The sequence below is a fragment of the Pseudomonas sp. DE0010 genome (genome assembly GCF_007680745.1).
GTDB classification, from domain to species: Bacteria; Pseudomonadota; Gammaproteobacteria; order Pseudomonadales; family Pseudomonadaceae; genus Aquipseudomonas; species Aquipseudomonas parafulva_B.
Window position 1 is genome coordinate 57,672 of sequence record NZ_VEJQ01000001.1, and the last position, 226,907, is coordinate 284,578.

The 226,907-nt window shown below is 60.5% G+C and carries 214 protein-coding genes and 1 pseudogene (2 of these 215 cut by a window edge); 121 read left to right on the top strand and 94 right to left on the bottom strand.

Features of this window, described 5'->3' with window-relative positions; genetic code table 11:
* From FS767_RS00265 to prlC, 3 genes are all read right to left on the bottom strand, one after another.
* Positions 1-1,339, bottom strand: the 5' portion of a protein-coding gene (locus FS767_RS00265) for a M3 family metallopeptidase (RefSeq protein WP_144963756.1). It extends 668 nt beyond the left edge of the window; the window shows 1,339 of its 2,007 coding nt (coding positions 1-1,339); it begins with the start codon at positions 1,337-1,339; its stop codon lies off the left edge, out of view.
* Positions 1,340-1,459: 120 nt separating this feature from the next.
* Positions 1,460-1,741: a YheV family putative zinc ribbon protein gene (locus tag FS767_RS00270; RefSeq protein ID WP_144963758.1), complete on the bottom strand. Its 282-nt coding sequence runs from the start codon at positions 1,739-1,741 to the stop codon at positions 1,460-1,462.
* A complete protein-coding gene (gene prlC / locus FS767_RS00275) occupies positions 1,738-3,789 on the bottom strand; it encodes an oligopeptidase A (RefSeq protein ID WP_256674214.1) in 2,052 nt (683 codons plus the stop codon). Before prlC ends, FS767_RS00270 begins: the two co-directional genes overlap by 4 nt.
* Positions 3,790-3,891: 102 nt before the next feature.
* Between prlC and FS767_RS00280 the strand changes: the two genes are divergently transcribed.
* Both FS767_RS00280 and FS767_RS00285 read left to right on the top strand, forming a co-directional pair.
* A complete protein-coding gene (locus tag FS767_RS00280; protein ID WP_058603651.1) occupies positions 3,892-4,440 on the top strand; it encodes a gamma carbonic anhydrase family protein in 549 nt (182 codons plus the stop codon).
* 117 nt (positions 4,441-4,557) lie between these two features.
* On the top strand, positions 4,558-5,214 hold the full coding sequence (locus tag FS767_RS00285) for an HAD family hydrolase (RefSeq protein ID WP_144963762.1): 657 nt from the start codon (positions 4,558-4,560) through the stop codon (positions 5,212-5,214).
* 26 nt (positions 5,215-5,240) lie between these two features.
* Here FS767_RS00285 and FS767_RS00290 read toward each other — a convergent pair whose 3' ends face one another.
* Positions 5,241-6,320 (bottom strand): aminopeptidase, encoded by a 1,080-nt coding sequence (locus tag FS767_RS00290; protein ID WP_256674216.1) that lies wholly within the window; start codon positions 6,318-6,320, stop codon positions 5,241-5,243.
* 78 nt (positions 6,321-6,398) lie between these two features.
* Between FS767_RS00290 and FS767_RS00295 the strand changes: the two genes are divergently transcribed.
* A complete protein-coding gene (locus FS767_RS00295) occupies positions 6,399-6,812 on the top strand; it encodes a hypothetical protein (RefSeq protein ID WP_144963766.1) in 414 nt (137 codons plus the stop codon).
* A gap of 57 nt (positions 6,813-6,869) precedes the next feature.
* Entirely contained in the window at positions 6,870-7,283 is a 414-nt protein-coding gene (locus FS767_RS00300) for a hypothetical protein (RefSeq protein ID WP_023532343.1), read from the top strand.
* A 30-nt stretch (positions 7,284-7,313) separates the two neighbouring features.
* On the opposite strand, the gene FS767_RS00305 is transcribed toward FS767_RS00300, so the two are convergent.
* Together FS767_RS00305 and FS767_RS00310 are read right to left on the bottom strand one after the other, a co-directional pair.
* Entirely contained in the window at positions 7,314-7,547 is a 234-nt protein-coding gene (locus tag FS767_RS00305) for a DUF1161 domain-containing protein (RefSeq protein WP_058603649.1), read from the bottom strand.
* Positions 7,548-7,618: 71 nt separating this feature from the next.
* Positions 7,619-8,044, bottom strand: coding sequence for an OsmC family protein (locus FS767_RS00310; protein ID WP_144963768.1), 426 nt, complete (start codon positions 8,042-8,044; stop codon positions 7,619-7,621).
* A gap of 151 nt (positions 8,045-8,195) precedes the next feature.
* Here FS767_RS00310 and FS767_RS00315 point away from each other — a divergent pair, with 151 nt between their 5' ends.
* Entirely contained in the window at positions 8,196-9,200 is a 1,005-nt protein-coding gene (locus FS767_RS00315) for an LLM class flavin-dependent oxidoreductase (protein WP_144963770.1), read from the top strand.
* A 122-nt stretch (positions 9,201-9,322) separates the two neighbouring features.
* On the opposite strand, the gene FS767_RS00320 is transcribed toward FS767_RS00315, so the two are convergent.
* Positions 9,323-9,544, bottom strand: coding sequence for a DUF1161 domain-containing protein (locus FS767_RS00320; RefSeq protein ID WP_144963772.1), 222 nt, complete (start codon positions 9,542-9,544; stop codon positions 9,323-9,325).
* A gap of 101 nt (positions 9,545-9,645) precedes the next feature.
* Positions 9,646-9,861, bottom strand: coding sequence for a dodecin (locus FS767_RS00325; RefSeq protein WP_023532741.1), 216 nt, complete (start codon positions 9,859-9,861; stop codon positions 9,646-9,648).
* Positions 9,862-10,011: 150 nt separating this feature from the next.
* Here FS767_RS00325 and FS767_RS00330 point away from each other — a divergent pair, with 150 nt between their 5' ends.
* Positions 10,012-10,335: a YqjD family protein gene (locus FS767_RS00330; RefSeq protein ID WP_023532474.1), complete on the top strand. Its 324-nt coding sequence runs from the start codon at positions 10,012-10,014 to the stop codon at positions 10,333-10,335.
* Here FS767_RS00330 and FS767_RS00335 read toward each other — a convergent pair.
* The gene (locus tag FS767_RS00335) at positions 10,332-11,228 is read right to left on the bottom strand and encodes a LysR family transcriptional regulator (protein WP_144963774.1); all 897 of its coding nucleotides are present in this window, start codon (positions 11,226-11,228) and stop codon (positions 10,332-10,334) included. The two genes, FS767_RS00330 and FS767_RS00335, sit on opposite strands and share 4 nt — an antisense overlap.
* A gap of 108 nt (positions 11,229-11,336) precedes the next feature.
* On the opposite strand from FS767_RS00335, the gene trpB reads away from it, so the two are divergent.
* Positions 11,337-12,554: a tryptophan synthase subunit beta gene (gene trpB, locus FS767_RS00340; protein ID WP_023532832.1), complete on the top strand. Its 1,218-nt coding sequence runs from the start codon at positions 11,337-11,339 to the stop codon at positions 12,552-12,554.
* A complete protein-coding gene (trpA, locus tag FS767_RS00345; protein WP_058638748.1) occupies positions 12,551-13,360 on the top strand; it encodes a tryptophan synthase subunit alpha in 810 nt (269 codons plus the stop codon). Before trpB ends, trpA begins: the two co-directional genes overlap by 4 nt.
* Before the next feature lie 290 nt (positions 13,361-13,650).
* On the opposite strand, the gene FS767_RS00350 is transcribed toward trpA, so the two are convergent.
* Both FS767_RS00350 and FS767_RS00355 read right to left on the bottom strand, forming a co-directional pair.
* Positions 13,651-13,989 (bottom strand): DOPA 4,5-dioxygenase family protein, encoded by a 339-nt coding sequence (locus FS767_RS00350; RefSeq protein ID WP_144963776.1) that lies wholly within the window; start codon positions 13,987-13,989, stop codon positions 13,651-13,653.
* 55 nt (positions 13,990-14,044) lie between these two features.
* Complete coding sequence (locus FS767_RS00355; RefSeq protein WP_144963778.1) at positions 14,045-14,944, bottom strand: LysR family transcriptional regulator; 900 nt, start codon at positions 14,942-14,944, stop codon at positions 14,045-14,047.
* A gap of 108 nt (positions 14,945-15,052) precedes the next feature.
* Here FS767_RS00355 and betC point away from each other — a divergent pair, with 108 nt between their 5' ends.
* From betC to FS767_RS00370, 3 genes are all read left to right on the top strand, one after another.
* A complete protein-coding gene (betC, locus tag FS767_RS00360) occupies positions 15,053-16,570 on the top strand; it encodes a choline-sulfatase (protein ID WP_144963780.1) in 1,518 nt (505 codons plus the stop codon).
* 14 nt (positions 16,571-16,584) lie between these two features.
* Entirely contained in the window at positions 16,585-17,514 is a 930-nt protein-coding gene (gene choX / locus FS767_RS00365; RefSeq protein ID WP_144963782.1) for a choline ABC transporter substrate-binding protein, read from the top strand.
* A 91-nt stretch (positions 17,515-17,605) separates the two neighbouring features.
* Complete coding sequence (locus tag FS767_RS00370; RefSeq protein ID WP_144963784.1) at positions 17,606-19,171, top strand: SulP family inorganic anion transporter; 1,566 nt, start codon at positions 17,606-17,608, stop codon at positions 19,169-19,171.
* A gap of 39 nt (positions 19,172-19,210) precedes the next feature.
* Here the strand turns inward: FS767_RS00370 and aroE are convergent, their stop codons facing one another.
* On the bottom strand, positions 19,211-20,035 hold the full coding sequence (gene aroE / locus FS767_RS00375) for a shikimate dehydrogenase (protein WP_144963786.1): 825 nt from the start codon (positions 20,033-20,035) through the stop codon (positions 19,211-19,213).
* A 25-nt stretch (positions 20,036-20,060) separates the two neighbouring features.
* Positions 20,061-20,972, bottom strand: coding sequence for an oxygen-dependent coproporphyrinogen oxidase (gene hemF, locus FS767_RS00380; protein WP_144963788.1), 912 nt, complete (start codon positions 20,970-20,972; stop codon positions 20,061-20,063).
* Positions 20,973-21,106: 134 nt separating this feature from the next.
* On the opposite strand from hemF, the gene FS767_RS00385 reads away from it, so the two are divergent.
* Complete coding sequence (locus FS767_RS00385; RefSeq protein WP_144963790.1) at positions 21,107-22,084, top strand: NADPH:quinone reductase; 978 nt, start codon at positions 21,107-21,109, stop codon at positions 22,082-22,084.
* 132 nt (positions 22,085-22,216) lie between these two features.
* Here FS767_RS00385 and FS767_RS00390 read toward each other — a convergent pair whose 3' ends face one another.
* From FS767_RS00390 to dprA, 3 genes are all read right to left on the bottom strand, one after another.
* Complete coding sequence (locus FS767_RS00390) at positions 22,217-22,522, bottom strand: hypothetical protein (RefSeq protein ID WP_144963792.1); 306 nt, start codon at positions 22,520-22,522, stop codon at positions 22,217-22,219.
* 375 nt (positions 22,523-22,897) lie between these two features.
* Positions 22,898-23,455, bottom strand: coding sequence for an L-threonylcarbamoyladenylate synthase (locus FS767_RS00395; RefSeq protein WP_144963794.1), 558 nt, complete (start codon positions 23,453-23,455; stop codon positions 22,898-22,900).
* 41 nt (positions 23,456-23,496) lie between these two features.
* Positions 23,497-24,594, bottom strand: a complete 1,098-nt coding sequence (dprA, locus tag FS767_RS00400; protein ID WP_144963796.1) for a DNA-processing protein DprA — start codon at positions 24,592-24,594, stop codon at positions 23,497-23,499.
* Between the two features lie 207 nt (positions 24,595-24,801).
* Between dprA and def the strand changes: the two genes are divergently transcribed.
* Genes def through FS767_RS00425 form a run of 5 tightly spaced genes read left to right on the top strand, consistent with a single transcriptional unit; the run spans position 24,802 to position 29,319 of the window.
* A complete protein-coding gene (gene def, locus FS767_RS00405; protein WP_023532616.1) occupies positions 24,802-25,308 on the top strand; it encodes a peptide deformylase in 507 nt (168 codons plus the stop codon).
* Positions 25,309-25,367: 59 nt separating this feature from the next.
* On the top strand, positions 25,368-26,300 hold the full coding sequence (gene fmt / locus FS767_RS00410) for a methionyl-tRNA formyltransferase (RefSeq protein WP_144963798.1): 933 nt from the start codon (positions 25,368-25,370) through the stop codon (positions 26,298-26,300).
* Positions 26,297-27,607 (top strand): 16S rRNA (cytosine(967)-C(5))-methyltransferase RsmB, encoded by a 1,311-nt coding sequence (gene rsmB, locus FS767_RS00415; RefSeq protein WP_144963800.1) that lies wholly within the window; start codon positions 26,297-26,299, stop codon positions 27,605-27,607. Before fmt ends, rsmB begins: the two co-directional genes overlap by 4 nt.
* 19 nt (positions 27,608-27,626) lie before the next feature.
* Positions 27,627-29,000: a Trk system potassium transporter TrkA gene (trkA, locus tag FS767_RS00420; RefSeq protein ID WP_058602697.1), complete on the top strand. Its 1,374-nt coding sequence runs from the start codon at positions 27,627-27,629 to the stop codon at positions 28,998-29,000.
* Between the two features lie 10 nt (positions 29,001-29,010).
* Positions 29,011-29,319, top strand: a complete 309-nt coding sequence (locus tag FS767_RS00425; RefSeq protein ID WP_058602698.1) for a tetratricopeptide repeat protein — start codon at positions 29,011-29,013, stop codon at positions 29,317-29,319.
* A 55-nt stretch (positions 29,320-29,374) separates the two neighbouring features.
* On the opposite strand, the gene FS767_RS00430 is transcribed toward FS767_RS00425, so the two are convergent.
* Both FS767_RS00430 and FS767_RS00435 read right to left on the bottom strand, forming a co-directional pair.
* Positions 29,375-30,262 carry a lysophospholipid acyltransferase gene (locus tag FS767_RS00430; protein ID WP_027913290.1) on the bottom strand — a complete coding sequence of 296 codons (888 nt, stop codon included), beginning with the start codon at positions 30,260-30,262 and terminating at the stop codon, positions 29,375-29,377.
* A gap of 41 nt (positions 30,263-30,303) precedes the next feature.
* Positions 30,304-30,855: a DNA-3-methyladenine glycosylase I gene (locus tag FS767_RS00435; RefSeq protein ID WP_144963802.1), complete on the bottom strand. Its 552-nt coding sequence runs from the start codon at positions 30,853-30,855 to the stop codon at positions 30,304-30,306.
* Positions 30,856-30,938: 83 nt separating this feature from the next.
* Here FS767_RS00435 and glyQ point away from each other — a divergent pair, with 83 nt between their 5' ends.
* The 4 genes from glyQ to FS767_RS00455 are packed head-to-tail and all read left to right on the top strand — an operon-like array spanning position 30,939 to position 35,298.
* Positions 30,939-31,886, top strand: coding sequence for a glycine--tRNA ligase subunit alpha (gene glyQ / locus FS767_RS00440; protein ID WP_144963804.1), 948 nt, complete (start codon positions 30,939-30,941; stop codon positions 31,884-31,886).
* Entirely contained in the window at positions 31,883-33,937 is a 2,055-nt protein-coding gene (gene glyS, locus FS767_RS00445; protein ID WP_058602700.1) for a glycine--tRNA ligase subunit beta, read from the top strand. Before glyQ ends, glyS begins: the two co-directional genes overlap by 4 nt.
* Before the next feature lie 3 nt (positions 33,938-33,940).
* Positions 33,941-34,468, top strand: coding sequence for a D-glycero-beta-D-manno-heptose 1,7-bisphosphate 7-phosphatase (gene gmhB, locus FS767_RS00450; protein ID WP_144963806.1), 528 nt, complete (start codon positions 33,941-33,943; stop codon positions 34,466-34,468).
* Between the two features lie 47 nt (positions 34,469-34,515).
* The gene (locus FS767_RS00455) at positions 34,516-35,298 is read left to right on the top strand and encodes a 1-acyl-sn-glycerol-3-phosphate acyltransferase (protein WP_144963808.1); all 783 of its coding nucleotides are present in this window, start codon (positions 34,516-34,518) and stop codon (positions 35,296-35,298) included.
* Between the two features lie 179 nt (positions 35,299-35,477).
* Here FS767_RS00455 and FS767_RS00460 read toward each other — a convergent pair whose 3' ends face one another.
* Both FS767_RS00460 and FS767_RS00465 read right to left on the bottom strand, forming a co-directional pair.
* Positions 35,478-37,097 (bottom strand): MFS transporter, encoded by a 1,620-nt coding sequence (locus FS767_RS00460; RefSeq protein WP_144963810.1) that lies wholly within the window; start codon positions 37,095-37,097, stop codon positions 35,478-35,480.
* 93 nt (positions 37,098-37,190) lie between these two features.
* Positions 37,191-38,837 carry a GMC family oxidoreductase gene (locus FS767_RS00465; RefSeq protein WP_144963812.1) on the bottom strand — a complete coding sequence of 549 codons (1,647 nt, stop codon included), beginning with the start codon at positions 38,835-38,837 and terminating at the stop codon, positions 37,191-37,193.
* A 169-nt stretch (positions 38,838-39,006) separates the two neighbouring features.
* On the opposite strand from FS767_RS00465, the gene FS767_RS00470 reads away from it, so the two are divergent.
* On the top strand, positions 39,007-39,894 hold the full coding sequence (locus FS767_RS00470) for a LysR family transcriptional regulator (RefSeq protein WP_027913298.1): 888 nt from the start codon (positions 39,007-39,009) through the stop codon (positions 39,892-39,894).
* On the opposite strand, the gene FS767_RS00475 is transcribed toward FS767_RS00470, so the two are convergent.
* The 3 genes from FS767_RS00475 to FS767_RS00485 are packed head-to-tail and all read right to left on the bottom strand — an operon-like array spanning position 39,883 to position 42,891.
* Positions 39,883-40,701, bottom strand: a complete 819-nt coding sequence (locus FS767_RS00475; RefSeq protein ID WP_371921570.1) for a sulfite exporter TauE/SafE family protein — start codon at positions 40,699-40,701, stop codon at positions 39,883-39,885. The two genes, FS767_RS00470 and FS767_RS00475, sit on opposite strands and share 12 nt — an antisense overlap.
* Positions 40,698-41,969 (bottom strand): FAD/NAD(P)-binding oxidoreductase, encoded by a 1,272-nt coding sequence (locus tag FS767_RS00480; RefSeq protein ID WP_144963816.1) that lies wholly within the window; start codon positions 41,967-41,969, stop codon positions 40,698-40,700. The genes FS767_RS00475 and FS767_RS00480 overlap by 4 nt, the downstream gene beginning before the upstream one ends.
* Positions 41,970-42,006: 37 nt before the next feature.
* A complete protein-coding gene (locus FS767_RS00485; RefSeq protein WP_144963818.1) occupies positions 42,007-42,891 on the bottom strand; it encodes an MBL fold metallo-hydrolase in 885 nt (294 codons plus the stop codon).
* A 243-nt stretch (positions 42,892-43,134) separates the two neighbouring features.
* Between FS767_RS00485 and FS767_RS00490 the strand changes: the two genes are divergently transcribed.
* Positions 43,135-44,433: a sigma-54-dependent Fis family transcriptional regulator gene (locus FS767_RS00490; protein WP_144963820.1), complete on the top strand. Its 1,299-nt coding sequence runs from the start codon at positions 43,135-43,137 to the stop codon at positions 44,431-44,433.
* Positions 44,434-44,609: 176 nt separating this feature from the next.
* On the top strand, positions 44,610-45,347 hold the full coding sequence (locus tag FS767_RS00495; protein WP_144963822.1) for an SDR family oxidoreductase: 738 nt from the start codon (positions 44,610-44,612) through the stop codon (positions 45,345-45,347).
* A gap of 136 nt (positions 45,348-45,483) precedes the next feature.
* Here the strand turns inward: FS767_RS00495 and gyrB are convergent, their stop codons facing one another.
* The 4 genes from gyrB to dnaA are packed head-to-tail and all read right to left on the bottom strand — an operon-like array spanning position 45,484 to position 51,697.
* The gene (gene gyrB / locus FS767_RS00500; protein ID WP_027913303.1) at positions 45,484-47,904 is read right to left on the bottom strand and encodes a DNA topoisomerase (ATP-hydrolyzing) subunit B; all 2,421 of its coding nucleotides are present in this window, start codon (positions 47,902-47,904) and stop codon (positions 45,484-45,486) included.
* 4 nt (positions 47,905-47,908) lie between these two features.
* Positions 47,909-49,012: a DNA replication/repair protein RecF gene (gene recF / locus FS767_RS00505; RefSeq protein ID WP_144963823.1), complete on the bottom strand. Its 1,104-nt coding sequence runs from the start codon at positions 49,010-49,012 to the stop codon at positions 47,909-47,911.
* Positions 49,013-49,026: 14 nt separating this feature from the next.
* Positions 49,027-50,130: a DNA polymerase III subunit beta gene (gene dnaN, locus FS767_RS00510; RefSeq protein ID WP_023532585.1), complete on the bottom strand. Its 1,104-nt coding sequence runs from the start codon at positions 50,128-50,130 to the stop codon at positions 49,027-49,029.
* 40 nt (positions 50,131-50,170) lie between these two features.
* Positions 50,171-51,697, bottom strand: a complete 1,527-nt coding sequence (gene dnaA / locus FS767_RS00515) for a chromosomal replication initiator protein DnaA (protein WP_144963825.1) — start codon at positions 51,695-51,697, stop codon at positions 50,171-50,173.
* Positions 51,698-52,295: 598 nt separating this feature from the next.
* Here dnaA and rpmH point away from each other — a divergent pair.
* The 25 genes from rpmH (at position 52,296) to FS767_RS23360 (ending at position 78,754) form a co-directional block, all read left to right on the top strand.
* Positions 52,296-52,430 (top strand): 50S ribosomal protein L34, encoded by a 135-nt coding sequence (rpmH, locus tag FS767_RS00520; RefSeq protein ID WP_003253163.1) that lies wholly within the window; start codon positions 52,296-52,298, stop codon positions 52,428-52,430.
* Positions 52,431-52,443: 13 nt separating this feature from the next.
* Positions 52,444-52,848, top strand: coding sequence for a ribonuclease P protein component (gene rnpA, locus FS767_RS00525; RefSeq protein WP_058603069.1), 405 nt, complete (start codon positions 52,444-52,446; stop codon positions 52,846-52,848).
* Complete coding sequence (gene yidD / locus FS767_RS00530) at positions 52,841-53,086, top strand: membrane protein insertion efficiency factor YidD (protein ID WP_078477749.1); 246 nt, start codon at positions 52,841-52,843, stop codon at positions 53,084-53,086. Before rnpA ends, yidD begins: the two co-directional genes overlap by 8 nt.
* Before the next feature lie 2 nt (positions 53,087-53,088).
* On the top strand, positions 53,089-54,777 hold the full coding sequence (yidC, locus tag FS767_RS00535) for a membrane protein insertase YidC (RefSeq protein WP_144963827.1): 1,689 nt from the start codon (positions 53,089-53,091) through the stop codon (positions 54,775-54,777).
* 86 nt (positions 54,778-54,863) lie between these two features.
* On the top strand, positions 54,864-56,234 hold the full coding sequence (mnmE, locus tag FS767_RS00540) for a tRNA uridine-5-carboxymethylaminomethyl(34) synthesis GTPase MnmE (protein ID WP_058638773.1): 1,371 nt from the start codon (positions 54,864-54,866) through the stop codon (positions 56,232-56,234).
* A gap of 482 nt (positions 56,235-56,716) precedes the next feature.
* A complete protein-coding gene (gene mnmG, locus FS767_RS00545; RefSeq protein WP_058603070.1) occupies positions 56,717-58,609 on the top strand; it encodes a tRNA uridine-5-carboxymethylaminomethyl(34) synthesis enzyme MnmG in 1,893 nt (630 codons plus the stop codon).
* Positions 58,606-59,256, top strand: coding sequence for a 16S rRNA (guanine(527)-N(7))-methyltransferase RsmG (gene rsmG, locus FS767_RS00550; protein WP_058602714.1), 651 nt, complete (start codon positions 58,606-58,608; stop codon positions 59,254-59,256). The genes mnmG and rsmG overlap by 4 nt, the downstream gene beginning before the upstream one ends.
* 18 nt (positions 59,257-59,274) lie before the next feature.
* Complete coding sequence (locus FS767_RS00555; RefSeq protein WP_023532809.1) at positions 59,275-60,066, top strand: ParA family protein; 792 nt, start codon at positions 59,275-59,277, stop codon at positions 60,064-60,066.
* 9 nt (positions 60,067-60,075) lie between these two features.
* A complete protein-coding gene (locus FS767_RS00560; RefSeq protein ID WP_058602715.1) occupies positions 60,076-60,948 on the top strand; it encodes a ParB/RepB/Spo0J family partition protein in 873 nt (290 codons plus the stop codon).
* Positions 60,949-61,096: 148 nt separating this feature from the next.
* Positions 61,097-61,504 carry a F0F1 ATP synthase subunit I gene (locus FS767_RS00565; RefSeq protein ID WP_023532288.1) on the top strand — a complete coding sequence of 136 codons (408 nt, stop codon included), beginning with the start codon at positions 61,097-61,099 and terminating at the stop codon, positions 61,502-61,504.
* Positions 61,505-61,520: 16 nt separating this feature from the next.
* Positions 61,521-62,390, top strand: coding sequence for a F0F1 ATP synthase subunit A (atpB, locus tag FS767_RS00570; protein WP_023532311.1), 870 nt, complete (start codon positions 61,521-61,523; stop codon positions 62,388-62,390).
* A 145-nt stretch (positions 62,391-62,535) separates the two neighbouring features.
* Positions 62,536-62,793, top strand: coding sequence for a F0F1 ATP synthase subunit C (gene atpE, locus FS767_RS00575; protein ID WP_003097235.1), 258 nt, complete (start codon positions 62,536-62,538; stop codon positions 62,791-62,793).
* Positions 62,794-62,850: 57 nt separating this feature from the next.
* Positions 62,851-63,321 carry a F0F1 ATP synthase subunit B gene (locus tag FS767_RS00580; protein WP_011536505.1) on the top strand — a complete coding sequence of 157 codons (471 nt, stop codon included), beginning with the start codon at positions 62,851-62,853 and terminating at the stop codon, positions 63,319-63,321.
* A gap of 12 nt (positions 63,322-63,333) precedes the next feature.
* Positions 63,334-63,870: a F0F1 ATP synthase subunit delta gene (locus FS767_RS00585; protein WP_023532623.1), complete on the top strand. Its 537-nt coding sequence runs from the start codon at positions 63,334-63,336 to the stop codon at positions 63,868-63,870.
* 21 nt (positions 63,871-63,891) lie between these two features.
* Positions 63,892-65,436, top strand: a complete 1,545-nt coding sequence (atpA, locus tag FS767_RS00590; protein ID WP_023532736.1) for a F0F1 ATP synthase subunit alpha — start codon at positions 63,892-63,894, stop codon at positions 65,434-65,436.
* 48 nt (positions 65,437-65,484) lie between these two features.
* Positions 65,485-66,345, top strand: a complete 861-nt coding sequence (gene atpG / locus FS767_RS00595; RefSeq protein ID WP_023532742.1) for a F0F1 ATP synthase subunit gamma — start codon at positions 65,485-65,487, stop codon at positions 66,343-66,345.
* A 27-nt stretch (positions 66,346-66,372) separates the two neighbouring features.
* Positions 66,373-67,749 (top strand): F0F1 ATP synthase subunit beta, encoded by a 1,377-nt coding sequence (atpD, locus tag FS767_RS00600; protein WP_023532615.1) that lies wholly within the window; start codon positions 66,373-66,375, stop codon positions 67,747-67,749.
* A gap of 44 nt (positions 67,750-67,793) precedes the next feature.
* The gene (locus tag FS767_RS00605) at positions 67,794-68,213 is read left to right on the top strand and encodes a F0F1 ATP synthase subunit epsilon (protein ID WP_023532701.1); all 420 of its coding nucleotides are present in this window, start codon (positions 67,794-67,796) and stop codon (positions 68,211-68,213) included.
* A gap of 120 nt (positions 68,214-68,333) precedes the next feature.
* The gene (glmU, locus tag FS767_RS00610) at positions 68,334-69,701 is read left to right on the top strand and encodes a bifunctional UDP-N-acetylglucosamine diphosphorylase/glucosamine-1-phosphate N-acetyltransferase GlmU (RefSeq protein WP_144963829.1); all 1,368 of its coding nucleotides are present in this window, start codon (positions 68,334-68,336) and stop codon (positions 69,699-69,701) included.
* A gap of 190 nt (positions 69,702-69,891) precedes the next feature.
* Entirely contained in the window at positions 69,892-70,665 is a 774-nt protein-coding gene (locus tag FS767_RS00615; protein ID WP_144963831.1) for a DeoR/GlpR family DNA-binding transcription regulator, read from the top strand.
* Between the two features lie 6 nt (positions 70,666-70,671).
* A complete protein-coding gene (gene glmS / locus FS767_RS00620; protein ID WP_144963833.1) occupies positions 70,672-72,507 on the top strand; it encodes a glutamine--fructose-6-phosphate transaminase (isomerizing) in 1,836 nt (611 codons plus the stop codon).
* A 166-nt stretch (positions 72,508-72,673) separates the two neighbouring features.
* On the top strand, positions 72,674-73,585 hold the full coding sequence (locus FS767_RS00625; protein ID WP_144963834.1) for a TnsA endonuclease N-terminal domain-containing protein: 912 nt from the start codon (positions 72,674-72,676) through the stop codon (positions 73,583-73,585).
* On the top strand, positions 73,582-75,762 hold the full coding sequence (locus tag FS767_RS00630) for a Mu transposase C-terminal domain-containing protein (RefSeq protein WP_144963836.1): 2,181 nt from the start codon (positions 73,582-73,584) through the stop codon (positions 75,760-75,762). Before FS767_RS00625 ends, FS767_RS00630 begins: the two co-directional genes overlap by 4 nt.
* Complete coding sequence (locus tag FS767_RS00635) at positions 75,759-77,219, top strand: ATP-binding protein (protein WP_144963838.1); 1,461 nt, start codon at positions 75,759-75,761, stop codon at positions 77,217-77,219. The genes FS767_RS00630 and FS767_RS00635 overlap by 4 nt, the downstream gene beginning before the upstream one ends.
* Before the next feature lie 20 nt (positions 77,220-77,239).
* Complete coding sequence (locus tag FS767_RS23360; RefSeq protein ID WP_144963840.1) at positions 77,240-78,754, top strand: TniQ family protein; 1,515 nt, start codon at positions 77,240-77,242, stop codon at positions 78,752-78,754.
* Between the two features lie 1,017 nt (positions 78,755-79,771).
* Here the strand turns inward: FS767_RS23360 and arsN2 are convergent.
* Positions 79,772-80,266, bottom strand: coding sequence for an arsenic resistance N-acetyltransferase ArsN2 (arsN2, locus tag FS767_RS23365; RefSeq protein WP_144963842.1), 495 nt, complete (start codon positions 80,264-80,266; stop codon positions 79,772-79,774).
* Between the two features lie 177 nt (positions 80,267-80,443).
* Here arsN2 and FS767_RS00650 point away from each other — a divergent pair, with 177 nt between their 5' ends.
* From FS767_RS00650 to FS767_RS00690, 9 genes are all read left to right on the top strand, one after another.
* Positions 80,444-80,800: a metalloregulator ArsR/SmtB family transcription factor gene (locus FS767_RS00650; protein ID WP_144963844.1), complete on the top strand. Its 357-nt coding sequence runs from the start codon at positions 80,444-80,446 to the stop codon at positions 80,798-80,800.
* A gap of 29 nt (positions 80,801-80,829) precedes the next feature.
* Positions 80,830-82,113, top strand: coding sequence for an arsenic transporter (locus tag FS767_RS00655; RefSeq protein WP_144963846.1), 1,284 nt, complete (start codon positions 80,830-80,832; stop codon positions 82,111-82,113).
* A gap of 14 nt (positions 82,114-82,127) precedes the next feature.
* On the top strand, positions 82,128-82,598 hold the full coding sequence (locus FS767_RS00660; RefSeq protein WP_144963848.1) for an arsenate reductase ArsC: 471 nt from the start codon (positions 82,128-82,130) through the stop codon (positions 82,596-82,598).
* Between the two features lie 23 nt (positions 82,599-82,621).
* Positions 82,622-83,335, top strand: coding sequence for an arsenical resistance protein ArsH (gene arsH / locus FS767_RS00665; RefSeq protein WP_144963850.1), 714 nt, complete (start codon positions 82,622-82,624; stop codon positions 83,333-83,335).
* Positions 83,336-83,339: 4 nt separating this feature from the next.
* Positions 83,340-83,843 carry a cyclin-dependent kinase inhibitor 3 family protein gene (locus tag FS767_RS00670; RefSeq protein ID WP_144963851.1) on the top strand — a complete coding sequence of 168 codons (504 nt, stop codon included), beginning with the start codon at positions 83,340-83,342 and terminating at the stop codon, positions 83,841-83,843.
* A 25-nt stretch (positions 83,844-83,868) separates the two neighbouring features.
* Positions 83,869-84,951 carry an ArsO family NAD(P)H-dependent flavin-containing monooxygenase gene (locus tag FS767_RS00675; protein ID WP_144963853.1) on the top strand — a complete coding sequence of 361 codons (1,083 nt, stop codon included), beginning with the start codon at positions 83,869-83,871 and terminating at the stop codon, positions 84,949-84,951.
* The gene (locus FS767_RS00680; protein ID WP_144963855.1) at positions 84,944-85,492 is read left to right on the top strand and encodes an arsinothricin resistance N-acetyltransferase ArsN1 family B; all 549 of its coding nucleotides are present in this window, start codon (positions 84,944-84,946) and stop codon (positions 85,490-85,492) included. The genes FS767_RS00675 and FS767_RS00680 overlap by 8 nt, the downstream gene beginning before the upstream one ends.
* A gap of 537 nt (positions 85,493-86,029) precedes the next feature.
* Positions 86,030-87,670, top strand: coding sequence for an ATP-dependent endonuclease (locus tag FS767_RS00685; protein WP_371921567.1), 1,641 nt, complete (start codon positions 86,030-86,032; stop codon positions 87,668-87,670).
* Positions 87,663-89,090, top strand: coding sequence for a UvrD-helicase domain-containing protein (locus FS767_RS00690; protein WP_144963857.1), 1,428 nt, complete (start codon positions 87,663-87,665; stop codon positions 89,088-89,090). The genes FS767_RS00685 and FS767_RS00690 overlap by 8 nt, the downstream gene beginning before the upstream one ends.
* A gap of 26 nt (positions 89,091-89,116) precedes the next feature.
* Here the strand turns inward: FS767_RS00690 and FS767_RS00695 are convergent, their stop codons facing one another.
* Both FS767_RS00695 and FS767_RS00705 read right to left on the bottom strand, forming a co-directional pair.
* On the bottom strand, positions 89,117-89,887 hold the full coding sequence (locus tag FS767_RS00695) for a hypothetical protein (RefSeq protein ID WP_144963859.1): 771 nt from the start codon (positions 89,885-89,887) through the stop codon (positions 89,117-89,119).
* An 840-nt stretch (positions 89,888-90,727) separates the two neighbouring features.
* Entirely contained in the window at positions 90,728-91,126 is a 399-nt protein-coding gene (locus FS767_RS00705) for an antitoxin Xre-like helix-turn-helix domain-containing protein (RefSeq protein WP_144963863.1), read from the bottom strand.
* Between the two features lie 736 nt (positions 91,127-91,862).
* On the opposite strand from FS767_RS00705, the gene FS767_RS00710 reads away from it, so the two are divergent.
* Both FS767_RS00710 and cfaB read left to right on the top strand, forming a co-directional pair.
* Positions 91,863-93,914, top strand: coding sequence for a TonB-dependent receptor (locus FS767_RS00710; RefSeq protein ID WP_144963865.1), 2,052 nt, complete (start codon positions 91,863-91,865; stop codon positions 93,912-93,914).
* 110 nt (positions 93,915-94,024) lie between these two features.
* Positions 94,025-95,209 (top strand): C17 cyclopropane fatty acid synthase CfaB, encoded by a 1,185-nt coding sequence (cfaB, locus tag FS767_RS00715; protein WP_144963867.1) that lies wholly within the window; start codon positions 94,025-94,027, stop codon positions 95,207-95,209.
* A gap of 70 nt (positions 95,210-95,279) precedes the next feature.
* On the opposite strand, the gene cls is transcribed toward cfaB, so the two are convergent.
* Positions 95,280-96,719, bottom strand: a complete 1,440-nt coding sequence (gene cls / locus FS767_RS00720) for a cardiolipin synthase (RefSeq protein WP_144963965.1) — start codon at positions 96,717-96,719, stop codon at positions 95,280-95,282.
* Positions 96,720-96,849: 130 nt separating this feature from the next.
* Here cls and FS767_RS00725 point away from each other — a divergent pair, with 130 nt between their 5' ends.
* Positions 96,850-97,377, top strand: a complete 528-nt coding sequence (locus FS767_RS00725; RefSeq protein WP_058602724.1) for a DUF3617 domain-containing protein — start codon at positions 96,850-96,852, stop codon at positions 97,375-97,377.
* Here the strand turns inward: FS767_RS00725 and folE2 are convergent.
* On the bottom strand, positions 97,361-98,266 hold the full coding sequence (folE2, locus tag FS767_RS00730; RefSeq protein ID WP_144963869.1) for a GTP cyclohydrolase FolE2: 906 nt from the start codon (positions 98,264-98,266) through the stop codon (positions 97,361-97,363). The two genes, FS767_RS00725 and folE2, sit on opposite strands and share 17 nt — an antisense overlap.
* Before the next feature lie 221 nt (positions 98,267-98,487).
* On the opposite strand from folE2, the gene zigA reads away from it, so the two are divergent.
* The 3 genes from zigA to FS767_RS00745 are packed head-to-tail and all read left to right on the top strand — an operon-like array spanning position 98,488 to position 101,325.
* A complete protein-coding gene (gene zigA, locus FS767_RS00735) occupies positions 98,488-99,696 on the top strand; it encodes a zinc metallochaperone GTPase ZigA (RefSeq protein ID WP_144963871.1) in 1,209 nt (402 codons plus the stop codon).
* The gene (locus FS767_RS00740; RefSeq protein WP_256674217.1) at positions 99,693-100,313 is read left to right on the top strand and encodes a DUF1826 domain-containing protein; all 621 of its coding nucleotides are present in this window, start codon (positions 99,693-99,695) and stop codon (positions 100,311-100,313) included. The genes zigA and FS767_RS00740 overlap by 4 nt, the downstream gene beginning before the upstream one ends.
* A gap of 40 nt (positions 100,314-100,353) precedes the next feature.
* Complete coding sequence (locus tag FS767_RS00745; protein ID WP_144963873.1) at positions 100,354-101,325, top strand: GTP-binding protein; 972 nt, start codon at positions 100,354-100,356, stop codon at positions 101,323-101,325.
* On the opposite strand, the gene FS767_RS00750 is transcribed toward FS767_RS00745, so the two are convergent.
* Positions 101,326-101,718: a DUF3301 domain-containing protein gene (locus tag FS767_RS00750; RefSeq protein ID WP_058602729.1), complete on the bottom strand. Its 393-nt coding sequence runs from the start codon at positions 101,716-101,718 to the stop codon at positions 101,326-101,328.
* Positions 101,719-101,837: 119 nt separating this feature from the next.
* On the opposite strand from FS767_RS00750, the gene pdxY reads away from it, so the two are divergent.
* Positions 101,838-102,710, top strand: coding sequence for a pyridoxal kinase PdxY (pdxY, locus tag FS767_RS00755; protein WP_144963875.1), 873 nt, complete (start codon positions 101,838-101,840; stop codon positions 102,708-102,710).
* Here the strand turns inward: pdxY and FS767_RS00760 are convergent.
* A complete protein-coding gene (locus FS767_RS00760) occupies positions 102,707-103,192 on the bottom strand; it encodes an acyl-CoA thioesterase (protein WP_144963876.1) in 486 nt (161 codons plus the stop codon). The genes pdxY and FS767_RS00760 overlap by 4 nt on opposite strands.
* Before the next feature lie 330 nt (positions 103,193-103,522).
* On the opposite strand from FS767_RS00760, the gene FS767_RS00765 reads away from it, so the two are divergent.
* The gene (locus tag FS767_RS00765; protein ID WP_144963877.1) at positions 103,523-105,283 is read left to right on the top strand and encodes a cation:proton antiporter; all 1,761 of its coding nucleotides are present in this window, start codon (positions 103,523-103,525) and stop codon (positions 105,281-105,283) included.
* 75 nt (positions 105,284-105,358) lie between these two features.
* On the opposite strand, the gene FS767_RS00770 is transcribed toward FS767_RS00765, so the two are convergent.
* The 5 genes from FS767_RS00770 to zwf all read right to left on the bottom strand — a co-directional run bounded on the left by FS767_RS00770 (position 105,359) and on the right by zwf (position 111,229).
* Positions 105,359-105,766, bottom strand: a complete 408-nt coding sequence (locus FS767_RS00770) for an SMI1/KNR4 family protein (protein WP_023532298.1) — start codon at positions 105,764-105,766, stop codon at positions 105,359-105,361.
* Between the two features lie 275 nt (positions 105,767-106,041).
* A complete protein-coding gene (locus tag FS767_RS00775) occupies positions 106,042-106,896 on the bottom strand; it encodes a Tim44 domain-containing protein (RefSeq protein WP_058602732.1) in 855 nt (284 codons plus the stop codon).
* 167 nt (positions 106,897-107,063) lie between these two features.
* Complete coding sequence (gene uvrD / locus FS767_RS00780) at positions 107,064-109,250, bottom strand: DNA helicase II (protein ID WP_058602733.1); 2,187 nt, start codon at positions 109,248-109,250, stop codon at positions 107,064-107,066.
* Positions 109,251-109,387: 137 nt separating this feature from the next.
* Positions 109,388-109,702, bottom strand: coding sequence for a hypothetical protein (locus FS767_RS00785; RefSeq protein ID WP_144963878.1), 315 nt, complete (start codon positions 109,700-109,702; stop codon positions 109,388-109,390).
* Between the two features lie 84 nt (positions 109,703-109,786).
* A complete protein-coding gene (zwf, locus tag FS767_RS00790) occupies positions 109,787-111,229 on the bottom strand; it encodes a glucose-6-phosphate dehydrogenase (protein ID WP_144963879.1) in 1,443 nt (480 codons plus the stop codon).
* Between the two features lie 103 nt (positions 111,230-111,332).
* On the opposite strand from zwf, the gene hexR reads away from it, so the two are divergent.
* Together hexR and FS767_RS23135 are read left to right on the top strand one after the other, a co-directional pair.
* Positions 111,333-112,199: a transcriptional regulator HexR gene (hexR, locus tag FS767_RS00795; protein ID WP_023532857.1), complete on the top strand. Its 867-nt coding sequence runs from the start codon at positions 111,333-111,335 to the stop codon at positions 112,197-112,199.
* A 122-nt stretch (positions 112,200-112,321) separates the two neighbouring features.
* Positions 112,322-112,540: a PA3496 family putative envelope integrity protein gene (locus FS767_RS23135; RefSeq protein ID WP_144963880.1), complete on the top strand. Its 219-nt coding sequence runs from the start codon at positions 112,322-112,324 to the stop codon at positions 112,538-112,540.
* Here FS767_RS23135 and FS767_RS00805 read toward each other — a convergent pair.
* The gene (locus FS767_RS00805) at positions 112,482-113,444 is read right to left on the bottom strand and encodes a LysR family transcriptional regulator (RefSeq protein WP_144963881.1); all 963 of its coding nucleotides are present in this window, start codon (positions 113,442-113,444) and stop codon (positions 112,482-112,484) included. The genes FS767_RS23135 and FS767_RS00805 overlap by 59 nt on opposite strands.
* 190 nt (positions 113,445-113,634) lie before the next feature.
* Between FS767_RS00805 and FS767_RS00810 the strand changes: the two genes are divergently transcribed.
* The 3 genes from FS767_RS00810 to FS767_RS00820 all read left to right on the top strand — a co-directional run bounded on the left by FS767_RS00810 (position 113,635) and on the right by FS767_RS00820 (position 117,552).
* Positions 113,635-115,050 carry an acetyl-CoA carboxylase biotin carboxylase subunit gene (locus FS767_RS00810; protein WP_027913331.1) on the top strand — a complete coding sequence of 472 codons (1,416 nt, stop codon included), beginning with the start codon at positions 113,635-113,637 and terminating at the stop codon, positions 115,048-115,050.
* Between the two features lie 98 nt (positions 115,051-115,148).
* Positions 115,149-116,957, top strand: coding sequence for a sodium-extruding oxaloacetate decarboxylase subunit alpha (gene oadA / locus FS767_RS00815; protein ID WP_144963882.1), 1,809 nt, complete (start codon positions 115,149-115,151; stop codon positions 116,955-116,957).
* Positions 116,958-117,282: 325 nt separating this feature from the next.
* Positions 117,283-117,552: a helix-turn-helix transcriptional regulator gene (locus tag FS767_RS00820; RefSeq protein WP_371921568.1), complete on the top strand. Its 270-nt coding sequence runs from the start codon at positions 117,283-117,285 to the stop codon at positions 117,550-117,552.
* Between the two features lie 88 nt (positions 117,553-117,640).
* On the opposite strand, the gene FS767_RS00825 is transcribed toward FS767_RS00820, so the two are convergent.
* From FS767_RS00825 to FS767_RS00835, 3 genes are read right to left on the bottom strand one after another with little or no spacing between them, the layout of a single operon-like run.
* Positions 117,641-118,312 (bottom strand): GNAT family N-acetyltransferase, encoded by a 672-nt coding sequence (locus FS767_RS00825; protein WP_144963884.1) that lies wholly within the window; start codon positions 118,310-118,312, stop codon positions 117,641-117,643.
* A 7-nt stretch (positions 118,313-118,319) separates the two neighbouring features.
* Positions 118,320-118,766, bottom strand: a complete 447-nt coding sequence (locus tag FS767_RS00830) for a GNAT family N-acetyltransferase (RefSeq protein WP_144963885.1) — start codon at positions 118,764-118,766, stop codon at positions 118,320-118,322.
* A gap of 12 nt (positions 118,767-118,778) precedes the next feature.
* Positions 118,779-119,408 (bottom strand): FMN-binding negative transcriptional regulator, encoded by a 630-nt coding sequence (locus FS767_RS00835; RefSeq protein ID WP_144963886.1) that lies wholly within the window; start codon positions 119,406-119,408, stop codon positions 118,779-118,781.
* 90 nt (positions 119,409-119,498) lie between these two features.
* On the opposite strand from FS767_RS00835, the gene FS767_RS00840 reads away from it, so the two are divergent.
* A complete protein-coding gene (locus FS767_RS00840; protein WP_144963887.1) occupies positions 119,499-121,037 on the top strand; it encodes a PLP-dependent aminotransferase family protein in 1,539 nt (512 codons plus the stop codon).
* A gap of 80 nt (positions 121,038-121,117) precedes the next feature.
* Here FS767_RS00840 and FS767_RS00845 read toward each other — a convergent pair whose 3' ends face one another.
* The 4 genes from FS767_RS00845 to aspA form a co-directional block, all read right to left on the bottom strand.
* Positions 121,118-122,221, bottom strand: coding sequence for a polyamine ABC transporter substrate-binding protein (locus FS767_RS00845; protein WP_144963888.1), 1,104 nt, complete (start codon positions 122,219-122,221; stop codon positions 121,118-121,120).
* The gene (locus tag FS767_RS00850) at positions 122,221-123,264 is read right to left on the bottom strand and encodes a histone deacetylase family protein (protein WP_144963889.1); all 1,044 of its coding nucleotides are present in this window, start codon (positions 123,262-123,264) and stop codon (positions 122,221-122,223) included. Before FS767_RS00850 ends, FS767_RS00845 begins: the two co-directional genes overlap by 1 nt.
* A 149-nt stretch (positions 123,265-123,413) precedes the next feature.
* On the bottom strand, positions 123,414-124,406 hold the full coding sequence (locus FS767_RS00855; protein ID WP_144963890.1) for an AraC family transcriptional regulator: 993 nt from the start codon (positions 124,404-124,406) through the stop codon (positions 123,414-123,416).
* 177 nt (positions 124,407-124,583) lie between these two features.
* A complete protein-coding gene (aspA, locus tag FS767_RS00860; RefSeq protein ID WP_058602745.1) occupies positions 124,584-126,008 on the bottom strand; it encodes an aspartate ammonia-lyase in 1,425 nt (474 codons plus the stop codon).
* Between the two features lie 182 nt (positions 126,009-126,190).
* Between aspA and FS767_RS00865 the strand changes: the two genes are divergently transcribed.
* Positions 126,191-127,108, top strand: coding sequence for a LysR substrate-binding domain-containing protein (locus FS767_RS00865; protein WP_144963891.1), 918 nt, complete (start codon positions 126,191-126,193; stop codon positions 127,106-127,108).
* Here the strand turns inward: FS767_RS00865 and FS767_RS00870 are convergent.
* Positions 127,100-127,726, bottom strand: coding sequence for a hypothetical protein (locus tag FS767_RS00870; protein ID WP_144963892.1), 627 nt, complete (start codon positions 127,724-127,726; stop codon positions 127,100-127,102). The genes FS767_RS00865 and FS767_RS00870 overlap by 9 nt on opposite strands.
* A 268-nt stretch (positions 127,727-127,994) precedes the next feature.
* Here FS767_RS00870 and purE point away from each other — a divergent pair, with 268 nt between their 5' ends.
* The 4 genes from purE to FS767_RS00890 all read left to right on the top strand — a co-directional run bounded on the left by purE (position 127,995) and on the right by FS767_RS00890 (position 130,514).
* Positions 127,995-128,486, top strand: a complete 492-nt coding sequence (gene purE / locus FS767_RS00875; RefSeq protein WP_023532690.1) for a 5-(carboxyamino)imidazole ribonucleotide mutase — start codon at positions 127,995-127,997, stop codon at positions 128,484-128,486.
* Between the two features lie 10 nt (positions 128,487-128,496).
* On the top strand, positions 128,497-129,579 hold the full coding sequence (locus tag FS767_RS00880) for a 5-(carboxyamino)imidazole ribonucleotide synthase (protein ID WP_144963893.1): 1,083 nt from the start codon (positions 128,497-128,499) through the stop codon (positions 129,577-129,579).
* Positions 129,580-129,687: 108 nt separating this feature from the next.
* On the top strand, positions 129,688-129,933 hold the full coding sequence (locus FS767_RS00885; RefSeq protein WP_058602748.1) for a GlsB/YeaQ/YmgE family stress response membrane protein: 246 nt from the start codon (positions 129,688-129,690) through the stop codon (positions 129,931-129,933).
* A gap of 47 nt (positions 129,934-129,980) precedes the next feature.
* Positions 129,981-130,514: a DUF3299 domain-containing protein gene (locus FS767_RS00890; protein ID WP_058602749.1), complete on the top strand. Its 534-nt coding sequence runs from the start codon at positions 129,981-129,983 to the stop codon at positions 130,512-130,514.
* Between the two features lie 13 nt (positions 130,515-130,527).
* On the opposite strand, the gene FS767_RS00895 is transcribed toward FS767_RS00890, so the two are convergent.
* Together FS767_RS00895 and FS767_RS00900 are read right to left on the bottom strand one after the other, a co-directional pair.
* Complete coding sequence (locus FS767_RS00895) at positions 130,528-131,433, bottom strand: D-hexose-6-phosphate mutarotase (protein ID WP_144963894.1); 906 nt, start codon at positions 131,431-131,433, stop codon at positions 130,528-130,530.
* Positions 131,434-131,503: 70 nt separating this feature from the next.
* Positions 131,504-131,902 carry an acyl-CoA thioesterase gene (locus tag FS767_RS00900; protein ID WP_003253317.1) on the bottom strand — a complete coding sequence of 133 codons (399 nt, stop codon included), beginning with the start codon at positions 131,900-131,902 and terminating at the stop codon, positions 131,504-131,506.
* A 353-nt stretch (positions 131,903-132,255) separates the two neighbouring features.
* Here FS767_RS00900 and FS767_RS00905 point away from each other — a divergent pair, with 353 nt between their 5' ends.
* The 8 genes from FS767_RS00905 to FS767_RS00940 all read left to right on the top strand — a co-directional run bounded on the left by FS767_RS00905 (position 132,256) and on the right by FS767_RS00940 (position 142,698).
* Positions 132,256-133,545: an MFS transporter gene (locus FS767_RS00905; protein WP_144963967.1), complete on the top strand. Its 1,290-nt coding sequence runs from the start codon at positions 132,256-132,258 to the stop codon at positions 133,543-133,545.
* 159 nt (positions 133,546-133,704) lie between these two features.
* A complete protein-coding gene (locus FS767_RS00910) occupies positions 133,705-134,703 on the top strand; it encodes a phosphate ABC transporter substrate-binding protein PstS (RefSeq protein ID WP_023532412.1) in 999 nt (332 codons plus the stop codon).
* 138 nt (positions 134,704-134,841) lie between these two features.
* Positions 134,842-137,130 (top strand): ABC transporter permease subunit, encoded by a 2,289-nt coding sequence (locus FS767_RS00915; RefSeq protein WP_144963895.1) that lies wholly within the window; start codon positions 134,842-134,844, stop codon positions 137,128-137,130.
* A gap of 71 nt (positions 137,131-137,201) precedes the next feature.
* Entirely contained in the window at positions 137,202-138,818 is a 1,617-nt protein-coding gene (gene pstA, locus FS767_RS00920; protein ID WP_178102697.1) for a phosphate ABC transporter permease PstA, read from the top strand.
* A 104-nt stretch (positions 138,819-138,922) separates the two neighbouring features.
* Complete coding sequence (gene pstB, locus FS767_RS00925) at positions 138,923-139,756, top strand: phosphate ABC transporter ATP-binding protein PstB (protein WP_058638813.1); 834 nt, start codon at positions 138,923-138,925, stop codon at positions 139,754-139,756.
* Between the two features lie 107 nt (positions 139,757-139,863).
* Positions 139,864-140,634 (top strand): phosphate signaling complex protein PhoU, encoded by a 771-nt coding sequence (phoU, locus tag FS767_RS00930; protein WP_058602755.1) that lies wholly within the window; start codon positions 139,864-139,866, stop codon positions 140,632-140,634.
* 163 nt (positions 140,635-140,797) lie between these two features.
* The gene (locus tag FS767_RS00935) at positions 140,798-141,694 is read left to right on the top strand and encodes a response regulator (protein ID WP_144963897.1); all 897 of its coding nucleotides are present in this window, start codon (positions 140,798-140,800) and stop codon (positions 141,692-141,694) included.
* Between the two features lie 110 nt (positions 141,695-141,804).
* Entirely contained in the window at positions 141,805-142,698 is an 894-nt protein-coding gene (locus FS767_RS00940) for a M23 family metallopeptidase (protein ID WP_058638816.1), read from the top strand.
* A gap of 27 nt (positions 142,699-142,725) precedes the next feature.
* On the opposite strand, the gene FS767_RS00945 is transcribed toward FS767_RS00940, so the two are convergent.
* The 5 genes from FS767_RS00945 to FS767_RS00965 all read right to left on the bottom strand — a co-directional run bounded on the left by FS767_RS00945 (position 142,726) and on the right by FS767_RS00965 (position 147,995).
* The gene (locus FS767_RS00945; protein ID WP_058602758.1) at positions 142,726-144,066 is read right to left on the bottom strand and encodes a hemolysin family protein; all 1,341 of its coding nucleotides are present in this window, start codon (positions 144,064-144,066) and stop codon (positions 142,726-142,728) included.
* 139 nt (positions 144,067-144,205) lie between these two features.
* Positions 144,206-145,513, bottom strand: coding sequence for a phosphate regulon sensor histidine kinase PhoR (gene phoR / locus FS767_RS00950; protein WP_144963898.1), 1,308 nt, complete (start codon positions 145,511-145,513; stop codon positions 144,206-144,208).
* 114 nt (positions 145,514-145,627) lie between these two features.
* On the bottom strand, positions 145,628-146,317 hold the full coding sequence (gene phoB / locus FS767_RS00955) for a phosphate regulon transcriptional regulator PhoB (RefSeq protein ID WP_023532543.1): 690 nt from the start codon (positions 146,315-146,317) through the stop codon (positions 145,628-145,630).
* A 230-nt stretch (positions 146,318-146,547) separates the two neighbouring features.
* Positions 146,548-147,438 (bottom strand): 4-hydroxybenzoate octaprenyltransferase, encoded by an 891-nt coding sequence (gene ubiA / locus FS767_RS00960; protein WP_100852503.1) that lies wholly within the window; start codon positions 147,436-147,438, stop codon positions 146,548-146,550.
* Positions 147,438-147,995 (bottom strand): chorismate lyase, encoded by a 558-nt coding sequence (locus FS767_RS00965; protein WP_144963899.1) that lies wholly within the window; start codon positions 147,993-147,995, stop codon positions 147,438-147,440. The genes ubiA and FS767_RS00965 overlap by 1 nt, the downstream gene beginning before the upstream one ends.
* Positions 147,996-148,162: 167 nt before the next feature.
* On the opposite strand from FS767_RS00965, the gene FS767_RS00970 reads away from it, so the two are divergent.
* From FS767_RS00970 to FS767_RS00985, 4 genes are all read left to right on the top strand, one after another.
* On the top strand, positions 148,163-148,330 hold the full coding sequence (locus FS767_RS00970; RefSeq protein ID WP_023532601.1) for a rubredoxin: 168 nt from the start codon (positions 148,163-148,165) through the stop codon (positions 148,328-148,330).
* 14 nt (positions 148,331-148,344) lie between these two features.
* Entirely contained in the window at positions 148,345-149,493 is a 1,149-nt protein-coding gene (locus FS767_RS00975; protein WP_144963900.1) for an NAD(P)/FAD-dependent oxidoreductase, read from the top strand.
* 189 nt (positions 149,494-149,682) lie between these two features.
* The gene (locus FS767_RS00980) at positions 149,683-149,982 is read left to right on the top strand and encodes an HU family DNA-binding protein (protein WP_023532344.1); all 300 of its coding nucleotides are present in this window, start codon (positions 149,683-149,685) and stop codon (positions 149,980-149,982) included.
* Between the two features lie 146 nt (positions 149,983-150,128).
* On the top strand, positions 150,129-150,503 hold the full coding sequence (locus FS767_RS00985; protein ID WP_058638823.1) for a hypothetical protein: 375 nt from the start codon (positions 150,129-150,131) through the stop codon (positions 150,501-150,503).
* A gap of 32 nt (positions 150,504-150,535) precedes the next feature.
* Here the strand turns inward: FS767_RS00985 and FS767_RS00990 are convergent, their stop codons facing one another.
* From FS767_RS00990 to exbB, 6 genes are all read right to left on the bottom strand, one after another.
* Entirely contained in the window at positions 150,536-151,939 is a 1,404-nt protein-coding gene (locus FS767_RS00990; protein WP_144963901.1) for an aminoacyl-tRNA deacylase and HDOD domain-containing protein, read from the bottom strand.
* Between the two features lie 75 nt (positions 151,940-152,014).
* Positions 152,015-154,093, bottom strand: coding sequence for an ATP-dependent DNA helicase RecG (gene recG / locus FS767_RS00995; protein ID WP_144963902.1), 2,079 nt, complete (start codon positions 154,091-154,093; stop codon positions 152,015-152,017).
* 3 nt (positions 154,094-154,096) lie between these two features.
* Entirely contained in the window at positions 154,097-155,023 is a 927-nt protein-coding gene (locus FS767_RS01000; protein ID WP_023532770.1) for a hydrogen peroxide-inducible genes activator, read from the bottom strand.
* A 93-nt stretch (positions 155,024-155,116) separates the two neighbouring features.
* On the bottom strand, positions 155,117-155,848 hold the full coding sequence (locus FS767_RS01005) for an energy transducer TonB (protein ID WP_027913359.1): 732 nt from the start codon (positions 155,846-155,848) through the stop codon (positions 155,117-155,119).
* Positions 155,845-156,273, bottom strand: coding sequence for a TonB system transport protein ExbD (gene exbD, locus FS767_RS01010; protein WP_058602766.1), 429 nt, complete (start codon positions 156,271-156,273; stop codon positions 155,845-155,847). Before exbD ends, FS767_RS01005 begins: the two co-directional genes overlap by 4 nt.
* A 3-nt stretch (positions 156,274-156,276) precedes the next feature.
* Complete coding sequence (exbB, locus tag FS767_RS01015) at positions 156,277-157,239, bottom strand: tonB-system energizer ExbB (RefSeq protein ID WP_144963903.1); 963 nt, start codon at positions 157,237-157,239, stop codon at positions 156,277-156,279.
* A 164-nt stretch (positions 157,240-157,403) separates the two neighbouring features.
* On the opposite strand from exbB, the gene FS767_RS01020 reads away from it, so the two are divergent.
* A complete protein-coding gene (locus tag FS767_RS01020; RefSeq protein WP_144963904.1) occupies positions 157,404-158,255 on the top strand; it encodes an SDR family oxidoreductase in 852 nt (283 codons plus the stop codon).
* A 58-nt stretch (positions 158,256-158,313) separates the two neighbouring features.
* Here FS767_RS01020 and FS767_RS01025 read toward each other — a convergent pair whose 3' ends face one another.
* The 5 genes from FS767_RS01025 to FS767_RS01045 all read right to left on the bottom strand — a co-directional run bounded on the left by FS767_RS01025 (position 158,314) and on the right by FS767_RS01045 (position 163,047).
* Positions 158,314-159,045: a hypothetical protein gene (locus FS767_RS01025; protein WP_144963905.1), complete on the bottom strand. Its 732-nt coding sequence runs from the start codon at positions 159,043-159,045 to the stop codon at positions 158,314-158,316.
* A 57-nt stretch (positions 159,046-159,102) separates the two neighbouring features.
* Positions 159,103-159,483: a RidA family protein gene (locus tag FS767_RS01030; protein ID WP_009684531.1), complete on the bottom strand. Its 381-nt coding sequence runs from the start codon at positions 159,481-159,483 to the stop codon at positions 159,103-159,105.
* Positions 159,484-159,506: 23 nt separating this feature from the next.
* Positions 159,507-161,615: a bifunctional GTP diphosphokinase/guanosine-3',5'-bis pyrophosphate 3'-pyrophosphohydrolase gene (gene spoT / locus FS767_RS01035; RefSeq protein ID WP_027913364.1), complete on the bottom strand. Its 2,109-nt coding sequence runs from the start codon at positions 161,613-161,615 to the stop codon at positions 159,507-159,509.
* A 59-nt stretch (positions 161,616-161,674) separates the two neighbouring features.
* Entirely contained in the window at positions 161,675-161,938 is a 264-nt protein-coding gene (gene rpoZ, locus FS767_RS01040; protein ID WP_012312123.1) for a DNA-directed RNA polymerase subunit omega, read from the bottom strand.
* Between the two features lie 236 nt (positions 161,939-162,174).
* Complete coding sequence (locus FS767_RS01045) at positions 162,175-163,047, bottom strand: LysR family transcriptional regulator (protein WP_144963906.1); 873 nt, start codon at positions 163,045-163,047, stop codon at positions 162,175-162,177.
* A 206-nt stretch (positions 163,048-163,253) separates the two neighbouring features.
* Here FS767_RS01045 and FS767_RS01050 point away from each other — a divergent pair, with 206 nt between their 5' ends.
* Both FS767_RS01050 and FS767_RS01055 read left to right on the top strand, forming a co-directional pair.
* Positions 163,254-164,639 carry a glutamine synthetase family protein gene (locus tag FS767_RS01050; protein ID WP_144963907.1) on the top strand — a complete coding sequence of 462 codons (1,386 nt, stop codon included), beginning with the start codon at positions 163,254-163,256 and terminating at the stop codon, positions 164,637-164,639.
* A gap of 110 nt (positions 164,640-164,749) precedes the next feature.
* Positions 164,750-166,291 carry an APC family permease gene (locus FS767_RS01055; RefSeq protein WP_144963908.1) on the top strand — a complete coding sequence of 514 codons (1,542 nt, stop codon included), beginning with the start codon at positions 164,750-164,752 and terminating at the stop codon, positions 166,289-166,291.
* 68 nt (positions 166,292-166,359) lie between these two features.
* Here FS767_RS01055 and gmk read toward each other — a convergent pair whose 3' ends face one another.
* Positions 166,360-166,980: a guanylate kinase gene (gmk, locus tag FS767_RS01060; RefSeq protein WP_027913368.1), complete on the bottom strand. Its 621-nt coding sequence runs from the start codon at positions 166,978-166,980 to the stop codon at positions 166,360-166,362.
* A 13-nt stretch (positions 166,981-166,993) separates the two neighbouring features.
* Complete coding sequence (locus FS767_RS01065) at positions 166,994-167,857, bottom strand: YicC/YloC family endoribonuclease (protein ID WP_027913369.1); 864 nt, start codon at positions 167,855-167,857, stop codon at positions 166,994-166,996.
* A 225-nt stretch (positions 167,858-168,082) separates the two neighbouring features.
* Here FS767_RS01065 and rph point away from each other — a divergent pair, with 225 nt between their 5' ends.
* Together rph and FS767_RS01075 are read left to right on the top strand one after the other, a co-directional pair.
* The gene (rph, locus tag FS767_RS01070) at positions 168,083-168,805 is read left to right on the top strand and encodes a ribonuclease PH (RefSeq protein ID WP_023532860.1); all 723 of its coding nucleotides are present in this window, start codon (positions 168,083-168,085) and stop codon (positions 168,803-168,805) included.
* Positions 168,806-168,827: 22 nt separating this feature from the next.
* Positions 168,828-169,196, top strand: a complete 369-nt coding sequence (locus FS767_RS01075; protein ID WP_023532399.1) for a DUF4870 domain-containing protein — start codon at positions 168,828-168,830, stop codon at positions 169,194-169,196.
* Positions 169,197-169,230: 34 nt separating this feature from the next.
* Here FS767_RS01075 and FS767_RS01080 read toward each other — a convergent pair whose 3' ends face one another.
* Positions 169,231-170,010, bottom strand: coding sequence for an exodeoxyribonuclease III (locus FS767_RS01080; RefSeq protein WP_023532406.1), 780 nt, complete (start codon positions 170,008-170,010; stop codon positions 169,231-169,233).
* 80 nt (positions 170,011-170,090) lie between these two features.
* Here FS767_RS01080 and pyrE point away from each other — a divergent pair, with 80 nt between their 5' ends.
* Positions 170,091-170,732 carry an orotate phosphoribosyltransferase gene (pyrE, locus tag FS767_RS01085; protein WP_058602773.1) on the top strand — a complete coding sequence of 214 codons (642 nt, stop codon included), beginning with the start codon at positions 170,091-170,093 and terminating at the stop codon, positions 170,730-170,732.
* Positions 170,733-170,835: 103 nt separating this feature from the next.
* Here pyrE and argB read toward each other — a convergent pair whose 3' ends face one another.
* From argB to coaBC, 4 genes are all read right to left on the bottom strand, one after another.
* The gene (gene argB, locus FS767_RS01090; RefSeq protein WP_144963909.1) at positions 170,836-171,744 is read right to left on the bottom strand and encodes an acetylglutamate kinase; all 909 of its coding nucleotides are present in this window, start codon (positions 171,742-171,744) and stop codon (positions 170,836-170,838) included.
* A 29-nt stretch (positions 171,745-171,773) separates the two neighbouring features.
* A complete protein-coding gene (locus tag FS767_RS01095; RefSeq protein WP_144963910.1) occupies positions 171,774-173,174 on the bottom strand; it encodes a phosphomannomutase/phosphoglucomutase in 1,401 nt (466 codons plus the stop codon).
* A 110-nt stretch (positions 173,175-173,284) separates the two neighbouring features.
* Positions 173,285-173,740, bottom strand: a complete 456-nt coding sequence (gene dut, locus FS767_RS01100) for a dUTP diphosphatase (RefSeq protein ID WP_144963911.1) — start codon at positions 173,738-173,740, stop codon at positions 173,285-173,287.
* 5 nt (positions 173,741-173,745) lie between these two features.
* Positions 173,746-174,957: a bifunctional phosphopantothenoylcysteine decarboxylase/phosphopantothenate--cysteine ligase CoaBC gene (coaBC, locus tag FS767_RS01105; RefSeq protein ID WP_023532606.1), complete on the bottom strand. Its 1,212-nt coding sequence runs from the start codon at positions 174,955-174,957 to the stop codon at positions 173,746-173,748.
* A 123-nt stretch (positions 174,958-175,080) separates the two neighbouring features.
* On the opposite strand from coaBC, the gene radC reads away from it, so the two are divergent.
* Positions 175,081-175,761, top strand: coding sequence for a DNA repair protein RadC (gene radC, locus FS767_RS01110; protein ID WP_144963912.1), 681 nt, complete (start codon positions 175,081-175,083; stop codon positions 175,759-175,761).
* Positions 175,762-175,863: 102 nt separating this feature from the next.
* Here the strand turns inward: radC and FS767_RS01115 are convergent, their stop codons facing one another.
* On the bottom strand, positions 175,864-177,453 hold the full coding sequence (locus tag FS767_RS01115; RefSeq protein WP_058602777.1) for an ABC transporter substrate-binding protein: 1,590 nt from the start codon (positions 177,451-177,453) through the stop codon (positions 175,864-175,866).
* A gap of 361 nt (positions 177,454-177,814) precedes the next feature.
* Between FS767_RS01115 and rpmB the strand changes: the two genes are divergently transcribed.
* Both rpmB and rpmG read left to right on the top strand, forming a co-directional pair.
* Positions 177,815-178,051: a 50S ribosomal protein L28 gene (gene rpmB, locus FS767_RS01120; RefSeq protein ID WP_003253504.1), complete on the top strand. Its 237-nt coding sequence runs from the start codon at positions 177,815-177,817 to the stop codon at positions 178,049-178,051.
* Positions 178,052-178,062: 11 nt separating this feature from the next.
* On the top strand, positions 178,063-178,218 hold the full coding sequence (gene rpmG, locus FS767_RS01125; protein WP_003253507.1) for a 50S ribosomal protein L33: 156 nt from the start codon (positions 178,063-178,065) through the stop codon (positions 178,216-178,218).
* An 83-nt stretch (positions 178,219-178,301) separates the two neighbouring features.
* Here rpmG and FS767_RS01130 read toward each other — a convergent pair whose 3' ends face one another.
* Complete coding sequence (locus FS767_RS01130) at positions 178,302-178,661, bottom strand: cupin domain-containing protein (protein WP_144963913.1); 360 nt, start codon at positions 178,659-178,661, stop codon at positions 178,302-178,304.
* Positions 178,662-178,854: 193 nt separating this feature from the next.
* Between FS767_RS01130 and FS767_RS01135 the strand changes: the two genes are divergently transcribed.
* A complete protein-coding gene (locus FS767_RS01135; RefSeq protein ID WP_078479347.1) occupies positions 178,855-180,348 on the top strand; it encodes an aldehyde dehydrogenase in 1,494 nt (497 codons plus the stop codon).
* A 178-nt stretch (positions 180,349-180,526) separates the two neighbouring features.
* The gene (locus FS767_RS01140; RefSeq protein ID WP_058638839.1) at positions 180,527-181,666 is read left to right on the top strand and encodes an MFS transporter; all 1,140 of its coding nucleotides are present in this window, start codon (positions 180,527-180,529) and stop codon (positions 181,664-181,666) included.
* 10 nt (positions 181,667-181,676) lie between these two features.
* Here FS767_RS01140 and FS767_RS01145 read toward each other — a convergent pair whose 3' ends face one another.
* On the bottom strand, positions 181,677-183,230 hold the full coding sequence (locus FS767_RS01145) for a phospholipase D family protein (protein ID WP_144963914.1): 1,554 nt from the start codon (positions 183,228-183,230) through the stop codon (positions 181,677-181,679).
* 58 nt (positions 183,231-183,288) lie between these two features.
* Positions 183,289-184,719 carry a PLP-dependent aminotransferase family protein gene (locus FS767_RS01150; RefSeq protein ID WP_144963915.1) on the bottom strand — a complete coding sequence of 477 codons (1,431 nt, stop codon included), beginning with the start codon at positions 184,717-184,719 and terminating at the stop codon, positions 183,289-183,291.
* Positions 184,720-184,895: 176 nt separating this feature from the next.
* Here FS767_RS01150 and FS767_RS01155 point away from each other — a divergent pair, with 176 nt between their 5' ends.
* Entirely contained in the window at positions 184,896-185,126 is a 231-nt protein-coding gene (locus FS767_RS01155; RefSeq protein WP_144963968.1) for a DUF1127 domain-containing protein, read from the top strand.
* Between the two features lie 6 nt (positions 185,127-185,132).
* On the opposite strand, the gene FS767_RS01160 is transcribed toward FS767_RS01155, so the two are convergent.
* Complete coding sequence (locus tag FS767_RS01160) at positions 185,133-186,425, bottom strand: FAD-binding oxidoreductase (RefSeq protein WP_144963916.1); 1,293 nt, start codon at positions 186,423-186,425, stop codon at positions 185,133-185,135.
* 102 nt (positions 186,426-186,527) lie between these two features.
* On the opposite strand from FS767_RS01160, the gene FS767_RS01165 reads away from it, so the two are divergent.
* Positions 186,528-186,881 (top strand): YkgJ family cysteine cluster protein, encoded by a 354-nt coding sequence (locus FS767_RS01165; RefSeq protein ID WP_023532519.1) that lies wholly within the window; start codon positions 186,528-186,530, stop codon positions 186,879-186,881.
* 22 nt (positions 186,882-186,903) lie between these two features.
* Here the strand turns inward: FS767_RS01165 and dadR are convergent, their stop codons facing one another.
* Positions 186,904-187,392 (bottom strand): transcriptional regulator DadR, encoded by a 489-nt coding sequence (gene dadR, locus FS767_RS01170; RefSeq protein WP_003258963.1) that lies wholly within the window; start codon positions 187,390-187,392, stop codon positions 186,904-186,906.
* 154 nt (positions 187,393-187,546) lie between these two features.
* Between dadR and dadA the strand changes: the two genes are divergently transcribed.
* The 5 genes from dadA to FS767_RS01195 all read left to right on the top strand — a co-directional run bounded on the left by dadA (position 187,547) and on the right by FS767_RS01195 (position 193,522).
* Complete coding sequence (gene dadA, locus FS767_RS01175; protein WP_144963917.1) at positions 187,547-188,851, top strand: D-amino acid dehydrogenase; 1,305 nt, start codon at positions 187,547-187,549, stop codon at positions 188,849-188,851.
* Positions 188,852-188,931: 80 nt separating this feature from the next.
* Positions 188,932-190,005, top strand: coding sequence for an alanine racemase (gene alr / locus FS767_RS01180; RefSeq protein ID WP_144963918.1), 1,074 nt, complete (start codon positions 188,932-188,934; stop codon positions 190,003-190,005).
* Positions 190,006-190,099: 94 nt separating this feature from the next.
* Positions 190,100-190,648: a cupin domain-containing protein gene (locus tag FS767_RS01185; protein ID WP_023532512.1), complete on the top strand. Its 549-nt coding sequence runs from the start codon at positions 190,100-190,102 to the stop codon at positions 190,646-190,648.
* Positions 190,649-190,757: 109 nt separating this feature from the next.
* On the top strand, positions 190,758-191,207 hold the full coding sequence (locus FS767_RS01190) for a cytochrome c5 family protein (RefSeq protein WP_228385158.1): 450 nt from the start codon (positions 190,758-190,760) through the stop codon (positions 191,205-191,207).
* A gap of 458 nt (positions 191,208-191,665) precedes the next feature.
* The gene (locus FS767_RS01195) at positions 191,666-193,522 is read left to right on the top strand and encodes an acetyl-CoA hydrolase/transferase C-terminal domain-containing protein (RefSeq protein ID WP_144963919.1); all 1,857 of its coding nucleotides are present in this window, start codon (positions 191,666-191,668) and stop codon (positions 193,520-193,522) included.
* 60 nt (positions 193,523-193,582) lie between these two features.
* Here FS767_RS01195 and xpt read toward each other — a convergent pair whose 3' ends face one another.
* Positions 193,583-194,155, bottom strand: coding sequence for a xanthine phosphoribosyltransferase (gene xpt, locus FS767_RS01200; protein WP_023532789.1), 573 nt, complete (start codon positions 194,153-194,155; stop codon positions 193,583-193,585).
* A 62-nt stretch (positions 194,156-194,217) separates the two neighbouring features.
* On the bottom strand, positions 194,218-196,227 hold the full coding sequence (rep, locus tag FS767_RS01205; protein WP_058638846.1) for a DNA helicase Rep: 2,010 nt from the start codon (positions 196,225-196,227) through the stop codon (positions 194,218-194,220).
* Positions 196,228-196,517: 290 nt separating this feature from the next.
* Here rep and FS767_RS01210 point away from each other — a divergent pair, with 290 nt between their 5' ends.
* Positions 196,518-198,185, top strand: coding sequence for a bifunctional diguanylate cyclase/phosphodiesterase (locus tag FS767_RS01210; protein WP_144963920.1), 1,668 nt, complete (start codon positions 196,518-196,520; stop codon positions 198,183-198,185).
* A 47-nt stretch (positions 198,186-198,232) separates the two neighbouring features.
* Here FS767_RS01210 and FS767_RS01215 read toward each other — a convergent pair whose 3' ends face one another.
* A complete protein-coding gene (locus tag FS767_RS01215; protein WP_144963921.1) occupies positions 198,233-199,621 on the bottom strand; it encodes a NorM family multidrug efflux MATE transporter in 1,389 nt (462 codons plus the stop codon).
* A 154-nt stretch (positions 199,622-199,775) separates the two neighbouring features.
* On the opposite strand from FS767_RS01215, the gene FS767_RS01220 reads away from it, so the two are divergent.
* From FS767_RS01220 to FS767_RS23375, 3 genes and pseudogenes are all read left to right on the top strand, one after another.
* Complete coding sequence (locus FS767_RS01220; protein ID WP_144963922.1) at positions 199,776-200,702, top strand: LysR substrate-binding domain-containing protein; 927 nt, start codon at positions 199,776-199,778, stop codon at positions 200,700-200,702.
* Between the two features lie 155 nt (positions 200,703-200,857).
* A pseudogene (locus tag FS767_RS23370) lies at positions 200,858-201,901 on the top strand (Cache 3/Cache 2 fusion domain-containing protein); the annotation flags it as partial.
* Between the two features lie 132 nt (positions 201,902-202,033).
* Entirely contained in the window at positions 202,034-202,756 is a 723-nt protein-coding gene (locus tag FS767_RS23375; RefSeq protein ID WP_371921571.1) for a methyl-accepting chemotaxis protein, read from the top strand.
* Between the two features lie 38 nt (positions 202,757-202,794).
* On the opposite strand, the gene FS767_RS01230 is transcribed toward FS767_RS23375, so the two are convergent.
* Both FS767_RS01230 and FS767_RS01235 read right to left on the bottom strand, forming a co-directional pair.
* Positions 202,795-204,189 (bottom strand): VOC family protein, encoded by a 1,395-nt coding sequence (locus FS767_RS01230; protein WP_144963924.1) that lies wholly within the window; start codon positions 204,187-204,189, stop codon positions 202,795-202,797.
* 137 nt (positions 204,190-204,326) lie between these two features.
* Positions 204,327-205,217, bottom strand: coding sequence for a LysR family transcriptional regulator (locus tag FS767_RS01235; protein ID WP_144963925.1), 891 nt, complete (start codon positions 205,215-205,217; stop codon positions 204,327-204,329).
* Between the two features lie 133 nt (positions 205,218-205,350).
* On the opposite strand from FS767_RS01235, the gene FS767_RS01240 reads away from it, so the two are divergent.
* Positions 205,351-206,841, top strand: a complete 1,491-nt coding sequence (locus tag FS767_RS01240; protein WP_027913392.1) for an aldehyde dehydrogenase family protein — start codon at positions 205,351-205,353, stop codon at positions 206,839-206,841.
* Between the two features lie 159 nt (positions 206,842-207,000).
* Positions 207,001-208,287, top strand: a complete 1,287-nt coding sequence (locus FS767_RS01245) for an FAD-binding oxidoreductase (protein ID WP_144963926.1) — start codon at positions 207,001-207,003, stop codon at positions 208,285-208,287.
* Between the two features lie 29 nt (positions 208,288-208,316).
* Here the strand turns inward: FS767_RS01245 and FS767_RS01250 are convergent, their stop codons facing one another.
* Positions 208,317-209,744, bottom strand: coding sequence for a mechanosensitive ion channel family protein (locus FS767_RS01250; RefSeq protein WP_144963927.1), 1,428 nt, complete (start codon positions 209,742-209,744; stop codon positions 208,317-208,319).
* Positions 209,745-209,967: 223 nt separating this feature from the next.
* On the opposite strand from FS767_RS01250, the gene ycaC reads away from it, so the two are divergent.
* From ycaC to FS767_RS01270, 4 genes are all read left to right on the top strand, one after another.
* The gene (gene ycaC / locus FS767_RS01255) at positions 209,968-210,597 is read left to right on the top strand and encodes an isochorismate family cysteine hydrolase YcaC (protein ID WP_027913395.1); all 630 of its coding nucleotides are present in this window, start codon (positions 209,968-209,970) and stop codon (positions 210,595-210,597) included.
* 113 nt (positions 210,598-210,710) lie between these two features.
* On the top strand, positions 210,711-211,277 hold the full coding sequence (locus FS767_RS01260) for an antibiotic biosynthesis monooxygenase (protein ID WP_144963928.1): 567 nt from the start codon (positions 210,711-210,713) through the stop codon (positions 211,275-211,277).
* Positions 211,278-211,314: 37 nt separating this feature from the next.
* Positions 211,315-212,133, top strand: a complete 819-nt coding sequence (locus FS767_RS01265; protein ID WP_144963929.1) for an alpha/beta fold hydrolase — start codon at positions 211,315-211,317, stop codon at positions 212,131-212,133.
* A 77-nt stretch (positions 212,134-212,210) separates the two neighbouring features.
* Entirely contained in the window at positions 212,211-214,052 is a 1,842-nt protein-coding gene (locus tag FS767_RS01270; RefSeq protein WP_144963930.1) for an amidohydrolase, read from the top strand.
* A gap of 202 nt (positions 214,053-214,254) precedes the next feature.
* On the opposite strand, the gene FS767_RS01275 is transcribed toward FS767_RS01270, so the two are convergent.
* The 5 genes from FS767_RS01275 to FS767_RS01295 form a co-directional block, all read right to left on the bottom strand.
* Positions 214,255-215,166 carry a LysR substrate-binding domain-containing protein gene (locus FS767_RS01275; protein WP_144963931.1) on the bottom strand — a complete coding sequence of 304 codons (912 nt, stop codon included), beginning with the start codon at positions 215,164-215,166 and terminating at the stop codon, positions 214,255-214,257.
* Between the two features lie 130 nt (positions 215,167-215,296).
* Complete coding sequence (locus tag FS767_RS01280; RefSeq protein ID WP_144963932.1) at positions 215,297-216,094, bottom strand: SDR family NAD(P)-dependent oxidoreductase; 798 nt, start codon at positions 216,092-216,094, stop codon at positions 215,297-215,299.
* Positions 216,094-216,870 (bottom strand): alpha/beta fold hydrolase, encoded by a 777-nt coding sequence (locus tag FS767_RS01285; protein WP_144963933.1) that lies wholly within the window; start codon positions 216,868-216,870, stop codon positions 216,094-216,096. The genes FS767_RS01280 and FS767_RS01285 overlap by 1 nt, the downstream gene beginning before the upstream one ends.
* 309 nt (positions 216,871-217,179) lie before the next feature.
* Positions 217,180-217,644: a helix-turn-helix domain-containing protein gene (locus FS767_RS01290; RefSeq protein ID WP_144963934.1), complete on the bottom strand. Its 465-nt coding sequence runs from the start codon at positions 217,642-217,644 to the stop codon at positions 217,180-217,182.
* 213 nt (positions 217,645-217,857) lie between these two features.
* Positions 217,858-219,348: a YifB family Mg chelatase-like AAA ATPase gene (locus FS767_RS01295; protein WP_144963935.1), complete on the bottom strand. Its 1,491-nt coding sequence runs from the start codon at positions 219,346-219,348 to the stop codon at positions 217,858-217,860.
* Between the two features lie 232 nt (positions 219,349-219,580).
* Between FS767_RS01295 and FS767_RS01300 the strand changes: the two genes are divergently transcribed.
* Complete coding sequence (locus tag FS767_RS01300) at positions 219,581-221,590, top strand: DUF4034 domain-containing protein (RefSeq protein WP_144963969.1); 2,010 nt, start codon at positions 219,581-219,583, stop codon at positions 221,588-221,590.
* A 35-nt stretch (positions 221,591-221,625) separates the two neighbouring features.
* Here the strand turns inward: FS767_RS01300 and FS767_RS01305 are convergent, their stop codons facing one another.
* Positions 221,626-221,883 carry an accessory factor UbiK family protein gene (locus tag FS767_RS01305; protein WP_144963936.1) on the bottom strand — a complete coding sequence of 86 codons (258 nt, stop codon included), beginning with the start codon at positions 221,881-221,883 and terminating at the stop codon, positions 221,626-221,628.
* 363 nt (positions 221,884-222,246) lie between these two features.
* Between FS767_RS01305 and glnK the strand changes: the two genes are divergently transcribed.
* From glnK to sutA, 3 genes are all read left to right on the top strand, one after another.
* Positions 222,247-222,585 carry a P-II family nitrogen regulator gene (gene glnK / locus FS767_RS01310; RefSeq protein ID WP_002555808.1) on the top strand — a complete coding sequence of 113 codons (339 nt, stop codon included), beginning with the start codon at positions 222,247-222,249 and terminating at the stop codon, positions 222,583-222,585.
* 47 nt (positions 222,586-222,632) lie between these two features.
* Positions 222,633-223,964, top strand: a complete 1,332-nt coding sequence (locus tag FS767_RS01315; RefSeq protein ID WP_058602806.1) for an ammonium transporter — start codon at positions 222,633-222,635, stop codon at positions 223,962-223,964.
* A gap of 507 nt (positions 223,965-224,471) precedes the next feature.
* Positions 224,472-224,801, top strand: coding sequence for a transcriptional regulator SutA (gene sutA / locus FS767_RS01320; RefSeq protein WP_023532471.1), 330 nt, complete (start codon positions 224,472-224,474; stop codon positions 224,799-224,801).
* Positions 224,802-224,878: 77 nt separating this feature from the next.
* On the opposite strand, the gene FS767_RS01325 is transcribed toward sutA, so the two are convergent.
* The 3 genes in view from FS767_RS01325 to FS767_RS01335 are tightly spaced (each overlapping or abutting the next) and all read right to left on the bottom strand, a layout consistent with a single transcriptional unit that may run on beyond the window.
* Positions 224,879-225,574, bottom strand: coding sequence for an HAD family hydrolase (locus FS767_RS01325; protein ID WP_144963937.1), 696 nt, complete (start codon positions 225,572-225,574; stop codon positions 224,879-224,881).
* A complete protein-coding gene (xerC, locus tag FS767_RS01330) occupies positions 225,574-226,470 on the bottom strand; it encodes a tyrosine recombinase XerC (RefSeq protein WP_058602808.1) in 897 nt (298 codons plus the stop codon). The genes FS767_RS01325 and xerC overlap by 1 nt, the downstream gene beginning before the upstream one ends.
* Positions 226,470-226,907, bottom strand: partial view of a DUF484 family protein gene (locus FS767_RS01335; RefSeq protein ID WP_058638862.1) — the 3' portion only. The gene runs 273 nt beyond the window's last position; only the last 438 of its 711 coding nucleotides appear in the window; its start codon lies beyond the right edge, outside the window; the stop codon is at positions 226,470-226,472. The genes xerC and FS767_RS01335 overlap by 1 nt, the downstream gene beginning before the upstream one ends.

Here is a 226,907-nt window from a genome sequence, read left to right on the forward strand (position 1 = left end):
GTGCACCTGCGCTACCTTCGGGCACATCACTGAAGACGATCACCACCGCTTGCTGGTAAATCCCTTCCGCGTCGACCCGGCGGTTACGCACATAGGTTGTGAACACCGCATCTGCCTGCTTACCGGCATGCTGTACAGCATCGAGATAGAGCAAGCCAATGCGTGCGTTGTGCTGGAATGCCTCAAAGGCCAGCACCGAGGGCGCCCATACAGGGGCAGGGGTGGCCCTCAACTCCAGGCCAAAGAGCCGCCTGGCCAGCTGGATCAGCGCGTCGATGACGGCAGCCATCGGGAAAAATTCGCGCAGCGCCTCCTTCGACATTATCTTGGCCGCGTCTCGCAGTTGCTTTTGGGCGAAGCGTAGGTCCCAGGGCTGCATGTCATCCAGACCCAATTTCTGTGCGTCGCGCTCAAAGTCTGAACGCCACTGCAGCACCACGGGTTTCATGCCAGCAGCCAAGCTTTGCAGGAATGCGCGAACCTGGCGTGGTGAACCTGCACTTTTGCGCGCCAAGCTCAGGTTCATGTGATCGGAGAAGGCCAACAGCGTCGCTCGTTCATGGCGCAGAAGTGCCAGTTGCTGCAGCACCTGACCATTATCTGGTGACGAACCGGTATTGACGCCACGTCCATGGAAAGCCCGGTACACCTGCTCACGGGTAGCACCTAGCTCGGCCTCTTCCAGCACACGCTCAGTAGCCCAGCTTTCGCAGGGTATGGACCACCCGTTACTGCCACGCTGCCTTGCCCGTTCGTTCAACTCGTCGAGACTGCGTTGGGAAAGACCGCGCAGCTGAGTGATGTCATCGACGACCACGTCCGGATGATCGAGATTGAGTAGATACCGTTCTTCAAGCTCGGTTATCTGGCGTTGCAGGTCGAGCAACCGCGCCTTGTCACTCTTGGGCAGCGAAGCGCCACTGACGCGAAACCTTTCCACGTGCCAGCGCAATGTTGCCCGCTGGCGGCTATCGAGGTTACGGCCGATATCGCTGTACGCCAGCTGTTCATACAGCGACTGAAGCTGCTCGTTGCAAAACCTTGAGTCCAACGCAGAGCTGGCAGCAATGTGAAACGCCAGGATAGGGTCACTCCAGGCCTGCCCTTTGCCCAGAAATGGCATTACCCCATAAAGCACTGCGTACAACTGAGCGTCCAGATCATCCATGGCCAACACCAGGTCATCCCATGTTGGCATTGCTGGCTGGCTGTCGATCACGCGCTCGATGCCTTGTGCATACCGCTCAAGGACCTGGTCGAACGCATTCTGCATGCTTTGAACCGTGATAAAGGGGTAGTCGACGGGCACGTTGCCATCTTGCAGAAGCGGGTTGCTCATCACGCTTTACCTTGCTTGATAATGGGAGCTGGCAAGCGTGGGCGACTGCGCGAGCGTGCAGGTCGCGATTAATTACCACCAGCCCCACCGCCCGGGCCTTGCGCCCGAGCGGTGCAGCGGTCAATCGGCCGGTTTCTTGAGCTTCGGATTGGGAAAGAACTGCACGGTCTGCACGTTCACCGCTGCCGGCTTGGGTGCTGGCTGGGTGACCCGCGTGCCCAGCTCGCTGGGCACCGACAAGCCCTGCTCATTGAGCGTATCGGTAAAACCGCATGCCACGCACTCGCGGTGAGGTACACCGTCCTCGTTCCACATCATCAGCTTGTCGGCCTCACTGCATGCCGGGCATACCGCGCCAGCGATGAAGCGCTTCTTGGTCTTGTTCACGGCGTCCTCGCTCATGCTGCCGCTTCTTCGGCCAGGCCACTGTGGCGCAACAAGGCGTCAATGGACGGCTCACGGCCGCGGAAGTCGACGAACAACACCATTGGCGCACGCGAGCCGCCGCGAGCCAGCACCGCTTCGCGGAACGCCCGACCTGTTTCGGCATTGAACACGCCTTCTTCCTCGAACCGCGAAAAGGCATCGGCCGACAACACTTCAGCCCATTTGTAGCTGTAGTAGCCTGCGGCGTAACCGCCAGCAAAGATGTGCGCAAAGCTGTTCGGGAAGCGGTTATAGGCCGGTGGGCGCATGACCGACACCTCATCGCGCACGCCTTCGAGCACTTGCAGCACTGTACGGCCGTCACCGTGGCTGGCGTGAAGCTCAAAGTCGAACAGCGAGAACTCGAGCTGACGCACCATCATCATGCCCGACTGGAAGTTCTTCGCCGCCAGCATCTTGTCCAGCAGGTCCTGCGGCAGCGCCTCGCCGGTTTCGTAATGGCCGGAAATCAAGGCAAGGCCTTCGGGCTCCCAGCACCAGTTCTCCATGAACTGGCTGGGCAGCTCTACCGCATCCCATGCCACGCCGTTGATACCAGACACCCCGGCGTGATCGATGCGGGTCAACAGGTGGTGCAAGCCGTGGCCGAACTCATGGAACAGCGTCGTGACCTCGTCATGGGTCAGCAGGGCAGGTTTGCCCGGCGCGGCAGGGGTGAAGTTGCACACCAGGTTGGCCACCGGGCTTTGCAGTTGGCCTTGCGCCGTTACGCGACGGTCACGCGCCCCGTCCATCCAGGCACCGCCACGCTTGTTGGCGCGGGCATAGAGGTCGAAGAAGAAGCGCCCTACATGCTGGCCGTTCTCCTTGATCTCGAACAGGCGTACATCCGGATGCCAGGCGTCGAACTGCTTGAGCTCGTTGATCTCGATGCCGTACAGGCGCTGCACGATGCTGAACAGGCCACCCAGTACCTTGTCGATGGGGAAGTAGGCGCGCAGTGCTTCCTGGGACACACTGTAGCGCTGCTCTCGCAGCTTCTCACCAAAGTACCCGGCATCCCAACTGGCCAGCTCCGGACAACCTTGCTCGGCAGCATAGGCCTTGAGCTGGGCCAGGTCGCGGGCGGCGAAGGGCTTGGAGCGCTTGGCCAGATCGCGCAGGAAGCTCAACACCTGGTCGGTGGACTCGGCCATCTTGGTCGCCAGGCTCAGCTCGGCGTAGTTCTCGTAGCCCAGCAATTGGGCAAGCTCCTGGCGCAGATCGAGAATCTGCTGCATCACCGGACCGTTGTCGAACTGCCCCGCGTTCGGGCCCTGGTCCGAAGCGCGGGTGCAGTAGGCTGCATACAGTTCTTCGCGCAGCGCGCGGTCGCTGGCGTAGGTCATCACCGCATAGTAGCTGGGGAATTCGAGGGTGATCAGCCAGCCATCGAGGCCCTTGGCGGTGGCAGCGGCGGCCATCTGGGCCTTGGCCGAGTCCGGCAGGCCGTCGAGCGCGGTTTCGTCGGTGACGTGCTTGCTCCACGCCTGGGTGGCATCCAACAGCTGGTTGGAGAACCGGCTGCCCAGCTCGCTGAGCTTGCTCTGCACCTCGGCGTAGCGCTGCTGCTTTGCGGCAGGCAGGTCGATGCCCGACAGGCGGAAGTCACGCAACGCATGTTCAAGGATGGTCTTTTGCGCTACATCGAACGTGGCAGCCTCGGGGCTTGCAGCCAGTGCCTGGTAGGCATCGAACAACGCACGGTTCTGCCCAAGCTCCGTAGAGTAGGCGCTCAGCGCTGGCAGGCAGGCCTCGTAGGCTTCACGCAGCTCTGGGCTGTTGCACACTGCATTGAGGTGGCTCACCGGGCTCCAGGCGGCCCCGAGGCGGTCGTTCAGTTCGTCCATGGCCAGCACCAGGCCTGACCATGTAGGCGCTGCGCCTTGTTCTTCAAGAATCCTGGCAATGGCTTTACGGTTGTCGGCCAGGATCGCTTCGATCGCCGGCAGCACGTGCTCTGCACGAATTTGCGAGAAGGGCGGCAGATCGTGGGATTGCAGAAGCGGGTTGTTCGCAGTCACGGTTTGGATACCTTGGCAGAAGAAACACAGCCCCATCTTAATTACAATCGACGCCGACCGCAGCAGGCAGCCAGCCTATCGGCACACATGAGGAACACTATCATGGCCATTCGAAGCTTCCAGCAACACCGTCCCAAGCTCGGAGCGCGCGCTTTCGTGGACCGCTCGGCGGTGGTACTGGGCGATGTCGAGATCGGCGAAGACAGTTCGGTCTGGCCATTGGTGGTAGTGCGAGGCGACATGCACCGCATCCGTATCGGCGCGCGCACCAGTGTGCAGGACGCCAGCGTGCTGCACATCACCCACGCCAGCCCGTTCAACCCGGATGGCTTTGCGCTGATCATTGGTGACGAAGTCACCATCGGGCACAAGGTCATGCTGCACGGCTGCACACTGGGCAACCGCATCCTGGTCGGCATGGGCAGTACCGTCATGGACGGCGCCATCGTCGAGGACGAGGTGATCATTGGCGCCGCAAGCCTGGTGCCACCGGGCAAGCGCCTGGTCAGCGGCTACCTGTACATGGGCAGCCCGGTCAGACAGGTCCGGTTGTTGAACGACCAGGAACGTGCCTTCTTCGCTTACAGCGCCGGCAACTACGTGAAGCTCAAGGACCAGCACCTGGCCGAGGGCTTCGATCAGCCGGACTGATCGTTTTTCCACAACCGGTACGGCCGCGTAGCTGCCGGTATCGGGCCCTGACTCAGCCATGCGGGCATCGGCTTGCCCGCCAGCATGCGGCGCAGCAACCAAGCGGACACCTTCCCTATGCACCAGCAAAACATCCTGTTCGACCTCGACGGCACCCTGACCGACCCCCGCCTGGGTATCACCCGTTCCATCCAGTACGCCTTGGCGAAGCTGGGTATCGACGAGCCAGACCTCTCTCGCCTTGAACACTTCATCGGCCCGCCGTTGTTGCAGGCGTTCATGCAGTTCTACGGTTTCGACGAAGCCAAGGCCTGGGAGGCCGTCAACTTTTACCGTGAGCGCTTTCGCGTCAAGGGCTTGTACGAAAACCTCGTGTTCGACGGGGTACCGCAACTGCTCGAAACCCTCAATGGCCAAGGCCGCACCCTTTACATAGCGACTTCAAAGCCGTGGGAATTCGCGCGCGAAATCGCCCGCCACTTCGCCTTCGACCAGCATTTCAAAGTGATCTACGGCAGCGAGCTGGACGGTACGCGAACCAACAAGGTCGAGCTGATTCGCCACCTGCTGGACGAAGAAGGGCTGGACCCGGCGCACACGCTCATGATCGGCGATCGCAAGCATGACCTGATCGGTGCCCGCAGTAACGGCGTGCAGGCCGTGGCAGTTGGGTATGGGTTCGGAAGCCGTGAGGAACTGATGGCAGAAGCGCCGGCGTTTCATTTCGCGTCCCTGGCCGAGATGCACGAGGCGTTCAGCATGCAATCGCGCTGAAGGGACGGGCAACCGGCTAGCGCGGGCTAGCCACTGGGCATCAACCCTTGCAAGGCTGCAGTGCGCGCCCCGATGGGCAATGACGCCAGTTGCCCGACGCGCTCATAGAATCGCTCCCAGTCACCTTCGGCCTGGCGAAATAAAGCCGAAAAAGCCGGCACCCACTGATCGTACAGCCCGAATGGCAGCAATTTCGCATTGTTCATCGGCCCATATACCCAGGCGTCGTAACGCGTATCGCCTCTCCAGGGGCCATCGCGCAGCAAACGGTAATCGCGCCGCAGCCGCTCGAACTCGGCCCGCTTGGCCAAGCGCTTGGTTTCATCATCGGTGGGCGCCGCATAAATCGCCTGTAGCCGTGCCCGCGTGGCCAGCACCAGGCGGATGAACTGCTCGCGCTGGGGGCCATGGTCTTCGCCGGTGGCCCCCAGCCCACGGCTCAGCCGCCATTGCCGCGTGCCTTGCTGCTCGACGAACGACGCGAACGACTCGTTGAAGGCCGTATCGTCCTGCACGTAGACACGCTGATGAGCCAGCTCATGAAAGATCAGCGTGGCCAGACGCTCTTCACCCCAGCCCATCATCGATGACAGGATCGGGTCATCGAACCAGCCCAAGGTCGAATAGGTTTCTACCCCGCCCACATAGACGTCAAGGCGCTGCTGGCGCATCAACGCCGCTGCACCCCGTGCTGCGCCCTGGCGGTAGTAGCCACGGTAGGCCACGCACCCTGCAATGGGAAAACAGTGGGTGACCGGCTGTAGCGACAACTCGGGGGTGGCGAATACATTCAATACAACGTACGGGCGGCCCAAATCGGCGTACGTCGTGTAGCTTCGGTTGTCGGGTAATTTCAGTTGCCGGGTGGCGAATGTCCGCGCCTGCTGGGCGTACGCCAGTCGAGCGCGCAAGGGCTCGGACGTGGCAGGGTCGGCCATCACCTTCGTCAGGGGCCGACGCGCCTGCAGCAGCTCCCACTGGCCGACTGCCAGCTGGCCATAGTAGCCAGCGCTGCTGCAACCGTTGAGCAGCGCGACGAGCAGTAGCGGAACAAACCGGGTGAAAACGCGGTCGAGTGCCCCAGGGTCTGAGCGTTGCGCAAGCATTGTTCCAAGCATCTTTTACCGTCTGATTCGCTCAACCCCATTCGTCTAAAGATTATCTCGCCGAAAGGGAGTTTCGCCATGCGCGCATTGTGGGTCGCCGGTTCATTGCTGCTGACAACGGCCTGTTCGACATTGCCTGACCCCGACCCCTCTCAAGCGTGGGTCGACCTTGAACCAGGCGAGCAAACTTCCCTGGACGCGGTAAAAGTCGATGCAAGGGACTGGGACGACAACCGTTATTTCCAAGTACCGCCTGGCAACCATGAGCTGACCGTGCGCTATCAATTCCCAGTGGCGCCCAGCAACATCGGCCCCGTTGACGCCCCGCTATGGCGTGATTGCCAGGTCAAGGTGGCCTTCAAGGGCTTCGATGCTGGCGAGCGTTACCAGTTGCAGGCTGGCAGCATCGGCTTCCGTCCCTGGATCAAGCTCTATGATCAGCAACAGAACCTGGTCAGCCAGGGTGAACCGGCAGGCTGCCAGCGCACGTGAAGCATCCAAAACAGCGCTATGCTTGTCAGGTGTTCACTGCAAGTGGAAAAACCTGCCATGCGCCAGCCCATGATGCTGATCGCCCTCAGTGCACTGGGAGCTTGTGCTAGCCCCTTACCGCCCAAGGACCCTAAACAGGCCTGGGTAGACCTTTACACCATGACACCCGGCAGGGTCATCATGGCCGACCGCCTCGATGGCAAACGCCTGGACGACGGCCGTTATTTTCAGGTGACGCCCGGCAAGCACGAACTGATCGTACGTTTCGACTATGAGATCTACGCGGGCGGGTTCTCTACCGACCCCAGGGACCGTACATGCTACCTGACGGTGCGTTACGATCACTTCGAAGCGGGCGAGCGTTATAGGCTCGAGGCAAGGGCGCCGGTGATGGAACCGCAGGTGCTGTTGTATGACTCAGCCAGGACCGTGGTCGTCAACGAACCTAGCAGGGTCTTCTGCATACCCTAGGCGCCCTCCGGGTCCCAGCGGTTGCCAGGCTTACTGATCATTCTTCTGATAAATGATCTTGCGGGCACCGCCATCGCAGCTGCCGACCACCATGTTGGGGTCCTGCACTTCGCTGTTGGGCACGATTTCCAGGGTATAGGACGGCACACCCTGGGCCTGGATCTTGGCCTCGATTTCTGCCTTCAACTCCTCGCATGGCTTGATTGCTGCCAGTGCCGAAGTTGTCACCAGGGAGACCAGTAAAGCGGTAGCTATGCGAATCATGGGCGGCTCCAGTAAAGGCAGCGAGGCTGCCGGGTTTTCAGATTACCGCAAACCGCCCAAGGCTGGAGTAATCAGCTCACCAGCTTGGCATCCAGGGTGATGTTGGCGTTGAGCACCTTGGACACGGGGCAGCCCTGCTTGGCCTTGTTGGCGATTTCCAGGAACTGTTCTTCGCTCGCCCCTGGTACTTTGGCGCGCAGCACCAGGTGCACCGCAGTGATGGCAAAACCATCGTCCTGCTTATCCAGAGTGACTTCGGCCGCAGTGTCGATACGCTCGGGCGTCAGCTTGGCTTCGCCCAGCATCATAGACAGCGCCATCGAGAAGCACCCAGCGTGGGCAGCGCCGATCAGTTCTTCCGGGTTGGTGCCCGGCGTGTCTTCGAAACGGGTGTTGAACCCATAAGGGTTATTCTTGAGCGCGCCGCTTTCAGTGGAGATCTGGCCCTTGCCGTCCTTTAGACCACCTTCCCAGATTGCCGATGCTGTCTTCTTCATGATGCCTCCCGGTCATTGGTTAAGTACCTATCGATTCAGAGGCTGATAGCCTGATGAGAGTTCAGCTCAATCCGACAGGGGACATTGAATCCAACGATTGCGCCCATACAGAGTCAAAAGGCCTCAGGCCAACCATCATTGCGGAGGCTTCATGACGCAGTTGCGAAATCTGAAAATATCCACCCTCGATTTGGTGCCAGTGCGCGCCGACCAAGGGCCCGCGCAATCGCTGCGCAATTCGCTGGACCTGGCGCAGCACGTCGAGCGCTTCGGTTACAACCGCTTCTGGGTAGCCGAGCACCACAACATGGACGGCATCGCCAGCTCGGCCACCTCGGTGCTGATCGGCTACCTCGCGGGGGGTACATCGCGTATCAGGGTAGGTTCCGGGGGCGTCATGCTGCCCAACCACGCGCCCCTCGTCGTGGCCGAGCAATTTGGCACCCTGGCCAGCCTGTACCCCGGCCGTATCGACTTGGGCCTGGGCCGCGCCCCAGGGTCCGATCACATGACCGCCCATGCACTGCGCCGCGACCGAGCCGGCAGTGCGGACGATTTCCCGGATGACGTCGAGGAGTTGTCGCGCTACCTGGGCCCACGCACCGATGACCAGAAAGTGATTGCCGTGCCGGGACACGACACCGAAGTGCCTATCTGGTTGCTGGGCTCCAGCCTGTTCAGCGCCCAGCTGGCCGGCATGCGTGGTATGCCTTATGCCTTCGCATCGCATTTTGCGCCGCGTTACATGCACGAGGCGATTCGGGTCTATCGCAATCACTTCAAGCCATCTACTACGCTGGACAAGCCTTACGTCATGCTTGGCATCCCCATGGTAGTGGCCGAGACCGACCAGCAGGCCGAGTACTTGGCCACGTCGGTTTATCAACGCATCCTGGCCTTGATTCGCGGTCAGAGCCTGATGCAGAAGCCCCCGGTAGAAACCATGAACGGCTTGTGGTTGCCCCATGAGCGCGATGCGGTGGGCAGCTTCATGGGGCTGGCGATGATCGGGAGCCCGGACAATGTCCGCGCCAAGGTTGACGTGCTGTTGGAGCAGACAGGGGCCGATGAACTGATCTTTACCTGCGATCTGTACGAGCACGCAGACCGGATACGCTCCTACGAGTTGCTGGCTCAGGCACTGCAGCAAGCCTAGCCATTGCCCAGCACGGGCCCTATAGCCAACCAGGCTGAGTCGGCCCCCTGGCGGGGAGTCGGAAGCCTAGCAAATGGCCGCATGCACGAGACCCGCGGACAATCCGCGGGTCCCGATGAGCCTCAGTCGCGGCGGTAAACAATTTCCTTGGTACCGGCTTCACAACTGCCCACCACCTTGCCAGCGGGATCGCCCTTGTCCACGACCGTCAGCGTGTAGTTTTGCACGCCCTTGGCATCGAGCTTGGCAGCGATTTCCGCTTTCAGCTCTTCGCACGGCTTGCCGGCAGCCATTGCGCCGCCTGCCAGGGTCATCAGGCCCAACGCCAGAACCACTTTGTTCATCACTTGCTTTCCTTGTGCAGATGAAATCGCAAAAGGCGCCCATCAGGCGCCTCGTCTAAGTCTTACCCCATCGCGCCAGGCACATCCAGCCCGGAACTGTATCAGCTGTTGGTGATGCGGAAGCCGACCTTCAGGGTCACCTGGAAATGCTCGACTTTGTTGTCGCGAATGTGACCGCGGGTGCTGACGACTTCGAACCACTCCATCATCTGCACGCTTTTGGAGGCTTCGGCCAGGGCATTCTGAATGGCATCCTCGATACCGGTGGTGGAAGAACCTACCAGTTCGAGCATTTTGTACGTGTGGTGATCGGACATGTGTTGACTCCTTGGATGGCGATAACGTTGAGCCTAGCAGCGCAGTGCTGGTTTACCTGCGAGCAGGCGCAGCGGCAGAAAGTTCGATCGCACTTTCGCTTCGCTTGATAGTCGCAATCTGTAGAGCCCATAACGCGAAGGAGAGTCAACATGCCCCGCAACTCGCTGCGTAAAACATCACTGGAAAGCATGGAAGCCGAGATCGAGAGCCTCCTGAAAAGCCTGGAAAGCCTCAAGAACGACGCGTCCGAAGAATCCCAGAAGTCCCTCAAGGCTATCCGCAGCAATGCCGAGACGGCCCTGAAGCACTCGCGCAGCCTACTGAGCGACGCCTACGAAGAAGTCAAAGACCGCACGGTCAAGACCAGCATCGCTACCCGCGACTACGCCCAGGAACACCCCTACACCACCGCTGGCGTGGCCGTAGGCGCACTGGGCCTGCTGGCTGCCTACCTGCTGTGCAAGCGCAACTAAGCGCTCTGCCCGGCCAACTCGGCGCGTAACCACTGCGCCAGCTGCTCGGCGCGCCCATCTGCGGCGCGCCGTGGCACCCACAGTGCCAACGCTGCAGGCGTTGCGCTAAAGCCCCATGGCGCAATCAGGCGCCCTGCACGCAAGTCATCGGCCACCAATGGCTCAGGCGCGATGGCCACTCCCAACCCTGCGACTGCCGCTTCCAACAAGTAATACAGATGCTCGAACGACTGCCCATATTTCAGCGCCTGGGCATCGAGGCCGTTGGCCAACGCCCATGTCGGCCAGGCCTGCGGGCGCGACGTGGTGTGCAGCAAGGATTCTTCCAATAGCTGGCTGACCGCCGTCTTGCGCAGGCGCCCAGTGCCCTCGAAGTGCGGGCTGACGACTGGCCCAATACGTTCCTGTGCCAGTACGTGAACCTGCATGTCCGCTGGCCACGGCGGTTCGGCGTACACCAGCAACGCATCCAGCCCGGGGCGACGCGGGTCCAGATCGCCTTCACCGGCAGAAAGATGCAGGCGAAGCTCAGGCAAGTCGGCATTCAAGCGCCCCAGACGCGGGATGAACCAACGCGCCAGCAAGCTTCCGGAACAGCCAAGCACGAAAGGGGCGTGCTCCACATCGCGGGCCAGTTCCCGGCATACCCCGCGCAGCCGATCAAAGACCTCACCACTGACGTCACGCAACCTGGCGCCAGCATCTGTGAGTTTGACACCTCGCCCATCCTTGGCGAACAGGGCAACGCCAAGGTGCGCTTCCAGCGCTTTGATTTGCCGGCTAACTGCGCCATGGGTCACGTGTAGCGCTTCAGCTGCCTGGCTGACGCTGTTGAGCCGGGCAGTCGCCTCGAAGGCGCGCAAGGCATTGAGGGGTGGGAGATCACTGGCCATTACGTGTGAGTTTTCCTGACAAGTTAGCGCAATCTTATCGGTTTTCATCGGAGCAGGTCATGGTTACAGTAAAGCCCATCACTCATTCGTAATGCCTTGGAGCGTCTCATGACCCAGTCCCAATATCGCCCCGGCCCCGATGCCAATGGCCTGTTCGGCTCGTTCGGCGGCCGCTACGTGGCCGAAACCCTGATGCCACTGGTACTGGACCTGGCCCGTGAGTACGAAGCGGCCAAGGCAGACCCTGCATTTCTCGAAGAACTGGCTTACTTCCAACGCGACTACATTGGCCGTCCCAACCCGTTGTATTTCGCCGAGCGCCTGACCGAGCACTGCGGTGGCGCCAAGATCTACTTCAAGCGCGAAGAGCTCAACCACACCGGCGCGCACAAGGTGAACAACTGCATCGGCCAGGTACTGCTGGCCAAGCGCATGGGCAAAAAGCGCCTGATCGCCGAAACCGGTGCCGGCATGCATGGCGTCGCTACTGCCACCGTGGCGGCGCGTTTCGGGTTGCCTTGCGTGATCTACATGGGCGCTACCGACATCGAGCGGCAACAGGCCAACGTGTTCCGCATGAAACTGCTGGGCGCTGAAATCGTGCCGGTCACCGCTGGCACCGGCACCTTGAAAGACGCCATGAACGAGGCCCTGCGCGACTGGGTCACCAATGTCGACGACACGTTCTACCTGATCGGCACCGTAGCCGGCCCGCACCCCTACCCAGCCATGGTTCGGGACTTCCAGTCGATCATCGGCAAGGAAACCCGCGCCCAGATGCAGGAAAAGGAAGGGCGACTGCCGGACAGCCTGGTGGCCTGCGTGGGTGGCGGGTCCAATGCCATGGGCCTGTTCCACGAGTTTCTCGAAGAGCCGAGCGTTCAGATCATCGGTGTCGAGGCGGGCGGGCACGGCGTGCAGACCGACAAGCACGCTGCCAGCCTGAACGGCGGAGTGCCTGGGGTACTGCACGGCAACCGTACCTACTTGCTGCAGGACGCCGACGGCCAGATCACCGATGCCCATTCGATCTCAGCAGGCCTGGACTATCCGGGCATCGGCCCCGAGCACGCCTACCTGCACGAAGTGAAGCGGGTCGAATATGTCAGCATCACCGATGATGAGGCCCTGGATGCCTTCCATGCATCCTGCCGGCTCGAAGGCATCATTCCCGCGCTGGAAAGCGCCCATGCGCTGGCCGAAGCCATCAAGCGCGCCCCGTCCTTGCCCAAGGACCACCTGATGGTGATCTGCCTGTCGGGGCGTGGAGACAAGGATATGCACACCGTCATGAACCACATGGCCGCCCAGGAGAAACAGGCATGAGCCGTCTTGAACAACGTTTCGCCGAGCTGAAAACCGAAGGCCGCGCAGCACTGGTCACCTTCGTCACTGCAGGTGATCCAGGCTATGACGCCTCGCTCCAGATTCTCAAGGGCCTGCCGGCGGCAGGTGCCGACGTGATCGAACTGGGCATGCCGTTCACCGACCCCATGGCCGACGGCGTGGCCATCCAGCTGGCCACCCTGCGTGCACTCGAGGCTGGCCAGACCTTGGCCAAGACGCTGCAGATGGTTCGCGAATTCCGAGAGGATGACCAGACCACGCCGATCGTGCTGATGGGTTACTACAACCCGATTCACCGCTTTGGCGTGGAAGCTTTCGTGGCACAGGCCAACGAAGCCGGTGTCGATGGCCTGATCATCGTCGACCTGCCGCCTGAGCATGACGACGAACTGGCCAGCCCGGCCCAGGCTGCGGGTATCGACTTCATCCGCCTGACCACCCCAACTACCGATGACGCGCGCCTGCCCCGCGTGCTGGAGCGCAGCTCCGGGTTCGTCTACTACGTGTCGGTGGCCGGTGTGACCGGTGCAGGCTCGGCGACGACAGAACATGTGACTGAAGCCATTGCGCGCTTGCGTCGCCATACGGATTTGCCGATCAGCGTCGGGTTTGGCATTCGCACCCCCGAGCAGGCGGCCAACATCGCCCGTCTCGCCGACGGTGTGGTAGTAGGCTCGGCCCTGGTCGACAAAATTGCCCACGCGCAGAACCCCGGTCAGGCGGTAGACGATGTGTTGAGCCTGTGCTCGGCCTTGGCAGAAGGGGTACGTGGCGCTCGGCGCTAAGGGATGGTTGTCGCTCGGTTGCCCGAGGCTATCTTGAGCGGCAGCTCATGTTGCAACGCTGATATCCTAGGGCCGCTGCGCGGCCCATCGCGGCCGGTCCGGCGCCCCGGCAAGGCCGCTACAGGGACGCGGCGCACCTAACGGATGCGTATACCTGTAGGAGCGGCCTTGTGCCGCGATGGGCCGCATAGCGGCCCCAGCAATATGAGCTGCGAAGCTGAAATCCTGGGGCTGCTGCGCAGTCATCGCGGCCGCTCCGGCAAGAACGTTCCTAAGATTGGATCGCCCAATCAACGCCCTTCGCCAAAAACCGACAAGTCCAGAGGCCGCAACGCCCCCATCCAGATCGCATGATCGCGGTGGTCTGCCAGCTCATCCCCGGTAAGCGGGTGCAAAAAGACCACCAGCCCCCTGCGGTGCAACGCCAGCCAGGGCAGCACCACGCCAATGAGCTCAGGCTCGAACGCCAACTGACAGCTCCAGGCCGGATGCGGCCCAACAGGCCTGGTGTGCATTCGTCCCATGGTGACCGGAAACAGCGCGGCTGCCTCCTCGCACAAGGCTCGCGCCTGCTCCAAGGTCGAGGCGTCGTAGTACACGTGGGCGTGATAACCCTTGATTCTCTGCACAGCTACTCCTGATGTGCGTCGATTCTGACAACTTGCCACAAGCGGGCCCAGCATCTCAGAGGCTACGCTCGTGCTCAAGCCAATCCACGAAGCGTGCGATCAACGCCCCGCGACGCTTGCGCGGCGGCAGTACGGCGTAATACCCACGTGCCGACCGCAAGGTGCCCGCCAACGGCCGGCACAGCAACCCTTGGTCGACCAGCCCATCCACCAGATGCCGCCAGCCGATCGCCATGCCCTGGCCCGCGATGGCAGCCTGGATCAACAACGTGTAGTTGTCGAACCGCAGCTGCCCCGCAGGCGGCGCGCTGGTCACCCCGAGCCCGCGAAAGACACCTGTCCAGTCGAACCACCGGCTCGCCTGCTCACCCTTGAGATGCAGCAGCGGCAAACGCTGCAAAGCCGCGGCAGACAAGGGTTTGCCATGGACAAGGCGAGGGCTGCATACCGGGAAAACCTCCTCATCGAACAGCCAACGGCTCTCGCCTTGATGAAAACGCCCATCGCCGAACAGCACCGCCACATCGATGTCCGGGCGCAACATGCCTTGGCTTCGCTCACCCGTCACCAGGCTCACATCGACCTGTGGATACGCTTCATGAAAGCGCTGCAGACGGGGCATCAACCAGAACGCAGCGAATGCAAAATCCGTCGCCACCTGTAGGACTTCGCGCTGATTGCGCCCGCTTGCGCGGGCCACGCCATCGTCCATGGTTTGCAACCCCTGGCTGGCGTACTCGAACAACACTTGGCCCGCCTCGGTCAGCTCGATGCCCCGGTAGATGCGGTCGAAAAGCCGCGCGCCTAGTTGCGCCTCCAGGCGTTTTACCTGCTGACTGATTGCCGGTTGCGTGGTGCCCAGCTCCAAGGCAGCTGCCGTAAAGCTGCGCAAGCGTGCGGCCGCCTCGAACACGCGTAAGGTATCCAACGACAATCCAGCAAGGTGTTCGAACATAAGCCTGGCTAATCCCACGCATTGCCCTACAGGGGCTTTACCCACGTTATGCACCGCCGCATCGTGGTAGGCAAGCATTGCGCATAACCTCCAACGATGGGAGCTTGCATGAAACGCCCTAATATCCTGTTCATCATGGCTGACCAGATGGCAGCACCCTTGCTGCCCATCTACGCCGACTCACCCATACAGATGCCTCATCTCGCCCGTCTGGCGGCACAGGCCGTGGTGTTCGATTCGGCTTACTGCAACAGCCCGCTGTGCGCACCCTCGCGTTTCACCCTCGTCAGTGGTCAGCTCCCTAGCCGTATTGGGGCCTATGACAACGCGGCTGACTTTCCCGCCGATATCCCTACCTACGCCCACTATCTCCGGCGCCTGGGCTACCGCACGGCGCTGTCCGGCAAAATGCACTTCTGCGGGCCTGATCAACTGCACGGCTATGAGGAACGCCTGACCAGCGATATCTACCCGGCCGACTACGGCTGGGCCGTGAATTGGGATGAGCCTGACGTGCGACCAAGCTGGTACCACAACATGTCCTCGGTGCTGCAGGCCGGGCCATGCGTGCGTACGAACCAGCTGGATTTTGACGAGGAAGTAGTGTTCAAGGCGCGTCAGTATTTGTATGACCATGTCCGTGAAAACGACAGCCGCCCATTCTGTCTGACAGTGTCCATGACCCACCCTCACGATCCCTACACCATCCCCAAACGCTACTGGGATCGCTACGAAAATGTGGATATCCCGTTACCCAAGCATACGGATAGCCAGACTTCGCTCGACCCCCATTCCCAGCGATTGCTCAAGGTGTACGACCTTTGGGACAAACCGCTTCCTGTGGACAAAATCCGCGATGCCCGGCGGGCCTACTTCGGCGCTTGCAGCTACATCGACGACAATATCGGTCAATTGCTGCACACCCTTGAGGAATGCAACCTCGCCGACGACACCTTGATCGTGTTCTCGGGCGACCATGGCGACATGCTGGGCGAGCGCGGCCTCTGGTACAAAATGCATTGGTTCGAGATGTCAGCCCGTGTACCGCTCCTGATTCATGCCCCGCAACGCTTCGCGGCCGGACGCGTCGGTGCGTCCGTCTCGACCTGCGACCTGCTGCCTACCCTGGTGGAGCTGGCAGGTGGGGTTGTGGATAAATCCCTTCACCTGGACGGCCGCTCACTGCTTGGCCACCTGCAAGGGCAGGGCGGTCACGACGAGGTCATTGGTGAATACATGGCCGAGGGTACCGTCGGCCCGCTCATGATGATCCGCCGCGGTTCCTACAAGTTCGTGTACAGCGAGGACGACCCCTGTCTACTCTATGACCTGAGCCGCGACCCGTACGAGCGGGAGAATCTGGCTAACAGCCCGGATCATCAGGCATTGCTGCAGGGGTTCGTCACCGAGGCGCGCCAGCGCTGGGACATACCCGGCCTGCGCCAGCAGGTGTTGGCTAGCCAGCGACGTCGCCGTCTGGTGGCCCAGGCACTGGCCATTGGCAAATTGAGCAGCTGGGATCACCAACCTTGGGTGGATGCCAGTCAGCAGTACATGCGCAACCACATCGATCTTGACGACCTCGAGCGCAAGGCACGTTATCCACAGCCCGCCCCACTGGATTGAAAAGAGAGCCCGCCATGCATACGTTCGCTGCTACCTTGTTCGCGCTAGCTGTCAGCCTGGGCACGCTTAGCGCCCAGGCCGCCGATGACAACGCGCAATGCTCAACCGTCAAGCTGGCCGACCCTGGGTGGAGTGACATCGCCACCACCAACGCAGTCGCCCGCCTGTTGCTTGAACCCCTGGGGTACCAGGTGAAGGTGGACAGCCTGGCGGTGCCGATCATCTATGGCGGGCTCAAGGATGGCCAGGTCGATGCCTTTCTTGGGAGCTGGATGCCTGCGCACCAAGGCTTCCATGACAAATTCGTCGCCAACGGGGATGTGCAGCAGCTCTCGCGCAACCTGCAAGGAACCGAATTCACCCTGGCGGTGCCGGACTATGTGTGGAAAGGCGGGGTACGTGATTTCGCGGACTTGAACAAGCACGCCGATCAGTTTGGCAGGAAGCTGTACGGCATTGGCTCAGGCGCGCCGGCCAACCTCTCGCTGCAAGAGATCATCAAGGGTGATGCCTTCGGCCTAGGCAAATGGAAACTGGTGGAGTCCAGCGAGCAGGCCATGCTGGCCCAGGTGGATCGAGCGGTCAAGAAACAGCAGTACATCGCCTTCCTTGGCTGGACGCCGCACCCCATGAACGTGAAGCTGAACATGCATTACTTGACCGGTGGCGAGAAGTGGTTCGGCAGCAAAGGCGACGTGTTCACGCTGACACGTAAGGGTTATCCACAAGCCTGCCCGAACGCGGCAAAGTTGCTGAGCAACCTGAGCTTCACGCTGGACATGGAAAACACCATCATGGCCGAGGTTGTGGATAAGAAGATCGGCTTCGACGAGGCGGCCAAGGCTTGGGTGAAAGCGCACCCCGAGGCACTGGATGGCTGGCTGAGCGGCGTGACCACCAAAGCGGGTGCAGACGCCGTCGCGGCCGTGAAACAAACCTTGTAAACAGCGAGTGGAGAGCGGGTCTGTCTGCGGTTGATTCGTGAAACAGATCACCTCTCCAGAACAGACACATCCTGGGGATTTTGACCACCCTATGCATCGCCTCATACGCCTGCTGCCCTTTCTAGCCTGGCTACCGCGCCAGACGCCCCGCAGCTTGCGTCAGGACCTGCTGGTGGGTTTGAGCGGCGCCATCCTTGCGCTCCCGCAATCCATCGCCTATGCCCTGATCGCCGGCCTGCCAGCGGAATATGGGCTGTATGCAGCCATCGTCCCGGTGCTGATCGCCTGCCTGTGGGGGTCCTCCTGGCACCTGATCTGCGGACCGACGGCGGCGATTTCCATCGTGCTTTACGCCAGTGTCAGCCCGTTGGCAGTAGCAGGAAGCGATGACTACATCACCCTTGTGCTGCTGCTGACCTTTCTGGGCGGTGTCTTCCAGTTGCTGCTGGGGCTTCTGCGTTTTGGGGCCTTGGTCAATTTCGTCTCGCATTCGGTAGTGATCGGCTTCACCCTTGGGGCTGCCGTGGTCATCGCGCTGGGGCAGCTGCCCAACCTGCTCGGGCTGGATTTGCCCAGCCAGGCCACCGCCTTGAAGACGGCTCAGGACTTGGCCAGCCATGCCAGCGAAACGGACGTGCCGTCCTTGATACTGGGGGCGCTTACCGTGGCAGTGGGCATGGCGCTGAAACTATGGCGCCCTCGCTGGCCCAGCCTGTTGATAAGTCTGTTGGCCGTCAGCCTGCTGGCGTGGCTGCTGCCCGGCGTATTCGAGCACGTTCCGCGAGTACCGGCGTTCGAGGGGCGCCTACCACCTCTGAGTGCCGTGCCGCTGCTGGACATGGACCTGATACTGCGCCTGCTCCCCAGCGCCGTGGCCGTTGGCATGCTGGGGCTGGTGACCAGCTTGTCCATCGCCCGTTCGTTGTCTGCGCGCTCCGAGCAACTGATTGACGCCGACCAGGAAATACGTGCCCAAGGGCTCTCCAACATCGTCGGTGCGTGCTTTTCCGGCTACCTCTCATCGGGCTCGTTCACCCGATCGGGCCTGAGCTACGACGCAGGGGCGCGCTCACCCATGGCCGGGGTGTTCTCGGCGCTATGGGTAGCGGTGTTCGCCGTCGCCGGTGCCGGCCTGATCGCGCACCTGCCGATTCCGGCGATGGCCGGCAGCATTCTGTTGATTTGCTGGGGGCTGGTTGATCGCAAGGCCATCGGCGCATTGCTGCGTGTGAGCCGTGCCGAGTTCGTGGTCATGGCGCTGACGGCAGCGGCCACCTTGCTCCTGGAATTGCAGACGGCCATCTATGCCGGTGTGCTGGTTTCCCTGTTCTTCTACCTCAAGCGCACCTCGCGCCCGCGCATCCACCAGAGCCGCGAAGGCGATGCGGACATCTTGCGTGTAGGCGGCTCGATCTTCTTCGGTGCCGCGCATTACCTGCAAGTACGCCTGCAGCGCTGCCAGGGCCCGCAGGTGGTCATGGATGCGCGGCAGGTAAACTTCATCGACTATTCAGGGGTGGACATGCTGCACCGCGAGGCGAGGCGGCTGCAGCGAATGGACGGCAGCCTGACCTTGCGCGGCGCCAGGCCACAGGTGATCGAAGAACTGCACAAGCTCGAAGGCCCGGCGCGTTGCCCAATCCGGTTCGAGGACTGAGTAGCCACACGAAGCGCCGCTCAGGCGCCCAGCTTGCTGTCAGCCCCGCGCCAGCTGGCGGCGCAGTTCAGCGAGAACCGGAGCAGTGTCCGGCCGCACACCGCGCCACACATAGAAAGCTTCGGCGGCTTGTTCGGCCAGCATCCCCAGACCGTCCAGCACCTTGGCAGCGCCATGTTGGGTGGCCCACTGGCAGAACGGCGTTGGCGCCTTGCCATACATCATGTCGTAGCACACCGTGCGACCGGGTTCGATCAGGCTGCTGGCAATCGGTGGCAGCTCACCGGCCAGGCTGGCCGAGGTTGCATTGATGATCACGTCCACCGGCTCTTGCAACCAGGCGAACCCGCTGGCCACCACCGGCCCCAGTTCATCGAACGCCTCGGCCAGGCGTTCGGCCTTCTCCACCGTGCGGTTGGCGATCACCAGCGACTGCGGGTTGTGCGCCAGCAGCGGCTCCAGCACCCCGCGCACGGCGCCGCCGGCACCGAGGACAAGGATGCGTTTACCTGCCAGTTCCACACCGGCATTGACGGTCAGGTCACGGACCAGCCCCGCACCGTCGGTGTTGTCACCCTGCAAGGTACCGTCGGCCAGCTTGCTGAGCGTGTTCACCGCCCCTGCGCGATGCGCGCGCGGGGTAAGGCTATCGCACAGGCGATAGGCTTCTTCCTTGAATGGCACGGTCACGTTGGCACCGCTGCCTTGCTTGAAGAAGCCGCGCGCGCAGTCGCTGAAGTCGTCCAGCGGCGCCAGCAGCGTGGCGTACTCCAGGTCCTGGCCGGTCTGTTCGGCGAACAGGCGATGAATCAGCGGCGACTTGCTGTGGCCGATCGGGTTGCCAAAAACGACGTACTGGTCCATGACGGCTCCTTGAATGGTTACAGGCTTACTGGCCGAGCCAGTCACGGTCTTGCAGGAAGTACTCGGTCAGCCGCGCCTCTTCGCTGCCTGGCGCGGGTTTCCAGTCGTAGCCCCAGCGTACCTGCGGTGGCAGCGACATGAGGATGGACTCGGTGCGCCCGCCAGACTGCAGCCCGAATAGCGTGCCACGGTCATAGACCAGATTGAACTCGACGTAGCGGCCCCGGCGAAACTCCTGGAATTCCCGTTGCTGTGGGGTATAGGGCGTACCCTTGCGGCGCTGCACGATGGGCAGGTACGCGTCGATATAGGCATCGCCGATGGCGCGGATGAAGGCGAAGCAGGTATCGAAGTCCCACTCGTTCAGGTCATCGAAGAACAGCCCACCGATGCCACGGGGCTCGCCCCGGTGCTTGAGGTGGAAATACCGGTCGCACCAGGCCTTGTAGCGTGGGTACACATCGGCGCCAAAGGGCGCGCACGCCTGTTCCGCGATTCGATGCCAGTGCACGCAGTCTTCCTCCACACCGTAATACGGCGTCAGGTCGAAGCCACCGCCGAACCACCAGACCGGCTCTTCGCCTTCCTTCTCGGCAATGAAAAACCGCACGTTGGCGTGGGAAGTAGGCACGTGGGGGTTATGCGGGTGGATCACCAGCGACACCCCGAGCGCCTGGAAACCGCGCCCAGCCAACTCCGGCCGATGGGCGCTGGCTGAAGGCGGCAACCCGGTGCCGAACACATGGGAGAAATTCACCCCGCCTTTCTCGATGACGGTGCCTTCGCCGATCACCCGCGTACGGCCCCCGCCACCCGCTTCGCGCACCCAGGCGTCCTCGACGAAGCGGGCGCCGCCGTCTTCGCGTTCCAGGGCTGAGCAGATGCGGTCTTGCAAGTCGAGCAGATAGGCTTTCACAGCCTCGGTGCGGCTAATCATCGGGTCACCAGGAGCGGGCAGGAAACAAGTGGCGCGTAGCATAACACCGCCTGCCAGCGCCCCGCAGTTGACGGCAGTCAAGCAAAGGCGTCCGATAGAGGCCCCTTTCCCGATCCCGAATCCAGGAGTACGAGATGGCCAAGCGTATCCAGTTCAGCCAGCACGGCGGCCCCGAAGTGCTGCAGTGGGTGGACTTCGAGCCCGCTGACCCTGGGCCTCAGCAAGTGCGCGTGCGCAACCACGCTGTGGGCCTGAACTTCATCGATACCTATTTCCGCAGCGGTTTGTACGCGCCGCCATCCCTGCCTTCGGGCCTGGGTACCGAAGGGGCAGGGGTGGTCGAGGCCGTGGGCCCTGGCGTGTCCCGATTGAAGGTCGGCGACCGCGTGGCGTATGGCGGGGGCCCATTGGGCGCCTACGGCGAGGTGCACACGCTGCCTGAGGCCAACCTGGTCAAGCTGCCAGAGGCCATCAGCTTCGAGCAGGCTGCCGCCGTCATGCTCAAGGGCCTGACCGTGCAGTACCTGCTCAAGCAAACCTACGCTGTGCAGCCTGGCGATGTAATCCTGTTCCATGCGGCCGCAGGCGGTGTGGGTTCGCTGGCGTGCCAGTGGGCAAAGGCGCTGGGTGCCAAGCTCATCGGTACCGTGAGCTCTTCCGAAAAAGCCGAGCGGGCCAAGGCCTTGGGCGCCTGGGCCACCATCGACTACAGCCAGGAGGATGTCGCCAAACGGGTGCTGGAGCTGACCGACGGCAAGAAATGCCCAGTCGTGTATGACGGGGTGGGCGCCGACACCTGGCTGACGTCGCTCGATTGCCTGCAAGCGCGGGGGTTGATGGTGAGCTTCGGCAATGCCTCGGGTGCGGTGAGTGGGGTGAACCTGGGGATTCTGGCGCAGAAGGGCTCGCTGTACGTCACGCGGCCGACCCTGGCGACTTATGCCAACAACGCCGAGAACACCCAGGCCATGGCTGATGACCTCTTCGCCATGATTGCCAGCGGCAAAGTGACGGTGGATATCCAGCAGCGCTACCCGCTCAGCGAAGCGGCCAAGGCCCAGAGCGAGCTGTCGGCGCGGCGAACTGTGGGGTCCACTGTTTTGTTGCCTTGATTGGCAGAAGGTAGCGTTATGGCGACCAGGTGCTTGCCTTGGTTTTTGTAGTGTTGCGAAGATCGAGCGCCGCGCAGGCGGCGCTCGATCTCACAGGCGCTAAAAAACCTAAAGGCGAACACCTGTCAGCCCTCACACCTTCTTCTGCGACGGCGGAGTCGACTCGATGCCATCCAGGATGGCCTCGACTACGCCTTCTGCCATTTCAATCGCATGCAGGTTCGACCAGAACATGCCACGGCCTTCTTCTCGCATGTAATCCAGGGCTTTGTAGCCGGTTTCGTAGGCGCTACGCAGGTACAGGGCTACGTGGACCAGAGCGTCCTCGGCGGAAATGTTCGGGTTGACTGCAAACAGCGGCTCGTGACCCGCGTCGCAGCGGCCGAATGGGTGGGCGGAAGTAGAAGGAAGGGGTGGATCAGGTACGATTTTTTTCATGGCTTGCTCCAGATGATGAAGCTGGCGCCAAGCCGTTACCACACGGTTAAGGCGGCAGCTGTACGCGAGGTGGTAAACCGGGCTGGAGCGCTCCCGGCAGGCATGACGCCTCCCGCGCACAGCTGCCATAGCTGTGACGCCCCAGGTACATCCGGGTTACCACACCCGATCGCCAAGGTATTTGGCGACAGCTGAAGCCTACGGGCAGCGGTTCCTACTGAAAAGGTGATGGCAGGGGACGCGGCTCGTAGGATATTTCCCAAACCGAATATCAAACAACCGCCTTGGCAAAAATCAGAAAAAACCAAGTGGTCATGAGGGGAGTGGCTCAGGCGCTCGGCCCAAGCCTTGTCGGCAGCATGGCCCGCAGTTGCATCAACCCGGCCGCACCACTTCACCGGTAGCCAGATTGCGAATCAAACTCGGGTTCTTCCGCCCGCCCAACGCCCCACCCAGCACCAGATCCAGTTGTCCATGGAAGTACTGCTCCACCCGCAGCCGGGTCTTCGCCGCAGGGCGCCCGCCAGGGTTGCATGACGTGGAGATCAGCGGCCCGACCAACGCGCACAGGTCGCGCACCACGGGGTGGTCGCTGACGCGAAGCGCTACGGTGTCGTGCAGCCCGGTCACCCATTCAGGTAGCAGATCCTGATGCGGCACCAGCCAGGTGTTGGGCCCAGGCCAGGTGCTGGCCATCCGGTCGATCCAGTCTTCAGGGAAGTCTTCGAACAGGAAGTCGAACTGGCGGATGTTGTCGGCGACCAGGATCAACCCCTTATCCACAGGTCGCGACTTCAGTGCCAGCAGCCGATAGACCGCGTCCTCGTTCCACGGGTCGCAGCCCAGGCCCCAGACCGCCTCCGTCGGGTAGGCGATCACTGCGCCTGCCCGGATCTCACGTGCGGCTTGTTGCACACGAAAACTGCTCACCATTGATGTTTCTCCACTGGGAATGTTGCCTAGGCGCAGTTTACTCAGCCCGGGCGGGCAAACCAACGCCCCGCTTGATTGCTGACCCGGCCAGCGAGCTCCAGTTCGGTGAGCTGCGCCAGTACCTCTGCCAGCGGCTGCTCACTGCAATGGGCCAGGCTTTCGGTGGTCTGCGGTGCAGCGTGCAGCAGCGCCAGCAGTGGGTGCTCGAAGGTGTCTGCAGCTGCCGGAGGCAGGTTCTGCCAGCCTTGCAGGGTTTCGAGTATCTGCTCGACGCTTTCGACAAGCAGGGCGCCGTCGCGGATCAGCTGGTGACAGCCCTTGGCGCCGGGGTGATGAATGGAGCCGGGAATCGCATAGACCTCACGGCCCTGCTCGGCGGCGAGCCGGGCCGTGATCAATGAGCCACTGGCCAGGCTGGCCTCGACCACCAGCACGCCCAACGAAAGACCGCTGATGATGCGGTTGCGCCGGGGAAAGTTACCAGGCAGCGGCCCGGCGTCGAGCGGGTACTCCGACACCAGTGCACTGCCGTTGTCGATCATCGCCTGGGCCAACGCCTTGTGCCGCTGTGGATAAAGTTTTTCAAGCCCTGTGCCCAGTACGCCTATCGTGGCCCCGCCAGCCTGCAGCGCAGCACGGTGAGCGGCACCATCGATGCCTACCGCCAGGCCGCTGGTGACGACGAAACCTGCCTGGGCAAGATACCTGGCAAACGCGCCAGCCGTGTCCACCGCCGGCGGCGTTGCGCGGCGGCTGCCCACGATCGCCAGCTGTGGACGGCTGAGCAGCGATGCGTTCCCCGCCACGAACAGCAGCGGCGGTGCATCGTCGATTTCGGCGAGCAGCGCAGGGTAGTCTGGGCTGTCCCACATCAGCAATTGCTGGCCCGGACGCTCTAGCCAGCGCATTGCAGCACTGGCCGCATCCCGCACTTGAGGGCTGCGCCTTGCATCGATACTGGCATGGGGAATGCCCAGTGCGCGCCAGGCAGAACCGGGGGCACTGAGCGCCGATGAGGCACTTCCAAAGGCCTGGATCAGGGTAGAAAAGCGGCGCAAGCCGGTCTCGGGAAGGCAATGCAGGCGCAACCGCGCCTCCAGTTCTGCAGGCGGGCAAGTAGATAAGGAGCAATCAGACATCGGCAATCATCCTTGATGCGAAACGGTTGATTCAGGCTGCGCAACCTGTGGATAACTCTGTGAGTAACACTTTGAAAAGCTGTCCATTGGCTGGGGGCTATCACGCCAATAGTCACCCTAGACGAGGTTGCCAGGTGCCGAAGTCCGCGTTTCCCTTTATTATGTGTGTTCAGTTTTCAACCAAACGCACAGTGACTGCCTGACCTTATGGCCATTTTGAACATTCTCGAATTCCCGGACCCGCGCCTGCGCACCATCGCCAAACCGGTGACGGCGTTCGACGACGCCCTGCGCCAGCTGATCGACGACATGTTTGAAACCATGTACGAAGCCCCTGGCATCGGCCTGGCTGCGACCCAGGTCAACGTGCACCAGCAAGTCGTGGTGATGGACCTCAGCGAAGACCGCAGCGAACCTCGCGTCTTCATCAACCCGTCGGTCGAGGAACTGACCGATGACATGGGCCAGTACCAGGAAGGTTGCCTGTCAGTGCCGGGCTTCTACGAGAACGTCGATCGGCCCCTGCGCGTGAGGGTCAAGGCCCAGGATCGTGACGGCACACCGTTCGAGCTGGAATGCGAAGGCCTGCTGGCGGTGTGCGTGCAGCACGAGTTCGATCACCTCAATGGCAAGCTGTTCGTCGACTACCTGTCACAGCTCAAGCGGGATCGAATCAAGAAGAAGCTGGAAAAACAGCACCGCCAGCAAGCCTGATTCCCACCTTCCAGAAGGCTTGCTCCGGCAAGCCTTTTTCTTTTTGCAGCGAGAACACCATGCGCATCGTCTTTGCAGGCACTCCCGAGTTTGCCGCCGAACACCTCAAGGCCCTGCTCGACAGCCCGTACGAAGTCGTGGCCGTCTACACCCAGCCCGATCGCCCGGCAGGCCGCGGTCAGAAGCTGATGCCCAGCGCGGTCAAGGCGCTGGCCGTGGCCCATGACATCCCGGTGATGCAGCCGCCAAGCCTGCGCAATGCCGAGGCCCAGGCACAATTGGCAGCCTTGGCACCCGACCTGATGGTCGTGGTTGCCTACGGCCTGATCCTGCCCCAGGCGGTACTGGACATCCCGCGCCTTGGCTGCATCAACAGCCATGCGTCCCTGCTGCCACGCTGGCGCGGGGCGGCCCCGATTCAGCGGGCAGTGCAGGCGGGCGATGCCGAAAGCGGCGTGACCGTCATGCGCATGGAAGCGGGCCTGGACACCGGCCCCATGCTGCTCAAGGTCGTCACCCCGATCGGCGCCATTGATACCGGCGGCAGCCTGCACGATCGCCTGGCGCAAATGGGGCCGGCGGCCGTCATCCAGGCCATCGCCGGGCTGGCCGATGGCACCTTGCACGGCGAGACGCAGAACGACGCCCTGGCTACCTATGCGCACAAGCTGAACAAGGACGAAGCGCGTCTGGACTGGTCCCTGCCAGCGGAACAGCTGGAGCGCCTGATTCGGGCATTCAACCCTTGGCCGATTTGCCACAGCACGCTCGACGGGGAAACCGTGAAGGTGCTGGGTGCGTGCCTGGCCGCAGGGCAGGGCGCACCTGGTGAAATCCTGGCGGCAAGCAAAGACGGCCTGGTGGTTGCTTGCGGCGAGCAGGCGCTCAGCCTGACCCGCCTGCAATTGCCGGGTGGCAAAGCCATGGCCTTCGCTGACCTGTTCAACAGCCGCAAAGAGAAATTCACGCCAGGCAAGGTGCTCGGCCAATGAACCCACGCCTGGCTGCCGCCCGTGCCCTTGCCGCTGTGCTCAGCGGCAAGGCCTCTCTCAACAGCTCCCTGCCCGCGCAACTGGACAAGGTCGAGGACCGTGACCGCGGGCTGACCCAAGACCTGGCCTTTGGTACCGCCCGTTGGCAGCCGCGCCTGGACCTGCTGGCAGCGCAGCTGTTGCAAAAGCCCTTCAAGGCCGCCGATGCCGATGTGCAGGCGTTGTTGCTGATTGGCTTGTACCAGTTGTTCTATACCCGCATCCCGGCTCATGCCGCCATTGGTGAAACCGTGGGTTGCGCCGACAAGCTGAAAAAACCCTGGGCCAAGGGGCTGCTGAACGCGGTGCTGCGCCGTGCACAGCGCGACGGCGAAGCCATGCTGGCCGACATGGAGCGCGACCCGGTAGTGCGCACCGCCCATCCACGCTGGCTGCAAAAGGCGCTCAAGGCCTTCTGGCCGGATCAGTGGGAAGCCATCTGCGCCGCCAACAATGCGCACCCGCCGATGATCCTGCGCGTCAACCGCCGCCATCACAGCCGCGACGGCTACCTTAAGCTGCTCGCCGATGCAGGCGTCCAGGCCCACGCCTGCGCGTATAGCCGTGACGGTATCGTGCTGGCCGAGCCGCGGGATGTTCGTGGCCTCCCAGGCTTTGCCGAGGGCTGGATCAGCGTCCAGGACGAAGCCGCGCAACTGGCCGCCGACCTGCTGGAGCTGGCGCCCGGTCAACGCGTGCTCGACGCATGCTGCGCCCCGGGAGGCAAGACCTGCCATGTGCTGGAGGCCGAAGCCGGGCTCTCTCACGTGGTGGCCATCGACCTTGAAGCCAAGCGCCTGGTGCGCGTGCGCGAAAACCTCGACCGCCTGAGGCTCGACGCCGAACTGATCGCCTGCGATGCCCGCGACACGGCCAGCTGGTGGGACGGCAAACCGTTCCAGCGCATCCTGCTGGACGCGCCTTGCTCGGCCACTGGCGTCATCCGTCGTCATCCAGACATCAAGCTCACCCGCCAGGCCGAAGACATCGCGCCGCTGGCGGCCTTGCAGGGCGAGTTGCTCGATGCCCTGTGGCCGACACTGGAAGTGGGCGGCATGCTGCTGTACGCCACCTGCTCCAGCCTGCCGACCGAAAATACCGAGGTGATCGGCGCGTTCCTGGCGCGCACGCCAGGCGCACGCGAGCTGGACCTGGCCACCGAAGCGGGCCTGCGCCAGACGCATGGGCGCCAGTTGTTGGCCCAGGAAGGCGGCCACGACGGTTTCTACTATGCCAAGCTGATCAAGATTGCCGCCTCGCGCGGTTGAGCATACTGGGGAGTAGCGGATGAAGATCATCATCCTGGGCGCCGGCCAGGTGGGCGGAACGCTTGCAGAGCACCTGGCCAGCGAGGCCAACGACATCACCGTGGTCGACACCGATGGCGACCGCCTGCGCGACCTGGGTGATCGCCTGGATATCCGCACCGTGCAGGGGCGTGGGTCGCTGCCTACGGTGTTGCGACAGGCAGGCGCCGAGGACGCCGACATGCTGGTTGCCGTCACCAACAGCGACGAGACCAACATGGTCGCGTGCCAGGTGGCCTACTCGCTGTTCCACACACCGACAAAAATCGCCCGGGTGCGCGAGTCGGCCTACCTGACCCGCGAAGAACTGTTCGACAACGACCACATCCCGGTCGATGTGCTGATCAGCCCAGAACAGGTCGTCACCCACTACATCAAGCGCCTGATCGAACAGCCCGGTTCGTTGCAGGTCATCGATTTCGCCCAAGGCAAGGCGCAGTTGGTGGCCGTTAAGGCGTACTACGGCGGCCCGCTGGTCGGCCAGCAGCTGCGCCAGATACGCGCGCACATGCCCCATGTGGAAACCCGGGTGGCGGCGATCTTCCGCCGTGACCGCTCGATCACACCGCGCGGTGACACGGTGATCGAGGCCGATGACGAGGTGTTCTTCATCGCCGCCAAAAAGGACATCCGGGCGGTCATGGGCGAGCTGCGCCGCATCGATGAAACCAACAAGCGTGTCGTCATCGCTGGCGGCGGGCAGATAGGCGAGCGCCTGGCCGAAGCTATCGAAAGCCGCTACCAGGTGAAAATCATCGAGATGAACCCGGCACGCTGCCGCTACCTGTCCGATACGTTGGACAGTACCGTGGTGCTACAGGGCAGCGCATCGGACAAGGACCTGATGCTGGAAGAAAACATCGCCGACACCGATATCTTCCTGGCCCTGACCAACGATGACGAAGCCAACATCATGTCGTCCCTGCTGGCCAAGCGCCTGGGTGCACGCAAGGTCATGACGATCATCAACAACCCGGCCTATGTAGACCTGGTGCAGGGGGGTGAAATCGACATCGCCATCAGCCCGCAATTGGCCACCATCGGCACCTTGCTGGCGCATGTGCGCCGTGGCGATATCGTGAGCGTGCATTCGCTGCGTCGTGGTGCAGCCGAAGCCATCGAGGCGGTGGCCCACGGTGATGCGAAGTCGAGCAAGGTGGTGGGCAAGGCAATCGAGGACATAACCCTGCCCCCAGGGACGACCATCGGTGCCATCATTCGCCACGACAGTGTGCTCATCGCGCACGACACGACAGTCATCGAATCAGGTGACCATGTGATCCTGTTCGTTGTGGACAAGAAACACATTCGGGATGTGGAGAAGCTGTTCCACGTCGGCTTGAGTTTCTTCTAGGAGGCGGGACATGCGCCAATCGTTGGAAAACATGCTGGCCAAGGGTGTGGATAACCCATTGTTGCGCTTTGGCCTGGGCAAGGCTTGGCTCGACGAAGGCAATGGTGCGCAGGCTGCAGTGCACCTGGCTCGCTGTGTCGAGCAGGACCCCAAGTACTCGGCAGCCTGGAAGCTGTTAGGCAAGGCCTACCAATTGCTGGCGGACCTGCCAGCGGCGCGCAAGGCCTGGGAAGACGGCATCGCGGCGGCGCAGGCCCATGGTGACAAGCAGGCCGAGAAAGAGATGACGGTGTTTCTCAAGAAACTCGACAAACGCTGAGCTCGCTAGCGCCGACGCATCGGCTGCCAGACAGCCGCTGCCGGCGATGCGCGCCTCAATACCAGCGCGCCTCACCTGCCGGACGCTTCTTGAAGCGCTTCATGCTCCACATGTACTGGCTGGGATACTCGCGCACATAGCGCTCGACCACCTTGCTCATCGCGGCCGCCGATTCGTTCACGTCGGTGCTGTACATCGCCTCCGGCGCGGCTTCCAGAAACACCTTGAAGCCTGAGCCATCAGGCAGACGCAGGGCATGCAGGAAAACCCCGACTGCCTTGCCGCCAGCCAGCATGTTCGGCACGAACTTGCTGGTCAGCGCCTCAGTGCCCAGGAAGGGAACGAATACACCCGCCGATTCGGCCGGCTCGGGGTCGGCCGGGATGCCGACCTGGCCACCGCGCCGAACTTCCTTGATCACGCTGAGGATGCCTTCCTTGGTCGAAGGTGCCACGCGGTTGCCCATCTGCACACGCTGCTCGCGCAGCAGGTCGTCCACCGCCTTGAGCTTGGGTGGGCGGTAGAAAATGATCGGCTTGCATTGGTTGCAATAGAAGTGGTTCAGCACTTCCCAATTGCCCAAATGACTGGTGATACCCACAACCCCCTTTCCTGACGCCAGGGCCTGCTCCAGCACCTCCAGCCCATGCACCTCCTTGACCAGTTCCAGCGAACGGTGTGGGGGCCAGATCCAGGCGCAGGCGCTTTCGACGAAGGATTTGCCAATGTCCCGCAGTGCCTGGCCAACCAACTGCTCGCGGGCAACCGGGTCCATCTCGGGGAAGCATTTGGCCAGGTTGATGCGCACCACGTTGCGCGAGCCATTGGGTATTTTCCACATCAGCCAGCCGATGCCGGCCCCGACGCGTTGCACCGCACCCCAAGGCAACTTGGCGAACAGTCGCAGCACCCCGACCATCAGGGCGCCCTTGAACTTTTCCACAGGCGAGTTCCTTATTTCAGCAAGACGGGCATTGTAACCCTTCAGTGGGACAAGGCGGCGTAGCGATCACAGTCGGTGGTGTGGTCCATGACCATGCCGGTCGCCTGCATGAAGGCATAGCAGATGGTCGGGCCGACGAAGGTGAAGCCGGCCTTGCGCAACGCCTTGCTCATGGCTTGGGCTTCTTCGGTCACGGCCGGGACTTCGCTGCGCGTGCTGAAATGGTTGATCTTCGGGGCGCCGCCGACGAACGACCATAACCACTCGGCCGGGTTATCCACAGCCAGCCAGGCCTGGGCGTTGCGTCTGGCAGCCTTGAGCTTGAGCCGATTGCGGATGATGCCGGCATCCTGCATCAACGCCTCGATGCGCTCGTCGCTCATCACCGCGAGTTTCGCAGGATCGAAGCCCTCCAGCACTTCACGGTAGCGCTCGCGCTTGCGCAGCACGGTGATCCAGGAAAGCCCTGCCTGGAACCCTTCGAGCAAAAGCACCTCGAACAGCAACGCCGGGTCACGCTGGGGCGTTCCCCATTCCTGGTCATGGTAGGCCTGGTACAACGGATCGTCGGTACACCAAAAGCAGCGTGGCATAAGGCTCCAATGAGTAGAGGGCGAGGCGAATCAGGTTATACTCCCGCTCTTTACATCCGCATCCCCAGATACAGGTGAATTTCGTGAGCCAGCCTACGCCAGCCGTGCGTACCTTCCAAGACCTGATCCTCGCCCTGCAGAACTACTGGGCCGAGCAAGGTTGTGTGGTGCTTCAGCCCTACGATATGGAAGTAGGCGCCGGCACTTTCCACACCGCTACCTTCCTGCGCGCAGTGGGTCCAGAAACCTGGAACGCCGCCTACGTGCAGCCAAGCCGTCGCCCTGCCGACGGGCGGTATGGCGAAAACCCCAACCGCCTGCAGCATTACTATCAATTCCAGGTGGTGCTCAAGCCCAACCCGGCCAACTTCCAGGAGCTGTACCTCGGCTCGCTGAAGGCCATCGGTCTGGACCCGTTGGTGCACGACATTCGCTTCGTCGAAGACAACTGGGAATCGCCAACCCTCGGCGCTTGGGGCCTGGGCTGGGAAATCTGGCTCAATGGCATGGAGGTGACCCAGTTCACCTACTTCCAGCAGGTCGGTGGTATCGAATGCTACCCGGTGACCGGTGAAATCACCTATGGCCTGGAGCGCCTGGCCATGTATATCCAGGGCGTGGACTCGGTCTACGACTTGGTATGGGCCGATGGTCCGTTCGGCAAGGTCAGCTACGGCGACGTGTTCCACCAGAACGAAGTGGAGCAGTCGACCTACAACTTCGAGCACGCCAACGTCGAGAAACTGTTCGAGCTGTTCGACTTCTACGAAAGCGAAGCCAACCGCCTGATCAAGCTGGATCTGCCATTGCCGACCTATGAAATGGTCCTCAAGGCATCCCATACGTTCAACCTGCTCGATGCCCGTCGCGCCATCTCGGTGACCGAGCGCCAGCGTTACATCCTGCGGGTGCGCACCCTGGCCCGCGACGTGGCGCAAAGCTACCTGCAGGCCCGTGCGCGCATGGGCTTCCCGATGGCGACCCCCGAACTGCGTGACGAAGTGTTGGCTAAGCTGGAGGCTGCACAATGAGTGCTCAAGATTTCCTGGTAGAACTGGGCACCGAAGAGCTGCCACCCAAGGCCCTTGCGACCCTGGGCGACGCGTTCCTGGCCGGTATCGAAAAAGGCCTGCAAGCTGCTGGCCTGAACTACACCGGCAAATCGGTCTACGCCGCGCCGCGTCGCCTGGCGGTGCTGATCCGTCAACTCGATGTGCAGCAGCCTGACCGCAGCATCAACATCGATGGCCCGCCCCTGCAAGCGGCCTTCAACGCAGAAGGCGAGCCGACCCAGGCTGCACTGGGCTTTGCCAAGAAGTGCGGTGTGGAGCTGGCCGACATCGACCGTAGCGGCCCCAAGCTGCGCTTCTCCCAGCACATCCCCGGCAAGGCGACCGCAGGCCTGCTGCCGACCATCGTCGAAGACTCGCTCAACGACCTGCCTATTCCCAAGCGCATGCGCTGGGCGGCAAGCCGTGAAGAGTTCGTGCGTCCGACCCAATGGCTGGTGATGCTGCTGGGCGATCAGGTGGTCGACTGCACCCTGTTGTCCCAGAAAGCCGGCCGCCAATCGCGCGGGCACCGCTTCCACCATCCGGAAAACGTCACCATCAGCGCCCCGGCCAACTATGTTGAAGACATGCGCAAGGCCTACGTGCTGGCCGATTTCAGTGAGCGTCGCGACCTGATCGCCAAACGCACCGCCGAGCTGGCCATGCAGCAGGAAGGCACCGCTATCGTGCCGCCCGCGTTGCTGGACGAGGTGACCGCGCTGGTCGAGTGGCCGGTACCGCTGGTGTGCTCGTTCGAAGAGCGTTTCCTGGAGGTGCCGCAAGAAGCCTTGATCACCACCATGCAGGACAACCAGAAGTACTTCTGCCTGCTCGACAGCGAAGGCAAGCTGCTGCCGCGCTTCATCACCGTGGCCAACGTCGAGAGCCGCGACCCCAAGCAGATCGTGCAGGGTAATGAAAAGGTCGTGCGTCCGCGCCTGACCGACGCCGAGTTCTTCTTCAAGCAGGACAAGAAGCAACCGCTGGAAACCTTCAACGAGCGCTTGAAGAATGTGGTATTCCAGGCCCAGCTGGGTACGGTCTATGACAAGGCCGAGCGGGTATCGAAACTGGCAGCATTCATTGCGCCCTTGATTGGCGGCGATGCTCAACGGGCCGCGCGTGCCGGCTTGCTGTCCAAGTGTGACCTGGCCACGGAAATGGTCGGTGAGTTCCCAGAGATGCAGGGCGTAGCCGGCTACTATTACGCGCTCAACGACGATGAACCGCAGGATGTGGCGCTGGCGCTGAACGAGCAGTACATGCCACGCGGTGCTGGTGCAGAACTGCCTCAGACCTTGACCGGTGCTGCCGTCGCCATCGCCGACAAGCTCGATACCCTGGTGGGTATCTTCGGCATCGGCATGCTGCCAACCGGTAGCAAGGACCCGTACGCCCTGCGCCGCGCCGCACTGGGCGTGCTGCGTATCCTGATCGAGAAGCAGCTGGACCTGGACCTGACCGGTGCCGTGCAGTTCGCGGTCAAGCAATACGGGGCCAAGGTCAAGGCTGCCGGGCTGGCTGACCAGGTGCTGGAGTTCATCTTCGACAGGCTGCGTGCTCGTTACGAAGACGAAGGCATCGACGTCGCCACCTACCTTTCGGTTCGCGCACTTCAGCCGGGTTCTGCACTGGACTTCGATCAGCGCGTTCAGGCTGTGCAGGCCTTCCGCAAGCTGCCCGAAGCCGAGGCACTGGCCGCCGTCAACAAGCGCGTGTCGAACCTGTTGAGCAAGGCAGAAGGCGCCATCGCCGAACAGGTCGAGCCCAAGTACTTCGACAACGCCAACGAGTTCTCGCTGTACTCGGCCATCCAGCAAGCCGATCAGGCTGTGCAACCGATGGCTGCTGCACGCCAGTACAGCGAGTCGCTGGCGCGCCTTGCCGCACTGCGTGACCCGGTCGATGCTTTCTTCGAGGCCGTGATGGTCAATGCCGAGGACGCCAAGGTACGTGCCAACCGATATGCCCTGCTCAGTCGTTTGCGCGGGCTGTTCCTGGGTGTGGCCGACATTTCGCTGCTGGGGTAGGCCTTGAAACTGCTGATTCTCGATCGTGACGGGGTCATCAACCAGGACTCCGACGCCTATATCAAGTCGCTGGATGAATGGGTGCCCATCCCTGGCGCCATCGAGGCGATCGCGCAGTTGAGCAAAGCGGGCTGGACGGTGGCCGTGGCCACCAACCAGTCCGGTATCGCCCGTGGTTATTACCCAATCGCGACGCTCGAGGCCATGCATGCGCGCTTGCGCATGCTGGTGGCCGAGCAGGGCGGTGAGGTGGGGTATATCGTGTATTGCCCGCATGGCCCCGATGAAGGCTGCGACTGCCGCAAGCCCAAGCCGGGCCTGTTGCGGGCCATCGCCGAGCATTACCAGGCAAGCCTTGAGGGCGTCTGGTTCGTGGGCGATAGCCAAAGTGACCTACAGGCTGCGCTGGCCGTCGATGCACAACCTGTTCTGGTAAAGACAGGCAAAGGCGAACGTACCCTTGAGAAGGGCGTTCCGGCCTCAACCCTGATCTATGACGATCTGGCTGCCATCGCCAGAGCACTTATCTAAACGGTGCGCCTTTGGGCGCACTTTTCTAAAAGCGGGCAAGTCCCGCAATGGTACGAACCACTATGTCGATCCTGCAGGCGATCAGAGTCTTTCTTTTTTACCTGCTGCTGGGTACCAGTTCGCTGCTCTGGTGCTCGCTGAGCTTCTTCGTTGCGCCATTTCTGTCGTTCCCCAAGCGCTACAGATTCATCAATGTGTACTGGTGCCGCTGCGCTATTTTCCTGGCACGCGTCATCGTAGGCATCGATTACAAGATTACCGGCGCTGAAAACGTGCCAGCCGAGCCCTGCGTGATCTTGTCGAATCACCAGAGCACCTGGGAGACGTTTTTCCTGTCCCAGTATTTCTCGCCGCTCAGCCAAGTGCTCAAGCGTGAACTGCTGTATGTGCCTTTCTTTGGCTGGGCCATGGCCATGCTGCGCCCCATTGCCATCGACCGCGACAACCCCAAGGAAGCCTTGCGCCAGGTGGCCAAGAAAGGCGATGAACTGCTCAAGCAGAAAACCTGGGTCCTGATTTTCCCGGAGGGCACACGCGTACCTTTTGGCACGGTGGGCAAGTTCTCTCGAGGCGGAACGGCGCTGGCGGTAAACGCTGGGCTACCGGTATTGCCCATTGCCCATAATGCCGGCAAGTACTGGCCGAAGAATGGCTGGGGCAAGCACGCTGGCACCATCGAAGTGGTGATCGGCGAACCCATGTACGCCAACGGCACAGGCCCTCGCGCCATCGCCGAACTCAATGACCGCGCCCAGGCCTGGAACGAAGCCACCCAACGGGCCCTGGGCTCTGTTGCGCAGGTCGAAGAAAGCACGCAGGCCCAGGCCTGAGCCGCTTGTGGATAACGTGTGAGCAAATTATGGATTAGCTGTTGCGAAAATTAGCTAAGCCTATGAATTTGCTGCATATTTGTTCTTTCTTGATTTTTTGGAAAAACGTGCATAAGTTTTTTCAAGGCATAAAAAAACCGGCTTTTAGAGCCGGTTTTTTGTGGCTGCGGTTTAGCGAATCACACCTTGTCGATGTCCACATCCTTGGTCTCTTTGAGACAGAAGATGCCCATTACCAGGCTGATGCCTGTGACCAGTACCGGATACCACAATCCGTAGAAAATATCCCCGGTGTAGACCACCAATGCGAACGATACCGTGGGTAGGAAACCGCCGAACCAGCCATTGCCGATGTGATAGGGCAAGGACATGGAGGTGTACCGGATACGCGTAGGGAACAGCTCGACCATCACGGCAGCCAGCGGTCCATAGGTCATGGTGGCGATCAGGATCATGGCCACGATCAGCACCACCACCATCACGCTGTTGACTTGGGCCGGATCAGCCTTGGCGGGGTACCCTGCCTGCTCGACCGCCGCGCGCATGGCCGCCTCGTCATAGCCATTGATGGTCTTGTCGCCGATGCTCACGACCACGTCGCTGCCGTCAACGCTTACCGAGTTGTAGGGTAAGCCCTGCTTGACCAGGAACGTCTTTACCTTGTCGCAAGGGCTATCGAAGCGGGCTTTGCCCACAGGGTCGAACTGGAAAGTGCAACCTTTCGGGTCAGCGGTGACGACGATGGGTGCCTGGCGGCTGGCGGTGTCGATCTGTGGGTTGGCGTAGAAGCTAAGGGCCTTGAACAAGGGGAAGTAGAGCACCGTGGCCAACAGCAGGCCCAGCATCAATATCGGTTTGCGCCCGATCCGATCGGACAGCCATCCAAAGAACACGAAAAACGGCGCCCCGATCACCACGCTGATGATCAGCAGGGTGTTGGCCTGGGCCGGGTCCATCTTCAACATCTGGGTCATGAAAAACAGCACGTAGAACTGTGCCGTATAGAAGGTGACAGCCTGACCCGCATTGATACTGAACAGCGCCGTGAGCACGACCTTCAGGTTTGGCCAGGACGTAAACGACTCACGGATCGGCGATTTGCTGATCTTGCCCTGCGCCTTCATTTTCACGAAGGCCGGGGACTCGTGCATGCTCATCCGAATCCAGGTCGAGATCCCCAATAGCACGATGGACAGCAGAAACGGCAGCCGCCAGCCCCAGGTTTCGAACTGATCGCCACTCACGTAACGGCTGCCCAGTACCACCAGCAATGACAGCAACAGACCCAAGGTGGCGGTGGACTGAATGAACCCAGTATGGAACCCCCGCTTGCCAGGTGGCGCATGTTCGGCCACGTAGGTGGCTGCACCGCCGTACTCACCGCCCAGCGCCAGGCCTTGCAGCATGCGCAGCACGACCAGGATGATCGGCGCTGCGATGCCGATGCTGGCATAGGTGGGCAAAAGGCCAACGGCGAACGTGGACAGTCCCATCAGCACGATGGTGATAAGAAAGGTGTACTTGCGCCCGATCATGTCCCCCAGGCGGCCGAACACCAGCGCGCCAAACGGTCGCACCAGAAAGCCCGCGGCAAAGGCCATCAGTGCAAAGATGAACGCGGTGGTGTCGTTGACGCCCGCGAAAAACTGCTTGCTGATCACGGCAGCCAGGGCGCCGTAGAGGAAAAAGTCGTACCACTCGAAAACCGTACCGAGCGATGACGCGAAGATGATCTTGCGTTCTTCACGACGACTGGGGCGGCTGGCGGCCGCATCCTGCTCTTGGATGTAATCCGACATCGTTGCTGTCCTCGGCCCGCAGGCCACAGTGATTATTCTTGTTGTTCCACTGCCGACAGCGTCCGACTACGCGCTGTCGTATTGCACACCCGGTCAGGGTGTTGGTACTGCATCCTGGTTGAGGAAGGTCGTAGTGGCTGCTCCTTTCAAAATAAGCTGCGCCGCCTTCTCGGCGATCATCAGGGTAGGTGAACAGGTATTGCCCGACGTGATCTGGGGCATGATCGATGCGTCTGCCACGCGAAGGCCTGGGATGCCATGGACACGAAGCTGGTCATCGACCACATCCATGGGGCCATTGCCCATGCGGCAGGTCCCTACGGGATGGAAGATCGTCGTGCCTATCTTGCCCGCCGCTTCGTGCAGCTGTTCTTCGGTCTGCAGGGCAGGCCCTGGCAGATATTCCTTGGGCGCAAAGGCGGCCAGGGCAGGGGCCTGCACAATGCGCCGGGTGAGACGAATGGCGTCGGCGGCGACGCGCAGGTCCTGGGGGTCGCTGAGGTAATTGGGGTCGATCAAGGGCGCGCTGTGCATGTCTGCACTGCGAATATCGATACGTCCACGGCTCAGTGGCCGCAAATTGCACACCGAAGCCGTGAAGGCTGGAAACTGATGCAACGGCTCGCCAAAACGCTCCAGTGACAGAGGCTGCACGTGGTACTGCAAGTTCGCAGTGGCCTGGTCGGGGCTCGAGCGCACGAAGGCGCCCAGCTGGCTCGGGGCCATGGCCAGCGGACCGCTGCGATCGTACAGGTAGCGCAGGCCCATGCCCATCTTCCCCCACAGGCTATTGGCCATCTGGTTGAGGGTACGTGCGTTGCCGATCTGGTAGATCAGCCGTAGTTGCAAGTGATCCTGCAGGTTGCTACCCACACCCGGCACGGCATGGCGTACCCCGATACCCAGGCCCTCCAGCAACTGCTGTGGACCAATGCCCGAGCGTTGCAGGATGCCGGGCGAGCCTACTGCACCTGCACACAGCACAATCTCTCGTCGCGCCGAGAACTCGTGCCAGCTGCCCTGCCAATAGGCTTTAACTGCGCGGGCACGCGTGTTGCTGAGCAGCACCTGGTCCACCTGCACATCGGTCAGGACACTCAGGTTAGGGCGGTGTTTGATGGGGCGCAGAAAAGCTTTGGATGCGTTCCAGCGAACACCGCTGCGCTGGTTGACCTGAAAATATCCACAGCCTTCGTTGTCACCCGTATTAAAGTCATCGACCTTGGTAACACCCGTCTGCTCGGCTGCATCGCGGAAAGCGTCGAGGATCGGCCAGCTGTAGCGCTGGCGCTCTACACGCCATTCACCGCTACTACCATGGTGTTCGCTGGCACCGCCATGGTGGCTTTCGCTTTGCTTGAACAGCGGCAGCACGTCTTTCCAGGCCCAGCCCCGGTTGCCTAGGCTAGCCCAGTGATCGTAGTCAGCTGCCTGGCCACGCATGTAAATCATGCCATTGATCGAAGAGCACCCGCCCAGGACCTTGCCACGGGGGTAGCCCAGTGAGCGACCTTGCAGCCCAGGCTGGGCCTCGGTCTTGAAGCACCAGTCCGTGCGCGGGTTACCGATGCAGTACAGGTAGCCCACCGGCACGTGAATCCAAGGGTAGTTATCCCGCCCACCGGCTTCGAGCAGCAGCACCCGGCATGACGGGTCGGCAGACAACCGGTTTGCCAGCAAGCAGCCAGCGGGGCCGGCACCCACGATCACATAGTCGTAGGCAGAATCGACTGATGACATAGAGGACCTCAGGGCCTGTTTTTGTTCTTGTCCCCAACCAGCTTAGTGAGTAATTTCGCGGAAGAAACACGCGATTTCGCGCACCCGTTGTGCGTTTAAGCACAGCGATGCCTCGTGGAGCGTCGGCACCTATCACCTGGGTGTTCGATACAGATATGCAAGGACCAGCATGTTCGATTGGAATGATTTGCGGTTTTTCCTGGAGCTGCAACGCAGCGGGCGCTTGTTGACGGCCGCCAAGCGTCTGGAGACGACCCACAGCACCGTTGCGCGTCACATCGAGCGTATCGAGCAGAGCCTGGGCACTGCGTTGTTCGTTCAGCATGCGCAGGGGTATGAGCTGACGCCCTCTGGTCAGGCACTGCTCAAACATGCCGAAGCCATGGAGAACACCGCCTTGCTGGCGCAGGAGGAAATCACCCAGGCCATCACGCCGCTGGGCAAGATCCGCCTTGGCGTTACGGAGGGGATCGGCATCATGTTCTTCACGCCGCGGATGAATGAGCTGTTCGAGCGCTACCCTGGCCTGGAAGTGGAGTTGGTTGCGGTGCCGCGTTTCGTCAGCATCCTCAACCGTGAAGCGGAAATCAGCATTCACCTGGAAAGGCCAAGTGCAGACTTGCTGATCACCCGCAAGCTGACCGACTACCGGCTGGCCCTCTATGCCAGCGCAGCGTACCTGGAGCGTGCCGCGCCATTGCGCAACCGCGAAGACCTGGCGCGCCACAGTTGGATCGGCTACGTGGACGACTTGCTGTTCAGTCAGGAGCTGCTGTTTCTCAACAGCTTCTGCCGATCGCCGAACGTGGTATTTCGCAGTACCAGCGTGATTGCCCAGCAAGCGGCGGCGCGTGCTGGGCTGGGTATCGCCGTGCTACCCAACTACATGGCGCGGCACGACCCAACGCTGGTTAGGGTGCTGCCGGGGGAAACCATCCAGCGCAGTTATTGGATCTGCACCCGGCGCGAACTGCATAAATCCGTGCGCCTGCGCGTGGTATGGGACTACCTGCTGAACCTGTGTGCCGCCGAGCAGGATGCGCTGCTAGCCCCCTAGCGCTCTGCTGATCAACAACGCCGCTGCGGCCCAGCCTGCGATGGCGAACAGTTGTTGCAGGCGGGGGCCCTCCAGCCTTGCCGCCAGTGGCCGAGCCACCAGCAGGCCCAGTACCGCACCTAGCGCAAATGGCGCACCCACCTGCCAGCGCATGCTCCCTGCAAGGGTGGCGGTAGCGACACTGCCCAAGGCGACCAGCGCGATGACTGCCAGGGAAGTAGAGACGATGCTGACCATACGCAAGTTGGTATAGCGCCGCAGGGCAGGGACGATGACAAAGCCGCCGCCCACACCCAGCAGGCCTGACAGCAACCCCGACAGCGCCCCGGTGCCGGCAAGCGCCCGAGCGCACGGAAGCGTCCAGCGTAATCGGCCCTGCAGAGGGTTGAGTACACAGGGCTCGATGAAGCGATGTGCACCTGAGTCTGCACCAATCAATTGCTGACGGGCCTTCAACCAGGTGCGCATGCACGCGTAGATCAGGATGCCAGCAAACATCAGCTGCAGCGGTGCGTTGGGCAAGCGGTGCGCGAGCATCAGCCCCAGGGGCGTGAACACAATGCCCACTGCTGCGATGAACAGGGCCGCACGGTAGCGCACCACGCCCTGGCGCAAGCCCAAGCCGGCACCCACCGCCGCCGACAGCCCCACAGCCAGCAAACCGATCGGAGCGGCCTGCGCCATCGAAAGTCCCAGGCCGAACACCAGCAACGGAACCGCAAGGATGCCGCCACCGGCACCGGTCAGTGCCAAGACCGCGCCGATGATCGTGCCCAGGCCTGTACTGAGCCACGCCTGATCGATCACTGGCCTGCCTCGGTCGCTCTTGCAACCGGCTTGGCCAGCCATTCACGGCCCTTGAGCATGCCTTGCCAGTACAAGGTTGGTAGCAGGCGAGCTTTGAGCAGCCAGGCCAGCCGTGTGGGTTTGCGGCCGTCAAGGAGCCACTGGGGAAAGCTCGGCTTGAGCGCGCCACCATAGCCAAACTCGGCCAGCACGATCTTGCCGCGCTCGACAGTCAGCGGGCAGGAGCCGTAGCCATCATAATGCGCCAAGCCCGTGCGTCGGCCCAGGGCCACCAACACATTGTTGGCCACCACCGGCGCTTGCTTGCGTGCAGCGGCTGCCGTCTTCGCGTTGCTGGCATTGATCACGTCCCCAAGGGCGTGCACATGGGCGAAGGTACGATGGCGCAGGGTCGCGGGATCCACATCCACCCAGCCAGCGCCATCGGCGAGGCAGCTGTGACGAATGAAGTCGGGTGCGACCTGTGGCGGCACCACATGCAGCATGTCGAACGGCTCGGTGCGAAGGTACTGAGTGCCATCCGCAAACGTATGGGCGAACACAGCCTGCTGCTTCGGTCCATCCACCGCGATCAGCCGATGGCCGAAGTTGAGGTCTACCGAGTACTTGTCGATGTACGCCATCAAGGCAGGCACATAGGCCGGCACCCCGAACAAGGCATTGCCGGCATTGAAAAAGCTGGCTTGCACGGTGCCCAGTCGGCCCTGGCGCAGCCAGTGGTCGCACGACAGGTACAGCGCTTTTTGCGGTGCGCCAGCGCATTTGATGGGCATGGGCGGCTGGCAGAACACGGCGCGGCCTTGCTTGAGGCCTTGCACCAACTCCCAGGTATAGGGCGCCAGGTCATAGCGGTAATTGGACGTGACGCCATACTCGCCCAGGGTATCGACCAGCCCATCGATGGCCGCCCAATCCAGCTTCAATCCGGGGCAGACCACCAGCTGCTCATAGGTGAAGGCCCTGCCATCTGCCAGCAGGACCTTGCGACACTGTGCATCGAACCCCTGCACCTGTGACTTGATCCAGCGCACCGCGCGAGGGATGACGGACGACATCGGCCGAGCCGTGCTCGGGGCATCGAAGACCCCGGCACCGACCATGGTCCAGCCGGGTTGGTAGTAATGGACCTCGGCGGGGTCTATCAGGGCGATGTCCAGCGAGCGGTCGCGCTTGAGAAGGCTGGACGCCGTCGCAATGCCGGCAGCACCGGCGCCTATGATGATGATCTGGTGATGAAAGGCTGGGACGGAAGAGGGCACGGCGGGCATGGTTGATCCTGACTGTCTGGTTATGGGATGTGCCTGGCTACAGCGAATTGAGGGGAATCTTCAGGTAGCGCACCCCATTGGCTTCAGGCGCTGGGAACTGGCCGCTGCGCATGTTCACCTGGACGGCGGGCAGGATCAGGACAGGCATGCCCAACGTTCGATCACGCGCTTGGCGCATGGCAACGAAGCTGTCTTCGTCGATACCCTGGTGGATGTGAATGTTCTGAGTGCGCTGATCGGCCACGGTGGTCATGTACCGCAGCTCGCGCCCTTCGGGCAGGTAGTCGTGGCACATGAACAGCCGGGTGCCATCTCCAAGGGCCAGGAGGCGGTGGATCGAGCGGTACAGGGTCCGGGCATCGGCGCCAGGGAAGTCGCATCGCGCAGTTCCGTAATCCGGCATGAACAGCGTGTCGCCGACGAAGACTGCCGACTCGCCTTCATGCTCGATGAGATAGCTCATGCAGGCAGGCGTATGCCCAGGGGTATGCAGGGCTTGAGCCTGCAGATTGCCTATCTGGAAAATGTCTCCATCGTCGAACAGTACGTCGAACTGGCTGCCATCACGGGCGAAGCCAGGTTCAGCGTTGAACAAACTGCCGAAGACTTTCTGGACCTGGGTGATGCAAGCGCCGATTGCAATGCGGCCTCCCAGCTTTTCTTTGAGGTAGGCAGCAGCGGACAGGTGATCTGCATGCACATGGGTTTCCAGTATCCACTGCACCTGGGCGCCAAGCGCTTTCACGCGTTCGATCAGGCAATCTGCAGAGGCCGTGGTCACGCGCCCAGCCTTCGGGTCGTAATCCAGAACGCTGTCGATCAAGGCGCAAGCACGCGTTTCGCCATCCATGACCAGGTAGCTGATGGTTGAGGTGGCGCTGTCGAAGAACGCTTCCACGTGAAGGTTATTGCCAATGATCATTCAAGTCTCCCATTCGGCTCCCCCTCGTTGGCTGCATTGATCCAGAGGGCGCCATACCTATCCCCATCAAGATGCATGCCACCCCATTGATGCTTGCCTGAAGCCCGGAATTGGCGGAGTGACAGGCAAATGGCAGCTTCTTTGGCAGCTTCTTTGGCAGTGAACAGTGGCAGTCAGTGTCAGTCGATGGCAGCAGTTGGCAGTCCTTGCTACCCTCGAACTCGTTATCCGACTGGTGCCGTCATGTCCGAACCTCACCCTTCCGTGCTTGCCTTGGTGTCTTTCCTGGAGCACGACGTATTGCCCGCCATCGTGCTGGACACCGACTACAAAATTCTGGCCGCCAACGCCGCTTATCGACGTCAGTTCGGCCAGGACCAGCAGGCGCCGCTTGGGCAGAAATGTCACAAGGTCTCACACCATTACCACGTTCCCTGCGACCAGGCCGGTGAGGACTGCCCGATGCGCAAGGCATGGTCCAGCAAGGTGCCCGAGCGTGTGCTGCATGTGCATCACACCCCACGCGGGCCGGAACATGTGGATGTCGAACTTCGGCCGATCCTGGATGAGCAGGGCAGGGTGATTGCTTTCGTCGAACGGCTCACCCGTATCGTCATCGCATCTGCCCAGCCTCAGGAACAGGGCCTCGTGGGCCAGGCACCTGCATTCAAGGCGGCATTGGCCAGCTTGCAACGCGCGGCGCCGGCTGACATCCCTGTCTTGCTCCAGGGTGAGTCCGGCACCGGCAAGGAACTGTTCGCGCGCGCATTGCACATGGGCAGCCCCAGGGCCGATGGGCCCTTGGTCGTGGTCGATTGCACCAGCCTGACGGAGGCGCTTTTCGAAAGCGAACTGTTCGGTTATGAGAAGGGCGCATTCACCGGTGCGCACCAGCGCAAGACCGGCCTGGCGGAAGCTGCCCATGGCGGTACGCTGTTCCTGGACGAGATAGGTGAGGTGCCCTTGGCCATGCAGGTCAAGCTGTTGCGCTTGATCGAAACCGGTAGCTTCCGGCCTGTAGGTAGCCTGCGCACCGTGCATTCGGACTTCAGACTGGTGTCGGCAACCCATAAACCCTTGAGGCAGATGGTGGCCGACGGCACATTCAGGGAGGACCTGTACTATCGGATCAGTGGTTTTCCCATCCGCATGCCTGCACTGCGCGAGCGTAGCGAGGATTTGCCTCTGCTGACCCAAAGCCTGCTGAAAAGAATCGCAGGGCCCAGCGCGCCCACGCTCGGTGATGCAGCACTCGATCAACTGATGATGTATCCGTTTCCCGGGAACATCCGCGAGCTACGCAACATCCTGGAGCGGGCACGTCTGTTTGCCGATGAAGGCGTCATTGAGCCGGAACACTTGCCCGAAGACGTGGTGTTGCTCCCTACTGAAATGCGCGCCAACGCAAGTCGACCGGCAGATCTCATCCAGGTGCTCAGTCATTTCAAGGGCTCGCGCAGTGAGCTGGCCAAGCACTTGGGTATCAGCGAACGTACGTTGTATCGGCGCTTGAAAGCGGCGGGTATTGCCGACGTACACTGACGCCCTGCACGCAAGCCGGACCCGCGGCATTGCTCGCCCTCGTCGCACGTCGCTCCTGCAGAATCATGCAAGCGATTGGCAGAAATCGCATAACCCGTACCACCTCATGCCTCCTAATCTTGGGTCCACCCGCTGCCATCAAGGTGGCCTTCCCAAAGCTGAAGCAGGAGCGACATATGGACGGTATTCAAGGCAAAGTCGTCGTCATTACCGGGGCCAGCAGTGGTATCGGTGAAGCAACAGCCCGCTTGCTCGCAGCCAAGGGTGCCAGCGTAGTGCTGGGTGCCCGGCGCATTGATCGCCTACATGCGGTCGCCAACGAGCTTCGCTTGACGGGAGGTACAGCCGATGTACAAGCACTGGATGTCACGCGCTTGGACAGCATGCAGTCCTTCGTTGAGTTCGCCCTATCGCTGCACGGTCGCATTGACGTCCTCATCAATAACGCTGGGGTCATGCCGCTTTCAAAACTCGAAGCACTCAAAGTCCAAGAGTGGGACCGGATGATTGACGTGAACATTCGAGGCGTGCTGCATGGCATCGCCGCGGCGCTTCCAGTAATGCAGCGACAGCATGCAGGGCAGATCATCAACATCGCATCCATTGGCGCCTATGCGGTTAGCCCAACCGCTGCGGTGTACTGCGCTACCAAATATGCGGTACGTGCGATTTCTGAAGGTCTGCGTCAGGAAGTAGGGGGCGACATTCGGGTGACGCTGATCGCGCCGGGCGTCACCGAGTCGGAGCTGGCCGATAGCATTTCAGATGCAGGCGGCCGAGCGGAGATGCAGGCGTTTCGCAAGGTCGCAATACCTGCTTCAGCCATCGCTCAAGCGATAGCGTATGCGGTTGCGCAACCGGCAGAGGTGGATGTCAGTGAACTGGTCGTGCGACCCACGGCAAGTCCGTTCTGAGCTTTACCCTTGAGCCGACGAGGGTGAGCTTGCCTACCCAAAGATCGGGAAAGAAAAAGCCCGCTGGCGCGGGCTTGATGATGACCGGTTAAACTCGAATTTCGAAGCTACCCGGTCATGTGATGGTCGAGGCTAATCAGAAGTCCAGATTGGACACCGACAGTGCATTGCTTTCGATGAAGTCACGGCGCGGTTCAACGGCATCACCCATCAGGGTGTTGAAGATCTGGTCAGCCGCGATTGCATCTTCAATCGTGACCTTCAGCATCCGGCGCACTGTTGGGTCCATGGTGGTTTCCCACAGCTGATCCGGGTTCATCTCGCCCAACCCTTTATAGCGCTGGATGGTATGGCGCTTGGTGGTCTCGTTCATCAACCAGTCCAGGCCTTCCTTGAACTCGACGATGGCTTTGCGGCGCTCGCCACGCTGCACATAAGCGCCTTCGCCCAACAGGCTGGACAGCTTGGCACCTACGTTGACTACGGTGCGGTAGTCGTTGCTGCCGAAGAAGTCACGGTTGAACGTGATGTAGCTGGCAAGCCCGTGGGAGGTGATTTCCACCTCAGGCAGCCATACGTTACGTTCCTTGTCTTCACGCAGGCTGGCCTTGTAGACCAGGCCCGATTTCTGGGTCGAATTCAGGCGCTCATGCAACTGGTTCTTCCAGGCCTCCATCACGGCATGATCACCCAGCTGCTCGAGGGTGACTTCAGGCAGATAGATAAAGTGCTCGGTTAGCTCCTGCGGGTACAAGCGCGACAGACGCTTGAGGGTCTTCATCACACCGCGGAACTCGTTGACCAGGGCTTCCAGTTGCACGCCGGATACCGGTGGCGCGGACTCGTCCAGGTGCAGGCTGGCGTCTTCCAGGGCCGATTGGGTCATGTACTCTTCCATGGCCTCATCGTCCTTGATGTACTGCTCCTGCTTGCCGCGCTTGACCTTGTACAGCGGTGGCTGGGCGATGTAGATGTAACCGCGCTCGACCAGCTCCGGCAATTGGCGGAAGAAGAAGGTCAGCAGCAACGTACGAATGTGCGAACCGTCAACGTCAGCATCGGTCATGATGATGATGTTGTGATACCGCAGTTTTTCGATGTTGTACTCTTCCCGACCAATGCCGCAGCCCAGCGCAGTGATCAATGTCCCCACTTCCTGGGACGAGATCATCTTGTCGAACCGAGCTTTCTCCACGTTCAGGATCTTGCCTTTAAGTGGCAGGATGGCCTGGGTCCGACGGTTACGCCCCTGCTTCGCAGAGCCGCCTGCGGAGTCACCCTCGACCAGGTAGAGTTCAGATAGGGCAGGGTCCTTCTCCTGGCAGTCAGCCAACTTGCCTGGCAAGCCCGCGATATCCAGTGCGCCCTTACGGCGGGTCATCTCACGCGCTTTGCGGGCAGCTTCCCGAGCACGCGCAGCATCGATCATCTTCCCGACGACAGCCTTGGCTTCGTTGGGGTTTTCCAGCAGGAAATCGGAGAAGTACTTGTTCATCTCCTGCTCGACAGCGGTTTTCACTTCCGACGAAACCAGCTTGTCTTTAGTCTGCGAGCTGAACTTGGGATCGGGCACCTTGACCGAAATGATCGCAGTCAGGCCTTCACGGGCGTCGTCCCCGGTGGTCGAAACCTTGTTCTTCTTTGCCAGGCCTTCTTGCTCGATGTAGCTGTTCAGGCTGCGGGTTAACGAAGAACGGAAGCCTACCAAGTGCGTGCCGCCATCACGCTGCGGGATGTTGTTGGTAAAGCACAGCAGGTTCTCGTTGAAGCTGTCGTTCCACTGGAGAGCAACTTCTACGCCCACACCGTCTTCACGCTGCACGCTGAAGTGGAACACCTGGGCGTTTACCGGCGTCTTGTTGGTATTCAAGTACTCGACGAACGCCCGCAGGCCGCCTTCGTATTTGAAGAACTCTTCCTTACCACTGCGCTCGTCTTTCAGCAGAATGCCAACGCCCGAGTTCAGGAAAGACAGTTCACGAATGCGCTTGGCCAGGATGTCCCAGCTGAAGTGAATATTCTTGAATGTCTCAGCGGACGGCTTGAAGTGAATATGAGTACCGGTCGTCTCGCTCTCGCCAACGATCGCCATCGGCGCCTGAGGCACACCATGGACATACGTCTGCTCCCAGATCTTGCCGCTGCGACGTACCGTCAGTATCAATTGCTCGGACAATGCGTTGACGACCGAAACACCTACCCCGTGCAATCCACCGGATACCTTGTAGGAGTTGTCATCGAACTTACCGCCCGCGTGTAGCACCGTCATGATGACTTCTGCTGCCGACACGCCTTCTTCTTTATGCACATCGACCGGAATGCCACGGCCGTTGTCACGCACGCTGATGGATTCATCAGGGTGGATAATTACTGTGATGTCGTCGCAATGGCCGGCCAGGGCTTCGTCGATGGAGTTGTCGACCACCTCGAATACCATGTGGTGCAGGCCGCTACCATCATCGGTGTCGCCAATGTACATGCCGGGACGCTTGCGCACGGCATCCAAACCTTTTAGCACCTTGATGCTGGAGGAGTCGTACGTCTGATTTTCGCTCATGCCTTCACTCCCGATGGTCGTGGGTCTGGGTGATACGGCCCTGTTCCACGTGGAACAAAGCAACCGGCGTTTCCGTCTGCCAGCCTTCCCTCAATAATTCATGATCTACACAGGTGATGAATACCTGGCAGCGTAATTCTTCAAGCAAGCGACACAGTGCACGGCGATGCTGCTCATCGAGCTCCGATGGCAAATCGTCCACGAGATAAATGCAGTGGCCGCGTCGCGCTTGGCCAACCAAATGACCTTGAGCTATCCGCAGCGCGCATACCACCAGCTTTTGTTGGCCACGGGACAGGATGTCTGCTGCGTTGTTTGCAGCTAATCGAAGTCGCAAATCTGCCCGTTGCGGACCCGCCTGCGTGTGTCCCATCTGCTGGTCACGGAGGATAGAAGCAGCCAACACATCCTGCAGTTCACGGTCTTTGTCCCAGCCTCGGTAATAGCTCAAGGTCAGACCGTCGAGTTCAAGCAACTCGCCCAAGGTCTTTTCGAATACAGGCTTCAGGGCCTTGATGTATTCGCGGCGGTACTCATCTATTTCAGCGCTGGCCAAGCACAACTCTCGGTCCCAAGCGGCTTGCGAAGCTGGGTCAAGTGTACCATGCCGCAACCATGAGTTCCGCTGTCGGAGGGCCTTCTGCAGGCGCTGCCACGCAGGCATGAAACGGGGTTCCACGTGGAACACACCCCAATCCAGGAACTGCCGCCTGATCTTTGGGGCACCTTCCAGAAGCCGAAAGCTATCTGGGTTGATGAGCTGCAATGGAAGCAATTCGGCAAGTTGTGCCGCGCTACGCGCATTCTGTCCATCGATCCTGATGGTGAAATCACCCTGACGTTCGCGAGACACCCCGAGGTTGCAGGTACCTCCTTCGGCAAGGAGCACCTCTCCGAATACCGTACAAGACGCTTGCTCATACTGGATTACCGGGTTCAAGCGCGTACTGCGAAAGGATCGAGCCAGGCCGAGCAAATGAACGGCTTCGAGAAGACTTGTCTTGCCGCTCCCGTTATCGCCATAGAGCACGTTGATACGCGGGGAGGGGGAGAGCGTCACCGGGTGCAGATTTCGCACCGCGGTGACGATGATACGCCTAAGTGACATTGGGCCTGCTTTGCTTACAGCCGCATTGGCATGACAACGTACGAAGAGTCGTCATTGCCTGCCTCCTGTAGCAATGCACTGCTATTGGAGTCAGACAAAATCAGGCGTACCTGCTCAGTAGTCATCACGCCCAGCACATCCAGCAGGTAGCTAACGTTGAAACCGATCTCAAGCGAGCTGCCGTCGTAATCGACGCTGATTTCTTCCTCAGCCTCTTCCTGCTCGGGGTTATTGGCTTGGATCTTCAACTGGCCGGCAGCAAGCAACAAACGAATCCCGCGGTACTTTTCGTTGGACAGGATCGCGGTGCGGCTGAATGCCTCGCGCAAAGCTTGGCGATCACCGATTACCAGTTTGTCACCACCCTTGGGCAGCACGCGCTCGTAGTCAGGGAATTTCCCGTCGACGAGCTTGGAAGTGAATGTGAATTCACCTGTCGTTGCGCGGATATGGTGCTGACCAAGCACGATGCTAACCATGCCTTCAGGCTCGGTCAGCAAGCGAGCAAGCTCAAGAATACCTTTGCGCGGCACGATCACCTGGTGGCGGTCGTCTTGTTCGATCGGTGCACTCATCGAGCACAAGGCCAGGCGATGACCATCCGTGGAAACGGCGCGCAGGGTATTGCGCGAAACCTCCAGCAGCATACCGTTAAGGTAGTAACGGACGTCTTGCTGGGCCATGGCGAAGCTGGTGCGCTCGATCAATCGACGCAGTTTGCTCTGCTCCAGATTGCACGTGAGCGAGCCAGGGCCTTCTTCAACGGTCGGGAAATCATTGGCAGGCAATGTAGACAATGTGAAGCGGCTACGCCCGGCCTTGACCAGCAGTTTCTGCTCATCGAGCTTGATGTCGATCAGCACGTCACTGGGCAGGCTTTTGCAAATGTCCATCAGCTTGCGGGCTGGGACAGTGATCTCGCCAGGCTCGGCGGGTTCTTCGAGTTGCACGCGGCCAACCAGTTCAACCTCAAGGTCGGTACCGGTCAGCGACAGTTGCTGGCCTTGTACGACCAGCAAAACATTGGAAAGCACCGGCAACGTCTGCCGGCGCTCGACGACACCTGCCACCAGTTGCAGAGGTTTGAGCAAGGCTTCGCGTTGAATGGTGAAATGCATGGTCTAGTCCCTTGCCTTCATATGGCTGCGCTGACGCCCCTCAGGTCGTCAGCGTGCGCAGCAGGTTCTTGTAGTCCTCGCGGATATCCGCGTCGGATTCTTTCAGTTCATTGATCTTGCGGCAGGCGTGCAACACAGTCGTATGGTCGCGCCCACCAAACATGTCGCCGATTTCTGGCAAGCTGTGGTTGGTCAGCTCCTTGGAGAGCGCCATCGCCACCTGGCGTGGACGTGCCACCGAACGGGACCGGCGTTTGGACAACAGATCAGAGATCTTGATCTTGTAGTACTCGGCCACCGTGCGCTGGATGTTATCCACACTCACCAGCTTGTCTTGCAATGCCAGAAGGTCCTTCAGGGATTCGCGGATCAATTCGATGGTGATGTCGCGCCCCATGAAGTGCGAATGAGCAATCACTCGCTTCAGGGCGCCCTCGAGCTCACGCACGTTCGACCGAATACGCTGAGCGATGAAGAAAGCGGCATCGTGCGGCAGTTCCACCTTGGCCTGATCGGCCTTTTTCATCAGGATCGCAACGCGCGTTTCCAATTCCGGCGGCTCTACGGCCACCGTGAGGCCCCAGCCAAAGCGCGATTTAAGGCGTTCCTCGAGCCCTTCGATTTCCTTGGGATACCGATCGGAGGTGAGAATCACCTGCTGGCCACCTTCAAGCAATGCGTTGAAGGTGTGGAAAAATTCTTCCTGTGAACGCTCCTTGCGCGCGAAGAACTGAATGTCATCAATGAGCAACGCATCGACCGAGCGGTAGAAGCGCTTGAACTCGTTGATCGCATTGAGCTGAAGTGCCTTGACCATATCGGCGACGAAGCGCTCGGAATGCAGGTACACAACCTTGGCATTCGGGTTTTTTCTAAGCAGGTGGTTACCCACGGCATGCATGAGGTGGGTTTTACCCAGGCCCACACCGCCATAAAGGAACAATGGGTTGTAACCGTGCTTGGGGTTGTCGGCAACTTGCCAGGCGGCAGCACGGGCCAGCTGGTTCGACTTGCCTTCCACAAAGGTGTCGAACGTGAACGTGCGGTTCAGGTAGCTGGTGTGCTTGAGGGCACCCTCTACCTGTACCGTGCGCTGCTCCGTCCTACCCGCGGGGGCCTGAGCAGGTTCGGCCATGGCATCAAAGCTATCCCTCGAAGAAGGCTCGACCACATCGTTGGCGTTTGCAGGCGCGGGGTCAAGTGTCGCCGCTGGAGCAGGCTCGGACGGCGTGACGGCGGGGGCCTTGGGCGTTGTTTGAACCAGGGAGGCTGCAACAGCCGCGCTTACCGGGGCATTAGGTGCTGCACGGGGCGCAGAGCTGCGCCGGCTGCCAATAAGCAACGACAACGCGGGGGCTATGCCCGTGCCTTTTTCTCCCAAAAGCTCAAGCAAACGCCCCAGGTACTTTTCATTGACCCAATCGAGAACGAAACGGTTAGGCGCATAGACGCGCAACTCGTCGCCTTCGGCTTCGACCTGTAACGGACGGATCCAGGTGTTGAATTGCTGGGCAGGCAGTTCATCGCGCAGAAGCTCCACGCACTGCTGCCAAAGTTCCACTGACACGGATATCCCCTGAGCTTGAAAGCCACGAAGGCTGAAACAAACGGCCATTGTACCGGGCACGCGCTCAGTTATCCACATGCAGACACGTTGGCATTCATGGCAAACCAGCCATTAAATGACCGAAACACCACTTATACACTGTGCATAAGCCTTGTGCATAACTAGGCCTAAGGGCTATGCACAACCCTATGAATCGACCTGTGTATAACCTGCCTGTGCATAACAGCCACACTTATGCACAGCTTAAATTCAAGTCTGCAACAGCTGTAGCACGGCTTTCAAACAGGCTTTAAAAATGCTGTACATCTCTGAATTCAAGGCCTTCAGCAAGTTATCCACAGAAAGTTATCCACTTAAGAGTATTAAGATCTTTAAAGAAGCTTTTTATATGTCTTTCTTATTTTTCATGTTGAGCGGTGTTGTCTTGCCGAGCTTCATATAGGTGTCCGTGCCGCTAGCCCAGGCCTACGCCCGTTCATCCCACACCTAAAGGAAAGGTTGGTTGGAAATTGACCTATGGGCTTGCTTTCTCTAGAATCGCCGGTCTCTTAAAAGGGGGCCATCCCGGCCCGTCGTCGACAAACCCAGGTAACACGCCATGAAACGTACTTTCCAACCAAGCACCATCAAGCGCGCGCGCACTCACGGTTTCCGTGCCCGTATGGCTACCAAGAACGGCCGCGCTGTTCTGTCGCGTCGTCGTGCCAAAGGCCGTAAGCGTCTGGCCATTTGATTTTTCGGCACAGGTGGTGAGTCAGGACTTCAGTCGGGAAAAGCGACTGCTTACACCCCGGCATTTCAAAGCGGTCTTCGACTCCCCAACCGGCAAGGTTCCAGGGAAAAACCTGCTGATCCTTGCTCGCGAGAACGGTCTGGATCACCCGCGCCTAGGCCTGGTGATTGGCAAGAAAAGCGTCAAGCTCGCCGTTCAACGCAACCGCCTCAAGCGCTTGATGCGCGATTCCTTTCGTCTGAACCAGCATTCACTTGCCGGGTTGGATATTGTGATCGTCGCGCGCAAGGGATTGGGTGAGATAGAAAACCCGGAATTGCACCAACACTTCGGCAAACTCTGGAAACGCCTGGCGCGCAGCCGACCGGCACCAGCAGTCTCCGCCGATTGCGCAGGGGTAAGCAGCCAAGATGCGTAAACTGGCACTCGTTCCGATCCAGTTTTACCGTTATGCCATTAGTCCTCTGATGGCCAGCCACTGCCGTTTCTACCCCAGTTGCTCTTGTTATGCCTACGAAGCCATCGAAAACCACGGTCTCTGGCGTGGTGGATGGCTAGCCGTTCGTCGCCTGGGGCGTTGTCATCCGTGGAACGACGGCGGTTTCGACCCCGTTCCACCCGCTCCTTCCTCCCGAACTTCTTCGATAGCCGAGTAATCATGGATATTAAACGCACGATCCTGATCGTCGCCCTGGCAATCGTGTCCTACGTCATGGTCCTTAAATGGAACCAGGACTACGGCCAGGCTGCCCTGCCGACTCAGAATACTGCTGCCAGCACGAACAACCCTGGTTTGCCCGATGGCGTACCTGCCGGTAATGCCGGTGCTGGTGCCAGCGCCGATGTGCCAAGCGCCACTGCTGAAACCCGCACTGCCGATCTGGCACCCGTGGCTGTCAGCAAGGACCTGATCCGGGTCAAGACCGATGTGCTGGACTTGGCTATCGATCCGGTAGGTGGTGACGTCGTCCAATTGAACCTGCCGCAGTATCCACGCCGTCAGGACCATCCGGATATTCCGTTCCAACTGTTCGACAACGGTGCAGAGCGCGTCTATCTCGCGCAAAGCGGGTTGACCGGTGCCAACGGTCCAGATGCCCGTTCGACCGGTCGCCCCCTCTACGCTGCTGATCAGAAGCGTTATCAGCTGGCCGATGGTCAGGACCAGTTGGTGGTAGACCTGAAGTTCAGCGACAACGGGGTCAACTACACCAAGCGCTTCAGCTTCAAGCGCGGCGAGTATGACCTGAACGTCAGCTACCTGATCGACAACCAGAGCAGCCAGGCCTGGAGCGGCAACATGTTCGCCCAGCTCAAGCGCGATGCCAGTTCCGATCCGTCGTCGAGCACTGCCACCGGCACCGCGACCTACTTGGGTGCGGCCCTGTGGACACCTTCGGAGCCCTACAAAAAGGTCTCGATGAAGGACATCGACAAAGGTAGTTTGAAAGAAAATGTGTCCGGCGGTTGGGTAGCATGGCTTCAGCACTACTTCGTGACCGCATGGATCCCGGCCAAGTCCGACAACAATGTGGTGCAAACCCGCAAGGACAGCCAGGGCAACTACATCATCGGCTACACCGGCCCGGCTATCAGCGTACCTGCGGGCGGCAAGGCCGAAACCAGCGCCATGTTGTATGCCGGTCCGAAGATCCAGTCCAAGCTCAAGGAGTTGTCCCCAGGCCTGGAGCTGACCGTCGACTACGGTTTCCTGTGGTTCATCGCCCAGCCGATCTTCTGGCTCCTGCAACATATCCACAGCCTGCTGGGTAACTGGGGCTGGTCGATCATCGTGCTGACCATGCTCATCAAGGGCCTGTTCTTCCCGCTGTCCGCTGCCAGCTACCGTTCCATGGCACGTATGCGTGCTGTTTCGCCCAAGCTCGCAGCGCTCAAGGAACGCTTCGGCGATGATCGCCAGAAGATGTCCCAGGCGATGATGGAGCTGTACAAGAAAGAGAAAATCAACCCGCTGGGCGGTTGCTTGCCAATCCTGGTCCAGATGCCAGTATTCCTGGCCCTCTACTGGGTACTGCTGGAAAGCGTCGAGATGCGTCAGGCACCTTGGATGCTGTGGATTACCGACCTGTCGATCAAGGATCCGTTCTTCATCCTGCCTATCATCATGGGCGCTACCATGTTCATTCAGCAGCGCCTGAACCCGACCCCGCCGGATCCGATGCAGGCCAAGGTGATGAAAATGATGCCGATCATTTTCACCTTCTTCTTCCTGTGGTTCCCAGCCGGTCTGGTGCTGTACTGGGTTGTGAACAACTGCCTGTCCATCACGCAGCAGTGGTACATCACGCGCAGCATCGAGGCCGCCAACAAGAAAGCGGCTGCCTGACGGGCTGCTACGCTAGCTTGTGAATAAAACGCCCCCTCGTGGGGCGTTTTTGCTATCTGTCGTATTTGTCGTAGAGGCTCCCCAGCATGAATACTGTGCGTGAAACCATTGCCGCCATCGCAACTGCCCAAGGCCGCGGCGGCGTAGGCATCGTGAGGTTGTCAGGGCCACTGGCTGCCCAGGCGGGCCAGTGGATAACCGGCCGCAGCCTGCAACCGCGTCATGCTCATTACGGCCCATTCCGCGACGAGGAGGGGGTGGTACTGGATGAAGGTATCGCGCTGTTCTTTCCGGGGCCCAACTCATTCACCGGTGAAGATGTACTTGAGTTGCAAGGCCATGGCGGCCCCGTGGTCCTGGATATGCTGCTACAGCGCTGTGTGCAACTGGGGTGTCGCCTGGCCAGGCCAGGGGAGTTCAGCGAGCGGGCATTTCTCAATGACAAGCTTGACCTGGCTCAAGCCGAGGCCATCGCCGACTTGATCGAAGCCAGCTCCAGCCAGGCAGCGCGAAACGCACTGCGATCGCTGCAGGGCGAATTTTCCAGACATGTCCACAGCCTCACCGAAGCGTTGATAGCGCTGCGCATCTACGTGGAGGCCGCCATTGATTTTCCCGAGGAAGAAATCGATTTCCTGGCCGATGGCCACGTGCTGTCGATGCTCGATGCCGTGCGGGATCATTTATCCACAGTGCTACGTGAGGCGGGCCAAGGGGCTTTGCTGCGTGATGGCATGACAGTGGTCATCGCTGGGCGACCCAATGCAGGCAAGTCGAGTCTGCTCAACCAGCTAGCGGGACGTGAAGCGGCGATCGTAACGGACATTGCCGGCACGACTCGGGATACCCTGCGCGAACATATCCACATCGACGGCATGCCGCTTCACGTGGTGGACACAGCTGGGCTACGTTCAACAGATGATCATGTGGAAAAGATCGGTGTCGAGCGAGCGCTACAAGCGATAGGCGAGGCAGACCGGATATTGCTGGTTGTGGACTCCACAGCTCCTGAAGCCGATGATCCCTTTGCCTTATGGCCCGAGTTTCTGGACCAGCGTCCGGATCCAGCACGAGTAACCCTCATACGCAATAAAGCGGATCTGAGTGGGGAGCCTGTAGCGCTGCACCAGGGTGAAGATGGACAAGCCACCATCACGCTGAGCGCCAAAGGAGAGGGTGGGGGGCTGCAGCTGTTGCGCGACCATCTCAAGGCCTGCATGGGCTATGAACAAACCGCCGAAAGTGGTTTCAGCGCCCGTCGACGGCACCTGGATGCCTTGCGCCAGGCCAGTGAGCACCTTGAGCACGGTCGTGCGCAGCTGACCCTCGCAGGTGCAGGTGAATTACTGGCAGAGGACTTGCGTCAGGCGCAGCAGGTGCTTGGGGAAATCACCGGCGCCTTCAGTTCCGACGACTTGTTGGGGCGGATTTTCTCGAGTTTCTGCATCGGCAAGTAACAAACAACCTGGTCCCGGACCAGTCAACCGCCCTTCAGGGGCGGTTTTTTTTGGCTTGAAATAAGCATCCAGCGAAGGGACAGCCAGGAACGGTACCCGCTAAGCCCTGTGGAAAACCCTATCTGAGCTCCGTTGATAAGCGCTACTTTTTCTTGAGGATAAATCGCCCTGTGGGTAACTCTCTATTTCATCCACAGGCTATTCCCTGTTATCCAGAAGGCTCAGCGGGGTTAAAGCACAGGGTTCAGGATCTCTGTACAACACGTGTTTCCTGGCCTTGAAGACCTTATCCACAGATATCGCTGTGCATAAGAATAAACATAAAAACAAAGCTTTTATAAATCTATCTTCGTTAATTTCTGTTGTGTGCCATTCATCCACAGCCTGATCAAAATTTGCTCAGACGGTTTCAATGAGGGGGGTGATGTCCCTATACTTGTCGGCTTACCTTTTCTATTTGCACAACAGGCACGAGGTGCGTGGTGGATTTCCCTTCCCGTTTTGAAGTGATCGTCATCGGCGGCGGCCATGCCGGTACCGAGGCTGCGCTTGCGTCTGCACGCATGGGTGTCAAAACCCTGCTGCTGACCCACAACGTGGAAACCCTCGGGCACATGAGTTGCAACCCTGCCATCGGTGGCATCGGCAAGAGCCATCTGGTCAAGGAAATCGATGCCCTGGGCGGCGCCATGGCGCTGGCCACCGACAAGAGTGGCATTCAGTTTCGCGTGTTGAATAACCGCAAGGGCCCAGCCGTTCGCGCCACGCGTGCGCAGGCTGACCGCGCCATCTACAAGGCGGTTGTGCGTGAGATTTTGGAAAACCAGCCCAACCTGTGGATATTTCAGCAGTCCTGTGACGACCTGATCGTTGAACAGGATGAAGTCAAAGGCGTGGTCACCCAGATGGGGCTGCGGTTCTTTGCAAACTCGGTCGTGCTTACCACCGGCACCTTCCTGGGCGGCCTGATCCATATTGGTATGCAGAACCACTCGGGAGGACGCGCAGGCGATCCGCCCTCCATCGCGTTGGCGCATCGCATGCGTGAATTGCCGCTACGCGTCGGCCGGCTGAAGACAGGTACGCCGCCTCGTATCGACGGTCGCTCCGTGGATTTCTCGGTCATGACCGAGCAGCCCGGCGATACGCCTATCCCGGTGATGTCGTTCATGGGCAATGCTGGCATGCACCCGCGCCAGGTGAGCTGCTACATCACTCACACCAACGCCCGGACACATGACATCATCGCTTCGAACCTTGACCGCTCGCCCATGTACTCGGGTGTCATCGAAGGGGTAGGGCCACGTTACTGCCCGTCGATCGAAGACAAGATCCACCGCTTTGCGGACAAGGAAAGCCACCAGGTATTCATCGAGCCTGAAGGCCTGACCACTCACGAGCTCTACCCCAACGGTATTTCCACTTCGCTGCCCTTCGATGTGCAGCTGGAGTTGGTGCGCTCGATCCGGGGCATGGAAAACGCGCATATCGTCCGCCCAGGCTACGCCATCGAATATGACTACTTCGATCCGCGCGACTTGAAGTACAGCCTGGAAACCAAAGTCATTGGTGGTCTTTTCTTCGCTGGCCAGATCAACGGCACCACCGGTTACGAAGAAGCCGGGGCGCAAGGCCTGTTGGCCGGGACCAACGCCGCACTGCGCGCTCAGGGCCGCGAGGCCTGGTGTCCGCGGCGTGACGAAGCCTACATCGGCGTGCTGGTCGACGACTTGATTACCTTGGGCACTCAAGAACCGTATCGCATGTTCACATCCCGGGCCGAATACCGGTTGATCCTGCGGGAGGACAACGCCGACCTGCGTCTCACCGAAAAAGGGCGAGCGCTGGGGTTGATCGACGACGAGCGCTGGGCCGCTTTCTGCACCAAGCGCGACGGTATCGAAAAAGAAGAGCAGCGGCTGAAATCGACCTGGATAAGGCCCAACACCGAGCAAGGCCAAGCCGTTGTGGACAAGTTCGGTACGCCATTGAGCCACGAGTACAGCCTGCTGAACCTGCTGGCACGACCCGAAATCGACTATGCAGGGTTAATGGCGGCTACCGGCGGTGAGTCGATCGATCCACAGGTCGCCGAGCAGGTCGAGATTCGCACCAAATACGCGGGTTACATCGACCGTCAGCAGGACGAAATCGCGCGGCTGCGCGCCAGTGAGGACACGCGCCTGCCTGTGGATATCGAGTACGCCACGATTTCGGGGCTGTCCAAAGAGATTCAGGGCAAGCTCAGCCAGACCCGTCCCGAAACCCTGGGGCAGGCCTCGCGCATTCCAGGCGTGACGCCGGCGGCTATTTCCCTGTTGCTCATCCACCTGAAAAAACGCGGTGCAGGCCGCGAGCTGGAGCAAAGCGTTTGAGTTCCCTGGTTACCTCCCAACATGCCGAAGAGTTGTCCACAGGTGCCCGCCAGTTGGCTGTGCCCCTGAGCCCTGAACACCATGAAAAACTGCTGGGCTACCTGGCCTTGTTGATCAAGTGGAACAAGGCCTACAACCTCACCGCCGTCCGGGATCCGGACGAAATGGTTTCGCGTCACCTGCTCGACAGCCTCAGCGTGATGCCGTTTATCCACAGCGAGCGCAGCAACTGGCTGGATGTCGGCAGCGGCGGAGGCATGCCAGGTGTGCCCATGGCTATCCTGCATCCCCACAAGCGGATCACCGTACTGGATGCCAATGGCAAGAAGACGCGCTTTCTGACCCAGGTGAAAATGGAACTCAAGCTGGACAACCTTACGGTTATCCACAGCAGGGTCGAGGGGTACACGCCGGCCCAGCCGTTCGACGGCATCATCTCCCGCGCTTTCAGCAGCATGGAGAATTTCACCAACTGGACCCGCCACCTGGGCGACACCGGGACGCAGTGGCTTGCAATGAAGGGGCTGCATCCTGCCGATGAACTGGTAGCATTGCCCGCAGACTTCACAGTGGAAAGCGAGCAGGCCCTGACCGTTCCGGGTTGCCAGGGCCAACGTCATCTGCTGATACTGCGCCGCAAGGCTTGACTGGGAACAGACGCATCAATGGCTAAGGTATTCGCAATCGCGAACCAGAAAGGTGGTGTGGGCAAGACCACCACCTGTATCAATCTCGCTGCCTCGCTGGTGGCGACCAAGCGTCGTGTGCTGCTGATCGACCTCGATCCGCAGGGCAATGCCACCATGGGCAGCGGCGTGGACAAGCACGAGCTCGAGCACTCTGTGTACGACCTGCTGATCGGAGAGTGTGACCTGGCCCAGGCCATGCACTATTCCGAGCATGGTGGGTTCCAGCTGTTGCCGGCCAACCGTGACCTGACCGCTGCCGAAGTCGTGCTGCTGGAGATGCAGGTCAAGGAAAGCCGCCTGCGTAATGCGCTGGCGCCCATTCGTGATAACTACGATTTCATCCTCATCGACTGCCCGCCTTCATTGTCGATGCTGACGCTCAATGCCCTGGTGGCTTCCGATGGCGTGATCATCCCCATGCAGTGCGAGTATTACGCGCTGGAAGGGCTGAGCGACCTTGTGGACAACATCAAGCGGATCGCCGCCAAGTTGAACCCCGCGCTCAAGATCGAGGGGTTGCTGCGAACCATGTATGATCCGCGGCTGAGCCTGAACAACGATGTATCGGCGCAGCTCAAGGAGCATTTCGGTTCGCAGTTGTACGATACCGTCATTCCGCGAAACATCCGCCTGGCCGAAGCACCCAGCTTCGGTATGCCGGCATTGGCCTACGACAAGCAATCGCGCGGCGCACAGGCCTACCTTGCCCTGGCCGGAGAACTGGTTCGTCGTCAACGCCGCCAGTCCCGCACTGCACAAGCAACTTAAGGAATCCGCATGGCCGTCAAGAAACGGGGTCTCGGACGTGGGTTGGATGCGCTGCTCAGCGGTCCATCCGTGAGCGCGCTCGAGGAGCAGGCTGTAAAGATCGACCTCAAGGAGCTTCAGCACCTGCCCGTCGAGTTGATTCAACGGGGCAAGTACCAGCCACGTCGCGACATGGACCCGCAGGCGCTCGAAGAACTGGCTCACTCGATCCGCAGCCACGGCGTGATGCAACCGATCGTGGTGCGGCCGGTTGGTGATGAGCGCTATGAGATCATCGCCGGTGAGCGGCGCTGGCGCGCGACTCAGCAAGCCGGTCTGGACACCATTCCGGCCATGGTCCGCGAGGTCCCTGACGAAGCGGCCATTGCCATGGCCCTGATCGAAAACATCCAGCGCGAGGACTTGAACCCTCTGGAAGAAGCGCTGGCCTTGCAGCGGTTGCAGCAGGAGTTCGAGCTGACCCAGCAGCAAGTGGCCGATGCCGTGGGCAAGTCACGGGTGACCGTGGCCAACCTGCTGCGATTGATCACGTTGCCTGAAGCGATCAAAACGATGCTCGCCCATGGTGACCTGGAGATGGGTCACGCACGGGCTTTGCTAGGCCTGGAAGAGAATCGCCAGGAGGAAGGGGCGCGTCATGTTGTCGCACGTGGGCTGACCGTACGTCAGACCGAGGCGCTGGTGCGCCAATGGCTGAGCGACAAGCCTGATCCGGTAGAACCTGGCAAACCTGATCCGGACATCGCACGCCTGGAACAGCGGCTTGCAGAGCGTTTGGGCTCGGCTGTACAGATTCGCCACGGCGCTAAAGGCAAGGGCCAACTGGTAATTCGCTATAACTCGCTCGATGAGTTGCAGGGCGTACTCGCACACATTCGCTGAAACAATTCCTGTTGTAGCGCGCAATCGGAAATCACTACGAATAGTTGAATAGGGGTTAATCCACCCCTATACTCTGCGCGCATTTTGTCGGCACAAATTATGCCAAGTCATCGCTGACTGGCAGGCCGATTCACGGGGAGCAGTTGTGATGGAAATCCGCACGCCAAACCGGTTGCCTTTCCATCGCTGGGCGGTTTTTCCGGTATTGCTGACGCAATTCGTCGTGCTGCTGCTGGCAACCTTGGTGTTGTGGCAGTTGGCTGGGACGGTCAGCGGATATTCAGGGCTCTGCGGAGGCCTGATTGCCTGGCTGCCCAATGTTTATTTCGCCTGGAAGGCTTTTCGCTTTAGCGGAGCTCGGGCGGCGCAGGCCATCGTCAAGTCGTTCTACGCTGGCGAGGCAGGCAAGATGATTTTGACGGCAGTGCTTTTCGCACTGACCTTCGCAGGAGTGAAGCCACTGGCGCCGCTGGCAGTATTCGGCGTCTTCGTGTTGACCCTTTTGGTCAGCTGGTTCGCGCCCCTGCTGATGAATAAAAGACTTTCGAGACCTTAGGGCGTTTGAGGCAACCATGGCAGCAGAAACCGCTTCGGGCTATATCCAGCACCACTTGCAGAACCTGACTTACGGTCAACTACCAGACGGCAGCTGGGGCTTCGCCCATTCGGCTGCAGAAGCCAAGGCTATGGGCTTCTGGGCATTCCACGTGGATACCCTGGGTTGGTCCGTCGCACTGGGTCTGATCTTCCTGTTCATCTTCCGCATGGCGGCCAAGAAGGCGACTTCTGGCCAACCGAGCGGCCTGCAGAACTTCGTCGAAGTGCTGGTGGACTTCGTCAATGGCAGCGTGAAGGACTCCTTCCACGGCCGTAGCCCGGTGATCGCGCCGCTGGCGCTGACCATCTTCGTCTGGGTATTCCTGATGAACGCCATCGACCTGGTACCGGTCGACTGGATTCCTCAGCTGGCCATCCTGATCTCGGGTGATCCGCACATTCCGTTCCGCGCCGTGTCGACCACCGACCCGAACGCGACCCTGGCCATGGCCTTCTGCGTGTTTGCGCTGATCATCTTCTACAGCATCAAGGTCAAGGGCCTGGGTGGCTTCATCGGTGAGCTGACCCTGCACCCGTTCGGCAGCAAGAATATCTTCCTGCAGATCCTGCTGATCCCGGTCAACTTCCTGCTGGAATTCGTGACCCTGATCGCCAAGCCAATCTCGCTGGCACTGCGTCTGTTCGGCAACATGTACGCCGGCGAGCTGGTGTTCATCCTGATTGCCGTGATGTTCGGCGCCGGCATCCTGTGGCTCAGCGGCCTGGGTATCGTGCTGCAATGGGCGTGGGCTGTGTTCCACATCCTGATCATCACCCTGCAAGCCTTCATCTTCATGATGCTTACCATCGTCTACCTGTCGATGGCTCACGAAGATAACCATTAAGACCGCCTGGCGTGTCTGATAGCCTTCCCCGCTCGTTTGGGGGGAGGGCTTAAAAAGTCCGCAAGGGCATGCTGTACCAAACGATTCGTTTTACCGCTTCAAACTAAAAAACCTAACCAATACGACGTAAAAGTCGGGAGGAAAGATGGAAACTGTAGTTGGTCTGACCGCTATCGCTGTTGCTCTGCTGATCGGCCTGGGTGCTCTGGGTACCGCCATTGGTTTCGGCCTGCTGGGCGGCAAATTCCTGGAAGGCGCTGCTCGTCAGCCTGAGATGGTTCCGATGCTGCAGGTCAAAATGTTCATCGTTGCCGGTCTGCTCGACGCCGTCACCATGATCGGTGTTGGTATCGCTCTGTTCTTCACCTTCGCGAATCCCTTCGTTGGTCAAATCGCCGGCTAATCACTCGTTTCGACGAGTTGATGGGTGTGATGGACAAAGACCGAGCGAGGTGTTGGCGTGAACATTAATGCAACCCTGATTGGCCAATCCGTTGCTTTTCTGATTTTTGTACTCTTCTGCATGAAGTACGTATGGCCTCCGGTCATCACTGCTCTGCAAGAGCGTCAAAAGAAGATTGCAGACGGCTTGGACGCTGCCAACCGCGCAGCTCGCGACCTGGAGCTGGCCCAAGAGAAAGTGGGTCAGCAACTGCGTGAAGCAAAGGCACAGGCAGCTGAAATCATTGAGCAAAGCAAGAAACGCGCTGCTCAGCTAGTAGACGAAGCCCGTGAACAGGCTCGTGTCGAAGCTGACCGTGTGAAGGCTCAGGCTCAGGCCGAGATCGAACAGGAACTGAACAGCGTCAAAGACGCCCTGCGTGCCCAAGTGGGTGCCCTGGCTGTTGGCGGTGCTGAAAAGATCCTTGGCGCCACAATCGATCAAAACGCGCATGCAGAGCTGGTTAACAAACTGGCCGCTGAAATTTAAGCGAGGGCGATCATGGCAGAACTGACCACGTTGGCCCGACCTTACGCTAAGGCTGCCTTTGAGCATGCCCAGGCCCATCAGCAACTGGCCAATTGGTCAGCCATGCTCGGCCTGGCTGCTGCAGTGTCCGAAGACGACACCATGCAGCGCCTGCTCAAGGCCCCGCGACTGACAAGCGCAGAAAAGGCCGCCGCATTCATTGACGTTTGCGGTGACAAGTTCGATGCATCGGCACAGAATTTCATTCATGTTGCCGCGGAAAACGACCGTCTCCTGCTTCTGCCGGAGATTGCCGCTCTGTTCGACCTGTACAAGGCAGAACAAGAGAAATCCGTGGACGTGGAAGTCACCAGTGCTTTTGCGTTGAACCAAGAACAGCAAGACAAACTCGCCAAGGTTCTCAGTGCACGGCTCAGCCGGGAAGTGCGCCTGCACGCGTCGGAGGATGCCAGCCTGATCGGCGGCGTCGTCATCCGCGCCGGCGACCTGGTAATCGATGGCTCTGTTCGCGGCAAAATCGCGAAACTGGCCGAAGCATTGAAATCTTGAGTTTGAAGGGGCAGCAGAGCAATGCAGCAACTCAATCCTTCCGAAATTAGTGAAATCATCAAGGGCCGCATCGAGAAGCTCGATGTCGGCTCCCAAGCCCGTAACGAAGGTACTGTCGTAAGCGTTTCCGACGGTATCGTACGGATCCACGGTCTGGCCGACGCTATGTACGGCGAAATGATCGAGTTCCCGGGCGGCGTATACGGTATGGCACTGAACCTGGAGCAAGACTCCGTAGGTGCAGTGGTACTGGGTGCGTACACCTCCCTCGCCGAGGGCATGAGCGCCAAGTGCACCGGTCGCATCCTGGAAGTTCCGGTTGGTAAGGAACTGCTGGGTCGCGTCGTGGACGCACTGGGTAACCCGATCGACGGCAAAGGTCCGCTGAACAACACCGAGACCGACGCGGTCGAGAAAGTTGCTCCAGGCGTGATCTGGCGTAAGTCGGTAGACCAGCCTGTACAGACTGGCTACAAGTCGGTCGACGCCATGATCCCGGTTGGCCGTGGCCAGCGTGAGCTGATCATCGGTGACCGTCAGATCGGTAAGACTGCCATGGCGGTCGATGCGATCATCAACCAGAAAAACAGCGGTATCTTCTGCGTATACGTGGCCGTCGGCCAGAAGCAGTCGACCATCGCCAACGTCGTGCGCAAGCTCGAAGAAGCCGGTGCCCTGGCCAACACCATCGTTGTTGCCGCCAGCGCCTCGGAATCGGCTGCACTGCAGTTCCTGGCGCCGTACTCCGGCTGCACCATGGGCGAGTACTTCCGTGACCGCGGTGAAGATGCCCTGATCGTCTACGATGACCTGTCCAAGCAGGCTGTTGCCTACCGTCAGATCTCCCTGCTGCTGCGTCGTCCACCAGGACGTGAAGCGTACCCAGGCGACGTGTTCTATCTTCACTCCCGTCTGCTGGAGCGTGCATCGCGCGTTTCGGAAGAATACGTCGAGAAGTTCACCAACGGCGCAGTCACTGGCAAGACCGGTTCCCTGACCGCTCTGCCGATCATCGAAACCCAGGCTGGCGACGTTTCGGCGTTCGTTCCGACCAACGTGATTTCCATCACCGACGGTCAAATCTTCCTGGAATCGGCCATGTTCAACTCGGGCATCCGCCCTGCAGTGAACGCCGGTGTTTCGGTATCGCGTGTAGGTGGTGCCGCTCAGACCAAGATCATCAAGAAGCTGTCCGGTGGTATTCGTACCGCACTGGCTCAGTACCGTGAACTGGCGGCATTCGCCCAGTTCGCGTCCGATCTGGACGAAGCGACCCGCAAGCAGCTGGAGCATGGTCAGCGCGTTACCGAGCTGATGAAGCAGAAGCAGTACGCGCCGATGTCCATCGCGGACATGGCCCTGTCGCTGTACGCCGCTGAGCGTGGCTTCCTGACCGACGTAGAAGTCTCCAAGGTCGGCAGCTTCGAGCAAGCACTGATCGCCTTCTTCCACCGTGATCACGCCGAACTGATGGCGAAGATCAACGTGAAGGGTGACTTCAACGACGAAATCGATGCAGGCATGAAAGCCGGTATCGAGAAGTTCAAGGCCACCCAGACCTGGTAAGCCGCAGCGGGGGCCCAGGCCCCCGCTTGCTAACCTGATAGGTGATACATGGCAGGCGCAAAAGAGATTCGCAGTAAGATTGCGAGCATCAAAAGCACGCAAAAAATTACCAGCGCCATGGAAAAAGTGGCGGTCAGCAAAATGCGCAAGGCACAACAGCGCATGGCTGCTAGCCGTCCTTATGCGGAGCGTATCCGCCAGGTGATCGGTCATCTGGCCAACGCCAACCCGGAATACCGCCACCCGTTCATGATCGAGCGCCCTGTAAAGCGCGCCGGTTATATCGTGGTGAGCAGTGACCGTGGTCTGTGCGGTGGCTTGAATACCAACCTGTTCAAGGCCTTGGTCAAGGACATGAACGAAAACCGCGAACAGGGCGTGGAAATCGACCTGTGCGTGATCGGCAGCAAGGGTGCGACTTTCTTCCGTATCTTTGGCGGCAACGTAGTAGCCGCGATCAGCCACCTGGGCGAAGAGCCATCGATCAATGACTTGATCGGCTCCGTCAAGGTCATGCTGGACGCCTACCTCGATGGCCGTATCGATCGCCTCTCGGTGGTTTCGAACAAGTTCATCAACACCATGACCCAAAAGCCGACGGTCGAGCAATTGGTACCGTTGGTGGCAACCCCGGATCAGGAACTCAAGCATCACTGGGACTACCTGTACGAACCCGACGCAAAAGAGCTGCTGGACGGCTTGATGGTGCGTTACGTGGAGTCGCAGGTGTACCAGGCGGTGGTCGAGAACAATGCTGCTGAACAAGCAGCCCGGATGATCGCCATGAAGAACGCCACAGACAACGCCGGTGACCTGATCAGCGAACTCCAGCTGATCTACAACAAGGCGCGTCAGGCTGCGATCACCCAGGAGATCTCGGAAATCGTCGGCGGCGCTGCCGCGGTTTAACGGTTCAAAAATTCAGAGGATCCAGCTATGAGTAGCGGACGTATCGTTCAAATCATCGGCGCCGTCATCGACGTGGAATTCCCACGTGACGTCGTGCCGAGTGTTTACAACGCGCTGAAAGTACAAGGCGCGGAAACCACCCTGGAAGTTCAGCAGCAGCTGGGCGACGGCGTGGTTCGTACCATTGCGATGGGCTCGACCGAAGGTCTGAAGCGCGGTCTGGACGTCGTCGATACCGGCGCGGCCATCTCCGTTCCTGTCGGCAAGGCTACCCTGGGCCGCATCATGGACGTCCTGGGTAACCCAATCGACGAAGCCGGCCCGATCGGTGAAGAAGAGCGTCGTGGTATCCACCAGAAGGCGCCTTCGTTCGCTGACCAGGCAGGCGGCAACGACCTGCTGGAAACCGGCATCAAGGTTATCGACCTGGTTTGCCCGTTCGCCAAGGGTGGTAAAGTTGGTCTGTTCGGTGGTGCCGGTGTCGGCAAGACCGTGAACATGATGGAACTGATCCGTAACATCGCCATCGAGCACAGCGGTTATTCCGTGTTCGCTGGTGTGGGTGAGCGTACTCGTGAGGGTAACGACTTCTACCACGAGATGAAGGACTCCAACGTTCTCGACAAAGTAGCGCTGGTCTACGGTCAGATGAACGAGCCACCAGGAAACCGTCTGCGTGTTGCGCTGACTGGCCTGACCATGGCTGAGAAATTCCGTGACGAAGGTAACGACGTTCTGCTGTTCGTCGACAACATCTATCGTTACACCCTGGCCGGTACCGAAGTATCCGCACTGCTGGGCCGTATGCCTTCGGCAGTAGGTTACCAGCCGACCCTGGCCGAAGAGATGGGCGTTCTGCAAGAGCGTATCACTTCGACCAAGGAAGGTTCGATCACCTCCATCCAGGCCGTTTACGTGCCTGCGGATGACTTGACCGACCCGTCGCCAGCGACCACCTTCGCCCACTTGGACGCCACCGTCGTTCTGTCCCGTGACATCGCCTCCCTGGGTATCTACCCAGCGGTCGACCCACTGGACTCGACTTCGCGCCAGCTGGACCCGAACGTGATCGGTACCGAGCACTACGAAACTGCCCGTCAGGTTCAGTATGTTCTGCAGCGCTACAAAGAGCTGAAGGACATCATCGCGATCCTGGGTATGGACGAGCTGTCCGAGACCGACAAGCAACTGGTAGCGCGCGCTCGTAAGATCCAGCGCTTCCTGTCGCAGCCGTTCTTCGTGGCCGAGGTCTTCACCGGTTCGCCAGGCAAGTACGTTTCCCTGAAAGACACCATCGCTGGCTTCAGCGGCATCCTCAAAGGTGACTACGACCACCTGCCAGAACAAGCGTTCTACATGGTCGGCAGCATCGACGAAGCGATCGAGAAAGCCAAGAAACTGTAATCCCGGCGCCCCGCAAGGGGCGCTAATCAGGTTGAGGCAAGCAGATGGCTATGACAGTCCATTGCGATATCGTCAGCGCGGAAGGAGAAATCTTCTCCGGTCTGGTCGAGATGGTAGTAGCGCACGGCAACTTGGGCGATCTGGGTATCGCACCAGGCCACGCCCCGCTGATCACCAATCTCAAGCCGGGTCCGATCACGCTGACCAAGCAGGGTGGCACTCAAGAGGTGTACTACATCTCCGGTGGCTTCCTCGAAGTGCAGCCGAACATGGTGAAGGTTCTTGCCGACACCGTGCAACGTGCTGCCGACCTGGACGAAGCTCAGGCTCAGGAAGCCCTCAAGGCTGCCGAGAACGCGCTGAACACCAAAGGCTCGGACTTCGACTACGGCGCTGCTGCCGCACGTCTGGCCGAGGCTGCGGCTCAGCTGCGTACTGTCCAGCAAATGCGCAGAGGCAAGTGATCGGCTGCGGCCATCATTTGTGTTGCGATTGAGTAAAAGGGTAGCCTCGGCTACCCTTTTTCTTTTTTCGATTTTCCCCTTTCGGTCAAGCAACTGACCACCCAGGATTGGTAGCCAGTCATGTCCCTCGATATCGTTATTCTTGCCGCCGGCCAAGGCACCCGCATGCGCTCGTCGCTGCCCAAGGTATTGCACCCGGTAGCGGGCAACTCCATGCTCGGTCATGTTATCCACAGCGCTCGCCAGCTTCAGCCGCAGGGCATCCACGTGGTGATAGGCCATGGGGCAGAGTTGGTTCAAGCGAGACTGGCAGGTGACGACCTCAACTTTGTCATGCAGGACAAGCAACTGGGTACGGGGCATGCCTTGGCGCAAGCTTTGCCAGCACTGTCCGCGGACACCGTGCTGGTGCTGTACGGCGACGTGCCGCTCATCGAAGTGCCGACCTTGCAACGCTTGTTGGCCAAAGCCAGCGAGCAGCAACTGGGTTTGCTCACGGTTACGCTCGAAGATCCGACGGGCTATGGCCGCATTGTGCGTGATGCGCATGGGCAGGTAACGGCAATCGTCGAGCACAAGGACGCTAACGAGGCACAGAAAGCCATTCGTGAAGGCAACACCGGCATCCTGGCGCTTCCTGGCGCTCGCCTGGCAGATTGGATGGGCCGCTTGTCGAACAACAACGCCCAGGGCGAGTACTACCTGACTGATGTGATCGCCATGGCAGTCGCTGATGGCCTGTTGGTCGCCACCGAGCAACCTGACGATCCCATGGAAGTGCAGGGTGCCAATGACCGCCGTCAGCTTGCCGAACTGGAGCGTCACTACCAGTTGCGTGAGGCCCGCCGCCTGATGGCGCAGGGTGTGACCTTGCGTGACCCTGCGCGTTTCGATGTCCGGGGCGAAGTGACGGTCGGCCGGGATGTGCTGATCGACATAAACGTCATTTTGGAAGGCAAGGTTGTCATCGAAGACGACGTACAGATTGGCCCTAACTGTGTGATCAAGGATTGCACGCTGCGCAAAGGTGCCGTGATCAAGGCCAACAGTCACCTAGAGGGTGCCGTCATGGGTGAGGGGAGTGATGCAGGTCCATTTGCACGCTTGCGTCCGGGGACCGTACTCGATGCAAAGGCCCATGTGGGTAACTTCGTCGAGCTGAAGAATGCCCATCTTGGTGAAGGCGCCAAAGCTGGGCATCTGTCGTATTTGGGTGATGCCGAAATCGGCGCCCGCACTAATATTGGTGCGGGCACCATCACCTGTAATTACGATGGGGCCAACAAGTTCAAGACGGTCATGGGCGAAGACGTCTTCATCGGTTCCAACAGCGCCCTCGTCGCGCCTGTGGAAATCAAGGCCGGGGCCACGACTGCTGCGGGCTCGACGATTACTCAGTGTGTAGAAGCAGGTGAATTGGCGGTAGCACGCTCCCGCCAGCGCAACGTTTCGGGGTGGAAGCGTCCTGAGAAGATCAAGAAGCCCTGATTATCCACAGCTCTCTCGAGGCCGGCCTTGTGCATAACAAGCCGGCCTTTTTATTTCCCAGGCATTAGCTGGCTAACGCTGGCCATACGGCTGAGTATTGTTATCCACAGCGAGACGACGGGGTTGACGGATCCGAGCATTTAGGTTTTGATTGCGATCATTATCTTTCGAAACGAAACTTAAAGCACCGATGTCGAAACGAAATACGCCACAACGCCGCCATAACATACTGGCCCTGCTCGCGGAGCAGGGCGAGGTCAGCGTGGATGCGCTGGCGAGACGGTTTGACACGTCCGAGGTCACTATCCGCAAGGACCTGGCGGCACTGGAAAGCAATGGCTTGTTACTGCGCCGCTACGGCGGGGCTGTAACCATGCCGCAGGAGTTGCTGGCGGAGCCGGCGCAACCCGTGTCGGCCTACAAGCGTGCCATTGCACGTGCCGCTGTGAACCTCATCCGCGAACACGCCCGGATCATCATCGACAGCGGCAGTACCACCGCCGCCATGATCCCTGAACTCGGTCGCCAGCCGGGCCTGGTGGTCATGACCAATTCGCTCAATGTTGCCCGGGCCATAAGCGAACTCGAGCATGAGCCGGTGCTGTTGATGACAGGTGGCACCTGGGACCCGCATTCCGAGTCCTTTCAAGGCCAGGTGGCCGAACAGGTTCTGCGCTCGTATGACTTCGACCAGTTGTTCATCGGGGCCGATGGCATCGACCTGGAACGCGGTACCACCACATTCAACGAATTGCTGGGCCTGAGCCGCGTCATGGCCGAGGTCGCCCGTGAGGTGATCGTGATGGTTGAGTCGGACAAGGTCGGCCGCAAGATTCCCAACCTCGAACTGCCGTGGAGCAGGGTGCACACCCTGATCTCGGACGAACGCCTGTGCGAACAGGCACGCGCACAAATTAAAGCACGCGGCGTCAATCTGATCTGCGCCGCTATCAGTCAGGAGTAACCAAGCATGTGTGGAATTGTAGGTGCTGTGGCCGAACGCAACATTACCGCCATCCTTATCGAGGGCCTGAAGCGTCTTGAATACCGTGGGTATGACAGCGCAGGCCTGGCGGTGCTGACGCCCGAGGGCGAATTGCAACGCCGTCGCCGCATCGGCAAGGTCAGCGAGCTTGAAGCAGCCGTTGCGCTCGAGCCAATCGCAGGACGACTCGGCATCGCGCATACGCGCTGGGCAACCCATGGCGCGCCTACCGAAACCAATGCCCACCCGCATTTCTCAGGCCATGACGTGGCCGTGGTGCACAACGGCATCATCGAGAACCACGAGGAACTGCGCGAGGAACTGAAGGGATTGGGCTATGCCTTCGTATCGCAGACCGATACCGAAGTGATCGTCCACCTGATCGACCATCTCCTCAAGAGCATTCCCGACCTGGCAGACGCCTTGAAGGCTGCGGTCAAGCGCCTGCACGGTGCCTATGGTTTGGCATTGATCAGCAAAAGCCAGCCTGACCGCCTGGTCGCTGCGCGTAGCGGCAGCCCGTTGGTGATTGGCCTGGGCCTCGGTGAGAACTTCCTTGCCTCTGACCAACTGGCCCTGCGGCAGGTCACCGATCGCTTCATGTATCTCGAAGAGGGCGATATCGCCGAGATCCGTCGCGACCACGTCGCCATCTGGGACCACGATGGCCATCCTGTGCAGCGTGAAACCGTGCAGTACCACGAAGGCGCCGAGGCCGCTGACAAGGGCCAGTACCGTCACTTCATGCTCAAGGAAATCCACGAGCAGCCGCGCGTGGTGCAACGCACATTGGAAGGTCGCTTGGGCCATGACCATGTCCTGGTACAGGCATTCGGTCCGCAGGCAGCCGAGCTGTTTGGCAAAGTGCGCAATGTGCAGATCGTAGCCTGTGGTACCAGCTATCACGCCGGCATGGTTGCACGTTACTGGCTGGAAAGCCTGGCGGGGATCCCCTGCCAGGTAGAAGTAGCGAGCGAGTTCCGTTACCGCAAGGTGGTCGTGCAGCCCGATACGCTGTTCGTTTCCATCTCCCAGTCGGGCGAGACCGCCGATACCCTGGCAGCGCTGCGCAACGCCAAGGAGCTGGGCTTCCTTGGCAGTCTGGCGATCTGCAACGTGGGCATCAGCTCGCTGGTTCGGGAATCCGACCTGACATTGCTGACCCTGGCCGGCCCGGAAATCGGCGTCGCTTCGACCAAGGCCTTCACCACCCAGCTGGTGTCGTTGATGCTTCTGACCTTGGCCTTGGGCCAGGTGCGCGGCACCCTGGACAAGGGCGTCGAAGCTGAACTGGTCGAGGAACTGCGCCGCCTGCCAACACGTCTGGGTGAAGCATTGGCCATGGACGCAACCGTCGAGAAAATCGCCGAGTTGTTCGCTGACAAGCATCACACCTTGTTCCTGGGCCGCGGCGCTCAATACCCGGTGGCCATGGAAGGTGCGCTCAAGCTCAAGGAAATCTCCTATATCCACGCCGAAGCCTACCCCGCGGGCGAGCTCAAACATGGCCCGCTGGCGCTTGTGGATAACGACATGCCGGTGGTGACCGTTGCGCCGAACAACGAACTGCTGGAGAAGCTCAAGTCCAACCTGCAGGAGGTGCGTGCACGCGGCGGTGAGCTGGTGGTCTTCGCTGACGAGCAAGCCGGGTTGAGCAATGGCGAAGGGACCCATGTGATTCCGGTCCCGCATATCGCGGATGCGCTGGCGCCGATTCTGTACACCATTCCTTTGCAGTTGCTCTCGTACTATGTCGCCGTGCTCAAGGGGACTGATGTTGACCAGCCGCGGAATTTGGCGAAGTCGGTGACGGTGGAGTGAGGGCAGCGTTTCGACAGTGCGAGCTGTTGTTTCATAAAAAAGGGCGTAACAAAAAAAAATAAGTAGGTAACAAGCCCCTCGGAGGCGTAAAATCGGGCTTCAAGCGGCCGTTTAGCGGCCGCGTCGTCGATTTGAAGCGATCTTGCGCTCCGAGGCTGGCACCGCTATGAACACCTTCCAGCCTAACCCGACACCTCCTGCGGCCTTCAATCCGCGTCGGGGCCAGCTAGTGAGCAGGGATTACCTCGAGAAGCTGATCAAAAAAGGCGTGGGCAGCGGTGAACGCGAGTCCTACCGGCCTTGGCTAAAAATCCGCTCGGTTCCTTCCAGGGGAACGTCCAGAGTTGTTCCTGGGGTCCGGGTCGCTCGCGGACATCACTGCTTGTCCAACGGCGAATTCATGTTCTTGGTCTTAATGGAGTTCAATCAAGACATCACGGACATCCGTGAGCAGTTCCCTCTGATTGACTACGACGAGACCTACGCCATTGCGCTGCAGAAAAATATTAAGCCCGCCCGGTATATTGGTACGGATGTGCCGTTCGTTTTTACCGCAGATTTCATGCTGAGCTATGCTCGGTCCGGGTCTGATTCAAGGCTTGTCGCCATTTCACTTAAATATCGAAGTGAAATTGCTAACGCAACAGTCGAGAAAAGAAAGCGCATCTTCGAAAAGCAGGAGATCGAGAAGGAGTATTGGGCGCGGCGTGGAGTTGCCTCTAAGCTCTGTTTCTTTGAAGACCTTCCGCATATGAAGATCAAGAATCTTGTTATCCTTAGAAGTTATGCGAATTTACCTCTATCTGTTGCATCTGATAACAACGTGCAGAAAATCCTGCTTTTTTTAAGTGCTGCTGACTCCGCGGAAATCGAAAGTATCTCTTTGCGACGATTGTTGAGGCTTATCAGTCAGCACGTTTACATCGAATACGCAGTGGTTAAGGAGCTGATTTTCTATCTCATCTGGCACAAAAGAATTATAGTCAATCTAGATGATTATGAACTCGGAATTTCTAAGCCGCTTATTGGGCTAAGGGTGCCCTTCGCAACGGTATCTATGGGCGAGGTCATACTGTGAAATTATCGATTAACTATGTCTTGGTGCCTGTACTCGAATCCGCTTTGATAAAGTCGCTATCAAGGATTTTAGACGTCGACCATAGCACCGGGCTGGCGCTGATCATAGGACTTGAGTACCCCTTGAAGAAGCCAGTGGTGGTGGGCATTGAGGAGATCTCATTTGAGATGGGGCAGAGGATTTTACGGGTCGAACAGGACGTCCCAGCAGCTTACATGTTTAAGGATGAGAGCGAGCTCAGTGATAAAGAAAAGCTGTCGCGTGAAAAATCTTGGGAGCTGATTAAAGACCTCGTAGAAAGTAAAAACGCGGGTGATATATTTGTTGATGGTGAGTTCGGTAAACGCGTAGCTGACCATGCGGCTAGGCTAAATATTTCGCGAGCAATGATCTACAGGTTACTTTATAGATATTGGGCGCATGGGCAGTCAAAAAACGTATTCCTTTGGCAATCTACCAATTGGGGAGGCCCAGGAAAACGGAAGGTCTACAAGGAGGGTGCTCAACCAGGAAGACCACCGCTCTACCGTGGAATCGTCAAGCAAGATCGAGCGATCCGTATCAATGACTTTGATCTAGCGTGCATTGAGACCTCCTTTCTAAGGTATGTCAACAAGCAGGAGTCATCTGTTAAGAAGTCTTTCGATTGGATGATTCGAAACTATTATCGAGAGATTCATTCTGATGGTGCCGTCGGAGATGTGAAACGCGGAAAACATCCCACAATAAGCCAGTTCAGACGCTACTCGGGTCAATACTTTGATCGTTTGTCTATACTGAAATCTCACGCCGGTGAGATTCGCTGGCTTAAAGACCATCGGGCTATTAAAGGGTCTGCTGTGGATGGCGTCTCCGGCCCGGCACATCGATACGAAATTGACGCCACTATTGCAGACATTTATCTCGTTCATCGTGTGAATAGAAACTGGATAATAGGCAGGCCGGTACTTTATATTGTCGTGGATGCCTATTCGCGCATGATCGTGGGTGTGCACGTCGGACTTGAGGGTCCAAGCTGGGAGGGTGCTCGCCATGCTTTGTACAACGCTTTTACAAGCAAAGTGGACTATTGCAAGCGCTACGGCATAACAATTGAAGAGAGTCAATGGCCCTGCCATCACATTCCGGCTGAGGTTTCAGCGGACCGGGCTGAACTGCTGAGTCATGCAGGCGAGGAGTTCTCCAACACCCTGGATGTGATTTTGAAAATTGCCCCACCTTATAGACCCGATTGGAAATCAATCGTAGAGAGTCGCTTCAAGCTCATTAATCAAGGGCTTAGTCTTAAGTTCATGCCGGGTGGCGTCGACGCTCGAAGAATGGAGCGTGGTGACCGCGATTACCAGCTGGATGCTCAATATGATTTAGATCAATTCACAGCCATCATTATTAATGAAATTCTTTACCACAACGCAACCTTGCATTTACCACATCTCGCCACAAATGATATGGTCCGAGATGAAATAGATCTCTATCCGTTAGATATTTGGAAGTGGGGGATGGAAAATAATCTCCTGAGGCTAAAAACTCGCACGGATACTGAGATCAAGATTGGTCTGTTACCCTCCGCGCTAGCGACCATACGCCGAGCGGGGATTTACTTCAAAGGTGTCTATTACACATGCGATCTAGCTCAGCGCGAAGAATGGTTTGCCAAAGCACATAACTTCGGCGTGCAAAGGCTCAAAGTTTGGTACGACCCCAATAGCGTAGATAATGTTTGGATTCGTGATGGAACGGGCTTCGTTCGCTTAGAAGTAGTTGAATACCTGAAGGAAAAATACAGTGGATTCCGGCTAGAGGAGATCGAAGACCGAATTGCTGTTCTGAAGCAAGTATCACCTGAAAAAGAGTACGACCGGCTTAATAAAGCAGCTCGGACAAGAGATGCTAACGATGAAATATCTCTGCAAGCGAAAAAAATGAAGCAGGATTCGCCTGCTCCGACTTCCAAAGCTGCGGCAAAGGCCAATAAGACGGCTAATCGCCGATCTGAGGTAGTGGTACTTCGGGCAGCAGACAGTGCAGACCTCTCCCGATTGTCGACTGACGATTTGTCACCTTCATCGACCCCCTCAGCTGAGCCCTCGGATCAAGACGCCCCGACGCGCGAGCCTACAGCGCGCAAGAAGGTCGTTTTGAATTTGATCTCCTCCAAGCTCAAGAGGCCTGAATGATGATCCGCTCATCTCCTGCTACTTACACCCCGACGGGGCTCGCGCACTATGACGGCAATCCGCTGATTGAGGCGCTTCCCCCGATCCATGAAGATGAGGTCATAGGCGAACTGCTCTGTAATTTTCCCGAATTTCCTAACGCGGCTGAAATGGCGTTGAGCGCGAAGCTCAGAGCACACTGTGTTAGTCGCATTAGTGACATTGTCGTTCCTATGGAGCTGCATCTTCAATTCGAAGCCTCTCTCAGTCAGCTAATCCGGGCCGGCTATACCGCACGAAACCCGTTGGATAGGGACGCCGTAGCCATGCTTCACGCCGCTGATGACGACCAGCTGCGTCATTGTGGCTTCAAATCCTCTGCATCCTCGCTTGCTATCTTCGGGCTGAGCGGCATGGGGAAGACTACGTTGCTAAACAGCCTGGTCAAGACCTACCCTCAGGTGATTGTCCACAAGCGATATGCCGGTATGGCCTTGAAAAGGACGCAGGTTGTCTGGTTAAAAGTTGATTGCCCTCACGATGGGTCGCCACGTGGTTTGTGTGCTTCTTTTTTCTCCGCCCTCGATGCAGCAATCGGCACTGATTACACCGATAGGTACATGAAGCCAAGAGCGAGTGTCAGTATGCTGCTTCAGCATGTTAGTCAGCTCAGCCGCAGTTTCAATGTTGGTGTTTTGATTATTGATGAGTTACAGAATTTAAATCTGCTAACTGATGCTGATGCGAAACAACGCATTCTCAACTTTTTCCTGACTTTATCTAATGACTCAGGTATCCCGCTAGTTTACTCGGGGACGAACTCTACCTTCAAACTCTTCTCGAAGGTTGTTCGAAATGCTAGGCGTGCCCTTGGCATGAGCGACTATTATTTTGATCGATTCCGAATACAGGATGACGAATGGAGCGCTTTGGTTCAAACCTTCCTTGCCTACAATTGGACGCAGGAGCCAGTCGAATTAACGTCCGAGCTTAACGAAACTTTGTATGACCTGAGCCAGGGTAATACTGACTTCCTCGCAAAATTGATGATGCTTACCCAGTGGTACGCACTATCGAACGACGAGAAAATTACTCCTGCGCTTTACCGAAAAGTATACGAACGGCAGATGATCATCCTGCATAAGCCCATCGAGGCTTTGCGCAGTAATGACCCACTGCAAATCGACGATTTCGAGGACATGATGCCGGCCCGTGAGCAGGTGGCCCAGATGCTCGCCGCAGCTCGCATGCGCCAGGCACGGCGAACGGGATTGCCTATTCACCGTACCCCTTTGCCCGACCCTCTGTCGAATGAGCTAGTGGAGAAACCCGCCGGCCGCAGGCGCGGCCACTTGGCTGCGGTAGCTGATCCTTCGGTGGTTAGCGATGCGCAGAAGGTCGCAGAGTCCGATGATTGGGAAGCCACTGCTGCCGAGAAGGGCTTTACTAGCTTGGACGGTGATATAGATCTCTGGTGATAGGTAGGGAGCGGGATGATATGGCTTCTGTGCAGAACTTCCCTACACCCCTTCCTGATGAGACTATCGCTAGCCTGGTAACCCGGTACCATCAAATTTCGGGAGGTCTTGGGGTACGGCGGACGCTGACGGATCTGTTTGGAAGCGTCACTCGCAGCTACGCATCTAATCTGCCGTGTTACCTGGGCCATCTTGAAGCTGCGTCAGGCTTTACCCGGCTGGCGGAAAACCATACGCTACTTCCGTACTTCGAGCCTTTTCTCTCTCCTGGGAAAGCCAAGCGGGCCAGGAAGCTGATGCAGTCAGCCCAGCCTGTAGGCCTCAAGATGACATTAGGGATCACAGCAGCCGGATTTGAGCGATTTTGCGTCCGGCAGTACTGCCCCCGATGTGTCGCAGTGGACGTTTCGGTTCATGGGGTCTCTTATTGGCATGTCGGACACCAAGCCCCTGGTGTTCATGTCTGCCCGGCCCATCATTGCCTCCTACAGCGTGTTCCATCCGACCCTGGCTTCGGCTATTTCAACCAATTCTTTCTTCCCTCAGACGTGATTCCGCTTCGTGAAATTGGTGAGATTGAATATGCCTCTGATGCGTACTTCTGCCGGCTTGCGAATTTTGCTGACATCGTGGAATGGGGGCGGTTGCATCCCCGAGCTATCGCCAGTCTTGTTCAGGCCCGCTATCTTTTTTTTGTCTTAGACAGAGCTGGGTATATTTCGCGGGGAAGGGTGCGTGCTGGCATGCTTGTAGCGCATTTTCTCGAAGCTATGGAGCTATACCCGCCACGAGACGAATTTCGCAGGCTGTTCGAGCTCCACGGTGACAAAGTGGTTTGGCCATTTAATTTGCTACGGTCACGTGCCTCAAGCCATCACCCCATTTTTTTCTATACTTTCCTCAATTCATTTGGTGTAGACATCCAATGCCTAATTCAAGACTATGCCGAAGGTGTGAAATTTTGCCCTACCCCGTTACGCAAAACCGTGTGTCGAGCGTCGCCCGTAGACCACTCTGAGCTTGTCGCTAGGCGAAAATCCTTCGCTACAGACTACGCTATATGTCCAGCTAAAAAGGCGCGAAATTATACTTGGCTGTATCGTCACGATAAGGCCTGGCTACGGAACTATATTTCTTGTCATGCCAAGGGTTGGGCGGTGCGCGATCTCATTGACTGGGATCGGAGGGACTGTGAGTTAGTCGCAAGGTTGTCACTCGCTCTAAAGGATCTGTACGCGTTGCCAGGTAGGCCAATTCTTATTTCACTAGCGGCTTTGTGTCGCGCCTTATCTGTACCTCCTGATGCGTTTCGACAGCGAGGGAAGCTACCTAAGTCTTTGGCATTCATCAAAGCGAGTTTGGAAAGCCGGCATGATCATCAGCTCAGAAAGCTGCACTGGGCCGCTCGCTTCCTAGCTGCGGGAAATTTAGCCATTACTAAGTCCAGCTTATTCAGGCAGGCTGGCATTAGAGTGTCGCAGGTTTCCGACGATGAAGTTGTGTCACTTATTGATGTATGCGGGAGGCACTCATAGCAGTTACGAAGTTTTGCAGGTTACCGTATAGGAGATAAGCGACCCGTGTGAATAACTGCATTGGTGTGCGAGCCAGATTCTTGTTATCGGCGTCAGCCTGCACATAGACGTGTTTGTCAGTCCCTGTTGTATGATCCTGATCTATGCAAAACTGAAAATAGCTCTTAATTGATGGTTTTTCATAGCCTAGGATTTCTAGGGAGCGATTAATTGTTGTAATTGATAGACGGCGATATTTTTCCGGGTTATGTAGATTGAGCACGTCATAAACGAATTGGGAATAATCTTGTGCAGTTGGGCCCTGTATAACGTACGCCTTGCCATAGCGCTCTTGGGTCAGGCATGAGCCTAGCATCGTGATTTTGTGCCGCTGGAAATCTACTTGGCACGTAGGGCACCTCTCCAGTAAACGCGATGCATGCCGATGGCAGACCTCAACACCCAGCGGTCCTGGAGCTACATGGGTTCGGTGTATGTAGGCGGTGCCTAGGCGCTGCATGTCTTCAATGACACATTCAACGCATACCCTCAGAGTTCCTCTGGGCAGGAACGATACATTTTGGAATCGGACCCTGTCGAACAGCACGCCAATCGGATAAAGGGTGTGCCTGTATATGACATCATGATCGAAAATCCCGCGAAAAGCTCTGAGGTCTCCTCGCTTCAGTTCATTCAGCTCGAAATTGGTGATCTCGAGATACCGAGACTCGTTTTTTACTATCCCGCACAGCTCATTGTTTCTTAGTATGGTCGAGGCAAAGTATTCCTCATCGAAAGGCTCTGTGACCGGTGAGTTTTTCGGTAGCAAGTAACGCACTCTTGAGAAATGTGAACGGGGGATAGTACATCAGTGACTTCCGAAACGGTTTGGGAGCACCTCATCAGGGCCTCTGCATCCGCTTCGACGGATCTGCAGGCTCGCGCCCCGCTTGGATTCGAGAATAGCCTGCTCCCCGCGGAGCCTTCGACATCTTTCGGGGGCCGCAGGACTCGTTCCTCGGACACTTGAGAACGAACTCACTGACGTTCGTGGAGGCGAGTTACCTGTGGTGACGCCGAGTTCATGTCGCCAAGCTCCTTCACCATGTAGACCGCAGACGTCGGGCAGAGGCTGTTGAACTCCTCCGAACTGGAAATTGCCTTTGGGGCTTGGGATCGGTCTCTTTGCTCATATCCCCGAGCCTCGAAGAAGTCGGGTGCTGTAGTGGTCAGCAGATGAAGGCTCTGGGCTCCGTCAGCTCCCGCTATTCGCTCAAGTGCTCTGAGCAGCAGGGTACCGATCCCTGACTTTCGCTGGGCCGGTACGACAACCAGTGAGCGAATCAGACGAGTCCGGCCACTTCCTTCAATGCCCCCGTATCCCAGCTCCGTTTCTCCCCGGTGAAAGGAATAGAACATTCGGTCGGGCTGCAAAAGGTCTTGGGTCGGCAAGCCCGCTGCAGTCAGATGCGCAGCCAGGCCTTGGATTTGATCGGTACCAAGCAATCGGACAGAGATATCAGACTGGTTCATTGGGAACTCTGGGGGTGGTATCGAAGGCCAGTATAGGGCCCAGAGCGCGGGCTTTTTCCAGTTTTATGACGTCCCGTAAGGCGAGGCGATTGTAAATATCTGCTTTACCGCATATTCGAATTGACATATATTCGGATTTTCAGATATTGGCCGTACACGCATTCCTAAGGAGGTCACATGCGGGAAACACTGACTCCCCCCATCGTTTTCAAATGCCTGGCTGATGACACTCGGGCCCGGATGACCCTGCTGATCGCCCGTGAAGGCGAACTCTGTGTCTGCGAACTTACCCACGCGCTGGAGCTGAGCCAGCCGAAGATCTCCCGGCATCTTGCCCAGTTGCGCGAGGCTGGAATCCTGATGGATCGACGCAAGGGTCAATGGGTGTACTACCGACTGCACCCCGAACTGCCGCAGTGGGTGGACGCGATGCTGAAGGCAGTGGTCGATGCCAACCAGGAATGGTTGAGCTCTGATGCATTGCGCCTTGCCGAAATGGGCGAGCGGCCGCAGAGCCCTGTTGCTTGTGCTTGAGACTTCCCTTCGCTGATTGAGTTGTAGTCATGCTGATCGCATTTTTGATTTTCCTGGTGACGATCGTTCTCGTCATCTGGCAGCCCAAAGGCTTGGGTGTGGGCTGGAGCGCCGCACTGGGGGCCGTCGTGGCGCTGCTGGCGGGCGTCGTGAGCCTGTCCGATATCCCAGTGGTCTGGCAGATCGTCTGGAACGCTACCGCCACTTTCATCGCCGTCATCATCATCAGCCTGCTGCTCGATGAGGCGGGGTTCTTCGAGTGGGCGGCATTGCACGTGGCCCGCTGGGGTAATGGCAGCAGCCGCAAGCTGTTCGCCTTCATCATCCTGCTGGGCGCCGCTGTCTCGGCGCTGTTCGCTAACGACGGTACGGCACTGATCCTGACCCCGATCGTCATCGCCATGCTGCTGGCCCTGCGCTTCTCCCCGGCGGCGACGCTGGCATTCGTCATGGCGGCGGGCTTCATCGCCGATACCGCGAGCTTGCCGCTGGTGGTGTCCAACCTGGTGAACATTGTTTCCGCCGACTACTTTGGCATTGGCTTCAGCGAGTACGCCTCGGTCATGGTGCCGGTGAACCTGGTCAGCACCGCCGCCACTCTGGGAATGCTGCTGTGGTTCTTCCGCAAGGACCTGCCGCGTACCTATGAACTCGACCAACTGAAGGCTCCCGAAGCCGCTATCCGCGACAAGGCGACGTTCGTTGCCGGCTGGTGGGTGCTTGCGCTGTTGCTGGTCGGCTTCTTCGCCATCGAGCCGCTGGGCGTTCCGATCAGCGCCATCGCTGCTGCCTGTGCGCTGATCCTCTACCTGATCGCCGCGCGTGGGCACGTGATTTCAACCCGCAAGGTGCTCAAGGACGCGCCTTGGCAGGTCGTGGTGTTCTCGCTTGGCATGTACCTCGTGGTCTATGGCCTGCGTAACGCCGGCCTCACCGACTACCTGACGCAGATCCTCAATGTCTTCGCCGGCTACGGGATCTGGGGCGCATCCCTCGGGACAGGGCTGCTCGCCGCTGGCCTGTCGTCGGTCATGAACAACATGCCCACTGTGTTGGTAGGGGCCTTGTCGATCCATTCCGCCGAGGCCACCGGCATCGTGCGCGAGGCCATGATCTACGCCAACGTCATCGGCTGTGACCTCGGTCCGAAAATCACCCCCATCGGCAGCCTGGCCACCTTGCTGTGGCTACACGTGCTGGCCCGCAAGAACATCGTCATCACCTGGGGTTACTACTTCCGCACCGGCATCGTCCTGACGCTGCCGATCCTGCTTGCCACCTTGGCCGCATTGGCCATCCGCCTGAGCTTTTGAACCGGAGATACCTGATGAAAGTCTTGTTCATGTGCACCCACAACAGCTGCCGCAGCATCCTGTCTGAGGCGCTGTTCAATCACCTGGCCCCCGAGGGTATGGAAGCTGTGAGCTCGGGCAGCTTCCCAAGCGGTAAGGTCAATGAGCGGGCACTGAATACCCTGGAAGGCGCCGGTATCCCCACCGCTGGTCTTTCAAGCAAGGCCTCGGATGCCTTCGAGAGCTCTCCTCCCGACATCGTTGTCACCGTGTGCGACCGTGCTGCCGGCGAGGCCTGCCCGATCTTCTTCGGCCCATCGCTCAAAGCCCACTGGGGCCTTGCCGACCCTTCGGCAGTCACCGGGAGTGAGGCAGAAATCGAAGAAGCCTTCCAGACAACACTTGCGAAGATCGATGAGCGCGTGCGCGCCTTCATTGCGCTGCCTTTCTCGCAACTGAGCCAGGACGAACTGAGAGCCGAACTTGCCCGCATCGGCGCGCTGTAGGCCCTGGATCAATGGAGACCGAAATGAACGACCACCTGCCAAATGTCCAACCAGAACTGATTGATCTGCCGTCGCTGGAGCGGCTGGCGCCGAAGGATCCTTCCACACACAAACCGCGCATCCTGCTGCTGTACGGATCGACCCGCGAACGCTCATTCAGCCGCTTGATGGTCCAGGAGGCTGCGCGCCTGCTGGAAGAGTTCGGCGCCGAAACCCGTATTTTCGACCCTTCCGGCCTGCCGCTGCCGGATGACGCTCCGGACTCCCACGAGAAGGTGCTGGAACTCCGCGAGTTGATGCAATGGTCCGAAGGCCAGGTGTGGTGCTCGCCCGAGCGTCACGGCTCAATGAGTGCTGTCTTCAAGGCGCAGATCGATTGGGTACCGCTGGCCATGGGCGCCGTTCGCCCAACCCAGGGCAAGATCCTCGCCGTGATGCAGGTTTGTGGAGGCTCGCAGTCTTTTAACGTGGTGAACCAACTGCGCGTGCTTGGCCGCTGGATGCGTATGTTTACCATCCCGAACCAGTCGTCGGTGCCGAAAGCCTTCCTGGAGTTCGATGAAGCCGGGCGCATGAAGCCGTCTTCTTTCTACGATCGACTGGTCGACGTAATGGAGGAACTGACCAAGTTCACTCTCCTGCTGCGTGATCGCCAGGATTATTTGGTAGACCGCTACTCCGAGCGCAAAGAGTCGGCGGAAGAACTATCCAAGAGAGTCAATATTCGGTCCATTTGAGGTCATGAGCATGTCGCATCCTTACTCATTGAAATCGTTGCCCCATACTCCAGGTGCGCTGATTTTTACGCCTTGTCCGGGCACGCAGGCCAGCGCTCTCGCTGAAAGCCTGGAGACGCTGAAGCAGGCTAGTGCCGTGGCGCTGGTTACCCTGATGTCGGATACAGAGCTTCAGGAAAACGGCGTTGGCGAGCTTGGCGTCGCGGCCAAGCAGCATGGGTTGGAGTGGTACCAGCTGCCGATCGAGGATGATCAGGCCCCGGATGAAAACTTCGAGGCCGGGCTGGGAGAGATCCGCCACCAGTTGGACGCTTTGCTCGCATCCAACAAGACCCTGGCCATCCACTGCAAGGGCGGCTCCGGCCGCACCGGACTGTTCGCTGCCCGTCTGCTGATCGAATCCGGAATGCCGCGCCGCGAGGCGATCGCATGGGTGCAAGAGCTGCGCCCACGCGCGATTCAGAAGCCTGCGCACATCAACTACATCAACCAATTCGGCGAAGACTGAGCGCTCCAGCCAGACAGGAGAGACCATGGCCACCGACGGCGAACTACTCGATGTCATCGTGATTGGCGGCGGGCAGTCCGCGCTGACGGTGGCCTATTTTCTCAAGCGGGCTAAGTTGTCGTTCCTGCTGCTCGACTCCGAAGAGGCTGCGGGCGGGGCGTGGCGCCATGGCTGGGACTCGCTGACACTGTTCTCACCCTCCGCATGGAGCTCGATCGCGGGCTGGCCGATGCCGCTAGCCACCGAAGGTAATCCCAATAGGGATCACGTGGTCAGCTATCTGGAGCAGTACGAGGCGCGCTACGGGTTTCCTATCGTTCGCCCCGTCAGCGTCACGGCGGTGGAGCGAACCGGGCGTGGCCTTCGTGTGCGCTCTAAGGACCGCGACTGGGAAGCCCGTGCCGTCATCAGCGCGACGGGGACCTGGAGCAAGCCCTATGTTCCGGCCTATCCGGGAATAGAGCTGTTCCAAGGGCAGCAGATTCACTCTGCCCATTACCAGTTACCAGAGGCTTTCCAAGGAAAGCGTGTGCTGGTCGTTGGTGGTGGCAACTCGGGGGCGCAAATTTATGCGGAGCTGTCCGAGGTCACCGACGCAACGTGGGTAACCACGGAGGAGCCGGCGTTTCTGCCTGATGACGTCGATGGCCGAGTGCTGTTCGAACGGGCTACCGAGCGCCTCAAGGCTCAACAGGAGGGCCGTGTTATCGACGTACCGGTCGGCGGGCTTGGCGATATCGTCATGGTGCCCCCGGTGGTTCGGGCCCGCGAGCGAGGAGCCCTGCGGTCTGTAAGGCCTTTTGTCTCATTCACGCCTGACGGGGTCGTCTGGCCCAATGGTGAGAAAACCCAGGTCGATGCGGTGATCTGGTGTACCGGTTTCCGGCCGGCTTTGGATCACTTGCAGGACTTGGACGTGCTGGATGACAGCGGTAAGGTCGAGGTTGACGGATCGCGCTCTATTCGCGAGCCGGGCCTCTGGCTGGTGGGATATGGCGACTGGACCGGCCTGGCCTCGGCGACGCTGATCGGCGTCACCCGTACTGCGCGCAGCACCGTAAACGAAGTAGTGGCATACCTGAACAGCTTGGAGCAGCCGGATGCATAGCGGAATCGAGATTCGTGTCGCCAGACCTGAGGATGCAGAAGAGATCCAGATCATCTACGCGCCCATCGTACTCAACACGGCCATCTCATTCGAAGAGGCGGTGCCGAGCGTGGAGCAGATGCGTGAGCGGATTGCCACGACGCTGCAAACCTACCCCTATCTGGTAGCGGTGCAGGAGAGGCGGGTAGTCGGCTACGCCTACGCCAGTCAGCACCGGGCGCGTGCGGCGTACCGCTGGGCGGTGGATGTGACGGTCTATGTCGCCGAGGGTCTGCGTCGCAGCGGGGTTGGTCGGCAGCTCTATGACGTGCTGCTGCCAGTTCTGAAGCGTCTGGGATATCGCTCGGCGTATGCCGGCATTGCGCTGCCCAATGAAGGAAGTGTAGGGCTGCACGAGCGACTGGGTTTCCAGCATATCGGGACATTTCCCCAGGTCGGGTTCAAGCTCAATGCCTGGCATGACGTGGGGTACTGGAGGTTTGATCTGGGTAGCGACGGCCTTCGTCCAGAAGATCCCGCGCGCTTTCAAGCAATCCGCTGAAAAGGTAGATCGTGGTTGCGGTGCGAAACGCTGGTACTGACGTGGGCTGCTGGCGCCACGGGGACACATGTGAACCTTGGGGCGTTAGATCACAAGGGGGGCACGGAATGCAGGTAACCCGAGTTAGGGGGTGGTATTACTCGATTGCTCCGAGCTGTATCAGTTTGACTTCCTTCTCAGCCCGGCGGATCCCACCCAACTTGCTCCACAGGACTGTTGGAGATTGGCCGAAGACCAGCGACATGCCTTTCAGCGTACTTGTTTTTTCCCCTCCAGGATCGGCCCCCTCCCAGTGGCTGCTTTTCTAGTTTCATGCTTATCTTGGTGGCCATCAAGGTAGTGGCTAGGTCGAGTTGTTTCGGGTGCTCGGAGTTGACGGTCATGATCGACCGTGGCAGGGAGGCTAAGCATCAGCGCAGCACAGATGGCCGGCCCTGCTTCTATAGGTGAGGTTCAAGGAGACGCTGGCCAGTGAAGATTAGAAGACTGAGTATCAAGAGCTTTCGAGGTATCAGCCAGCTGGAGTGGAATCTACCGATGGGGCACACCTTCTGCCTGATCGGCAAAGGTGATTCGGCTAAGTCGACGATTCTGGATGCGATACGCTATGTGTTCTACCCCCAGTGGAACCTTTCGCTCAACGACTCTGACTTCCATAGGGGCAACATCGAGGAGCCAATCGTCATCGAGGCGACAATTGGCGACTTGGTCGATGATTTCTGCTCGTTCAAGAAGTACGGCCAGTACCTGAGAGGGTGGGACAAAGATACGCTCACGATCATCGATGAGCCTGACGATCACCTGGAAAGCGTCCTCACCGTCAGGCTCACCGTTGGGAAGGACCTTGAGCCTCAATGGGTCGTGACGTGCGATCGAACCCCGGAAGGTATTCAGTTCAAGCAGGCTGACCGTAACAAGGTCAGTGTCGGCTTGATCGGAGCTTTCAGCGAGCGGCAACTTTCCTGGGCCACCGGTACAGCCTTGTCGAAGTTGACTGAAACACAGAGCCTGAACGAACTGTTGGCAGATGCTTCCAGAAATGCTCGATCGTCACTGGATGCTAACCGGACAGAGATGTTGACGAATTTCGATGCTGCAGCATTGAAGTCGCAACAGATTGCCAAGCTCCTAGGGGTACCGGTCACCGACGCATACAAGGCGCACCTCGATCTGAACTCCATCAATCTGAGGGTGGGCGGGCTAGTTTTGCATGACGGCGATATTCCGCTGCGGCAGTTGGGGCTTGGATCTAGGCGCATGCTGTTGTGCGGGATCCAGAAAGTCGGGCTTGAGGAGGGCCACATCACTCTTTTCGACGAAGTGGAGTTTGGTTTGGAGCCTCACAGGATCACTCGGCTGATCAAACACATCAGAGAGGATGACCAAGGCCAGTATTTCCTAACGACCCACTCACCGACGGTGCTCCGCGAGTTGACCGTGGAGGAGCTTTACGTTGTGCATCGTGCAGATGGGGTGGTACAGGTCACCCCCGTAGCGGGTAAAGGTCTTGAAAAGCATGGGTTGCAAGGGAAGGTACGCTCAAGCTCCGATGCTTTCCTGGCTAAAAAGGTGGTCATATGTGAAGGCGCGACAGAGGTCGGCTTCCTCCGAGGGTTTGATGACTATCAGGTCGACAGCTCAAAGGATCCGCTGTCCTTCCATGGTGTGGCGTTGCTGGACGTAGGCGGAGGTTCGAAAGTGAAGGCATTTGCCAAGGCCTTCAACGCACTTCACTACCACGTCGCCGCATTTGCCGATGCTGATGCTGACGACCAGTTTTCCCAGGCTGATGCAGATGAACTTACTGCGTTGGAAATTCCGGTTTTCATGTGGAGCGACAAGCTCTCGCTAGAGCAACGGGCCTTCCGCGATTTGCCGTGGGGTGATGTTGTTGTGAGCGTCCAGCTTGCACGAGACAGCTTCGGTTACTCCGTTCGTGACCAGGTCGTGTCCAAATTTGGCAGTGCGCTCGACAGCGATCTCGGCACCTGGAAAGACAGCCCTGAATTGAGGAGGGCGATTGGCGATACGGCCAAGAAATCTAACTGGTTCAAAGACATCACCCGCGGTGATCTCTGGTTCAAGGCCATCAGGCCTGCGTTCAAGGATGAGGCATTCGCGAAGACGAACCTTGCCATCCAGCTCAATCAACTGTGGGCGTGGATCGAGCATGTCTGAAGAGTTGGCCATCAAGCTGAACGGTTGTGTTGGCAAAGGGTATGTCATTGCCCCTGCTGGCTACGGGAAGACCCAGCTCATTGCGTTGGCAGTGCGTGCATCTACCGGTAGACAACTCGTCTTGACTCACACCTTTGCAGGCGTGAACTCGATCAAAACGAAAATGACTGCGTTGGGCGTGCCGTCCTCTATGTACCAGGTGGACACGATCGCGAGCTGGTCACTGCGTTTGTGCTTGGCGTACCCGAAGACCTCGGGGTGGGTTACAGATAACCCGACTGATGAGCAGTGGAACCAGCTATACGTGAGTTGCTCCGCCCTCCTGGGTAAGTCGTTCATTCGCCGTACCGTCGCCAGCACCTACGCAGGTGTTTATGTCGACGAGTACCAGGATTGCTCAGACCTTCAGCACTCACTTGTTTGCGCCTTGGCTGAATTTCTGCCCTGCCGAGTGCTCGGTGATCCGATGCAGGCCATTTTTGATTTCGACGGCTCCAAGCCCGTGGACTGGGAGGCGAGTATTTACCCCACCTTCGAATGTTTGGGTGAGCTGAACATCCCTTGGCGCTGGGCTGACAATCCGCAGCTTGGCGATTGGCTCAAAGACGTACGCAACAGGATCCAGGGCGGACAAAAGATTGATTTGCTAGGCAATCGGCCACCTTGTGTAGTCCGACATCGGACCGATCCCGAATTCTTGGAGGCCAAGCAATTCTCATCGCTCTATGGATTGCTGGGTCACAACGAAAGCGTTATCGCGTTGCACGGTGGGGACCAGCAATCGAAGAACAAGACACACGCACTGGCTCGGCGGATGGCTGGAAAATTTTCTTCAATAGAAGAAATCGAGGGTAAAGGTCTTCACTCGTTTCTCAAGCAGCTGCATGGGGCGAAAAACACCCAGAAAGGCTTTCTCTTGGCAGTTGAGTTTGCGAAGAAGTGTTTCACTGGAGTAGGTAATGTGCTGACGGCCGGCACAAAACGTGGCGAGGTTACAGGCTTGCGGAAAACCACTAAGCATCCAGCCCTCTTAGCGGCAGCGAATGCTTACCTGGAAGATTCCACCAGCTCGCATCTGATGAGTTTTTTCCTGGAGCTGAAGGCCAATCCTGACACAGGAGCCTACCGGCGCGATCTTTTAAACCGGCTGCTTCAAATTCTGAAGCTGCATGGTGAAAGCCAAGGGATGACGCTTATTGAGGCGGGGAAGATCTATCAACGTGACATGCGGCATTCGGGTCGTCCTGTGCGGCACAAAAAACTTATCGGAACCACCCTGCTGGTTAAGGGGCTGGAGTTCGACCATGCGGTCATCCTGGACGCGGATTCTCTTGATGCGAAAGACCTGTACGTCGCAATGACGCGGGGTACCAAGTCCCTCACGATAATCGGGTCCAGTAGACATCTGCCCGTGAGATAGCTAAGTCCGCTGTTACGCTGAGCGGACTATCTCGCCACGAAGCTGTTTGCGGCAGCGACTTTCGCCTTGCTTGGCTTGCTTGGCTTGCCGTTTGAGCGGTCAGGATTGAACGCTGGCCATCTATCCCCCAGTCCACGAACAAGATACCGATTGGTTCGGTCCATCTGGTTTCCCAGGTCGTAGTAATCGGCCTGCTTATAGGAAATAAGGTCAAGGTGGTATAGGCGGTTCAGCGAGCTCGGTATTTGATGGATCGGCACGCCTGCAAGCCTTGAGATGGTCGAGTAATTGATCGTGGCGATGTTGGAATTTTTGCTGCTTCTGAAGGCGCAGATCACGAGGAACACCTTCAGCGCATACAAGCTCAGCGCACTGTATTCAAACTGGTGTAGCACCAATAACTGAGTTTTGCTGCCGTCGTAGAGGCTGGATTTAGGTAGCTTGCCGTGGAAGCTATCTTCCCACCCTGCTAGCTGAAGAAGGGTTCCTTCCCGTATGGGTTTTTCGACCTTCTCCAGCAGCCCTTCCTCCACCAACCGCTTGAGAGATCGGGCCACGATCGGCCTCGACATTCCAGACAGGGCGATCAGCTTCGGGTACGTCGTCCTGACCTGCCCAGTGTGGTAGTTCGCAAGCATGCACAGACTGATGAACAGCCTGAGCGCAGTAATGCTCGAATTTTGTTGGGTGCGGCTCCTTGCCTCCCCTCCGACACGATTGTCGAACGCGGCGACACCACCACCTTGAATCCACTTAATCGGAAGCCGAGCAAAATCGGCCGTCTCATTTGTGCTCATGGTCAACTCCGCCTCCAGGCAATGAGAACAATCGCAAACGCAAGAGCCATCACAGCACAGAGCGCGAGATTAAGTGGGTCCGCAGAGAGAGCGGCAGCGAAAATGGTGGCAAAAATTTCCATGTTTGTGTGCTCCGAAAATCGTTACGGAGCCAGTCTTCATTTCTCTCGCCACTGAATCTAGATAATCGATGATTCAAAAATTATACTCAAGCCCTTACAGATCAGGGGGTAGGGGCAAAATTCATTAGTTAATTCCAGAGCCTCTTATAGCACATCAAAATGGTTAAAATGATTCATTATCGTATTTTTGATAGAGGTGAAAATGCTGGGTTTTGTAGAGAGTAATTTGAGGGATCGGTTGAGAGCTCCAGGAGCCGTTCCGTATGCTCGCCGGAAACGCAGTGGACACTATATTTTGGAGATTGCCTCAGACGAAGGCATTTACATCCTGCAACGCCAGCGGGGCGGAGCAAGAGAGTTCAAGACGTTCGAGGCGCTGTTGGGTCTGCTGGCTGCTGAACACGTTGTAGAGTTCGCAGTGCTCATGGATGACGCAGAGGTCACTTCCGCGGGGGCGGCCCCTCCGTGGAGCCGGCCGTCACCGAAAGGGATCGTGTCCCAAGCTGTTTGGCGGCACGACTTCGACATCCCCTTCTAGGCTGCTCGACGTCCATAGCCGTCAGAACCGGCCCTTGGGTGGTTGGTACATGGGGGCGACACCTTCCTCTATGCTCCAAAAACAAGAAAGCCCGAGCGTAATGCAGGACTTGGCCTGCACCAGAGATTCGGGCAAGCTTAGAGCGACTATCTCAACCGCTTTCTTTGAAAGCCAGTATGGTTAAGCCCAGTGGGACCAACGAAGTTGATCTATGTGCTTATGAGTTTCGTAAAGCGAGATCAAATCCCCTTGCGCCATCACCTCCAAGGGTGAACGCCCTTCGAAAAATGCGTTGGTATTCTTGAAGCTGGGGAAGCCACGAACGTTGTCCGCGTTCTCGAAGATATTTCGTAACGAGGCATGAATGTTAAGCACCAAGCTGACTCGCTGCTGTTGATCCTTGTCGAGTCGTATGGCGGCGCCTGAGTTTTTCAAGACACGCTGATGGGAAGCAACGGATATACGTAGGATGCTGCACACCTGGCTGTTGGTTGCACCCCAGCCGTCGAGGACCCGCAAGGCCGCTCTCAATCCTACCGCTTGCTGATCTTGGGTGAGCTCCACACTCGCAGTATCCATAAGCACTCCAACATCATCGCACTCACCCAGCAGCATGCACTGCTGACTAGGTGGCGCATCACGAAAGACACATTTCTTCAGGGGGCAGCGAACCTGAAGCTGGGGTCTAAGATTGTAAGCCCATGCCAAGGTCGCTGACAGGTGCCAACGTAGAGTTCCTCGTGCAACCGAAGGTCTCTCTCTCTGACTGGTCAGGTCCGTTCCTATTCTAGGTCCACACAAATGGTTAAACGCTGATGACTGGTTGCCCGGCGTGGACGTGTTGTCACCTGCTTTTTTAGGAAAACTTTTCTCAGGAAATGCGATCGCTTCCGGAAATTGTCACCTACTTATTTTCACCAGACCAACGAAGGTCAGAGGATCTAGGCCAATAGACACAGCACTGTCTGTCACCGACTTATTTAGCAAAGAACACGAGCTTAACGTCAAGCAGAAGCCGTGAAATACGGTCGGTGATCATCTGATCGACCGGCAGTCAAAACCCCCGTTTTCACGGGGGTTTTTTTATTGGCGATTTTTCATGCTCTTGCGTTTCAGAGTCGGTTGGGCCGAAACCATACACCCAATACTTCCTGCGGCCGTCTCGAATCTCGGTGCTTTAACATCCGATAGATGGAATTGAGTTGATATATCATAACGTTTAATTGGTTATGATATAACGTCTAAAGGCTCAGCACCTTTTTAGCGAGCTTACCGGCACCTGATCTCTTCCCTGTCTACTCACCCAGGAGCACCCATGCGAGTCACCCCGGCCTCCCTTGCCATGTTCACGGTAATGGTTACCCCTGAACTGTTCGCCGATCAAAACGGCAGTTCCACAATCACCCTTGGCGCCGTGAACATCACGCAAGACGCCAAGGTGGCGCTGAGCACCGAGAACGTGCTCACTTCGGTCGATGTGCTGGGCGGTGATCAGGTCGAGGACAAGAACGTCATGAACAGCTGGCAGTTGCTGGGCCAAATGCCGGGCATTCAGCTCACCGAAACAGGGCAGGGGGCCGAATCGGGCAAGGTAACGTTCCGCGCTTTCAACGGCGAAGGGTACATCAACGGTATCAAGACGCTGATCGATGGGATCCCGAGCAACGTCAACAGCGGCAACCAGCGCTTCATCGACATGATCTTTCCGCTGGATATCGACTACATCGAAGTGGTCCGGGGCACGAACGACCCGCGTTACGGGTTGCACAACATCGCGGGCAACATCAACTTCGCCACGCGCCAAGGCGGCAACTATATAGATAGTCGGCTGACCTATGGCAGCTTCGGCACCCGTGAGGTGCAGTTGGCGGTCGGGCACGAGGAGGGGAATTTTGCCCAGAACTACATCCTTGCCAAGCAGGACAGCAATGGCTACCGCGATCACAGCAACTCGAACAAATACGCGCTGGGAGGTAAGTGGTTCGTTAGCAACGACGAGCAGAATTTCCGCATTGGGCTGATCGCGCGCCTGTACCATCACCAGGCTCAGGAGTCCGGGTTTCTAACCCGTGAACAGATGCACGCCAGCCGCACGCAATCACCGGCGAAGAACGCCAATGACGGTGATGACCGCGACATGAAGCATCTCAGCCTGCACGCGGATTGGCAGCTCAATGATCACCTGAGCCTTAGCAGCAAGCTGTATTACAACGGCTACAACGATGACCGCACCATCACCTTCACGGACTACCGCCCCGGTAACGCGCCCCGTCAGCGTCGACAATGGGACGAACAGCAGACGGGGATGCTCAATAACCTGACATGGCGCGTGAACGAGCACCTCACCCTCGACGGCGGTGTCAACTACGAGGAGCAGGACAACCGCTACGGTCGCGAGCGTTACAGCTTCAGCCTTCCGACCAACTTCGATACCGTACCGGCGCGCGTGCAGAATGACGATCGCTACACCCTGCGCAACACCGGTGCCTATGTTCAGGCCGTCATCCAGCCCATCGAGTCACTGAAGATCATACCGGCCATGCGGGTGGATAAGTTCACCGGCAATACGCAGCTCTTGGGTGGCGTCAAAGGCTCGCTGCAAGACTACGGCTGGATCCGACAGCCCAAGCTGAGCGTCATTTACAGCGTTACTCCCGATATCGACGTTTACGCCAATTGGGGGCGTACCTTCCAGATACTCACCGGCTCTACCGAGCCCGCCTACCTGACCCCGGGGCAGCCTTCATACGATCCGTCGATCAACACAGGCAAAGAAGTCGGTATCAAGTTCAGACCGTTCGAGGGCGCCCAAGCGCGGGTAGCGATCTGGCAGCAGGATGCTACCGATGAAGTAGCAAACATGCCCAGTACCGGGACCACGGTCGGGCTGGGTGAAACGCGCCGCCGCGGTGTGGATTTGCAGATCAATGCCCAGCTGGATGATCAGTGGACTGTCTATGCCTCCCACGCCATCCAGGAAGCCAAGGTGATCAAGGCGTTTTCTGCTGCCGGGCAATCACTCTCGGGTAAAGAGGTGTTCTCCACGCCTCGGTACGTGAGCACCGTGGGTGTCGATTATCGTTATAACGATGACTGGAAGTTCGGTCTGCAGGGCAGGGCACAGGGGAGCTACTACATCGACGAGCTCAACGAGCAAGGCAAATACGGTGGGTTTGTCGTCGCGGACGCCAGCGTCAGCTACCGCATCACGTCCGCTGCCAGCGTCGATGTGCAGGTCAAGAACCTGCTGGATCGCAAATACGAATACGTCTGGTACGACAACTTCTTCTGGGGCGGTGACGACCAGGCGATGTTCTCGCCGGCACCTGGTCGGTCAGCATTCGTTTCCCTGAATCTGAAACTGTAGACCCCGCCTGCGACGTTCGTTTTACAGACAGTTCCTACAGATGGTCTACGCTGAACCGGTGGCTTCGAAATGTCTTGGGTCTTGCCCCGTACATGGGAAGGAAGGGTTACATGCTTGCTCAGCTTCCGCCGGCTTTGCAGAGTCTACACCTGCCGTTGCGTTTGAAATTGTGGGACGGCAACCATTTCGACTTGGGCCCCAGCCCGCAAGTGACCATTCTGGTCAAGGAGCCTCAGCTCATTTCCCAGCTCACCCATCCAAGCATGGATGAGCTGGGTACCGCTTTCGTGGAAGGCAAGCTTGAGCTCGAAGGCGACATCGGCGAGGCTATCCGTGTTTGTGACGAGCTCAGCGAAGCACTGCTGCCCGACGATCGCGATCACGCTCCCCAGCGCCTGGCCCATGACAAGCGAACTGACGCCGAAGCTATTTCCTACCACTACGATGTTTCCAACGACTTTTACCGGTTATGGCTGGACCAGGACATGGTTTATTCCTGCGCCTATTTCCGTGAGCCGGACAACACACTGCAACAGGCCCAGCAAGACAAGTTCGATCACCTGTGCCGCAAGCTGCGCCTGGCGACCGGTGACTATTTGCTGGATGTGGGATGTGGATGGGGAGGTCTGGCGCGCTTCGCTGCACGTGAATATGGGGCGAAAGTCTTTGGCATCACGTTGAGCAAAGAGCAGCTCAAGCTCGGTCGGGACCGTGTGGAGGCCGAAGGCCTGGGCGACAGTGTAGACCTGCAGATTCTTGATTACCGCGACCTGCCACAAGACGGGCGCTTCGATAAGGTCGTCAGCGTGGGCATGTTCGAGCATGTTGGTCATGCCAATCTACCGCTGTATTGCAAGACGCTATTCGGCGCAGTGCGCGAAGGCGGCCTCGTCATGAACCATGGCATCACGGCCAAACATGTGGATGGCCGCCCGGTGGGTCGAGGGGCTGGAGAGTTCATCGACCGCTATGTATTCCCGCACGGTGAGTTGCCCCACTTGTCGATGATCAGCGCCGCTGTCTGTGAGGCTGGGTTGGAAGTGGTCGACGTGGAAAGCCTGCGCATGCACTACGCCAAGACTCTGCATCACTGGAGCGAGAACCTGGAAAACCAGCTGCACAATGCGGCTGCTTTAGTGCCGGAAAAGACCCTGCGTATCTGGCGTCTTTATTTGGCGGGTTGCGCCTATGCGTTCGAGAAAGGCTGGATCAACCTTCATCAGATCTTGGCCGTCAAGCCTTACGCGGATGGCCACCATGACCTACCTTGGACGCGTGAGCACCTCTACCGCTAGCGCTCACCTTACATGTGCCATGCCTCACCGACCTTGCTCCAGGACCGAGGTCGGTGAAGCTTGGCGCGTTCTACAACACCGGTGAAATCAATCTTGCGATGCGCATGCCCACCTGCTGTAACCGATGGGTTGCCTCGGTTTCCTCAACCGTTATTTCGCGCGCATGGGCAAAGTCTTCGTGGAGCATGCGTTCGACCGTATCGGCAAATGCCTTGTCGATGGTCAGCAAGGTGATCTCGAAATTCAGACGGAACGATCGATTATCCAGATTGGCACTGCCGACAGCGCTGATGTCGTCATCCACCAACACGACCTTTTGGTGCAGGAACCCAGGTTGATAGCGGAACATGCGAACACCGGCCCGTACCGCTTCGAATGCGAACAGGCTGGAGGCGGCATATACGATCTTGTGGTCCGGGCGAGACGGAATCAGGACACGCACATCAACACCGCGTAGGGCCGCCAAACGCAAGGCGGCAAACACCGCTTCATCTGGGACGAAATACGGGCTCGTTATCCAGACCCGATGCTTAGCCGAGTGGATGGCTTCCAGAAAGAACAGCGAGCAGGTTTCCTTGGAGTCTGCAGGGCCACTGGCCAATGCCTGGCACAGCACGCCGTCATCCGGATAGTTGTCCTGGAGGATCAGGGGAGGCAACTGCCGAGTTACCCAGTACCAATCTTCAGCGAACGATTCCTGCAGGCACGCTAGCACTGGCCCACTGATTTGCACATGAGTGTCCCGCCAGGGTGAAAGCTTGGGGTTAGCGCCCAGATACTCGTCGCCGACATTGTGACCACCCACAAAGCCGACCAAGCCATCAACCACGACGATCTTGCGATGATTGCGAAAGTTGACTTGGAGGCGGTTGAACAAGCCTCGACGGGTAGCGAATGCATGTATCTGCACACCTCCTGCACGAAGCCGCTGGCTGTAGTGGCGGGGCAGAGAATGGCTGCCGACACCGTCATAGAGCACAAACACCTGAACGCCTTCGGCCGCCTTGCGCAGCAGTATCTGTTGCAAGGCCCGCCCAAGGTCATCGTCATGGATGATGAAAAACTGCACCAGTACAACGCGCGTCGCTTTCTCGATGGCTTCGAACACCGCCTCGAAGGTGCGCTTGCCATCAATCAACAGCTCGACCTGATTATTGGCCAGGCACGGCATCCGGCTGAGTTTGGGCATGGCGCGCAAGGCTGCGTAGCTGTCTGATGCGCGAGCGGCGAGAGCTTCTTCGACCCAAGGGCGCCAATTCAGGCTGGCCATGGCGACATGCATTTCCTGATTAGCCTGGCGCCTGGCCTTTATGTAGGCATTGAAGGAGCGCGCACCGAATATCAGGTAGGGAACAAGCGTCAGGTAAGGAATGAAGAAAAGCGGCATTGCCCAGGCGATGGCGCCTTGAGCAGTACGGACTGTGAACAATGCATGGAGCGCGGCGATAATACCTAGCAGATGTATCACGCCAAGTAGGTAGCCAAAAAAAAGGGGGCTGTGGTAATCCATATGCATCCTGCTCGTCGAATACACCTTAGGTAACAGAACACGAACGTGGTTCGCCTGCAACAAGCGGTTCGTTTCAACGTCTAACTCAAACATCGTCGGGGTGACCGGCATTTCCAGGAGTGTGTTTTCCATGAAAATTCGTATGCCGTTGCTGGCGCTGGCCTTGTGCGCAAGTAGCGTCACGGCCCAGGCCCAAATGCTTCAACCCGGCTTGTGGGAGCTGACTACCAGCAATATGCAGGTCGATGGCAAGCCGCTACCTGATATGGATTTCATGCTCAGTCAGTTGAAGAACCTACCGCCCGATCAACGGGCGATGATGGAAGGCATGCTTGCCAAGCAAGGTGTCACCGTGGGTGGTAAAGGGGTGCGTTCCTGTCTTACCCCTCAGCAGGTGGCAACCAATGACATTCCCCTGCAGGATCCAAAGTCCGGCTGTACTCAAAAGATTACCGATCGCACCGGCAACGTTTGGAAGTTTCAGTTCAGCTGTCCCAAGGCCCAGGGCAATGGCCAGGCTACCTTTCTGAGTGACAAGGAATTCACTACTCAAGTAAGTGGCACTTTCAATGCGTCGGGTGTTCAGCAGCAGGGCAGTATGAATACCCGTGCGGTATGGCTGGGCAACGACTGCGGTACGGTTAAGCCTCGGACGTGATGTTCCACTGCCACTGGGCAGTTGCTACGGCGTCGTGGGCATGCAGGCTTTCAGCATGCTCCACGCGCACTTTGAACGCTTTACTCCATTTCATAGCCCTTAGCGCCGCATAAACTCGCCTGGCTGCGTCCTCGCAAAACATCAAATTTTGTCCATTTGCCAGGGCGAATGCTTGCTCATCGGCGCGCTTCACGGCGGTTTGTACCGCAGTGCCCAAGGCTTGCTCGGCCTTGTCTACCACCTCGGTTATGGGGAGATCAGGATGATTATCCTCGAGCCTGACACTTATCTTCGCCATGCTCCTCTGGCTGTGAGGCGTTGCTACGATGCCTTCCGAAGTGCCCAGCCACGCTACGACCTCATCACTATCCACGTTTCCTGTGCCAAATCGCGCTTGAAACTGTCGCTGAACAAGCTGTCGAGCCAGCGCCGCTGAACAAGGGCATGTAGACGAGTAAGGTACCGAAACGGATAGTTCCACGTGGAACATTTCATGTTCGATCCATGCATGGATTTCGACGTCATAACTTTTCCACCCGGCAAGAGGACTAACCAAGGCAGGCCGTTTAAGCAAATGTTGATAGCTCAATCGCACATATGCCGCAGACGATTGCCCATCATGACTGTTGAGAAAACTCGCTAAAAGACGACGCAGCAGCAGCGGACGCAGCGGCTCCTGTTCAAGATTTTCAAGCGCCAGATACAGACGCGACATGTGTATGCCGCGTGAGCTGCCATCCACAAGGTTCACACCGGCATCTACCGTAGCTGCTACCAGACGACCCCCGATATGCATCGGCATGGCTATACCGCACATCCCTACCCAGTCCAATGATGTGGTGGAATTCAGATGCTGTGCAGCGACGTCGGGAAGCTGGGGATGGGACATGGGATTTCCAAGGTTATGCGTGTATGTGGAACATTGGGTCCACTGCTGATGGGCGCAATGAGGTAGCGGCCGTGCCGTCAGCACTGCGCCTTGAAATGAGCTGGTCGTTTCTATTCATTGCACAGAGCACTCGTCAGGAACCGCTTGGCTAAATTGTATTGTTACTTTATAACATTATGCAATGCATCGTTTCGAATGCGCCTGTGTGATGAGGTTTTGCCATGTCCAATCGTCTTCCTGTCACTGTGCTCTCCGGGTTTTTGGGCGCAGGGAAAAGCACGCTTCTCAACCATGTTCTGCGCAATCGCGAAGACCTTCGTGTGGCGGTCATCGTCAATGACATGAGTGAGATCAACATTGACGCCAGCGAGGTTCAGCGCAATGTCACCCTTAACCGGGCCGAAGAAAAGCTGGTGGAAATGAGCAATGGCTGCATCTGCTGCACGCTGCGTGAAGATCTGCTTGAAGAGGTTGCACGCCTGGCCGAGGCGGGGCGCTTCGATTACCTGCTGATTGAATCGACTGGTATCTCAGAACCTCTGCCTGTGGCTGAAACCTTTACCTTCCGTGATGAGCAAGGCCGCAGCCTGTCGGATCTGGCGCGTCTCGACACCATGGTCACCGTAGTGGATGCCTTGAATTTCATGCGTGATTATCAAGCCGCGCAGAGCCTGGAAAGCAGTGGCCAGACATTGGGAGAAGACGATGAACGCTCGATCAGCGACTTGCTGATTGAGCAGGTAGAGTTTGCTGACGTATTGCTGTTGAGCAAAATCGATCTGGTCAGTCAGGCCGAACGGGAAGAGCTTTCAGCCATCCTCCGTAGCCTGAACCGCCGAGCCCAGATCATTCCAATGGTCATGGGTCAGGTTCCCCTTGCCAGGATTCTGAACACCGGCTTGTTCGACTTCGACCAGGCAGCGCAAGCGCCCGGCTGGTTGAAGGAGCTTCGCGGTGAACACACACCGGAAACAGAAGAATATGGCATCCAAGCGACCACCTGGACCGCACGGCGGCCTTTTCATCCGCAGCGGTTCCATGAATTTGTCCACACGCCCTGGAGTAATGGCCGGTTACTACGTTCTAAAGGTTTCTTTTGGTTGGCGAGCAAATACAAAGAAGCGGGCAGTTGGTCTCAGGCAGGCGGCATGATGCGCCATGGTCTGGCTGGTCGCTGGTGGTGTTTCGTACCCCGCGAACAGTGGCCGGAGGATGTGGATAACGTTGCAGCCATTCTTGAACATTGGTTGCCAGATACTGGCGACTGCCGGCAAGAGTTAGTGTTCATAGGTCAAAACCTGGATGTGGCTCAATTATCCACAGCTCTCGATCAGTGCCTGTTGACGGATGAAGAAATGGCACTCGAGCCCATGGGCTGGCTGCGTTTTCCCGATCCATTCGGCCCCTGGGACGAGCAGGTGGCAGCGTGAATAAGCCAGAGGCTGTGGATATCCGTCAGGTGTATGGCCAGACGCCCCAGGCAATGGCGCAGGCCCTGCAGGACGGTGTCAATCTCGCTGTCTGGCAGCGACAACTTCCGCCTCAGCTTCACGACTTTGCAGAAGTCGTGGCGGGGCTTGGTGGATCGTTAGCGGATCAGCGGGTGCTCGAGGTCGATGAGCATCAGGTCCCAGTGATCGACGCGCTGCTGCAGGAGGCTGTGGATATCTACGGCTATGACGCATTCGTCGCGGATGTCACATGGCTCGTGTCGGCTTATAGCTGCTTGCTTGGCGCGCGTCGCGTGGGTTTGCGCGTACGTGCACTGACCAGTCCGATGTGCCCACGCTTCCATGTGGATAACGTTCCCCTGAGACTGATTACAACGTATGCGGGACCGGGTAGTGAGTATGTGCCGGAGCAGGAAGTGGCGCGAACTGCATTGTCCACAGGCTATGCCGCTGTGGATAAGGTTATGCGCCTGAATGCTGGTGACGTGGCGTTATTCAAGGGCGAGCGTTGGGAGGGCAATGAAGGCGCAGGCGTCGTACATCGTTCCCCTTCAGGACCACCCCGGCTGTTGCTCACGCTTGACTGGCTAGCCTGACAGCGCATAGTTGAGCAAACCGCTCGCTTGAAGAACCCTCATGCTCCGCAATATTCCCACCCATGTCATTGCTGGCCCGCTGGGGGCCGGCAAGACCACACTGATTCATCACCTGCTTCAGCAGAAGCCTGATGACGAACGCTGGGCCGTATTGGTCAACGAATTCGGGGCAGTAGGGCTGGATGCGGCACTTTTGTCCACAAGCCAGAACGGCATCGCGATAGCCGAAGTGGCAGGTGGCTGTCTGTGCTGTGTCAATGGGGTGCCGTTCCAGGTAGGCCTGGGCAGGCTTCTGCGCCAGTGCAAGCCGCACAGGCTGTTCATAGAACCATCCGGTCTGGGCCATCCCCTTCAATTGCTCGATCAATTGGCCCAGGCGCCTTGGCACGATGTGCTGACAGTTCAGCCGTTGGTAGTCGTTGCTACACCCGCGTCTCTGCGTATTGGCAAGCAACTGCCAGCTGCCCAATCAGCGGCATTGGAAGCCTGTGAAACGCTAGTTATCAATAAGTCAGAGGTTGTGGATAAAGATTTCAAGCTGTTGATAAATAAAGAATTCTTAGGAAAAAGGGTGATATGGACGACGCAGGGTCGGCTTCCTTTCAAATGCCTGCCTGTTCATCAAAACCAGATTGTTGACAGCCCTAACACTGATATCGGGATTGTCGACAATCTGTCAAAGGCACCGCTGCCTCTTTGGACGAACCGTCGTGAGCCGATATGCCAAGTATTCCAGGGAGACGATGGGTGGAGCATAGGCTGGCGCTGGCACCCCGCGCAGCGCTTTTATCCACAGGCAGTAGATGAGCTGCTGAAGACGTTGGCGTGGCGACGTGCCAAGGGTGTTATCCACACTGCACAAGGAAGGCGCTCCTTCAATGCACTGGAAGGTGAGTTGGCACCTTGGCAGCCCAGTGAATGGGCAGCCGACAGTCGCCTGGAGTTGATTTTCGAAAGGCCTCAGCCTGTAGACGAGCTGCAAGCCCGCGTGCAGGAGTGCCTTATGCCTTGATCAGTTGTGCCAACGGTCATGTTGTTGGCGCCACTGCTGCATTTCGATCACATTGTCCGCGCGTGGGGGCGTCTTGATTTCGAATGGGTAGGGTGCAAGCTCTATCTGCACGCTGTGCGCGCCGAACTGAGTCACGGTACCAGGGTGACGTTGCTCTCCCGTCACGGTAAATTCGAAGCCGTAAATGCGTGCCAGACGCTTGCGACCGTTGGCATCACGCACGAAGGCAATACGTTTGAGCGCGACGGCGTCATCCAGCAACTGAAGGTCAAGCTTGGCGCAATGCTGTTTGACCCTTTCCAAGGCCTTCTCGCGCAGACCGTGGTTGTGCCACAGCCAAGCGCCTGCCGTGGCCATCACCATCAGGACAAACAGGTTCTCCAGGGTCAACATGTGCGTAGGCTCCAAACAGATCGATCCAGCTTAACTGCGTCCCTGGCCTGTCGTACAGGTGGCAATCACGTTCATACTGCGCGTTGCATGATTCTTGAACAGCTTTGGAAATGACTCGCATGAAACGTACTCCGCACCTGCTCGCCATCCAGTCCCATGTGGTGTTCGGCCATGCCGGCAACAGCGCTGCGGTATTTCCCATGCAGCGTGTCGGCATCAATGTGTGGCCGCTCAACACGGTGCAATTCTCCAATCACACCCAGTATGGCCAGTGGAGCGGAGACGTGCTTGCTCCAACGCAAATTCCTGCGTTGGTGGAAGGCATTTCCAACATCGGTGAGCTGGGGGAGTGTGATGCCGTGCTCTCGGGCTACCTCGGCAGTGCCGAACAGGGGCGCGCGATTTTGGAAGGCGTGGCGCGAATCAAGGCCGTCAACCCGCGGGCGTTGTACCTGTGCGATCCGGTCATGGGCCACCCTGAGAAAGGGTGCATCGTATCGCCGCAGGTCAGCCAGTTTCTGCTGGAGCAGGCGATCACCAAGGCTGACATTCTGTGCCCCAACCAGCTGGAGCTAGACAGCTTCTGTGGCCGGCGCGCCGCATCACTGGAGGATTGCGTAGGCATGGCGCGCAGTCTTTTGCTCAAAGGGCCCAAGATTGTGCTGGTCAAGCATCTGGCTTACCCAGGACGCGCAGAGGACCAGTTCGAGATGCTGTTGGTGACTGCCGAACACAGCTGGCACCTGCGCCGCCCACTGCTGGCCTTCCCGAAGCAACCGGTGGGCGTGGGTGACCTGACTTCCGGTCTGTTCATGGCGCGGGTACTGCTTGGCGACAGCTGGGAGCAGGCATTCGAGTTTGCAGCCTCCGCCGTACACGAAGTACTGCTGGAAACTCAGGCCTGCGCCAGTTACGAGCTGCAGCTGATACGTGCCCAGGACCGCATAGCCCACCCGCGCGTGCGTTTTGAAGCGAGGCTGTTGAGCGCTTAGACGCCGTCGGTTTTCAGGTTCTGGTAGCGTTTTTCCAGTTCCTGGCGAATCTGACGTCGCTGCTGGCCTTGCAGGAATCGGCGTTTCTCTTCGCTATTCTGCGGTTGGCGCGGCGGGACCGAGACTGGCCGTCGATTATCGTCCACGGCCACCATGGTGAAAAAGCAGCTGTTGGAATGGCGCACCGAGCGTTCACGAATGTTCTCGGTAACGACCTTGATCCCGACCTCCATGGAGGTATTGCCGGTGTAGTTCACCGACGCCAGGAAAGTTACCAACTCGCCCACATGCACCGGCTCGCGAAAGATGACCTGGTCGACTGACAGCGTGACTACATAGGAGCCTGCATAGCGGCTGGCACACGCATAGGCGACTTCGTCGAGGTACTTGAGTAGCGTGCCGCCATGTACGTTGCCAGAGAAATTCGCCATGTCGGGTGTCATCAAGACGGTCATGCTCAGTTGGGCGTTTCCAGGTTCCATAAAATGCTCACGGTAAGATTGCGCGCAATCGCGCCAAAGGCTAGCAGGGGCTCTGTCCTGATGAGGCGGCAGTCTGCGTTTAACGGGACGCTCCCATGCTTTGAGGCGTCACGCTGTTTACGCCAGTGACGGCCTTATAGCAGCCGATCTGTTTCATCATATTGCATCGACGGTTCATGGGAAGACGCGATGTTAATCTGAGTACGCCCATGCAACATGGGCAGTCTTTCAATGAATACAGTGTGTACTCGCTGCTTGCTTGGGCCCGCCTCGGCGCAGGCGCGGTCTGCCTGGTAGAACAGCCCAAGACGAGAGAAGGAGAATCACGTCATGCATGCCATCAGCTTCATTCAGGACCTGGCGGTCATCATGCTGGTTGCAGGCGTGGTCACCATTGTTTTTCATCGTCTCAAGCAGCCAGTGGTCCTCGGTTATATCGTCGCCGGTTTCATCATAGGCCCTCACACGCCCCCCTTCGGTCTCATTCACGACGAAGACACCATCAAAACCCTCGCCGAGCTCGGCGTGATCTTCCTGATGTTTTGCCTAGGCCTTGAGTTCAGCCTGCGCAAGCTGTTCAAAGTGGGCGCCACAGCCTTCATAGCCGCCTTTCTGGAAATTGTGCTGATGATCTGGATCGGCTTCGAGATTGGGCGTTGGTTCGGCTGGAACACCATGGATTCCCTGTTCCTGGGCGCAATTCTGGCCATATCCTCGACCACGATCATCGTCAAGGCTCTCAATGACCTGAAGATGAAGAACGAACGGTTTGCACAGCTGATATTCGGCGTGTTGATTGTCGAAGACATACTGGGCATCGGCATCATCGCATTGCTTTCGGGTATCGCCGTCAGCGGCACCGTCAGTTCGGGGGAGGTATTCTCAACCGTCGGCAAGCTGTCACTGTTCATGATCGTTGCCTTGGTGATCGGCATTCTGTTAGTACCGCGCGTACTGGCTTATGTGGCCAAGTTCGAAAGCAACGAGATGCTGCTGATCACAGTGCTGGGTCTGTGCTTCGGTTTCTGCCTGCTGGTCGTGAAACTCGAATACAGCATGGTCCTGGGGGCCTTCCTGATTGGTGCCATCATGGCCGAGTCGCGACAGTTGCTGAAGATCGAGCGTTTGATCGAACCTGTCAGGGACTTGTTCAGCGCAATATTCTTCGTCGCGATCGGCTTGATGATCGACCCCCAGGTATTGGTCGACTACGCCTGGCCGATCGTGGTCATCACCTTGGCCGTTGTACTGGGCAAGATGCTGTCCTGTGGCATGGGCGCTTTCATCGCAGGCAACGACGGGCGCACGTCATTGCGGGTGGGTATGGGCTTGTCTCAGATTGGCGAGTTTTCCTTCATCATTGCGGCCTTGGGGATGACCCTGCAGGTGACCAGCGACTTCCTCTACCCGGTGGCGGTCGCCGTCTCGGCCATCACCACGCTACTGACGCCCTATCTGATTCGCGCCGCTGATCCGCTGTCGATAAAACTGGGCAACGTAGTGCCTGGGCGGCTGGCTCGTGTGCTGTCCTTGTACGGGGAATGGCTGCGCAATATCCAACCCCAGGGCCAGAGTGCCATGGTAGCGGCGATGATACGGCGCATACTTTTGCAGGTAGGTGTGAACCTGGCATTGGTCATCGCCATATTCTTCAGCGGCGGTTACTTCGCAGGGCGGCTTGGCACTTGGCTAAGCCAGTGGGTAAGCGATGTGAGCCAGCAGAAGGCGGTGATCTGGGGGGCTGCGCTACTGCTCTCGCTACCATTTCTGATCGCGGCTTACCGCAAACTCAAGGCCCTATCGATGCTGCTGGCTGAGATGGGCGTCAAACCGGAAATGGCCGGGCGCCACACTCAGCGCGTACGGCGCGTGATTGCAGAAGTCATTCCGCTGATTTCGCTGCTGGTGATCTTTTTGCTGCTGTCGGCGTTGTCGGCGAGCATTCTTCCCACCAATGAACTGCTGCTGATCATTGCCATAGTGGCAGCGGTGGTGGTCGCCTTGCTGTGGCGTTGGTTCATCCGGGTGCATACACGCATGCAGATTGCGTTGTTGGAAACGCTGGAGAACAACCGGGACCATGGCCACTGACCCTGTAGCGACCGCTACAGGCGGGCCGTGCTCACGGCCCGCAAGGTCCTTCGACCGAGGTGAGGGTGAGCCTGATCAGCTCTCTAGCCAGACGTCCCGTGCCCAATGCCAAACCGATTCCCAGCTGTCCTCACCGACGAGTTCCTCATCGGCATCCCACAGCACCACGGTGCCATCTTCCTCGACGCAATAGTAGTTGTCGCCGTCCTGGCACAGCGGAATCAGTTCCCGAGGCACCCCGGCGTCCCAGGCATTTGCTGCAACGTCCGGAAGGTAGGTGTGCGACTGCGGGTCAGTCACCGTGACAGGTTCCAGCGAGCCGTAGACCACATCGCTGACGTTCAGCAGAAACTCCTTGAACACGAACGGAATGTTGATGAACAGCTGCTCTTCGATTTCAACCAACTGATCCTCGTCTGGAAGCTCAAGGGGGACCGGTACTGGCTCGTTGGCTTCACGGAGTTGTTCGATCACTTCTTCCACGATTCACTTCCTCTGACCTAGATGACAACGCTGCGGGTTATACCCTAGTAGTGCGCTATGGCAAAAGCAAAAACCCCGGGGAGGCCTGGAATACTGTTCACTTGTAATCGTCGGGCGCATGGCAGCGCCAAGTGAGCAGCATTACGGGGCAAACCCGAGGTTTTTTTTGGACAGCAGGACAGGGTTAACTGTTTTGACGAATACTTGCGGCGAGCCTGAATTGTTGGGGCCGCAAAGCGGCCCCAGGTAACAACTGCTTTGAATAGCGGGCTGGATTACCCGTTCTGACGGATACCCGCGACCAGCCAAGGCTGGTTCTCGCCCTTGGCGCGTACCATGTGCCAGCTCTCGCTGAACTGTTCACCTTGGTCGAAGCGCGAGTTCTTCGATACGCCACGGAAGGTGAGGGTAGCGTCAGTACGGTCGTCACGCTCATCGACGCCGTCCAGCTGTACATCAAGGTTGTCGATGTAGGTGGACTGGAAGCCATCACCCAGCTCGGCACGCTCGCGCTTGAGGAACTCGAGCATCTGCGGGGTCACGAACTCGGCGATCTTGTCCATTTCATTGGCGTCCCAGTGCTGCTGCAGCGACTGGAAGTGGTTGCGGGCAGCCGCCAGGAAGCTTTGTTCGTTGAACCAGGCTGGCGCGTTTATGACAGGCGATGGCGCTGCCGCCGGTGCAGCCGAACCGCCGAAGATGTTTGGCTGTGCGGCCTGACCATGCACTTCACGCTGCATGGGGGCATTGCCAGGCATGGCCATGTGCGGCTGCTGCTGACGTCGCCGTGCGGCGATGAAGCGGAACACCAGGAAGGCGATGAGCGCGATGATCAGGAAGTCCATGATCTGGAAGCCTTCGAAGCCGTCACCCATGAACATGGATGCCAGCAGACCACCGGCGGCCAAGCCCGCCAGGGGGCCCAGCCAGCGCGAAGCACCGCTGGCTGCGGCCGGTGCGCGGCCAGGAGCGGTCGGCGCGGCGGCAGGCGTGTTCGGCGTAGCTTGACGGGTCTGGTGAATGGGCGCGGAGCCAGCGCTCTTGCCGCCGCCAAATCGCTTGGCGTTGGCGTCCAGGCTCAGCGTCAGGCCGACGCAGAGCGCCAGTGCGATGCTAAGAAAACGTTGCATAAATGGGATATCCCCTGTTGTGGATTGCACGCGCGTCATGGTGCACATGTTCCAAGGTATATGACCAGCGACATAATGTTTCGAGCTTTTGCTTGATATGACTTATTTGAGCAGGCAACGACGCAGGCGTTCACCCTTGAGTTCGCCCCTGGACTGACGGCCTGTCCTCAGATCGCTTCAAGCTTGGCGTAGCCCACCATCAACCATTTGCTGCCTTCGGCAAAGTTGACCTGTACACGAGCCTGGGCCCCGGAGCCTTCGAAGTTCAGGATGACCCCTTCACCGAAAACGGAATGCTGCACGCGCTGGCCGAGGTTGAATGCGGTTTCGGGGATATCCGCATTGGCAAACAGGTGGCTGTTGAGGGCTGTCTTCGGAGTGCCGAACGGGCGGCTGACACTGTTCGACAAACGTACTTCCTGCACCAGACCAGCCGGAATCTCGCGTACGAAGCGAGACACCTTGTTATAGGTCTCACTACCGTAGAGCCGTCTTGTCTCGGCATACGTCATGACCAGCTGACGCATGGCGCGGGTAATGCCCACGTAGGCCAGGCGGCGTTCTTCCTCAAGACGACCTGGCTCCTCCAGGCTCATCTTGTGCGGGAACAGTCCTTCCTCCATGCCCACCAGGAACACGTAGGGGAATTCCAGGCCTTTGGCACTGTGCAAGGTCATCAGCTGCACACTGTCCTCGTGCTCGTCAGCTTGCGTGTCGCCGGCTTCGAGCGAGGCGTGACCAAGGAAGGCGGACAGTGGGGAGAGGTCGGCGTCCTCTTCGGTCGATTCGAAGTTGCGCGCTGCGCTAACCAGTTCCTCAAGGTTTTCCACCCGTGCCTGACCCTTTTCACCTTTTTCTTCCTGGTGATAGATGATCAGCCCGGACTGTTCGATGGTGGTCTGCGTCATGGTATGCAGCGGCATGTCTTCGACCTTGGCCGCAAGCCCGTCGATCAACTCGATGAACGCACCCAGCGCGCTGGCAGCCCGGCCCTTGAGCGCTTTTGCGGCGATGAGCTGGCACATCGCCTGCCACATCGAGACCTGGCTGTGACGTGCATGCTCGCGAATGGCCTCGACGGTTTTCTCGCCAATGCCGCGCGGCGGCACGTTGATCACGCGCTCCAGCGCCGCATCGTTGCCGCGGCCTTCAATCAGTCGCAGGTAGGCCATTGCATTCTTGATCTCTGCACGCTCGAAGAAGCGCTGGCCACCATAGATACGGTAGGGAATCCGCTCGCGCAGCAAGGCTTCCTCGAGCACCCGTGACTGGGCGTTCGAGCGATACAGAATAGCGATTTCGTCACGCGCGTTGCCTTGCTTGATCAGGCTTTCAATGGTCTCGACCACATAGCGTGCTTCGTCGTGTTCGTTGTAGGCGGCGTACAGCGTAATGGGTTCGCCTTCACCCATGTCGGTCCACAATTCCTTGCCCAGGCGCCCGCTGTTATTGGCAATCAGGGCGTTGGCAGCTTTGAGGATGCCCCCGGTGGAGCGGTAGTTCTGCTCCAAGCGGATCAATTCGGCATCTGGGAAGTCAGCCGTGTACTGGTGGATGTTCTCGATCTTCGCGCCGCGCCAGCCGTAAATCGACTGATCGTCGTCCCCCACCGCCATCAGGCTGTCGCCACCACGGGCCAGCAGACGCAGCCAGGCGTACTGCACGGCGTTGGTATCCTGGAACTCATCGACCAGCACGTGACGGAAGCGGCGTTGGTAGTGGGCCAACAGGCCTGGGTGATCGCGCCACAAATCCAGGGCGCGCAGCAGCAACTCGGAAAAATCGATGACACCGGCGCGCTCGCAGGCCTGCTCGTACGCGGTGTAGACATCGCGCATGGTGGTCAGGAACAGGTCGCCGCCTGGCTGAATGTGCTGCGGGCGCAGGCCTTCGTCTTTCTGGCCGTTGATGAACCATTGGGCCTGGCGTGCCGGCCACTTCTGTTCGTCCAGCCCCAGCTCGCGCATCACCCGTTTTACCAGGCGCTGCTGATCGTCGCTGTCGAGAATCTGGAAGTTCTGCACCAGCCCCGCTTCCTGCCAGTGGGCACGCAACAGCCGATGCGCCAGGCCGTGGAATGTCCCCACCCACATCCCTGCAGGGTTGATGCCCAACAATTGCTCGATCCGATGGCGCATTTCAGCAGCAGCCTTGTTGGTGAAAGTCACCGACAGGATCGAGTGCGGTGATGCCTGCTCCACCTGGATCAGCCAGGCGATGCGATGCACCAGCACACGGGTTTTACCGGAACCGGCGCCGGCAAGCACCAGTTGACGCCCGACCGTAGCCGCTACAGCCTGGCGTTGGGCATCATTGAGGGAATTCAGCAGGAGGGAAAGGTCATCTGTGCTCATCTCGCCATTCTAGGGGGACGCCGAGCCAGGGGCAAACATCTACTGTATGAATATTCACCTTGGGCCCCTGCCGTTTATCGCGACAGGGACGCCTGGGGCACACCAGGGCGCCATCTTCGGCGCACTGGCTGGCTACATCAGTCGAACGCCTGGAGGTCTTCGATTTCGATGCGCAGACTGCCATCTGCATGGATGATCTCCAGCATTTTGAAAGCGCATGGCCCTTCACGCAGGTATTCGACAGTCTTCTCGGTCAATACAGCATTGGCGATGACCCCAGTGTCCACCAGCTTGAGTTGCAGAACCTCCCAGCCGCCCCGGTGGCGAATTGCCGGCTCGATTAGTACCGGCTCGAACGCCGGGCTTGGCACGGTGACGACACCGTGAACTCGAAAGGATTTCTGACCGCCTGCGGTCTGGTTGTAAGCAACGAAGTCTTTGAGTGTGCTCATGGGAGCCTCCTTGATGGTGAAAGTAGCGCGTATGCGCATCGCTACTGTCTCCGTATCAACGCAAGGCTACGATTGGGCAACGCTTCACCCGTGCCAGTTTCTGCCATGGCGGGCGAGCAGGCTGTTGGCCTGCTCAGGACCATTGCTCCCGGCAGGGTACGAGCGCGGAGCCTGGAAATGCGCTTCCCAACCCTTGATGATGGGATCCACCCACGCCCAGGCGGCTTCGACTTCATCGCGTCGCATGAACAGGGTCGAGTCGCCTTCGAGCACGTCCAGCAACAAACGTTCGTAGGCCTCCCAGCGACGTGTCTGGCTGAAAACCTGAGCCAGGTTCAGGTCCAGGTCGACCGGCTCCAGGCGCATACCCTTGCCGGGGATCTTGGTCATCATGCGCAGACTGATGCGCTCGTCTGGCTGTAACTGAATCAACAGTTGGTTGACCTGACCACCCTCGAACAGCGCATGCGGTACAGGTTTGAACTGGATGACGATCTGCGAGGAGCGCCGGGCCATGCGCTTGCCCGTGCGCAAGTAGAAGGGCACGCCAGCCCAGCGCCAGTTGTCGATGTGCACTTCGATGGCGACGAAGGTCTCGGTATCACTGTCGTTATCGACGTCCTTTTCAAAGTAATACGCGCCTACCTCCTGACCGCCGATATATCCGGCCCCGTACTGGCCACGAACCGTCTTCTCCTGGACGTCTTGTCCGGTAATCGGCTGAAGCGCTCGGAGAATTCGCACTTTCTCATCACGCACGGCCTCGGCTTCGAACTGCGCAGGCGGCTCCATGGCCACCAGGCAGAGCAGCTGGAGCAGATGGTTCTGCAGCATGTCGCGCATGGCCCCTGCTCGGTCGTAGTAGCCACCACGGTTCTCCACGCCCAAGGTCTCACCGACACTGATCTGCACGTGATCGACCTGCCCATTGCGCCACACCGGCTCAAGGAGTGCGTTGGCAAAGCGCAAGGCCATAAGGTTCTGGACGGCTTCCTTGCCCAGGTAGTGATCGATACGGAACACCTGCCGCTCTTCGAACACCGCTCCGATCGCTTCATTGATGGCAGTGGCCGACAACAAGGAGTGCCCGATCGGTTTCTCGAGCACAATGCGCGCTTCGCTGTCGGCCAGCCCTGCGGTATGCAAATGGCTGGCAATGGGCGCGAACAGCGAAGGCGTGGTGGCGAGATAGAACACGCGCATCAGGCCCCCGGGCTCGCCCAGGTAGCGTGCCAGCCGAACGAAATCAGCACTCTGGGTCGCATCCATCGCGAAGTAGTCGACCCGGGCACAAAAGCGTCGCCAGATGTCTTCGTCAAAGTCGCGAAGAGCGATCTGTGCCCGGCAATGCCGCTCTGCAAGCTTGAGGTAATCACTGCGCGGCAGAGGGCGCCGAGCCAGGGCGATTACCCGCACGGCAGGGTCGAGGCGATTGTCACGAAACAAGTGGTAGAGCGCGGGCAGCAACTTGTGCAGGGCCAGGTCGCCCGTGCCGCCAAAGACCAGAATGTCGCAAGGAATAGTCAAACCACCACGCTCCACGTTCGTTTAACTGGGCGGGTTGCCGTCCATGTAGTATAACTACAAGAAAGCTACAACCCGGCCAGCCGATCATAACCGAGTCCAGCCCGTGAATCTGTTGCAACATATCGCCCAATCGCGCCACCTGCTGCGCAAATCGGAACTGAAAGTGGCCGATCACGTGCTGCTGGACCCGGCCGCCGTCATGCACAGTTCGATGGCCGACCTGGCACATAGCGTCGGTATCAGTGAACCGACCATCGTACGTTTCTGCAGGGCCATCGGGTGCTCGGGGTTTCAAGACCTGAAGTTGAAACTGGCGCAGAGCCTGGCCGCCGGGGCCAGTTTTGGGCAGTTCGCCATTCATGAAGACGACTCCGTCGCCGATTACAGCCTGAAGATCTTCGACACGACCCTGCATACCTTGATGGAGGTGCGCGAGCACCTTGACCCACAGGCGCTTCAGCAGGCCGTCAGCGCCATGGCGCAGGCGCAGCGTGTGGAGTTCTATGGTTTCGGCGCGTCCGGGGCCGTGGCAGCCGATGCCCAGCACAAGTTCTTCCGTTTGCTGCTCAGCGCGGCGGCGTACTCCGACCCGCACATGCAGGCGATGTCCGCCGTGACGCTCAAGCCTGGCGACGTAGCGGTGTGCATTTCGCAATCAGGCCGCTCGAAGGACTTGCTGATCACGGCCAACCTGGTCCGTGAAAGCGGCGCCAACCTGATCACGTTGTGCCCCAGCCAGACCCCGCTGGCCGAACTGTCTACGGTCAACCTGGCCATCGACGTTCATGAAGATACCGAGATTTATACGCCTCTGACCTCGCGCATTGCTCACCTGGTGGTCATCGACGTGCTGGCCATGGGCGTTGCCATGGCGCGCGGTCCAAGCCTGGTCAATCATCTCAAGAGCGTCAAGCGCAGCCTGCGTAGCCTGCGACTGTCGCCCAAGTCGATCAAAGCCCATGACGACTGAAGCCTGCTTCGGCTCTGCGGGTCGGCGCCATCATCGTTCACGACGCTGTCATCATCGCGCCTTCAAACGGTAAAACCATCGGGTCATTCTGAGCCTTCCGCATCCTTTCCGGGAATCAGGCAATGGCTCGTGACCACGACGGCATCTACCAACCCAACGCCAAGGCTCGCAAACAGCAGGAAAAGGACCAGCGACGCATGGAGTACCGTCGCGCCATCGAAAGCTACTGTGACCAACGGCAACTCTTGCGTGATGTCGCTGATTATCCTGACTTCGAAGGGCTCACTGCCTGGCAGACAGCAGCGCCGACTGACCTGAAAAACGCTCGACCAATGCGCTGATCAATGACCGCTCGCTGCGTATGAAGGCCTGAAAGGCGAGTGCGACCGGCGATTGCCGCTTGGCCTTGGATTGAACGACGCACCAGCTGCGGTACAGCGGCAACTCCTCGACGGGCAGTTCTACCAGGTTTCCCGTGGCCAGCTCCATGTTCACGGCATGGCGGGTCAGCAACGCAATGCCCAACCCGGCTATCACGCATTCACGCTGGGCATCGGCCGAAGCCACTTCGAGGGTTTGGGTGAAGTGCACGCGCTTTTCCTTGAAATACTCCTCGCAAGCCTTGCGGGTGCCTGAGCCTTGTTCGCGTATCAGCAGCGTATGGGGCTCGAGGTCTTGCAGGCGCAGCTGCGGCAGCCTGCACAGGGCATGCTCGGGCGGCGCGACGGCGATGATCGGGTTGTTCAGGAACGGCAGGAAGTCCAGCCCCATGTCCTGCGGCACCATGGACATGATGATCAGGTCATCACGGTTATCAGACAGCCGCCGGATGGCCTGGGCCCGGTTGACCACGGTCAAGGTCAGGTTGACCTCCGGGTGCCGCCGCTTGAATGCCGCAAACAGATGCGGCACGAAATACTTGGCGCTGGACTCGATCGCCAGCTTCAACTGACCTTGCAACGACCCCTGCATGTCCGACAACTGCATATCCAGGCTCTCCAGACGCCCGAAGATGTCGTGGCTGGCCCGTTGCAGCGCTTCGGCGGCTTCTGTGAGGTACAACTTCTTGCCCACGTATTCGAACAACGGCTGGCCAATCAGCTCTTCGAGTTGACGGATCTGTAGACTAACGGCGGGTTGCGTGAGCGCCATCTCTTCGGCCGCGCGGCTATATGAGCGAAGATCACACACCTCATTGAAGACCTGCAATTGACGCAATGTCATACGCATCAAGGACTTACGCATTTTATTCGACTCGTCGGCAATACCTTGTAACTTCACTATAAGCTTTTGCTAATACTGCCCCTAACAAATATTGATTTTTGTTTATCGACCTACAGCGCTAGGGTGAATCTGCGACTGGCCAAACAACAACAGGCCACGCGCCGACCGGTAGAACCGTGTCGACTGTTCATACGGCTTTGGGAAGAATCCAGTGATAAAAAAAATCCTGATCGCCAACCGAGGTGAAATTGCAGTTCGGATCGTGCGCGCTTGCGCCGAAATGGGCATCCGCTCGGTAGCGATCTTTTCCGACGCCGACCGGCATGCGCTGCATGTAAAGCGTGCAGACGAAGCCTACAGCATTGGCGCAGAGCCACTGGCCGGGTATTTGAATCCTCGCAAGTTGGTGAACCTGGCAGTGGAAACGGGCTGCGATGCCTTGCACCCTGGCTATGGCTTTCTCTCGGAAAATGCGGAGTTGGCCGAGATCTGCGCCGAGCGCGGGATCAAGTTCATAGGGCCCGCTGCCGACGTCATTCGCCGCATGGGCGACAAGACCGAAGCGCGCCGCACCATGATAGCCGCGGGCGTTCCGGTCACCCCAGGCACAGAGGGCAACGTCGCCGACATTCACGAGGCGCTCAGTGAAGGCGATCGTATTGGTTACCCAGTAATGCTCAAGGCGACGTCGGGTGGTGGCGGCCGTGGTATTCGCCGCTGCAACAGTCGCGAAGAGTTGGAGCAGAACTTCCCGCGCGTGATTTCCGAGGCCACCAAGGCATTCGGTTCGGCAGAAGTGTTCCTGGAAAAGTGCATCGTCAACCCTAAGCACATCGAGGCGCAGATACTCGGCGACAGCTTCGGCAATGTCGTGCACTTGTTCGAGCGCGACTGCTCCATCCAACGCCGTAACCAGAAGCTCATCGAAATTGCACCGAGCCCGCAACTTACCCCAGAGCAACGCGCCTACATCGGCGACTTGGCAGTACGTGCGGCCAAGGCGGTGGACTACGAGAACGCCGGTACCGTTGAGTTTCTGCTGGCCGATGGCGAAGTGTATTTCATGGAAATGAACACACGCGTGCAGGTCGAGCACACCATCACCGAGGAAATTACCGGTATCGATATCGTGCGTGAGCAGATCCGCATCGCATCGGGCCTGCCCCTGTCGGTGAAGCAGGAAGATATCCAGCACCGTGGTTACGCCCTACAGTTTCGGATCAATGCCGAAGACCCGAAGAACAACTTCCTACCCAGCTTTGGCAAGATCACTCGTTATTACGCGCCAGGTGGCCCCGGTGTGCGTACCGATACCGCCATTTACACCGGCTACACCATTCCACCGTTCTACGACTCGATGTGCCTGAAGCTGGTGGTGTGGGCATTGACGTGGGAAGAGGCCATGGATCGCGGCCTGCGGGCCTTGGATGACATGCGCGTACAGGGGGTCAAGACCACCGCGGCGTACTACCAGGAAATCCTGCGTAATCCGGAATTTCGTAGCGGTCAGTTCAATACCAGCTTCGTTGAGACCCACCCGGAACTGACCAACTATTCGATCAAGCGCAAACCCGAAGAGCTGGCCCTGGCCATCGCTGCCGCCATCGCCGCCCACGCAGGCATTTGAATACAGCTGCAAGCTGCGAAACCCAGATTGCCAGCCAGCGCCAACGCGTCTGTGCAGGCCCCCTGAGGCGTGAAGCTTGCCGCGACGAGGAGATAATAATGTCCAAGAAGATTCACGTAACCGATACGATCCTGCGCGACGCCCACCAGTCTCTGCTGGCCACCCGTATGCGTACCGAAGACATGCTGCCGATCTGCGAGAAACTCGACAAGGTCGGTTATTGGTCGCTGGAAGTCTGGGGGGGCGCGACCTTCGATGCCTGCGTGCGCTTCCTGAAGGAAGACCCGTGGGAGCGCCTGCGCAAACTGCGTGCAGCACTGCCCAACACGCGCCTGCAAATGCTGCTGCGCGGCCAGAACCTGCTGGGTTACCGTCACTACAGCGACGATGTGGTCAGGGCATTCGTCGCCAAGGCCGCCGTCAATGGCATCGACGTATTCCGCATCTTCGACGCCATGAACGATGTGCGTAACCTGCGTGTGGCCATCGAGGCGGTCAAAGCCTCGGGCAAGCACGCCCAGGGGACTATTGCCTACACCACCAGCCCGGTGCACACCATCGAGGCGTTCGTGAACCAGGCCAAGCAAATGGAGGCCATGGGTTGCGACTCGATCGCCATCAAGGACATGGCCGGCCTGTTGACCCCGTTTGCCACGGGCGAGTTGGTCAAGGCGCTGAAAGCCGAGCAGTCGCTGCCGGTGTTTATCCACTCCCACGACACCGCCGGCCTGGCCGCCATGTGTCAGCTCAAAGCTGTGGAAAACGGCGCCGACCACATTGATACCGCCATCTCCAGCTTCGCCTGGGGCACCAGCCACCCGGGTACCGAGTCGATGGTTGCTGCGCTCAAGGGTAGCGAGTTCGACACCGGCCTGGACCTGGAACTGCTGCAGGAAATCGGCTTGTACTTCTACGCCGTGCGCAAGAAGTACCACCAGTTCGAAAGCGAGTTCACCGCCGTGGACACCCGCGTGCAGGTCAACCAGGTGCCGGGTGGCATGATTTCCAACTTGGCCAACCAGCTGAAAGAGCAGGGCGCGCTCAACCGCATGAACGAAGTGCTGGCAGAGATCCCGCGTGTGCGTGAAGACCTCGGCTTCCCGCCGCTGGTGACGCCGACCTCGCAAATCGTTGGCACCCAGGCGTTCTTCAACGTGCTGGCCGGCGAGCGCTACAAGACCATCACCAACGAAGTGAAGCTGTACCTGCAAGGCGGTTACGGTAAAGCCCCTGGCGTGGTCAACGAGCAGCTGCGCCGCCAGGCGATTGGCAGCGAAGAAGTGATCGACGTGCGCCCGGCCGACCTGCTGAAGCCAGAGATGACCAAGCTGCGTGCCGACATCGGTGCCTTGGCCCGTTGCGAAGAAGACGTGCTGACCTTTGCCATGTTCCCGGACATTGGTCGCAAGTTCCTCGAGGAACGCGAAGCCGGCACCCTTACCCCGGAAGCGTTGTTGCCAATTCCGGAGGCTGGCGCCGTTTCTGCGCCAGGCGGTGAAGGCGTCCCGACCGAGTTCGTCATCGACGTGCACGGTGAAACCTACCGCGTCGACATCACTGGCGTTGGTGTGAAAGCCGAAGGCAAGCGCCACTTCTACCTGTCGATCGATGGCATGCCGGAAGAAGTGGTGTTCGAACCACTCAACGAGTTCGTTGGCGGCGGCGGCAGCAAGCGCAAGCAGGCTAGCGAGCCGGGTCACGTGAGTACCAACATGCCCGGCAACATTGTCGATGTGCTGGTCAAGGAAGGTGACCTGGTCAAGGCCGGCCAGGCGGTGCTGATCACTGAAGCCATGAAGATGGAGACCGAAGTGCAGGCGGCTATCGCCGGCAAGGTCGTGGCAATCCACGTGGCCAAGGGCGACCGTGTCACGCCGGGTGAAATCCTGATCGAGATCGAGGGCTGATTCAGGCCTTCATCTACATGCGGTTTACCTCTGGGGAGCGGATGCTCCCCTTTTTTTTTGCATTAAATGCATTATTGAAGGAGGGGTCGACCTTAATATGCAATAAAATACATATTTAGCGAATGTGGTATGTGGCCTAAGGCACGATATTGCATGTTGTATCAATATTTGCCGCATGTCGGACATGTATCCGCTAACCCTTCAAGTTTTTGCAGATGGCAGTGGGCGGCATGCAACAGCTTGGCCGACCTGATCACCCCGGCGCTGGCTTGTGACCGATTGAAGCAGGATGCAGCGCGTCTGTTGGCGTTGCCAGATCTGCTCAGTGCCCGAACATCGCGCCCAAGTGATCGATGATGTTCAACGGGGCATCGCCGATGGCACTTTAGAACTGGGTGCCGGAGTGAGGTATTTGCGTGTGACGGTGGCCAACCTGCAACAGGCTCAGTTTGCCCGGATGTGCAAGATTTCACTGCGTACGCTTATTCAGATCGAGAAAGGAGAGGGAAACCCGACACTCAAATCAATGAATGCCGTGTTTCGGCCATTTGGCTTGCAAATGGGCGTTGTCAGGCGACAACGCAAGGTCATCTGAGCGTGTCTGACGTTGGATCCTTATTAGGAGGGCCACTGGCCTCTTCGCGGGTATGCCCGCGAAGAGGCGGACTGATCAGGCACAACTTTCAACCCTTGCGGCAAACCTCAAGGGGTTCCACCTGCCCGCCCGGCTGCTGGTTTTCCTCGCTCAACCACCGCTCGAACCCGGCAGCCACCTGCGGCCACTCTTCATCGGTAATCGAATACCAGGCCGTATCGCGGTTGTGGTCCTTCACCACCAAGTGCTTGCGGAACACCCCTTCGTAGGTGAAACCAAACCGCTCTGCCGCGCGCTTGGAGCGGGCGTTGGCGTTGTTGCACTTCCACTCCAGCCGGCGGTTGCCCAGTTCGAAGCTCAGCTTACCCAGCAGGTACACCGCCTCGGTGCCCTTGGGGGTGCGCTGCATGGCGGCGCCGAAGGCGATGTGGCCGATTTCGATGCGGCCGTGGTCGGGCACAATCGACATCAGGCTGAGAATGCCCTGAGCCTGGCCGGTGGTGCGGTCGATGACGGTGTAGAACAGAGGGTCGCGGCCTGCGGCGTCGCCGTCCAGCCAGCGGTCGAAGGCGGCACGCTCGGTGAACGGGCCATAAGGCAGGTAGTCCCATAGCACCGGGTCGGCGGTTGGGCCCTGCAGCACTTCCCAGAGGTCGTCGCCATGGCGCGCAGGGTCGAGCTTTTCCAGGCGGATGAAGCGGCCCTCGATGGGCTCGGCCTGGGGCGTTGCGGCGGGTTTCCAGTTCAATGCGTCTGTCATGTTCAGCCTACAAACCTTTGCGAAATTGGATAAAGCCCGAGCGCTCGGCAACCTGTTGATACAGGCTGATGGCGCTGGCGTTGGTTTCGTGGGTCAGCCAGTGCACCTTGATGCAGTTGTCGCCCTTGGCTGTGGTGTAGACGTGCTCAATCAGCTGGCGACCAACGCCCAGACCACGCTGCGCGCTGTCGACGTACAGGTCCTGTAGGTAGCAGGAATTCTCGATGCTCCAGTTGGAACGATGGTAGATGAAATTGACCATCCCCACCGCCTTGCCATCCACCCAGGCCAGTGCCGAATGGGTCGGCTCACTCGGGTCGAGCAAGCGCTGCCAGGTGCTCAGGCTGACGTCATCGGCCAACTCGGTTTCGTAGAAGTGCAGGTAGGCTTGCCACAAGGCGTGCCAGGCGGCGTGATCTTGAGCGGTGACAGGGCGCAGGGTAACGCTGGGCATGGGGCTATTCCTTCAAAGCTGGCGCATGTGCGCTGCGAGTTGGTTGTCCAATTGATCGGGGCTGGCGGCTAGGCTTTCGCGCACGCCGGCGATGTCTTGCTCGGAGCGGTTCTGGCTGAGTTTGCGCGCACCTTGCAGGCGGGCGATGGGCAGGCGGACACCGACGATGGCGCGGAGCATGCCGTCGAGGTAGTCAGCCGGGGCGTCGGTGACGCTCCACGGCTGGTTGCGGCCTTGTTCGTGGCGCTCGGTCAGGCGGCTGACGATAGTCAGCAATGTTGCTGGGTCTTGGATTGTCTCGGCCGGACCGTAGGCGTGTACGGCCAGGTAGTTCCAGGTCGGCACGACCTTGGGATTATCGGCTTTGCTTGGGTAGTACCCGGGGCTGACATAGGCATCGGCGCCGGGGAAGACCAGCAGGGCTTCGCCACCTTGTGCCAGGTCCTGCCATTGGCGGTTGGCCCGTGCCAGGTGCGCATAGACGGTGCCTAACTTGCCTTCGTCGGTATCGACCAGCACCGGCAGGTGTGTGGCCAACAGGCCTTGTTCTCCTTGGCTGACCAGCACGGCCAGGCGGGTATCGAACATATGCTGGTGCAGGCGGCCGAGGTCGTGTTCCTGGTGGGGTTTGCTGTTATACATGCTCGGTTTCCTTGTGCAGTGGTGCCATCCTAGGCAGGCTATTGGTTCTGAGTAAGAGCCATTACTGCCTGTTTTGATAGGTCCAATACCATGAGCGATAGCCCCCTCGTTTTGCCTTTCGACCCTTCTGGGATCGCCTTGGATCACCGCCGTGGGCTTAGCCAGCAGCTGTACCAGGCGCTGCGAGCGCGGGTGCTGGATGGGCGCCTGAGCAGCGGAACCCGGCTGCCGGCCACCCGTGAGTTGGCCACCATGCTGGCGTTATCACGCAACAGTGTGATGCGGGCCTATGACCAGTTGTACGCCGAGGGCTACATCGAAAGCCGGGTGGGCGATGGCACCTACGTAAGCCGGCTACCAAAACTATCCACACAAGTATCCACAGGGTTGTCCCAAGGTTTATCAACAGGCTTATCCACATTTTCAGTAAATGACACTGAGGATTTATCCAGCAACCGGCGTTTCACTGACGCTTTGCAGCGGCTCGAAACCAACCACTTGCCGCCGCCAAGAAGCGGTCAGCCGCGTGCTTTTCGCGTCGGTATTCCCGCATTCGACCTGTTCCCGTTTGACGTTTGGGCCAAGCTGCAGGCGGGTTTCTGGCGTCATCCGAGCCCCGCTCAACTGGGTTATGGCGACCCTGCGGGCGAGCCGATGCTGCGCGAACTCATCGCTGCCTACTTGCGTCGCTCGCGTGGGCTCAGTTGCATGGCTGAACAAATTGTGATCACCAGTGGCGCACAACAGGCCATCAGCCTTTGTGCACAGTTGCTGCTGCAGCCAGGCGACGGTGTGGCTGTGGAAAACCCGGGCTATCGGGCAGCCGGTCATGCCTTCGCACTGGCGGGTGGCCGGGTGCATGGTGTACCGGTGGATGAAGAGGGGATGGATTGCACTCGGCTAGCGCAATGGGAGGATTGCCGGCTGGCCTACGTGACGCCTGCTCATCAGTACCCGACCGGGGTGACCATGAGCCTGGCGCGTCGCCTGTCACTGTTGGCCTGGACCGAGCGTAACGACGCCTGGATTATCGAGGACGACTATGACGGTGAGTACCGATACCGTGGCGCGCCCTTGGCCCCGCTTGCAGCGCTCGACCCGCATGGGCGGGTGCTGTATGTCGGCACCTTCGGCAAAATCGCCTTCCCGGCGCTGCGCCTGGGTTACCTGGTGCTGCCGCCGCCGCTGGCCCAAGCGTTCAGCCAGGGCAAGGCGTTGGCGGTGCGGCATTCCGAGGTCAGCAGCCAATGCGTGATGGCCGAGTTCATGGCCCGTGGGCACTTTCAGCGGCATATCCGGCGCATGCGCAAGGCGGCGTTGAGCCGGCGCAATGTGCTCAAGGCCGGCTGGCCTGTGGATATTCCCGGGTTGGGTGCCATGCCGGCAGTGGAGGCCGGGCTGCATGTGAAGGTGGATGTGGATAACTTTGCACGTGAGCAGGAACTGGTAGCCAAGGCTGAAGCGGTGGGTGTAGAGGTGACGGCGTTGAGCAATTTCTGGTTGGCGGACAGCGAGGTGCCTGTGGATAAGCGAGCAGGGCTGGTGCTGGGGTTTGCAGCGGTGCCGGAAGGGGAGATTGCCGAGGCCTTGATGAAGCTGCGCAAGGCTTGGCGGCCACTTCGCGGGTAAACCCGCTCCAACAGGATCTGCACAGCACTCAAGGTCAGCGCTGTACCTGTGGGAGCGGGTACACCCGCGAAGCAGGCGACTCAGGTCCCGGACTTGATTCTGGTCCATGCGCGGGTCCGCGCACGCTCTGCATCTCGCGCCAATGGCTTGAGGGTGTACAGCTTGGTCATTGCCTCTGCCGTCGGGTACAGGTTGGGGTTGTTGCGAATCGCTGGGTTCACCTTGTCGGTCGCATCCTTGTTCGGGTTGGGGTACCCGACAAAGTCGCTGATCGGCGCAATCACCTCCGGCCGCAGCAGGTAATTGATGAACGTATAGGCGTCTTCCGGGTTGGCCGCGTTTTTCGGTATCGCCAGCATGTCGAACCAGATCGGTGCGCCTTCCTTGGGCAGGCGCATGTCCACCACCACGTCGTTCTTGGCTTCGCGGGCGCGGTTGGCGGCCTGAGAAAAGCTGCCGCTGTAGCCCACTGCTACGCAGATGTCGCCATTGGCGATGTCTGCCATGTACTTCGAGGAGTGGAAGTAGGTGATATACGGGCGAATCTTCAGCATCAGCGCCTCGGCCTTCTTGTAGTCGGCCGGTTTGTCACTGTTGGGTGGCAAGCCCAGGTACTGCAGGGCCAGCGGCAGAATTTCCGAAGGCGAGTCGAGCAGGGCCACGCCACATTGCTTGAGCTTGGCAATGTTCTCTTCCTTGAAGATCAGGTCCCAGCTGTCCACCGGCGCATTGTCGCCGAGGGCAGCCTTGACCTTGGCCGGGTTGAAGCCGATCAGTATGGTGCCGTACATGTACGGCACGGCAAACTTGTTACCCGGGTCGTTGGCCTCGATCAGCTTCATCAGGGCCGGGTCCAGGTGCTGCCAGTTCGGCAGCTTGCTGCGATCGAGCGGCTGGAACACGCCGGCCTCGATCTGCTTGGCCAGAAACACATTGGATGGCACCACCACATCGTAACCAGAGTTGCCGGTCAGCAACTTGGCTTCCAGCGCTTCATTGGTATCGAAGATGTCATACACCAGCTTCACACCGCTGTCCTTCTGGAAGTCAGTCAGCGTCTGCGGGGTGATGTAATCGAACCAGTTGTACACGCGCAGCGTGCGCTGTTCGGCCTGTGCGGGCAGGATGCTTGTGCACAGTACTGCAGCAACGAGAGGGGCGAGTAGCTGTTTGAGGGTGGCCATTATCGAGCTCCGGGTTGTGCGCGCTGGAAGCCTTCGAGCACGTTGACGGCGTTGATGCCGATTTCTTCCACGGCATAGCCACCTTCCATCACGAACAGGGTGGGCTTGCCGAGCTGCGCGATGCGCTTGCCCATTTCCAGGTAATCAGGGCTGTCGAGCTTGAACTGGGAGATCGGATCGTCCTTGAACGTGTCCACCCCCAGCGATACCACCACTACCTCCGGCTCATACGCGGCGATGCGCTCGCAAGCGTCTTCCAGAGCTGCCCGCCAGGTCGACCAGTCACTGCCTGCCGGTAGCGGATAGTTCACGTTGCAGCCCTCGCCGGCACCCGCCCCGGTTTCGTCGGCATAGCCCAGGAAGAAGGGGAACTCATCCTGAGGATCACCGTGAATGGAGGCGAAGAAAACATCGGCGCGGCTATAGAAAATGTCCTGGGTACCATTGCCGTGGTGGTAGTCCACGTCGAGGATGGCCACCTTTGCTCGCCCTTGGTCGATGAAGGCCTGGGCAGCGATGGCTGCATTGTTCAGGTAGCAGTAGCCCCCCATGACGTCGCCTGCCGCGTGGTGCCCCGGTGGGCGACACAATGCGAACGCGGCGTGGGCACCCTGCTCGATGGCCGCTTGCGCCGTGAGCGCGACCTGGGCTGCGCTGTAGGCGGCCTGCCAGGTGCCTGCCGTGATGGGCGCCCCTGCATCGAAACTGTAGTAACCCAGCTCACCGTGCAACCCGGTGGGCTTGACCGCCCGCAACGTGCGAGCAGGCCAGGTATAGGGAAGCAGATCGCCCTCCTGGCCCATGGCTGCCCAGCGCGCCCAGGCACCTTCGAAGAAGTCGAGGTAGTCGGCACTGTGTACGCGCAGTAACGGCGCCCGGCCAAAATCGTCAGGGCCTTTTACCTCACCCAGCTCGCGTTTGCGGACCTGGGCCAGGACGTGATCGGCACGCGAGGGCATTTCGAAGCAAGGCATGAGCTTGCCGTCGATCAGCTCGCAGCGCCCATGGTGCAGGCGGTGATCATCGGAATAGATCGTCAGCATTGTTGTTCTCCGGTGGGTACTGGCGTGCATCCATTGTCACGAACGGGGCCGTTTAGCGAGAACATCCGAATCGGCCAAAAGGGGATAGATATGGCCAACGTCGAACACCTTCATCCTGTGGGGTTGCTGCCCTAGGCCTAGTAGCAGACTCACCCGCGAAACCGAGTTGGCGCCACGCCACTCCAGCGTACAAAGGCATGACGGAAACTGGCCGTCTCGCTGTACCCCAGCGTTTCGGCAATGCGGTGGATCGGCATGTGCCCGTCGGCGAGCAGTTCCTTGGCCCGTTCGAACTTCAACTCATCGAGCAATTGTTGATAGCTGCTGCCCAACGCCTGCAAATGACGGCGAAGCGTACGGGATGAGCAGTTCATCTGCCGTGCCAGGCCCTCCAGGCCCGGCGCCGCTTCCAGTTGATTGACAAGCAGTTGGCGGACGCGCCCCAACCATGCCTGCCGGCCGGTGAACTCGAGGTTCAGGCGTCGGCATCGCTCTTTCATGGCCTTGTGGGTGATCGGATCGGCCAGGGGAAGTGGCGCGTCTAGCCAGTGCCGCTCGAAGGCAAAGGCATTGTCATGGGAGGCGAAGGTGGTCGGGCACTGGAACATGCGCCTGTAGCACGCGTGGTAATCCGGGCGCAGGTGCTCGAAGCGAGCCCCGAGCAGCGGCAGATCGAGGCCTAGCAAGTCGTCGCAGATGACCTTCAACGACACCATGCAGAATTCGGCGTTGAAAGCGCTGAGCGCAGGGCTGTCCCGATAATCGCTGGCGCTGAGCCAGACACGGTGGCCGTCGTCGACCAGACGCAAGGTAAAAACTGTTCCCAGCAGTGCCGGATACTGCAATGCCAGGCCCAAGGCGTCACCCAAAGTGGCACTGGACAGCAGCGCGTACCCCAGCATGCCGTAGGAAGAGACGCGCATGCGCTGGCCCAATTCCAGGCCGATATCCTCCCGACGTGCCACGGCATTGGCACAGACCTGCAGTTCCTGCTGGGTCGTGATGCGTGCATCGGCATGGCCAAGGTCCGCTGGGCCTATGCCGCTCCCGGCCAGCAGCTCCGAGGCTTCGCAGCCTTGAGCCTGAAAGACGTTGAGAATCAGCGAAACAGCGTTGAGGGTGGTCAGGTGGCTGTGCAGCATGCTGGGTGGTCCCGTAGGTCTGGGACGCATTACCGAGCAAGTTGTATGCCGAGTGCCGTCAATGCCTGCCAACCGGCACCGGGCGGGCAAAAAAAAGCCCGAAGCATGCGCCCGGGCTTAGGAAAGGTTGAGAGGTGTCTAGTCCCTCGACCTGGTGAGACAGTTACAGCGTGCTGGTCAGGCCTTGAGCGGAACCAGACGCGGGGCAATCATGTTTTCCGGGCGCAGGATGTCGTCGAGCATCGCGTCGTCCAGCAGCTTCTCTTCGCGCACCAGTTCAAGCACACCGCGGCCGGTTTCCAGGGCAACGCGAGCGATACGGGTGGCGTTTTCGTAGCCGATATAAGGGTTCAGGGCAGTGACCAGGCCAATCGAATGCTCGACCAGTTCACGGCAGCGCTGTTCGTTGGCGGTGATGCCGACGATGCAATGCTCGCGCAGCATGTCCATGGCGCGTTGCAGCAGGCGAATCGAGTCGAAGATCTTGTAGGCGATCAACGGCTCCATCACGTTCAACTGAAGCTGGCCGCCTTCGGCCGCGACGGTCAGGGCCAGGTCGTTGCCCATGATGGCGAAGGCCACTTGGTTCACGGCTTCAGGAATCACCGGGTTTACCTTGCCTGGCATGATCGAGCTGCCTGGCTGACGAGCCGGCAGGTTGATCTCGTTGATGCCGGTACGTGGGCCGCTGGACAGCAGGCGCAGGTCGTTGCAGATCTTCGACAACTTGACCGCGGTGCGCTTGAGCATGCCGGAGAACAGTACGAAGGCGCCCATGTCGGAGGTGGCTTCGATCAGGTCGGCAGCCGGTACCAGCGGCTGGCCACTGATGGTTGCCAGACGCTGTACGGCCAGAGCTTGGTAGCCCGGGTCGGCGTTGATGCCGGTGCCAATCGCGGTGCCACCCAGGTTGATCTCGGTGAGCAGCTCAGGTGCCAGCGAGCGCAGACGGTTGAGGTCTTCGGTCATGGTGGTGGCAAAGGCGCGGAATTCCTGGCCCAAAGTCATCGGCACGGCGTCCTGCAGCTGGGTACGACCCATCTTCAGTACGTGGTCGAACTCTTTACCTTTGGCAGCGAAGGCCTGGATCAGGCTGTCGAGGCTGGCCAGCAGGGCGTCGTGGCCCAGCAGCAAGCCCAGGCGAATAGCGGTGGGGTAGGCGTCGTTGGTCGACTGCGCCATGTTCACATCGTTGTTGGGGTGCAGGTACTGGTATTCACCCTTCTGGTGACCCATGGCCTCCAACGCAACGTTGGCGATGACTTCGTTGGCGTTCATGTTGGTGGAGGTACCGGCACCCCCTTGAATCATGTCGACCACGAACTGCTCGTGGTAGTCGCCCTTGATCAGACGGGCGCAGGCTGCACTGATGGCAGCGTGCTTGGCATCGCTCAGGTGGCCCAGCTCACGGTTGGCGTCGGCAGCGGCCTGCTTGACCATGGCCAGGGCCACGACCAGCTTGGGGTAGTGCGACAGGGGGACGCCAGAGAGGTGGAAGTTGTTGGCAGCGCGCAGGGTCTGGATGCCGTAGTAGGCATCGGCAGGAACTTCAAGGGTGCCCAACAGATCTTTTTCGACGCGGAACGATGCAGCAGCGGACATGATAAATATCATCTCGAGTTTGACCCGGCACATGCCGGAATGGCGCCAATCCTAGGCCCTAAGGTGTTTTTGCGGCCAATGCTGTTGCACGCTAACCTATGCACAAACGGCATAGTGATAGATGTGACGCCGATTGATTTACGAGCGTGTTCCATTTTGGTGCACGACAGGGGAGCGGCCCAATGAACCTAGAAAGCAAATGGCTGGAGGACTTTAGTGCCCTGGCCTCGACCCGCAGTTTTTCCCAGGCGGCGGAGCGGCGCTTCGTGACGCAGCCGGCCTTCAGCCGGCGGATTCGTAGCCTGGAGGCAGCCTTGGGGCTCACCCTGGTCAACCGTTCCCGCACCCCTATCGAGCTAACAGAGGCGGGCCAGCTGTTTTTGGTAACAGCCCGTACGGTTGTCGACCAACTGAGCGAAATTCTTCGCCATTTGCATCATCTCGAGGGTGGCCAGGGCGAAGTGATTCAAGTGGCGGCCGCGCACTCGCTCGCGTCGGGCTTCTTCCCGCGCTGGGTGGCCCAGCTGCGCAACGATGGGCTGAACATCGCCACCCGGCTTGTTGCCACCAACGTCGGCGATGCAGTGCATGCCTTGAGGGAAGGCGGCTGCGACTTGATGCTAGCGTTCTACGACCCTGATGCAGCCTTGCAGATGGACGCCGAAATCTTTCCCTCGCTGCACATGGGCACCACCGAGATGTTGCCCGTTTGTGCCGTGGATGCCGAAGGCAAACCGTTGTTCACCCTGGAGGGTGAAACCAGCGTGCCATTGTTGGCCTACAGCGCCGGCGCCTTCCTTGGCCGTTCGGTGAACCTGCTGCTGCGCCAGCGCAATCTGCGCTACACCACCGTCTATGAAACCGCCATGGCTGACAGCCTCAAGAGCATGGCCCTGGAGGGGATGGGGGTGGCATGGGTACCGCAACTGTCCATGCGCGGCGAACTGGAGCGTGGAGAACTTGCGATCTGCGGTGGCAGCCAGTGGCACGTGCCGCTGGAAATTCGCCTGTACCGCTGCGCCTTGGTCCGCAAGGCCAACGTGCGCTTGCTGTGGCGCAAACTGGAGTCGACCAGCGTCCAAGGCGAGCCATCAGTTTGAATTGTATTTCAGATAATCCGCGATGGTTGCGCGGTTCTTGTCGCTGTAGCGATAGCAGTTCGAACGAGCGGGCACCCGTGGGTGATTGTAGGTTTCGCATACCCAGCCGTTGAACTTGAGTTCGGCATCTTCGTGGGTGGCGCCCAGCATGTGGCCGATTTCATGGGCGGGAGCGCCATACCCGGCGATTGATGAAATAGCCGTGTTCTGCTTCATGTAGGCAAGTCCAGCGTTGTAGTTCAAACCGCTTCGATCGTAACTGCCGCGGGTTAGCAGCAGGTGTTTGTCCACGAATGAAAAAGGGCCATGCCGCGTTGTTTCATAGACGCCGTCGGTAAACACTTCCAGTATTTGCGACGACGGCATGCCTGCATACGCAATATCGGTGATAAGAGGTACGTTTCGCTGAAAGATCACTTCAATGGGGTGATCGGTAAAACTGCGCATTTCCTTAAGCCAATGCTCAAAGTAGTCGTTGTGCAGTTGAGCGTCCTGCATGTCGGCCAAGTCGTCATGAATATAGACATTGACGGTCAGTGAACGGGCTGCCGAAGCGTTCAATGCCTGCACACTGAACAGAAGGGCAAGCGAGATCGTTGAGAGGCGTGGAAGAGTCATGTGCACCTGCCTGGGTCATTGATTGAAGGCCCTAGCTTTAAGCGTGCAGCGCCCAGGCAGCAGCGGGAAAAACTTGTCCCGCGAGACAGCTTGCCCTTTGATCCGGCATGTGCTTATGGGGGTGGGCGCTCCCTTCATGAATACGCTACAATCCTGCGCCTTCGGCCGACCCGGTCGATTCATAATCCGTATGACAAGCCACGCCGGTCCACCTGCGTGGCTTGTTGCTTTTAGCGCGCCAGAAGGCGCTTGCAGGAGAGGCTCGACGATGAGTGCACTGGTTGGCGTGATCATGGGCTCCAAGTCCGATTGGTCCACCCTTAGCCACACCGCCGATATGCTGGAAAAACTCGGCATTCCCTACGAGGTGAAGGTGGTTTCCGCCCACCGTACGCCGGATCTGCTGTTCCAGTACGCCGAAGAGGCTGACGGCCGGGGCATCGAGGTGATCATCGCCGGTGCCGGTGGTGCGGCCCACTTGCCTGGTATGTGCGCGGCCAAGACCCACCTGCCGGTGCTGGGCGTGCCCGTGCAGTCGTCGATGCTTTCAGGCGTTGATTCGCTGCTGTCGATCGTGCAGATGCCGGCCGGCGTGCCGGTTGCCACGCTGGCCATCGGCCGCGCGGGCGCAATCAATGCCGCGCTGTTGTCGGCCAGCATCCTCGGCGCCAAGCACCCTCAATACCACGCGGCGTTGAAGCAGTTCCGCACGGAACAGACCGACACCGTGCTGGATAACCCAGATCCGCGTCAGGCTTGAGGTTCAACCCATGAAAATCGGTGTAATCGGTGGCGGCCAGCTGGGCCGCATGCTAGCACTGGCGGGTACTCCGCTGGGCATGAACTTCGCCTTCCTCGACCCGGCGCCTGATGCCTGTGCCGCCTCTCTGGGCGAGCACCTGCGCGCAGGCTATAGCGACCAGGAGCAGCTGCGCCAGCTGGCCGACCAGGTTGACCTGGTTACCTTCGAGTTCGAGAGCGTTCCGGCCGAGACCGTGGCTTTTCTTTCGCAGTTCGTGCCGGTGTACCCAAGTGCCGAGGCCCTGCGCATCGCCCGCGACCGCTTGTTCGAGAAAAGCATGTTCCGTGACCTGGGGATCCCCACCCCTGCGTTCGCCGACATCCTGTCGCAGGCAGACCTGGACGCCGCAGTGGCGAGCATCGGTCTGCCAGCGGTGCTCAAGACCCGGACGTTGGGCTACGACGGCAAGGGCCAGAAAGTCCTGCGTACCGCGCAGGACGTGGTCGGCACCTTTGCCGAACTGGGCAACGTGCCGTGCCTGCTCGAAGGCTTCGTACCCTTTACCGGTGAAGTATCGCTGGTCGCTGTCCGGGCCCGCGATGGCGAAACACGGTTCTACCCGCTGGTGCACAACACGCACGACAGCGGCATCCTGCACCTGTCGGTCGCCAGTCAGGCGCACCCGCTGCAAGCGCTGGCTGAAGACTACGTCGGTCGCGTGTTGCAACAACTCGATTATGTCGGGGTCATGGCGTTCGAATTCTTCGAGGTCGACGGCGGGCTCAAGGCCAATGAAATTGCACCGCGCGTGCACAACTCCGGGCACTGGACCATCGAAGGCGCCGAGTGCAGCCAGTTCGAAAACCACGTGCGTGCCATCGCCGGTTTGCCATTGGGTTCCACGGCCAAGGTCGGCGAGAGCGCCATGCTCAACTTCATCGGTGAAGTTCCCCCAGTGGAGCAGGTCGTGGCCATCGACGACTGCCACCTGCACCACTATGGCAAGGCGTTCAAGGCCGGGCGCAAGGTCGGACATGCCACCTTGCGGTGCCAGGACATGGCCACGCTCGAGCACAAGATTGCGCAAGTGCAGGCGCTGATCGGCAACTGATCGAGCGTCAATTCGAACTTCTGCATCCGGCGGGCCCTCTGAAGTGGCAACACGCCAAAGCGCAGCCTAGGCTTTGGCGTGTTCCATCTTTACTGCAAGGGGATTGCCATGGGTATCATCGGAACCATTTTCATCGGCCTCATCGTCGGCCTGCTGGCTCGTTTCATCAAACCGGGCGACGACAGCATGGGCTGGATCATGACCATCCTGCTCGGTATCGCTGGCTCGCTGTTGGCCACCTATGGCGGTCAGGCGCTTGGTATCTATCAGGCAGGTCAGGCAGCCGGCTTCTTTGGTGCACTGGTAGGCGCCATCATCCTCCTGGTGATCTACGGATTCATCAAGAAACGCTGAATACTGGTTAGAATGCCGGCAATTCATCCCGAGTTGCCGAGCATTCCATGCGTGCCTTCTTCATTGCCCTCCTGTTATCGGCCAGTTCCCTGGCCCATGCCGAACTGCCCGAGACCGACTGGCTGGAGCTGATGCCCAAGTCGGACCAGAAGGCGCTCGAGCAGATGCCTGAAATCGACCATAACTCCCCCGAGGCCATGGGCACCTTTACCGCCAAAGGTGGCTTGAAGCAGAGCAAGGGCTTGCCTGCGGTCATGTACTCGACGAAAACCGTGCCCGCCCTGGACGGCAAGGACATTCGCCTGGGCGGCTACCCTGTGCCGCTTGAAAGCGATGCCAAGGGCAATAGCACCCTGTTCTTCCTGGTGCCTTACCCTGGCGCGTGTATCCACGTCCCGCCACCGCCACCTAACCAGCTGGTGTTGGTGCGCTATCCAAAAGGGCTGAAGATCGATGACATCTACGCACCGCTGTGGGTCAGCGGCACGCTGAAGGTGGAAAAGGTCAGCAACGACCTGGCCGACGCGGCCTATGCCTTGGACGCCGCGAAGGTGAGGGTAGTGGTGGACGCCGATCTTTGAGGCGTGTGTGGGACTAGACCTTTGAGATCACTTCACAATCGATCCTGACCCCCAGCGAGCTGCTGGCTCCGGGCTGCAACTGCACCACGTCATCCCATACGTTCGCCGTCTCGATGCACAGCATGCGCTGCCAGCCGTCATCGGCCATGTCCGGTAATTCCTTGGCCCGTGCGGTCCAGGGGTTCCAGATCACCGCTGAACGGGATCGGCTGCTGGTCAGGATGATCCGCCTGCCCCAGGACGGGTCGACGATGCTCAACGTTTGCGGCGTATTCAGATAGATCCGGTCCGTCTCGCCGTTAAACGCCAGCGCGCCCTCCTGATGGCGCTGTTGCCAGTCGGACAGGGTTTCGATGTAAGACAAACCCTCGACACCGTGGACCTCGGCCTGGCGCACATCACTGACTGCAAAATAACTGTGCAAGGCCTGGCTGAGGGTGACCGGGCTATGGCCAAGGTTGCGGCTGGTCAGTTGCAGCGTCAACGCCGCGTCCAGCACGACCACCAGCTTGAGCTCCACAGTGTGCGGCCACCCGGGCAACCCACCTTGCGCTTCGGCCATTTCGAACTCGATCCGCAGGCTTTCGCCCACTTCCTCAAGGCCCAGCAATTGCCAGTCACGCATCCGGACAAGCCCATGGGCTGGCGCGTGTTCAGCGTGGTACATGGACTGCACGGTTTCGGGGTTGCGCTGCAGGTTGCCGAACCAGGGCCAGCACACAGGCGCCCCTGCCCGGACCGACTTCCCCTGGCGGAAAATGGCCTCGTCGCTCAACCAGAGCAATGGCGGCTCGCCAGTGCGCTGGTAGCTGAGGACCTGCGCACCTTGGCGGGCGATCAGTAGTTCGGCGAAGCTGCTGCGGATACGCCAGCAGTGAAGCTCGCCATGTTGCTCGGTCGATACCTGGAAGATAGCCATTGCGTCATCTCATTGGTTGCCAGTGGGCCTTGGACCCGGGCGCAGGCAATGAGTTTACCGCCGGCAGGCCTCAGCGACGAGGGACGGAACGGGTACGGCCGCTGCCATCGATGGCGACGAAGACGAAGACGGCTTCGGTCACCTTGCGCCATTCGCTGGACAGTGGATCGTCGCTCCATACTTCGACCATCATCTGGATGGAGCTGCGTCCGATCTCCAGCGTCTGCGTATAGAAAGACAACTGTGCGCCCACGGCCACCGGTACCAGAAACGCCATGCGATCTATCGCCACGGTGGCAACGCGGCCACCGGCAACACGGCTGGCCATGGCGGTACCTGCCAGGTCCATCTGGGCGACCAGCCAGCCGCCGAAGATATCGCCAAAGCCGTTGGTTTCCCGTGGCAGTGCGGTGATCTGCAGAGCAAGGTCGCCCTGCGGAATTGGATCTTCTTGTTCGAGCTCAATCATGCGGTGGGGGCCTCTGACCCGTGACGCTTTTCTTGGATGCGGCGCTTAGGCCGGTAAACGATTCAGCTGACAACATACTAAGCCGATTCGTATGACGGGACGGCCGTGGGAAATGCTTCGAAACCGTCTGAGTATAGTGACCGGTGTTTTCGCACAATATCCCACGCTAGCAGGACCTATTTCGTACGAAACGCCAGTATATAGAGCATCTACGCGAGCGACGACCATGCGTTCTTGCAGGTCGGTAAGGATTGCGTGTCGCTTTCAGCCGTGTCCGGCAATTTGCTATCTTCGCCTTCGCCTTGAACAAGCCGCATCCCGTGTGGCCTTGCCCTATAAAGAGAATAACCGTGATGACTTCCGCGCCGAGCAGTATCGAGCAGGCCCCGCGGCCGCTGACCCGCAGTGACTACAAGACCCTTTCACTGTCTGCACTGGGCGGTGCGCTGGAGTTCTACGACTTCATCATCTTCGTGTTCTTCGCCACCGTGGTTGGCAAGCTGTTCTTTCCGGCCGACATGCCCGAGTGGCTGCGGTTGATGCAGACGTTCGGCATTTTCGCTGCAGGCTATCTGGCACGGCCCCTGGGCGGCATCATCATGGCGCATTTTGGCGACCTGCTGGGCCGCAAGAAGATGTTCACCCTGAGCATCTTCATGATGGCCTTGCCCACCTTGATCATGGGCCTGTTGCCGACCTACGCGCAGATTGGCCTGTGGGCACCGATCCTGCTGCTTTTGATGCGAGTGATCCAGGGGGCGGCCATCGGCGGGGAAGTGCCAGGCGCCTGGGTATTCGTCTCGGAGCACGTGCCGGCGCGCAATACCGGTTATGCCTGCGGCACGCTCACTGCCGGTTTGACTGCCGGTATTTTGCTGGGCTCGCTGGTCGCGACCTTGATCAACAGCGTCTACAGCGCTGAAGAAGTGGCCAGCTATGCCTGGCGAATCCCGTTCCTGCTGGGCGGCGTGTTCGGTCTGTTTTCGGTTTACCTGCGCCGTTGGCTGCATGAAACCCCGGTGTTCGCAGAAATGCAGCAACGCAAGGCCCTGGCCGAAGGGCTGCCGCTTCGGGCCGTGCTGCGCGATCATCGCGGGCCCATCGTGCTGTCCATGTTGCTGACCTGGGTGCTTTCGGCAGGCATCGTGGTGGTGATTCTCATGACACCAGCCTTGCTGCAGAGCATCTACCACATCAGCCCTACCGACTCGCTCAAGGCCAACAGCCTGGCGATCGTATTGTTAAGCCTGGGTTGCATTGGCGCCGGTAGCCTGGCCGATCGCTTCGGCGCAGGCCGTGTGTTCGTGATCGGCAGCCTGATGTTGCTGGCCAGTTCCTGGGCGCTCTACCACAGCTTGCCCACGCGGCCGGAGCTGTTGTTCCCGTTGTATGCGGTGACCGGCTTGTGCGTGGGCGTGATCGGCGCAGTGCCCTATGTGATGGTCAAGGCATTCCCGGCTGCGGTGCGCTTTAGCGGTTTGTCGTTTTCCTACAACGTTGCCTATGCCATCTTCGGCGGCCTGACGCCGATGGCGGTAACCGGGCTTCTGAAGGTCAGCCCCATGGCGCCCGCTTACTATGTGGCTGTACTGTGCGTGGTCGGCTTTTCGGTAGGTCTGTACTTGCTCGCCAACAAGCGTTGAATCGCCTTCACCACTGACACTTGCTCCCTGCAGGCAGCGCTTCGACCCGATGATGGCATTTCATCCAATTGTCACAATCAAGTCATATCGTGTTCATGCGCGCTGCAGATACTGGCCCCCGTTCCCTCTCAGCACCCCCATTCCAGCTAGGAGCAAGGCATGAAATTGAAGCGTTTGATGGCGGCCCTTACCTTTGCCGCCGCTGGCGTTGCAACCGCCAACGCAGTGGCCGCTGTCGATCCTGCTATCCCGACCTACACCAAGACCACGGGTGTATCGGGCAACCTCTCCAGCGTCGGCTCCGATACCCTCGCGAACCTGATGACCCTGTGGGCCGAGGCTTACAAAAAGGAATACCCGAACGTCAACATCCAGATTCAGGCAGCGGGCTCTTCCACGGCGCCACCGGCGCTGACCGAAGGTACCGCCAACCTCGGCCCCATGAGCCGCAAGATGAAGGATGTCGAATTGCAGGCGTTCGAGCAGAAGTACGGCTATAAACCGACCGCCATCCCGGTTGCGGTCGACGCCCTGGCGGTGTTCGTGCACAAGGACAACCCGATCAAGGGCCTGACCATGGCCCAGGTCGATGCCATCTTCTCCTCGACTCGTTTGTGTGGTGGCAAGGCCGAGATCAAGACCTGGGGCGATGCCGGAGTAACCGGCGACCTCGCCAACAAGCCGATCCAGCTGTTCGGCCGCAACTCGGTGTCCGGCACTTATGGGTACTTCAAGGAAGAAGCCCTGTGCAAAGGGGACTTCAAGCCCAACGTCAATGAGCAACCCGGTTCCGCTTCCGTGGTGCAGTCCATCAGCTCGTCGCTCAATGGCATTGGCTACTCGGGCATCGGCTACAAGACGGCCAGCGTCAGGACCGTGCCGCTGGCCAAGAAAGACGGCGGCGAGTTCGTCGAGGACAACGAGACCAACGCCCTGAACGGCAGCTACCCGCTTTCGCGCTTCCTGTACGTTTACGTCAACAAGGCACCGAACAAGCCGCTGGCCCCGCTGGAGGCCGAATTCGTGAAGCTGGTACTGTCGCAGGCCGGCCAGCAGGTGGTCGTCAAGGATGGCTACATCCCGCTGCCTGCCAAAGTCGTCGACAAGACCCTGGCCGACCTGGGCCTGTCCCACGCCGGCAACGTCGCCAAGCAGTAATCGAACCCTGCAGGGGCAAGCCGTTGGGCTAGCCTCTTCAGCACTCCCAGCCCGGGGCCAGCCTTTACTGTGCTTCGGGCTTTCGTGCGTCACTGCATTGTCATGTTTTTGTCATACGGGACCGCTAGGGTGTGCCCCATGAATGATCTGGCCAACTCCACAATGACCCAAGACTCCCAGCCTGCACGCATCGATTTCAATACCCCGCAGTTGCAGCGCAAGCGCCGCCTGCGTGCGCTCAAGGACCGCCTGACGCGCTGGTACGTGCTGGTAGGCGGGCTGGCAGTGCTGGCTGCGATCACCTTGATCTTCTTTTACCTGGCGTACGTGGTACTGCCGTTGTTCCAGGGCGCCGAGCTTACCAGCAGGCAGGCATTGCAGCCTGCCTGGCTCAAAGAGGAGGCGGGCAAGCCGTTGATGATCGCACTCGAGGAGCAGAACCTGGTTGGCATGCGGGTTTCGGACAAGGGCCAGGTGCTGTTCTTCGATACCAAGACCGGTGCAGCGCTCGAACGCGTCGACTTGCCCATCCCTGCCGGCGTACAGGTGTCTTCGATCGGTACCGACCAGCCAGGCAGCCCGATGGTGATGCTGGGGTTGTCCAATGGCCAGGCGTTGGTGTTCACCCATACCTACAAGATCACCTACCCCGGCAACAAAAAAACCATTACGCCGGCCATCGACTACCCCTATGGCGAACAGCCTTTCGTACTGGATGAGCAGGCGCGGGCGCTGGAGCACGTCAGCGCCAGTGTCAATGGCGACACGTTGTTGCTGGCAGGCTCTACGGGCGCGCACCTGCAGGTCCTCGCGTTGACGCGCAGCGAAAACATGCTGACCGCCGAAGTCACCACCGAGCAGACCCGCATCGAGCTGCCGCAAATGACCGAAACGGTGAAGAACATCTTCATCGATCCGCGCCAGCAGTGGCTGTACGTGATCAACGGTCGCGCCACTGCCGACGTGTTCAGCCTGCGCGACAAGAGCCTCAACGGGCGCTATTCCCTGGCGCAGAGCGCCGATACCGAAGTGACGGCCACTGCCCAGCTGGTAGGCGGCATTTCACTGATCATCGGTGACTCGCACGGTGGGCTGGCCCAGTGGTTCATGGCCCGTGACCCGGACGGGGAGTCTCGTTTCAAGCAGATTCGTACTTTCCAGTTGGGCACCTCGCCCATCGTGCAGATCGACGCCGAGGAGCGTCGCAAGGGCTTCATCGCCCTGGACGCAGAAGGCAAGCTGGGTGTTTTCCACAGCACGGCGCACCGCACCCTCCTGGTCGAGTCCGTGGCCCAGGGCGCGGGTATCCTTGCCCTGTCACCGCGCGCCAACCGCATCATGATCGAAGAGCCCGGCAGGTTGTTGCCATTGAAGCTGCACAACCCCCATCCGGAAGTGTCCTTCAGCGCGCTGTGGGGCAAAGTGTGGTACGAGAATTACGACGCGCCCAAGTACGTGTGGCAGTCGACCGCGTCCAATACCGATTTCGAGCCCAAGCTGAGCCTTTCGCCCCTCACGTTCGGTACCCTCAAGGCGGCCTTCTACGCCATGATCCTGGCCGCGCCGCTGGCCATTGCCGCCGCGATCTATACGGCCTACTTCATGGCCCCTGGCATGCGCCGCAAGGTCAAGCCAGTAATCGAACTGATGGAGGCGATGCCCACGGTCATTCTGGGGTTCTTCGCGGGGCTGTTCCTGGCGCCGTACCTGGAAGGCCATCTGCCAGGGGTCTTCAGCCTTTTCCTGCTCATGCCGGTCGGCATCCTGCTGGCAGGGTTCACCTGGAGCCGGCTGCCTGAATCCATTCGCCTGCGGGTACCGGATGGCTGGGAGGCGGCGATCCTGATCCCGGTCATTCTGCTCACCGGCTGGCTTGCCCTTGGCATGAGCCCACACCTTGAAAGCTGGTTCTTTGGCGGCGACATGCGCCTGTGGATCACCAATGACCTGGGTATCACCTATGACCAGCGCAATGCACTGGTGGTCGGGATCGCGATGGGCTTTGCCGTCATTCCCAACATCTACTCGATAGCCGAGGACGCCGTCTTCAGCGTGCCGCGCAGCCTGACGCTGGGCTCCCTGGCGCTGGGGGCAACGCCTTGGCAGACCCTCACTCGGGTGGTGATCCTGACCGCAAGCCCCGGCATCTTCTCGGCGCTGATGATCGGTATGGGCCGGGCCGTCGGTGAAACCATGATCGTGCTGATGGCCACCGGCAACACACCGGTGATGGAGATGAACCTGTTCGAAGGCATGCGCACGCTGGCTGCCAACGTGGCGGTGGAAATGCCGGAATCCGAAGTCGGGGGCAGCCACTACCGAGTGCTGTTCCTCGCCGCGTTGGTGCTGCTGATGTTCACCTTCGTCATGAACACCTTGGCCGAGCTGATTCGCCAGCGTCTGCGCAAGAAATACTCGTCGCTTTGATAGAAAGGTAGCGATCCGTGAAAAAGGATTCCCTCAAAGGCTGGTTCAAGAGCGGTGCCCCCGGTGTCTGGATGAGCGGCGGCGCCGTGGCCATGGCGGTGATCATGACCGTTGGCCTGCTGGCAGTGATCGCGGTACGCGGCCTGGGGCATTTCTGGCCGGCCGATTTGATCCAGGCCACTTACGCCGTGCCGGGCCAGGCCCAGCAGACGGTCATTGGCGAAGTGGTACAGCAGGAAGAAGTACCGCGTGCGCGCCTCAAGGGCGCCGGCTTGCCAGTGCCTGACCAGGGTCCGGAGTTCATGACGCGCGAATTGATCAAGGTCGGAAACCGGGACCTCAATGGCAGCGACTTCACCTGGGTCGTGGGCGACTGGCTCGTCGATCAGCAGCGCCCCGAGCAGCTGATGGCCCTGGAACGGCGCGAGTGGGGCAACTTCTATGGCTACCTGGTGAGCGTCAAGGAACAAGGCCGGGTGGTGGCAGAAGGCGCAGCGGCCTGGGGTGAGCTGCAAGCGCGGCTGGCCCGGGCCAGCGAGCTCAACAAGACGCTGCAGGCGCTGGAGAAGAAAGACATCGGTGCCATCAACCATGGCCTGGAGCGGTTGCGCCTGCAGGCGCGCAAGCTCGAGCTCGAAGGCAAGCTGGACGCTGCGGCCCAGGCTGACATCGAGGCTGACCGTGCCGAGCTCAACAGCCGCTACACGGCCATCGAAGATCGCCTGTCCACGCTTCACCGGGATTTTGCCCGCGACACGCTGGTCGCGCGCGATGGCAATGGCCGTGAAGTCGAGATCAACCTAAGCAAGGTAGTCCATGCCTTCCAGCCCAACGGCATGTCGACCCTGGCCAAGCTGGGGGCTTACTTTGCCAAGGTGTGGGAGTTTCTCAGCGACGACCCGCGTGAGGCCAACACAGAGGGCGGTATATTCCCGGCTATCTTCGGCACTGTGATGATGACTCTGATCATGGCCGTGATCGTCACGCCCTTTGGCGTGCTGGCAGCGGTCTATTTGCGCGAGTATGCCCGGCAGGGGCCGGTGACGCGCCTGATTCGCATCGCGGTCAACAACCTTGCCGGTGTACCGGCCATCGTCTACGGCGTTTTCGGCTTGGGCTTCTTCGTGTACGTGCTGGGCGGCTCGATCGACCGCCTGTTCTTTGCCGAAGCCTTGCCGGCGCCCACCCTGGGCACGCCGGGCCTGTTGTGGGCGTCACTGACCCTGGCATTGTTGGCGGTGCCGGTAGTGATCGTGGCCACCGAGGAGGGGTTGGCGCGCATTCCGCGCACCCTGCGCGAAGGCTCGCTGGCATTGGGTGCCACCAAGGCCGAAACGCTGTGGAAGATTGTTCTGCCCATGGCCAGCCCGGCCATGATGACCGGCATGATCCTGGCCGTGGCCCGGGCTGCAGGTGAAGTCGCACCGCTGATGCTGGTGGGGGTGGTCAAGCTCGCGCCATCGCTGCCGGTGGATGGCAATTACCCCTACCTGCACCTGGATCAGAAGATCATGCACCTGGGCTTTCACATCTACGACGTAGGCTTCCAGAGCCCGAACGTGGAGGCGGCGCGGCCACTGGTGTACGCCACGGCATTGCTGCTGGTGATGGTCATCGCGACACTGAACCTGTCGGCCGTGTGGATCCGTAACCACCTTCGTGAGAAATACAAGGCGCTCGACAGCTGAGCCAGGCGTCGAACGTTCAAGCGGCGTCGCCGACGCGAAGCGGCCGCTTCGTCCCAACGTGCTACTGGCGGCCATACGCCGGCAGCACCCAATGGAGTGAGACCATGCAGCAACAACCGCCTACCCACGGCATCGACATGTCCGCGCTGGGCCGCAGCAAACAGGGCCTGCGCCTGGCCGAGGAAACGGTCGCCATCGAAGTGCCTGGGCTGAGCCTGTTCTACGGCGACAAGCAGGCCCTGTTCGATGTCAGCATGAATATTCCCAAGCAGCGCGTGACGGCGTTCATTGGCCCCTCCGGGTGCGGCAAGTCCACCTTGCTGCGGACCTTCAACCGCATGAACGACCTGGTCGACGGCTGCCGTGTGCAAGGCGCCGTCAACCTGTACGGGCATGACATCTACCGCAAGGGCGAGGACGTGGCCGAGCTGCGCCGCCGCGTGGGCATGGTGTTCCAGAAACCCAACCCTTTCCCCAAGACCATCTACGAGAACGTGGTCTATGGCCTGCGGATTCAGGGCATCAACAAAAAACGTGTCCTGGACGAGGCCGTCGAGTGGGCCCTCAAGGGCGCGGCGCTGTGGGACGAGGTCAAGGACCGCCTGCACGAGTCGGCGCTGGGTCTGTCCGGTGGGCAGCAGCAGCGCCTGGTCATCGCCCGCACCATTGCGGTCGAGCCCGAGGTACTGTTGCTGGACGAGCCTTGCTCGGCGCTGGACCCGATTTCCACGCTCAAGGTCGAAGAGCTCATCTACGAATTGAAAACCAAGTTCACCATCGTCATCGTGACCCACAACATGCAGCAGGCGGCCCGCGTATCGGATTACACCGCCTTCATGTACATGGGCAAACTGGTGGAATTCGGTGACACCGATACCCTGTTCACCAACCCCGCCAAGAAGCAGACAGAAGACTACATCACTGGCCGGTACGGCTGAAGAAGCACCGCGCACTGCTGCTCGCCGCGTGAAGGCACTCGGCGCAGCGCAGGGGCACGCCTCGAACGACTTGAAGCTCGCAGCCAGCAGCTTCGCGGAGCCACAGCATGATCAACAAAGAAAGCCTGACGCATCATATTTCCCAGCAGTTCAACGCCGAGCTCGAAGAGGTACGCAGCCACCTGCTGGCCATGGGCGGGCTGGTCGAGAAACAGGTCAACGATGCGGTCACTGCGCTGATCGAGGCCGATTCCGGCCTGGCTCAGCAGGTGCGCGAGGTCGACGAGCAGATCAACCAGATGGAGCGCAACATCGACGAGGAATGCCTGCGTATTCTGGCGCGTCGCCAGCCGGCAGCATCAGACCTGCGCCTGATCATCAGTATTTCCAAGTCGGTGATTGACCTTGAACGTATCGGCGACGAGTCGACCAAGATTGCCAGGCGGGCCATCCAGCTCTGCGAGGAGGGTGAATCGCCGCGGGGCTATGTGGAGGTGCGGCACATCGGCGATCAGGTGCGCAACATGGTGCGCGATGCACTCGACGCCTTCGCCCGCTTCGATGCCGACCTGGCCTTGTCAGTGGCTCAATACGACAAGACCATCGACCGTGAGTACAAGACAGCCTTGCGTGAGCTGGTGACCTACATGATGGAAGATCCCCGTTCGATCTCCCGTGTGCTGAGTGTGATTTGGGTCCTGCGTTCGCTGGAGCGGATCGGCGACCATGCACGCAACATCTCCGAACTGGTGATCTACCTGGTGCGCGGCACCGATGTACGCCACATGGGCCTCAAGCGCATGACGGCGGAGGTGCAGGGTCGCGCCAATGCCGAGGGTGAAATACCTAATGTTCCAGCCGAAGCGGACGATAAATAAAGTTCTCTCCGAGCATCGACGCCCGGCTTGTGCCGGGCGTTTTCGTTAGTACGCCTGGAGGTGCCAGAGACCATCGACCGGCTGTAGACGACCCGGCGTGACACAGGTGGTAGCAAGTGGCCAGCAAATGGCAGTAGGCTAGTCGGGTTCAGAAGGAGTATCGATGAGTAAAGTGAATGTGCTGGTGGTGGATGACGCGCCATTTATCCGTGACCTGATCCGTAAGTGCCTGCGCAACGCGTTCCCGGGCATGACCGTGGATGACGCCGTCAACGGTCGCAAGGCCATGACCCTGTTGGGCAAAGAGGCGTTCGACCTGGTGCTGTGCGACTGGGAAATGCCGGAAATGTCGGGCTTGGAGCTGCTCACCTGGTGCCGTCAGCAACCTGAGCTCAAGGGCCTTCAGTTCATCATGGTGACCAGCCGTGGCGACAAGGAAAATGTCATCCAGGCGATTCAGGCCGGCGTGTCGGACTTCGTCGGCAAGCCGTTCACCAACGAGCAGTTGCTGACCAAGGTCAAGAAGGCCCTGGCCAAGATCGGCAAGCTCGACAGCCTGATGAGCCCAGGGCCTGCGCGGGCCAATGCCGCGTTCGCCAACGACTCGCTCAACGCCCTGACCGCTGGACGGCCAGAAGCCGTCAAGGTAGCTGCGCCAGCACCTGTGCCTGCCAAGGCGGCCGCCACCCCTGCCAAGGCCAGCGCAGCGGCACCCGCACCCAGCGGTCGCGGTCAGGGCCAGCTGCGTTTGGCGAGCGGCATGCAAGCCTGCGTGATCAAGGCCTTGAGCTTGAAGGAAGCCCTGCTGGTCGTACGGCGCAGTGAGACACTGCCGCAAGTGCTCGAAGGCGCTGTGCTGAACCTGGAGCAGGGCGAGAACGCGGAAATCGCGCGTTTGAATGGTTACCTGCACGCGGTGGCGGCCTTCGAGCCCAAGCCTGACAGCGACTGGCTGCAATTGACGTTCAAGTTCGTCGATCAAGACGCCCAGAAGCTGGACTACCTGTCCCGCCTGATCGCCCGCGGCACTGCCCAGAAGCATTTCACGCCAGGGGCCTGACGGGCCGCCGCAACAGCGAGCTGGCCAGCAGCATCCGACCAACTGTCATGGTGATCAGGGTGTCTGCTGCTAGGCTTGGACAGGTCCTTCACTGTCAAAAAGCCACCATCATGCATTCACGCCTGCTGCTATGTGCGTTAACCCTGGTCAGCGCCTCTAGCCTGGGCGTGACGCTGCATCCAGTTACCGATGAAACGGGAAGGGTGTCCTATGCGCAGCGACCCGGCCCGGGCATCAAGCCCACGGTCGTGGATGAGTCCACCGTGGAGATCAACGAACACGACGTGCGTCTCAACGCGATCGTGTTCCAGGGCGGCGTGAGCTTCTCGGCCCGCAACGAACTGCCGGTCGCCGTGCAGGTTGAACTGCGCCTGGATAACCTGGTTAACGCGCAGGGTGGCGACGCGCCCCGGACCGTGCGGCGTCTGTTGCCGCCGCGTTCGACCCAAGTGCTCAGCATCGTCCGGGGCCAGCCAGGCAAGCTGCTCAACTACCGCTCCACGCTGCTGCAGGCCATGGGCGACCCCGGCAAGCGCCCACAAGGTTATCGCTATGCGTTTCCATGGGTAGGTGGGCCGTTTCGTGTGAGCCAAGGGCCCAATGGCAGGTTCAGCCACTTCGGGCCCAAGGGGCGCTATGCAATGGATATCGCCATGCCCGAGGGCACCACTATCGTGGCGGCACGCGAAGGGGTAGTGGTGAGCACGCGCAGCGAGCAGAGCGGGCGAGGGGACAATCCCTCGGGCAACTTTGTCCGCATTCTGCACCCTGACGGCACCATGGGGGTGTACCTGCACTTGATGCGCGGGTCGATCGTGGTCGCGTCCGGGCAGCGTGTGCGCCAAGGGCAGGTGTTGGCCAAGTCGGGCAATACCGGCAACAGCACCGGGCCCCATCTACACTTCGTGGTTCAGCGCAACGTGGGGCTGGCGCTCGAATCGATTCCCTATCGGTTCGACCGGCCGATCAGTGGGCTGCCCGACTACACCGCAGGCAACCCCTGATCAGGGCGGGGCAGGGCTTCTATGTGCTCAGTCCAGCTTGAGCACTTTGGCCAGCACGATCTTGGGGCCTTTCATTTTCTTGACGATGATGCGCAGCCCTTCGACCTCGAGCACCTCTTCTTCTTCCGGTACGCGCTTGAGTGTTTCGTAGACCAGGCCGGCCAGTGTCTCTGCCTCGATATGGTCCAGGTCCACGCCCAGCAAGCGCTCGACCTTGAACAGCGGAGTATCGCCGCGCACCAGCAGCTTTCCTGGCTGATAGGCCAGGATGCCGCGCTCGGTCTTGCGGTGTTCGTCCTGGATGTCGCCCACCAGCACTTCCAGTACATCTTCCATGGTCAGGTAACCGATGACCTTGCCATCGGCCTCCTCGACCAGCACGAAGTGCGCACCGCCCTTGCGGAACTGCTCGAGCAATTGGGACAGCGGCATGTGCCTGGAGACGCGCTCCAGTGGGCGAGCCAGGTCTTCCAGGTCAATGGTTTCAGGCAGGTGTTCGAGTTCGGCGAGTTCGAGTAGCAGGTCCTTGATATGCAGCAGGCCCGTGAACTCCTCGCGCTCGGTGTCGTACACCGGGTAGCGGCTGAACTTGTGACGGCGGATCAGGGCCAGTATCTGCTTGAGCGGGGCATGGGCGTCGATGATGACCATGTCTTCGCGAGAGTTGGCCCAGTCCACCACTTCCAGCTCACCCATTTCCACCGCGGACGCCAGCACGCGCATGCCTTGATCGCTTGGGTCCTGGCCGCGGCTGGAGTGCAGGATCAGCTTGAGCTCCTCCCGGCTGTAGTGGTGCTCGTGGTGCGGGCCGGGTTCGCCTTGGCCGGCAATGCGCAGGATCGTGTTGGCGCTGGCATTGAGCAGGTAGATGGCCGGGTACATCAGCCAGTAGAACAGGTACAGCGGTACCGCGGTCCACAGCGACAACAGTTCCGGCTTGCGAATGGCCCACGATTTGGGCGCCAGCTCACCCACCACGATGTGCAGGTATGAGATCACGAAGAAGGCGACGAAGAACGAGACGGCCTTGATCAGCTCAGGGGTATCGACGCCAAAGTAGGCCAGCAGCGGTTCGAGCAAGTGCGCGAAGGCCGGCTCGCCCACCCAGCCCAGCCCCAGCGAGGCCAAGGTGATGCCGAGCTGGCAGGCAGAGAGGTAGGCATCGAGCTGGTTGTGAACCTTGCGCAGGATGCTGCCGCGCCAGCCGTGCTGCTCGGCGATGGCGTCCACGCGGGTTGCGCGCAGCTTGACCATGGCGAACTCGGCGGCAACGAAGAAGCCGTTGAGCAGCACCAGGACCAAAGCAAAAATGATCATGCCGAAATCGGCGAACAGGGAGGTGAGGCTGATACCAGGGGAAGGGTCCATGATGGAGTTTGTACGGGATCCGTCTTGAAGATGAGAAAAGTGCCGGCTCCAGCCGGCGCAAGGGATCAAATGTAGCGGCTAGGGCGGTAAAAGCAAAGGGTGAGCACTTGATCGGTGCTGCAAAGTGGCCCGAACGGCCTCAAACCTTACCTGTGACCTGTTGTGCCACTGCAAAATGGCAGGTGAAGGTGCTGCCATGGCCTGGCACGCTGCTGATCTCCAGGCGCCCGCGGTGGCGCATCAGCACATGCTTGACGATTGCCAGCCCAAGGCCCGTGCCACCGGTATGAGATGCACGGCTCGAATCCACCCGATAGAAGCGCTCTGTCAGCCGTGGCAGGTGCTTGGCATCGATTCCGGGCCCTGAGTCTTGCACCGACAGATGGGCGCCTTGGGCATCGGCCCACCAGCGAATGCGAATGCTGCCCTCGTCCTGCGTGTACTTGACGGCATTGAACACCAGGTTGGAGAACGCGCTGCGCAATTCCGACTCGCTGCCCTTGAGCCAGATGCCTGGCTCGGCCTCCAGGGTAATGCGCTGGTTGCGCGGCCCGGACAACGCTTGCGCGTCTTGCTTGATCGCACTGAGCAGGGTGTCCACGGCCACTGGCTGGTTGTCGGACGGGTAGTCGGTGGCCTCCAGCTTGGCCAGCAGCAGCAGGTCGTTGAGCAGCGTTTGCATGCGCGAGCCCTGTTGGCTCATCTGCTGCAACGCGCGGCGCCAGCGGGGGTTCACGTCCTCGACGTTATCCAACAGGGTTTCCAGGTAGCCGGCAATCACGGTCAGCGGCGTTCGCAGTTCGTGGGACACGTTGGCCACGAAGTCCTTGCGCATCTGTTCGAGCTGATGGATGCGGGTCACGTCCCGGACCAGCATCAGGTGTTCGTTGTTGCCGTAGCGTGTGATGTGCAGTTGCACCCGCATGCGATCGTTGATGGGGGATGGAATCTCCAGTGGCTCGACATAGTTTTCGGTTTCGAAGTATTCCTTGAAGCGCGGGTGCCGCACCAGGTTGGTCACCTGCTGGCCGCCGTCCTGGGGTGTCTTGAAGCCCAGGAGCGTCTCGGCTGCGCGGTTCCACCACTCCAGGTTGCCGTGGCTGTCGAGCATGATCACGGCGTCGCGCAGCGCTGCGGTGGATTCCTGCACCCTGTCGATCACCGCTTGAAGCCTGCCACGCACACGCTGGTCGCGGCGTTGCAGATGGTAGATGCTGTCGAACACCTCGCCCCATAGGCCGTAGCCGTCCGGCGGTGCTTCGTCCGGTTGGTGATTGCGCAGCCAGGCATGCAGGCGCAGCAGTTGCTTGAGCGTCCAGCCCAGGTAGAGAGCCAGGCCAATGGCCAGGCTCCAGCCATAGTAGCCACTGGCCAGGCCACCGATCAGGCTAAGGGTGATCAACAGCAGCAGGTGGCGAATCAAGGTCGCATGCCAGTTCTGGTTCAATTGGGGATCCTTCGAATCCAGCGATCAACAGCAAGCACGAACCTGCATGCAGAAGCGGATCGGTAGCGCGTTCACGTCCATTCGACGGCTTTGAGCCGAGTGCTGCGTTTCAGGTCAGACCTTGGTCGAAAAGCGGTAGCCTGTGCCGCGAACCGTTTGTACCAGGTTTTCATACGCCTCACCCAGCGCCTTGCGCAAGCGGCGAATGTGGACATCGACCGTGCGTTCCTCGACATAGACATTGCCCCCCCATACCTGGTCCAACAACTGGCCGCGGGTATAGGCGCGTTCCTGATGGGTCATGAAGAATTGCAGCAGGCGGTACTCGGTGGGCCCCATCTCGGCCGGCTTGCCATCGATGGTGACGCGATGGCTGATAGGGTCCAGTAGCAGTCCGCCGACCTCGATCGGCGTCTCGCCATCACTGGGGCCGGTACGTCGCAGCACGGCCTTGAGGCGGGCTACCAGCTCACGCGGCGAAAACGGCTTGGTGATGTAGTCGTCCGCACCCACTTCCAGGCCTTGGATCTTGTTGTCTTCCTCGCCCTTGGCGGTGAGCATGATGATCGGAATGTCCCCGGTCAGCTCGTCGCGCTTGAGCCGCCGGGCCAGTTCGATGCCCGAGGTGCCGGGGAGCATCCAGTCCAGCAGAATCAGGTCCGGCTTACGGTCGACGATGATGGCATGGGCCTGTTGGGAGCTTTCTGCTTCCAGGCACTCATAACCTGCCATCTCCAGGGCCACGGCAATCATCTCGCGGATGGGCGCCTCGTCGTCGACGATCAGAATATTCCTGCCAGCCATGCTCAAAACCTCTCCTGGATTCGCTGTCTTGGCCCCGCATTAGATAACGGAATTATTGCAGCTGTGTGACAGGGTGTTGGCGGTTCTCGCGACATTCAATGACTGGGCCAGGCTTGACGGGGCGGCGGTTGCACCTGTAACCGACGCTTTACCCCCTCGATACGGTGAATCCTCATGCGGTGTGGACCAGGTGGACCTTGCTGAGGTGGTGCCGCGCCTCAGCCCACCGCTCAACGTAGCGCGTAATCCAGTACCACGCCCATGAACACCATCAGCCCGGCCCAGTGGTTGTGCAGGAACGCCTTGAAGCATGCGTCTCGATCCAGGCGGCGGGTGGACCAGAATTCCCAGGCGAAACAGCACGCGGCGCCCAGCAGGCCCAGGTAGAACCAGCCGCCGAGGGCGAAGCTGCTGCCGGCCAGCATCAGGCAGCCCAGCGAAAGGCCCTGCAAGCTCAGGATGATCACCCGGTCAGCCTCGCCGAACAGGATGGCCGTGGACTTCACACCGATCTTCAGGTCATCGTCGCGATCGACCATGGCGTAGTAGGTGTCATAAGCCACCGTCCACAGCAGGTTGGCGATGTACAGCAGCCAGGCAGCGGCCGGCAGCTCGCCGCCGGCAGCGGTGAAGGCCATGGGGATACCCCACGAATAGGCGGCGCCCAGCACCACCTGTGGATAGTAGGTGTAGCGCTTCATGAAGGGGTAGCAAAATGCGAGCGCGACGGCCGCGAACGAAAGCCAGACGGTTTGACTGTTGGTGCACAGCACCAGCAGGAAACTCACGCCTACCAAAACAGCAAACAGCGTCAGCGCTTCGCGGGGGCGTACACGCCCACTGGCCAAGGGTCGATCGGCGGTACGCTTGACGTGTCCATCCACCTTGCGGTCGGCAAAATCATTGATGCAGCAACCAGCCGCGCGCATGAGCACCACGCCCAACCCGAAGATCAGCACATTGGCCAACGAGGGTGAACCCTGACCTGCAATCCACACCGCCGACAGGGTTGGCCAGAGCAGCAGATAAATGCCGATGGGCCTGTCCATGCGACTTAGCTGGACAAAGTCCCAGGCGCGCGGATGAAGGCGGTTCAGCGATTTGAGCAGTTGCAGGTACATCAGCGGGTATCCTCGCGTGCCACCTGCCACAACGCCGGCAGGAACACTTCGGCGACAAGCAGGTCGAGTTCATCTCGGGAGAAGCGCGAACGACGTCCCCACAAGCCTGGGCTTGCAACTTCAGCAGGGAGCCAGGCTTCGGGGTAGTGGCATACCTGCAGGGGATGGCGGGTGAACGCTCGATCGCAGAACAGCAGCTCGCCCAGCGAGCGACTACCGAGCGATTCAAGGTCCAGGCCGCCACGTTCGAGTGCCGCACGGCTGGCTACGCTGCGGGCGAATACCCACGGCTGGCCATGCCCGCGCAGGAACACTTCCCTGACCCAACCCTGGGCGCCGAGCGCGATGCCAAGGGCCTGGCATTCATCCTCGCGCAGCGACTGCCAGCCTTCGAACAGGGGCGTTACGCAGAAATCGTCGCCGGACAGTCGGGTCAGCCGACGTGTGAGCGAGCCCTCATCGAACAACCAGTCCAGCATGAAGGGGGCGAGGCTGGCCTGCACCTGTGGATACGCTAGCCACGCGACAGCGGCTGCGTGCGGGGTTGGGTACGACACGTCGGTCTGCTTGTTACAACCAAAGAGGCCGCGAGCTTAGCATGAATGCCCCGACTGCTTGCATACTGCCCGCAGGGCCGCTACAAAGCCTTTCGATTGCACCTTGGCCCGTAAAGAGGCCGCAAGTCCAAACCCAAGCCGAGCCTGAACCGAGGAAACCCGTTCCGATGAAAAAGTGGCAATGTATTGTCTGCGGTCTGATCTATGACGAAGCCGATGGCTGGCCGGATGATGGAATCGCGCCCGGCACGCGTTGGGAAGACGTACCCGAAGACTGGCTCTGCCCAGACTGCGGGGTTGGCAAGAGCGACTTTGAAATGATCGCCATCGGTTGATCGAGGAAATCCCCATGACGCCTCCTGTAGTCATCATTGGCACCGGGCTTGCGGGCTACAACCTTGCCCGGGAATTACGCAAGTTCGATGCACTCACCCCCGTGCTGATGATCACTGCCGATGATGGGCGGTCCTACTCCAAGCCCATGCTCTCGACCGGCTTCGCCAAGCAGAAGGACGCCGAGGGGCTGTGCATGGCCGAGCCCGGCGCCATGGCCGAGCAATTGAACGTCGAGGTGCGCACCCATACGCGCATAACGGGTATCGACCCAGGCCACAAGCGCCTGTGGATTGGCGAGGAGGCAGTGCCCTATCGCGATCTCGTCCTGGCGCTGGGTGCACAGACCATCAGCGTGCCTGTGGAAGGTGACGCCAGCGACCTGATCTTCCCGATCAACGACCTTGAAGACTACGCGCGCCTGCGCGCCGCGGCTGACGGCAAGCAGCGGGTATTGATCCTGGGCGCCGGTCTTATCGGCTGTGAGTTTGCCAACGACATGCGTCTTGGTGGTTTCGAGGTTGATGTGGTCGCGCCCTGCGAGCAGATCATGCCCACCCTGTTGCACCCGGCAGCGGCCCAGGCGGTACAGAGCGGGCTACAGGGTATCGGCATTCGGTTTCATCTCGGGCCCGTGCTGACGCGCTTGCAGCGCCAGGGGCATGGCGTGCGTGCACAGCTGTCCGACGGCCAGGTCATCGCGTGCGACCTGGTCGTGTCGGCCGTAGGCCTGCGCCCACGAACGGACCTGGCTGCCGCAGCGGGCCTGCAGACTGGGCGGGGTATCTGTGTGGACCGATTCCTGCGTACCTCCCATGCCAATATCCACGCCTTGGGCGATTGTGCCGAGGTTGACGGCATCAGCCTGCTCTACGTGATGCCGTTGATGAGTGGCGTTCGAGCGCTGGCGCAGACACTGACTGGCACCCCCACTGCCGTCAGCTATGGGCCAATGCCCATCACCGTCAAGACGCCTGCCTGTCCTGTGGTGGTGTCGCCACCGCCGAATGGGCAGTTCGGTACGTGGCAGGCAGAGGGTGAGGGCAATGACGTCAAAGCGCTCTGCCACGCCGCCGATGGCCAGCTGATCGGGTACGCCCTTACCGGCAGTACCGTGATGGAAAGACTGACGCTCAATCGCCAGCTTCCACCGGTCATGGCGTAAATAGCGCCCGAACTGTCGGGTATGCCTTTTTTGCCTGCGCATTATGGCCGTACCGATACTGGCGCGGTACTCAAGCGCGTGCCATTCTCACACTCGTCTGCCGCGGCTTAGAGCCCGTGGCGCCTTGAACGCTGCCCTTGAGGCAGCACGGCATAACAACAAGAATTCCGTCAAAGAGGCTTCATCATCATGCGCAAACCAGAACTCGCCGCTGTCATCGCCGAGAAGACCGACCTGACCAAAGACCAGGCCAACCAGGTGCTGAACGCGATTCTCGAAAGCATTACCCAGGCTGTGAACAACGATACAGTGACGCTGGTGGGGTTCGGCACGTTCGAGAAGCGTCATCGTGGGGCGCGAACCGGTAAAAACCCGCAGACGGGTGAGCCCGTCAAGATCAAGGCAAGCAACACGGTAGCCTTCAAGCCAGGCAAGAACTTGCGCGACAGTATCAACGTGCCCGCCAAGCCTGCTAAAAAGACTAAATGACCTAGGCCTGTCAGCGGCATGACGATCAAACGGGCGCCGGCAGCGCCCGTTGTCTTTGCATACGAAAAAACATTCGTTTAGCCCCTGCAAAGCATATAAAGCGGATAAACTGGCGCGCACAGTCACTTTTTAGACGAGACGCTCAAATGAAGTTCCGCTTACTTCTCTGGGTCATGGGCCTGCTGATGGCCAGGGCAAGCCGAAACAATCCGGCCTTCCAGCAGCAGCTCAAGGGCAAGGATCTGGTGTTCCAGATGCAAACCCTCGACGGCAAGATCGCTCGGCACTTCATCGTCGCCAACGAACGCATCCGTAGCAAAGGGGGCGCGTTCGCGCAGCCTGCCTTCGCCATCGCCTTCAAGGATGCTGCCTATGGCTTCACTACCCTGCAGGCGCGCAACAAGCAGCTGGCATTCATGCAGGGCATCCAGGATAAGGCGATCCAGATCAAGGGCAACCCGGCCTTGGTGATGTGGTTCCAGGGCCTGATGAAGTACCTGAAACCCAAAAAGAAGCATTGACCGCGCAGGGGCCGAGCAACGGCCCCAGTCAATCAGTGTGGCGCAGTGAACTGGGACGCAAGCTCGCGCAGCAAGGTCTCGGCCTCGAGTACCTTGTTCACGACATCATTGGCCTTGTCGCGGGAAAGCCCAAGGCGCTCAAGCAATGCATCGGGAATTTCCTCTTTCGGGCCCGAGCCTATACCCCTTGAGCGAAGCAATCGAGTAGCGAGGAAGACCAGGTTGGGAAAGGCTGCATAGTCGCCCTCGTAGGTGGGGTCATGCTGGAAGCGCAGCGCCGTGGACAACTCCTCGGGCATGTCCCACAGCTTCATCAGCCAGGCACCAATCTGCTCGCGGCTGATCCCTAGAAGGTGGCGCTCCACATAGGTGTGGCACAGATGGGGGTTGACCTCCAAATGGCGACAGATCAGCGAAAAATGCGGCGGAAACACATGTGCCAGCAGCAAGTACCCGAAATTGTGCAGGAGGCCGGCAAGGTAGGTGAGGCCTGCCTCAGGTCGTTCGGCACGGGGCATTGCACGGGTAAGGCCCTCGATGACAGCCGCTGTGTAGATGGAGTGCTGCCAGTAAGGCGTCGCTTGCTGAGGCTGGTCCTTGGGTAGGCTGAGCGTCTTGCCCATGGCCAGGCCCAAGGCCAGGTTGATCACCAGATCGAAACCCAGCACCCTGACAATCGCATCTTCGACCGAGCGTACCTTGCCGGGCGAGGCGTAATAGGGCGATGCCGCCCAGCTCACGACCTGCGCAGCCAGCGCCGGGTCGGTTTCCACCACCCCGGTGATATCGTCGATGCTGGCATTCGGGTCGACACGCAGCTTCATGATCTTCTGCGCGGTATCGGCCAGGGGCGGGATTTCGATGGTTTCTTCGAGCCGCTTTTGAATGCGTCGTGCAGTGAAGGCCTGAACTGCCTGGCTAATCTCGCGGGTGTCATCGTCTGGACGGTCCAGGTTCAGGGCAATGGCCTGCACCTCCTGCCCGAATGCGCTGGCGCTGGCTTTGCTCAGCAGGCGTTTGAACGGGTCACGGTCGATGGCCAGCAGCAGGCCTTCCTGGCCTGACTGAATGAACACGGTCGCGGGTTCGAGCAGGCTTTTTTCGTACTGGCAAGGTGAGCTGGTCAGCGCCGGTATGCCCGGGAGAACCTTGAGATGGTGTTTTTCCAGCATTTGGCGCAAGCGGGGCACCGGCACAGCGGTGAGTGTCCGGCCAGTCAGCTCGGTGAGCCGGCTCAGGTCCAGCAGTTGGCTTTGCGGCAGCAGCACCATCAGTGCGCCCACCTCGTCGTCCAGCAGCACCGCCTGTACACAGGCTTGAGCCGGCGGGGGGGGATGCGCCAACACCTCACGGTAGGCAACGCCGAGCTTGTCGAGCAGCAACCGGATAACCGACGGTGTTTGTGGGGTTGCGGTGTCCAAGGCAGCTTGAGTCATGGTCCGTGTCCACTGGTTCCTAAAAGCGAAGTATAACCAGCCTCGCCGGGAGGCTGGATCCATTGACCGCTTGGGTCAGACTTGGCCGTACTGTTGCCCGTGACGCAGCCAGCGTTCAAGCAAGGGGCTGACATGTTCCGGCCAGCGGGCCACCAATGCCTGGGCTGCATCACGAACGGCCGGGAGCAGATCGGCATCGCGCATCAGGTCAGCGACCTTGAACTGCAGCAGACCCGTCTGGCGCGTGCCGAGCATCTCGCCCGGGCCGCGCAGCTCCAGGTCCTTTTCCGCGATGATGAAGCCATCATTGGTTTCGCGCATGATGCCCAGGCGCTCGCGGCCCACCTGTGACAAGGGCGGGTGATACAGCAGAACGCAGTGGCTGGCAGCGCTGCCACGGCCCACCCGCCCACGCAACTGGTGCAGCTGGGCCAACCCCAGGCGCTCCGGGTTTTCGATGATCATCAGGCTGGCGTTGGGCACATCGACGCCGACTTCGATCACGGTCGTGGCAACCAGCAGCTGCAGATCACCGGCTTTGAATTGCGCCATGATCTCGGCTTTTTCTGCCGGTTTCATACGCCCGTGAATCAGCCCGACCCGCAATTCGCCCAGGGCGCTGCCAAGTTCCTCGTAGGTGCTCTCGGCGGCCTGGCAGGTCAGCTCTTCAGACTCATCAATAAGGGTACAGACCCAGTAGGCCTGACGCCCTTCAGCACAGGCGGCGCGTACCCGCTCGACCACTTCGAAGCGACGGCTGTCGGCCACCAGCACCGTGTTGACCGGTGTACGCCCGGGAGGCAATTCGTCCAGCACGGAAGTATCCAGGTCAGCATAGGCGCTCATGGCCAACGTGCGCGGAATGGGCGTCGCCGTCATGATCAGCTGATGAGGACACAACTCGCCATTCACACCCTTTTTGCGCAAAGCCAGACGCTGCTGAACGCCAAAACGGTGCTGCTCGTCGATGATGGCCAGGGCGAGGTGCTTGAACTTGACCTCTTCCTGGAACAGGGCGTGGGTACCCACCACCATTGGCGCACCGGCGGCGATCTGCTCCAGTGCACTGACCCGGGCCTTGCCCTTGAGCTTGCCGGCCAGCCAGGCGACTTCGATGCCCAGTGGCTCCAGCCAGCGCTTGAAGGTGATGTAGTGCTGCTCGGCAAGAATCTCGGTAGGTGCCATCAGCGCAACCTGGTAACCCGCCTCCAACGCCTGCAGGGCTGCCAGTGCCGCGACCACGGTCTTGCCGGCGCCCACATCACCTTGCACCAGGCGCAGCATGGGTTCGTGCTGGCTGAGGTCGTAGGCAATTTCATTGGCGACCCGCTGCTGCGCCCCGGTAGGCTTGAAGCCGAGATTGGCCAGGTACTCGTCCTGCAGGCGTGATGGCTTGGGCAGCACCGGCGCGCGCAGGCTGCGCAGGCTTTCGCGCAATCGCTGCTGCGACAACTGGTGGGTCAGCAGCTCTTCGAATGCCAAGCGGTGCTGGGCCCAGTGGTGGCCTTCGGCAAGCTCATCGAGGTCGGCATCAGCCGGCGGGTTGTGCAAGTACCGTATGGCATCGTCCAACGGGGCCAGCTGATAATCGCGCGCAAGCTCCTCGGGCAGCCAGTCCGGCAGGCTGCGCGGCCCGAGCAAGGCCAGGCTCTGTTGGCAGAGCAGGCGTAGCCGTTGCTGGGTGAGCCCCTCGGTAGACGGGTAAATCGGGGTAAGCGTCTGTTCGACCGGCGGCGGCGGTTCGTCGCCGTTCAGTGCACGGTATTCCGGATGATAGATCTCCAGGCCCGATGCGCCCGGCCGGGCTTCGCCATAGCAACGCAGGTGAGTGCCGCGCTTGAGCCCTTCCTTCTGTGCGTTGCTGAAATGGTAGAAGCGCAGGCTCAGCACGCCGCTCCCGTCGCCCAGACGAACGACCAGGCTACGTCGCTTGCCCATGGTCACGTCCGCGCCGCTGACCACGCCCTCGATCACCGCGTCCTGCCCTGGCCGCAGTTGCCCGATCGGCACCACGCGGGTGCGATCCTGGTAACGCAAGGGCAGGTGAAACAACACGTCCTGCAGGTTTTCCAGGCCCACCTTGGCAAGCTTCTGCGCCATGGCGTCACCGACACCCTTGAGCACAGTGACCGGTACCTTCGACAACTCACTCATGGCTCAGGCAGTTTGCTCGGTGGGCGTTTTGGCGACCGAGCACAGGCGGATCGAGTCGGCAAGAATCTCGATGGCCTTGGGCCGCGGGAAACTGGCGCGCCACGCGATCGCCACGGTACGAAACGGCGCTGGTGCAGTCAGCGGACGCACTTCGATCACGCCCGGTGCGTAGTGATGACTGTGCACGGCAGACAGCGGCAGGATGGAGACACCCAGCCCAGAGGCCACCATGTGGCGGATGGTTTCCAGCGAGCTGGATTCGACCGTGGTGTGGCGGGCGCCTTCACCGCCCTTGTTCAGGGTGGGGCACGCCTCCAGCACCTGGTCACGGAAGCAGTGACCCTCGCCCAGCAGCAACAGGCTCTTGTCGTTGAGCGATGCCGCATCGATGGTTTTCTTCGCCGTCCACGGGTGGTCGGCTGGCATCAGTGCGCAGAAAGGCTCGTCATAGAGCGGCAGGGTCAGCACGTCGGCCTCGTTGAAGGGCAAGGCGACGATCACCGCGTCCAGTTCACCGTTACGCAGCTTCTCACGCAGCACATGGGTGAAATTTTCCTCGATGTACAACGGCATCTGCGGGGCCACACGGTGCAGCTGGGGGATCAGGTGAGGAAAGAGGTAGGGGCCGACGGTGTAGATCGCGCCCACCTTGAGCGGGGCGGTCAATTGGTTCTTGCCGGCCTGGGCCAGTTCGCGGATGCCCTGAGCCTGTTCGAGCACTTTCTGAGCCTGGGCCACGATGCCTTCGCCAACCGGCGTGAGGCGCACCGCGCTCTTGCTGCGTTCGAAGATCAGTACGCCGAGCTCATCCTCGAGCTTCTTCACACCCACCGAGAGGGTAGGCTGGCTCACATGGCAACGCTCGGCCGCATGGCCGAAGTGCTGTTCCTGGGCGAGTGTGACGATGTAACGGAGTTCTGTGAGGGTCATAACGTGCGTCCATGAAGTTGCGAGCCCAGCATAGCGGCTGCAATCGATAGACGCACGTTATCAGACTTGCCGACTTGTGACAGAAACAAAACGTCAGCGGCGGTCCAGTGAGTAAACGAACGGCGCGACGACTTCGATCGTCCCGTTGTTCAGCAGCTCAGCTGGCGGTTTGGGCACCTTGCCCGCGCGCCGAATCATTTCCATGGTTGCCCGGTCCAGGGACGCACTACCCGACCCACCGGCCAGTGAATACGACACGACCTTGCCCTCGGCATCGACCACGAAGCGCAGGCGATTGATGCCCTGCAAGCCTCTGCGCCGCGCGTCTTCCGGGTACCGCTTGTACTTCGCCAGGTGGCGCAACAGGTCACTCTGCCAGGTCGGCAGTGCGGTGCTGTTGGATGCGACGCTCGGCGCGGGCGCTGCGGACTTCTGCGGCGGCGTATTGCTCGGCGGCGCGTCTACCGTTTCCTTGGTGGGCGGCGCTTCCTTCGGCGGCTCAGGCTTTTTCTCAGGCTTGGGCGGCTGTGGCTTGGCCTTCGGCTTGGGCGGCTTGGGAATGGCAATCTTGGGTTTAGGGGCTTCCACTACCTTCGGCAGCGGGGGTTCTTCGACCGGCGCCGGTGGCTGGGGAACTGCTTTGGGAGGGGGTGGTGGCGCAGGCTCCGGCAGCGGTGCCAGTTCGACCATCATGGCTGCCGGCGGCAGTTCGATGGCCTGGGGCACCGACCAGTTGAGCATGAGCAGCACAGCGACGGCATGGACACCCAGCACAAGCGCCAGGCTGCCGCTGTAACGCGCCAGATTGTGCCGCGTCTTCGTCATTTCTTGGCTGCCGTCTCAAGACCTACCAGACCGACTTTGAGGTAGCCGGCCGCGCGCATGTTGTTCATCACTTCCATCAGGTCACCGTAGTCCACGCCTTTGTCGGCCTGGAAGAAGATGGTGGTGTCCTTGTCACCCTTGGTCTTGGCGTCCAGCATCGGGCCAAGGCGCTCGGGCGTTGGGACCGGGTCATCACCGACATAGAGCTTCTGGTCGGCCTTGACGCTGACGAAGACAGGCTTCTCGGGCCTGGGCGCCGGCTTGGCCGTCGAAGCAGGCAGGTCGACCTTGATGTCGACCGTGGCAAGGGGCGCTGCGACCATGAAGATGATCAGCAGCACCAACATCACGTCGATGAACGGCGTCACGTTGATTTCGTGGTTTTCGGCGAGGTCGTCGCCACCTTCGTTAAGATGCAGGCCCATGGCTTACCCCACTTTCACCATGTGCGGGGCGGCGCGATCGCTGCCCTGATGGTCCAGGTCACGGCTGACTAGCAGCAGCACCTGGGCCGAAGCGTCGGACACCTGCGCCTTGTAGCCGGCGATGGAGCGGGCGAAGACGTTGTAGATGACCACTGCCGGGATGGCGGCAACCAGGCCCAGTGCAGTGGCCAGCAGCGCTTCGGCAATACCCGGGGCGACCACGGCGAGGTTGGTGGTCTGGGTCTTGGCGATGCCGATGAAGCTGTTCATGATGCCCCACACGGTGCCGAACAGGCCCACGAATGGCGCAGTAGAACCAATGGTGGCCAGCACGCCCGTGCCGCTGCTCATATTTCGTCCGCTGGCGTGTACCAGTCGCTCCAGGCGGAAGCTCACACGCTCCTTGATGCCTTCCTTTTCGCGGGCATTGGCCGACAGGCGCATTTCCTCGAGCGCATCGTGAACCAGGGTGTGGGCCAGGGTGCCTTGCTTGTCGGAGACTTCGCTGGCTTCCTTGAGGCTGGCGGATTTCTTCAGGCGGGCGATTTCCCCGCGCAGGCGGCGCTTGGCGCCCATCAACTCGAAGCCTTTGGCGATCCAGATGGTCCAAGTGATGATCGAGGCGATGGCCAGGCCGATCATGACGGCCTTGACCACGACATCGGCGTTCTTGTACATGCCCCAGGGCGACAGATCATGGGCCATGCCGAGCGAGGTATCTTCCACCAGGGCTTGCGCGTCAGGGTCTGCAGCAGCCGGAGCCTGTGCAACGGTACCCGGTGCCGCTTCGCCGGCCGGAGCGCTAGCTGGCGCAGCAGCGCTGGCCGCTGGGGCCGTCACTGGGGCAGCGGCATTGGGCTCATCGGCCATAGCGACCGGGGCCAGCGCCAGGCTGAGAATCAGCGCAGCGGTGGCGCGCCAGGCGCGCGATGGGGTTGGCGAAGCGGAAGGTTGGGTACGTGTCATGCTGGCCGGACCTGATGAAGATGATGGGTGAGCGTTCTTCAAGGCCTCGAGGCAGGCCGAGAACAATTTGGTCGCCATTATTGCAAGTAATTCTTGTTAACAAAAGTAATATTGTTGCTTTTTCTCCTGCAGACGGGCTGAGCAATCGGCCCTAGAGGCTTCAGATGTCTGACTTGAGTGTGTTGATCGTAGGATGTGGGGACGTCGGCAGTCGCCTGGCTCGGCAGATGCTGGCGCGTGGTTGGCAGGTCAGCGGCCTGCGCCGTTCGGTGGCGCAGTTGCCTGATGGCGTAGCGCCGATTGTGGCTGATCTGTCGAACCCGAATATCCCAGCTGCCTGGCCTGAGCGGGCACCTGACTACGTAGTGTATTGCGTGGCTGCCAGCCAGCATGACGAGGCAGGGTATGAGGCGGCGTATGTCCAGGGGTTGCGTCACGTGCAGCGCTGGCTGGCCGAGCGTGGGCACCAACCCCGACGCCTTTTGTTCGTGTCCAGCAGCAGCGTGTTTGGGCACAAGGGTGGGGAGTGGGTTGATGAGCAATCGGCCACCGAACCTGAGGGGTACTCGGGGCGCATCATGCTCGAGGCTGAAAGGCTGGCGCTGTCCGGTGCTGCGCCAGCCAGCGTGGTTCGCCTGACCGGCATCTACGGGCCAGGCCGAGAGTGGCTGTTGCGTCAGGTGCGTCAGGGTTATCGCGTCGCCGAGCAACCGCCGTTGTATGGCAACCGTATTCACGTGGACGATGCTGCCAGCCTGCTGGCATTCCTGCTGCAATGCGACAGCCAAGGCAAGGCGCTGGACGATTGCTACATCGGCGTGGACGATAGCCCGGCGCCGCTGGCCGAAGTCGTGGCCTGGCTGCGTGAGCAGTTGGGGGTTACGCAGTGGTCCGATGAGGAGCGTGTGCGTCGCACGGGCAGCAAGCGCTGCAGCAACGCCCGCGCGCGGGAGCTGGGGTGGTCGCCGCAATACCCCAGTTACAAGGAAGGTTACGCAGCGATCCTGAAGCAATGATCGCCTGCTCGGCGCGCAGGTAGCTTGCGTGTTACCTGCGCGCCGGCTGGGGTTATCGTCAGTTGTGTTGCAGCAGCCACTGGCGCTTGCCGGCTGCGAGCATCGGCATTTCATCCGGCTGGGCGCGGTTCACCGCCTGGAAGATTTCCAGCTGATTGCCATTGCGCTTGATGATGAACGGTGCCCCGCGCTGGTTGCGCTCCAGCCACAGGCTGTCATTGCTGCCGCCCATCGTTGCGCAATCACCGGCCAGGCACAGGGCGAAACGATCCGGACCGGGCAGGCCGGTGACGTTGCCGCTGTCGCTGAACGTTACGTTGGCGCCCTTGCCTGGGCCCTCCATGATTGTCCAGGCGCCGCCGAGATAAGCCTGGTACAGCGCCTGCTCGAAGCTGCTGCCCAGTGGCGCATTGTTGCCACTGGGCGTCTTGGCACGCTCGAAGCGCTGTTTCGCGCCTTGCTGGTCGACTGTTTGCAGTTCGTCGCCGTCCAGCGACAGTTGCTCGGTGGCACCGCCTTCGAAGGTGGCCAGCCACTGCTTGTCATTGGCGCTGAGTTGGCCGTCCGAGGCCTCGAACCCGTTGCTGTAGCTGGCGCGCTGGGTGGCAACATCGAGCTTCCACTCGAAGACCGGGCCATGCTCGTTCAGGGCCTGGCGAAGGTTGCCTTGCTTGACGGCCGCAGTGATGGCGTCCTGATTGATCCAGGTGCCGTTGAAGTCTTCAGGTTTGTGGCTGGCGCAGCCGCCCAAGACCAGGGCTGCCAGCGTAAGAGGCAATGCTATGCGCATGTCGGGAACCTTCCAGGAGAGAGAAGGCGGCGAGGGCAATGCCCGCCGCCTGGGGCATCACTCGATGACGAGGATGGCGTCCATCTCGACCTGCGCGCCTTTTGGCAGCGCGGCCACGCCGATGGCGGCGCGAGCGGGGTAAGGCTGCTCGAAGTAGCGACCCATCACCTCGTTGACCTTGGCGAAATGGCTCAGGTCGGTCAGGAAGATGTTCAGCTTGACGATGTCCTTGAACGAACCGCCTGCTGCTTCGGCCACAGCCTTGAGGTTCTCGAACACCTGGACGGTCTGGGCCTCGAAGCCTTCGACCAGTTCCATGGTCTTGGGATCCAGCGGGATCTGGCCAGACATGTACACGGTGTTACCGGCCTTGATCGCCTGCGAATAGGTGCCGATGGCGGCAGGGGCCTTGTCGCTGTTGATGACGGTCTTGCTCATGATGACTCCTTGCGGTTGGCGGACTACGTACGCATGCGGGTGATGCGAACCACACCGGTCAGGGTACGCAGCTTCTTGATCACACGCGCCAGGTGCACGCGGTCGTGCACGCTGACCACCAGTTGGACCACGCTGATACGGCCGTCGCGTTCGTCCATGCTGATCTTCTCGATGTTGCCATCGGCCGCGTTGACGCTGCTGGCCAGCAAGGCAATCAGGCCGCGCTGGTGCTCCAGCTCTACGCGCAACTCGACGTTGAATTCGCCAGTGATGTCCTTGGCCCAGGAAAGCTGGACGCATTTCTCGGGGTTGTGGCGAATTTCACTGATGTTTCGGCAGTTCTCAAGGTGCACAACCATGCCCTTGCCCGCCGAAAGGTGGCCCACGATCGGGTCACCCGGAATCGGTGTGCAGCACTTGGCATAGCTGAGCACCAGGCCTTCGGTGCCGCGAATCGCCAGCGGACCTTCGGGGGCCGGCAGTTGCTCGCCTTCTGCAGACAGCAGACGGCGCGCGACCACGTAAGCCATGCGGTTGCCCAGCCCGATGTCTTCAAGCAGGTCTTCGATCAACTCCAGGCGGTATTCGCTGAGGATGGCCTGCACGCGCTCGCGGGGAATCTGCTCCAGCGCGCTGTCGAAACCAGTCAGTACCTTGTTGAGCAGCCGCTCGCCCAGGCTGATGGATTCGGAGCGGCGCTGCTGCTTGAGCGCATGGCGAATATGTGTGCGCGCCTTGCCGGTGACCACGAAATTGAGCCAGGCCGGATTGGGTCGAGCCCCCGGTGCGCTGACGATCTCTACCGTCGAGCCACTCTGCAACGGCTCGGAGAGCGGTGCCAGGCGCCGGTTGATACGGCATGCGATGCAGCTGTTGCCAACGTCGGTGTGCACCGCGTAGGCGAAGTCCACGGCAGTGGAGCCCTTTGGCAGCTCCATGATGCGGCCTTTGGGCGTGAAGACGTAGACCTCGTCCGGGAACAGGTCGATCTTGACGCTCTCGATGAACTCCAGCGAGTTGCCTGCACGCTGCTGCAATTCAAGGATGCCTTTGACCCACTGCCTGGCACGGGCGTGGTTGCCCTTGGGCTGCTCATCCCCATTGGCCTTGTACAGCCAGTGCGCAGCGATACCGTTATTGGCCATCTCTTCCATTTCGCGCGTACGGATCTGGATTTCGATGGGCACGCCGTGCATGCCGAACAAGGTGGTGTGCAACGACTGATAGCCGTTGGCCTTGGGAATGGCGATGTAGTCCTTGAACCGCCCTGGCAGCGGTTTGTACAGGTTGTGCACGGCACCGAGGACGCGGTAGCAGGTATCGACCTTGTCGACGATGATGCGGAAGGCATACACGTCCATGATCTCGTTGAAGGCGCGACGCTTGCCGCGCATCTTCTTGTAGATGCCATAGAGGTGTTTTTGCCGGCCACTGATTTCGCCTTCGATACCGTCGGCAGCCAGGCAGTTGGCCAGCGACTGCTCGATCTTGGCGACGATTTCCTTGCGGTTGCCCCGTGCACTCTTGACGGCGCGATGAATCAGCGACGAGCGCATCGGGTGCATGGCCTTGAAGCCAAGGTCTTCGAACTCGACGCGTACCGTGTGCATCCCCAGGCGGTTGGCGATGGGGGCGTAGATCTCGAGGGTTTCCTTGGCAATCCGGCGTCGTTTCTCACCGGACAGCACTTCCAGGGTGCGCATGTTGTGCAGGCGGTCGGCCAGCTTGACCAAGATCACGCGAATGTCGCGTGCCATGGCCATGGCCATTTTCTGGAAGTTCTCGGCTTGCGCCTCGGCCTTGGTTTCGAAGTTCATCTGGGTCAGCTTGCTGACGCCGTCCACCAGCTCGGCAACCGTCTCGCCAAACTGCTGGCTGAGGGCTTCCTTGGCAATGCCGGTGTCTTCGATCACGTCATGGAGCATGGCCGCCATCAGGCTTTGATGGTCCATGTGCATGTCGGCAAGGATGCTGGCCACGGCCAACGGGTGCGTTACGTAGGGCTCGCCACTGCGGCGACGTTGCCCATCGTGCGCTTGTTCTGCGTAGAAGTAGGCACGCCGTACCAGGTTGACCTGTTCGGGGCCCAGGTAAGTCGACAGCCGTTCGGCCAAGGCCTCTATACCCGGCATGGCTTAGCCTCCTGCCGAGATAGGGGGCCTTGCGCCTTGCGACGTCGACCGGGCATCAATCAGACAGCCTCGTTCGACTCGTCCTCGAACGCGGCAAAGACCGGATCCTCGGTGACAATTTCTTCAGCGGCGATGAATTCGTTGGTCACGATGCCTTCGGCGATTTCGCGCAGGGCAACGACGGTGGGCTTGTCGTTTTCCCACGCAACGCGTGGCTCTTTACCGCCGGTCGCCAGCTGGCGAGCGCGCTTGGTCGAGAGCATGACCAGCTCAAAACGGTTATCCACGTGTTCCAGGCAGTCTTCAACAGTTACGCGGGCCATGGTCTTCCTCAGTAGCAAATGCGGTAGGCGTGCAGCCCATTAGTGGGCAGGCGGACTCGATAGTATAAAAATTCACCAGCCAATAGGGAAGCGCTGTTTTGTCGAGCGCCGCCGTGCGGTGCGCTGCGAGTCATTCAGGTACTGCGGTGCACGTCCGCGTTTGCCAAGCCTGACGATACCTCTGGGACGCAGTGCAAGGGCCGCCATAGACGCTTGCAATGGTCCTGACAATAACCTCAGAGCATTGCGTCGCGCAACCGCGGGGTGAGCTCCTCGAAGAGGGTTTGGACCGAGCGCAGCGCGCGGCAGTCCGGTCGGGTCAAGAGCCACAACTGGGTGTCGCAACCTGGCAGCGGCCCGCTGAGTGCATCGACCCCTGGCAGGCTATGCACCATGTAGTCCGGCAGCGCTGCCACGCCCAGGCCAGCGGTGACCAGTTGGGCAATGGTGGACATGCCGCTGCACTGGTAGCGCGGGCTCAGGCCAGGGTGTTGCTGGTTGCGCCAGACCACCGTCGGATGGTCCTGCATGGCGTCATCCGGCGCGATCCATGGCACCGCGCTGGCACTTTCATCGAGGCGGTCGCGCCAATGGGGTTGGCCGCATATCACGTAGGAAGTCGAGCCCAGGTTGCGCCCTACCAGGTGCTCAGGCGGCGTGTTGGTCAGGCGCAGGGCGATGTCTGCATCTCGCCGGCTGAGGTTGGCGAACACGTTTGAGGTGCCCATCTCCAGCGACAGCGCGGGGTAATTCTGCATGAAGTCGGCCAGTGCAGGCAGCAGCAGGCTGTGCATGACGGCCTCAGTGCAGGTCAGCCGCACGGTGCCGCTGACGACCTGTTCACCGCTGGTCATGGCAATGCGCGCCGCCTCGAGTGCTTGCTCGGCGCGCTCGGCCTGCTCGGCCAGGGCCTGTGCAGTATCAGTAGGCAAGTAGCCTTTGCGGCTCTTGACGAACAGAGCCGTGCCCAGCGCCGACTCCAGGCGGCGTATCGACCGGAAGACGGTCGATACGTCCACCTTGAGCAACTCGGCCGCCTTGGCCAGAGAGCGCCCGCGTTCCAACGCCAGAACCAAGGAAAGATCGGCATGGGTAATTTGATATTGCATTGGTGCACGCTCTCGTTGCCGAATTGCCAATGTCTGTTGCGTCAGAGCCATTTTATAGTGAAACGACCCCCGGGAATCAATGCGCCCGCTGCGGTTACCAATCCCCACGATGGGAAAGTGAAAACAACAACAGCTGCAACCATCGTCGCCTACCAGGCGCCAGCCGTCTCTCCACATCGCCGCAGCCAAGCAAAGGATGTACAGCCATGACGTCGGTAGCCCCGTGCGCCCGTTCTTCCTCACGTGAGATGAATGACTTCCTGCAGGCACATCCCGACACCCAGTACGTCGACTTGCTGATTGCCGATATGAATGGAGTCGTGCGTGGCAAGCGCATCGAGCGGGCGAGCTTGCACAAGGTGTATGAGCGAGGCATCAACCTGCCGGCATCGCTGTTTGCGCTCGATATCAACGGCGCCACCGTGGAAAGCACCGGGCTGGGCCTGGATATGGGCGATGCCGATCGCATCTGCTACCCCATTGCCGGTACGCTTGCGCACGAGCCCTGGCAGAAGCGTCCCACCGCCCAGTTGCTCATGACCATGCACGAACTGGACGGTCAGCCGTTCTTCGCCGATCCGCGCGAGGTCTTGCGTCAGGTCGTGAGCCGGTTCGACGCGCTGGGCCTGACCCTGTGCGTTGCGTTGGCGCTCGAGTTCTACCTGATCGACCAGGACAACCTCAATGGCCGACCGCAGCCGCCGCGCTCGCCGTTATCCGGAAAGCGTGCCCATTCGACCCAGGCCTACTTCATCGACGACCTGGACGAGTACGCCGACTGCCTGCAGGACATTCTCGAAGCGGCAAAGGCCCAGGGCTTGCCGGTGGATGCCATCGTCAAGGAAAGCGCGCCTGCGCAGTTCAAGGTCAATCTGCATCACGTGGCCGACCCTCTGAAAGCTTGTGATCAAGCGATCCTGCTCAAGCGCCTGATCAAGAACGTTGCCTACGACCACGAAATGGACACGACATTCATGGCCAAGCCCTATCCCGGCCAGGCGGGCAGTGGTCTACATGTTCACCTGTCGCTGGTGGAAAAACACAGCGGCAGGAACCTCTTTGCAAGCGAAGACCCACTGAGGTGCGACGCGCTGCGCCATGCTATCGGCGGCATGCTGCAGACGCTACCTGCGTCCATGGCCTTCCTGTGCCCGAACATCAATTCGTATCGCAGGTTCGGCGCCCAGTTCAATGTGCCAAATGCCCCAGGCTGGGGCTTGGATAACCGTACCGTCGCCCTGCGTGTACCGACAGAAAACAGCCGAAGCACGCGCCTGGAACATCGCGTGGCAGGTGCAGACGCCAATCCCTACCTGATGCTTGCGGTGATTCTTGCTGGCGTTCACCATGGCCTGACCCACCAGATCGAGCCGCAGGCGCCCATTGAAGGCAATGCTTTCGAGCAACTGGAACAGAGCCTTGCGAACAACCTGCGCGACGCGTTGCGTGCGCTGGAAGACAGTGACGTACTCAGGCAATACATCAGTGCGCACTACATCGATATCTTCGCGGCCTGCAAGGACAGCGAGCTGGCCGAATTCGAGGTGTCGATTTCCGACCTCGAATACAACTGGTACCTGCACACCGTGTAGCGCCAAGGCGCCTGCATGAGGCCAGGGGAAGGTTTCGCAGCGGGCTCTGAGTGGGCAGGCCTTGGCGAGAGGCTTGTTAAAAACAATTCCAACATCTACGGCTGATACTCATGAGCGATTACACAGAAGCCGGCCGCCCACCCGATGTGGCGGCTGGCGAAAGCATCCAACAGGGTGGCAAGGGCTTGGCCAAAGGCCGATTGGGGCTGCTGGCCAGTGTGGTGCTGGGCATCTCCACCATTGCCCCGGTCTACACCCTTACCGGCGCCTTGGGCCCGACCGTGCGCGAGGTCGGGGCTCACCTGCCGGCGGTGTTCATCGTCGGGTTCCTGCCCATGCTGCTGGTGGCCCTGGGTTATCGCGAGCTGAATTCGGCCGAGCCGGACAGTGGTACGTCGTTCACCTGGTCGGCGCGAGCCTTCGGCCCGATGATCGGGTGGATCGGCGGTTGGGGGCTGGTGGTGGCGACTACCATCGTGCTGTCGAACCTGGCCGGTGTGGCGGTGGATTTCTTCTACCTGTTCCTCGGCCAGATCACGGGCAACCCTGAACTGGCGGCGCTGGCCGACAACTTGCTGATCAACATCGTGACCTGTTGCGTGTTCATTGCCTTGGCCGTGTGGATCTGTTGCCGAGGCATGACCACGACCATGACCGTGCAGTACGGTCTGGTGGCGTTGCAACTGCTGGTACTGGTGGGCTTTGCCTTCGCAGCGTTCGGCGAAACAACGGCGCCACCGCCCCTGGCGTTCGATTTCGCCTGGTTCAACCCGTTCGGGGTCGAATCCTTCTCGGCGTTCGCCGCCGGCCTATCCTTGTCGATCTTCATTTTCTGGGGCTGGGACGTATGCCTGACCGTCAGTGAAGAATCGATAGGCAGCGAAGAGGTTCCGGGCAAGGCAGCCACCTGGACCGTGCTGTTGATTCTGGGCCTCTACTTGCTGACGGCCATTGCCACCTTGCAGTTCGCCGGGATCAGCGAGTCGGGGCTGGGCCTGAACAACCCGCGCATCCAGGAAAACGTGTTCGCCCACCTGGCCGGCCCGGTCATGGGGCCGCTGGCAATCCTGATGTCCATCGCGGTACTGGCCAGCACTGCCGCTTCCTTGCAATCGACCTTCGTCTCGCCTGCGCGCACCCTGCTTGCCATGGGCTATTACGGGGCGGTACCGCAGAAGTTTGCCAAGGTCTGCCCGCGCTCACAGACGCCGCGTTACGCCACGATCTGCGCCGGGGTAGCCGCCGGACTTTTCTACGTCACCATGCGCACGCTCAGCGAGAACGTACTGGCCGACACCATCACCGCCCTGGGCATGATGATCTGCTTCTATTACTCACTCACGGCCTTCGCCTGCGTCTGGTATTTCCGCAGCAGCCTGTTCGGCAGCCTTCGGCATTTGCTCATGCGCGGGCTGTGCCCTTTGGTGGGCGGGGTCATCCTGTCGGTGATCTTCGTGCGCACGGCCATAGACAGCGCCTCGCCGGACTTCGGCAGTGGCTCGCACGTGGGCGGGGTTGGGCTGGTGTTCGTGATCGCGGCGATCATCTCCGTGCTGGGGATCGTGTTGATGCTGATGTCCCGGCTGCGAGCCCCGGCCTACTTCCTGGGGGCTACGCTGCGTCAGCACGCCACTTTGCCGTTGCAGGACTGACCAGGGCCAGGGCCTTGCCTAAGACGTGCTGAAGGTTATGCAAGGGCCTCCCAGGAGGCCCGTGCACATCAGCCGATCAACTGCTCGAGCAGCGCCCCATGACGGTGTTGCTGCTTCTTCAGGAGCAGGCGATTGGCACGGAACACGGCCTTCAAGTCCGCCAGTGCCGTATCGAAAACATCGTTGATGATCACGTAGTCGTACTCGTCGTAATGCACCATCTCGCTGACGGCCTCTTTCATGCGCCCGGCGATGATCGCGTCACTGTCCTGGCCTCGGCCATCAAGGCGCTCGCGCAAGGCGGCCTGGCTTGGCGGCAGGATGAAGACCGACAGCGCCTGTGGCATCAGCTTGCGTACCTGCTGCGCGCCTTGCCAGTCGATTTCCAGGATCAGGTCGAAGCCTTGGTCCAGCGTCTGCTGCAGGGCGCTGCGCGAGGTGCCATAGAAGTTGCCGAACACCTCGGCATGCTCCAGAAAATCGCCCTGTTCGATCAGTGCCCTGAACGCATCATGCTCGACGAAGTGGTAGTTCACACCATGCTGCTCGCCAGGACGCATGGCGCGGGTAGTGTGCGAGACGGAAACACGGATCTGCTTGTCGTCCTGGGTCAGGGCATTGACCAGGCTGGTCTTGCCGGCGCCGGACGGAGCGGAAACGATATAGAGGGTGCCGCTGGTGTGGTTCATGGTCGGTGTGGCCTTACTCGATATTCTGTACTTGTTCACGCATCTGTTCGATCAGTACCTTCAGGTTGACCGCCGCCTGCGTGCTGCGGGGATCGAAGGCTTTGGAACCGAGCGTGTTGGCTTCGCGATTGAGTTCTTGCATCAGGAAATCCAGGCGGCGCCCGGCGGCACCTGCACCCTTGAGTACGCGTCGTACTTCGGCGACATGGGTGTCGAGGCGATCAAGCTCCTCGGCCACGTCGCTCTTCTGGGCCAGCAGGACCATTTCCTGTTCCAGGCGCTGCGGGTCGATTTCAGCCTGAAGGTCGTTGAAGCGGTCCAGGATCTTCTGACGTTGCGCGGCCAGCATCTGCGGCACCAGCGCTCGCAGCGTCGTGACCTCTTCGGCCATGCTGTCCAGGCGCTCGTTGATCAGACGGGCCAGTTCCTGGCCTTCGCGCTGACGCCCGGCCTTGAGTTCGGCAAGCGCGTCGTTGAACAGCGCCATGGCCTGGGCATTGAGTGCCTGTGGGTCGCTGGCATCAGCGACCAATACGCCCGGCCAGGACAGCACTTCCAAGGGGTTGAGCGGCGCCGGCTGCTGGATCAACGCCGCCACTTGCTCGGCGGCGGCCACTAGCTGCGCAGCGCGCTCGCGGTCGACCTGCAACGGCTTGCCGCTGCTGTCCTCGTTCAGGCGCAGGGTGCATTCCACCTTGCCTCGTGAAAGGCCTTGGCGCAGGCCTTCACGCACGCCACCTTCAAGGTCGCGCAGGGCGTCGGGCAGGCGCAGGTGCGGCTCCAGGTAACGGTGGTTGACCGAGCGCAGCTCCCAGACCAGGGTGCCTTGGCTGCCGGCGCGCTCGACCCGTGCGAACGCGGTCATGCTGTGCACCATGGGGGTACCTCGCGTATAGGTTGGACATTGCAGCCTGCTGGCTGCGAGGCGCAGGATTGTAGCGCACTGGGGCCTTGCGGCCCAATGCGCCGCTGCGCCTGAGCGACGGACAGGGCCGCCGCAAATGCACGCGTGCTGGACCGTCAGCGACGATAGGCATGTCCTCACCAGGCTACGGGCTCTATAATGCCTGCCAGATTCAATGTCCCAGTACAGGTATCCCAGATGAAACGTCCAAGTGGTCGCGCCGCCGATCAGCTCCGCTCGATCCGCATCACCCGCAACTACACCAAGCACGCCGAAGGGTCGGTACTGGTCGAGTTCGGTGACACGAAAGTCATCTGCACGGTCAGCGTGGAAAACGGCGTGCCGCGCTTTCTCAAAGGCCAGGGCCAAGGTTGGTTGACCGCCGAATATGGCATGCTGCCACGCTCGACGGGTGAACGTAACCAGCGCGAAGCCAGCCGTGGCAAGCAAGGTGGTCGCACGCTGGAGATCCAGCGCCTGATCGGCCGTTCATTGCGTGCGGCGCTGGACATGAGCAAGCTCGGTGACATTACGCTTTACATCGATTGCGATGTCATCCAGGCCGATGGCGGCACCCGTACAGCCTCCATTACCGGTGCCATGGTTGCCGTCTGCGATGCCCTGGCTGTGATCAAGAAGCGTGGTGGCCTGAAGGCGGGCAATCCGCTCAAGCATATGATCGCCGCCGTGTCGGTGGGTATGTATCAGGGTGAAGCGGTGCTCGACCTGGACTACCTGGAGGACTCGGCAGCCGAAACCGACCTGAACGTGGTCATGACCAGCGCTGGCGGGTTCATCGAGGTGCAAGGTACGGCAGAAGGTGCACCGTTCCAGCCAGAAGACTTCAACGCCATGCTTGCCCTGGCGCAGAAGGGCATGGACGAGATCTTCCAGCTGCAGCAAGCCGCGCTGGCAGACTGAACCTGATCAGGAGGGTGCAGGCATGACCGATCCGAATCTTTCGATCATCCCGCCCAGTGCCGAGGTCAGGCAGTGGGCGATGCTCTGCCACCTTTCCGCGCTCCTTGGCCTGGTGATCCCGCTCGGGCACCTGCTGGGGCCGTTGGTGCTGTGGCATCTCAAGCGCGAGCAGGACCCGTTCATCGATGCGCAAGGCAAGGAAGCGCTGAATTTCCAGATCAGCGTGACCGTGGCAGGGTTCATCTGCCTGCTGCTGATATTCGTGGTGATCGGGCTGGTGCTGTTTGCCGTGCTGTCAGTGGCGGTGATGATTCTGATCGTCATCGCTGCGGTACGGGCCAACGAAGGCAAGCCTTACCGCTACCCCATGATCTGGCGACCGATCAAATAGCCAGGTGGGGCTGCAAGGCAGCCCCACTGGTTGCTCAGATGGTCAGCGTCCAGTCGTAGTCGACGATCAGCGGCGCATGCTGGGAGAAGCGCGGCTGGCGTGGCAAGCGCGCGTTGCGCACGAAGCGGCGCAGGCCGGGGGTAAGGATCTGGTAGTCGAACCGGTAGCCCAGGTTCAGCATTTCGGCCTGCTCGTTGTCCGGCCACCAGCTGTACTGGTCACCCTCACGGCTGACTTCTCGCAGGGCATCCACGTAACCCATCTCGCCAGTAATGGCATCCATCCAGGCACGCTCTGGCGGCAGGAAGCCCGGCGACTGCTGGCTGTCACGCCAGTTCTTTATGTCGAGCTTCTGCTGGGCCACATAGAACGAGCCGCAATAGATGTACTCGCGGCGCTTGCGACGCTGCTTGTCCAGGTACTTGGCGAAGTCGTCCATCAACTTGAATTTCTGGTTCAAGTCTTCATCCCCGTTCATGCCCGAAGGCAAGAGCAGGCTGGCAATACTGACTTTGTCGAAATCTGCTTGCAGGTAACGCCCGTAACGGTCGGCTGTCTCGAAGCCCAGGCCGGTGATGACTGCCTTGGGCTGCATGCGCGAATAAAGGGCCACACCACCTTGGGCAGGCACCTCCGCGTCGCAGGCATAAAGGAAATAGCCATCGAGCTGGAAAGCTGGGTCATCGAGTTCAAAGGCCGAGGCGCGGGTATCCTGAAGGCAGATGACGTCGGCATTCTGGGCTTGTAGCCAGCTGAGCAAACCACGCTCGGCCGCAGCCTGAATGCCATTAACGTTCACACTGATGATCCGCATAAATGGCCCCATAAATCTCGTGCGTGTATGATACCCGAGCTCAACCCATTTAGCTAAATCCGTGGTGTCCGGGACTTTCCATGCAGCCGTATCAGCGCGACTTCATCCGTTTTGCCATCGATCGCGGGGTCCTGCGTTTCGGTGAATTCACTCTCAAGTCCGGGCGTACCAGCCCGTACTTCTTTAACGCCGGCCTGTTCAACACAGGTTCGGCGCTGGCCGAGCTGGGGCGTTGCTACGCCGCCGCCATCGTTGACAGCAAGATCTCGTTCGACGTGCTGTTCGGCCCGGCCTACAAGGGTATTCCCCTGGCCGCGACCACTGCCGTCGCGCTGGCTGACCAACATCGGCAAGACGTACCCTGGTGCTTCAACCGCAAGGAAGCCAAGGACCACGGCGAAGGCGGCAGCCTGGTCGGTGCGCCCCTGGCAGGCGATGTGCTGATCATCGACGACGTGATCACTGCCGGCACCGCCATTCGCGAAGTCATGCAGATCATCAAGGCGCAGCAGGCCAACGCCGCTGGCGTGCTGATCGCATTGAACCGTGAAGAGCGTGGCAATGGTGAGCTCTCGGCCATCCAGGAGGTGGAGCGCGACTTCGGCATACCGGTGGTCAGTATCGTCTCGCTGACTCAGGTACTGGAGTTCCTGGCTGACGATCCGCAGCTCAAGCAGCACCTGCCGGCGGTTGAGGCCTACCGGGCGCAGTACGGGATCTGAACCAGGGCCTGGAAGCGAAAAAGGCGACCTCGGTTTGAGGTCGCCTTTTTTTGTGTCGCCAGTTTGACCCTGTCACCGACTGCCGGCGACAGGGCCATGCAGGTCAGAAAAGCGACTTGTGGTTGGTGATCAAGGTACCCACGCCGCTGTCGGTGAAGATTTCCAGCAGCACCGCGTTCGGCACGCGGCCATCGATGATGTGTGAACTGTTCACGCCGCCTTGCACCGCATCCAGGGCGCATTTGATCTTCGGAAGCATGCCACCGTAGATGGTGCCGTCGGCGATCAGCTCGTTGACCTGCTCTGTGGTCAGCCCGGTCAGGACCTGGCCCTGCTTGTCCATCAGTCCGGCGATGTTGGTCAGCAGCATCAGCTTCTCGGCCTGCAGCGCTTCGGCGACCTTGCCTGCTACCAGATCGGCATTGATGTTGTAGGACTCGCCATTGATGCCGACGCCGATGGGGGCGATCACGGGAATGAAATCACCCTTGACCAGCATGTTCAGCAGGTCGGTGTTCACGCTCACCACTTCACCCACATGGCCGATGTCGATGATCTCGGCGGTGGTCATTTCCGGCGTCTGGCGGCTGACGGTGAGCTTGCGTGCACGGATCAGCTCCGCGTCCTTGCCGGTCAGGCCGATGGCGCTGCCGCCGTGCCGGTTGATGAGGTTGACGATGTCCTTGTTGACCTGGCCGCCCAGTACCATTTCCACAACGTCCATGGTCGCCGAATCGGTCACGCGCATGCCGTCGATGAAATGGCTTTCGATGGAGAGCCGCTTGAGCAGATCACCGATCTGCGGGCCGCCACCGTGCACCACCACCGGGTTGATGCCCACGGCCTTCATCAGCACGATGTCGCGGGCGAAGCCAGTCTTGAGCTCCTCGCTTTCCATCGCGTTGCCGCCGTACTTGATCACCAGCGTCTTGCCGACGAAGCGGCGAATGTAGGGCAAGGCTTCGGACAGAACTTCGGCTACGTGGGTGGCGGCATCGCGATCGAGGGTCATGCAGGGCTCCTGTGAGGCCAGATAGTCGGTCAGAACGGCAGTTGCAGATCAGGTTCTACCCGCAGCAACTGAGTGCGAAAAACATCCTTGATACGCTGCAACTGCGCATGGCTGTCGGCCTCGAAGCGCAGTACCAGAACCGGCGTGGTGTTGGAGGCACGCACCAGGCCCCAGCCCTGTGCATAGTCCACTCGCACACCGTCGATGGTGGTCAGGCGCGCGTCACCCCAATCGGCGTCGCGTTGCAGTGCATCAATGATGCTGAATTTACGTTCGTCGGTCACATCAATATTGAGTTCCGGCGTGGAAATATCGTTGGGGAACGCGGCGAACACGGTTTCGGCGCTCTGCTCGGTCTTGCTGAGGATTTCCAGCAGGCGCGCAGCGCTGTAGATGCCGTCGTCGAAACCGTACCAGCGTTCCTTGATGAAGATATGACCGCTCATCTCGCCTGCGAGCAAGGCGCCGGTCTGCTGCATCTTCTTCTTCATCAACGAATGACCGGTCTTCCACATCAGGGTACGACCGCCCAATCGTTCGATCAGGGGGATCAGGCGTCGGGTGCATTTGACGTCGAAGATGATTTCGGCGCCTGGGTTGCGAGCCAGGACATCCTGGGCAAACAGCATCAGCAAGCGGTCGGCGTAGATGATGCTGCCGGCCTCGGTTACCACACCGACGCGATCCGCGTCGCCGTCGAATGCCAGGCCCAGGTCCGCCCCCGTGCGCCTGACCGTGTCGATCAGCACCTGAAGGTTCTGCGCCTTGCTGGGGTCGGGGTGGTGGTTCGGGAAGTTGCCGTCCACTTCGCTGAACAGCGCAATCACCTCGCAGCCCAACGCTTCGATCAGTTGCGGTGCGATCACGCCAGCGACGCCATTGCCGCAGTCCACGACCACCTTGAGCTTTCTGGCCAGCCTCACGTCACTGACGATCCGCTGGAAATAGCGCTCCAGAATCGCTACCTGTTGCACATGCCCTGTGCCCACGGTCAGGTCATTGGCCTGCAAGCGGCCGAGCAGCGCCTGGATCTGCTCGTTGGCCAGGGTGTCGCCGGCAATGACGATCTTGAAGCCGTTGTAGTCCGGGGGGTTGTGACTACCGGTAAGCATCACGCCCGACTTGCCGTCTAGTACGTGGGTGGCGTAGTACAGCGCCGGCGTGGGGACCAGACCGAGGTCGTTCACATGGCAGCCTGCCTCGACCAGGCCGCGGATCAGAGGCTCGACGAGCAGCGGGCCGGACAGGCGACCGTCGCGGCCCACGCTGACCTGGGGTTCGCCCATGGCCAGGCTCTGTGCGCCGACGGCGCGGCCTATCCAGTAGGCGGTATCGGCGTGCAGCGTCTTGCCGACGATGCCGCGGATGTCGTAAGCGCGAAAGATACCTGGCGGCAAGTGGGCGCGAACCGCCGGGGCCATGTCGTTCATCTGGAAAACCCCATCAGTCAGAAGCGCTCGGTTGCAGGCGCACGCAGAGCGCTTGGACGAAGGTTGCGGCCCGGAGTTCGCCATCCGTGGCGATTTCGCTCATGTCCGGTTCAACGGGTGCCGGAATGACCAAAGCCACCGGCGCCGCGCTGGCTCTGGTCGAACGACTCGACGATCTCGAACTGCGCCTGTACCACGGGCACGAGCACCAGTTGGGCGATACGCTCACCGACTGCGATGGTGAAGGTGGTGGTGCCGCGGTTCCAGCACGACACCATCAGCTCGCCCTGGTAATCCGAATCGATCAGCCCAACCAGGTTGCCCAGCACGATGCCATGCTTGTGGCCCAGGCCCGAGCGCGGCAGCACCAGTGCGGCAAGACCCGGGTCGCTGATATGGATGGACAGGCCTGTCGGAATCAGGACCGTCTGGCCGGGTTCGAGCACCGTTTCTTGCGCGAGCAGGGCGCGCAGGTCAAGGCCAGCGGAGCCCGGCGTGGCGTATTGCGGCAACGGAAATTCGGTACCCAGGCGTGGGTCGAGGATCTTGGCTTGTAATGCGTGCATGTAACTTATTGAACCTGGTTGAGCCGTTCGGCGATGAAGGCAACCAGCTGGCGGGCGATCTTGCCCTTGCTGGTCTGCGCGAAGAGGGTCTGGTGCTGCTGGCGATCGATCACGGTCAAGGCGTTCTCTTCACTGTTGAAGCCGATGCTGGGATTGGCCACATCGTTGGCGACGATCAGGTCGAGGTTTTTATCCTTGAGCTTGCGCGTGGCGTAATCGAGCAAGTGCTCGGTCTCGGCGGCAAAGCCGACACTGAAAGGACGGTCGGTGCGACCGGCCAGGGTGGCAAGGATATCGGGATTGCGCACCATCTGCAGCAGCATGCCATCGCCAGTCGTGGGATCTTTCTTCAGTTTTTGTGGCGCTATCACCTCTGGGCGGTAGTCCGCCACTGCCGCCGACGCGATGAACAGGTCGCATGGCATGGCCGCCTCACAGGCCGCCAGCATGTCCCGCGCGCTGACCACGTCGATACGGCTGACCCGATCGGGGGTGGGCAGGTGCACGGGGCCGGTCACGAGGGTCACCCGAGCCCCGGCTTCGGCGGCCGCCTCGGCTAGGGCAAAGCCCATCTTCCCGGAGCTATGATTGGTGATGTAGCGCACCGGGTCGATGTTCTCCTGGGTGGGGCCGGCGGTGATCAGCACGTGCTTGCCGGTCAATGCCTGGCGCTTGAAGCTCTCGGCGGCGCACCAGGCCAGGTCGGTGGCCTCGAGCATGCGGCCCAGGCCTACGTCGCCACAGGCCTGGCTGCCCGAGGCAGGGCCGAACACCTGAATGCCGCGGCTCCTGAGCACTTGGAGGTTGGCCTGGGTGGCAGCGTCACGCCACATGGCCTGGTTCATGGCCGGGGCGACGGCAACGGTGGCATCGGTGGCCAGTACCAGGGTCGTCAACAGGTCATCGGCCATGCCCTGGGCCAGGCGTGCCATGAGGTCGGCGGTGGCCGGAGCGATCAGTACCAGGTCAGCCCATTTGGCCAGCTCGATATGGCCCATGGCCGCCTCTGCTGCCGGGTCGAGGAGGTCCAGGTGCACCGGGTGGCCGGACAGCGCCTGCAAGGTCAGCGGCGTGATGAATTCAGCGCCACCGCGGGTCATGACGACACGCACCTGGGCGCCGTGCTCCAGGAGTCGGCGGATCAGTTCGGCGCTCTTGTAGGCGGCGATGCCACCACCGACGCCAAGAACGATGCGCTTGCGATACAGCCGCTGCATAGGGTTGCCTTTTTCCAGTGAAAGCGGGCGGCGACAGGAACTGCGTGCGGCAGAACGTCGCATGTACGAGGGCAAATAGATTAACACAGGGCCGAAATGGGCCGCAGCAGGGGCAGGGCAGCGATGAACATCAGGGAATGGCCGGCTCAGGATCGGCCAAGGGAAAAGCTACTGCAGCGTGGGGCGGGGGTGCTGTCTGACGCCGAACTGCTGGCTGTGCTGCTGGGGTCAGGCGTTGCAGGGCGCAACGTGCTCGACCTGGCGCGTGGCCTGTTGGTGCGCTTTGGCGGCTTACGGCCGTTTCTCGAGGCCGATCGGCGGGCGGTCTTGCGCGAGCCTGGCATAGGGGAGGTCAAATACGCACAGCTGCAGGCATTGCTGGAAATCGGTCGCCGCTACCTCGATGAAGGAATCACCCGCGCAGCGGCGTTGGAGGAACCCCAGGCCGTAAGGCGCTACCTCAAGGCCATGCTGCGCCATGAACCCAGCGAGGTGTTCGGTTGCCTGTTTCTGGACACCAAGCACCGACCGTTGGCGTTCGAGATCCTGTTCAGGGGTACCATCGACCGAGCCAGTGTCTATCCGCGGGAAGTGGTGCGGCGAGCATTGATGCACAATGCCGCGGCGCTCATCCTGTGTCACAACCACCCTTCGGGCAACAGCGAACCCAGCAAGGAGGATGTGCACCTGACCCTTTCGCTCAAACGTGGGCTGGCCTTGATCGATGTACGTGTGCTGGATCACATCATCATTGGCGACGGGGAGCCGCTGTCCATGGCCGAGCGCGGGTGGGTCGTAGCTTAGGGCACGCCACCGCGAGCGCGGCGCAGTTCAGGATGACCTGTCATGACCGGGGGAAGGGTGGCGCCTTCCCCGATCACCGCAACGTTCAAGCGTGATCAAGGCCTACTTGGTCACGCTCACCTTGCTGAAGTCCAGCCGGCCGAACGGGTTGACCTGATAACCCTCGACACCCTGACGCAGCAAGGCCGCCGCAGTCGGATGCGCCAATGGCACCCACAGCGCCTGCTGCTGGATCAGGGTCTGCGCCTGCTGGTACAGCCGGCTGCGCACGCTCTGATCATTGGTGGTGCGACCGGCACTGATCAGCTGGTCCAGGCGATTGTCACAGAACCGCGCGAAGTTGGTCCCGGATTTGACCGCTGCACAGGAGAACTGCGGGGTGAGGAAGTTATCCGGGTCGCCGTTGTCGCCTGCCCAGCCCATGAACAGCAGGTCATGCTCGCCGGCCTTGGCGCGGCGTATGAGTTCGCCCCACTCGATCACCCGAATTTCAGCCTTGATGCCCACCTTGGCGAGATCAGCCTGCAGCATCTGCGCGCCCAGGCTGGGGTTGGGGTTGAGCAGGCTACCCGAAGGGCGTGTCCAGATCGTCGTGCTGAAGCCGTCCGCCAGACCGGCCTTGGCTAGCAGGGCCTTGGCTTTCTTCACATCCAGTGGGTAACCGGGCAGGTCCTTGGCATAGCTCCAGGTATTGGGCGGATACGGGCCATTGGCCGCAATCGCCGAGTCTTCGAAAACAGCCTTCACGTAGGCTTGTTTGTCGAAGGCCAGGTTGATGGCCTGGCGCACTTCTGGCTTGTCCAGTGGTGGGTGCTGGCTGTTGAGCGCGATGAATGCCGTCATGAACGCTGGCGTGCTGGCCACCTTGAGGCTGCTGTCCTGACTGGCCTCGGCAATGTCCAGTGGCTTGGGCGACAGCGCCACCTGGCACTCGTTGCGCTTGAGTTTCTGCAGGCGCACGTTCGCATCGGTGGTGATGGCGAAGATCAGCGGGTCGACGGCTGGCTTGCCGGCAAAGTAGTCAGGGTTGGCGCGATAGCGCACCACCGCGTCCTTCTGGAACCGCTGGAAGACGAATGGCCCGGTGCCGATGGGTTGGCTGTTGAGTTTCTCAGGCGTGCCCGCCTTGAGCAACTTGTCGGCATATTCGGCCGAATAGATCGAGGCAAAGCCCATGCTCAAGGTGGCCAGGAAGGTCGCGTCCGGGTGGGTAAGGGTAAAGCGCACGGTATTGGGCGCCGGCGCGTCGATCGTCTTGATCAGGCTGCCCAGTTGCAGCGACTGGGCATGGGGGTAGCCGCCGGGCGCTGTCTTGTGCCAGGCGTGAGCGGGGTAGAGCATGCGCTGGAAGCTGAACAATACGTCGTCGGCATTGAGCGTACGGCTGGGCTTGAAATAGGCAGTGGTATGGAATTTCACGTTGTCGCGCAGGGTGAAATCGTACACCAGGCCATCGGCCGACACCGTCCAGCTGGCGGCCAGGCTCGGCACCACCTTGCCTTTGCCTGCGTCGAATTCCACCAGGCGGTTCATCAGCACATCGGCCGTGGCATTGGTGGTGGTCAGCGAGTTGTACTGCACCACATCGAAGCCTTCGGGGCTGGCTTCGCTGCAAACGCTCAGTGGCGCTGCCTGGGCTGCACCCACGGCAAGCAGGGAGGTGAACAATAAGGAAAGGGCGGCGGCACGCATGGTGGCTCCTTGGCTGTCAGTGGCCCATCTGCCAGTGCAGTCTGGAAAAGGCCTACCCTAGTGTGACTGCCAGAAAATGACCACACTCTTTTTTACAATATTGGCGACGAACGGTCGGCGCCTGATAGGGCCTTCGGTCATGCTGCTCGCGGCGGTTTGCCTCGGCTCGAATGTTGATCAGGTATTGTTGCAATCGAGTCTTTCTGGTATAAAGCAGCGCTCTTTTCTAGGGGCTCGGCCTGTCGCATCAGCGAATCCGGTCGATAAGACCTCCAGAATCACGGCGCCTCGGCGCCAAAGACTGAGAGATTAAGCGGCCAACCCATGCCGGGTTGGGCATGTGGTTTTAGAGGGCTGAGTCATGTCGAGAGTCTGTCAAGTTACTGGTAAGGGTCCAGTAACCGGGAACAACATTTCCCACGCAAACAACAAAACCCGTCGTCGTTTCCTGCCAAACCTGCAGCACCACCGTTTCTGGGTTGAATCCGAGAAGCGTTTCGTGCGTCTGCGCGTTTCCGCCAAAGGCATGCGCATCATCGACAAGCGCGGTATCGATGCCGTACTAGTTGACATCCGTAAAGCTGGCGCCAAGGTTTAAGGGAGAGCATCATGCGTGAATTGATCCGTCTGGTTTCGAGTGCCGGTACCGGCCACTTCTACACCACCGACAAGAACAAGCGCACCACCCCGGACAAAATCGAGATCAAGAAATACGATCCCGTTGTTCGCAAGCACGTGGTGTACAAGGAAGCCAAGATCAAGTAATTGATCGGCGACCTGAAAAAAACCCGCCTCCGAAGGGAGGCGGGTTTTTTTATGCCTGGTCGAAAGGGTCAGCTGGCCAGGGATCACTTCTGCTCGAACAATGCATAGATCTTGCGGCAAGGTTCCAGCACTTCCCATGTCCCTTTGAATCCGGCGGGGATGACGAACCGATCACCCGCACGCAGCGTCTTGCTGGCGCCCTGTTCGTCGCGCAGCACCGACACGCCCTGCACGATTTCGCAGTACTCATGCTCGGTGTAGTTGACCGCCCACTGGCCCACTTCCCCCTCCCAGACGCCCGCGGCAAACTGCCCGCAGGGGCTTGCATAGTGGTTGTACACGGCCTGGTCCGGCTCGCCTTTGAGCACTTTTTCGGCTGCGGGGCGATAGCGCTCGGCCTCGGTGATGGCCTGGGCGAAGTCGATGATGCTGTCGATACTCATAAAAAGGCTCCTGTATGTTCAATAAAATTAACATCGCTGGGCGTTTGAGCTGATAGTGTCAAATATATTGATAGTTTGAAAGCGCTGGTTTAGGGTATCGCATGCCTGTGTGCGCCTGCCGCACGCCCGGACCCCGACAACGCCTGCAAGTCCTCAGTGCAGCGTTGCACCTAAACAAGAGGAGGAGTTTCGTATGACCACCCTGACTCGTGCAGACTGGGAACAACGTGCCCAGCAACTGAAGATCGAAGGCCGCGCCTTCATCAACGGCGAATACACCGATGCCGCATCCGGTGAAACCTTCGAGTGCCTGAGCCCGGTCGACGGACGCTTCCTGGCCAAGGTTGCCAGCTGCGACCTGGCCGACGCCAACCGCGCGGTCGAAAACGCCCGCGCGACTTTCAACTCGGGCGTATGGTCACAGCTGGCCCCGGCCAAGCGCAAGGCCATCCTGATCCGCTTCGCCGACTTGCTGCGCAAGAACGTCGAAGAGCTGGCGCTGCTCGAAACACTGGACATGGGCAAACCGATCGGTGACTCCTCCAGCATCGATATCCCAGGCGCTGCCAATGCCATTCACTGGACAGCCGAAGCCATCGACAAGGTGTACGACGAAGTCGCCCCGACGCCGCACGATCAACTGGGCCTGGTCACACGCGAGCCAGTGGGCGTGGTGGGTGCCATCGTTCCCTGGAACTTCCCGCTGCTGATGGCGAGCTGGAAGTTGGGCCCAGCGTTGGCTACGGGCAACTCGGTTGTGCTCAAGCCTTCCGAAAAATCGCCGCTGACCGCTATTCGCATCGCTCAGTTGGCAGTGGAAGCCGGTATCCCAGCAGGTGTGCTGAACGTGCTGCCTGGCTATGGCCACACCGTGGGCAAGGCCCTGGCCCTGCACATGGACGTCGACACCCTGGTATTCACCGGTTCGACCAAGATCGCCAAGCAGCTGATGGTGTATGCAGGCGAGTCGAACATGAAGCGCATCTGGCTGGAAGCCGGTGGCAAGAGCCCGAACATCGTCTTCGCCGACGCGCCAGACCTTGAGGCCGCCGCCCAGGCTGCTGCCAGCGCCATCGCCTTCAACCAGGGTGAAGTGTGCACCGCAGGTTCGCGCTTGCTGGTGGAGCGCTCGATCAAGGACACCTTCCTGCCCATGGTGGTCGAAGCCCTCAAGGCCTGGAAGCCCGGCAACCCGCTGGACCCGCAGACCACCGTGGGTGCACTGGTCGATACCCAGCAGATGAATACCGTGTTGTCGTACATCGAGGCGGGCCACAAGGACGGCGCCAAGCTGCTGACCGGCGGCAAGCGGACGCTGGAAGATACCGGCGGCACCTACGTCGAGCCGACCATCTTCGACGGCGTGACCAATGCCATGAAAATCGCCCAGGAAGAAATCTTCGGCCCGGTACTGTCCGTGATTGCCTTCGACACGGCCGAGGAGGCGGTTGCCATCGCCAACGACACACCCTATGGGTTGGCGGCGGGCATCTGGACTTCGGACATTTCCAAGGCGCACAGGACGGCCCGTGCCGTACGCGCCGGCAGTGTCTGGGTCAACCAATATGATGGCGGCGACATGACCGCGCCATTCGGTGGCTTCAAGCAGTCGGGTAACGGCCGTGACAAGTCGCTGCATGCGCTGGAGAAGTACACCGAGCTCAAGGCCACCTGGATCAAGCTGTAAGTCCAGCGGCCCCTCGGCAGGTCGGCTTCCAAGGCCCTGGCACGCTTTCGCGAGCTGAGCCGGGACTGAGCAAGCTCGACTGCCCGCGGGGCCTGACATTCCAACACTGGCCGGGGCGGCGCATACCGTCCCGGCTTCGTCGTTTCTGCCGTACAAGAATGCTGCCTGGGAGGCCGTCATGCGTTGGGGAACCTATTTTGCCGTGCTGGCATCGGTGCTGAGCGTCGGCCTCGCACTGGGTGTGAGCATGCCGTTGGTGTCCTTGCGTCTGGAAGCCTGGGGTTATGGCAGCTTCGCCATTGGCGTCATGGCCGCCATGCCTGCCCTGGGCGTGCTGGCCGGCGCCAGCCTGGCCAGCCGGCTTGCCGGGTGGGTGGGCGTGCCTGCGGCCATGCGCCTGTGCCTGTGGGGCGGGGCATTGTCCATCGGCCTGTTGGCCCTGCTGCCAAGCTATCCGCTTTGGCTGGTGCTGCGGCTGTTGATCGGCATGGCGTTGACCGTGGTGTTCGTGCTGGGTGAGAGCTGGATCAACCAACTGGTGGTCGAGCAGTGGCGCGGACGGCTAGTAGCCCTGTACGGGAGTAGCTATGCGCTGAGCCAACTGGCGGGTCCGTTGGTGCTGGGCATGCTGGGGTCGGATGACGACTTCGGCTTCTGGGCGGCGACCGGCCTGCTGCTGGTATCGCCCTTGCTGTTGCTGGGCCGCGGGGGCGCGCCCTCTACAGAGGCTTGCAACGTCACCTTTGCCGACCTGTTCGCCTTCTGCCGAAGGCTGCCCGTGATCGCCTGGGCCATTGCGTTGTTCGCTTCGTTCGAAGCCATGATCCTGACCCTGCTGCCGGTGTACTGCCTGCAACAGGGCCTGAGCACGGAAATCGCGTTGTTCATGGTCAGTACGGTGGTGGTCGGCGATGCGGTGCTGCAGTTGCCCATTGGCGCACTGGCGGACCATATGTCGCGGCGCGCGCTGTTCACCGGTTGCGCCCTGGCATTGCTGGGGTCGAGCCTTGCCATCCCCCTGCTGTTGCACACCTGGGCGATCTGGCCGGTGTGGGTATTGTTCGGCGCTAGCGCTGGGGGGTTGTTCACCTTGTCGCTGGTGTTGATCGGCGAGCGCTATCGAGACGATGCCCTGGTGCGGGCCAATGCCCACGTGGCCCAGCTGTGGGGCATCGGTTGTCTGCTGGGGCCGTTGCTGGCCGGCGCAGGCAGCCAGTGGATCAGTGGGCATGCCTTGCCGCTGCTGATGGCAGCAGGCGCCGCTGGGCTGGTGGTGCTGACCCGGCGGCGCGGAGCGTTCGAGCCAGCGGCTGCGTGACGGTGCAGCGCTAGAGCATCTTTTCCAGCCCGACCGCCTTGCTGATCCAGGCATTGAACCGTCGCCACAGGCTACCAGGCTCTGACGTGAGCACCCGCCGCTGTCCGTCTTCCTCGGTCACCCAGACCAGCTTGCCGGCCACGAGCTCAGGCTGGTAGCTCAGGGCCGGTGCCATGCCCTGCACCGCCAGGGCACGGGTGTATTCGGCAAGTTCGGGGCTGTCGACCAATACGCCGACTTCGGTGTTCCACAGCACCGAGCGTGGGTCGAAATTGAACGAGCCAATGAACGTCTTGTGACGGTCGAACACGATCGCCTTGCTGTGCAGGCTGGAGTTGGAGCTGCCATGGAAACTCAGTTTGCCCGCGCTGGGGTCTCCGGGCTGGCGGCGCATTTCATACAGCTTCACCCCGTGCTCCAGCAGCGCCTTGCGGTAAGGTGCATAACCGCCGTGTACGGCAGGCACATCGGTAGCCTCCAGTGAGTTGGTCAACAGCTTTACTGAAATACCCGCGTCGGCACTCTGGGTGAGGTAAAGCAGCCCCGGTTCGCCGGGTACGAAATAAGCGGAGACCAGAATCAGCTCGTGACGCACATCGCGCAGGTCAGGGCCGAGTTGTCGGGTCAGCAGTAGCTGTGGATCAGGCTCGTCATCGGCCAGCACCTTGCTGGGGGCGTCCCACAGCGCCTGGGCATGAGCCCAGATGAGTTCGTTGCGCCAGGTGTCCAGTCGCGGCTGGGATTGGTAGGCCATCAAGCGGTCGTACAAGACCTTGCGCCGGGTTCTGGCTTCGGCCAGCGAGACTTCCAGCCGATGGCGGCTGGTACGCAGGTCGTCGGCATTGGGCTGGTGCCAGAGGAAATCGGTGATCGGGCGGCTCAGGGCGCTGTTCCAGTACTGATCGAAGCTGTGTCCCAACTGTTCTGCTATAGGGCCCACACCCAGCAGATCAATGTCGGTGAAGTTCAGGTTGGGCTCGGCATCGAAGTACTCGTCGCCCAGGTTTCGCCCGCCGACGATGGCCATGCTGTTGTCCACCAGGAACAGCTTGTTGTGCATGCGTCGGTGCTGACGCGACAGGTTGAGCAACCGGCCCATGGCACGTGTGACCCCGGTGGCGCGCCCCAGGTGCAGTGGGTTGAACACACGGATCTGGATGTTCGGGTGGGCGGCGAGGGTGCCCATGATTGCATCCAGGCCGTCACTGGTGGTGTCGTCCAGCAGGATGCGTACGCGCACGCCCCGGTCGGCCGCCCGCAACAACTCATGGACCAGGGCGCGGGTGCTGAGTCCGTCATGGACGATGTAGTACTGCACGTCGATGCTGGCCTGCGCATTGCGTATCAGCTCGGCGCGCGCCCGGAAAGCCTCGTTGCTGTTGGGGAGTAGGCGAAAGCCGGAACGGCCTTCATAAGGGGCTGCCTGGCGCAGCACCGAGCGGCCGAACGACGAGCCATCGGCGGGCAGGGCTTGACTGGTTTGGCGCGGCGTATCGACGCTGGCGCAGCCGCAGACGCCGAGCAGCAGCGTCAGCAGCAAGGGTAGGGCTCGCTGGAGTTTCAACGGTGGATCGTCCTGTGCAGCAGGGCTTTGGGATTGGACAGTGGCGGGCAACGCAAAGTTACGTCGCGATGATGTCCTGGTCCAGCAAGCGCTGGGCGGTCTCACCAACCTTGCGCACCGCCGCCTCGATTTGCGCAGTGGGCCTGGCGGCGAAGTTCATGCGCAGGCAGTGACGGAACTTGCCGGAAGCGGAAAAGATGCTGCCCACGGCCACTTGTACGCCTTGCTCCAACAAGGCGTGATTGAGCTGCAAGGTATCGAAATGTTCCGGCAATTCCACCCACAGCATGAAGCCGCCTTGCGGACGGCTTACGCGGGTGCCCTGCGGAAAATACCGGGTCACCCAGTCGCTCATCAATTCACGGCTGCGTTGGTACTGGCTGCGCATGCGCCGCACATGGGGTTGGTAATGCCCGTTGGCGATGAAGTCCGCCACCGCCAATTGAGGCTGACTGGCGGTACTGCCCGTGCTGATGTACTTCATGTGCAGGACCCGCTCCAGGTAGCGCCCAGGCGCTACCCAACCGACACGCAGGCCAGGGGCAAGCGTCTTGGAAAATGAACTGCACAACAGCACGCGGCCCTGCGTATCGAATGACTTTACCGTCCGTGGCCGAGGGTAGGTATAGGCCAGGTCACCGTAGACATCGTCCTCGAGAATGGCTACGTCGTAGCGCTGTGCAAGGTTCAACAGGGCCTTTTTACGAGCCTCGGGCATGATGTAGCCCAGCGGGTTGTTGCAACTTGGGGTGATCTGGATGAGCTTGATCGGCCACTGCTCAAGGGCCAGTTCGAGCGCCTCGAGGCTGATGCCTGTCACCGGGTCTGTGGGGATCTCCAGCGCCTTCATGCCCAGGCCCTTGAGCGTCTGCATGGCGCCATGGAAGCTGGGCGAGTCCACCGCAACGATATCGCCAGGCTCGCACACCGCGCGGATGCTGCACGACAGGGCTTCGTGGCAGCCTGTCGTCACCACCAACTCAGAGGGCGAGAGCCTGCAACCAGAGTCCAGGGCCAGGCGTGCCACCTGTTCGCGCAAGGCCAGGTTGCCGTGGATATTGTCGTAATACAGCCCGGGCATGTCCTGGCGACGGCTGAGCCTGGCGAGGCTGCGCAGCAGCGGCTTGAGGGTAGGGCTCTCGATGTCCGGCATGCCCCGTCCAAGCTGTATCACACCCGGTTGCGGGGTACTGCGCACCAGCTCCAGAACCTGCTCCCATTGGGAAATGTCCACCGGGCGCTGGGCGGGCCGGCTGACCGCCGGCAAGGCCGGCAGGTGGCGATGGTCGCTCACGAAGTAGCCGGACTTTGGCCGTGGCGAGACCATGCCACTGTCTTCGAGCATGCGGTAGGCCTGTTGCACGGTGCTCAGGCTCACCCCATGCTCCACGCTCAGTGCCCGCACCGATGGCAGCCGCTGGCCGGGCCGATAGAGGCCCTGTTCGATACGCGCGCCGAGTACCTCGGCAAGGTTCAGGTAGAGCGTCACGTCATACTCCTAGGCTGCGCCGGTCAATGCACCATACAGATTGGCAGAAAAGGCAGCATTCAGTTACCTGGAAGCCCGATCTGTATCCAAATAATAACGCTTTTTTGGATCTGTATTGTCAGGCCGTGCATCCGGCATGCTGTCCCCACATTGTCATCGAAAGGGAGACAGCAGCGATGGGAAGCTTGAGCGATGTGCGCATCGAACAGTCGGTAGGCGAAAAAGAGGCCCTGCAGCAAAGCAAAACCCACGCTGCGCCCCAGGCGTTGAGCCGCTGGCGGCTGATGTTGCGCCGCTGGCACACCCGCAGGGCGCTGTTACAGTTGAGCGACCATGAACTGCGCGATGTGGGTCTCAGCTGGCAAGAAGCGCGCTCGGAAGGCTGCAAGCCTTTCTGGAAGCCGTGACTGCTTTCACACCAGCTCCTTGAGCCTGTGCCACAGCATGCCCAAGGCCAGTAAAGGTGAGCGCAAGTGCTTGCCGCCTGGGAACGTCATGTGTGGCACCTTGGCAAGCAAGTCGAAACGCCCGCTTTGCTGGCCACTGATGGCTTCCCCGAGCAGGCGGGCGGCCAGGTGAGTAGCGTTCAGCCCGTGGCCTGCGTAGGCCTGGGCGTAGTACACGTTCGGCTGATCAGGCAGGCGGCCCACTTGGGGCAAGCGGTTGGCGCCGATCCCGATCATGCCGCCCCACTGGTAATCGATGCGTACGTCGGCCAGCTGTGGGAACACGCGCAGCATCTTGGGCCGCATGTAGGCGGCGATATCCTTTGGGTCGCGCCCGGAATAATGGCAAGCGCCGCCGAACAGCAGCCGGTGATCTGCGCTCAGGCGGTAGTAGTCCAGCGCCACGCGCTGGTCGCACACGGCCATGTTCTGTGGCAACAGCGAGCGTGCACGCGCCTCACCCAGCGGCTCGGTGGCGATGAGGTAACTGCCGGCGGGCAATACCTTGCCGCCCAGCTCACCGTTCAAACCATTGAGGTAGGCGTTGCAGCACAGGACCAGCGTTTGCGCCCGGACTCGGCCCTGGGCGGTGTGTACCTGCACCTGCGGGCCATAGTCGATGCGGGTCACCTCGGACTGCTCGTGGAGTTTCACACCCAGGCGCGCGGCCGCCGCGGCTTCGCCCAACGCCAGGTTAAGGGGGTGCAAGTGGCCAGAGCCCATGTCCACCAGCCCGCCTGCATAGCGCTGCGAGCCCACCACATCGTGAATGTCATCCTTTGCGACCAGCCGCAGTTCGTGGGCGTAACCCAGGCTGCGCAAGTGTTCGGCCTCTTCGGCCAGGCCCGCCATTTGCGCCGGCTTGTTGGCCAGGTCGCAATAGCCCCAGGTCAGGTCGCAGGCGATGGCGTGCCGCGCTACACGATCGCGCACGATTTGCACGGCCTCCAGCCCCATCAGTTGCAAATCGCGAACGCCCTGCTCGCCGATGACCGGCAGGAACTGCTCCAGACCATGGCCGACCCCGCGGATCAACTGCCCGCCGTTGCGCCCACTGGCGCCCCAGCCGATCTTGCGCGCTTCGAGCAGGATCACCGAGAAGCCACGCTCGGCCAACTCCAGGGCCGTGTTCAAACCGGAGTAGCCACCACCGACGATGCACACATCGGCGGTGTGCTCGCCTTGCAGATAGGCATGATCAGGGTGAGGCGCGCTGCTGGCGGCGTAGTAAGAAGCGGCGTGCTGCGCGCTGTGGATCATTGGACGAGTCCTGGTGCGTGGGCTGGAACGGGAGAATAAGCCGCAGGCCCAGGGCGGGCAACCGGCCTATAATGGGCGGACATTTTCAACCTGTGCCTCGTCATGTCCTGCGACCGCCACAAGATCCACTTCCTGCGCGAACTCATCCCTTCGTTCGAATGCGAGCCTGGCTGCCATGACTGCTGCGGGCCGGTTACCACCTCGGCGCAAGAGATGGCTCGGCTGCCGCGCAAATCCCAGGCCGAACAGGACGCTGCCCTGGAGCGCCTGGACTGCGTGCACCTGGGGCCCCAGGGCTGCACGGTATATGAAGAACGGCCACTGATCTGTCGCCTGTTCGGGACCACCCCACGACTGGCCTGCCCGCGTGGTCGTGGGCCCGAACCCATGATCGACCCTGCGGCCGAGCAACTGGTGCACCAGTTCATTGCCACCACCCGGCAAGTGCTGGTCTAGGCGTTTGCGGTAGGGCCCGGCATCAGTCCGGGATCGGCAGGCAGAGGCTTTCCTTCACCTCTTCCATCACGATGTAGCTTTTGGACTCACGCACATGGGGCAGCTTGAGCAGGATGTCGCCAAGCAGCTTGCGATACGAAGCCATTTCCGAAATGCGCGCCTTGACCAGGTAGTCGAAATCGCCGGAAACCAGGTGGCATTCGAGCACGTGCGGCAGCTTCAGAACTGCCCGGCGAAACTCCTCGAAGGTATCGCCAGACTTGTAGTCCAGGCTGATTTCCACGAAGACCAGCAGGCTGCCCTTGAGGTGCTGTGGGTTCAGGCGGGCGTTATAGCCCATGATGATGCCTTCACGTTCCAGCCGGCGCACGCGCTCGGTGCACGGCGTGGTGGAGAGACCGACCTTTTCGCCCAGTTCGGTGAAGGAGATACGCCCGTCGTTCTGCAGGATGCGCAGGATGTTCCGGTCGATCTTGTCCAGCTCACGCTTACTTTGATGCTGGGTTCTCATAGGGGATGCCCCTCCGTCAAAGGCCATTGTGCCGAGAATTCTCGCCAATAATAGGCTTTTATATAGTGAATTGCACTGCTCTCGAATTCCTATACTTCGCCCATCAATGGCAGTCCAACAACACACCGCGGCAGGCCGCGAGGGGAAAGAAACGATGCGAGTTCTGGTACTTGGTAGCGGCGTGATCGGAACCGCCAGTGCCTATTACCTGGCCCGGCAAGGGTTCGAAGTGACAGTGGTGGACCGCCAGCCAGCGGTGGCCATGGAAACCAGCTTTGCCAACGCCGGCCAGATCTCGCCTGGCTATGCCTCGCCGTGGGCGGCGCCGGGGGTGCCTCTGAAAGCCGTTAAGTGGCTGCTCGAGCGCCACGCTCCGCTTGCCATCAAGCTGACCGGTGACGTAGACCAGTACCTGTGGATGGCCCAGATGCTGCGCAACTGCACGACTAACCGCTATGCCGTGAACAAGGAGCGCATGGTGCGGTTGTCCGAATACAGTCGCGACTGCCTCGACGAACTGCGCGCCGAAACCGGAATCGCGTACGAGAACCGTAGCCTGGGCACCACCCAGCTGTTCCGCACCCAGGCCCAGGTCGATGCAGCTGCCAAGGATATCGCCGTGCTTGAGCAATCAGGCGTGCCTTATGAATTGCTCGACCGCGATGGCATCGCGCGCGTCGAACCTGCCCTGGCCAGTGTGAAAGGCATTCTCGCCGGCGCCCTGCGCCTACCCAACGACCAGACCGGCGATTGCCAGTTGTTCACCACCAAGCTTGCGGAAATGGCCCGCAACCTGGGCGTGGAGTTCCGCTTCGGGCAGGACATCCAGCGCCTGGATCATGCAGGTGACCGCATCAACGGTGTCTGGATCGATGGCAAGCTCGAAACCGCCGACCGCTATGTGCTGGCATTGGGCAGCTATTCGCCGCAGATGCTCAAGCCCCTGGGCATCAAGGCGCCGGTCTATCCGTTGAAGGGCTACTCCCTGACCGTTCCCATCACCAACGGTGACATGGCGCCTGCCTCGACCATCCTCGACGAGACCTACAAGGTCGCCATCACCCGTTTCGACAACCGTATCCGTGTTGGAGGCATGGCTGAGATCGCCGGCTTCGACCTGTCGCTCAACCCCCGTCGACGCGAAACGCTGGAGATAATCGTCAACGACCTTTATCCTCGCGGCGGTGATTTGAGCCAGGCCAGTTTCTGGACTGGGCTGCGTCCCGCGACGCCAGACGGTACCCCCATCGTGGGTGCAACCGCTTTCCGTAACCTGTTCCTCAATACAGGGCACGGCACGCTGGGCTGGACCATGGCCTGTGGCTCGGGTCGTCTGCTGGCTGACCTGATCGCGCGCAAGAAACCGCAGATCAGTGCAGAGGGGCTGGACATCTCGCGCTATGGCAGTAGCCGCGAAGTGGCCCGTCACGGGCATGGTTCGCCTGCCCATCAGCAGTAAGCCATCCATTGGGGTATTCGCCGGTGACCTGCGAATGCTCCAGCTTTGATTTCAACCCGTATGACTTTTAAGGCAGCCGCATGCGCCCCGCCCGTGCCCTGATCGACCTCCAGGCCCTGCGCCACAATTACCGTCTCGCCCGTGGACTGACCGGCGCCAAGGCGCTTGCCGTGATCAAAGCCGACGCCTACGGCCATGGTGCCGTGCGCTGCGCGTTGGCGCTCGAGCCCGAAGCGGACGGGTTTGCCGTGGCCTGCATCGAGGAGGCGCTGGAGCTGCGTGCGGCCGGCATCAGGGGCCCGGTCCTGCTGCTGGAGGGCTTCTTCGAAGCCAGTGAGCTGCCGTTGATCGTCGAGCATGACCTGTGGTGCGTCGTGCATTCGGCCTGGCAATTGGAGGCCATCGAGAAAAGCCCGCTGGCCAGCCCGCTCACCGTCTGGCTCAAGCTCGATACCGGCATGCACCGTGTAGGGCTGCATCCCAAGGACTATCGCGATGCCTATGAGCGCCTGCTGGCCTGCGGCAAGGTAGGGCGCATTGTGCTGATGAGCCATTTCGCCCGTGCTGATGAGCTGGGTGCGCAGGCCACGGCCGAGCAGATTGCTGTTTTCGAAACCGCGCGCCAGGGCTTGGCAGCAGAGTGCAGCCTGCGCAACTCTCCAGCCGTGCTGGGTTGGCCCCAGGCAGCTGGTGATTGGGTGCGCCCAGGGCTGATGCTCTATGGCGCAACGCCGTTCGATATGCCTCAAGCTCAGGCCCAACGCCTGCAGCCGGTCATGACACTGCAGTCGCGGATCATCAGTGTGCGGGAGCTGCCGGCCGGCGAGCCGGTGGGTTACGGCGCCACGTTCGTCAGCACACGGCCCACCCGTGTAGGCGTGGTCGCCATGGGCTACGCCGACGGTTACCCTCGCCAGGCTCCCAACGGTACGCCGGTCATCGTTGCTGGCAGCCGGGCCCCGCTCATCGGTCGCGTTTCGATGGACATGCTGAGCATCGACCTGACCGACGTGCCTCAGGCGACCGTCGGCAGCCCGGTCGAACTATGGGGCAAGCAGGTCCATGCCGCTGAGGTGGCGAGCCAGGCCGGTACCATTCCTTACCAGATCTTCTGCAATCTCAAGCGGGTGCCCCGGGAATACATTGGGGACTAGGGCGTCAGGCGGGTGGTGTGTTGTAAATACTGAACGGCGTTGCCATGATATCGTTCACATCCACCCGCATAACCCGTCTCAGGAGGCTCCAGCTTTGGACGTCGGCGAACGACTGCAAGCCATCCGCACGCTCAAGGGCCTGTCCCAGCGTGAACTCGCCAAGCGCGCGGGGGTTACCAACAGCACCATCTCGATGATCGAGAAAAACAGTGTGAGCCCTTCGATCAGTTCGCTGCGCAAGGTACTGAGCGGCATTCCCATGTCCATGGTCGAGTTCTTTTCCGTCGAGCTCGAACCCGAGAGCCCTGCGCAGATCGTCTACAAAGCCCACGAACTGATCGACATCTCCGATGGTGCGGTGACCATGAAGCTGGTTGGCAAATCGCACCGCAACCGTGCCATCGCTTTTCTGACCGAGGTGTACCCGCCCGGCGCCGACACCGGTGCCGAAATGCTGACCCATGATGGCGAAGAGACTGGCATTCTGCTCGAAGGCCGCCTGGAATTGGTGGTCGGTACCGAGCTGTTCATTCTCGAAGCAGGCGACAGCTATTACTTCGAAAGCACCCGCCCGCACCGTTTTCGCAACCCGTTTGAACAGCCAGCACGCTTGATTAGCGCCGCCACCCCCTCGAACTTTTGATCCAGCGCAGTGCATTGACGCGTCAATACCCCTTTCCTGTGTAGGGTCGTTTCCCGGCTTCGGGCTTGCCGTTATACTTTTCGGCGCTCGAGGATCCGTGGCCGCGAGCATGATTAGCCACCATGAGGGTGTTCGCGTGAATCAAGTCAAGAAGATGCTGGCCATCCCGGCCGCCGTACTGGCCCTGTGGGCAATTACCGCTACCGCTGCGACCAATGACGATATCGCCAAGCGCCTGGAACCGGTCGGCAAGGTGTGTATCCAGGGCCAGGAATGCAAGGGCATGGCCGTGACCGCCAGCGCTGGCGCCGGGTCTGCCAGAACGCCCGACGACATCATCGCCAAGCATTGCACGGCCTGCCATGGCACGGGCCTGCTCGGCGCGCCGAAAGTGGGCGACAGCGCAGCCTGGAAGGAGCGTGCCGACCACCAGGGTGGGTTGGATGGCATCCTGGCCAAGGCCATCACGGGCATCAACGCCATGCCGCCGAAGGGCACCTGCGCGGATTGTTCGGATGATGAGCTCAAGGCCGCTATTGAGAAGATGTCTGGCCTGTAAGTTACCGCAATGTGCTGCGTAGCAGTCCCAGTTTTTTAGCTTCGCACCTCGTCTTGCCGGGGCCGCTTCGCGGCCCATCGCGGCGCGAGGCCGCTCCCACATGAGGGGCGCTGGCCCTTAGAGGCGGTGAAAGGCAGTTGCTCCTGCAATCGCTACTTCAGCCATCCCACGATCACAGTAGGAGCGGCCTAGTGCCGCGATGGGCTGCGCAGCAGCCCCAGAGATGTGAGCACTATCGCTAATTGCCGGGGCCGCTTCGCGGCCCATCGCGGCCGGTCCGGCGGCCCGGCGAGGCCGCTCATACAGGCACTGCGTACGCTTAGACCGGCGATGCGCCTGAAGACCACCGAGTTGTCGATTGCCCCAGGTGTCTGCGGCTTCCTCTTCCCGCCCAGGCAACCAACCAGTCCACCTGCCTGTCGAACCTCCTGAACCCAAGCACGAACCAGGAGGCCTCGATGCACCTCAGTTCCATCGACCAGGCCGTCGAACAGGTCCTGTCCCGCCTGCCAACCCATATCCACATGGGCCTGCCGCTGGGCCTGGGCAAACCCAATGCGTTCGTCAACGCACTCTATGCCCGCATCCGTGAGTTGCCCGAACGCCGTCTGACCATCTATACAGCCCTCTCCCTGGGGCGACCAGCGCTGGGTGATGGCTTGCAGCAACGCTTGCTCGAGCCCTTCGTCGAGCGCGTGTTCGGCGACTACGAAGAGCTTCACTATCTGGCCGATCTGCGCAATGACAGCCTGCCGCCGAACATTCGCGTAGAACAGTTCTTCATGCAGCCCGGCAGCCTGCTTGCCAGTGAGTCGGCCCAACAGGATTACGTCAGCAGCAACTACAGCCATGCCGCGCGAGACATCAATGCCAAGGGCCTGAACCTCATCGCCCAGCTGGTGGCGGCTACGCCGGAGCGGCCCGTCCACCTGAGCCTGGCCTGCAACCCGGACATCACCCTGGACCTGTTACCCATGGTCGAACGCCGTCGTGCCGCTGGCGAGACCATTCTCATGCTGGGCCAGGTGCATGCGCAGCTACCGTACATGCCCGGTGATGCCGAGTTGCCAATGGATGCGTTCGACCTGTTGTTGGACGAAGCCGAGCAGCGCCAACTGTTTTCAACGCCCAACATGCCGGTCACCACGCAGGACCACTGCATTGGCCTGCATGCCAGCAGCCTGGTGCGCGACGGCGGCACCCTGCAGATCGGGATTGGTGCCATGGGCGACGCGGTTGCCGCCGCGCTGCTCGCCCGCCAGAGCGATAACGTTGCCTACCGTGCAGCGCTCGACGGCCTTGGCGCGGGCACCACGCAGGCACTGATCGAGCGGGAAGGGGGGCTCGCGCCCTTCGAACAGGGGCTGTACGGCTGTAGCGAGATGTTCGTCAACGGGCTGTTGGCGCTGGCCGAGGCGGGCGTGCTGCGGCGTGCTGTGGATGACCGGGGAGTGATCCTGCACGGGGGGTTCTTCCTCGGCCCGCAAGCGTTCTACCAGCGCTTGCGCGACATGACCCTTGAGCAGCGCGCACGGTTTGCCATGACCGGGATCAATTTCGTCAACGAGCTCTACGGTGACGAACAGCTCAAGCGTCGCCAGCGACAAGACGCACGCTTTATCAATACGGTGTTCGGCATGACCCTGCTCGGTGCGGGTGTGGCCGATCAGCTCGAAGACGGGCGAGTGTTGAGCGGGGTAGGTGGGCAGTACAACTTCGTCGCCCAAGGGCACGCGCTGGAAGGTGGCCGCTCGATACTGCTGCTGCGCAGTTGGCGCGAAGCGGGCGGCGAGGTGTCGTCGAATATCTTCTGGAACTACGGCCATTGCACCATTCCCCGCCACCTGCGCGATATCGTGGTGACCGAATATGGCATCGCCGACCTCAGGGGGCAGACCGACAGCGAGGTCATTGTGCGATTGCTTGCGGTGTGTGACGCCCGGTTCCAGGAGAGCCTGATCGAGCAGGCCAAAAACGCTGGCAAATTGGCGGAAGATTTTCAGCTCGACAGGCGTTTTGCCGATAACACGCCGCAGCGCCTGGCCGCGGTCCAGGCACAGCACCCACAGCTGTTCCCGGAATACCCCATGGGGACCGATTTCACGGTTGAAGAGCAGGACTTGCTACGGGCGCTGAACTGGTTGAAAAGCAAGTTCAAGCTCAGCGAGGCGCTCGAACTGGGCAAGGCCACGCTGGAGGCGCCAGAGCCGCAAGGGTATGAGCGGCATCTGGCACGGATGCAACTTGACCAGCCTCAGGGGCTAAAAGAAGCGCTGTACCAACGGTTGCTGTTGGCGGGCCTGGCGGCGACCTGAAAACGACAGGGGCTGCCGCGCAGCCCCCTGTGGCCCGGATGCGAGCGAGCCGGTGCCGCATCACTCGATGAAGCTGACCACACCGCCTTCCAGCGATTTCACTCGCGCCAGCGACTCCACGCGATAGCCTTGGCGGTCCAGTTCGGCGCGTCCGCCCTGGAACGATTTCTCGATCACGATCCCCAGGCCTACCACGGTCGCCCCGGCCTGCTTGATGATCGATATCAGCGCCTGGGACGCCTTGCCGTTGGCCAGGAAGTCATCCATCACCAGCACCCGGTCGCTGCTGCTCAGGTGGCGCGGCGAAATGGCCACGGTGTTCTCGGTCTGCTTGGTGAACGAATACACAGAAGCCGTCAGCAGGTTTTCGGTGAGGGTCAGCGACTGGTGCTTGCGCGCGAAGATCACCGGCACGCCCAGCTTCAACCCGGTCATCACCGCAGGCGCGATGCCCGACGCCTCGATGGTGACGATCTTGGTCACGCCGGCATCGGCGAACAGGCGGGCGAACTCGTCACCGATCAGCTGCATCAGCGCCGGGTCGATCTGATGGTTGAGAAACGCATCGACTTTGAGAACCTGGTCGGAAAGCACGATGCCTTCTTCGCGAATCTTCTGATGCAGTGCTTCCACTATGGTATTCCTCGGAACAAAAATGGCCGCAAACAGCGGCAGTGTTTAAGAGTAATGGTTGATCAGCGTTTGAGCATCGCCCGGATGTCGGCCAGGGCATTGTTGCCGCGTGCGGCCTTGACCTCGACCGGTGCATCGTCCAGCCCTTCCCAGGACAGGTCTTCGGGGGGCAGTTCGTCGAGGAAGCGACTGGGCGTACAGTCGATGATTTCCCCGTATTGCTTGCGTTTGGCGGCGAACGTGAAGGCCAGCGTCTGGCGTGCGCGGGTAATACCCACATAAGCCAGGCGGCGCTCTTCCTCGATGGTGTCGGCCTCGATGCTGGAGCGGTGAGGCAGGATCTCCTCCTCCATGCCCATGATGAACACGTAGGGAAATTCCAGGCCCTTGGACGCGTGCAGGGTCATCATCTGCACACCGTCGGCGTTTTCTTCCTCTTCCTGCTGGCGCTCGAGCATGTCGCGCAGCACCAACTTGCCGATGGCGTCCTCAATGGTCATGTCACCCTCTTCGTCCTTCTCGAGGGTGTTCTTCAGCGCTTCGACCAGGAACCAGACGTTGCTGATGCGAAACTCCGCGGCCTTGTCGCTGGCGGTCTGCTGGCGGATCCAGTTTTCGTAGTCGATGTCGCGGATCATTTCATGCAGGGCGGCTATGGGGTCGTCCAGCGCCACCTTGTGGCGCACGCCATCCAGCCAGTGCTTGAAGCGCTGCAGGCGCTCGGTGTAGCGCGCATCCAGATGCTCGCCCAGCCCCAGTTCCTCACTGGCGGCATACATCGAAATGCCCCTGCCGGTGGCATAGTTGCCGAGCTTTTCCAAGGTGGTCGAGCCGATTTCCCGGCGCGGCACGTTGATGACACGTAGGTAGGCGTTGTCGTCGTCAGGGTTCACCAGCAGGCGCAGGTAGGCCATGAGGTCCTTGACTTCCTGACGGCCAAAGAAGCTGTTGCCGCCGGAAAGACGGTAAGGCACCTGGTGGTGCTGCAACTTCAGCTCGATCAGCTTGGCCTGGTAGTTGCCGCGGTACAGGATGGCGAAATCGCTGTAGGGACGGTTGGTACGCAGGTGCAGCGTGAGGATTTCCATCGCCACGCGCTCGGCCTCGGCATCCTCGTTCTTGCAACGGATCACCCGGATCTCGTCGCCCACGCCCATCTCGCTCCACAGCTGTTTCTCGAACGCGTGCGGGTTGTTGGCGATCAGCACGTTGGCACAGCGCAGGATGCGGCTGGTGGAGCGGTAGTTCTGCTCCAGCATGACCACTTTCAGTGAGGGATAGTCCTCCTTGAGCAGCATCAGGTTCTCGGGGCGCGCGCCGCGCCAGGCGTAGATCGACTGGTCGTCGTCGCCCACCACGGTGAACTGGTTGCGCATGCCGATCAGCATCTTCACCAGCAGGTACTGGCTGGCGTTGGTGTCCTGGTATTCGTCGACCAACAGATAACGCACGCGATTCTGCCAGCGCTCGAGCACCTCGGGGTGTTCCTGGAACAACTTGACCGGTTGCAGGATCAGGTCGTCGAAGTCCACGGCGTTGAACGCCTTGAGCGTGCGCTGATAGTGGGTGTAAACGACCGCAGCGGTCTGCTCGCGCGGGTTGCGTGCTTTCTCCAGGGCCTCGGGAGGCAGGATCAGGTCGTTCTTCCAGGCACCGATCATGTTCTTGATTTCGTCGATGCCGTCGTCGCCGGAGTACTCCTTCTGCATGATGTCCGACAGCAGGGCTTTGATATCCGACTCGTCGAAGATCGAAAAACCAGGCTTGTAGCCCAGGCGTTCGTGCTCCTTGCGGATGATGTTCAGGCCCAGATTGTGGAACGTACAGACCGTCAGCCCTCGGCCTTCACCCGGGCGCAGCAGGCTGGCAACCCGCTCCTTCATCTCGCGGGCGGCCTTGTTGGTGAAGGTCATGGCCACGATGTACTGGGCGCGAATACCGCAGTTCTGGATGAGGTGGGCAATTTTGCGCGTGATGACGCTGGTCTTGCCCGAGCCTGCACCGGCGAGCACCAAAAGAGGGCCGCCGACATAGTCACGGGCTTCCTGCTGCCGGGGATTGAGTCGGGACATGCTAGAAACCGGGGGTCGCCAGAAAATAGCCGCGCATTCTAACAGGCATGCGTGTTCATGGCGTGACCGTCTGACGTTCGAGTCAGACTTTCGAAAAGACCATTAGCGCCGCTAATACTTGCGCCTGAAAAAATCGTATTTGCTGGTTTGCCTGCTTTCGCGCAGGATGCACGACAAAATACGTCGGACCGGGCTATTAAAAAACGCGCTTACAAGTGAAAATCATTTCCATTAAGTGCGTCTGCCTGTTCATCGGTCTACGTTGCATCGTCGAGCCTTAAGGAGCCGTCTTGTCCGCGCCTGTCGAACCTATGCGTTTGCTGCTGTTGGCCAGTGAGCCCGAGTGGGCGGCCTTGCTGCACGCGTGCATGCCTGCCTTGAAGGGCGCGGCCGTACTGCTCACGGCACCCGACTGGGATGCCGTCGACAGTCTGTTCAGCCGCGACCGGCAGGCCGTGGTGCTGACCACGCCGGCGTTGCAGCCAGCACCCGGTCGCTGTGACCTGCCGACCATCCTGCTGCTGCACAGCGAGCCAGAGGCGGCGCCAAGCGGCGTCAGCGACTGGCTGGTGAGCGACCAAGTCAATGTCGACAGCCTGCGTCGCTGCCTGCGCCACGTGCGCGAGCGAGGTGTACTGGTAGCCACCCTGCAACGCTTGGCCGAGCAAGACCCTTTGACCGGCATCGCCAACCGCCAGGGCTTCCAGGCCTTGCTGGCCACGCGTCTGGCCGACCATGACGGGCGCGGCGTCGCCCTGGGGCATCTGGACCTGGACAACTTTCGCCACGTCAATGACGCCCTGGGGCACCAGAGTGGGGATCGCCTCATTCTGCAGGTGGTACTACGTCTGAAGCATCAACTCGAAGCAGGCGACCAGCTGGCACGCCTGGGCAGTGACGAGTTCGCCTTGCTGATCGACACTCGCCGCGACCCAGGACGTGCCGAGTGGATGGCCGAGCGCATCGTCGAGGCATTGGCCGAGCCCTACTGGGTCGATGGCGAAAGCCTGCTGCTCGGCTGCAGCCTGGGCCTGGCCCACGCCCGCGCCCAGAGCGGCGCCGACCCGCTGATGTGGCATGCGCACATCGCCATGCGTCAGGCCAAGGCCACCCAAGGCTGTACCTTCCATGTCTTCAACGAGCGCATCAATCGTCACGCACGCAGCCTGGCCGATCTCGAAAGCGAGCTGCGCCGGGCCTTGCGGCGTGACGAGCTGGAACTTCACTATCAGCCGCGCCTGAACCTGGCTGACGGGCGGATCGTCGGTCTCGAAGCGCTGGTGCGCTGGCGCCACGCCGAACGGGGCTTGCTGCCGCCCAGTGAGTTCGTGCCATTGGCCGAGCAAAGCGGGCTGATCGTGCCGCTGGGTTACTGGGTCATCGCCCGTGCCCTGCGCGACATGCAGGCCCTGAACACGCAAGGGCTTGCGCCGCTGCACATGGCGGTCAACCTCAGTTTCCGGCAGTTCCAGGACAGCCAGTTGCTGGCCACCTTGAGCCGGCTGATCGCCGAGTACGGTGTCGATGCCCACTGGCTGGAATTCGAGCTGACCGAAACGGCCGTGATGCGGCGCAATGAGCGGGTGCGTCAGACCATGGATGCACTGGGGCGCCTGGGCGTGCGCTTCTCGCTGGACGACTTTGGCACAGGGTTCTCTTCGTTCGTGCACCTCAACAGCCTGCCGATCACCTTGCTCAAGGTGGACCGCAGTTTCGTTGCGCAGATGGATATGCGCGAAGAGAACCGCAAGCTGGTGCATGCCATGATCAACCTGGCCCACAACCTCAACCTCGAAGTGGTGGCCGAGGGCGTCGAAAACGAAGCGCAATTGGCTTTGCTGCGCGGGTTTGGCTGCAACCAGGTACAGGGTTTCCTGGTCAGCAAGCCCCTGCCGGTAGACGCGCTGATCCCGTTCCTGCTGCAGTCGTCACACCGCCAGGTGGGGGTTGCAGGCTAGCTGTCCGCCCCCTGGCCAATGCGTAAAGCCACATCCATGGGTTGAGATCAGGCAGATGTGGCCGTTGCGGCGCGTGTCCCGGCGCGGCGCAACAGCCGCCGCATCCGCCATTCGAAGCCGAAGGTCAGCGCCACCGAGGCGCACGCCAGCCCCAAGGCCAGCCCCCACCAGACGCCCACCGCGCCCCCGCCAAAGACGAAAGTGAACAACCAGGCGCTGGGTGCCCCGATGAGCCAGTAGCACACCAGCCCGATCAAGAACGTAGTCTTGGCGTCTTTCAGTCCACGAATAGAGCCCATGGCGATGGTCTGCACGCCATCGAACAGCTCGAACCAGGCGGCTACCATCAGCAGCTGGACCGCCAGCTGGAAGATGGCGGCAAATGCCGGGTCGGCCCTGTCGATAAACAGCCCTACCAATGCGTCTGGCAGCAACCAGAACAGCGCAGCGAAGGCGAACATCAGCATGGCCCCGAAGCCGATCCCCACACGGCCAGCGCTGCGCGCGGCGAGCAAGTTGCCCGCACCGTAGTAATGGCCTACGCGCATGGTCACGGCATAGGACAGGCCAGTGGGCACCATGAAGGCGGTCGACACGATCTGCAGGGCGATTTGGTGCGCGCCCAACTCGGTACTGCCCAGCACGCCCATGCACAGCGCCGCAAAAGCGAACAGCCCTACCTCCACCATGTAGGTGCCGCCGATCGGCAGGCCCAGCCGCCACAGCTCGCCCAACGCTGGCAGCGATGGCCGCGACAGGCCCTTGCGCAGCGGGTAGGCGGCATAGGCCGGGTGCCAGCGGATATACAGCGCCAGGGCAATGGCCATGCCCATCGAGACCACCGCAGTGACCAGGCCGATGCCCATCAGACCAAGCTTGGGCAGGCCGAACATGCCTTCGATCAGCGCAACGTTCAGCAAGTAGTTGAGTACGGTGCCTACCAGGCTGATCACCATTACCGGCGTAGAGCGGCCCAGGGCGCTGGTGAAGCCACGCAAGGCCATGAAGGTCAGGTAGCCCGGCAACGCCAGCGGCAGCAGGGTGAGAAACTCGGCCGCCGAGGCGACGTTGTCAGGCTGCTGCCCGAAAAGCAGCAGCACAGGTTCGAGGTTCCACAGCACCAGCGCCGCGAACAAGGCCAGGCCCCAGGCCAGCCACAAGCCGCTTTGCGCCAGCCGTGTGGCGCCCTCGGTGTCATTGGCGCCCCTGCGGAAGGCTACCAGGGTGCCGACCGCCGCAATGACGCCCAGGCAGAAGATGGACACGAACGAATAGCCCGCCGCGCCCAACCCGCCACCGGCCAAGGCCTGCGGGCTGATGCGTGCCATCATCAGGGTGTCGGTCAGTACCATGAGCATGTGCGCCAGCTGCGAGGCGATCAGCGGGCCTGCCAAGCGCAGTAATGCCTTGAGCTCGTGGGTAGGTGCGACGTGCATGGATGTGATCCTTGGCGAAGACGGTGGCGGACGAAGGGCGATTCTGAAGCCTGGGTCAGCTATTAACAAAAGGATAAATGCGATCATTGGCATGAGTTTTAATCATGGCGATATGATGCACAGGTCGCCGTTTCTCCACCGAACAAGGAACCTCATGATCCGCAAGCTACCGCCCCTGTATGCGCTGCGTGCATTCGAAGCTACTGCGAGGTTGAACTCCTTCACCCGTGCTGGCGAAGCGTTGTCCATTACCCAAAGCGCGGTCAGCCGGCACATTCGCACGCTGGAGGATCACTTTGCCTGCCGACTGTTCGTGCGCAGTGGCCGCAGCCTGCAACTGACCGAAGCTGCACGGGTACTGCTACCGGGTGTGCGCGAAGGCTTTGCCGCGCTTGAGCGTGCTTGTGACACGTTGCGCGGTGAAGACGAGATGCTGCGCATGAAGGCGCCGTCCACCCTGACCATGCGTTGGTTGCTGGCCCGGCTGAGCCGCTTCCGTCGGCTGCAACCTGGCAATGAAGTGCAACTGACCAGTGCCTGGATGGACGTCGACCATGTGGACTTCAACCAGGAACCTTTCGATTGCGCGGTGCTGCTGGGCGATGGGGTGTTCCCGGCGGAGTGGGAGGTACGCAAGCTGTTCCCCGAACTGCTGGTGCCGGTGGGTGCACCAGGGCTGTTGGATGACGGGCCCTGGACCGCGGCGCGCCTTGCCAGTAGCGAACTGCTGCACCCTACAATGGACAAGCGTGACTGGCGGGTATGGCTAGAGCGCCTGGGCCTGAGTAGCAGGGTTTCGCTCAAGGGCGGGCAGGTGTTCGACACGTTGGAACTGGGCATGATTGCAGCGGCCCGAGGCTACGGTGTTTCAATTGGTGACCTGATGATGGTGGCCGAAGATGTGGCGCAGGGGCGTATGAGCCTGCCATGGCCGACAGCAGTCCCCAGCGGCATGGACTACTACCTGGTATGGCCGCGGACCCGGCCGGGCGGCGAGCGTCTGCGCCGCCTCAGTGCCTTCCTGCAAGCAGAGGTGAATGCCATGGCGCTACCCGAGGTGGTGATCCTGCCAGCCCTTTGATTGCGAGCGCTATATCCCGGTCCGACACTCAAGTATTCAGCGCCGACGCCGATCAAATGGCACCAGCGCCCCGGAAGAGGGCGCGCTTCCCGTCAAATAAAAGCGGGTGGTCAGCGTGATCAGGATGATCCCGGCCTCTTGCCAGGAGCTTGCCCATGCCTCAACCGCGTGCCCGGATTGCCTCGCAACTCGGTATCGCCCTCGCCATCGTACTGGCGCTGGTGATTTCCGGCAGTACCCTTTTTGCCCTGCGTTCACTGGACGATGCCAACCTCGCTACGCGCCAGGCCCACCTGGCCAGTGAGGCGCGCTTGCTGGCCGACCAGCTTGACACGTTCCACGGTTCGCTCAAGGACAATACCCAGCGCTTGAGCGGCTTGTTCGAGCGACGCTTCGCATCAGGGCTGTCGCTGCATGCAGGGCAGACCGTGCAGGTCGCAGGGCAGGCAACGCCGGCCTTGTACCTGGGCGATCAGCTAGTGAACAACGACTTCCAGCAAGTGGACGACTTCCAGCAGATGACTGCCGGTATCGCCACGGTGTTCGTGCGCAGTGGCGACGATTTCGTGCGCATCAGCACCAATTTGAAGAAACAGGACGGCAGCCGCGCCATCGGTACCCAGCTCGACCGCCAGCACCCCGCTTACGCTAAGTTATTGGCCGGGCAGAAGTACGTTGGCCGTGCCGTGTTGTTCGACCGCAACTACATGACGCGCTACGTGCCGATGACCGACGGTAATGGCCGGGTGATTGCGGTGCTGTTCGTGGGTTTCGATTACACCGATGCGCAGAACGCCCAGTTCGCCAACCTCAAACGCTTCCGCATCGGCCAAACCGGTTCGTTGGCACTGCAGGATGAAAAGGGCCAGTGGCTGGTGCCGCCGGCCAATGCCGAGCAGCCGCTGTACAGCGCGACGGCGCCCTTCGCCGAAGGGCCTTGGACGGTGGTAGCGAGCATGCCCCTGGCGGAGATCCGCGAGGTAACCTGGAGCGTGGGCCTGCGTCTTGCCGTCGGCAGCGTGCTGGCCATGCTCATGGCCGTGGCTGCCACGCTGTGGTTGCTCAGGCGCAAGCTGCGCCCGCTGGATGATCTGGTACAGCAAGCACAAGCGCTCGGAGCGGGTGACCTGAACGCACGGCTGAACGTGACCAGCCACGATGAAATCGGGCAGTTGGCGCGCAGCTTCAACACGATGGGTGAAGCCCTCTCGAACATGGTCGAGCACATCCGCAGTGCCTCCGAGCAGGTCAGCACCCGCGCCCGCTCGCTGTCAGGTTTGTCGGCTGGCGCCTGTGTGGGCATGGACCAGCAATCGGGCGAAATCACCAGCATGGCGGGCGCGGTGGAAGAGTTCAGCGCCACGTCCATGAACATCGCCGACAATATGGCTGGCACCGAGCGTATGGCCCGCGACAATGCCCAGCAGACCCGCGTGGGCCGCGGCGCCATGGACGAAGCGTCGCACTCGCTCAAGCAGATTGCCGATGCCCTGGGTGATACCGCCACGGTCGTGAACAGCCTGGGTGCACGTTCGCAAGAGATCGGCAGCATCATAAGTGTCATCACCGCCATCGCTGAGCAGACCAATCTGTTGGCTTTGAATGCTGCCATCGAAGCGGCCCGTGCCGGTGAGCAGGGGCGTGGCTTTGCAGTGGTGGCTGACGAGGTGCGTGGGCTGGCAGCGCGAACCCGACAGGCCACCGATGAAATATCCGGCATGATCACCAGCATCCAGCAGCAGACCGGGCATGCCATCACCACGCTGGAGCAGAGTAACCAGCTGATGCAGGACGGCCTGGAGCGTAATGGCAAGGTCGCGCAGGCACTTGCCCGCATCGACGAACAAAGCCGTGCGGCGGGTGAGCAGTTTGCCGTGATCAGTACGGCGACCCAGGAGCAGAGCAGCACAGCGACCGTGCTGAGCCGCAATTTGCAGAGCATCGCCCAGACCAACGGTGAGCAGCGCGAGGTGGCCAACGAGCTGGCATTAACAGCGCGGGAGCTGGAGGGGTTGGCAGCGCAGTTGCGTCAGGAAGTGGACCGTTTCCGCTGACACGGTGGGGCACCCAAGTGCCCCTTCAACGTGTCGCTTTACAGCGATACCAGGTTCAGTGCCTGCGCGCACGCCTGCAGCGAGCGGCGCTCGCTTTGCGCATAAAGCGCCAGTTCATCCTGCACCTGCAGCCCCAGCGCCGCTTCGAAGGCCGCGCGGTTGGCGTTGCTGCCGTACTCGGCCCGGGCATCGTCGCCCAGGTTGGACTGGAAGATCCCTGCGGCGCTTACCGGCAAGAAATCTTCGTACACCAGTGCCTCGAAATGCACGTGGTCTGCGTCGATCAGCCCTTGCAGGGTAGTTGGCCTGCCTTGTTCACCGCGCGCGGCCAGGCCTTTCTCGGTCGCGAAGTAGCGAAAATACGCCAGGCCCTGCTCACGCATCTGCACCAGGTCGTCCGGGAAGGCGGCGAAGGTGTCTGTGAGCATCGCCATGTACTGTGGGGCATTGGCCTCGGCGGGTGCACCACCCAATGCGACGCGAGTCCTGTCGAGCAGCTTGTCATAGAGCTGGCGCCCCTCCGGCGTCAACGCCGCGCCACGTTGCTCGATTTCCCCAAAGCGCGCGGTGTGGCTACCTTCGCTACCGTGCTGACCGCAGAATACGACCTTTTCCTGCAAGGCCTTGAAGCTGGTCTGGCGCAGTAGAATCGGGTGGCGGCGGGGAGGGGGGCCTTCGACCACGGCCTTGGGCGTGATGCCCTTGGCCGGCATGCCGAGCTGGATGGCATCAATATCCAGGGTGCGCGGAGTGAGGTGATTGATGTGCGGGCCCTTGAACGCGACAACATCGGCAAGCAGGCGGTGCTGGTCGTGCAGCTGCTGGTACTGCTCGGCGGTAACGGTAGCGTCGCGGTGCCAGCGGAAGGTGTGCAGGGCTTCCTGTACGAAAGTCTGGGCATCTGCGGTATCCAAGCCGCCATCGCGTTCGCGCTGCTCGATCAGATGGAGTACGCGAGGGGTGAAGATCTGGCGTTTGGCCAGGATATCCTTGGCCATTTCCCGCAACTGCAGGTTGTCGATCAGCTCCAAGCGCAACAGCGAGGTGAAGACCCGGAACGGGCTGACGTGCAGCGACTGCTCATGCACGGCACGGAACGCGGTGGAGTGCACCGGGACCCCAGCACTGCTGAGGTCGTAGTAGCCCACTGGCTGCATGCCCATGACCGCAAAAAGTCGCGCGATGGTCGCCAGCTCCTCGGCCGTACCCACGCGGATGGCACCATGGCGTTCATGGCCCAGCCGCTCGAGTTCTCCTGTCCAGCGCAGCGCCTGCGCCACTTCTGGTTGCTCGGCCATCACCTGCTGGTTGATTTCGCTCACCAGCGCCTGCAGCGTGCCGTACAACGGCACTTCCTGTTTGTACATGAGCGACATGGCGGCAGAAAACTGCGCACGGATGCTGTCGGGGCTGACGAAATCATGGGCGGGCATCGCTGGATTCCTGGTTAATGGCTGACCCTTACATGAAAGCGGGGAATGCACTCAGGCCACAAGCGAAAAAAAGTAGGCGTGTCATTCCTTTTTTGATCGACATCGACAGGCGTAGGGTGCTCCTCCTGTCGAGGGCTTCATGCCTGCAGATGCTCACCGATCCAATCCACCAGCGCCCGCACCTTGGGCACTTCCGCGGCATGTTCGGCATACGCCAGGTAGTGCGCGCCGGCACTGCGCATCGCATGATTCCAGGGCACGACCAGGCTGCCCTCGGCCAGCTCCTTCGCCACCAGGTAGCGCGGCACCAGCGCCACCCCGCAACCGGCCTGGGCAGCGCTCAGGGCCATGTAGAACGTATCGAAGCGCGGGCCGTGGTACGCGCTGACGCTTTGCAGGCCCTGCTCCAGGAACCATTCGTGCCAGGCTTCTGGCCGTGAAGTGCTTTGCAGCAACACCAGGTCGGTCAATGCCTCGGCACTCGGCAGGTCACGGCCTGCCAGCAACTCTGGCGAGCACACCGGCACGACTTCTTCACCGAACAGCTCGATGCAGCTGGCCCCCGGCCAGGTGCCCTGGCCGTAGAAGAACACGACGTCGGCCGAGCCCTGCAACAGTGAAAAGGGCTCCATTTCGTTGCGGATGTCCAAGTGAATGTTGCTGTGCCGCCGGCCGAAGCCCTTGAGGTGGGGGATCAGCCAGCGCACGCCGAAGCTTGGCTGCGTCGCGACTTTCAGGATCTCGGTCTGCTCCCCGTACGTCAGCACGTAGCGGCTGGACATATCGACCTGCGTGAGGATCTTGTTCACCTCGGCCAGATAGAGGCTGCCGGCTGGCGTGAGCTGTAAACGTCGGCGAATGCGCAGGAAAAGGTGGTGACGCAACAGGTCTTCGAGCTGCGCCACCTGCTTGCTGACCGCACTTTGGGTCAAATGCAGCTCTTCGGCGGCTCGGGTGAAGCTCAAGTGGCGGGCTGCAGCTTCAAAGCACTGCAGGGCGGTCATGGACGGCACCAGACGTTTTGACATAGCGTTCTCACGGGCTCGGATCATTACCTGACGGAATGATATGCGGAATAAAGGTCGTTTGTTGCGCTTAACTGATCGGATTAATACTGATCCACATCATATCCAACCTGTCTACCCATGTAGGAGAACACCAATGGTTGCTGGATTGCTCGAGCGCCTGGGCGTTGCTGCCCAGGCTTACACCCAAGGCGATTACGCTGTACACACGCCAATCGACGGCAGCCAGATCGCTTCGGTGACGCTGCTCGGTCAAGCCGAGACCACCGCGCGTATCGAGCAGGCCCAGCAGGCATTCGAGGCGTGGCGCAGCGTGCCCGCCCCACGCCGCGGCGAACTGGTGCGCCTGTTCGGCGAAGTGTTGCGCGAGCACAAGGCAGACCTGGGTGAACTGGTCTCGATCGAAGCAGGCAAGATCACCCAGGAAGGCCTGGGCGAGGTGCAGGAAATGATCGACATCTGCGACTTTGCAGTGGGGCTGTCACGCCAGTTGTACGGCCTGACCATCGCTTCCGAGCGCCCTGGCCACCACATGCGCGAAAGCTGGCACCCGCTGGGTGTGGTCGGTGTGATCAGCGCGTTCAACTTCCCGGTGGCGGTCTGGTCTTGGAACACCGCCCTGGCCCTTGTGGCCGGTAACTCGGTGGTATGGAAGCCCTCCGAGAAAACGCCATTGACCGCCCTGGCGTGCCAGGCGTTGTTCGACAAGGCGTTGAAAGCCTTCGGCGATGCGCCGGCAGGTCTTGCGCAGTTGGTCATCGGCGGCCGTGAAGCAGGCGAAGCCCTGGTCGATGACCCCCGCGTGGCCCTGGTGAGTGCCACCGGCAGCACGCGCATGGGCCGTGAAGTCGGGCCGCGTGTAGCGGCACGTTTCGGCCGCAGCATCCTGGAACTTGGCGGCAACAATGCAATGATCCTGGCACCTAGCGCCGACCTGGACCTGGCCGTGCGGGGCATTCTCTTCTCGGCAGTCGGCACGGCTGGGCAGCGCTGCACCACGCTGCGCCGCCTCATCGTGCACCGTTCGATCAAGGATGAAGTGGTGGCTCGGGTCAAGGCCGCCTACGGCAAGGTACGCATTGGCGACCCGCGCAAGGACAACCTGGTTGGGCCCCTGATCGACAAGGCCTCGTTCGATGCCATGCAAGGCGCCCTGGCCAAGGCTCGCGACGAAGGCGGCCAAGTGTTCGGGGGAGAGCGACAGTTGGCCGACCAGTATCCCAATGCCTATTACGTATCGCCTGCCATTGCCGAAATGCCTGGGCAAAGCGAGGTGGTGCGCCATGAAACGTTCGCGCCGATTCTCTATGTGCTGGCCTACGATGACTTTGACGAAGCCTTGCGCCTGAACAACGAAGTGCCGCAGGGCTTATCGTCCTGCATCTTTACCACCGACCTGCGCGAGGCTGAGCGTTTCCAGAGCGCGGCTGGCAGTGATTGCGGTATCGCCAACGTCAACATTGGCACCAGCGGTGCCGAAATCGGCGGGGCATTCGGGGGTGAGAAGGAGACTGGTGGTGGTCGTGAGTCCGGTTCCGATGCCTGGAAAGGCTACATGCGCCGTCAGACCAATACCGTGAACTACTCCCGTGAGTTGCCACTGGCGCAGGGCATCGTGTTCGACTGACCAGCGTGATTGTGTAGAACCAGGGGCACGCCCCTTGGTGGGCGACCAAGCCCGCCTCCATCAGGATCGGTGCGTATGCCTCGATGCCTGGGGACGCGGGCTTGGCTGCGAAAGGCCGCACGGCGGTCTCGAACAAGAATAAATTGCGGGAGCCGGGCCATGTCCGAACTGCGTCAAGAATGCTTGTGGGAATGCGTCACCGTGCCAAGCGTGACCGTCCAGGCCCTGGCGGGGGAACACCACGCCGATGTCTGCGTGATCGGCGGCGGCATTACCGGGTTGTCAGCGGCCATTCACCTGCTCGAGCAGGGTAAGTCGGTGATCGTGCTGGAGGCCTGGAAAGTGGGCCACGGCGGCTCTGGCCGCAACGTCGGGCTGGTCAATGCCGGTACGTGGATTCGCCCAGACGACGTTGAAGCCACCCTGGGCCAGAAGCAAGGCAGCCGGTTGAATACGGTGCTGGGTCAGGCCCCGGCCGATGTGTTCGCCATGATCGAACGCCTGGGCATCGACTGTCAGGCGCGGCACCAGGGCACCCTGCACATGGCACATAACGCCACCGGCATTGCCGATCTGCAGGCCCGCCACGAGCAGTGGCGACGGCGCGGTGCCGATGTCGAACTGCTGACCGGCGCACAGTGCCAGGAATATTGCGGTACCGACAAGATCGCCGCCGCCTTGCTCGACCGCCGTGCCGGCACCATCAACCCGATGGGCTACACCCAGGGCCTGGCAGCTGCCGTGGTGCGCCTGGGTGGCAAGCTGTTCCAGCAGTCCGCAGTTCAGGGCCTGACGCGCGAGGGTGACGGCTGGCGTGTGCAGGCCGCACGCGGTTCGGTTCGCGCCGAGAAGGTGGTGATCTCCACGGGCGCCTACACCGAAGGGGACTGGAGCAACCTGCAAAAGCAGTTCTTCAAGGGCTACTACTACCAGGTCGCCTCCAAGCCATTGCAGGGCGCGCAGGCCGACAAGGTACTCCCTCACGGCCAAGGCTCCTGGGATACCCGCACCGTGCTCAGCAGTATTCGCCGCGATGACCAGGGCCGTTTGCTGCTCGGCAGCCTGGGCCGGGTCGACAACAAGCCCGCGTGGTTCGTGCGCAGTTGGGCCGACCGTATCCAGCGTCACTACTACCCCGCGCTTGGCAAGGTCGAATGGGACATGCACTGGACCGGCTGCATCGACTTTACGCCCGACCACCTGATGCGTTTGTTCGAACCCGCCCTTGGGTTGGTGGCGGTCACCGGCTACAACGGGCGTGGCAATACCACCGGCACCGTCATTGGCCGGGCGTTCGCCGAATTTCTGTCAAAAGGGGAAGCCGCCAGCCTGCCGATACCGTTCTCGACCATGAAAGGCGTGAGCGCGACTTCACTGCGCACGGCGTTCTATGAGTCCGGATTCTCGCTGTATCACGCCGGCCAGTGCCTGCGCGTGGTGCTGTGAGGCAACGCCCCACACCGGCAGGTGACGCGTCATTTGTGCAGCCAGCTCAGGAAACCGCCTTTCCTGATGGAAACAGGCTTGTGCAAGAGTAGCGATTCGCGACCCTGACGCCGGACGCGTTGCAGTTTGCTCAAGGCGGTCTGCACATCGTCATGCTGATGCAGATACGCTTTGACCCGTTGCTTGTCGATGCGGTACAGCAGGCAACTGGTCAAGGTTCTGAACTCCACCAGCGAGTCGTCTTCATCAACGAGCCCGTCGATGCCCAGTACTTCACCTGGGCCCATGCGTCCGGCCTCCAGGCGCTTGCCATCCTCCAGCACCGCCGCCGATACGACGCCTCGCCCTATGATCAGCACGTGCTCGGACTGCTTGCCCACCTCCAGAATCGTCGTATCAGCCAGGTACTCGACGGCGGTCATGTGCTGGCTCAGTGTGTCACGCTCTTCATCACTCAGGGCGCGTAACACCCGTACCTCGTCCAGCACCTCCCGTTGACGACTGCGCGGCGGCATCGTCAGGTCCTGGTTCCAGAGAACCCCGTTCGCTTCCAGGTGCCGGTGGGCCAGGTCGAACAACTGGTTGCGCGTAGCGTTCTTGCCACTCATGTCGGCGATGAAACCGCTGGCTTCGTATTCCACCGAATCGAGCGTCGAGGTTTTCACGGCTACTTTGGGGGCGGGTGCGGGGAGAATCGCACGGGTACCGCGCAGCGCCTTTTCCAGCGCATCGAACACCTTGCCAGGGCGCACGCTGGCAGGCACGACCACGCTGATCGATACCCCATGCACATCAGCCGGACGGCTATGGTTGAGTAAGCGGGCCTTGGCAGCCACGGAGTTCGGGATGACCGCCAGGCTGCCGCTGTTGGTGAGCAGCCGGGTAGCGCGCCAGTCGATGTCCAGCACCTTGCCCTCCGTGCCATCGATGGAAATGGCGTCACCGATCTGATAGGGCCGCGTGGTGTTGAGCACGATACCGCTGAACACGTCCGCCAGGGTGCTCTGCAAGGCCAGGCCGATGACGATGGCCATCACCCCCGATGTGGCCAGCAGCCCCTTGACGGGCAATTGCAGTACATAGCCGGCCGCCGCCACCACGGCGACGATGAAGATCAATGCGCCGAGCACATCCTGCAGCAAGCGGCCGCCGTGGCTGCCGCGCGCCACCAACAACAGGCCGAAAACCACCGTGACGGTGCGCGCGCCAAACAGCCACCAGGCAATGGCAAGCACGGTGGCCAGCAAGTTGCGGGCAACGTCGTCGACCCAAGGCGCGGGCTGCAGCGGGCTCATACCCGCAGCCACCAGCACCAGGCTGAAAAGCAGGAACAGGGTCAGCCGCGTGGCTATTCGCCAGGCATGGCGCTGTACCGGGATCAGGTGCCAGACGATCAGGTCGAGCAGCAACAGGGTAGTACCGAGCAGCAGTGGGGACGACTGGATGAACGCCAGCATGATGATCTCGGGGCAGGGAAGGACTGCGGGTAGTAATAGAGCAGGTTCATGCAGGAGGCAATGGGTACGGGACTGCAGTTGATAGCGCTGAACCATCGTTCACAAAATAGAACGCTAAAGCCAAAAAACACTATCTACCGCCGAAAACTAGATGGTTTTAATCTTCTCCCATCAACGCGAAACACCCTACTTACTGCAAATCACGACTACTGGAGTAACCGCCATGACTCAATTCAAATACAACCGCCTGAACAAAGACGACGCTGCCGTTCTGCTGGTCGATCACCAGGCTGGGCTGCTGTCGCTGGTGCGCGATATCGAGCCCGACACCTTCAAGAACAATGTGCTGGCCCTGGCGGACCTGGCCAAGTTCTTCAACCTGCCAACCATCCTCACCACCAGCTTCGAGCAAGGCCCTAACGGCCCATTGGTGCCGGAGCTCAAGGCCCTGTTCCCGGACGCGCCTTACATCGCACGTCCTGGCCAGATCAACGCCTGGGACAACGAAGACTTCGTCAAGGCGGTCAAGGCCACTGGCAAGAAGCAACTGATCATCGCAGGTGTGGTCACCGAAGTGTGCGTAGCCTTCCCGGCCCTGGCCGCCCTGGAAGAGGAGTTCGAGGTGTTCGTGGTGACCGACGCGTCCGGCACTTTCAATGCCATGACCCGCGATGCCGCCCACGACCGCATGAGCCGTGCTGGCGCGCAACTGATGACCTGGTTCGGCGTAGCCTGCGAACTGCACCGCGACTGGCGCAACGACGTCGAGGGCTTGGCCGCGCTGTGCTCCAACCATATCCCTGACTACCGCAACCTGATGACCAGCTACAACGCCTTCAACGCCAGCAAGTAACCCCACCGCCGCGGGCACCCCGGCCGGTGCCCGCAGGGCCGCACACCTCGATAACGTTCAGCCCGTCCCCTGTTGCCCAGCGGATGCGGGCAGGCTCAGCCCAAGGAATGCAGATGAACACCGCCGCCCAAGACAACCGCAATGTGGTTACCCTGGTAATCCAGCACAAGGTCCGCGCCGCGTCACTGAACGACTACGAAGTGTGGCTCAAGCACGCGGTGGGCACCGCCCGCCGCCAGGCGGGGCACCTAGACGTCAACGTCATTCGACCCGACCAGGGCGGTCTACACTTCACCACCGTGGTCCGGTTCGCCAACGCCGACCTGTTGCAGGCGTGGGTCAATTCAGCAGAACGCCAGGCGATGATCCGGGACGTGCTGCCGCTGCTCGACGGTGGCGACAGCCCTCAGGTCCATGAGGACCCGGAATTCTGGTTCACCCCACCCGGCACCGGCGCCGTACCACCACCGCGTTGGAAACAGGCGGTGCTGACGTACCTGGTGATCTGCCCGATGACGTTGGTGGTCCCGCACCTGCTGGTCCCGCTCTTCGAACGTTTTCCACAGCTGGCTGGGCCGGTCAGAGGCACCCTGCTCGGTAACCTGTTCGTCATCCTGCCTGTGGTGTTCTACATCATGCCCTGGGTCACCCGCCGTTGCGCCCAATGGCTGCGCGGCTGAACAAGCCCTTTTCCACGTACCGCTAGGAGATACCGATATGAGCACGTTCCAAACGCGTGATGGCACCTCGATCTATTTCAAGGACTGGGGTACTGGCAAGCCGGTGCTGTTCAGCCATGGCTGGCCGCTGGATGCCGACATGTGGGACACGCAGATGGAGTACCTGGCCAGCCGCGGCTACCGGGCCATCGCTTTCGACCGCCGTGGCTTCGGCCGGTCGAGCCAGCCGTGGACCGGCTACGACTATGACACCTTTGCCGATGACATCGCGCAACTGATCGAGCACCTGGACCTGCATGAGGTCACCCTGGTGGGCTTTTCGATGGGAGGCGGTGATGTCAGCCGCTATATCGGTCGCCACGGAACCGGGCGGGTGGCCGGTCTGGTGCTGCTGGGAGCCGTGACGCCTGTGTTCGGCAAGCGCCCAGATAATCCGGACGGGGTGGACCTGTCGGTATTCGAAGGGATCGAGGCCGGGTTGCGGGCCGACCGCGCTCAGTTCATCGCCGACTTCGCTGCCCCGTTTTACGGGGTTAACCAGGGCCAGCAGGTGTCCCCGGGCGTACAGACGCAGACCTTGAACATAGCGCTGCTGGCCTCGCTCAAGGCGACGTTGGACTGCGTGACGGCATTTTCGCAAACCGATTTCCGTCAGGACCTCACCCAGGTCGATGTGCCGACCTTGGTGATTCACGGCGACGCCGACCAGGTCGTGCCGTTCGAGACCACCGGCAAGCGCGCTGCGCAGCTGATCGCCGGCGCCGAGCTGAAAGTGTATGCCGGTGCGCCGCATGGGTTTGCTGTGACCCATGCGCAACGACTGAACGAAGACCTGCTGGCGTTTCTCAAGCGTTGAGCCAGACGAGCAGGCGGCGTCGCGATGACGCCGCTGCGCCTGATGTATGAATTTGCTGCCCATTCCAAGGAGGCCCCATGGACGCCGATCTGATTCTGTTCAACGGCAAGCTGCACACCGTCGACCGCGAGAACCCCAACGCCACCGCCGTAGCCATCAAGGACGGTCGCTTCATCGCCGTGGGCAGCGATGCCGAGGCCATGGCCCACAAAGCAACGGCCACCCAGCTTGTTGACCTGCGCCAGCGTACCGTCATTCCCGGGCTCAACGACTCGCACCTGCACCTGATCCGCGGGGGCCTCAACTACAACCTGGAGCTGCGCTGGGAAGGGGTTCCGTCGGTGGCCGATGCCCTGCGCATGCTCAAGGACCAAGCCGCACGTACGCCGACCCCGCAATGGGTCAGGGTGGTGGGTGGCTGGAACGAGTTCCAGTTCGCCGAAAAACGCATGCCCACCCTTGAGGAAATCAACCAGGCTGCGCCTGACACCCCGGTGTTCCTGCTGCACCTGTATGACCGGGCATTACTCAATCGTGCAGCGCTCAAGGCTGTGGGCTATGACAAGACCACGCCCAATCCACCTGGGGGGGAAATCCAGCGTGACAAGTTCGGCAACCCAACGGGCATGCTGATCGCGCGGCCGAATGCCATGATTCTCTACGCCACGCTGGCAAAAGGCCCCAAGCTGCCTCTCGAATACCAGGTCAACTCCACACGCCAGTTCATGCGCGAACTGAATCGCTTGGGGCTGACCAGTGCCATCGATGCCGGTGGCGGCTACCAGAACTTCCCAGACGATTATTCGGTGATCCAGGAGCTGGCCGACAACGGTCAGCTGACGGTGCGCATCGCCTACAACCTGTTCACCCAGAAGCCCAAGGAGGAGCTGGACGATTTCCGCAAATGGACGGCCAGCGTCAAGTTGCACAGCGGCACCGATTTCCTGCGTCACAACGGTGCAGGCGAAATGCTGGTGTTCTCGGCTGCCGACTTCGAAGACTTCCTGGAACCGCGCCCGGACCTGCCGCAGACCATGGAGCAGGAACTGGAGCCGGTGGTGCGGCACCTAGTCGAGCAACGCTGGCCGTTCCGCCTGCATGCGACCTATGACGAGTCGATCACGCGCATGCTCGATGTGTTCGAGAAGGTCAACCGCGACGTACCGTTCAATGGCTTGCCGTGGTTCTTCGACCATGCCGAAACTATCACCCCCCGCAACATCGAGCGGGTACGCGCCTTGGGTGGCGGCATTGCCATTCAGGACCGCATGGCCTTCCAGGGCGAGTATTTCGTCGACCGCTATGGCGCCCAAGCGGCGCAGCAGACGCCGCCGATCAAGCGCATGCTGGAGATGGGTGTGCCAGTAGGGGCGGGTACCGATGCGACCCGCGTGTCCAGCTACAACCCGTGGACTTCGCTGTACTGGCTGGTCAGCGGCAAGACCGTTGGCGGCATGGCGCTGTATCCCGAAGGACTGAGCCGGGACACGGCTTTGCAGCTGTTCACCCAGGGCAGTGCCTGGTTCTCCAGTGAGCAGGGCAAGAAGGGGCAGATCAAGGTCGGTCAGCTCGCCGACCTGGCGGCGCTGTCGCTGGATTTCTTCTCGGTGGAGGAAGAGGCAATCAAGGGTATCGAGTCGGTGCTCACCGTGGTGGACGGCAAGATCGTGTACGGCGCCGCCGAGTTCGACACGTTAGGGCCACCCCAGGTGCCGGTGTTGCCTGAGTGGTCACCGGTCGCCAAGGTGCCTGGCCACTGGCGCGTGGGCACCCCCTCGCTGGTCGGCATGGCACACCAGTGCTCGGGCCCGTGCGGTGTCCATGCCCACAGCCATGAAAAGGCCCGGCATTCCAGCGTGCCGGTCAATGACTTCCAGGGGTTCTGGGGCGCGCTGGGTTGCTCGTGCTTTGCGTTCTAGGCCCAGATGCTGAGGGCTGTGCAGCAGCCCAAGCATTACAGATGCAACGCGCAAGGTTTTGAACGGCTAAGCGTCCCATGGCGACATTCCGATAGACAGGTTGTGGGCCAAAGCACCCGGTTACCCGCAGCCGCTCACTGCCTTGTAACTCAAGCGGGGGGACAATGTCGGGCGCCCGCCATGAACCTTACCGGTTCGAACCTCAAGCCATGTCGCAAAGCGCAAATTCGTCCGCCAGGTGATCGATCAATGCACGCACCGAGGGCAGCAAGCCGCGTCGTGAGGGGAAGATCGCATGCACGATGCCACTGCGTGGGTACCAGCCTGGCAGTAACTCCACCAGGCGGCCCGCTGCCAGGTCGTCACGCACAGCCACGCGTGGCAGGTGCGCAATGCCGATACCCGCAACCACGAAGTGGCGCAGGGCAAACAGGTCGTCGGTGACCATGCGCGGCGTGTGCGGTATGACGATGCTCTGGTTGTTGTCACCGCCCTCGGACAGCTCCCAGTGGTACTCCCGCTGGGCGCTGCCCCAATGCAGGCTGGGCAGCGTGCCCAGCAACTGAGGATCGAAACCGTCTGGCAACTGCGCCAGGTAGCGAGGATGGCCCACCAGACACTGGGTGCTGTCGCTCAGTACCTTCATCACCATGTCCGTGTTTTCCAGCGGCGGAAAACGAACACGCAGGGCGATGTCGAAGCCTTCATGCAAGAGATCGACGCGCCGGTTGGTGCTTTCGATGAACAGCTCCACCTGCGGGTACTTGAGCATGTAACGCGTCAACATCGGCCCGACCCAGGCGTTGAGCAGGGTGGTCGGGCAACTGATACGCACCAGCCCTCGGGGCTCGCTGCGGTTGCGCTCGATGATCTCGGCAGCACCCTCGGCTTCGACGCGCATGGCAAGACAACGGTTGTAATAGGCCTGGCCGATCTCGGTCAGTGCGAAGTGGCGGCTGGTGCGCTGCAGCAAGCGCACGCCCAGACGCTCTTCGAGGTCGGCAATGCGTCGACTGAGTTTCGACTTGGGCATGTTCAGCGCCCGACCCGCCGGGGCGAAGCCACCGTGCTCGACCACTTGGGTGAAGTAGTAGAGTGAGTTGAGGTCTTCCAAGAATGCGTCTCCACAGAACCCGCCAAGGGCGGCCTGCGCAGTTTAACGTTCCTGGCGGCTGGATGGTGGATCTGGCGCTTGGGGCGCGGAGCGCGCTCGGGCCCGCCCCGGCCCGAGCGCCCGGGCAGGTTCAGTTCTGGACGCTTTGCACCGAGCCGCCATCGACCCGCAGGTTGCTGCCATTGATGAACGAAGCCCGCTCTGAAACAAGCAGCGCGATCGCGGCCGCGACTTCTTCAGGCTTGCCTCGGCGTTTCTGCACAATGCCGGGCCGTTCCTCTTCCAGGAAGCTTTCGATGGCCTCCTCGAAACTCACGCCTTTCTCTTCGGCGCGCTGCTTCATCATGCCATCGGTCATGTTGGTTTCGATGAAGGCCGGCGACACTGTGTTGCACAGCACCCCATGCGCCGCCTCTTTGTAGGACAGGTTCTTGATGAACGCAGCCAGTGCGGCCTTGGCGACGTTGTACACAGCCTCTTCCCAGTAAGGCTGCACGGCGTTCTCGGAGGTGATGCACACCAACCGTCCCCAGCCTCGCTTGCGCATCGCCGGAAGGGTGGCCCGCGCCACCCGCACGGCGGTGAAGAAGTCGGTATCCCAGGCTTCCTGGTAGTCCTCGTCCTTCATTTCCAGCGGGTCACCCTTGGCGCCCGTTACCCCCGTGGTATGCACCACGATGTCCACCTGGCCAAAACGCTCTTCGGCTTGCCGGACCAAGTTGTTCACCTCGTCCTGGCGGGTCATGTCCGCCGCTATGAGCAAGGGCGCGCCACCCAACGCCTTGACGGCATCTTCGAGCTTACCTTGGTCGATATCCGTCAACACCAGCTTCACACCTTCCTCGGCCAGTAGGCGAGCGGTGGCCAGGCCAATGCCGCCAGCTGCGCCGCTGATCAGGGCCACACGGTTTTTCAAACCTAAATCCATCAACGATCTCCCAGGGAAAGTTCAGCAGCGATAGGTCTTGCGAAATCAAGCATCGGCTCGGCCAATGCCTGAGGGGTCTGGTAAGGCATCAGGTGCCCCGCACCAGGCAGGGTAAGCACAGTGCTGTTAGGGAAGTGCGACAAGGTCGTCCGTTGCTGCTCTTGGGCGTCGGGCACCTGCTGGTCATCGGCGCCGCAGATCAGCAGGGCCGGATAGGGCAGCAGGCCGATGCGATCGCTCCAGTCTTCGCGGCTGCCGTGGTCGACCCAGGCCCGCCAGGCGTTGAGGTTGACGGCCTGGGCGTCGGCGATGGCGACTTCGCGCAGGGCATCGGGCAGCCTGTGGTAGCTCGAGTCGTCGACGAAGGCTTCGGCTTGCTCCCGGCTGGCGGTGTAGGCCCGTTGCTGGTCGCGGTCTTCATCGCTCATCGGCTGGGGGCCAGGGGGTGATGGGGCGACCAGGATCAGGCCCTGAAGGTAGTCCGGGCGGCGAGCGGCCAGCACGACCGCGACTTTTCCGGTCATCGAGTGGCCAACAAGGATGCAGTGCTTGAGCCCAAGCTCCCGGATGCTCGCATCGACCTGGTCGGCCATTTCGTCGACGGTATAGCCGGTGACGGCATTGGCATCGCCGTACCCGGGTGTGTTCAGGGCAACGCAAGCATGCGCTCGGTCCAGGTAAGGGAGGGTTGAGGACCATGTTCGGTGCGAGCCGCCCAGGAAATGCATCAACACGAAGGTAACGGGACCGCGGCCTTGCTGGCTGTGTGGGAGCATCGAGCACCTGAAATCGTTCGCTTTGTAGATGGAAAGCGAAGCGGCTGGGGAAGTTCAGTCAGGCGCTGCGGGCGCTGGGCAGCATTGTTTTTGCGGGGTGGGCATCCAGGTTTCCCCTCAGCCAACGCCAGGACGATACTGCAGGGCCTCGGCCAGATGCGCCCGGCCGAGATGATTAGATCAGCAGCTCGTAGCTCGAGAGGTGCTTGACGATCTCTGGGAGCTGCTGCTTGAGGAGTATGTCCAGCAGCTCGCGGGGCGAGTAAACCGGATTTTTAAGGGATGCGCGCTAAAAAGGTGAGTGCCTCATTAATAGCCCATATTGAGTTCTTGGGCTTGTGCAGCCAGTTCATCCATGGCGGCTTGGCTTGCCTTGTCACGATCAGCCTTGTAGGCCATTAGGTCGGTGAATTTCACGCGGCGGTGGCTGCCGGTTTTGGTGTGTGGAATAAGCCCCTCATCCAGCAGCTTGACCAAGTGAGGACGCGAGACGTTGAGCATATCGGCACCCTCCTGAGTGGTCAGTTCCGCATGGATGGGCACCACCTTTACGGTGTTGCCCAAGGCCAGCTCGTTGAGTATGTCGCCGAGCAATCTGAGCGCGAACGTTGGCAGTTCAACGGTCTGCCGTTGCTGGGCTTCATCAACCAGCTCAATACGTTGAGTATCCAACTTCGTTGAGACGAAAGCGGCAATCTGGCGGCTTGACTCAGTAGCCGCGGCGATCGCTTTTTCATCTGGAAGGATGGATCGAGCGAGATCGGCGGTGGTCATGGGTTTTCTCCAGTCGTTAATAAGAATCCTGGCGGTTAGTAAGACAGATAGCCCCTTTATATTCGAAACAAACGAAATGCACAATATTCGAAACAAACGAAACGACGAGCAGGTTTTCAGAGAGGTGCGTCTTCCAATCTGGAGGTTGATGCGATGTACATGAGGTAGGCTGCTTCCGCCTAGCCAACCGCTTGCGGCTACCGGGTTCGCCCCTCAGCCACCCCCAGGACGGTACTGCAGGGCCTCGGCCAGATGCGCCCGGCCAATCGCCGTGCATCCCTCAAGGTCTGCCAGTGTCCTGGCGACCTTGAGCAATCGGTGTGCTGCTCGCAGCGACAGCGTCAGCCGTTCACAGGCGCCTTCCAGCCAAGCCTGATCAGGTGCTGCCAAGCTACAGTGCTGGCGCAGCCCGTCCAGGTTGAGAAATGCATTGGCGCACCCTTGCCGACGCTGTTGCACGTCCCGGGCGTGCGCGACCTGGAGGGCGACGTCGGCACTGCTTTGTCCGCAGGGCCGATTGTTGAGTGTGGTGCTCTCGCGCGCCACGGTCAGGTGCAAGTCGATCCGGTCCAGCAGCGGGCCTGACAGTTTATTGCGATAACGGGAGATTTGTTCGGTGCTGCAACGGCATCGCCCTGTGGGGTCGCCCAGGTAGCCGCAGGGGCAGGGGTTCATGGCGGCGACTAACTGAAAGCGGGCAGGGAAGCGCACTTTATCCCGCGCCCTGGCGATCACGATCTCGCCAGATTCCAAGGGCTCACGCAGCACTTCCAGTACCCGGCGTTCGAATTCGGGCAACTCGTCCAGAAACAGCACCCCGTGGTGGGCCAAGGTGATTTCCCCGGGCTGCGGCCGGCTTCCGCCACCCACCAGCGCAGGCCCGGAGGCGGAATGGTGAGGATGGCGAAACGGTCGCTGTGGCCAGCTGCTCAGCGGGGTGTGGCCGCTGACCGACTGGATGGCGGCGACTTCCAGGGCTTCATGCTCATCCAGCGGTGGCAGCAGGCCCGGCAGGCGGCTGGCCAACAAGGTTTTGCCAGTGCCCGGCGGCCCGGTGAAGAGCAGGTTGTGCGCCCCGGCAGCGGCCAGTAGCAGCGCGCGTTTGGCGGCCAGTTGCCCCTGCACCTCGCTCAGGTCGGGATAGGGGCGAGGGTCCAGGAGCAAGCCATTGGCGGCATAGGCAGGTAGCGGTACCTGCCCGTTCAGGTGGGCCACCAGCTCCAATAGATGGCCGACGGCATACACCACCAAACCGCTGGCAAGGCTGGCTTCCTCGGCATTTTCACGGGGTACTACCAGCGCTCGGCCAGCCTCGCGTGCGGCGAGTGCTGCGGGCAAGACGCCCTGCACCGGCCGCAACGTGCCCGATAACGCCAGCTCGCCCAGGCATTCGAGCTCGGCCAGGGCGGCAACGGGCACCTGGGCGTCGGCCGCCAGGATGCCCAGAGCGATGGCAAGGTCATAGCGGCCACCGTCCTTGGGCAGGTCGGCGGGTGCGAGGTTTTGCGTGATGCGCCGCGCTGGGTAATTCAGGCCACTGTTGACGATGGCGCTGCGCACGCGGTCCTTGCTTTCCTTGACCGTGGTTTCGGGCAAGCCGACCAATGTGAGATGAGGCAAGCCGTTGGCCAAGTGGGTTTCGACGCTGACGGCCGGGGCCTGTACGCCAACCTGGGCGCGGCTGTGGACAAGGGCTAAAGACATGGGCGCTCCATTTGCTGCCAAGACCGCTTCCTGCGGATGGACCCAGCATAGCGAGGCAGGACGGCGGTGGGGGTACCAGTGTGCTTCTGATCATTTCCACCTGAGCAGCGCCTGGAAATGGATCCAATAGCTTTGCGCAGCGGCCTTCTTTGGCTTAGTGTTGTTCGAGCAAACCACCGATGCCATGGGATGGCACCGCTTCGACCTTGAAATGGACTTGAGGTATTGCGCTGTGCAAACGCTCACCCACACCCGTGAGGTTATTCGCGAACTGGTTCAGACCAACGCGTTCGTCGAGCTCAACCGCTATTTCGATTCCCTGGAGGCCCGCTGGCACCAAGCCCCTCCGGGCGAGTTCCCGGCTTACCTCTCAGCTGTCGAGAGCCATCTGCTGATCGACCCGGACCAGGGGGACAGGGCGCTGAGCCAGGTCCTTCGGGCCTGGATCGATGCCTGCCCCAGGGCCTATCACCCGCAGGTCGTCATGGGCTTCTATTGCCTCAACCGTGCCTGCCAGGTGGACCAGGGCGGCGCCCGCACACCGGCACGCTGGCTGGCGATCGAGCAAATGTGCGAAACCGCCACTGCCCATTTACTCAAAGCCCTGGCCCGTTCGGAGCGGCCGGTTGCGGCCGCCATAGGCTTGCAGTTGCTCAGTGCCAGGTTCCGCGAGCCGGGCTGGCTGATGGAGCTGTTCAATGAGCAGCCTGCCCGCTTCAGGCCCAGTGCACGTGCGGATGTAGAGGTGCAGGAGGCTGCGGCGCCGTATTTGGTCAGGCATGGGGTGATGCCCTTGGCCGAGCTGCCTCGGATGTTGCCCGATGGGCTCGCGCCGCGCACCGAGCGCCAGGAACCGCAGGCCTATTGGCTGAGACAGGCATTGGCCGCACGGCCGGGCTGCTTCGAGGCCATCAAGGCCCATGCGTTGTATCTGTTGCAGGACCGGCGTGGGCAAGTCGAGTCCGTCGAGCGGTTGGTCAACATGCCGTCCTGCCGTGGCTGGAGCGAGCCGTTGCGTAATGCGCTGCGATGGATAGCCGTCGAGGCACGCTTGAAACTCCCCCTTACCGAGCGCCCAAGCGCCGTGGCCAAGTACCAGCAGTTGTTCGAAGACTGGGCTGTGCGCCCATTGCGGCCCAGGGAGACTGCCGTAATGCTCGCATGGCGCGGTGCATTGCAGGCGAGCGTTTTGCGCGATCACGACCAGGCACTGGCCGATTTTACCCAGAGCCTTGCATGCCCCGCCGACCTGGGCGGCATTCAGGCACTGGGACCGCCGCTTCGGCATTTGGTCATCACGGCTTTGACGAGCACGCCCGCGCACGAGCAGGCGTTGCTCAATACCGCGATCCTTCGCCTGAGCGATGGCCGCTCCCACGCCGCTGCCTGCGCGCTGCGGGCCGCGGGTCATCACTTTGGCTTGTGGGGCCTGGCGCGCAGCGGCGATCAAGCCAAGCGCTGGCTGACGATTGCGATCAAGCGCCAGCGGGCGGACCAGGCGCCGGGCTTGAAAATCCTGGAACTGTCCCGCTTGCTCTGGTCCTACGGTCGGCATGAGGTCGCCTACTTTTTGCTTCAGGGCGGCGCCGAGCAAGCCCTGTCAGGTGCGGCGTTGAGCCTGTTTGAACTGCACCAGGGCGAGTGGAACGATACCCCTGGGCGATACCTGGACCGTGAAGTGGCTGAGCAATGGTTGCTGCGCGCCGTGCAGATGGGCAGTCGCCAGGCCAAATACCGGTTGGCCTGCCAGCAGATGCAAGGGGGGACGAACCTTGGTGATCGAGACAAGATGCTCGAGGTCAGGTGCCTGTTGATAGACGCCCTGGGCAATGCCCAGACCAATGCCTGTGCACGGTTGCACCTGGGCATATTGCTGCGCCAGTTTGGCCAGCCGCGTGAGCGAGCCGAGGCGGTCGCCTACTTGCTCAGCCTGGTGGAACACCCGGACAGCGCTATTGCGGCGCGTGCCAGTGCCGAGCTGGGGCTTGCCTGGATGCAGGGGCAAGGTACACGCAGGCAAAGCCGCTACGCAGCCATCGAGTGGGTGACCCACGCGGCGAGCCTGCGACCTGGCGACACTGCCATCGAAGACATTCACGCCGAAGTCCTCAATTCGCATAACAGGGTACGCACCCTGTTCACGCAATACGGTGCTGCATTGTTCCGGGGCACCCTACGCCCCAGCGAACTGCCGCCCAAACCTGGTCTGGATCGACCGGCCCGCAGGCTTGAAGCGCGCTGAAACCTGATAAGAGGCTGATTCACTCAGCCTGGGCGTCAGCGTTTAGCTTCCAGGCGCGCTTCGAGTTCGGCGACTTGTTTTTCCAGCGCCTCCAGGCGAGCCCGGGTGCGTGCCAGCACTACCATCTGACTGTCGAATTCCTCGCGGCTGACCACGTCGAGCTTGCTCAAAGCGCCCTGCATCAGAGCCTTGAACTGGCTTTCCAGCTCGGCCCGAGGCTGGGTGTTGTCGCTGCTGAACAGGCGCGAGGCCTGGTCGCTCAGGGCATCGAGAAGGGCTTTGGGCGCGAGCATGAAGGTGTCCACCGGTGTCGGGAAATGGCGGCCAGTGTACCACGCACCCCGATGCCTCCAATGACAAGGCGGCGTTGCACATTTTTCGCGCAACGGCAGTGTCAGCCTCGCACCGTATGAGTGCACAGGCTGGGTAGTGGCGATGGGCCAAAGCCGTGCAGTGAGCCCAAAGGTCTGATTTTGCTGGCTTTCACAGACCTGGCAAGGTTTCTGCAAAGTGCTAAGCGAGCCATGCACTGATGCAGTTCCTTGTGACCAGGCAGTGCGCATGCCGACGACGCGTTACAAAAGGCAACCGCTGCGCTTAGACTTGAGACGGGTTTGTTTTCCTGGGGCAAGTCCACCAAATCGGGAGAGAGTTTCATGAAGCTAGTCACAGCCATCATCAAGCCGTTCAAGCTGGACGACGTGCGCGAGTCACTGTCGGAAATCGGCGTGCAGGGCATCACCGTCACCGAAGTCAAAGGCTTCGGGCGTCAAAAGGGTCACACCGAACTGTATCGCGGTGCCGAATACGTGGTCGATTTCCTGCCCAAGGTGAAGATCGATGTTGCCATCGATGACAAAGACCTGGATCGGGTAATCGAGGCCATCACCAAGGCTGCCAACACCGGCAAGATCGGTGACGGCAAGATCTTCGTTGTGAATCTGGAGCAGGCGATCCGCATCCGTACCGGCGAGACCGATACCGACGCGATCTAAGCAGCAACACAAGCCTCACCAAACCCAACGCCCCAGGAGAAAACAATATGACTCTGCGTAAGATCGCAGGGCTAGGAGCCCTATTGTCCTTCGTCATGCCAGGGCTTGCCCTTGCAGAGGAGGCCGCGCCAGCACTCAACTCAGGCGACACCGCCTGGATGCTCACCGCCACGGCGCTCGTGCTGTTCATGACCATCCCAGGCCTGGCGCTGTTCTATGGCGGCATGGTGCGCTCCAAGAACGTGCTGTCGGTGATGATGCAGTGCTTCGCCATCACTGGCTTGATGAGCATTCTCTGGGTCGTCTACGGGTACAGCATGGCCTTCGATACCACCGGTATGGAGAAGGGCGTTCTCAACTTCAATTCCTTCGTCGGCGGCTTCTCCAAGGCATTTCTCAGCGGCGTGACGCCTGACAGCCTGACCTCGGCCACGGCGCTGTTCCCCGAAGCGGTGTTCATCACCTTCCAGATGACATTCGCCATCATCACACCGGCCTTGATCGTGGGCGCCTTCGCCGAGCGCATGAAGTTTTCGGCCATGCTGGTGTTCATGGGCATCTGGTTCACCCTCGTCTATGCGCCGATCGCCCATATGGTGTGGAGCGGTGACGGTGCCCTGATGTGGGACTGGGGCGTGCTGGACTTCGCGGGTGGCACCGTCGTGCACATCAATGCCGGTATCGCAGGCCTGGTCTGCTGCCTGGTGCTGGGCAAGCGCAAAGGCTACCCGACCACACCCATGGCACCGCACAACCTGGGCTACACGCTGATGGGCGCGGCCATGCTGTGGATCGGCTGGTTCGGTTTCAACGCGGGTTCGGCGGCTGCGGCCAACGGCACTGCAGGCATGGCCATGCTGGTCACCCAGATCGCCACGGCTGCTGCGGCGTTGGGCTGGATGTTCGCCGAATGGATCGGTCACGGTAAGCCCAGTGCGCTGGGTATCGCATCGGGCGTGGTCGCCGGCCTGGTCGCCATTACGCCGGCAGCAGGCACGGTGGGGCCGATGGGCGCCCTGGTCATCGGCCTGGCATCGGGCGTGATCTGCTACTTCTGCGCCACCAGCCTCAAGCGCAAGCTCGGCTACGACGACTCCCTGGACGCATTTGGCGTACACGGCATCGGCGGTATTGTCGGCGCCATTCTGACCGGTGTGTTCGCAGCCCCGGCGCTGGGCGGTTTCGGCGCGGTCACCGATATCGGCATGCAGGTCTGGGTGCAGGCCAAGGGCGTGATTTTCACCGTGGCCTACACCGCCATCGTCACCTACATCATCCTCAAGGTCCTGGACCTGGTGATGGGGCTTCGGGTCAACGAAGAAGAAGAAGCCGTTGGTCTGGATCTGGCGCAGCACAACGAACGCGGCTACAACCTGTAACAACGAAGCTGCAGAAATGTGCCCGGCTTGCCGGGCATTTTTTCGTCTTGTGGTTGGGGTCGGCCTGGGCAGGCGTCCGGGGCATGGGCTGGCATGTGGCTCACCTGCTGCCTTTTTTTGATCACTTGCCCAGTATTTTCAGGCGCGCAAACGGTTTATCCCGCCTGTTTGTGACACGGGTACAAAACTTACAAAAGTTGGGGCATTCATGGCGCTTTGCTTTTTCTGCGAGCGCGCTAGAATGCGCGCCGAAGGGTGGTGGATCATGCATTCATCACCCCTGCCAGCCTTTGCCAGGCTTGCTAAAAAAGCGCGTGGCCCAGCAGGGGTCACAGGTTTTGTGCGGCACTGCCACGTGCAGGCCCACCAGGGTACAGCCTTCCGTCAGATGTGTTGGCCCAAAGGCTGGGGTCGAACCCACGGCCAGTTGAATTTTCACCAAGGGCTGCCGGTCTACGGCTGCACTGGTCTCTAACTAACCTGCTTTTGCACGTCATGAGGTAGAACATGAGCGACGACGATCTGGAAAATGATGACCTCGAGGTCGGTGATGAAGACGAGGCTGATGACGGCCTGGAAGCGGCTGCCGATGATGTTGCAGAAGACGCTGGCGACGACGACAGCAGTCCTGCACCCGCTGCCAAGGGCAAATCCAAGGCGGCTGTCTCGGTAGACGAGATGCCCAGCCTTGAAGCCAAGCAAAAGGAGCGCGATGCCCTGGCCAAGGCCATGGAAGAGTTCCTGTCGCGTGGCGGCAAGGTTCAGGAAGTCGAGGCCAACGTGGTCGCCGACCCACCCAAGAAACCGGACAACAAATACGGCAGTCGCCCCATCTAAGCGATGCCCTCGAAAAACCCGCCGTCGCTGCGGGTTTTTTTATGCCTGGCTTGCGCGGGGAGGTGCTGTCGGCGAGGTCATTGCCAGCGGGCAAGCACTTCGTGCAGGTGTGACAGGCGCTGAATTTCGGCATCCGGCGCTTGTTCACCGGCCCACGCCTTGGCCTGGGGGTTGAACCAGACAGCGCGCAGCCCGGCGCGCTGGGCACCGGCAATGTCATCGCGAGGATGATCGCCGACGTGCACCGCTTCGCTGGCAGGCACGCCGCTGCGCCGCAGGGCCTCTTCAAACGGGGCAGGGTCGGGCTTGCCGATACCCAGGTCCTCTGCGCACAAGGCGAAGCGGAAATAGTCGGCCAGCCCCAGCCGGCTGACATCGGCATTGCCATTGGTGATGACGCCCAGGGCGTAATGCTGGCTCAGCAATTCCAGCATCGGCTGGACTTCCGGGAAAATCTCGACCTTGTGCCTGGCCTGCAAGAACACCTCGAACCCCTGTTCGGCCAATTGTTGCGCCTGCGTATGGCCGTAGCCGACCTCTTCGAGGGCGCAGGTCAGCACACGGCGGCGTAAGGCGCTGATGCGGTGCTTGAGCTCGGGTTCTGCCAGGACGATCCGTTCACGGATGGCGAACAGATGTTCGACAGGCACGTCGCCCAGCAACGGGGCATTGGCTTGAAGCCAGTTGCGCAGCACGACCTCGGCACTGGCAATGACCGGCGCTGTGTCCCACAGAGTATCGTCGAGGTCGAAGGTGATCAGCTTGATGTTCATCAGTCGGTGCCTTTGCTGCGTTTGGCCCTGGGATGGGCGCTGTCGTACACCGTTGCCAGGTGCTGGAAATCCAGGTGCGTATAGATTTGCGTCGTGCCGATGTCGGCGTGTCCGAGCATTTCCTGTACAGCGCGCAAGTCCTGGGACGATTCCAGCACGTGGCTGGCGAAGGAATGGCGAAGCATGTGCGGATGCAAGTGCTGGCCCAGCTCGCGTTCTCCGGCCACCCTGACCCGCTGTTGCACGGCGCGTGGGCTGATGCGATTGCCTTGCCGAGTGATGAATACGGCGCGATCCCTGGGGTTGCCGGCACCACGCACGCGGTACCACGCCTGCAGCGCCTCCCGCGCCTTGCGCCCTACCGGCAGCACGCGGGCTTTGCCGCCTTTGCCCAGCACCTGTACCAGGCCACCGGCCAGGTCGACATGGTCGAGGTCAAGGTTGGTCAGCTCTGAAAGGCGCAGGCCTGAGGAGTAGAACAATTCGAGGATGGCTTGATCGCGCAGGGCAATGAAATCATCGTCCACGCCGCCATCGAGCAGTTGCAAGGCACGGTCGGTGTCGAGCACCTTGGGCAATCGACGCTCCCCCTTGGGGGCGCTCAAGCCATTGGCAGGATCGTGCTGGCAGATCTTTTCGCGGTTGAGGTAACGGTACAGCCCTCGCACCGCCGATAGCAGCCTGGACAGACTGCGCGAAGACTGGCCCTGGTGATGCTGGCGCGCGATCAACTGGCGCAGGTGCTGAATCTGCAAGGCTTGCCAGCCCCCGATAGCCTGCTCGCTGCAGTAGGCCATGACCTTCTCCAGGTCCCGACGGTAGCCCACAAGCGTGTGCTCGGAAACCTGGCGCTCATTGCGCAGGTGTGCGCAGTAAGCCTCCAGCTGGCGCTCCATCAGCGCACCGGGCGCAGGCTTTGGCTGACGCGGGGGACCACACGGCCCAGCACCTCGGCGATATAGCTCAGGAACAGCGTGCCGACACTGCTCTTGTAATGCTGCGGGTCGCGGCTACCAATGGCCAGCACACCATGCAGCCCCTGGTGCTCCAGGGTCGCCACTGCGCTGGAGCCTACGTCGCGGCGTTGCTCCTCACCGAACAAAAACGCCAGCTCGTGATCACGCAGGCTGCCGCTGACGGTCTTGCCGCTACCGAGCAGCGGGCCGATCGCTTGCTGGGCTTCGGCGTTGCTGACCCAGCGCCCCACGGGCGCCACGTTGTCGCCAAACAGGATCAGGCTGACAAAAGGCACCTGGAACTCCTGACGCAGGCTGTCTTCGACGACCATCACCACGTCTTCCAACGTGGTGGCGTCGAGCAAGTCCAGGATCAG

What these genes read in the sequence shown, in the direction of transcription:
- FS767_RS00480 (WP_144963816.1), bottom strand. Translation starts at nt 41,969, where the DNA reads ATGCCCGCCGTGCCCTCTTCCGTCCCAGCCTTTCATCACCAGATCATC.
- FS767_RS00705 (WP_144963863.1), bottom strand. Translation starts at nt 91,126, where the DNA reads ATGGATACTGCGAGTGTGGAGCTCACCCAAGATCAGCAAGCGGTAGGA.
- zigA (WP_144963871.1), top strand. Translation starts at nt 98,488, where the DNA reads ATGTCCAATCGTCTTCCTGTCACTGTGCTCTCCGGGTTTTTGGGCGCA.
- FS767_RS01140 (WP_058638839.1), top strand. Translation starts at nt 180,527, where the DNA reads ATGCGTTGGGGAACCTATTTTGCCGTGCTGGCATCGGTGCTGAGCGTC.
- FS767_RS01305 (WP_144963936.1), bottom strand. Translation starts at nt 221,883, where the DNA reads ATGCTCGCGCCCAAAGCCCTTCTCGATGCCCTGAGCGACCAGGCCTCG.
- purE (WP_023532690.1), top strand. Translation starts at nt 127,995, where the DNA reads ATGAGTGCACTGGTTGGCGTGATCATGGGCTCCAAGTCCGATTGGTCC.
- FS767_RS00285 (WP_144963762.1), top strand. Translation starts at nt 4,558, where the DNA reads ATGCACCAGCAAAACATCCTGTTCGACCTCGACGGCACCCTGACCGAC.
- dadA (WP_144963917.1), top strand. Translation starts at nt 187,547, where the DNA reads ATGCGAGTTCTGGTACTTGGTAGCGGCGTGATCGGAACCGCCAGTGCC.
- FS767_RS00635 (WP_144963838.1), top strand. Translation starts at nt 75,759, where the DNA reads ATGATGATCCGCTCATCTCCTGCTACTTACACCCCGACGGGGCTCGCG.
- radC (WP_144963912.1), top strand. Translation starts at nt 175,081, where the DNA reads ATGAACATCAGGGAATGGCCGGCTCAGGATCGGCCAAGGGAAAAGCTA.
- trpA (WP_058638748.1), top strand. Translation starts at nt 12,551, where the DNA reads ATGAGCCGTCTTGAACAACGTTTCGCCGAGCTGAAAACCGAAGGCCGC.
- FS767_RS00625 (WP_144963834.1), top strand. Translation starts at nt 72,674, where the DNA reads ATGAACACCTTCCAGCCTAACCCGACACCTCCTGCGGCCTTCAATCCG.
- glyS (WP_058602700.1), top strand. Translation starts at nt 31,883, where the DNA reads ATGAGTGCTCAAGATTTCCTGGTAGAACTGGGCACCGAAGAGCTGCCA.
- FS767_RS00290 (WP_256674216.1), bottom strand. Translation starts at nt 6,320, where the DNA reads ATGCTTGCGCAACGCTCAGACCCTGGGGCACTCGACCGCGTTTTCACC.
- dadR (WP_003258963.1), bottom strand. Translation starts at nt 187,392, where the DNA reads ATGAGAACCCAGCATCAAAGTAAGCGTGAGCTGGACAAGATCGACCGG.
- FS767_RS01190 (WP_228385158.1), top strand. Translation starts at nt 190,758, where the DNA reads ATGATTAGCCACCATGAGGGTGTTCGCGTGAATCAAGTCAAGAAGATG.
- FS767_RS01250 (WP_144963927.1), bottom strand. Translation starts at nt 209,744, where the DNA reads ATGCTGGCGTTCATCCAGTCGTCCCCACTGCTGCTCGGTACTACCCTG.
- FS767_RS01240 (WP_027913392.1), top strand. Translation starts at nt 205,351, where the DNA reads ATGGTTGCTGGATTGCTCGAGCGCCTGGGCGTTGCTGCCCAGGCTTAC.
- argB (WP_144963909.1), bottom strand. Translation starts at nt 171,744, where the DNA reads ATGACCCTCGATCGCGATGCCGCCACCCACGTAGCCGAAGTTCTGTCC.
- FS767_RS01245 (WP_144963926.1), top strand. Translation starts at nt 207,001, where the DNA reads ATGTCCGAACTGCGTCAAGAATGCTTGTGGGAATGCGTCACCGTGCCA.
- FS767_RS23360 (WP_144963840.1), top strand. Translation starts at nt 77,240, where the DNA reads ATGGCTTCTGTGCAGAACTTCCCTACACCCCTTCCTGATGAGACTATC.
- FS767_RS00650 (WP_144963844.1), top strand. Translation starts at nt 80,444, where the DNA reads ATGCGGGAAACACTGACTCCCCCCATCGTTTTCAAATGCCTGGCTGAT.
- FS767_RS01095 (WP_144963910.1), bottom strand. Translation starts at nt 173,174, where the DNA reads ATGAACGACATGGCCCCGGCGGTTCGCGCCCACTTGCCGCCAGGTATC.
- FS767_RS00915 (WP_144963895.1), top strand. Translation starts at nt 134,842, where the DNA reads ATGAATGATCTGGCCAACTCCACAATGACCCAAGACTCCCAGCCTGCA.
- FS767_RS00880 (WP_144963893.1), top strand. Translation starts at nt 128,497, where the DNA reads ATGAAAATCGGTGTAATCGGTGGCGGCCAGCTGGGCCGCATGCTAGCA.
- FS767_RS00370 (WP_144963784.1), top strand. Translation starts at nt 17,606, where the DNA reads ATGCATCGCCTCATACGCCTGCTGCCCTTTCTAGCCTGGCTACCGCGC.
- FS767_RS01315 (WP_058602806.1), top strand. Translation starts at nt 222,633, where the DNA reads ATGACTCTGCGTAAGATCGCAGGGCTAGGAGCCCTATTGTCCTTCGTC.
- FS767_RS01115 (WP_058602777.1), bottom strand. Translation starts at nt 177,453, where the DNA reads ATGCGTGCCGCCGCCCTTTCCTTATTGTTCACCTCCCTGCTTGCCGTG.
- yidD (WP_078477749.1), top strand. Translation starts at nt 52,841, where the DNA reads ATGCGTAAACTGGCACTCGTTCCGATCCAGTTTTACCGTTATGCCATT.
- FS767_RS00280 (WP_058603651.1), top strand. Translation starts at nt 3,892, where the DNA reads ATGGCCATTCGAAGCTTCCAGCAACACCGTCCCAAGCTCGGAGCGCGC.
- FS767_RS01230 (WP_144963924.1), bottom strand. Translation starts at nt 204,189, where the DNA reads ATGCCCGCCCATGATTTCGTCAGCCCCGACAGCATCCGTGCGCAGTTT.
- fmt (WP_144963798.1), top strand. Translation starts at nt 25,368, where the DNA reads ATGCGCATCGTCTTTGCAGGCACTCCCGAGTTTGCCGCCGAACACCTC.
- arsH (WP_144963850.1), top strand. Translation starts at nt 82,622, where the DNA reads ATGAACGACCACCTGCCAAATGTCCAACCAGAACTGATTGATCTGCCG.
- FS767_RS00760 (WP_144963876.1), bottom strand. Translation starts at nt 103,192, where the DNA reads ATGGAACCTGGAAACGCCCAACTGAGCATGACCGTCTTGATGACACCC.
- uvrD (WP_058602733.1), bottom strand. Translation starts at nt 109,250, where the DNA reads ATGAGCACAGATGACCTTTCCCTCCTGCTGAATTCCCTCAATGATGCC.
- FS767_RS00935 (WP_144963897.1), top strand. Translation starts at nt 140,798, where the DNA reads ATGAGTAAAGTGAATGTGCTGGTGGTGGATGACGCGCCATTTATCCGT.
- pdxY (WP_144963875.1), top strand. Translation starts at nt 101,838, where the DNA reads ATGAAACGTACTCCGCACCTGCTCGCCATCCAGTCCCATGTGGTGTTC.
- FS767_RS00805 (WP_144963881.1), bottom strand. Translation starts at nt 113,444, where the DNA reads ATGCGTAAGTCCTTGATGCGTATGACATTGCGTCAATTGCAGGTCTTC.
- FS767_RS00885 (WP_058602748.1), top strand. Translation starts at nt 129,688, where the DNA reads ATGGGTATCATCGGAACCATTTTCATCGGCCTCATCGTCGGCCTGCTG.
- FS767_RS01325 (WP_144963937.1), bottom strand. Translation starts at nt 225,574, where the DNA reads ATGAACATCAAGCTGATCACCTTCGACCTCGACGATACTCTGTGGGAC.
- arsN2 (WP_144963842.1), bottom strand. Translation starts at nt 80,266, where the DNA reads ATGAACCAGTCTGATATCTCTGTCCGATTGCTTGGTACCGATCAAATC.
- FS767_RS01195 (WP_144963919.1), top strand. Translation starts at nt 191,666, where the DNA reads ATGCACCTCAGTTCCATCGACCAGGCCGTCGAACAGGTCCTGTCCCGC.
- FS767_RS00325 (WP_023532741.1), bottom strand. Translation starts at nt 9,861, where the DNA reads ATGTCCGATCACCACACGTACAAAATGCTCGAACTGGTAGGTTCTTCC.
- FS767_RS01055 (WP_144963908.1), top strand. Translation starts at nt 164,750, where the DNA reads ATGAGCGATTACACAGAAGCCGGCCGCCCACCCGATGTGGCGGCTGGC.
- FS767_RS00985 (WP_058638823.1), top strand. Translation starts at nt 150,129, where the DNA reads ATGAAGTTCCGCTTACTTCTCTGGGTCATGGGCCTGCTGATGGCCAGG.
- FS767_RS01285 (WP_144963933.1), bottom strand. Translation starts at nt 216,870, where the DNA reads ATGCTCCCACACAGCCAGCAAGGCCGCGGTCCCGTTACCTTCGTGTTG.
- FS767_RS00840 (WP_144963887.1), top strand. Translation starts at nt 119,499, where the DNA reads ATGAGCGATAGCCCCCTCGTTTTGCCTTTCGACCCTTCTGGGATCGCC.
- FS767_RS00490 (WP_144963820.1), top strand. Translation starts at nt 43,135, where the DNA reads ATGTCCGAACCTCACCCTTCCGTGCTTGCCTTGGTGTCTTTCCTGGAG.
- FS767_RS01235 (WP_144963925.1), bottom strand. Translation starts at nt 205,217, where the DNA reads ATGTCAAAACGTCTGGTGCCGTCCATGACCGCCCTGCAGTGCTTTGAA.
- FS767_RS00900 (WP_003253317.1), bottom strand. Translation starts at nt 131,902, where the DNA reads ATGATTGAGCTCGAACAAGAAGATCCAATTCCGCAGGGCGACCTTGCT.
- rph (WP_023532860.1), top strand. Translation starts at nt 168,083, where the DNA reads ATGAAACGTCCAAGTGGTCGCGCCGCCGATCAGCTCCGCTCGATCCGC.
- dnaN (WP_023532585.1), bottom strand. Translation starts at nt 50,130, where the DNA reads ATGCATTTCACCATTCAACGCGAAGCCTTGCTCAAACCTCTGCAACTG.
- FS767_RS00765 (WP_144963877.1), top strand. Translation starts at nt 103,523, where the DNA reads ATGCATGCCATCAGCTTCATTCAGGACCTGGCGGTCATCATGCTGGTT.
- FS767_RS00585 (WP_023532623.1), top strand. Translation starts at nt 63,334, where the DNA reads ATGGCAGAACTGACCACGTTGGCCCGACCTTACGCTAAGGCTGCCTTT.
- FS767_RS00295 (WP_144963766.1), top strand. Translation starts at nt 6,399, where the DNA reads ATGCGCGCATTGTGGGTCGCCGGTTCATTGCTGCTGACAACGGCCTGT.
- FS767_RS00845 (WP_144963888.1), bottom strand. Translation starts at nt 122,221, where the DNA reads ATGGCCACCCTCAAACAGCTACTCGCCCCTCTCGTTGCTGCAGTACTG.
- exbB (WP_144963903.1), bottom strand. Translation starts at nt 157,239, where the DNA reads ATGACACGTACCCAACCTTCCGCTTCGCCAACCCCATCGCGCGCCTGG.
- FS767_RS00355 (WP_144963778.1), bottom strand. Translation starts at nt 14,944, where the DNA reads ATGTTCGAACACCTTGCTGGATTGTCGTTGGATACCTTACGCGTGTTC.
- cls (WP_144963965.1), bottom strand. Translation starts at nt 96,719, where the DNA reads ATGGATTACCACAGCCCCCTTTTTTTTGGCTACCTACTTGGCGTGATA.
- FS767_RS00890 (WP_058602749.1), top strand. Translation starts at nt 129,981, where the DNA reads ATGCGTGCCTTCTTCATTGCCCTCCTGTTATCGGCCAGTTCCCTGGCC.
- FS767_RS00300 (WP_023532343.1), top strand. Translation starts at nt 6,870, where the DNA reads ATGCGCCAGCCCATGATGCTGATCGCCCTCAGTGCACTGGGAGCTTGT.
- FS767_RS00830 (WP_144963885.1), bottom strand. Translation starts at nt 118,766, where the DNA reads ATGCCCAGCGTTACCCTGCGCCCTGTCACCGCTCAAGATCACGCCGCC.
- FS767_RS00710 (WP_144963865.1), top strand. Translation starts at nt 91,863, where the DNA reads ATGCGAGTCACCCCGGCCTCCCTTGCCATGTTCACGGTAATGGTTACC.
- ubiA (WP_100852503.1), bottom strand. Translation starts at nt 147,438, where the DNA reads ATGTACCTGCAACTGCTCAAATCGCTGAACCGCCTTCATCCGCGCGCC.
- FS767_RS01155 (WP_144963968.1), top strand. Translation starts at nt 184,896, where the DNA reads ATGGGAAGCTTGAGCGATGTGCGCATCGAACAGTCGGTAGGCGAAAAA.
- FS767_RS00465 (WP_144963812.1), bottom strand. Translation starts at nt 38,837, where the DNA reads ATGTCATCAGTCGATTCTGCCTACGACTATGTGATCGTGGGTGCCGGC.
- sutA (WP_023532471.1), top strand. Translation starts at nt 224,472, where the DNA reads ATGAGCGACGACGATCTGGAAAATGATGACCTCGAGGTCGGTGATGAA.
- FS767_RS00310 (WP_144963768.1), bottom strand. Translation starts at nt 8,044, where the DNA reads ATGAAGAAGACAGCATCGGCAATCTGGGAAGGTGGTCTAAAGGACGGC.
- pyrE (WP_058602773.1), top strand. Translation starts at nt 170,091, where the DNA reads ATGCAGCCGTATCAGCGCGACTTCATCCGTTTTGCCATCGATCGCGGG.
- FS767_RS00910 (WP_023532412.1), top strand. Translation starts at nt 133,705, where the DNA reads ATGAAATTGAAGCGTTTGATGGCGGCCCTTACCTTTGCCGCCGCTGGC.
- FS767_RS01165 (WP_023532519.1), top strand. Translation starts at nt 186,528, where the DNA reads ATGTCCTGCGACCGCCACAAGATCCACTTCCTGCGCGAACTCATCCCT.
- FS767_RS00605 (WP_023532701.1), top strand. Translation starts at nt 67,794, where the DNA reads ATGGCTATGACAGTCCATTGCGATATCGTCAGCGCGGAAGGAGAAATC.
- coaBC (WP_023532606.1), bottom strand. Translation starts at nt 174,957, where the DNA reads ATGCAGCGGCTGTATCGCAAGCGCATCGTTCTTGGCGTCGGTGGTGGC.
- trkA (WP_058602697.1), top strand. Translation starts at nt 27,627, where the DNA reads ATGAAGATCATCATCCTGGGCGCCGGCCAGGTGGGCGGAACGCTTGCA.
- folE2 (WP_144963869.1), bottom strand. Translation starts at nt 98,266, where the DNA reads ATGTCCCATCCCCAGCTTCCCGACGTCGCTGCACAGCATCTGAATTCC.
- FS767_RS00655 (WP_144963846.1), top strand. Translation starts at nt 80,830, where the DNA reads ATGCTGATCGCATTTTTGATTTTCCTGGTGACGATCGTTCTCGTCATC.
- FS767_RS01215 (WP_144963921.1), bottom strand. Translation starts at nt 199,621, where the DNA reads ATGCACGTCGCACCTACCCACGAGCTCAAGGCATTACTGCGCTTGGCA.
- alr (WP_144963918.1), top strand. Translation starts at nt 188,932, where the DNA reads ATGCGCCCCGCCCGTGCCCTGATCGACCTCCAGGCCCTGCGCCACAAT.
- FS767_RS01160 (WP_144963916.1), bottom strand. Translation starts at nt 186,425, where the DNA reads ATGATCCACAGCGCGCAGCACGCCGCTTCTTACTACGCCGCCAGCAGC.
- FS767_RS01025 (WP_144963905.1), bottom strand. Translation starts at nt 159,045, where the DNA reads ATGCGCATAGCATTGCCTCTTACGCTGGCAGCCCTGGTCTTGGGCGGC.
- recF (WP_144963823.1), bottom strand. Translation starts at nt 49,012, where the DNA reads ATGTCACTTAGGCGTATCATCGTCACCGCGGTGCGAAATCTGCACCCG.
- FS767_RS00670 (WP_144963851.1), top strand. Translation starts at nt 83,340, where the DNA reads ATGAGCATGTCGCATCCTTACTCATTGAAATCGTTGCCCCATACTCCA.
- FS767_RS00330 (WP_023532474.1), top strand. Translation starts at nt 10,012, where the DNA reads ATGCCCCGCAACTCGCTGCGTAAAACATCACTGGAAAGCATGGAAGCC.
- FS767_RS00855 (WP_144963890.1), bottom strand. Translation starts at nt 124,406, where the DNA reads ATGCTGCACAGCCACCTGACCACCCTCAACGCTGTTTCGCTGATTCTC.
- FS767_RS00470 (WP_027913298.1), top strand. Translation starts at nt 39,007, where the DNA reads ATGTTCGATTGGAATGATTTGCGGTTTTTCCTGGAGCTGCAACGCAGC.
- FS767_RS01045 (WP_144963906.1), bottom strand. Translation starts at nt 163,047, where the DNA reads ATGCAATATCAAATTACCCATGCCGATCTTTCCTTGGTTCTGGCGTTG.
- FS767_RS01295 (WP_144963935.1), bottom strand. Translation starts at nt 219,348, where the DNA reads ATGTCTTTAGCCCTTGTCCACAGCCGCGCCCAGGTTGGCGTACAGGCC.
- ycaC (WP_027913395.1), top strand. Translation starts at nt 209,968, where the DNA reads ATGACTCAATTCAAATACAACCGCCTGAACAAAGACGACGCTGCCGTT.
- FS767_RS00775 (WP_058602732.1), bottom strand. Translation starts at nt 106,896, where the DNA reads ATGCAACGTTTTCTTAGCATCGCACTGGCGCTCTGCGTCGGCCTGACG.
- betC (WP_144963780.1), top strand. Translation starts at nt 15,053, where the DNA reads ATGAAACGCCCTAATATCCTGTTCATCATGGCTGACCAGATGGCAGCA.
- FS767_RS00565 (WP_023532288.1), top strand. Translation starts at nt 61,097, where the DNA reads ATGGAAATCCGCACGCCAAACCGGTTGCCTTTCCATCGCTGGGCGGTT.
- atpD (WP_023532615.1), top strand. Translation starts at nt 66,373, where the DNA reads ATGAGTAGCGGACGTATCGTTCAAATCATCGGCGCCGTCATCGACGTG.
- FS767_RS01005 (WP_027913359.1), bottom strand. Translation starts at nt 155,848, where the DNA reads ATGACGAAGACGCGGCACAATCTGGCGCGTTACAGCGGCAGCCTGGCG.
- oadA (WP_144963882.1), top strand. Translation starts at nt 115,149, where the DNA reads ATGTCCAAGAAGATTCACGTAACCGATACGATCCTGCGCGACGCCCAC.
- FS767_RS01220 (WP_144963922.1), top strand. Translation starts at nt 199,776, where the DNA reads ATGATCCGCAAGCTACCGCCCCTGTATGCGCTGCGTGCATTCGAAGCT.
- FS767_RS00675 (WP_144963853.1), top strand. Translation starts at nt 83,869, where the DNA reads ATGGCCACCGACGGCGAACTACTCGATGTCATCGTGATTGGCGGCGGG.
- pstA (WP_178102697.1), top strand. Translation starts at nt 137,202, where the DNA reads ATGAGCGGCGGCGCCGTGGCCATGGCGGTGATCATGACCGTTGGCCTG.
- exbD (WP_058602766.1), bottom strand. Translation starts at nt 156,273, where the DNA reads ATGGGCCTGCATCTTAACGAAGGTGGCGACGACCTCGCCGAAAACCAC.
- phoU (WP_058602755.1), top strand. Translation starts at nt 139,864, where the DNA reads ATGATCAACAAAGAAAGCCTGACGCATCATATTTCCCAGCAGTTCAAC.
- FS767_RS01000 (WP_023532770.1), bottom strand. Translation starts at nt 155,023, where the DNA reads ATGACCCTCACAGAACTCCGTTACATCGTCACACTCGCCCAGGAACAG.
- FS767_RS00945 (WP_058602758.1), bottom strand. Translation starts at nt 144,066, where the DNA reads ATGGACCCTTCCCCTGGTATCAGCCTCACCTCCCTGTTCGCCGATTTC.
- FS767_RS00970 (WP_023532601.1), top strand. Translation starts at nt 148,163, where the DNA reads ATGAAAAAGTGGCAATGTATTGTCTGCGGTCTGATCTATGACGAAGCC.
- dprA (WP_144963796.1), bottom strand. Translation starts at nt 24,594, where the DNA reads ATGTCTGATTGCTCCTTATCTACTTGCCCGCCTGCAGAACTGGAGGCG.
- FS767_RS00425 (WP_058602698.1), top strand. Translation starts at nt 29,011, where the DNA reads ATGCGCCAATCGTTGGAAAACATGCTGGCCAAGGGTGTGGATAACCCA.
- FS767_RS00660 (WP_144963848.1), top strand. Translation starts at nt 82,128, where the DNA reads ATGAAAGTCTTGTTCATGTGCACCCACAACAGCTGCCGCAGCATCCTG.
- FS767_RS00870 (WP_144963892.1), bottom strand. Translation starts at nt 127,726, where the DNA reads ATGACTCTTCCACGCCTCTCAACGATCTCGCTTGCCCTTCTGTTCAGT.
- glmS (WP_144963833.1), top strand. Translation starts at nt 70,672, where the DNA reads ATGTGTGGAATTGTAGGTGCTGTGGCCGAACGCAACATTACCGCCATC.
- recG (WP_144963902.1), bottom strand. Translation starts at nt 154,093, where the DNA reads ATGAGTGAGTTGTCGAAGGTACCGGTCACTGTGCTCAAGGGTGTCGGT.
- FS767_RS00390 (WP_144963792.1), bottom strand. Translation starts at nt 22,522, where the DNA reads ATGAAAAAAATCGTACCTGATCCACCCCTTCCTTCTACTTCCGCCCAC.
- FS767_RS01135 (WP_078479347.1), top strand. Translation starts at nt 178,855, where the DNA reads ATGACCACCCTGACTCGTGCAGACTGGGAACAACGTGCCCAGCAACTG.
- FS767_RS00940 (WP_058638816.1), top strand. Translation starts at nt 141,805, where the DNA reads ATGCATTCACGCCTGCTGCTATGTGCGTTAACCCTGGTCAGCGCCTCT.
- yidC (WP_144963827.1), top strand. Translation starts at nt 53,089, where the DNA reads ATGGATATTAAACGCACGATCCTGATCGTCGCCCTGGCAATCGTGTCC.
- FS767_RS00435 (WP_144963802.1), bottom strand. Translation starts at nt 30,855, where the DNA reads ATGCCACGCTGCTTTTGGTGTACCGACGATCCGTTGTACCAGGCCTAC.
- def (WP_023532616.1), top strand. Translation starts at nt 24,802, where the DNA reads ATGGCCATTTTGAACATTCTCGAATTCCCGGACCCGCGCCTGCGCACC.
- FS767_RS00615 (WP_144963831.1), top strand. Translation starts at nt 69,892, where the DNA reads ATGTCGAAACGAAATACGCCACAACGCCGCCATAACATACTGGCCCTG.
- FS767_RS00385 (WP_144963790.1), top strand. Translation starts at nt 21,107, where the DNA reads ATGGCCAAGCGTATCCAGTTCAGCCAGCACGGCGGCCCCGAAGTGCTG.
- atpA (WP_023532736.1), top strand. Translation starts at nt 63,892, where the DNA reads ATGCAGCAACTCAATCCTTCCGAAATTAGTGAAATCATCAAGGGCCGC.
- FS767_RS00560 (WP_058602715.1), top strand. Translation starts at nt 60,076, where the DNA reads ATGGCCGTCAAGAAACGGGGTCTCGGACGTGGGTTGGATGCGCTGCTC.
- pstB (WP_058638813.1), top strand. Translation starts at nt 138,923, where the DNA reads ATGCAGCAACAACCGCCTACCCACGGCATCGACATGTCCGCGCTGGGC.
- FS767_RS01020 (WP_144963904.1), top strand. Translation starts at nt 157,404, where the DNA reads ATGTCTGACTTGAGTGTGTTGATCGTAGGATGTGGGGACGTCGGCAGT.
- trpB (WP_023532832.1), top strand. Translation starts at nt 11,337, where the DNA reads ATGACCCAGTCCCAATATCGCCCCGGCCCCGATGCCAATGGCCTGTTC.
- FS767_RS00680 (WP_144963855.1), top strand. Translation starts at nt 84,944, where the DNA reads ATGCATAGCGGAATCGAGATTCGTGTCGCCAGACCTGAGGATGCAGAA.
- FS767_RS00695 (WP_144963859.1), bottom strand. Translation starts at nt 89,887, where the DNA reads ATGAGCACAAATGAGACGGCCGATTTTGCTCGGCTTCCGATTAAGTGG.
- FS767_RS00690 (WP_144963857.1), top strand. Translation starts at nt 87,663, where the DNA reads ATGTCTGAAGAGTTGGCCATCAAGCTGAACGGTTGTGTTGGCAAAGGG.
- FS767_RS00485 (WP_144963818.1), bottom strand. Translation starts at nt 42,891, where the DNA reads ATGATCATTGGCAATAACCTTCACGTGGAAGCGTTCTTCGACAGCGCC.
- gmk (WP_027913368.1), bottom strand. Translation starts at nt 166,980, where the DNA reads ATGAACCACACCAGCGGCACCCTCTATATCGTTTCCGCTCCGTCCGGC.
- FS767_RS01075 (WP_023532399.1), top strand. Translation starts at nt 168,828, where the DNA reads ATGACCGATCCGAATCTTTCGATCATCCCGCCCAGTGCCGAGGTCAGG.
- FS767_RS00785 (WP_144963878.1), bottom strand. Translation starts at nt 109,702, where the DNA reads ATGAGCACACTCAAAGACTTCGTTGCTTACAACCAGACCGCAGGCGGT.
- mnmE (WP_058638773.1), top strand. Translation starts at nt 54,864, where the DNA reads ATGAATACTGTGCGTGAAACCATTGCCGCCATCGCAACTGCCCAAGGC.
- FS767_RS00460 (WP_144963810.1), bottom strand. Translation starts at nt 37,097, where the DNA reads ATGTCGGATTACATCCAAGAGCAGGATGCGGCCGCCAGCCGCCCCAGT.
- FS767_RS00495 (WP_144963822.1), top strand. Translation starts at nt 44,610, where the DNA reads ATGGACGGTATTCAAGGCAAAGTCGTCGTCATTACCGGGGCCAGCAGT.
- FS767_RS01290 (WP_144963934.1), bottom strand. Translation starts at nt 217,644, where the DNA reads ATGACCACCGCCGATCTCGCTCGATCCATCCTTCCAGATGAAAAAGCG.
- FS767_RS00315 (WP_144963770.1), top strand. Translation starts at nt 8,196, where the DNA reads ATGACGCAGTTGCGAAATCTGAAAATATCCACCCTCGATTTGGTGCCA.
- aspA (WP_058602745.1), bottom strand. Translation starts at nt 126,008, where the DNA reads ATGTCCGCTGCTGCATCGTTCCGCGTCGAAAAAGATCTGTTGGGCACC.
- FS767_RS23135 (WP_144963880.1), top strand. Translation starts at nt 112,322, where the DNA reads ATGGCTCGTGACCACGACGGCATCTACCAACCCAACGCCAAGGCTCGC.
- atpE (WP_003097235.1), top strand. Translation starts at nt 62,536, where the DNA reads ATGGAAACTGTAGTTGGTCTGACCGCTATCGCTGTTGCTCTGCTGATC.
- FS767_RS01065 (WP_027913369.1), bottom strand. Translation starts at nt 167,857, where the DNA reads ATGGTGCACAGCATGACCGCGTTCGCACGGGTCGAGCGCGCCGGCAGC.
- FS767_RS00905 (WP_144963967.1), top strand. Translation starts at nt 132,256, where the DNA reads ATGACTTCCGCGCCGAGCAGTATCGAGCAGGCCCCGCGGCCGCTGACC.
- FS767_RS00980 (WP_023532344.1), top strand. Translation starts at nt 149,683, where the DNA reads ATGCGCAAACCAGAACTCGCCGCTGTCATCGCCGAGAAGACCGACCTG.
- cfaB (WP_144963867.1), top strand. Translation starts at nt 94,025, where the DNA reads ATGCTTGCTCAGCTTCCGCCGGCTTTGCAGAGTCTACACCTGCCGTTG.
- FS767_RS00825 (WP_144963884.1), bottom strand. Translation starts at nt 118,312, where the DNA reads ATGACAGACGCATTGAACTGGAAACCCGCCGCAACGCCCCAGGCCGAG.
- FS767_RS01030 (WP_009684531.1), bottom strand. Translation starts at nt 159,483, where the DNA reads ATGAGCAAGACCGTCATCAACAGCGACAAGGCCCCTGCCGCCATCGGC.
- FS767_RS00750 (WP_058602729.1), bottom strand. Translation starts at nt 101,718, where the DNA reads ATGTTGACCCTGGAGAACCTGTTTGTCCTGATGGTGATGGCCACGGCA.
- rpoZ (WP_012312123.1), bottom strand. Translation starts at nt 161,938, where the DNA reads ATGGCCCGCGTAACTGTTGAAGACTGCCTGGAACACGTGGATAACCGT.
- FS767_RS00685 (WP_371921567.1), top strand. Translation starts at nt 86,030, where the DNA reads ATGGGGCACACCTTCTGCCTGATCGGCAAAGGTGATTCGGCTAAGTCG.
- FS767_RS00745 (WP_144963873.1), top strand. Translation starts at nt 100,354, where the DNA reads ATGCTCCGCAATATTCCCACCCATGTCATTGCTGGCCCGCTGGGGGCC.
- FS767_RS00850 (WP_144963889.1), bottom strand. Translation starts at nt 123,264, where the DNA reads ATGCTGACGATCTATTCCGATGATCACCGCCTGCACCATGGGCGCTGC.
- rpmB (WP_003253504.1), top strand. Translation starts at nt 177,815, where the DNA reads ATGTCGAGAGTCTGTCAAGTTACTGGTAAGGGTCCAGTAACCGGGAAC.
- atpB (WP_023532311.1), top strand. Translation starts at nt 61,521, where the DNA reads ATGGCAGCAGAAACCGCTTCGGGCTATATCCAGCACCACTTGCAGAAC.
- FS767_RS00335 (WP_144963774.1), bottom strand. Translation starts at nt 11,228, where the DNA reads ATGGCCAGTGATCTCCCACCCCTCAATGCCTTGCGCGCCTTCGAGGCG.
- choX (WP_144963782.1), top strand. Translation starts at nt 16,585, where the DNA reads ATGCATACGTTCGCTGCTACCTTGTTCGCGCTAGCTGTCAGCCTGGGC.
- FS767_RS23375 (WP_371921571.1), top strand. Translation starts at nt 202,034, where the DNA reads ATGGCGGGCGCGGTGGAAGAGTTCAGCGCCACGTCCATGAACATCGCC.
- aroE (WP_144963786.1), bottom strand. Translation starts at nt 20,035, where the DNA reads ATGGACCAGTACGTCGTTTTTGGCAACCCGATCGGCCACAGCAAGTCG.
- FS767_RS00835 (WP_144963886.1), bottom strand. Translation starts at nt 119,408, where the DNA reads ATGTATAACAGCAAACCCCACCAGGAACACGACCTCGGCCGCCTGCAC.
- hemF (WP_144963788.1), bottom strand. Translation starts at nt 20,972, where the DNA reads ATGATTAGCCGCACCGAGGCTGTGAAAGCCTATCTGCTCGACTTGCAA.
- rpmG (WP_003253507.1), top strand. Translation starts at nt 178,063, where the DNA reads ATGCGTGAATTGATCCGTCTGGTTTCGAGTGCCGGTACCGGCCACTTC.
- FS767_RS01080 (WP_023532406.1), bottom strand. Translation starts at nt 170,010, where the DNA reads ATGCGGATCATCAGTGTGAACGTTAATGGCATTCAGGCTGCGGCCGAG.
- FS767_RS00395 (WP_144963794.1), bottom strand. Translation starts at nt 23,455, where the DNA reads ATGGTGAGCAGTTTTCGTGTGCAACAAGCCGCACGTGAGATCCGGGCA.
- FS767_RS00305 (WP_058603649.1), bottom strand. Translation starts at nt 7,547, where the DNA reads ATGATTCGCATAGCTACCGCTTTACTGGTCTCCCTGGTGACAACTTCG.
- FS767_RS01265 (WP_144963929.1), top strand. Translation starts at nt 211,315, where the DNA reads ATGAGCACGTTCCAAACGCGTGATGGCACCTCGATCTATTTCAAGGAC.
- FS767_RS00990 (WP_144963901.1), bottom strand. Translation starts at nt 151,939, where the DNA reads ATGACTCAAGCTGCCTTGGACACCGCAACCCCACAAACACCGTCGGTT.
- FS767_RS00320 (WP_144963772.1), bottom strand. Translation starts at nt 9,544, where the DNA reads ATGAACAAAGTGGTTCTGGCGTTGGGCCTGATGACCCTGGCAGGCGGC.
- FS767_RS00975 (WP_144963900.1), top strand. Translation starts at nt 148,345, where the DNA reads ATGACGCCTCCTGTAGTCATCATTGGCACCGGGCTTGCGGGCTACAAC.
- FS767_RS00555 (WP_023532809.1), top strand. Translation starts at nt 59,275, where the DNA reads ATGGCTAAGGTATTCGCAATCGCGAACCAGAAAGGTGGTGTGGGCAAG.
- FS767_RS01270 (WP_144963930.1), top strand. Translation starts at nt 212,211, where the DNA reads ATGGACGCCGATCTGATTCTGTTCAACGGCAAGCTGCACACCGTCGAC.
- phoB (WP_023532543.1), bottom strand. Translation starts at nt 146,317, where the DNA reads ATGGCTGGCAGGAATATTCTGATCGTCGACGACGAGGCGCCCATCCGC.
- rep (WP_058638846.1), bottom strand. Translation starts at nt 196,227, where the DNA reads ATGTCCCGACTCAATCCCCGGCAGCAGGAAGCCCGTGACTATGTCGGC.
- FS767_RS00895 (WP_144963894.1), bottom strand. Translation starts at nt 131,433, where the DNA reads ATGGCTATCTTCCAGGTATCGACCGAGCAACATGGCGAGCTTCACTGC.
- xerC (WP_058602808.1), bottom strand. Translation starts at nt 226,470, where the DNA reads ATGGAGCGCCAGCTGGAGGCTTACTGCGCACACCTGCGCAATGAGCGC.
- glmU (WP_144963829.1), top strand. Translation starts at nt 68,334, where the DNA reads ATGTCCCTCGATATCGTTATTCTTGCCGCCGGCCAAGGCACCCGCATG.
- FS767_RS00455 (WP_144963808.1), top strand. Translation starts at nt 34,516, where the DNA reads ATGGTACGAACCACTATGTCGATCCTGCAGGCGATCAGAGTCTTTCTT.
- spoT (WP_027913364.1), bottom strand. Translation starts at nt 161,615, where the DNA reads ATGCCGGGTATAGAGGCCTTGGCCGAACGGCTGTCGACTTACCTGGGC.
- rpmH (WP_003253163.1), top strand. Translation starts at nt 52,296, where the DNA reads ATGAAACGTACTTTCCAACCAAGCACCATCAAGCGCGCGCGCACTCAC.
- FS767_RS01280 (WP_144963932.1), bottom strand. Translation starts at nt 216,094, where the DNA reads ATGGATTTAGGTTTGAAAAACCGTGTGGCCCTGATCAGCGGCGCAGCT.
- atpG (WP_023532742.1), top strand. Translation starts at nt 65,485, where the DNA reads ATGGCAGGCGCAAAAGAGATTCGCAGTAAGATTGCGAGCATCAAAAGC.
- FS767_RS00725 (WP_058602724.1), top strand. Translation starts at nt 96,850, where the DNA reads ATGAAAATTCGTATGCCGTTGCTGGCGCTGGCCTTGTGCGCAAGTAGC.
- glnK (WP_002555808.1), top strand. Translation starts at nt 222,247, where the DNA reads ATGAAGCTAGTCACAGCCATCATCAAGCCGTTCAAGCTGGACGACGTG.
- FS767_RS01260 (WP_144963928.1), top strand. Translation starts at nt 210,711, where the DNA reads ATGAACACCGCCGCCCAAGACAACCGCAATGTGGTTACCCTGGTAATC.
- FS767_RS01130 (WP_144963913.1), bottom strand. Translation starts at nt 178,661, where the DNA reads ATGAGTATCGACAGCATCATCGACTTCGCCCAGGCCATCACCGAGGCC.
- FS767_RS00865 (WP_144963891.1), top strand. Translation starts at nt 126,191, where the DNA reads ATGAACCTAGAAAGCAAATGGCTGGAGGACTTTAGTGCCCTGGCCTCG.
- gyrB (WP_027913303.1), bottom strand. Translation starts at nt 47,904, where the DNA reads ATGAGCGAAAATCAGACGTACGACTCCTCCAGCATCAAGGTGCTAAAA.
- dut (WP_144963911.1), bottom strand. Translation starts at nt 173,740, where the DNA reads ATGCACGCATTACAAGCCAAGATCCTCGACCCACGCCTGGGTACCGAA.
- rsmB (WP_144963800.1), top strand. Translation starts at nt 26,297, where the DNA reads ATGAACCCACGCCTGGCTGCCGCCCGTGCCCTTGCCGCTGTGCTCAGC.
- FS767_RS01050 (WP_144963907.1), top strand. Translation starts at nt 163,254, where the DNA reads ATGACGTCGGTAGCCCCGTGCGCCCGTTCTTCCTCACGTGAGATGAAT.
- FS767_RS00270 (WP_144963758.1), bottom strand. Translation starts at nt 1,741, where the DNA reads ATGAGCGAGGACGCCGTGAACAAGACCAAGAAGCGCTTCATCGCTGGC.